The sequence below is a fragment of the Roseivivax halodurans JCM 10272 genome (assembly GCF_000521785.1).
GTDB lineage: Bacteria > Pseudomonadota > Alphaproteobacteria > Rhodobacterales > Rhodobacteraceae > Roseivivax > Roseivivax halodurans.
Genome location: NZ_JALZ01000001.1, coordinates 54483 through 280479 on the forward strand (window position 1 = coordinate 54483; position 225997 = coordinate 280479).

The following is a 225997-nucleotide window of genomic DNA, read 5'->3' on the forward strand; positions in this document are numbered from 1 at the left end:
ACCAGATCCGATGATCCGGCGCCTCGCCCTCGTGCTCATCCTGGCGGCGGGGAGCGCCACCGCCGCGCCGCTCGACATCCTCGTCGAGGAGCAGGCGCGCGAGGAATTCGGCGCGACGCTGCCCGAGCAGGGGACGTTCAATGTCACCCTCTCGACCGCGCCCGTCGAGGAGGCGATGGTCGTCTCCGCCTACTGGATGGATCCGGCCACGGGGCAGTTCGTCGCCAACGTGCTGACCGAGGCGGGGGTCCAACACCGGATCGCGGGATTTGCCATCTACACCGTGCCGGTGCCCGTGCCCGCGCGCCGGCTGATGTCGGGAGAGGTCATTTCCGAGAGTGATCTCGGCAGCATCGACATGCCCCTCTCGCGCATCGGAAGCTTCGCGATCGCCGATGCGGCGGGCTTGATCGGCATGGAGGTGAAGAGCCTTCTCGCCCAGGGCCGCCCGATCATGGCGCAATCGGTGCAGCAGCCCCTGGTCATCGCCCGCGGTCAGGAGGTGTCGATCCGCTACGACGACGGCCGCTTGGCGCTGACCGCGCCCGGACGCGCGCTGCGCGATGCCCACAAGGGCCAGGAGATCAAGGTCGTGAACCTGTCCAGCAATGCCACCGTCACCGGCACCGCGTCGGGCGACGGAACCGTGGAGGTAAGAAGATGAACCACCGGCTGATCCCCCTTATCGCCGCGGCTGCCCTCGCAGGATGCGGCGCGCCGGCCTTCAACCGCGACCCTGTGATCAGCGAGGTCGGAAGTGGCGCGGGAGCGCCCTCGCGCGTGCAGGTGCCGATGCCGCCGCCCGAGGTCGAGGGCGCACCCGTCCGCGCCGAACGCGCCTCGCTCTGGGGCAATTCCACCGGCGGTTTCTTTGCCGATACCCGCGCCGAGAAGGTCGGGGACCTCCTGACGATCGTGATCGACATCGAGGACCAGGCCCGGCTCCGGAACGAGACCTCGCGCTCGCGCGAAGGCAAGGCGAGCCTCGGAACGCCGACCTTCTTCGGCTACGGCGACAAGCTCAACAAGGTTCTTCCGGGGGTCTCCAAGGACGATATCGGCGCCGATCTCGTGGGCGTCGCAAGCGGGCAATCGGCGAACGGTGCCGGGTCGATCGACCGCGACGAGTCCATCTCGGTCCGGATGGCCGCGCTTGTCACGCAGAAGCTGCCGAACGGGAACCTCGTCGTCTCGGGGCGGCAGGAGGTCAAGGTGAACCAGGAACTGCGCGATCTGCGGGTCGCCGGGATCATCCGTCCCGAGGACATCCAGCGCGACAATTCCATCGCCTATGACAAGATCGCCGAGGCGCGGATCAGCTATGGCGGCCGCGGGCAGATCTCGCGCCAGCAGACACGCACCTATGGCGAAGACGCACTCGATGTGATCCTGCCTTACTGATTGCGTCGTTCTGACAGAGAGTTGCCGCAATCGGTTTTAAGTTGAAACGATGAGCCCGGGGACATCTCCCGGGCGCATCGCCGTTCGGCGCATGATCTCTCGGGGGCCTCGATGAAGACGACCATCCTGTTTTCGGCTCTTCCGGTGCTGTCGGTCCTGGCCGGGCTCGGATCGGGATTTGTCTTTGCAGACGAAGCCACCCCAGCCGTCCAACCCGCGCCGGCCTCGACGTCCCCTTCCGCCACCGAGCCAATGTCTCGGCGCGCGTCCAACGACACGTCCGAAAAGGCTGATCTCGACCTGGCGCGCGATGCCGAAAAGCCGGGGGCCCGCGTGGTCCAGCTCGGCCGTATCACGGTGCCGATTCAGAAGGCTCGCACCGTCTCTTACGTGGCCGCCGATCTGGGAGTCGCCATGCAGGATGCGGCGCTGGCAGAAGCATTTCGCGAACCGCAGGCCGGTCTGCGCCTGCGCAGCGCTGTCCTTGCCGCGCTGGTCGAGGCAACCGCGCTTCCGATCATGCAGGGGGCCGACATCGATACCGAGGCGCTGTCGGGGCATCTTGAGCGACAGATCATAAAGGACTTTGAGGGCGTCGAGGACGTTCTCTTCCTGTCATTCCAAAAGTCCGACGTACCACGCGCCTGAGACCTTTCAGATAGCCTCGACCCGCGGGAGCTGATCAACCGTTGCCTCGCGACCGGGCAGGATCCTATCGCAGCTCGACGACCTGCTCGGGGGAGATTTCCTGCCCCGTGGCCAGTTCCAGTCGCGTCTGGCCGTCCCGAAACAGGACGCTCTCGACGCGCGCCTCCGAGAAGGTCTTGAGCGTGATGGCCTCCCCCTCGGCATCGGTCGCGTCGATCTCGATCCGGTAGGTCCCTGCGGGCACCGGCAGCCCGTCGAGCGCGATGCCATCCCACGCGACCTCGTGTTCGGTCGCAGCCTCGCGGGGCAGGTCGTCTATATGCGCGATGGCGGTGCCGTCCGGATGGCGGATCGTGGCCCGGACATTCGCCGCCTCACGATCGAGACGATAGGACAATGAGGCGCCGCCCTCTTCGGAAAGCACGATCTCCGAGGTCGGCACGCGCACATCGCGCCCGATCATGCCGGCGGTGCTGAGGCCACTCAGGGCGCTCAGGTTTCCGGATATCTGCTCGAGATTGGTATTCGTCCGCACGGCCTGTTCGACCTGGCTGAGCTGCGCGAGCTGGGAGACGAACGTGGTGGCGTCCATGGGCTCCAGCGGATCCTGGTTCGAGATCTGTGCCGTCAGGAGTTGAAGGAAGTTCTGGTAATCGGTCTCGATGGATGTGGCCTGGGCGGGCTTCGGGGCCTTTGCCGCACCGAGTGCGGCTGTGCCGGCGTTCGGATCGATGGTCATGCCGGAGGTCCTTCCCGGTTAGTCATGTCAGAATGTCGAGGCGACCCTCGACCGGTCGGGGACGGTAGGATGCGGGATCTGCGCTCGGGCCCTCTGCCGGCTCTTCCGCGGAAGGGCCGCGCTGCGCGTCGGGAGCAGGCCGGTCGCGACCGTCGCCCCCGAAAGTCTCGAAATCGAGCCCGGCGTCGCCGAGGGGCACGCCGCCCTCTCCGAGCGCGCTCAGAAGGCCTGCCCGATCGCCGCGCAGCATCGACAGGATGGCCGGATTCTCGGCACGCAAGACAATCCGCAACTGCCCCGCCTCGTCCGCGGAGAGGTCGATCTCTAGAGGACCGAGGCCCTCGGGCGTGAGTTCGATGCGGGTGCGTCCCGTCGTGACGCCGACGCGGCGGATCTGATCGAGCACGGGCGGCTCGGGCGGTGCCGGTGGAGCTGCGGGGGCCGGAACCGGAGCGGTGCCCGTGGGCGCAACCGGGGCGGCGGGCGCGGCCGGTGGCAGCGCCACGGGCGGACCCTGGGGCTCGGCCGGGCGCGCCGGGATGACCGTCACGGCCGGTGCGGCAGGACCGGGCGGCGTCGGCGCGATCCGAGGCTGATCCGGGGCGGAGGGCGCGCCGCGCAGACCGTCGTCCGCCGACCGCGCTTCGCCGCCCGCGGTCCCGGAACGAGTGTCTGCCAACCCTCGGGGCGGTGGACTGGTCTCGGGGCGCGGTGTTCGAGCGGAATTCGGAAGGGTGTCCGTTCGCTCCACATCCCCCCGGTGGCTCGCATGGCCGACCCCCCGCTTGGGGGCACTGACGCTTCCCTGCGGCGCGCCTGCAGGATGGAAAACCAGACGGCCCGTTTCTGTGTCCTGTGACGTTCCGATCCCGAGGGCTGTCGCGACCTGCGCGAATGCAGAGTTCAGGGAGAGCAACGGAGTCGGGGCGCTCGGCCGACCCTCCGTCATCCCTCGAAAGAGGCGATTGGCGAGATCCGCCGAAGATCCGCCGCCGAGATGGTGCAGCATCGTGCCGCCTTGCTCGGCGTCGAAGGCAGCCAGATGCTCCGCGATCTTGCCAGCCATGGCCCGCTCGAGCCGCTCGAGACCGGCGGGGCTGAGGCCGGGAAGGGTGGCGAGATCATCCGCCATTTCCGCGTGCAGCTCAGAAAGCAGCTCGGCGACATCGGAGGGCATGTCCAGCCCGGGTTTTGCCGATGGGTCCGCGGTTTGAGCAGTCCGGCCTGCGATGCCGTCGCCCCGCATGGACAGAAACGCAGCGAAGCCGGCGCTGCGCGTCGGATCCGGCGGGGCGGTCCGTTGATCGGGAAGAGGTGTCTGGAGCGTCAGGATCTTCACAACAGGTCAGCTCAGTTGGGCGACATTGAAGCCGCGCTCGAGGAGATGGCGCTGGAGCAATCCCATGGCGCGCGTCTCCACCTGGCGGATACGCCCGGCGGAAATGCCGAGGGCTGCCGCCAGTTCGGCCGGGGAGGTCGGGGTTTCGTGAAGCCGCCGCGCACGGATGACCTTTTCCTCGAGCGGTGGAAGAGTGGCCAGCGCCTCGGTAAGAGCGTAGATCATGACATTCTCCGATGCCTGCAGGAGCATCCGCTCCTCGGGGCCCGCTTCCGCGTCCGGCAGATTACCCAGGATGTCGATGTCGTCCTCTTCGGGCGCGGCGTCGAGCGCGAGCTTGCCATGCACGATCGTCACCGCCTGAGACGTACTCGCTGCGCGCAGCGGAACGTCGACGACGCCGCGCACGTGGGGCAGGGCGTCGGTGATCTCGTTCCGCACCCACCAGACGGAATAGGTCGCAAAGCGTACGTCGCGGGTCCTGTCGAAGCGCTCCGCAGCCCGGACGAGGCCGATCATCCCCGCTGCCACGAGGTCTTCAAGATGGGTCGGGTTGTCCGTCCAGCGCCGGGCCACCGACCAGGCCAGTCGGGCATGCGACCGGATGAGGGTCTCGAGCGCGCGGCGATCTCCGTCCTCCTGCCAGCGCCGGATCGCGGATCTTTCCTCCTCGATGTCGAGCATCCGCGCGCTCAGGGCGGCGTCTCGCGACAGGCACATGGGTCACGCCTTGTTCTTGTGTGTACAAGAACAAATAAGCAAAAAGGCCGTCATCACAAAGAGGAATCTGGTTTACGGAAGGTTAAAGCGCAGAGATCGCGCCGAGTTACGCGGCAGACCTAAGTCAGCCTCACGATCGGCATGGTCTTCACGCCCAATGTCCTTCTGGATATCCGGGCTGCTCCGACCTGCGCCGAGAGTGCGGCGCTCGGACCTGCGGTTGCCGCCGTTATACGGCCTCTTGCCGGTGCGAGAATGGACCAGCCGAAGAGTGCCTGAAGTTCTCTTGCGAAGGCTTTTCGAAAGGTCGGGATGTCCAGTCCAAGACGGCGCGGCAGATCGGTAACTGCCAGAGAATTGCATCGATCGGCCAGCGACTGGACAGCAGCGATCTCGTCGGACGAGTCACGCCACCCTCGTTCCGAGATCAGAACGGCAGCTTGCGCGAGGGCTCGGCCGACCGCGGAGGTAGGGACGGCGTTCGCCCCCCCTCGCCGTGTGAGCGCTTCCGGCAGAACGAAGACAAGGGATCGCTCGTCGACAAAGAGATCGAGCTCTTCGGCCAGAACATCGGCCAGGGGCAAATCGGGCGCGATATGGCAATCGGCTGCGAAAACCGAAATTTCATCCAAGGGCGCGTCGGACCGCGTCAGGCAAATGGATGGGACTGGCAAGAAGCTTTGTATGAGGCTGCACAAGGCGTGGGGCTCGGCCGTCGACTGAGCTGTAATCTGACCGTCCCACATACCTTCGAGAATTCTTCCGAAGTGCATTCGTATGGTTCCAACTGCTCTTTAGGTTGTGATTTTTTGTTTATCAGCATGGACTTGCCCCCGGCTAGGCATTTTTCCGCGTATCTCCGGCCGTTTCGGAGATTGAGGCGGGAATAGGGCGAAGTGACGTTAACTAAATCGGTATATATCATGGAAATTGAGCAATAATCATTGAGCGGCTGTCGTTTTGCGCCCGCCTCGGCGGCAATTTTATGGCGAGACTTTCCGGTCGACGTCCCGACGTAAGTGTTGCCATTACGCTACTTACAAAAAACCTGATCACATACCGGGAACCGCCAAGTGATGCGAAGCGCGGGTGAACGCCCGTCCTCAATCCGCCCCTCTGAGGCGGATGAGCCGGATTTCCCCACCGTCCTCACGTGGCTCGTGGCGCCTGTTGAAGATCAATCAGTTCGCGGCTGTTTCGTAAGGTACGCGGACAGCAATTCGATCTCTGCCGCGCGTTCGCGCTCGGCGCCCGCCGCATCGATCCGATCGATCAGATGCCGGTACGTTTCGGCTTCACGAAACTCGTCGGCGGCTTGCCGTGCGACCTCGTCGCACCGCACACGGGTGCGGGCGGCATCTTGAGCCAGGTGGTCAGCGTGCGCACTCACCGACCGTATCCATCCCGCAACGTAACGTGCCGCCGCAGCGTCGGGGAGGGCCGGGTAATCGACGAGCGAAGCGAGAACGTCGTCCCGCTCCGCAACCAGGCGCGCATGTTCCGCGTCGAGGGTAGCATGCTCCCGCGCCGCCGCCTTGGCGCGATCCCGCGCCAGTCTCTCGATCAGGGCGATGGACCGTCTGCGTCGCGTATCCGTCATTCGGCCTCCTTACCCCGACCGGGGATCATCCGGGTCAGACGCTCTCGCATCCGGTCCAGAATTTCTTCCGAAAGTCCGGTACTTGGGATCGGGGCGGGCACGGATTGGGGCTCGGGTTCGACGATGGTCGGGCGGTCGCGTCCGGCGCCATCTTCCGTTGCGCCATGGGCCGAGCTCGCAAGCAGGCTGGCTGCAAGTATCAGAGCGGAGGACCTCATGCGGCCGGCAATTCGCGTTGGGCGGCTTCGATCGACTGGAAGTTCGGTTGCTTGGCCGACGGCACGTTGCCCCGCCCGATCTCGACGCAGATGTTCGGGGGGTGGTTCGCCACCATGGCGATGAACACGTCCCGGATCACCTGGTAGAAGGCGTGGTCCTCCTCCTCGATCTGCTTGAGCCGGCCGGAGATGGGCTGCACGAGGCAATAGGCCAGAAAGACCCCGAGGAACGTGCCCACGAGCGCTCCGCCGATCATCTTGCCCAGCACTTCGGGCGGTTGATCGATCGAGCTCATCGTCTTGATCACCCCGAGAACCGCCGCGACGATGCCGATCGCCGGCAGGCCATCCGCCATGGTCTGGATCGCCGAGGCGGGGACCAGGGATTCCTTGTGATGCTTCCGGATCTTTCGGTTTATGACCTCTTCGGTCTGAAACTTGTCGTCGAATTGCATGGCAAGCATGCGAAAGCTGTCGGTGATCAGCTCGATGGCAAAGTGATCGCCGACGATCCTCGGATAGCGCTGGAAGATCTCACTGGTGTGCGGGGATTCGATATGCTCGTCGAGCGCGAGTATTCCTTTGGTACGGTAAAGGCGGGTCAGTTCGAACAGCAATTGCAGCAGATGCGTGTAATCGCTGGCCTGCCATTTCGGGCCCTTTATGGTCCGCAGAATGCCTCCGGCAGCGCCTTTCACGACCGGCAGGGAATTGGCGATCACGAAGGCCCCGAGCGCGCCCCCGCCGATCATCATTCCCTCGTAAGGCAGGGCGTGGAGGACGATCTCCATGTTTCCGCCGGAGAGAATGAAGCCCCCGAAGATCAGTCCGAAGACCATGACCGTACCGATGAGCAATGTCATCGTTTGCTCTCCTGATGGTTGGCCGGCACGCCGACAGTTCGCCTTGTTAAGTATGATTAGTTTGACAGATAGTCAAGAATAGGTATGGATAGCTGGTGAAGTCATCGTCTTGCTGGAGCCACAAGTGGAGCGTTTTGCATATCTCGTCGACGAGGCCGAGCTCGGCGACGTTCGACCCGACTGGCCTGCTGGTGTTTCGGTCGCGCTATGCCTCGATGCAGAGGGCGAGGCCGGTCTCGTGCTGTTCGAGAACGGTGCCCATGACGGTCTGGCCGAACGGATTTCCGAAGCGACCGGCTGGGAAGGCGGAAGTTTTGCCGTCGCTCCGCAGATCGAGGGGTGTCCGACCCTGCGTCCGCTCTTCTCTCAGGCTCAGGACTTCCTGCACATCGTGGCCCGCTTTGACGGGCTCGACGACATGGCGCAACGGTTCCTCCACGGGGAGGAGGCGGCACCCCTTCCTGCCCGAATGTCGCCGGAGGCACAGGTCAAGTCGCGCCTTACGCTCTCGCTGCCGCAGGGCAAGCCGGACTTCCCGGCAGGGTATCGCAGCGCCGACGAGCTTTCGGGCGGACCGATGGCCTTTGTCCAGGCTCGGATCCGCACCGCGAAGGATCGGGTTCAGGTTGTTTTGGCCCCGGAGAAGGCCGGACGGCGGACCCCGACGCATCGGGTGAGCCATGTGGGGGTCCGGGACGATCTTCGCTGCTTCGTGGTGCCGCCTGATGTTCTGGGCGACTGCAGGCCCGGTCGATCACTGATCCTGGACATCCCCGAAGAATGCTTTCCCGCAGCTCTGGCTGCATGGCTGAAAGCCAGCGACGGAGCCGCCGACGTCACGGTCACGCGCGAGGGCGTATTCGTCACGCCGGTCGTCGCCGCCGGTCTGCGCAGGCCGGCACGAAAGGGGCCGCGGGGCGCACTCCGCGCGACGCTTCTCGCCGGCGTCGCCATGGGGTTGCTGTCGGGAAGCGTCGTCTCCGCCCTCCAGGATGGAACGGAACCGCGGGACAATATCCTTGCCTACCGGTCCGCGGTCGGACATTCGGGGCTCAATGTACTTGAGAGCTTCGCTCGATCCAAGGACTCGTCAGAACAGGCCGGCAACTGACAACCGTTCGATACTTTTGCGCTGAATTTTGCTCGATTATATACTTGAGGACATATACTGGAACTTTATGTGACCGGTTACGTTAACGTCCTGTTTACCGGTTTGACCAATGTCTGTCTAAGGAGAGCCGTAAGAGACGCTGCGACACGCGGGTCCATGTGGTGATGTTCCGAAAGGATCGTTGCGCATTTGTCCCGGGGCGCAAGGGGGTCGCAGAATGCGTCCGCCTGTCTTGCGAAGCATACGGCTCAGGGTGCGATGTGGTGAGAACCGCCTAAGATCGTTCAACCCGACGGGAGAAAATCCAATGAGCGTTAAGGACAGCAACGAAGGTTTGATTGCCGCTGTCGTGGCATCCTTTGCAGCCCGCCCCGACGTGACGCCCGATGAGATCGTCGACTTGGTGCGCAAATTGCGCAGGGAGGTCGACGAGACTGCCCCGCAGGTCGATGCGCCGGCGCGGGACGTGGCGGAGCCGGCCCTGCCGATCTCCCAGGCCGTCACTCGGGACAAGGTGTACTGCCTGTGCTGCGGAAAGGGCTTCAAGATGCTCAAGCGGCACCTGGGAAGCGAGCACGGCCTGACCGAATTGCAGTACCGGCAGATGTTCGATTTGCCCGAGGACATGCCGTTGGTCGCTCCGAGCTATTCCGAGCGGAAGGCCGATTATGCGAAGCAGGCCGAGTTCGGCAAACACAAGCGTCACACATCGGGCAATCTTGCAGAAAAGACCGAAAAGATCTCCTCCTGACCTGACCGCGGACTGACAACGACACCATGGCTGACGAGCACATCATCGTCCGTCGCGAGGCGGAAGAGGAGCACAGCGCCCATCACGGCGGAGGCTGGAAGGTCGCATATGCCGACTTCATGACGGCCATGATGGCGTTCTTTCTCCTGCTCTGGATCCTCTCCTCCGCCGAGGAGGATCAACTCGTCGGGCTGGCGAAGTATTTCTCGCCGGTCCTGCTGAACTCGAGTGGCAGCGGGCCGGGGGTTCTCGACGGGGAGACCGCCGAACACGACGCGACAGAGAAGCATGACCTGCAGCCGGAAGGGGCCGTCGAAACGGCCGTCCCCAGCTTCGGCCAGACCGAGCCCCTGGCCGTTTTCGACAGCCGCCTGCGCCATGAGGCGCAGCCCGATCAGGCTGTGGAAGACGCTGAAGCGTCCGGACCATCTGCCGCGGAGCCGAAGGAGGCTCTGACCGAACCTGCCGAGGCACATGAAGGAAAGCATGCGCTCGAGCATGCGCGCGACAAGCTGGAATCCGGCCTTGCCGCCGCGGCCAACGGCAAGGCTCTGTCCGAACACATTCGGATCACGCGGACCGAAGAGGGCCTCGAGGTGCAGATCGTCGATCTCGAGTCCGAAGCGATGTTCGAGCGCGGCAGCTCGCGCATCGAGGAAGAGACGCAAGCTTTGATCGAGATCATCGGTGATGCGATTGCGGGCGTTCCAAACAGGGTGATCATCGCAGGGCATACCGATGCGGTCCCGTTCTCGGAAAGCGGTCCCGTAGACAATTGGGAGCTTTCGACGGCGAGGGCGCATGCCACACGCCGGGCGCTGGTCGCACACGGAATCTCGGCCGACCGCATCGCGCGCGTCTCGGGCTTCGCCGAAACCCGCCCGCTTCTCCCCGAGGCGCCGACGGCACCGGAGAACCGCCGCATCAGCGTTCTGCTCGTCGCAGACTAGTCGCAGGACGCCCCGGCGGTCCCGCGCCCTCTGAAGGTCCGATACCCCGCCTGATCGCCCATGGCCAAAGTCATGCTGGCGTCGCAGGCGGCGTTTCCCGAAGCGCCCCTGTCACGCCCTGTCGCGCGATATCCGGCTCCAGCCTTCTTTGATGACCGCCGACATCGTCTCTTCGGCGCCGCGCCGGTCGCCGGCGGCGATCCGGTCGGCGATCTCGCGGTGCTTCAGCGCGGAATTGGCCTTGCTCGCCGGTTCGGCCGCCGGAGAGCTGAGCCGGAGCGCAAGCAGCATCGCCGCCTCGATCAGCGTGATGACCGTATGGAAGAACGCATTCCCGGCCGCACCGTGCACGGCGCGGTGGAACTCGAGATCGGCGAGGGCGAAGGCGCGCTCGTCCGGGGCGTCCGCCATCGCGTCGCAATGCCTGTAGAGCGCCCCGATCGCCTCGTCGTCCGCGCGTTCGGCGGCGAGACCGGCCGCGAAGGGCTCGAACGAGAGGCGCATCTCGAAGAGCTGGGACAGGAAGTCCGGGCTGACCTCGCCTTCGAGATGCCAGGCCAGCACCTGCTGGTCGAAGAGGTTCCAGGCCCGGCGCGGCTTCACCCGCGTCCCGACGCGGCTGCGCGACACGACCATGCCCTTGGCCGCGAGGGTCTTCATCGCCTCGCGCAGCACGGTGCGCGACACTCCGAACAGGCGCGCCAGTTCGTCGTCGTTGGGCAGCAGGCTGCCTTCGGGATAGCGCCCGTCGACCATGCCCGACCCCAATCCGTGCACCACCATCGCGTGCGAATTGCGGATCCGCGTGCCGTCGAGCGCCGTCTGCAGCAGGTCCGTCATGCTGCGCCGGCCCGGCGCCGGATGTCGAGGCGCAACAGGCCCTTCTGCAGCAGGATGAAGAGCAGGAGCAGCATGCCGATGACGATCTTCGTCCACCAGCTCGAGAGCGAGCCGTCGAACACGATGTAGGTCTGGATCAGTCCCATGGTCAGCACACCGATCAGCGTTCCGAAGACGTAGCCCGCGCCGCCCGTCAGGATCGTGCCGCCGATCACCACCGCGGCGATGGCGTTGAGCTCGGTCCCGACCATGGCGAGTGGATAGCTGGACGCGGTGTAGATCGAAAACACGATGCCCGAAAGCCCCGCCATGAATCCCGAAAAGGCGTAGATGAGCACGGTCGTGCGGCCCACGTTCACCCCCATGAGCCGGGCGGTCTGCACACCGCCGCCAAGCGCGAAGACGCTCGTGCCGAACCGCGTGCGATGGGCGATCACCATCCCCGCCGCCACCGACAGGAGCATGACGATCCCGATCAGCGTCAGGCGCCCCTTGCCGGGCATCAGGTAATAGGCGTCCTTCAGGAAATCGTAGAACGGCTCGTCGATGGGCACCGAGTCGACCGAAAGCATGTAGCCGGCGCCCCGGGCGAGGAACATGCCGGCCAGCGTCACGATGAAGGGCGGCATGGCGAGGACGTGGATCAGCCCGCCCATCGCCGCGCCGAACGCGGTGGTGATGGCGAGGAGCGCGGCGAAGACGGCGACGGGGTGAAGCCCGGTATCGCGAAGCATGACCGCGATGAAGACGCCGGCGAAGGCGATCACCGATCCGACCGACAGGTCGATGCCGCCCGACAGGATGACGATGGTCATGCCGACCGCGACGATCCCGAGATAGGCGTTGTCGGTCAGTAGGTTGCCGATCACGCGCGTCGACAGCATCGCGGGGAACTGCAGGTAGCAGACGAGGTAGGCCAGCAGGAAGATCACGATGGTCGCGATCAGCGGCAGCGTGCGGGCGCTCATTCGCCGGCCTCCCGTGCTGCCGAGGACCCGACCAGCGGAGCCCCGCGGCTTATTCGAAGCGCCCGCGCGAGATGGGGGGCGAGGTTCGGCGATTGCAGGACGAGGATGACGATCACGAGCGTCGCCTTGATCACGAGGTTGAATTCCGACGGGAAGCCCGCGAGCAGGATGCCGGTGTCGATGGTCTGGATGATCAGCGCCCCGAGGACCGAGGCCGCGATCGAGAACCGCCCGCCCATCAGCGAATTGCCTCCGATCACCACCGCGAGGATCGCGTCGAGCTCGAGCCAGAGCCCGGAATTGTTGGCGTCCGCGCCGCGGATGTCGGCGGTGGCGATGATGCCGGCCCAGGCCGCGCAGAAGCCCGAGGCGACGTAGACCGCCACGAGGAGCACGCGGCTGTTGATCCCCGCAATGGTCGAGGCGCGCCGGTTGATGCCGATCGCCTCGATCAGCAGCCCCAGCGCGGTGCGCCGCACGAGGAGCGCGAAGAGCACCGCCGCAACGCACCAGATCAGTGCCGGCACCGGCAGGCCGAGAATGGTGCCCGATCCGAAGAACGCGAGCCCGTCGTGGCTGAAGGTGAGGATGCGCCCCTCGGTGATCAGCTGCGCGAGGCCGCGGCCCGCGGTCATCAGGATGAGCGTCGCGACAATGGGCTGGATGCCGAAGACGGCGACGAGCGTCCCGTTCCAGAGCCCCGAGAGGATGCCCGCGGCGATCGCCGCGGCAAGCGCCGGGATCAGCCCGTAGCCGCTCGAGATCGCCCAGGCCGCGCAGGCGCCCGAGATGGCCATGGTCGCCCCGACCGAGAGGTCGATCCCGCGCGTCGCGATCACCAGCGTCATGCCCACGGCAAGAAGCGCGACCGGCGCGCCGCGTTTCAGCACGTCGATGATCGGGCCCACGAGACGACCCCGTTCGAAATCGATCTGCACGAAGCCCGGAAACACGAGCGAGACGAGAAGGATCACCGCCAGAAGGGTCAGAACCTGCGGCAGGATGCGCCGGAACACCTGGGGCATCACGCCGCCTCCTCGTCTGGAGCCGCGACGTCGGGCGCTGCGATGGCGCGCATGATCCGGTCCGGGGCGATGTCCGCGCCGGTGAACTCCGCCACATGGCTCCGGTCCCGCACCACGATCACGCGGTCGGCGACGGCGACGAGCTCCTCGAGCTCCGACGAGATCACCAGGACCGACATGCCATCGCGCCGCGTGACCTCCTCGATCAGGCGCAGGATCTCGGCATGGGCGCCCACGTCGATCCCCCGCGTCGGCTCGTCGAGGATCAGGAAGCGCGGGTTCATCGCCAGCCAGCGGGCCAGCACGACCTTCTGCTGGTTGCCGCCCGAGAGGTCTCCGACCGCCTTTTCGGCATCGGAGGTGCGGATGTCGAGGCGCCGGATATACTCGTCCGCAAGCCGGTTCTGCTCGGCGCGGGGCAGGGGGCGCGACCAGCCGCGCCGTGCCTGCAGCGCCAGCGCGATGTTTTCCCGCACCGACAGATCCGCGACGATCCCGTCGGTCTTGCGGTCCTCCGGCGCGAAGCCGAAGCCCGCGGCGATGGCCGCCCGCGGGCTGCTGAGATCCAGCGCGCCTTCGGGCGCGCGGGCCGTGCCGACCTGCGCGGGATGCACACCGAAGAGCACCTCGGCCGTCTCGGTGCGTCCCGATCCCAGGAGACCGGCCAGGCCGACCACCTCGCCCCGCCCGACCGAGAGGTCGAACGGCTCGATCTTGCCGCGCCGCCCGATCCCCTCGAAATGCAGCTCGCGCGCCGAGGGATCGGCGGGCTCCGCCGGCTGCTGCGCGCCCTCCGCGGTCTGCGCCTCGAGCTCGCGTCCGAGCATGTGCTCGATGAGGCGCAGCCGGTCGAGACCGGCCGTCTCCTCCGTCACGATCCGCTTGCCGTTCCGAAGCACGGTGACGCGATCCGCAATCTCGTAGACCTGGTCGAGGAAATGCGAGATGAAGACGACCCCGAGCCCGCGATCCCGCAGCTTCCGCATCACGTCGAACAGCATCTCGGTCTCGCGCGCATCGAGGCTCGCGGTCGGCTCGTCGAGGATCAGCACCTTGCCCGACAGCGCCACCGCGCGGGCGATCGCCACGATCTGCTGCACCGCGACCGAATAGCTCCCGAGATCGCGGCGCACGTCCACATCGAGGCCGTAGCCGCTCAGCAGCTCCTCGGCCTGCCGCCGCATCGCGCGCTGGCCGATCATCCCGAACCGGACGGGCTGGCGCCCGAAGGTCAGGTTCTCCGCCACCGTGAGGTTCGGCAGCAGGTTCACCTCCTGATAGACGGTTCCGATCCCGAGCTCCTGCGCCTCGAGCGTGCTCGCCGGCGAAATGGGCGCGCCGTCGAGATGCAGATTGCCCGAATCCCGCGCATAGGCGCCGGTCAGACATTTGATCAGGGTGGACTTGCCCGCGCCGTTCTCGCCGAGGAGGGCATGGGCCTCGCCTGCCGCCAGGTCGAAATCCACGGCGTCGAGCGCAAGCGTGCCCGGAAAGGTCTTGGTCAGCGACCGGATGGTGAGAAGCATGGGCCTCGCTCCGATGTCGGAAAGGCGGCCCGCGCCGCGGCTGCCGGCAGCGCAGGACCGAAAGCGACCGGGGCGGCGCGGCGCCACCCCGATCCGATCACTCTTGGATCAGTAGCCGAGGTCCTTGCGGGCCTCGTATTCCGCTTCCGGATTGTCGTCCTGCGTGTAGAGCTTCGACTCGGTCTGGATGAACTTCTCGGGCTCGGTGCCGTCCGCCATGTAGGCCTCGAGCGCGTCGAAGGCGGGCCCCGCCATGTTCGGCGTCAGCTCGACGGTCGCGTTGGCATCGCCGTTCGCCATCGCCTGGAAGATGTCCGGCACGGCGTCGATCGACACCACCAGCACGTCCTCGCCCGGATTGACGCCCGCTTCCTTCATCGCCTGGATCGCGCCGATCGCCATGTCGTCGTTATGGGCATAGAGCGCGCAGATGTTCTCGCCGCCGCCCTCGGCCTGCAGGAAGCTCTCCATCACCTCCTTGCCGCCGGTGCGGGTGAAGTCGCCGGTCTGGCTGCGCACGATCTCGATATTGTCGTGCCCTTCGATGGCGTTCTCGAACCCGGTCTTGCGGTCGATCGCCGGGGACGAGCCGGTGGTGCCCTGAAGCTCGACCACGCGGCACTCGTCCTCGCCCACGGTGTCGACCAGCCATTGCCCGGCGACCTCGCCCTCGTGCACGAGGTCGGAGCCCACCGCGGTCAGGTAGAGGTCCTCGGAACTGTCGACCTGACGGTCGAGAAGGACGACGGGAATCTCGGCTTCCTTCGCCTCTTCGAGCACGGAATCCCAGCCTGTCGCCACGACCGGCGCGAGCAGGATCGCATCGACACCCTGGGCGATGAACGACCGGATCGCCGCGATCTGGTTCTCCTGGCGCTGCTGCGCATCGGAGAACTGCAGCGTGATGCCGCGCTCTTCGGCCTGCTGCCGCGTGAGCGTCGTCTCCGCCGCCCGCCAGCCGGATTCGGAGCCGATCTGCGAGAACCCGATGGTCTGCGCCTGCGCAGCCGTGCTCAGAGTGACCACCGCAGCGGTCGCCAACAACGTCTTGATCATGATTTCCTCCCTAAGAGCCCGAGGGCTGACGCAGGGTAGTCATATTGTATGATTTATTGTCAACGACTTTGTAACGCGGGGTCAGCCCCACGTCAGCCCGCCACCCCGAATGCACGGCCGCACGGGTGAGGCGTGCGCCGCTTCTGGCGCAGCATGCGCGGCGGCCCGCGCCGGGCGCGATAGACGTCTCCGCCCGGATGCGGGACATTTGGGCGGACCAGGATCGCCGGGATGGGCCCTACCAGAACTCCGTGCCCGGCGCGCCTTTCGGTATGCCGCGCAGGTTCGGGGTCACCCATCCGCCGTAGAAATCGCCCGGCTGCGGGACGACCCGCTGCTCGCCGACGAAACAGGCGTCGAACTTGCCGGCGTAGAAGGCGACATGACCGGCGAGCGCGGCGAAGGGGGCCGACGGGTCAGGGTAGGTCCAGGCCGCGCGCCGTGCCGTCCGGCCGTTCACCGTCACGTCGAAATACCGCGCATGCCCTTTCCACTCGCAGAAACTCGTGCCGCCCACGGGCTCGAGCGCGGCCAGCACGTCTTCGGCCGGCAGGTAATATGTCGGCGCGTGGTGGGTCTCGAGGATACGGACCCCCCGGACCGTCTCGGCGACAAGCTCTCCCGCCAGATAGACGGCAAGGCGCTGCGCCACCGGCTCGAGCGCGGGCGGGCGGGGATAATCCTGGACATTCTCGACAGCAAGCTCGGTCATGCCATCGAGATAAGCGCCGAAGCCGGGTCCACCACGTCCCGCAGCGGCCAGATTGCCGCAGGGCTCAGCGATGCCGGACCCAAGCGGCAGCGCGCAGCGGCCGTCCGGTCCCGGACGGAATTATCCGCGACCCTCCGCCGCCCCTGCGGACTTGACCTTATGCAAGGCGAAATCGCCCGGAACTTCCCGAAACGGGGGGCATTGCGGCTGTGATGACTCGGACCCTCTTCACCCTCTCCGCCCTTCTTCTCGGCTATTTCATGCTCCAGATGAGCAATGGTCTGCAGGGCTCTCTCCTGGCCGTCCGCGCCGATCTCGAAGGCTTCGGCGCCACCGCGACGGGCCTCGTCATGTCCGGCTTCTTCGTGGGCATGAGCGTCGGATCGCTGCTCAGCGGCCGCATGATCGAGCGGGTAGGGCACGTGCGGACCTTCTCGGCGCTGGCCTCGACCGCATCGGCGGCGACGCTCGTCCATCTCATCGTCATCGATCCCTTCGTCTGGATCGCCGCGCGGAGCGTCACCGGCTTCTGCTTCGCCGGCCTGCTCATCGCCGTCGAATCCTGGCTCAACGCCTCGATCGGCAGCGCCGAACGCGGCCGCCTGCTGTCGATCTACGCCATGGTGGGCATGGGCGCCGGGGTCATCGGCCAGCTCCTTCTCGACGCCGCGGACCCGCAGGGCTTCATGCTCTTCGTGCTCGTCTCGATCGGCCTGTCGCTCGCGCTCGTCCCGACCGCGCTCAGCCAGGCGCTTGCGCCCGCGCCCGACGCGGCCTCGGAGCGGCCCTCGATCCGCCATCTCTGGTCCATCTCGCCCTTCGGGGTCGTCGCCATGGGCATGTGCGGCGCGACGCTCGGCACGTTCTTCGGGCTGGCGCCAGTCTTCGCGCAGCGGATCGGCTTCGATCCCTCACAGATCGCCTACATCATGGCCGCCGCGACGCTCGGCGCGCTCGTCATGCAGTTTCCCGTCGGCAGCCTCTCGGACCGCGTGGACCGGCGCTGGGTCTGCATCGGCCTCGCGCTCGCGGCCACGCTGACCATGGGCACGCTCTCGCAGGCCTCGGTGCAGGGATACGGCATCAGCCTCGCTCTCGCGACGCTCATGGGCGGCCTTCTCCTGCCGACGGTCTCCGTGGTGGTGGCGCATATCAACGACCGCGCGCCACCCGACGCGCTGCTCGCCGCCTCGGGCGGGATCGTCCTCATGCAGGGGATCGGCGCCGCGGCGGGCCCGTTCGTCGCCGGCGCCGCGATGGATGTCTTCGGCCCGAGGGGTTTTCTCATGACGCTGAGCCTCGCCCAGGGCGTCATCGTGATCTTCGCGGTCCTGCGCCTCGCGCTGAAGCAGGGCATCGAGCCCGAGGCGAAGGCGCCCTACACGCCGGTGAGCATGACGCCGGTCGAAAGCGAGCTGCGATTCCCGGACCAGACCTAGTCTTTCGCGCCCGGCGGAGCGGGGCGGCGTGAACGCCACGCGCCGGACCCGGTTCCGCCAGTTGCGGTAAGATCGGACCGGACACGCCCCGCGGATTGGGAGTTGAGGATCGAGAGCCAGCCCGGGACGGGCCAGCCATCTCCTCCCAACCAACGGACGGACCAAGTCATGTTCCACCATTCCTCGAAGCTTCAATACGAGGTCCGCGTCGACACGCCGGATCCCGTCTTCGCCAAGTATCTCCAGCAGGCCATCGGCGGTGTCGAGGGCGAGATCCGCGTCGCCATGCAGTACATGTTCCAGGCCATGGGCGCGCGCGGCGACGCCAAGTACCGCGACATGCTGATGATGACCGCCACCGAAGAGCTCAGCCATATCGAGTTCCTCGGTCACGCGGTCGCGCTCAATCTCGAGGGCGCACCGGTCAGCGTCCAGGAAGACGCCGCCAGGGACCCGGTCGTGAACGCGATCATGGGCGGGGCGAACCCGCGCCACATCCTCTCCTCGGGCCTCTCGGCCATGCCGGTGAACTCGAACGGCGTGCCCTTCGACATGAGCCACGTCTACGCGACCGGCAACCTCGCCGCCGACATGATGGCGAACGCGACGGCGGAATCGGGCGGCCGCGTGCTCGCCTCGCGGCTCTACAACATGACGGACGACAAGGGCATGAAGGACATGCTGTCGTTCCTCATCGCGCGCGACACCATGCACCAGGAGCAATGGCTCGCGGTGATCGAGGAGCTCGGCGGCTGGAGCCAGCAGCTTCCGATCCCGAATTCGACGCCCGAAGACCACGAGGCGACAGAGCACAGCTACTACTTCCTCAACACCTCCCTCGACGAGCCGACGCCGGAAGGCCGTTGGACCTCGGGCCCCTCGCTCGACGGCCGCTCGGAATTCTCCAAGCGCGAGAAGGTCGAGCCTCAGGGCCAGAAACCCGACCTCGGCACCGCGCGGCCGGGATCCGGCACCCAGACGGAACAGCAGTAAGCTCTGCGGTCCACCCACGGCCAAGCCCGGGTGGACCGCCCCCAAGTGCCACGGCAAAGCTGCGCCATGCCAACGACGGCGAAGGCGCAGCCCTTGCGGGCCTAGCCCCCAAGGCGCCGGTTTCACATCCGATTGCTTAATGACGCCTTGACCGCAGTCCACTTGCAGCACAGCATCCTGTCATCCATATAACATCCACTTGGATGGAGAAGACGAGATGCCGAAGATCCACCGCCTGCCGGACCGTCACGCGGATACCGAAAAGATCACGCTCAATATCGGCCTCGTGGATCTCGGCCGGATCGACCTCCTCGTGCGCGAGGGGTTCTACACCAACCGGACCGACTTCATCCGCACGGCGATCCGCAGCCAGCTCACCACCGATGCCCGCGCGGTCGAGCAATCGGTCGAGCGGCACCAGTTCGAGATGGGGCTCTTCGACGTGACGCGCCCCGACCTCGAAGCGCTGCGCGACAGCGGCGAGGTCCTGCATCTTCGGGTGCTCGGCCTCGCGCGCATCGCCGAAGACGTGCCGGTGGAGCTGGCACGGGACACGATCGGCTCGATCAGCGTGCTCGGCTCGCTGCAGGCCACCAAGGAACTCAAGGCGGCCCTCGCGGACCACATCACCTGACAGGCCACGCGCCGTCCACGAGGATAACACCGATGAACGACCAATTCGCGACGGCCATGCGCCGGGCGCTCGAGAAGACGCGTGCCGGCGATCCGCACGGCGCCACGACCATGCTGCAGGACGTCCTCGCGGGCCGCTCCGCGACCGAAGACGAGCCGTGCTGCGGTCCCTGCGCGGAAGCCGCCAAGCAGGAAGGCCCCGGCCGATCCAGAGCCGGACGGCTCATGGAGGGGCTCGGCCTCAAGGGCGGCGGCCTCGACCTCTCGGCCCTGTCGGGTCTCGGCGGCCAGGCCGGCGGCATGACCAAGGCCACCCGCGCCAAGGTTCCGGCGGGCGCCACCGTCGAGACGCGGCAGCATGGCGGCGCATCCGGGGCGCGGTCCTACCGCCTCTTCGTACCATCGGACCGGTCCGAACCGCTCAAGGGCGTCGTTCTGATGCTGCACGGCTGCACGCAGACGCCGGAGGATTTCGCGGCCGGGACCCGCATGGATTTCGCGGCCGAGAAGGCCGGTTTCGTCGTCGCCTATCCCGAGCAGACCGGCCGCCACAACGCGCAATCCTGCTGGAACTGGTTCCGGCCCGAGGACCAGGCGCGAAACGGCGGCGAGGCGGCGCTGCTGGCCGGGCTCGGACAGGCCCTCGCGACGGAATTCGACTGCGAGGGCCGCGTCTATGCCGCGGGCCTCTCGGCGGGCGGCGCCATGGCGGCGATCCTCGCCGAGAGCCATCCCGACACCTTTGCGGCCATCGGCGTGCATTCCGGGCTGCCCGCGGGCGCCGCGCGCGACGTGCCCTCCGCCTTCGCCGCCATGCGGGGCGACACCCGGAGCGGCCTTGCCGCGAGCCGGCCCGCCATCGTCTTTCACGGCGATGCCGACCGCACCGTCGCGGCCAGCAATGCCGGGACCATCGTCGCGGGCAGCGGCATCGAGCAGACCGAGAGCGGCAACGGCCGCACATGGACCCGCCTCGTCACCGCCGAGGGCTCCGAGCTCTGGCGTGTCGAGGGCGCGGGGCACGCGTGGTTCGGGGGCGATCCCTCGGGCTCCTATGCGGACCCGGCAGGCCCGGACGCCTCCACCGAAATGCTGCGCTTCTTCGCAGAACAGGAGCAGAAATGACCTATACCCTCACCTTCGACGCCGTATCCGAACCGCAACCCGGTCCCAAATGGCGCGCCCGCTGGGACCTCTCGTGGCCCGCCTATCGCAGCTGGTTCGAGGCAAGCGGCGGCCCGTCCGGGCCGAGCCGGGAGGAATGCGAGGAGGCGCTCGCCCGCCATATGCCGGAACTCGTGCCGGTGCATCGCCACCTGACCATGCTTGCAGGCGGCGACGATCTCGCCGCGCGGTTCCTCTCGACCTGGTGCCCGCCGCCCTATCTCGGCGGCTGCTCAGTTGCGGCGTTCTCGCGGGACGGCACGGCGCATCTCGTCCGCAACTACGACCTCTCGCCCGACCTCAACGAGGGCCTGCTGCTCCGCACCGAATGGACCGGAACGCCGGTGATGGGCATGACCGAATTCCTCTGGGGGCTCTCCGACGGGGTGAACGGCCACGGGCTCTCCATCGCGCTCGCCTTCGGCGGCACGACCCGAACGGGGCAGGGGTTCGGGATCTGCACGATCCTGCGCTACGTGCTCGAGACCTGCCGCACCGTGCCCGACGCGCGGAAGGTTCTGGCGCGTGTTCCGTCCCACATGGATTACAACATCGTCCTCGCCGATGCCGCGGGACAGACGGCTTCGGTCGAGATGCATGCGGGCGGGGGCTGCACCGCTCGGACGCCCGCGATCGCGACCAACCATCAGCTCGATATGCCTCTGCCGGACAAGGCCGCATTCACCCGCACGGTCGAGCGGCGCGCGCGGCTCTCGCATCTTCTGATGCGCTCCCGCCCCATCGAGGTCGCGATCCGCGACTTCCTCGCGCCGCCGCTCCACCAGACCGACTACGCCCGCGGCTTCGGAACGCTCTTCACCGCTGCCTATGCGCCGCGCGAGCGGTCGATGCGCCTGCTCTGGCCCGATTGCGAAATCGCCCAGAGCCTCGACGACTTCGCCGAGCTCAGCCACACCGCCCAGTTCGGCGCGGCGGAGAAGGTCGGGACTGCGGACGAGACGCCCGGCGCGTCCGCCGCCGACCTGATCGCGCACGTGCCCCCGAACCGGCGCAAGGCGGCGGAAGAGTGGCTTCGCAAGGCACAGGCGGGACAGGTGGACTGGACCGCGTTCGGGCGGCTTTTCGCCGCCTGAGCCGGTCGCGGCATACGCCCGCGGCTGGCGCGGATCAGCCGGCCCGAGGCCGCGAGAGGCAGCGGTCGCTGCACGCGCCGTCCGGCAATTCGAAGACGTCCATGAGGTAGGCCGGGAAGCAATGCCGCGCCCGCGCCCAGCGGCCGAGATGGTGCGCAATAAGGTCGGCCGCCTCGCGCCCTCCCAGCGTCTCGTCCGTCGCTCCGAGCCAGTTGACCGACACCACGCGGCACCTCGGCGCGGCGCGGGCATCGATGGTCTCGGCCAGCGACGCGATCTCGTCCGGCTGCAGAAAATACAGCATCTCCGACAGGACGACGAGGTCGGGGGCGCCCGCGGGAAAGACCGAGGCGTCCCCCTCGATGACGGTCACATGACCGAACCGCGCCAGCCGCGCGCGCGCCATCGCGGCCGCCACGGGGATGCATTCGACCACGGTCAGCCTCTCGCAGCGGGGCGCCAGCCGCTCCGCCAGGACACCGTTGCCGCAGCCGATCTCCACCGCATGTCGAAGCCGCCCGGGCCCCGCCGCCTTGATTGTCTCGGCGTGCTTCTCCCGTTCGTAGGCGCTGCTGGCATGATCCCAGGGATCGTCGCTCCGGGCGTAGATCCCGGCAAGGTGGCGCAGGGTTTCAGGGGCCGGCATGGAAGATTTCCGGATGGTCGAGGAAATGGGCCTGGTCCGCCTTGGTCATCACGAACCCGTCCGGATCGTCGCCGATGAGCGGGTACATCTGGCTGGCATGCTGGCCGAGCGCGCGGGACTTGGCCGCGCGCGCGTCCGGCGCGGGGTCGAGAACCTTCATGCCCGGCGGCGCCTCTCCCGGCGCGAAACGGCCCCAGATAGGATAGGCCAGCCGCGCCGTACGCGGCCTGTGCCGCAACGCGCGCGTGAGAAGCGCCGCACTGCGCTTGTGATCGATGTGGGGATCGCCGGACCAGGCCGCGAGCACGAGCGCACCGTCCGGGATGAGCGCGGCCAGCCGGCCCGCGCAGGCATCGTCCGCGCCCGGCTCCGGCAGATGGCAATCGGGATAGCCCATCCAGAAGACCTCCGCATGCGACGCAAGAAGGGACAGCGCCGACTCAAGCTCCGCGCGGCGCAACCCGGCCAGCCGGGCCCTCGGCCAGACGCGCGAGCGCGGATGCGAGGCGGAGCCGTCGGTCATGCAGATCACGCGGCAGGGCATCCCGGCCGCATTCGCCTCGTAGAGAAGCGCGCCGCAGCCAAGCGTCTCGTCGTCGGGATGCGGCGCGACCACCACGAGCGCCGAATGCCCGGCAAGAAGATCCGCGGCGGAGGTCCGGTTGGCGGCGGAAGCGGCGACGAGAAGCGGGGTCACGCGAGATACCAGGCTCGTGCGGTGGCCTCGCTCTCGCGGAGCCGGCGGATCGCGGTCTCGCCGAGCCCGTCGGGATTCGCCTGGCGGAGGTAGAATTGCAGATCGCGCCGGTGCCGCTCCACCGGATGGTGCGTCGCGAACGACGCCGCGCCAAGCGCCGCGTCCATCTCCTGCATGAGCGTGACCGCCTCGCGCTCGACCGTCAGCCGCGCGAGCATGGCTGGGCCGGCATCCTCCTGCTGCGCCTCCGTCCGCTCGACGAGCCCGGCAGCCCGATGAAGCCAGAGCCGTGCCGTCTCGCACGCCGTCACCATGCGGCGGAGCCGCGCCGCCTGAAGCGGCGCCTCTGCCTGCCCCCGCGCCTCGAGCTGCGCGGCCGTCGCCCGGGTCATCGCGCGCATCGCGCCCATCTGGACGGCCGCGTACCGCCAGACGCCGCCCTGGAAATGCGGCTCGCGCAGGTAGTCGCCCGGCGCGCCCAGAAGGTCTTCGGACCCGATCTCGATCCCGTCGAGATCGGCCCGGCCCGAGGCCGTCGCCTTCATGCCCGAGACCGACCATTCGTCCGGAAAGAGCCGCCCCTCGAGGCGGGCGCGATCGACCATGACCAGCTGCACCTCGCCCGCATCGTCCCGCGTGGTGACGATCGCGTGGTCGAGGATGTCGGCCCCCGAGGCGAAGAGCTTCTCTCCGCTCAGCCGTCCGTTCGACAGCCGCACCGGGGCCTTGCCCTCCGCGCCCCAGACGCCGAAGAGCGCGCCGCAGGCGGTCGCCTCGCGCCATTCGGCCGCCCCGCTGTGGCCGGCATAGAGCGCCAGGAGCTTCACCGCGTTGACGTGGCCCTCGAAGAGCCGTCCGGCCGACAGGTTCGCCGCCCCGACGGCCGCGAGCGTCTCGACGAGATGCCCGGGATCGCCCGGCTCGTGCGCGAGCCCGTCGCCTCCGGCCTCGCACGGCGCGCAGCCCGCCAGCACGCCGGCCTCGCGCAGATGCGCCACGAGCGGCGCGATCGGCGGCTCTCCGGGCCCCGGCGGCGACAGTTCGGTGAGGGCCCGCGTGAGATCGCGCATCATGCGACGAGCGGCGCCGTCGCGGCGGTCCCGGTCACGAGGGGGCGCACCCTGGCGTCCATGAAGGCGCGAAGCCGGGGCAGCTCCCGCTCGAGATCGCTCAGCCGCATGGGCCGCTCCGCATCGGGCAGGCACGCGGTCCGATCCCCGGAACGGGCCGCCTGCCAGACGCGGCGCACGTCGGCCGCGCGCAGGAAAGCCGCATCGGTTAGCGGATCGGGATCGCCGAGCCGCCGACGCAGCGTGTCCGCCATGCCCCCGGCCGCCCGGCCCACGAGGCGCGGAGAGACCACCGCATGCGCCCGGGAGCAGTAATCGATCCGCGCGCCCCGTCGCCCGGCACATCGCGCGAGCGCGCGATCCTCGCCGCAGGCCGCGTCCGGAAAGCCGCCGATGGCCTCGTAGAGCGCGCGCGACAGCGCCATGCAGGCGCCCGAGGCCACGTAATGCGGCAACGGCCCCGGAGCCCGCCTGCCGCAGAGAAGGTCGATCCCGAACCGCAGCTCCCGCATGAGCTCACCATAGGGCGTCGCGATCCGGTCGTGCCGGCGCATGCAAGGGGCGTTCCGCACCTCCGGGGCCAGCGAGAACGATATCGTCCCGCAGACGAGATCCGCCCCGGCCGAGACGCCGCTGCGGAACGCCTCGAGGCAATCCGGCGCCAGCTGGGAATCCGCATCGGTCGTGACGAGGATGTCCGTCTCGGGAGAAAGCGCCACGGCCATCCGCGCCGCCAGCCGGCGCGCGGTGCCCGCATTCGCCTCGCCCGGTGCGAGCGTTGCGCTCTCGACCCGGACGCGGCAATGGCGCGCCTTGAAGCCGGAGGCGAGGCGCGCCGTGTCGTCCGTGCAGCCATTGGCGAAGATCAGCACGTCGACCTGCGCCCTCGTCCGGGCTGCTGCACGGTCGAGCGCCGCGAGATGCGCCGGCAGGCCTTCGGCCTCGTTGCAGGCCGGAACGGCGACTGTGATATGCGTCAAGATCGAATGCCCCGCGTGTCAGGATGCGCTGCGGCCAACATTCCCCCGCGGCCCGGGTTCCGCCGGACGGCCCCCGATGCTCAAATCACGTCTGGACCTGCCGCTGCCGCCGACCCGATTTCGGAGCCCGCATCGGGTTCGGCCCGCGCGCCCGGAGGCGGCGTGTGACGCCTGTCACGATGGGGCACGGCACCACGAGCCCGCGAAGACCCGCGCGATATGGCGGATCGCGGCGCGCGGATGTCCCTTCAACCGTCAGGGCCCGGCGCCGGGCCGCCTTGCCTCAGCCCAGCAGCTTGCGCTTGCGCACCGGCACCGGGCGCACCCGCGCCTCGATGTGATCGTAGAGCGTGCCGGCGATGTTCTTCTTCGACGCCGCCTCGATCCCCTCGAGCCCCGGCGAGGAGTTCACCTCGAGCACCTTTGGACCGCTCTCGGAGCGCAGAAGATCGACGCCCGCGAGGTTCAGCTTGAAGGCCCGCGCCGCGCGCAGCGCCGTGTCACGTTCCTCGCGGCTGATCCGCACCACCTGCGCCGAGCCGCCCCGATGCAGGTTCGAACGGAAATCGCCGTCCGCCCCGGTGCGCTTCATCGAGGCGACGACCTTGCCGCCGACGACGAGGCATCGGATGTCCTCGCCCGCCGCCTCCTTGACGAAATCCTGCACGAGGAAGTTCGCGCGAAGCCCCCGGAAGGCGTCGATCACCGATTGCGCCGCCTTCTTGGTCTCGGCGAGGACCACGCCCTTGCCTTGGGTCGATTCCAGCAGCTTGACGATCATCGGCGCGGTGCCGACGAGCCGCATCAGGCTGTCGGTGTCCTTGGGCGAGGAGGCAAACGCGGTGTTCGGCATGCCGATCTTGTGCCGCGCCATCAACTGGTGCGCGTAGAGCTTGTCGCGCGAGGCCGTGATGCCCTCGGAGCCGTTCACGACGAAGGTGCCGATCGTCTCGAACTGCCGGATCACCGCCGTCCCGTAGGAGGTCACGGACGCTCCGATCCGCGGGATCACCGCATCGTAGCGGGGCAGGCGGGCGCCGTCGTAATGCACCTCGGGCGCCATCGCGTTGATCGCCATGTAGCAGCGCGTCGTGTCGATCACCTCGACCGTGTGGCCGCGCTTCTCGCCCTCCTCGACGAGTCGCCGGGTGGAGTAATTGTTCTCGCGGCTCAGCACCGCGATCCGGAGCGCCCTGTTGGGGGCCTTCGCGCGCACCGCCTTCGAGGCGTAGACGTCGAAGGAGAGCTGCGGCTGCAGGAAGCGGTCGGTCGCAACGATGGTGATGTGGTCCTTCAGCGCCTCGCGTCCGAGCAGCATCCGGCTGTTCATCGCGCCGCGATTGGTCAGCGTCAGCTCGATCGGCCAGTGATCGCCGCCGACCTCGATGGTGCAGCCGATGACGTAGCGGCTCTCGCTCTCGCCGTTCGAGCTCGTCACCATGCGCCGGTCGATGATCTTGGCCGAGCAGGGGATGACGAGGTCGTCGCGCCCGGGCACCGGATGCACGGTGAAGCGCACCCGCGGCGCCGAGGACGCGCCGAAGGTCTCGATGTCGTAGGCATGCAGCGCCGAGGTCCGCGCGCCGGTATCGACCTTGGCCTTGAGCGCGGGCAGACCGAGATCGGGCAGGGCGACCCATTCCTCCCATCCGAAGCGGATCAGATCCTGCGCGGGATCGGGGGCCTGGTCGTCATTCATGTGCTGTTCCTCGCCGGGGTCGGGGCCACGGCTACCAAGGTGCATGGGTCCCGGCAAGGTTCCCCGGCTGGTCCAGGCGTTGCTGCGCTGGAGAGGATGCGGGACCGCCGGACCGGGGCTCCGCCCCGGACCCCGGAGTATTTTTGCCAAGAAGAAGCGGGGGATGGCGCGGGGGCTGCGCCTCAGCCCAGGGCGCCGAGTTGGTCTGCGCGCCGGTAGAGGTGCCAGCTCGCATGACCCAGCACCGGCAGCACGACGAAGAGGCCGAGGAAGGCCGGAAGCATCGCGAGGAATGTCGCGGCGGCGATGATCGCCGCCCAGACCAGCATCACCGCGGGATTGGCGCGCACGAGCCGGACGCTCCGGCGCATCGCGGTGACGAAATCCACCTCCCGGTCGAGCAGCATCGGCAGGCTCACCGCCGTCAGAGCGAAGAGGAGGAACGCCAGAACGGCGCCCACCGCAAGTTCGACCGCGATCATCCGCAGCCCGTCGCCCGAAAGGTATGTCGCAAGATCCCCGGGCGGGCCCATCATCGCCGACGGTCCCATGAAGAGCGCGAAGAGCATGTGGGCGAGGAAGCTCCAGAAGAGCGTGTAGATCAGGATCACCGCGCCCGCCCAGGGGATCTGCCGCTCGCTCTGGCGCCAGACGACGCCGAGTACTGCCTCGAAGGTCGGTCGCTCGCCCGCCTCGCGCCGGCGGCTGACCTCGTAGAGCCCGACGGCGAGGAAGGGCGCCATCATCGGGAAGGCGAGCGTCGCGGTCAGCGTCCAGACGAAGAGCCCCGCACCAAGCTGCCAGAGTCCGAGCCCGAGCGCCACGTAGACCGCCGAGAAGAAGAGCCCGAATTGCGGCGCCGCGGCGAAATCGGAAAGGCCGGCCCGCAGGATCGCGGCGATGTCGGCGAGGGAGAGCCTGCGGGCCCCTTCGGATGCTGCGGCGGGTGGTTCGTTCGTCAGGGTCATCGCGCACGCTCCTCTCCGGGTGACGCATGGGCAGAGTGTACATCTTCGAGCCGCGCCGGTCGCCGGTCACGTGGGCCAGCGGCGACTCGGGAGGGGTGCTTCCAACGGATCGGCGGGGCCCCGAGGCGGTCGGAAGCGGCTTCGACGATACAGATGGGATCCGCCTCGGGTATCGACGGGCCCCCCGCCGCGAATATGCGGGAAATATCGTACGTTTCGGCCCGGATTTGTTACATATGTTACGAAACGCCGCGTCTTGTGGCGCCCCTCGGGATGGGGCAGAGGATGGCGCATGACGTTCCGCTTCACCCTCTCCGGCACCGATGGCGCGGCCCGCACCGGGGCCATCGACACCCCCCGCGGCTCCATCCGCACGCCCGCCTTCATGCCCGTCGGCACCGCCGCGACGGTCAAGGGCATGTTCCCCGAAAGCGTGGCCGAGACCGGGGCCGACATCCTCCTCGGCAACACCTACCACCTGATGTTGCGGCCGGGGGCGGAGCGGATCGCACATCTTGGCGGCCTGCACGAGTTCATGAACTGGCAAAAGCCGATCCTCACGGATTCCGGCGGCTTCCAGGTCATGTCGCTATCCGGGCTGCGCAAGCTCACCGAGGAGGGCGTGACCTTCAAGAGCCATATCGACGGCTCGAAGCATTTCCTCAGCCCCGAAAGATCGATGGAAATTCAGCAGCTTCTGGGTTCAGACATCGTCATGGCCTTCGACGAATGTCCGGCGCTGCCGGCCGATCGGGACCGTATCGCCGAGAGCATGCGCCTCTCGATGCGCTGGGCGCAGCGCTCGCGCGAGGCCTTCGGCGACCGCCTGGGGCATGCTCTCTTCGGCATCCAGCAGGGTGGGCTCGAACGCGATTTCCGTGAGGAAAGCGCCAATGCTCTCAGGGAGATAGGGTTCGAAGGCTATGCGGTCGGCGGCCTTGCCGTGGGCGAGGGCCAGGAGGCGATGTTCGGCTGCCTCGACTTCGCGACCGACATGCTGCCGCAGGACAAGCCGCGCTATCTCATGGGGGTCGGCAAGCCCGACGACATCGTCGGCGCGGTCAAGCGCGGTATCGACATGATGGATTGCGTGCTTCCCTCACGCTCCGGCCGCACCGGTCAGGGCTGGACCCGCCGCGGCATGGTCAACGTCAAGAACGCCCGTCACGCCGACGATCCCCGCCCGCTCGACGAGGCCTGTACCTGTCCCTGCTGCCGCTCCTATTCGCGGGCCTACCTGCATCACGTCCAGCGCTCGCACGAGATGATCTCGGGCATGCTGCTCACCTGGCACAACCTCCATTACTATCAGGAGCTTATGCAGGCGATGCGCGAGGCGATCGCGGCCGGGGCCTTCGCCGCCTTCGAGGCGGATTTCCACGCGCAGCGGGCCGAGGGGGACATCGAACCGCTCTGATCGCTCCCGTCTTGCCTTCCACATGAAGACGGGGCCTTGTGGTCCCGAGGCCATGCTCGGGGAGGCGCCGGATGACGACAAAGGGGAGGGCGGCGGACATTCTCGCGCGCCGTCTGGCGGACGAGGGCTGCCGTTTCGTGTTCGGAATGCCGGGCGGCGAGGTCCTGACGCTGATCGACGCGCTCGAAGCAGCGGGACTGCGCTTTGTCCTTGTACGGCACGAGAACGCGGGCGGGTTCATGGCCGAGGGAGCGCATCACCGCGACGGCGCGCCGGGCGTGCTGGTGGCGACCGTGGGGCCGGGTGCGCTCAACGCGGTCAACGTGGTCGAGAATGCACGTCAGGACCGGGTGCCGCTGATCGTTCTGACGGGCTGCGTCGATCCCGACACGGCCGCCCGCTACACGCACCAGGTTCTCGACCAGAGATCCGTCTTCTCAAGTGTTTGCAAGGCGAGCTTCACCCTGTCTGCGAATGCCGCGGAAGTCATCGCCGACAAGGCCGTGCGGATCGCCACGGAGGGTCGCCCGGGCCCCGTCCACATCGACGTGCCGATTTCGGTTGCGGATGCCGTGGCCGACGCGGCGCCGCAGCTTCGCCGCCGGCCCGCGCTGCCCATGGCGCCCGCCGCGGGCCCCGATCTCGATGCCGCCCGCAACGCCGTTCGGAATGCGCGCCGTCCGCTGATCGTCGCGGGCCTCGATGCCGTGACCGAGGGGCTGTCGCTCAGCGGGATCGCCGAGGCGCTCGGGGCGCCGGTCGTGACGACCTACAAGGCCAAGGGCATCCTGCCAGAGGATCACGCGCTTTCGCTCGGCGGCGCGGGGCTCTCCCCAAAGGCGGACGCGATCCTTCTCCCGCTCGTCGCCGAGGCCGATGTGGTGATCCTCGCCGGCTACGATCCTATCGAGATGCGCAGCGGCTGGCAGGACGCTTTCGATCCCGAAACCCAGGTGGTGATCGACATCACCCATGCGCCCAACATTCATTACATGCATCAGGGCAGCGTCAATGTCGTCGGTGGCATAGGCCGCTCTCTTCCTGCGATCACAGAGGGTTGCATTCCGAAGCTCGAGTGGGGTGATCGCATCGCCGCGACGCGCGCCGCGCTGGAGGACGCCTTTGCCCCGGGGCCGGACTGGGGGCCCGGCGTCGTCGTCGACACCTGTCGCCGGCTCCTGCCGGAAGGCACGCTCGCCAGCGCCGACAGCGGCGCGCATCGGATCCTCCTCAGCCAGATGTGGAAGTGTGGCGAATTGCGGGGACTGGTCCAATCCTCGGGTCTCTGCACCATGGGCTGCGCGGTTCCGCTCGCGATGGGCATGGCGCTGGCGGAGCCGGAACGGACAATCGTGTCGTTCTCGGGCGACGCGGGCTTCCTGATGGTGGCGGGAGAGCTCGCCACCGCCGCCGATCTCGGGCTGCGGGTCATCTTCGTCGTCTTCGTCGACCGCTCGCTCGCGCTCATCGAGATGAAACAGCGCCAGCGCCAGTTGCGTAACACCGGCGTCGATTTCGGCCGCACGGACTTCGCCGCGCTCGGCCGGGCGATGGGCGGAGAGGGTGCGACGGTGACATCGCGAGCCGAGCTCGAAGCGGCGCTCGAGGCGGCTCTGGCTGCCTCGACCTTTACCGTGATTGCGGCCGAGATCGACCGGAGGGCCTATGACGGGCGCATCTGACCGACGCGGTCCGCTCGACGGTCTCACCCTCTGCGGCTCGAGAACCGGGGAGCGCTCACGTCGATTGTTACAGAACTGCTCGCATCCCTGACGCAGCGCACGATCCTGGAGCGTCTCGAGGCTGTCACCGTTCCCGCCGGACCGATCCACACGGTCGGGCAGGCGCTTGCCTCGGATCGGGCGCGTGCGCGCGGCGCCGTGATCGATGTCGCGCGGCCTGGGGCGGTAAATGGCGCCGTCCAACTCCTTGGAAATCCGCTCAAGTTTTCGCGCACGCCGGTGCGCACGGAGACACCGCCGCCGCGTGTGGGAGAGCATACGGATGAGGCTCTCCGACGCCTCCGCGACGAACTTGAGCGGCGGAGGCGCAGGTAGCCGCATTCGGAGGTTGCCATCACAAATGCGAAGGTTTCGCGCGATGGGACGTATGCGGTCGGCGCAATCTTATAGGCTCGAAGACGTGCGCCGGAGCCCCGGTGCACGGAACGACAGGCTGCTCCGGGACCCGAACGCATGCAATCCGACATCTGCCGCGCCGAAACAGGCCTCGACTCGCTCGAGGCCTTGTCGGCCTGGAATGCCATGATCGCCGCCTTCCTTGCTCACGGCAGCTCAACGCCCGAGCACCTCTCTCGTGTGCTCGATCTCTGTCCGGATGCGGCGTTGCCTCACGCGACGAAGGGCCTGATGTGCCTGCTGCTGGGTCGGCGCGAGATGACGGAAGCGGCCCGATCCGCATATGCTGCGGCACGGACGGCGGCGGCGCAGGGGCACGAGCCTGCCCGCGCCCGGGCGATGACCGATGCGCTCGGCGCATGGCTCGACCAGCAGCCCAGCGGGGCAATTTTCCATCTCGAGGGCATTCTCGCGCTCAATCCGGCGGATACGCTGGCGCTGAAGCTCTCCCATGCGATCCGCTTCGTTATGGGGGATGCCCCGGGCATGCGCCGCTCGGTGGAGCGGGCGCTCGCGGCCCACGATGCGGGTCATCCACTCGCCGGCTATGCGTTGGGGTGCCATGCCTTCGCCCTCGAAGAGACGGGCGATTACGAGGCGGCCGAATGCACCGGGCGCCTCGGCCTCGAACGGGCTGCGGACGACGCCTGGGGCCTGCATGCGGTGGCCCATGTCCATGACATGCTGCACCGGCCCGCGGACGGGATCGCGCTCCTCGAGGCCAACCGAGCGGCCTGGGATCATTGCAACAACTTCCGCTTCCACGTCTGGTGGCACAAGGCGCTGCTCCATCTCGACCGGAGTGAGCACGATCTGGTTCTGGCGCTCTACGACCAGAAGATCAGGGTCGAGAAGACCGACGATTACCGTGACATCGCCAACGCCTCGTCGCTGCTGATGCGTCTCGAACTCGAGGGCGTGCGGTGCGGCGGACGGTGGAGCGAGCTGGCGGATCTCGCGGAGGCGCGCCTGTCCGATGGCTGTCTCGTCTTCGCCGATCTGCATTACATGCTGGCGCTCGCGGGCGATGGGCGGCCTGACGCCGCGTCGGAACTCGTGCGCCGCATGGCCACGCGCGCAGACGGCAAGACCGATGCGGGACGCGTCATCGCGCATCCCGGTGTCGCGGCCGCCTCGGGGCTCGCCGCCTTCGGGGAAGGTCGCTATGCGGTGGCGTTCGACCAGATGAGCCGCGCTCGGGCGCATATGCGCACGATCGGCGGCAGCCACGCTCAGCGTGACGTCTTCGAGCGCATGACCGTCGATGCCGGGATCCGGGCGGGGCGGTTCGATGAGGTGGCGGCCATCCTCGCCGAGCGCACGGCGCAGCGTGCCGGACGGGTCGATGCCTTCGCCGCAAGCCGGATGCGGGCGGTGGCGGCAGCCGGCGGCACGTCGCCCCTTTACGCGGCGCAGTGATCGGGGCTTTCTCCAAGCCGGAGAGGAACCGAGACATGACGACTGCAGAGACCGAGATCCGTCCCACACCGCGCCACGCGACCTCCGCCGTTGCGAGGGCAGCGGTCCGCGATCCGCGGCTCGATTTCTTTCGCGGGCTGGCGATGTTCATCATCCTCATCGCGCATATTCCGGGAAACTGGCTGACGCTCTGGATCCCCGCGCGTTGGGGGTTTTCCGATGCCACGGAGATCTTCGTCTTTTGCTCGGGCATGGCCTCGGCCATCGCGTTCGGAAAGGTCTTCCGGGACCAGAGCTGGGCGATGGGTGCGGCGCGAACGGCGTTCCGCTGCTGGCAGGTCTACTGGGCGCATATCGGTCTCTTCTTCGCGATCGCCGTGACGGTGTCCGCGCTCGATGCGACCGGCGCGTTCGAGCGCGACTATACCGGACAGCTGAATCTCCTTCCGTTCTTCGAGGAGACGCAGGCCAACCTCATCGGATTAATGACGCTGACCTACGTGCCGAATTACTTCGACATCCTGCCGATGTACCTCGTGATCCTCGCGATGATGCCCTTCGTGATCGCGCTGGCTCGGGTGCACTTAGGCGTCGCGGCTGCGGCGGTGGTGGCGGTCTGGCTCCTCGCGCAATCCGGCATCGCGCGGCTTCCCGCAGAGCCCTGGTCCGACCGCGAATGGTTCTTCAATCCGTTCGGATGGCAGCTGATCTTCTTCACCGGTTTTGCCTTCATGTCCCGCTGGCTTCCGGCTCCGCCGAAATTGGGCGCGCTGTTGTGGCTCGCGATCGGCTTTCTCGTGCTGACCTCGCCACTCTCGTCGCCGCGGGTGGTGGACATCCTCCAGGTGATCTGGCCCGCAGCCGCGGATTGGGCGATGGGGATCTATCCGGATATTGGGCTCCTCCGGGACAAGACCGATTTCGGGGTGCTTCGTTACCTGCACTTCCTCGCGCTCGCCTATGTGGCCTGGTGGGCGGTGGGTCCCGCGGGTGACAGGCTGAAGGCTCCGGCGGGCGATGGTGCTCTGGCGCGGACATGGTCGACCGGTCTTGCCGCGACCTTGAAGGTGGGGCAGCAATCGCTCGCGATCTTCATCACCTCCATGTATCTTGCCCGTCTTCTCGGCCTCTGCCTTGACGTCATGGGGCGGAACTACGTGACAATGGCGTTAGTTAACTTTGGTGGTGCGGCGATTCTCGTCGCCGTCGCCTATGGCGTCGGCTGGATCAAGACGCACCCCTGGCGGCAGGTTAAAAAGGGAAGCTAGATGCTGCGGAGAGAGGTGCTGACCGGCCTTCTGGCGGCCTTGGCGATGTCCGGTCGCGCGCGTGCCCAAGGGCAAGGTGGCGCGGATGCGAAGTCGTCGGACTATGTTCCCGGGCTGCGGCTTTCGGACCCGCGCCCGTTCTCGCGCGAAGACGTGCGAGCGTTGGCCCAGAGGATGGCGGGTGAGGCCTACGAGCCGCCGCAGCGCATCCCCGAGGAATGGACAAAGGTCAGCTACGACCAGTACCGCTCGATCTGGTTCGATCCGCGCAATGCGCTCTGGAACAAGAGCGCGGAGGAGCCATTCCGCCTCGATGTGTTCGCCCCGGGGCTCTACTTTCCGACCCCGGTCGAGATCGCGATCGTCGACGGTGGTGAGGCGCGGCCGATCGTCTTCGACCTCGAGGTTTTCGATCGGTCGGACCAATTCCCGGACCTGCCTGTCGACGAACGGCTCGGCTATTCCGGTTTCCGGCTCAGGGCCGAACTCGAACACGAGGGCATCTTCACCGAGTTCGCGGTGTTCCAGGGTGCAAGCTATTTCCGCGGGATAGGCACCGGCGAGATCTACGGCCTCTCCGCACGGGGCCTCGCCCTCGACACAGCCGAGCCCGATGGAGAGGAGTTCCCCGAGTTCCGCCGCTTCTGGATCGAGCATCCGGACCCTGAAGACGACAGCATCGTCATCCACGCCCTTCTGGACAGCCCTAGCTGCACCGGCGCCTACCGGTTCGAGATGACGCCGGGGCGGGCGCTCACGATCGGCGTCGAGGCCGAGGTCTTCGCGCGGACCGAGCTCGGTCATCTCGGTATCGCGCCCCTCACCTCCATGTTCCAGTTCGACGAGACGAACCGCGACCAATTCTCGGACTTCCGGTCCGCGATCCACGACAGCGACGGCTTGCTCATGGTCAACGGGTCGGGCGAGACGCTCTGGCGGCAGCTTGCCAACCCTCCGAGCCACCTTCAGGTGAGCGCCTTCGTGGACCGGGACCCGCAAGGCTTCGGGCTGATGCAACGTGACCGAGAATTCGAGGATTTCGGCGACCTGCAGGCGCTCTATCATCGCCGCCCGGGTCTCTGGATCGCGCCGCGAGAGGCGTGGGGGCCGGGGGTCGTCACGCTGGTCGAGATCCCCACCGATGACGAGGTCTACGACAACATCGTGGCCTACTGGCGACCGGCAGAGCCGCTGGCGCCGGGCCAGTCGAAGGCATTCTCCTACGACATGACCTGGTCGGAAAAGAGCGACTGGGGCTCAGGCCTGCGCGTTCTCAACACCCGGGCCGGAGCGGCGCGCGATGGCGGCATTCGCTTCGCGATCGACTTCTCGGACGGACGCGCGCTGCCCGAGAACCTCGACGATGTCCAAAAGCTGGTCCGCACCACGGGTGGCGAGGTCAGCGCCGCAATCGTGCAGCGCAATCCCTCCACGGGCGGCGCGCGGCTTGCGTTCACATTGAGGCCGGGGGATGCTCCGGCCGCCGACCTGCGCGCGCAACTGCGTCTGAACGACGCGCCACTCTCCGAGGTCTGGCTATATCGCTGGACTGTTTGATCGGCGACGGTCTCTCCTTGGCGTGACCGGCAGGTGTGGTCACGTGCCCGGGTCGGCATATCTCCCGTCAGTAACGGCTTCGGCCCATCAGTCGGATTGCGCGCCGGGCCCGTGCTTCGGCGTGCCGCTCGTCGCTCACAACGCCGGAGACAAGATCATGTGGCGCAAACGTCTCTCAATCCTGACGACGGCAATAGGGCTCGCTTCGGTGGGGACGGATGTCCGGGCAGCTTGCGGCGCTGAAGAGGGCGCCTGCGAGATCCCGGGTGGCACCTATCACGTGGAGCTGCCCGATGAGGGCGACGACGGCGCACCCGCACTCATGTTCCTGCACGGCTGGGGCTCGAGCGGGGAGGGAACGTTGACCATGCGAGGCGTTGTAGGCGCGGCGCTCGCGCGGGGCTACGCAATCATCGCTCCCGACGGCATCCCGCGGCAAGGACGCAGCGGACGGACGTGGGCCTTCCACCCTGAGCGCCCTCAACCCCGCGACGAGATCGCTTTCCTTCAGGCCGTACGTGACGACGCGGCAGAGCGGTTCGGCCTCGATCCGGAGCGGATGCTGCTCGCGGGCTTTTCCATCGGGGGATCCATGACGAGCTATCTTGCCTGCGCGGAACCGGACGCCTTCGCAGCGTACGCTCCGGTCTCGGGCAGCTTCTGGCGCCCGCATCCCGAGGCTTGTGCCGGTCCCGTTCGGCTCTTCCACACGCATGGCTGGCGTGACCCGGTGGTCCCGCTCGAAGGGCGCCTTCTGCGAGGGGGCAGCCTCGATGCGCCGAATGCCGTGGCGCAAGGCGACGTCTGGCACGCGATGGATCTCTTGCGCCAGGCCAGCGGGTGCCGCCTGCAGGCGGACGAGTTCGCCTCCGACGGCACCTACTGGCGCAAGGACTGGACGAGCTGTTCCGACGGAGCGGCGCTCGGTTTCGCTCTCTTCGACGGCGGCCACGGCGTGCCGGAGGGCTGGGCCAAGATGGCGCTCGACTGGTTCGAAGGGCGCTGACCCGTCCCGCGATCGCCTGGAGGGGTCAGGCCACCTCGTCGGCGGTCAGCGGGCCCGGGAAGAGACAGGCGCATTGATGCCGCCCGCGTCCGGGATGCGGCACCTCCTCCGCGCAAGCTTCAACAGCGCGCGGGCACCTTGTGCGGAACACGCAACCGGACGGGGGCGCCATGGGCGAGGGCAGATCGCCATGGAGGGGGATCGTCTGCTTGTTCCGCTCGATCTGCGGATCCGGCACCGGCACAGCTGACATGAGCGCCTGCGTGTAGGGATGCTGGGGGTCGGCGTAGAGCAGGTCCGCCGGAGCCTTCTCCATCATGCGGCCGAGATAGAGCACCATCACCTCGTCCGAGATGTGCTTCACCACCGACAGATCGTGCGCGATGAAGAGGATCGCGAGCCCGAGCTCGCGCTGAAGCTCCTGCAGAAGCTCGATCACCTGCGCCTGGATCGACACGTCGAGCGCAGAGACCGGCTCGTCGCAGATCAGCAGCTTCGGCTCCACGATCAGCGCCCGGGCGATGCCGATGCGCTGGCACTGGCCGCCCGAGAACTCGTGGGGATAGCGGTTGATCATCTGCGGCAGCAGGCCGACCCGGTCCATCATGCGGGCGACACGCGACTTCACCTCCTCGCGCCCGAGCTCCGGGCGGTGGGTGCGCAGCGGCTCGGCGATGATCTGGCCGAGCGTCATCCGCGGGTTCAGCGAGGCGAGTGGATCCTGGAAGATCATCTGGATCTCGGAGCGGTACTTCTGCATCCGCTGGGACGACAGCGACAGAAGGTCCGTCTCGCCCTGCCAGACGACCTCGCCGGATGCAGGCACCATCTGGATGAGCGCGCGGGCAAGCGTGGACTTGCCGCACCCGCTCTCGCCGACGACGCCGAGCGTCTGTCCCGGCATCAAATCGAAGCTCACCCCGTTGACCGCATGCAACTGGCGCGGCTTGGTCCACGGCATGTCGCCGGGACGGGTGATGTCGAAGGCGACGCGAAGGTCGCGTGCGGAAATCAGGGGCGTGCTCATGCGGCGACCTCCTCGACCGGGCGGTGGCAGGCGCGGACGCGCCCGTCGCCCGCGGGTTCGAGCGGCGGCATGACGGCGCAATCCTTACCGGCAAAGGCGCAGCGGGGGCGGAACGGGCAGCCCTTCGGCGGCCGCGCCATGTTCGGCGGGTTGCCGGGGATCGCCTGCATCGTCTCCTGCCCCTGATCGACGCGCGGGACCGCGTGCAAAAGACCGCGGGTGTAGGGGTGGGTCGGCTTGCCGAAGAGCGGATCGGTCGGCGCCCGCTCCATAATCCGGCCGCCATACATCACCGTCACCCGCTCGCAGAAACCCGCGACGACGCCGAGGTCGTGGGTGATCAGCATCGTGGCCATGCCGAACTCGGCCTGCAGCTCCTGCAAGAGGCGCATGATCTGGCTCTGCACCGTCACGTCGAGCGCGGTCGTCGGCTCATCGGCGATCAAGAGGTCGGGCTGGCAGAGCAGCGACATCGCGATCATCACGCGCTGTCGCATGCCGCCCGAGAACTCGTGCGGGTAGAGCCGGATGCGATCCTTCGCGCCCGGGATCCGCACGGCGTCGAGCATCCGGACGGCCTCGGCCAGCGCATTCTTCTTGCTCATTCCCCGGTGCAGCATGAGAACCTCGGCCATCTGGTCCGAGATCTTCATGTAGGGGTTCAGCGACGTCATAGGGTCTTGGAAGATAATCGCGATCCGCTCCGCGCGGATGCGGTTCATCACCTTCGGGGGCGCGTTCAGGATCTCCTCGCCGTCGAATTTGATCGAGCCGGAGGTGCGGCCGTTGCGCGCGAGCAGACCTAGGATAGCAAAGGCGGTCTGGGACTTGCCCGAGCCGCTCTCGCCCACGATGCCGAGGGTCTCGCCCCGGTCGAGGGAGAGGGAAAGGCCGTTCACCGCGTGAACCGTGCCGTCGGGCGTGTCGAAGGCCACGTCGAGATTGTCGATGTCGAGAAGCGCCATGTCAGCGGTCCTTGGGGTCGAGCGCGTCACGCAGGCCGTCTCCGACGAAGAAGAAGCCGAAAAGCGTGAGGCAGAAGAAAAGAAGCGGGAAGCCGAGCTGCCAGATCGTGCCGTAGGCGATCGTGCCGGCGCCTTCGGAGATCAGCGCGCCTAGCGAGGTCAGCGGCTCCTGCACGCCGAGGCCGAGAAAGGAGATGAAGCTCTCGGTCAGGATCATCAGCGGCACGAGGAGCGTCGCATAGACGGCGATGACGCCGAGGAGGTTCGGCACGATGTGGCGGCGGATGATCGTGACGCCCGAGACGCCGGTGGCGCGCGCGGCCTCGATGAACTCGCGGTTCTTGAGGGACAGCGTCTGACCACGGACGATGCGGGACATCTCGAGCCACGAGATGAGGCCGAGCCCCACGAAGAGGGCGATCATCGAGCGGCCGTACATGACGAGGATGAGGATCAGCACGAACATGTACGGGATGGCCATGAGGATATCGACCATGCGCATCATGATCTGGTCGACCCGGCCGCCGACATATCCTGCCGTCGCGCCGTAGATCGTGCCGACGACCACGGCGACGAGCGCGCCGACGAAACCGACGGCAAGGCTGACCTGCGTGCCCTGCACCGTTCGCGCGAAGAGGTCGCGGCCAAGCTCGTCGACCCCGAAGTAGTGGCCGTTCGCCATCGACGGGCCGCCTTCCTGTGCGACGACGCCCATGACGTTGTAGTCGAGCTCCTCGTTCGACCATTGCGCCAGATGCGAGCCGAAGAGGGCGAAGAGCACCACGAAGATCAAGAGGAACAGGCCGAACATCGCGGCCTTGTTCTTGACGAAGCGCGACCGGGCGTCGGCCCAGAGCGAGCGGCCGGCGACTTCGTCCTCGGCCATGCGCTCGGCGATCGCGTCCATGCGTTGCGTGTCGTGGACCATGGGCTCAGTACCGGATTTTCGGGTCGATCCACCCGTAGAGGATGTCGACCACGAGATTGAAGAAGATGGTGAGCGCGCCCATGAGGATCGTGACCCCCATCATCACCGCGTAGTCGCGGTTGAGCGCGCTGTCGACGAAGGCCTTCCCGATGCCGCCGGTGGAGAAGTAGACGTCCACCACGACCGAGCCGGTGATCATGCCCACGAAGGCGGGCCCGAGATACGAGATGACCGGCAGCATCGCGGGTTTCAGCGCGTGGCGCAGGATCACCCGGCGCTCGGGCAGGCCCTTGGCCCGCGCGGTGCGGATGTGGTTCATGTTCAGCGTCTCGAGCATCGATGACCGGGTGATCCGCGCGATCGACGCCATGAACGAGGTCGAGAGCGCGATCACCGGCATGATCAGGTACTCCCACTGGCCGCCCTGCCAGCCGCCGCCCGGCAGCCAGCCGAGCCAGAGGGTGAAGGTCAGCACGAGGATGGGCGCCATCACGAAGTTCGGCAGCACCTGAGCGCCGATCGAGATGCCGACGGCGAAATAGTCGAGGACCGAGTTCTGCCGGATCGCGGCGACGACGCCGAGCGTCACGCCCACGACCACCGCGACGACGAAGGACAGAAGGCCGTAGGTCAGCGTCACAGGAAAGCCCTGGGCGATGATCTCGTTCACAGTGCGGTCCTTGTAGATGAAGGACGGGCCGAAATCGAACTCGGTGACGATTCCCCAGATATAGGTCAGGATCTGCCGCCAGAGCGGCTGGTCGAGCCCGTACTTGGCGTTGAGGTTCGCCAGCACTTCCGGCGGCAATTCGCGCTCGGACGTGAAGGGGCCGCCGGGCGCGGCGTACATCAGCACGAACGAGACGACGATGAGGATCAGCAGCGTCGGGATCGCGAGGGCCAGACGCTTGATGGAATAGGACAGCATGGGCGGCTCCCGAGGGAAGAGCGGCGCGGGTCGAGTGCAGCCAGTGGTAAGGGTAGCGCGGACCTGCGCGAAGGGCACGGCCGCGGGAGGAAGAGGGTGCCCGGAAGCGGGCACCCTCGAATGGTGCGGTCTTACTCGGCCACGCGGTAGAGATCCTTGGCGTACCAGGTCTGGTTCACGTTCTCGAGCGGCCAGCCTTTGATGTCCTCGTTAAGCATGAAGACCTTGGCGTAGTGGTAGATCGGGATGATCGGCATCTCTTCGGCCAGGATCGTCTCAGCCTGCTGGTACATCGGCAGCGGGTCCTCGGCGGTCTTCGACTCCTTCATGACCTGGTCGTATTCGTCGTTGAAGAATTCGCCGTTGTTGTGACCCGAGTAGGAGGCCAGAAGGTCGAGGTAGGTCGACGCCTCGTTGTAGTCCCCGCACCACGCGTACCGCGCCATGTCGAACTCCTGGTTCTGCATGCGGTCAGTGTGTACCTTCCACTCGTAGTTCGCGAGCGTGATGTTCACGCCGATCTGGCGCAGCATCTGTTGGGCGGCCACGGCGATCTTCTTGTGATCCTCCGAGGTGTTGTACTGCAGCGTCAGCTCGAGCGGGTTGTCGGGGCCGTAGCCGGCCTCGGCAAGAAGCTCCTTGGCCTTCTCGATGCGCTCTTCCTGCGTCCAGTTGGCGTACTCGATCTCGGGGCGCTCGAAACCGGCGACCGCGGTATGCGTCCAGTTGTAGGACGGCGGCTGTCCGCCCTGCAGGATCCGCTCGACGATGATGTCGCGGTCGATGGCGTAGGACAGCGCCTTGCGCACGTTGACGTCCTTGAGTTCCTCGGGGCCGCTTTCGCCGACGTTCAGCATGTAGATGTAGGAGCAGTTGTAGGGCACCGAGTTCGCCTGCTCGGGGTATTCCTCTTCGAGACGCGGATACTGACCGGCCGGGATGTCCACGCGGTCGAGCTCGCCGGCGAGGTAGCGGGTCAGGCCCTGGTTCACGTCGTTGATGGTCAGCGCCGTGAGATCGGTGAAGATCACATTCTCCGCGTCCCAGTAGGTGTCGGATTTCGACATCTCGACGCGCTCGCCGAGGATGTGCTCGTCGAGCACGTAGGCGCCGTTACCGACGAGGTTCTCGGCGCGGGTCCAGTTGTCGCCGTGCTCCTCGATCGTCGCCTGATGGACCGGGAAGGTCGAGGCGTGCACCAGCATCTGCGGGAAGTAGGGCAGGGGCGTGGTGATCCGGACTTCAAGGGTCCGGTCGTCGACCGCAGTCACGCCGAGTTCGTCGACGGACATGTCACCGGCGATGATCTCGGCGGCGTTCTCGATCTGCATCAGCTCGAGGTACCAGGCATACTCGGAGGCGGTCGCGGGATCGGCGAGACGCTTCCAGGAATAGACGAAGTCCTGCGCGGTCACCGGATCGCCATTCGACCACTGGGCGTCGTCGCGCAGGGTGAAGGTGTAGGTCTTCTGATCGTCGGAAACCGTATGCTCGAGCGCGACGCCGGGCACGAGCTCGCCCGTGCCGTTCTCGTTGTAGAGACCTTCGAAGAGGGACCGCAGGACGTCCGAACCCTCGACGTCGGTGTTGATCTGCGGGTCCATCGACTTGATCGCGTCGAGGAGCCAATAGGTGTAGCTCTGGTCCTCGGCAAGTTCGGTGCCCTCGGGAACGGGATTGTCCGCGAATGCGGGGCTTGCGGCGATAAGTGCGAATAGCGATGCGGCGAGGCTGTTTTTCAGCACGGGTGTCATACCTCCGATAAGACTTATGGTCCGGTCGCGGGGAGTCCCCCGGCCCGGAATGCGCGAAAGTGAGAAGCGAGCGCGGGGCGGCATCAACCCTGCCGTCGCGGCACACCGGGTTTCGGCGTCATGTCGGCTGAAATTTGCCGACGATCCTAGCCCAATGAAACCCCGCGGGACCTGCTTGGCCAGCCACGGTTCTGTGACCTTTGCGGAACGTGCGCGTCGGCAGGTTCAATCTTGGCGAAAGTTGCGGGAGATGATTCGCCTCGACGTCGAACGGAGGTGAGGGGCCGCTCCCCGCTATCCCTGAGCAACAGGCCGTAACGCAACCGGCTGCAGCGGGTATCAGCGCAGCGTCGACGCGGAATATCTTAGGTGTCTGATATAAAATGAAAAAAGGGTTCGTTGACTTGCTCATGCCCCTCCGATACGAGACCACCGGACAGCGGACATGACAGGAGGCGGGCCCTTGCGAGTGATGGTCAAGATCAGCGGAGAGGCGCTGGCGAGCGGGTCTTCGGGGGTCTTCTCGGATGCCGCGATTTCCTCCGTGGTGAAGGAGATCCTCAAGCTGCAGGAAACCGGGGCCGAGATCGCCTGCGTGGTCGGCGGCGGTAACATCTTCCGCGGCTCGGTCTCCTCGGACTGGAACATCGAGCGGGTCGAGGCCGACAATGTCGGCATGCTCGGCACCATCGCCAACGGCATCCTGCTCCGCGCGAAGATCGAGGCGACCTCGGACATCGAAGTGCGCCTCATGTCGGCGCTGACCATCCCGCAGATCGGCGAGCCATATATCCGCCGCCGGGCCACCCGGCATCTCGAGAAGAACCGGATCGTCCTGCTCTGCGGTGGCATCGGCGAGCCGTACCTGACCACCGACTACCCGTCGGTGCAGCGGGCGATCGAGCTCGACTGCGACTGCGTGCTGGCCATGAAGAACGGCATCGACGGCGTGTACGACAGCGATCCGCGCAAGAACGACGATGCGCGGCTCTACAAGTCGCTGACCTTCGAGAAGGCGATCAAGGACCGGCTGACCTTCATGGACCAGGCGGCGCTGGTGCTCGCGCAGCAACATTCGATGCGCGTGCACGTCGTCGGCTTCGACCAGTCCGGCGCGGCGGGACGCGTCCTCAACGGCGAGCAGATCGGCACCACGATCAGCGACGAAGCCGGCGTCACCTACTACTGAGCGGCGTGGCGCTGCAGCTCGCGGTCCTGTAGGGTTCAGCGCCGGAACGCCTGCCGAGGAACGCCATGCCAGACGGACGGGGCCGCGCGGCCCTTTCTCCTCCGATCCGGGACTGCCTCTCCGGGCCCGCGCCGCGGGCGACCGGCTTCATCGTCACCATCTACGGCGACGTGGCCGAGCCGCGCGGCGGCACGCTCTGGATGGGAACCCTGATCGAGACCTGCGCGGACCACGGCATCTCGGAGAGCCTTGCGCGCACGGCCGTCTCGCGCCTCGTGGCGTCCGGGCGTCTGATCGGCGAGAAGGTCGGGCGCCGGTCCTATTATCGCCTCACCGATCCCGCAGGGGCCGAATTCCGGCAGGCGGCGCGACTCTTCTACGAGCCACCCGAGCCCGCGCAGGGCTGGCTCTTCGCGCTCGGGGAGGTCGCTTTGCCCGAGGATCTGAGTTCCGTCGCCTGGGCCCGGATCGCACCCGACGTGGCGCTGGCACCCGACAGGGCCGACGTGACCCGGCCCGCCGGCGCCCTGATCGAAGGCACGCCCTCGGGCGATCTGCGCGCCTTCGCTGCCGCGCATTGGAACCTCGATCCGGTCGCGGATGCCTATCGCACCTTCCTGCGCCGGTTCGTGCGCGTCGCCTCGGCTCTCCATCCACACGACCTGCCGGAGGGGGCGGCCTGTCTCGCCTTGCGTCTGAAGCTTGTTCACGCGTATCGGCACTGCGTGCTCGCAGATCCGCGTTTGCCCGCGGACGCACTGCCCCGGGACTGGCCGGGCGAGGCGGCGCGGCGCCTTTTCGCCGAGACATATCTCGCGCTTGCGCCCGCGGCCGATGCTCATGTCGGCGTCGCCTTTCACGACGCCGATGGAACACTTCCCGCAGAAACCCCCGACACCCGAGCTCGCCTCGAGAGTCTGAACGCCGGCCTCGACCGCGCGGAGTGAGCGCCGGCTGCGCGCATCGATCCGCGACGCACTCGAAAGCATCACGGATACCCTGAAAATTTCCCTTTGGCTGTAATGTATTTTGTGGTACGTCAATCGGTGAGGCGTCGAGAGCGCGCCACGACGGGGGGAGACATGCCGGACGTTTACCTTTGCGATGCGATCCGTACGCCGATCGGCTGGCATGGTGGCGCGCTTTCCGCCGTTCGCGCGGAACATATTGCCGCGATCCTGACCGCCGCGCCGATGGCGCACGATCCCGGCCACGTCGGGCTGGCGGTAAGCGTAGGTCGGGGACTCGCGGTGTTACCCGAGCGCGTGTGAGCGCTGCTGCCAAGGAGGACAGACCCATGTATGCACAGATGGTCAAATCCGAAGGATCTTCGGGCGAGGAAACCCCCGAGGAGCGGGAATTCCAGGACCGCATCGACCGGGGCGAGAAGATCGAGCCCAAGGAATGGATGCCCGCGGGCTACCGAAAGACCCTGATCCGCCAGATCAGCCAGCACGCCCATTCCGAGATCGTCGGCCAGCTGCCCGAAGGCAACTGGATCACTCGCGCGCCGACGCTCGAGCGCAAGCAGATCCTGCTCGCGAAGGTGCAGGACGAGGCGGGCCACGGGCTTTACCTCTATTCTGCCGCCGAGACGCTGGGGATCAGCCGCGACGAGATGTACGAGCAGCTGCATTCCGGCAAGGCCAAGTATTCCTCGATCTTCAACTATCCGACGCTGACTTGGGCCGACATGGGCGCGGTCGGCTGGCTCGTCGACGGCGCCGCCATTATGAACCAGGTGCCGCTGCAGCGGACCTCCTACGGTCCCTACAGCCGCGCGATGATCCGCATCTGCAAGGAGGAGAGCTTCCACCAGCGGCAGGGCTACCACATCATGATGAAGATGGCCCGCGGCACCGAGGCGCAGCGCGAGATGGCGCAGGATGCGCTCAACCGCTTCTGGTATCCGGCGCTGATGATGTTCGGGCCGTCCGACGCAAACTCGGTCCATTCCGAGCAGTCGATGGCGTGGAAGATCAAGATCAACACCAACGACGAGCTGCGCCAGCGCTTCGTCAACGAGACCGTGCCGCAGGCCGAGTTCCTCGGGCTCGAGGTGCCGGATCCGGACCTCGCCTGGAACGAGGAGAAGGGCGGCTACGATTTCAGCCAGCCCGACTGGGACGAGTTCTTCGAGGTGCTGAAGGGCAACGGTCCCTGCAACAAGGAGCGGCTCGGCGCCCGCGTGAAGGCGTGGGAGGATGGTGCATGGTTCCGCGACGGCCTGACCGCCTATGCCGAGAAGGCTTCGGCGCGCCGCGCGGCGAGTGCCACGGCGGCGGAATAGGGCTCACATCGAGGGAGGACGCGCAATGTCCAAGGAATGGCCGCTGTGGGAGATCTTCATCCGCAGCCAGAACGGCCTGAACCATCGCCATGTGGGCAGCCTGCACGCGCCGGACGCCGAGACCGCGATTCTGAACGCCCGTGACGTTTACACACGCCGCAAGGAGGGTGTGTCGATCTGGGTGGTGAAGGCGGTGGACATCACCGCGTCCCAGCCCTCGCTCAAGGGTCCGATCTTCGATCCGGCCGAGGACAAGGTCTACCGGCACCCGACCTTCTACGACATTCCCGACGACGTGGAGCACATGTGATGCCCTCGCTGCCCGACATGACGACGCCGAACGTCGCCGAGCTCGCGCGCGATCAGGGCGGGCAGGGGCCTCGCGACGTTCTGGCCGAAACGCCCGAGCTCAAGCCCGCGCTCTTCGAGTGGCTGTGCCGGATGGGGGATTCGACGCTGGTTCTGGGGCACCGGCTCTCGGAATGGTGCGGCAGGGGTCCTGCGCTCGAGGAGGACATCGCCGTCGCGAACGTCGCGCTCGATCTCATCGGACATACGCAGATGTGGCTGGGCCTCGCGGCCGAGGTCGAGGAGGGCGGACGCTCCGTCGACGATCTCGCCTACCTGCGCGACGTGATGCGCTTCCGGAACATCAAGCTGGCCGAACTGCCAAACGGCGATATCGGTCGGACATTGATGCGCCAGTTCCTCTTCGACGCCTGGCACCACCTGATGCTGGAGCGGCTGGTGCAATCTTCCGTGACGGAGGTGGCCGAGATCGCCGCGAAGGCCCTGAAGGAAGTGACCTATCATCTCGGGCGGTCCAGCGATCTCGTCATCCGGCTCGGAGATGGCACCGCCGAGAGCCATGCCCGGATGCAGGAGGCGCTCGACCTGCTCTGGCCCTATACCGGCGAGATGTTCACCGGCGATGCGGTCGACGAGACGGTTGCGGAAGCCGGCGTCGCGCCGCGGCCCGAGGACCTGCGCGCGGCTTGGACGGCGCTGGTGACCGAGGTGCTCTTCGAGGCGACGCTGAGTGTTCCCGAGAACGGCGACGTGCATCGCGGCGGAAAGCAGGGACGGCATACCGAACATCTCGGTTACCTTCTTGCGGAGATGCAGTTCCTCCAGCGTGCATATCCGGGGGCGGAATGGTGACCAAGACACTGCCCGATACCGCAACGGTCTGGGACTGGCTGGCCGAGGTGCCCGACCCCGAGATCCCGGTGATCTCTGTCACCGACCTCGGTATCGTGCGCGACGTGCGCTGGGAGGGGGACGCGCTCGTGGTCGCCGTCACTCCAACCTACTCCGGCTGCCCTGCGACTGCGGTGATCAACCTCGACATCGAGACGCATCTGAGGTCGAGGGGAATTGACAACGTGCGTCTCGAACGCCGCCTGTCGCCGCCCTGGACGACCGAATGGCTGAGCGAGGCGGGCCGCGAGAAGTTGCGCGCCTACGGCATCGCGCCACCGGTGGAGGGCACGGGATCCGACATGGCCTCCGCCCGTGCCGCGCGCCTCGCGGGGGCATCAAACCTCGTCGTGACCTGTCCGCGCTGCGGGTCGGAGAGGACCGAGAAGGTCAGCCAGCACGGCTCGACCCCCTGCAAGGCGGCCTATCGCTGCGCTGCCTGCCTCGAGCCCTTCGACTACTTCAAATGCATCTGATGCCCCGGCCGGGAGGACAGGCGATGCGGGCGCATCCGCCGATCGAACGGGCCAACCGCTCCGAGCCCCAAACGCACAGAACGCCAGAACCGCAGGACCGCGCCTGATGCCCCGCTTTCATCCTCTCACCGTAACCGACGTGCAGAAGACCACCCGCGATGCCGTGGTGGTCACGCTGAAACCGTCCGAGGACGCCGTCGGGGACTTCGCCTTCACCCAAGGCCAGTACCTCACCTTCCGCCGCGACTTTGACGGCGAGGAGCTGCGCCGGTCCTACTCGATCTGCGCCGGTCTCGACGACGGCGTGCTACGGGTCGGGATCAAGCAGGTTGACGGTGGCGCGTTCTCAACCTGGGCCAACGAGGAGCTGAAGCCCGGCGTGATGCTCGAGGCGATGCCGCCGATGGGCAAGTTCCACATCCCGCTCGATCCCGGGACCGAGCGGCATTATCTCGGCTTCGCCGGCGGCTCCGGCATCACGCCGGTCCTGTCGATCGTCAAGACGGTGCTGGCCCGCGAGCCGAAGGCGCGGTTCACACTGGTCTATGCCAACCGCCAGGTCGGATCGATCATGTTCCGGGAGGAGATAGAGGACCTCAAGAACACCCATCTCGGCCGCTTTTCGGTGATCCATGTGCTCGAGAGTGAGGCGCAGGAGATCGACCTCTTCTCGGGACGCATCGACGCCGAGAAGATAGAGGCGCTCTTCCGTCACTGGGTCGATGCGTCCTCGGTCGACGCCGCCTTCATCTGCGGGCCCGAGCCGATGATGCTCACGATCGCCCAAAGCCTGCGTGATCACGGGCTCAGCGACGAGCAGATCAAGTTCGAGCTTTTCGCCTCCTCCCAGCCGGGGCGCGCCAAGAAGAAAGCCGTGTCGAAACAGGCGGCGCAATCCGGCAACACCTGTGAGGCACAGGTGACGCTCGACGGCGCGACGCGGACGTTCCGGATGCCCAAGGACGGCACCGCGCTCCTCGATGCGGCGCTCGAGAACGCCATGGACGCGCCCTATTCGTGCAAGGCGGGCGTCTGCTCGACCTGCCGCGCCAAGGTGATCGAAGGCGAGGTCGAGATGGAGACCAATCACGCGCTCGAGGATTACGAGATCCGCGCGGGTTATGTGCTGACCTGCCAATGCGTGCCGCTCTCGGACAGGCTTGTGGTGACCTACGATGAATGACGCGGCCGATCCGGACGCCATGCCCGTGGCGGAGTACCTGAGGCAGGGCGGCAGGCTGACCTCGCCGCAGGGCATTCCGCCGCGCTACAGGGCGGAGCTTATGCGGCTCATGTCGTCCTTCGTCGACAGCGAGCTTGCCGGATCGGCCGGGTTCGCCGCGGCGATCAACTGGGCGCCCGGGATCAAGGAGCGTATCGCGGCGAGCCGGATCACGCTCGAGAAGGCCGACCACGCCGAGCGCGTCCTGAAGCTCATGGCTGAGTTCGGCACCGACATGGCCCGCTACGAGCAGGCGCACGACTGGTCCGCGCGGGTCTCCCGGAGCGCCGAGATCGCGGCGTCCCGCCGGGGCGGGGACATGCGGCTGTCGGTCTTCCACTACCCGCTCGCCGGCTGGACCGACGCGGTGGCGATGAATGTCGTCATGGGGCTCGCGACCGGCGTGCAACTCGCCGAGATGGCGCGCGCGTCCTACCAGCCGCTGGCGGAGGAGCTGCGCGCCATCGCCTCGCGCGAGCGGCGACACGTGGAACTTGGCCTCGAGGGGCTGGAGCGGATCGCGGGCTCGGAAACCGGACGCGTCGAGGCGCGGAAGGCGCTGACCTATTGGTGGCCGCGCGTCGCAGAGACCTTCGGCCCCGCGGGATCGGAGAGGTTCGAGCGGCTCCGCGAGATGGGCTTGCGCCACGAAACGAACGAGGCGCTCCGCGCGCGATGGGAGGACGAGGCCAAGGCGGCTCTGACGCCGCTCGGCCTCGGCTGACGACGAAGGAAGGATTCCGACATGCTCAAGACGGCGCCCCGCCGCCTTCACAGTCACGTCTGCGGCGCCTGGCGCGCGGGCGACGGAGAGGGCAAGCCGCTGCTCGACGCCGCGACCGGTGCAATCGTCGCGCATATCGGCGCGGACGGGATCGACCGTGCAGCGGCGCTCGGCTTCGCCCGCGAGGTCGGTGGACCTGCCCTGCGCCGCCTGACGCTCCATGAACGCGCACTGATGCTCAAGGAGATCGGCCTGCGCCTGATGGAGATGAAGGAGGAATTCTACCTCGAGAACTTCCGCACCGGCGCGACGCGCAAGGACGGCTGGATCGACATCGACGGCGGCATCGGCACGATGCTGACCTTCGCCAGCCGCGCGCGCCGCGAGTTCCCGAACGCTAAGATCATCCCCGAAGGCCCGGTCGAGCCCTTGTCGAAGGACGACACGTTCTCCGCGCAGCACGTGCTGAGCCCGCGCCTCGGAGTCGCGGTGCACATCAACGCGTTCAACTTTCCCGTCTGGGGAATGCTCGAAAAGATCGCGCCGTCGCTTATCGCAGGTATGCCGTGCCTGGTGAAGCCCGCCTCGCAGACTGCCTACCTGACCGAGCTCGTGGTGCGCCGGATGCTCGAGATGGAGGTGCTGCCGGAGGGCGCACTCCAGTTCCTCTGCGGCTCCGCGGGCGATCTGCTCGACCATGTCGAGGAGCAGGACGTGGTGACCTTCACCGGCTCCGCCGCGACCGGACGCAAGCTCAAGGTGCATCCGCAGATCGTCGAGAATGCGGTACCATTCACGATGGAGGCGGATTCGCTCAACTGCTCGATCCTCGGACCCGATGCGGGCCCGGATACGCCGGAATTCGATCTCTTCGTCAGGGAAGCCGTGCGCGAGATGACCGTGAAGGCGGGTCAGAAATGCACCGCGATCCGGCGCCTGATCGTGCCCGAGGCCCATGCCGACGCCGCCTCCGAAGCGATCTCGGACCGGCTCGCGAGGACGACCGTCGGGCTCCCCGAGGACGAGGCCGTCCGGATGGGCGCGCTCGTCAGCCGCGGCGACCGCGACGGCGTGCGCGAGAGGATCGCCGAGCTTCGCCGCGAGGCCGAGATCGTCGCAGGCGATCCGGAGGGCGTGTCCCTCGTCTCGGGCGATCCCGAGCAGGGGGCTTTCATGTCGCCTGTCCTTCTCCGCTGCGCTTCCCCGCTGATTGCGAAAGCCGTGCACGACGTCGAGGCGTTCGGACCCGTCGCGACCCTCATGGCCTATTCCGAGGCCGAGGAGGCGGTGACGCTCGCCCGGATGGGACGCGGCTCGCTCTGCTCCTCGCTCTTCACCAACGAGGCGAGCGTCGCGCAGGAGATCGTGACCGGTATGGCGCCCTTCCACGGCCGGGTGCTGATCGGCAGCCGGACGTCGGCAAAATCCTCGACTGGGCACGGCTCGCCGCTCGCGCCGCTCGTCCATGGCGGCCCTGGCCGCGCCGGCGGCGGCGAAGAGATGGGCGGCATGCGCGGGGTCAAGCATTTCATGATGCGCACCGCCGTGCAGGGGGCGCCGCATCTTCTGACCGCGGTCACCGGGCAATGGTCGGACGGGGCGGAAACGCGGGACGACGTGCATCCCTTCCGAAAATCGCTCGCGGAACTGAGGCTCGGCGACCAGATCGTGACCGAGGCGCGGACGATCACCGAAGAGGATGTCGAGCATTTCGCCCATTTCACCGGTGACACCTTCTACGCCCATATGGATGAGGAGGCGGCGAAGGCGAACCCGTTCTTCGAGGGTCGGGTCGCGCACGGCTACCTCATCGCGTCCTTCGCGGCGGGCCTCTTCGTCTCGCCCGAACCGGGGCCGGTGCTCGCGAATTACGGCGTCGACAACCTGCGTTTCCTGACGCCGGTCTATTTCGGCGACACGCTGCAGGTGCGCCTGACCTGCAAGGAGATCAATCCGCGCGAGGGCGCCGATCACGGCGAGGTGCGCTGGGATTGCCGGGTGACGAACCAGCACGGCGAGGTGGTCGCGCAATACGACGTGCTGACGATGGTGGCGAAGACCTGGCCTTGAGAGGCGTCAGCGCACCGCGCCGACGCCTCCGATAAGCAGGGAGGTCGCGAGGTCCGCATAATCCTCGCGGCTGAGCGCGCCGCCCTCGCGGAACCACATGTAAACCCAGTTCAACATGCCGAAAAGCGACATCGTGACCGGCATCAGCCGGGGCGGAGCGCCTTGGGTGAGGTCAGGGTTGAGCTCGGCAAGCACGTCAGAGAAGCGCCGCACGATCCGCCGCTCGATTGCGCGGATCTCGGCCTGCGCGTGCTCGGGCAGGTTTGGAGCGGCGCCGAGCTGGACTTTATGGAAATCGTCGGCGCCCCGGTAGGCCTCGAGAACTATGCCGATCAGGACCCGCAGCCTGACCTCGGGCGGTTCGCCGGGATCGTCGGCCAAAGCGAGGTTCTCCTCTAGCGCTTCGAGATGGGTTGCAATGATCGCGAAGATCAGCGCGTCCTTGGAGGGATAATAGTGGTAGAGCAGGGATTTCGACACGCCCGCCGCCGCCGCGATCTGCGCCATGGAAGCGCGCTCCATCCCCAAAGACGCAAAGACCCTCGCGGCCTCCACCAGAAGGCCGTGCCGCTTTTCGTCAAAATCGCGCGCGCGGGGCCGGGCCACGCTCAGGCCCCGCGGTTGTCGATCACGCGCTTGGCCTTACCCTCGGACCGCGCGACGCCGCCGGGATCGTGCACCTCAATACTGGCGGAGACTCCCACGACCGACTTGATGTGGTGCGCGAGCTCTCTTGCCTGCGCATCGCGTGCATCCTGCGCGGCGTGGCTCTCGAGCGCCTCACCATGCACGATCATCGCATCCATGCGGTCCTTGCGGGTGAGCTCGATCTGGAAATGCGGCGCGAGGCCCCGGCATTTGAGGATCTGCTCTTCGATCTGGGTCGGAAAGACGTTCACGCCGCGCAGGATGATCATGTCGTCCGAGCGGCCCGTCACCTTCTCCATCCGCCGCATCGACCGGGCGGTGCCGGGATGCAGGCGGGTAAGGTCCCGCGTCCGGTAACGGACCATCGGCAGGCCTTCCTTGGTGAGCGTGGTGAACACGAGCTCGCCCAGTTCGCCATCGGGCAGAACCTCACCGGTCTCGGGGTCGATCACTTCGGGATAGAAGTGATCTTCCCAGATGTGCAGCCCGTCCTTGGTCTCCACGCATTCGTTGGCGACACCGGGACCCATCACCTCCGACAGGCCGTAGATGTCGACCGCGTGCATGTCGAAGGCTTCCTCGATCTCGGAGCGCATGGAGTTGGTCCAGGGCTCGGCGCCGAAGATGCCAACCTCGAGGGAGCTTTGTTTCGGATCGAGGCCCTGCCGGCGGAACTCGTCGAGAATCGACAGCATGTAGGACGGTGTCACCATGATGATGCGGGGCTTGAAGTCGGTGATCAGCGTGACCTGCCGCTCGGTCATCCCGCCCGAGACGGGCACGACCGTGCAGCCGAGCCGCTCGGCCCCGTAATGCGCGCCGAGCCCCCCGGTGAAGAGACCGTAGCCGTAGGCGATATGGGCGATGTCGCCGCTGCGTCCGCCCGAGGCCCGGATCGAGCGCGCGACGAGATCCGCCCAGGTGTCGATATCCTTCTGCGTATAGCCCACGACGGTCGGCTTTCCGGTCGTGCCGGACGAGGCATGCACCCGGGCGACGCGGTCCCGGGGCACGGCGAACATGCCGAAGGGATATGTGTCGCGTAGGTCCTGCTTGGTGGTGAACGGGAACTTCGCGAGGTCGGCGAGTGACGTCAGATCGCCCGGATGCACGCCCGCCGCGTCGAACCTCTCGCGGTAGAACGGCGAATTGTCGTAGGCGTGGCGCAACGACCATCTCAGGCGGTCGAGCTGGAGCGCCTCGATCTCGTCGCGGCTCGCCACCTCGATCGGATCGAGAATGTCCTTCGGCGGGGTCAGGTCCTTCATGGATGGTCTCCTCCCTGTCTCTTCGGCTCTCCTCAGCCGAGAATGTCGCGGCCCGTCGCGCGCGATTGCCCGCGGAATTCCGCGACAACGGTGCCGTCCTCGCCGGTCACGCGCACGTCGTAGAGGCCCGATCGTCCCGAAAGGGCGACTTCGCGCGCTTCCGCGCTGAGCGTCTCGCCGACCTCGCCGGGGCGCAGATAGGTGATCGCATTGGACTGCGCGACGGTCACCTTCCCGTAGGTGTTGCAGGCGAAGGCGAAGGCCGAGTCGGCGAGCGTGAAGATGTATCCGCCGTGGCAGATGCCGTGCCCGTTCGCCATCTCTGGCGTCACCGTCATCGTCAACTTGGCCGCGCCGGGGCCGACGCTCTCGATTTTCATGCCGAGCGCGCGGCTCGCACGGTCGCTCTCCCACATCGCGTCGGCGCAGGCGCGGGCGAGATTCTCGGGACTCATGCTCATTTCCCCCGGAAGACCGATTTGCGTTTCTCGAGGAAGGCCGTGACGCCCTCGGCGTAGTCGGCCGAGCGTCCCGCCTTGGCCTGCGCGTCGCGCTCGGCATCGAGCTGGGCGTCGAGGGTCCGGGCCGCTGCGCCCTGGACGAGCCGCTTGGTCAGGCCGAGGCCCAGCGTCGGCCCGCCCGCCATCTTTCTGGTCAGGGCACGGGCCTCGTCCATCAGCGCGTCGTCCGCGACGACCTTCCAGATCATGCCCCAGGCCTCGGCCTGGTCCGCGCCGACCGGCTCTCCGGTCAGCGCAAGCGCCTTGGCACGCGCCTCGCCAACGAGATGGGGCAGAAGCCACGTGCCGCCAGTGTCCGGAACGAGCCCGATTTTTGCGAAGGCCTCGATGAACCTGGCCGAGCGCGCCGCGAGAACGATGTCGCAGGCGAGCGCGAGATTCGCGCCGGCGCCGGCGGCGACGCCGTTCACCGCGCAGATGACCGGTTTGTCGAGCCCGCGGATGCGCCGAATGAGCGGATTGTAATAGGTGTCGAGCGTCCGCCCCAGGTTCGGCGGTGCATCCCATGTCCGCGGATCCCGGTCACCAAGATCCTGCCCCGAACAGAAGCCGCGACCCGCGCCGGTCAGCAGCACCGCGTGCACGTCCTTGTCAGTATTGGCCCGATCGAAGGCGGCCCGGAGCCCGACATGCATCGCCTCGTCGAAGGCGTTGAGCTTTTCGGGGCGGTTCAGCGTGATCTCGAGCACGCCGTCTGACAGCTCCGAGAGCACGGGCTCGGCCGCCCTGGGGGTTGCGTCCATCTGATCCTCCTCCGGACCGGTCCTCCTCCGGTCGCAGCACAGAGTTAAGAATAAACCGACCGGGCGGTCAACGAATTCGCACGAGACCCGGCGCGAGACCGCTCTTGCGCCGCCGGCGCGCCTCGCGTTTGCTGCGTCTCGGGAGGACGAGATGACACGATTTGCCTTGGCTGCCTGCCTTGCCGCGACGCCCGCCTTCGGCGCCGATCTGCCGAACCCTCTGACGGATGCCGACTTCCTGCCGGTCACGCGGGATGAGGCGGAACTCGGGCAACTTCTCTTCTGGGACCCGATTCTCTCGGGCAACCGCAACATCTCCTGCGGGACGTGCCACCATCCTAAATTCGCGACCGGAGACGGCCTCTCGCTTGGTCTCGGAGAAGGCGGCAGGGGCCTTGGTCCGGAGCGCAGGGCCGATCCGGACAATCCGCCCGAGGAGCTCATTCCGCGCAACGCGCCACCGCTCTTCAATATGGGGGCCAAGGCTGTGACCGCGATGTTCGCCGACGGCCGGATCGAGGTCGACCCGGCGCGTCCCTCTGGCCTGCGCACGCCGATCGAGGAGGAAATGGTCGCTGGGTTCGATAACCTCCTCTCGGCGCAGACCATGTTCCCGGTCCTGAGCCAGGACGAGATGGCGGGGCATTACTCCGAGAACGAGGTGAGCCAGGCCGCACGGCAGGGGTTCATTACCGGCGAAGGCGGCGCCTGGCAGCTTCTCTCCGAGCGCATCGCCGCCATCCCCGAGTACCGGCAGCGCTTCGAGGCGGTTTACCCTGCGATTGCAGCGGGTCGCGGCATTGCATTCACCGACATATCGAACGCGATCGCCGCATTCGTGGCCTTGGAATGGCGCTCGGACAGTGCTCCGTTCGATGCGGTTTTGCGCGGCGAGGCTTCTCTCGAGGGCGCGGCGGCCCGGGGGGCCGAGCTCTTCTATGGCGATGCCGGCTGCGCGTCGTGCCATTCCGGCCCGCTCCTATCGGATTTCGGCTTCCACGCGACCGGTCAGCCGCAGCTCGGGCCAGGCAAGAAGGCGCGGTTCGAGAAGCATTCGCGCGACGTCGGACGCATGCGGGTCACGGGCCGGCCGGAGGACGCCTACGCCTTCCGCACTCCGCCTCTGCGCAACGTCGCCGAAACCGGTCCATGGGGGCATGCGGGCGCCTATGTCGATCTCGCGACCTTCGTCGCCGCTCATGCCGATCCGAGCACCGCACTCGACAGCTACGAGCGGAGCGTGACATTGCCGGGAACGCCACTCGCCGAGGAGGTCTGGCAGGTCATGGACGATCCGGTCGAAGTGGATGAGATCGCCGCAACCGCGCGCGCCGGAGGGGTGCTCACCGAGACGCAGGTCGCCGAGATCGTCGCGTTCATCGGCACTCTCACCGATCCCGCGGCGCTCGATGGCAGGCTCGGTATCCCCGACCGCGTTCCGAGCGGATTGCCCGTCGACCGCTGAGATTGACGCTCAGAAGCGAGACGCGTCGTCGCGCTCGATCGTCACCCGCCGGTCCACCTCGGTCGCCCGCCAGTCGGTCCAATCGCCGCCCGGCCAGCGCACACGGACCTCAGCCGTTTCTGTTTCACCAAGCCCCACCTGGACCGGTCCGGAGCTTCCTCCGGCATGTCCGCCGCCGATGGTGACCTCGCGCGCCTGCACCCGGCCGCCGGCCCTGACCTCGATCCACGCGCCGACGGCCCGGGTGTTAGGGGCCCGCTGCCGCAGCTCGACGGCGAGCCAATGCCCGGTCGCCTCGGTCGCGTTCTGCCAGAGCTCCATCGGGGCGCGGCGGTTCATCACCACGAGGTCGAGCCGTCCGTCGCCGTCGAAATCGCTGAGCGCCGCGCCGCGGGAGCGGTCCATCGTGGCGATACCCGCCGCGACCGAGGCTTCCTCGAACGTTCCATCAGGTGTCTGCATCAGCAGCGAATTGGGGTCGTGCATCGCGTTCGACGGCATCTGGTCCACATTGCCCTTCGCGATGAAGAGGTCGAGCCGCCCATCATTGTCCACATCGCCGAATTCCGCGTGCCAGCCGGTCGAGGGACGACCGTCGTCTCCGGCATGTGGCCGCTGTGCGTAGCTGCCGACCGAGTAGGGCGCATTCTCGAACCCCGCGCCATCGTTGAACTGCAGGAGCTGGTCGCCCATCGAGGTCAGCATCACGTCGGGGTACCCATTGCCGTCGACATCCCCGCTCGCAATGCCCATGCCCCAGAGCGACACCTCCTCCCATCCGTCCTTCGTCCCGCGCGGAGCCAGCGGATCGAGCCGCCACATCTCCTCGTAGCCGCCGCGAACGTAGTAATGGCGGTCGTTCGAGATGCGCAGCTCCGGCGTGCCGGTTCTCTGCCAGTCCGAGATCAGCATCGAGAGTGCGCACCAGCCGGGCGAGAGGGTCACGGGCACATCGTAGCGGTCACCCTCGGCTCGCAGGAGGATGTTGTCGTCGCAGGCCTCGAAGGGGCCGTCAGGGTCGTCGCGGTCGACGTAATTGCCGAAGACGAGCGTCGGAAGCGCGTGCCCAGCCTCCCATGTCGCGCTGAAAGCCGTGGTCCAGGCCTCGCGTGGGGGGACGCCCAAGGCCTCGGTTGCGTCGGTGAAGCCGCAGGCTCCGTTGCCCTTCAGAACGAGATTGGGACCGACCCGTAGGACCACGAGGTCGAGAAAGCCGTCGCTGTCGATGTCGAGAGGGTAGGCACCGGTGACCCCGGTGAGGCCAGGCGCGTCGCCGAGTTCGAAGCGGATCGGTGCTCCCGGGCTGTCGGTGACGTTGACGAAGAGGCGGGCCGGGGAGGTGCCGCCAGCGGCGAAGAGATCCGGCCTCGCGTCTCCGTTGCAATCGAGCACCGCGACGCCGCCTCCGACAAAATGTTCCCAGCCGCCTGAATAGACGTGCTCGACCGGCAGTCCGTCGGACCGGTCCAGGAAGGCCGGATCCGCCGCGACGGGTCCGGCGGCAAGGCAGAGGGCAAGCCATCTCATGCCATCTCCTCCCGGCTGGTGCCAATCTGTCTCTCGGTCACCGCCGACAGCGCGAGCGCCGCCGCACCATAGCCCCACAGGAGGTCGCCCCAGGCATGCACCTCGATCCGCGGCGCCGGACGGCGTGTGTCCAGTACGAGCCGCCGCATCTCGGACAGCGTGTCCTCGGCGTAGAGGTAGTCGTATCGCATCCGCTCCCCCGACAGGATGATGAGCGCGGGATCGAAGAGGTTCACGACGTTGGCGAGACCCACGGCGAGGTAGCGGCCTGCGCGATGAAAGATCGTCCGGGCTGCGGTGTCGCCACCCTTGGCGCGGGCGTGCAGCGTCTCGAGAAGCTGGGATACCGGCAGCACCGGCTGACCGAGCCGCCCCAGAGCGACGGCGGCCTCGCGGGCGAGCGCGTAATCCGCCACATAGGCCTCGAGACAGCCGCGCTGGCCGCAGCGGCAGAGCGCGCCGTCGAGTTGCACCTTGATGTGGCCGAGTTCCATCCCAAGACCCTGCGCGCCACGGTAGAGGCGGTGATTCAGGACGAGGCCCATGCCGACGCCGTGCTCGATCGTGACCACGGCGAAATCCGACATCTGTCGCCCGCGTCCGAACCAGAGCTCGGCGAGCGCGACGAGGTTGGCGTCGTTGTCGAGGGTCACAGGCAGGCCGAGCCGGGCTTCGGCGGTGGCCGCGAACGGCAGGTCCCGGATGGAGAGCACGGGCGACCAATGCACATGCCCAGTGGCGTGGTCGACGAAGCCTGGCACTCCGATCCCAACCGCGCAGAGGCCGGACCGGTCCATCCCGGCCCGCTTCGCAACCTCGTCGACCAGCCCGGCCAAGGTCTCGATCATCGCGTCGGGCGCCTCGATCCCGCGCGCCGGGGCGCTGACCGAAGCAAGCTCGTGCCCGGCGAAATCGAGAACCACAGCCGTATGCTCCCGGTCGGACAGCTTGACGCCGCAGACCGCGAAGGCACCGCCGCGCACGCCAAGCGCAACCGGCGGCCGCCCCCGGCTGCCATCGAGCGGATCGCGCGGCACGGTAACCTCTTGCAGAAGGCCCGACTCCATGAGTTCGGAGGTCAGCGTGGTGACGGAGGCAGGGCTGATTCCGAGATCCTTGGCGACCTGCGCGCGGCTGATCGCACCGGCCGCGCGGACGCGCTCGAAGATCTGCTGGCGTAGCGGTCGCATGCTTTCGGACATGGGCGCGATGAGCGGCCCATAGCCTTGCGGCGCCCTTACATCCTGTGGCTCGGCTACATCGTCCATTTGTTTGCGCTCCGAACAAATCCCGACGCTTTGCGGCAAGGGATCTCGTCCGCTCCTCCAGATTGAGCACGTCTCGGGCCTCTCCGCCCGCTTTCTGGACTATCAATCGCGAAATTTATTTTGACAACCGAATTTATTGTGGCAGGGTCTTGGGCGTCACGGCGATTCCGCCGCATGGCCCTACGGGACGGGCCGGACAAGGGAGGATATTACATGCACAGAAGAACGCTGTTCGCGGCGCTTGCCGCGGCGACCTGCCTGACCGCACCTGCCTTCGCGCAGGAAAGCATGACGGTGGGCGTGAGCTGGTCGAACTTCCAGGAAGAGCGCTGGAAAACCGACGAGGCCGCGATCCAGGGGGCACTTGACGAGGCGGGCGCGGAATACGTGTCGACCGACGCGCAATCGTCGTCGGCCAAGCAGCTGTCGGACGTCGAGAGCCTGATCGCGCAGGGTGTCGACGCTCTCATCATCCTCGCCCAGGACGCGTCCGCGATCGGGCCCGCAGTGCAGGCCGCGGCGGACGAGGGCATCCCGGTCGTCGCCTACGACCGTCTCATCGAGGACGAGCGCGCATTCTACCTGACCTTCGACAACGTCGAGGTCGGCCGCATGCAGGCCCGCGAGATCCTGAAGGCGCAGCCCGAGGGCAATTACGTCATGATCAAGGGCTCTCCCACCGACCCCAACGCGGACTTCCTGCGCGGCGGTCAGCAGGAGATCCTGCAGGAGGCGATTGACGCGGGCGATATCGAGATCGTCGGCGAAGCTTACACCGATGGCTGGCTGCCGGCGAACGCGCAGCGCAACATGGAACAGATCCTGACCCAGACGGGCAACGACGTCGATGCGGTCGTGGCCTCGAACGACGGCACCGCGGGCGGTGCCGTGGCGGCGCTCACCGCGCAGGGCATGGACGGGATCCCGGTCTCGGGACAGGACGCGGACCACGCGGCCCTGAACCGGATCGCCAAGGGCACCCAGACCGTCAGCGTCTGGAAGGACAGCCGCGAGCTCGGCAAGCGGGCGGGCGAAATTGCGCTCGAACTGGCCTCCGGTTCCAACATGAGCGACATCGAAGGCGCCGAGGAGTGGACCTCGCCCGCAGGCACAACGCTCTGGGCCGAATTCCTGAACCCGGTTCCGATCACGCAGGAGAACCTCTCCGAAGTGGTTGATGCCGGCTGGATCGAGCAGGACGCGCTCTGCCAGGGCGTCGAGAACGGCCCCGCACCCTGCAATTGATCATCGCGTGATGGGCGCCGCTGGCGCCCGTCCAACGGGGCCCGGCGACGATGATGCGCCGGGCCTTCATCCTTCCAGGCACCGACAGGGGGAGGGGAGATGGCCGACACCGCCGGCACTTCCAAAGAAACACGCAGCCGCAAGAGCTTTCTCGACACGCTCGAGGTCGACACGCGCCTGCTGGGCATGATCGGCGCGTTCGTCGTCCTCTGCCTCGTCTTCAACGTTTTCACAGACGGGCGTTTCCTGACGCCGCGCAACGTCTTCAACCTGTCGATCCAGACCGTCAGCGTAGCGCTGATGGCGACCGGCATGGTCTTCATCATCGTCACCCGGCACATCGACCTGTCGGTCGGCTCGCTGCTGGCCACCTGCTCCGCCGTGATGGCGATGACGCAGACGGTGGTGACACCCGACTGGCTGGGGCTCGGCCTCAACAACCCGCTGACGGCACCCATCGCTCTGATCGTCGGGCTCATCTGCGGCGCGGCGATCGGCGCGTTCAATGGCTGGCTCGTGGGGTATCTCACGATCCCGGCCTTCATCGTCACGCTCGGCGGCCTCCTCGTCTGGCGCAACGTCGCCTGGTATCTCACCAACGGCCAGACGATCGGACCGCTCGACGCCAACTTCCGGCTTCTGGGCGGCATCAACGGCACGATGGGCGAGACCGGATCGTGGATCGTCGGCGTCGTCGCCCTGGTGGCAGCGCTGCTTGCGCTCGTCTCTGCGCGCCGGTCTAAGAAAGCGCACAATTTCCCTGTCAAGCCGCTCTGGGCGGAGGTGGTCCTCGGTCTCCTGATCGCCGTCGTCATCCTCGGTTTCGTCGCGCTCCTGAACGCCTATCAGATCCCCGAGAACCGGCTCGAGCGGATGTTCGAAGCCCGTGGGGAGACGATGCCCGAGGGCTACAGCGAGGGCTACGGCATCCCCTATTCGGTTCTGCTGCTGATCTTCGTCGCGGTGGTCATGACGATTGTGGCGCGCAAGACGCGCCTCGGCCGCTACATCTTTGCGACGGGCGGCAATCCGGACGCGGCTGAGCTTTCGGGGGTCAACACCCGGCTCCTCACGGTCAAGGTCTTCGCGCTGATGGGCTTTCTCTGCGCCCTGGCGGCGGCGGTGGCCTCGGCGCGCCTGACGTTCCACTCGAACGACATCGGCACGCTCGACGAGCTGCGGGTGATCGCCGCGGCGGTGATCGGCGGCACCGCGCTCGCCGGCGGTATCGGCACCATCTACGGGGCGATCCTCGGCGCGCTCATCATGCAGTCGTTGCAATCGGGGATGGCCATGGTCGGCGTCGACGCACCGTTCCAGAATATCGTCGTAGGCGCGGTATTGGTACTCGCCGTCCTGATCGACATCCTCTACCGCAAGCGCACGGGAGCGAAATGATGGTCGACCGCAGCGGAACCCCTCTCGTCGAACTTCGCGACATCTCCATCGCCTTCGGTGGCATCAAGGCGGTCGACCACGTCTCGGTCGACCTCTATCCCGGCGAGGTCGTTGGCCTTCTGGGGCACAACGGCGCGGGTAAATCCACGCTGATCAAGTGTCTCTCGGGCGCCTACAAGCAGGACACCGGCGACGTCTTCATCAACGGTGAGCGGGCGACGATCAACAATCCCCGCGACGCCCGCGGCTACAACATCGAGACGATCTACCAGACACTCGCGCTGGCGGACAATCTCGACGCGGCCTCGAACCTCTTTCTCGGCCGCGAGATCACGACTCCGCTCGGGCTCGTCGACGAGTCGCGGATGGAGGCCGAGACCCGCAAGGTGATGGGCCGCCTCAACCCGAACTTCCGCAAGTTCAACGCTCCGGTTTCGGCGCTGTCGGGTGGGCAAAGGCAATCGGTTGCGATCGCGCGGGCGGTCTATTTCAATGCCCGCATCCTGATCATGGACGAGCCGACCGCGGCGCTCGGACCGCAGGAGACCGAGATGGTCGCCGAACTCATCGCCGAGCTGAAGAAACAGGGCCTCGGCATCTTCCTCATCGACCACGACGTGCACCAGGTGAAGCGCCTCTGCGACCGGGCGGCGGTGATGAAGAACGGGGAGCTGGTCGGCACGGTCGAGGTCGACAAGGTCTCCACCGACGACATCCTTGCGATGATCATCGCCGGAAAGAAACCCGACCATCTGGCTGCCTAGGCGGCTCGGACATTCTGGCGCCGCCCGGCCTCCGGGCGGCGCTTTTCGGGCTCGAAAGCACAGCCGAGCGAGCCTGCGCCGTTCAGAAAAAGATCACACGGATAAGTAGCGCCCAGAGGCCCGCTCCGGAAAACACGACGGGCAGGATCCACCAAGACGTGCGGTGAAGGGGCGCTTCTTCGCACACGCGTTCCGCCGGGCACGCGCCGTCACGGGGCTCGCCACTGGTCTCGCTGGCAGGACGTGAGCGTAAGGTATGCATCCCGAATGTGCTAACGTCCCTCGGCGACCGGTATACCGCAACGTAAATTCACGGCTCCCCATCTTCCCGGTCTCCGTTCCGTCCCCGCTTTTCCCATTATTTCGGCCGACCCGGCCCTATCTGTAAAGTTTTTTGCGCGAGCTGTTCGCGACGCCTCCGAGGAGGTCGATGGCGGTACGGTCGATCTCCTCTGGCCTTTTGTGGTTTCCGAAGGTAGGTGCGCGTCCAACTCTCAGGCTTTAGGACCGATCCGACATGGACCTGCGCAACGTCGCAATCATCGCTCACGTGGACCACGGCAAGACGACGCTGGTGGACGAACTGCTCAAGCAGTCCGGCGCCTTCCGCGAGAACCAGGCCGTCGCCGAGCGCGCGATGGACAGCAACGACCTCGAGCGAGAGCGCGGCATCACGATCCTTGCCAAAGCGACCTCGGTCGAATGGAAGGACACGCGGATCAACATTGTCGACACGCCCGGTCACGCCGATTTCGGTGGTGAGGTCGAGCGCATCCTGTCGATGGTGGACGGCGTGGTGCTGCTCGTGGATGCCGCCGAAGGCCCGATGCCGCAGACCAAGTTCGTGACGTCGAAGGCGCTGGCGCTCGGCCTGCGTCCCATCGTTGTGCTCAACAAGGTCGACAAGCCCGACGCCGAGCCCGACCGCGCGCTCGACGAATGCTTCGACCTCTTCGCGGCGCTCGGCGCGAACGACGACCAGCTCGACTTCCCGCATATGTATGCCTCGGGCCGCTCGGGCTGGGCCGATCACGAGCTGAGCGGACCGCGCAAGAACCTCGACGCGCTCTTCAGCCTGATCGTCGATCACGTGCCGGCGCCGAAGCAAGTCAGGAAGGCGGACGACGACTTCCGCATGCTGGCGACGACGCTGTCCTCGGATCCGTTCCTCGGCCGCATCCTCACCGGCCGTGTCGAGAGCGGCAAGCTGAAGGTGGGCGCAACGCTGCAGGCGCTCAGCCGCATGGGCCAGAAGATCGAGCAGTTCCGTGTCAGCCGGATCCAGGCCTTCCGGGGTCTCGCCTATCAGGACATCGAGGAGGCGCGCGCAGGCGACATCGTCACCATCGCGGGCATGCAGAAGGCGACGGTGTCGGACACGCTCTGCGCGCTCGCCGTGGACGAGCCGCTCGAAGCGCTTCCGATCGACCCGCCGACGATCACCGTGACCTTCGGCATCAACGACAGCCCGCTCGCGGGCCGCGACGGCAAGAAGGTCCAGTCCCGCGTCATCCGCGACCGCCTGATGAAGGAAGCCGAGAGCAACATCGCCATCAAGATCGCCGAGACGCCGGGCGGCGAGGCCTTCGAGGTCTCGGGCCGGGGCGAGTTGCAGATGGGCGTGCTCATCGAGAACATGCGTCGCGAAGGGTTCGAGCTGTCGATCTCGCGGCCTCAGGTCATCATGCGCGACGGCGAGAACGGCCGCGAAGAGCCGATCGAGGAAGTTACGATCGACGTCGACGACGATTATTCCGGCGCGGTCATCGAGAAGCTCACCGGCCAGCGCAAGGGCGAGCTGGTCGAGATGAAGCCTGCGGGCACCGGCAAGACGCGTATCGTGGCGCATGTCCCCGCGCGCGGCCTGATCGGCTACCAGGGCGAGTTCCTGACCGACACCCGCGGCACGGGCGTGATGAACCGCGTCTTCCACGGCTGGGCGCCCTATGCCGGTAAAATCGAGGGACGCCGCGCCGGCGTGCTCATCTCGATGGAATCGGGAGAGTCGGTGGCGTTCGCCCTGTGGAACCTCGAGGATCGCGGCAAGATGTTCATCGGGGCGCAGGAAAAGGTCTACGGTGGCATGATCATCGGCGAGCATAGCCGCGAGAACGATCTCGAGGTGAACCCGCTGAAAGGCAAGAAACTGACCAACGTCCGCGCGAGCGGGACGGACGACGCGGTGCGCCTCACGACGCCGACGACGCTCAGCCTCGAGGAGGCGATCGCCTACATCAACGACGACGAGCTCGTCGAGGTGACCCCGAACGCCATCCGGCTGCGGAAGCGCTATCTCGATCCGACGGACCGCAAGCGCATGGCCAAGGCCTCTTGAGCACGCTCAAAGCCAGTCCCGGTCTTGGTGGCCATTTGGAGGGCCGTGATCTCGGATGCGAGATCACGGTCCTTTTCGTCACGATCTCCGAGGTGGGGAAGGGGCCGAAGCTGCACTGGCACCCCTATGACGAGCTCTTCGTCATCCGCCGCGGCCGCGCGCGGTTCACGGTCGGGGACGAGGTGATCGAGGGCGGACCCGGTGACGTGATCCGCGGTCCGGCGCGGGTGCCACATCGGTTCGAGGTCATCGAGGTGCCCTATGAGGCGCAGGACATCCATCTCGCGCCGAAATGGATCCAGACCGACATCGAGGACTGACCGCGTCGCCGGATCAGAACGGTCCTTTGAAGATGAACCAGGCGCCGAGGGCTATGAAGCCGAAGCCGACCGCGTGGTTCAGCGTGATCGGCTCTTTCAGGTAGAGCGCCGAGAAGCCGCAGAAGACCGCTAGGGTGATCACTTCCTGCATCGTCTTCAGCTGCGCCGCCGAATAGACCCCGTGCCCGAGCCGGTTGGCGGGCACCGCGAGGCAGTATTCGAAAAGCGCGATCCCCCAGCTGACGAGGATCACGAGCCAGAGCGCCCGGTGCGGAAACTTCAGATGCCCGTACCACGCGAGCGTCATGAAGACGTTCGACGCGACGAGCAGAAGAGGCGGCGCGATATGCGCCGGGCTCATTCCGAGGTTTCGACGATCAGAAGCTCGCGTTCCGAGGCGTCGCGGGCATGGCTGAGCGCTTCCTGGTACTCGGGCGAGTGATAGCAGGTCTCGGCAGCCTCGACGGACGGGAACTTCGCCACGACGTTTCGCGGACGTTCCTTGCCTTCGAGCTGCACGTAGCGGCCGCCTCGGGCGATGAAAGTGCCGCCGTGCTCGGCGATGGCGGGGCCGGCGAGGGCGGCGTAGCGCCCGTAGGCCTCCTCGTCGGTGACGGTCACGTGCGCGATCCAGAGTGCGGGCATGGGTTCAGCCTCCGATGACGGCTTCAGCCGCCTTGATTGCATTCTCGGCGTTGTCGGCGGAGGGGCCTCCGCCCTGCGCCATGTCGGGGCGGCCACCGCCGCCCTTGCCGCCAAGCTCGGTGACCGCGGCCTTCACGAGGTCCACCGCGGAGACCTTGTCCGTCAGATCCGCGGTCACGCCCGCCGCGACGGCGGCCTTGCCGCCCGCGTCCGCGATCAGCAGAACCGCGCCGGAGCCGAGCCGCGCCTTGTGCTCGTCGATGAGCGGGGGCAGGTCCTTGCCGGTGACGCCCGAGACGATCTGCGCGAGGAACGGCACGCCGCCAATGTCCCTGGCCTCGGCAGCGCCGCCGGTGCCGCCCGACATCGCCAGCTCGCGGCGAAGCTGTGCGACCTCGTTCTGAAGCGCGCGACGTTCCTCCATCAGCGCCTTGACCCGGGCACCGACATCGCTCCGCGAGGTCTTCAGTTCCGACGCGAGATCGCCGACCGTGCGATCCTGCGCGGCGAGGTAGTCCCATGCCTCGGAACCCGTCAGCGCCTCGATCCGGCGCACGCCGGCCGAGGACGCGCTGTCGGCGGTGACGACGAAGACGCCGATATCGCCGGTCTGGGTGACATGCGTGCCGCCGCAAAGCTCGATCGAGTAGGTCGCGCCGTACGCGCCCTTGCCCGAGCCGTCCTGCGTGCCCATCGACACGACCCGCACCTCGTCGCCGTATTTCTCGCCGAAGAGCGCCTGCGCACCGATCGCGCAGGCATCGTCTGGCGACATGATCCGCGTGGAGACGGGGGTGTTCTGGCGAATGTAGCTGTTCACCTCCGCTTCGACGCTCTTCAGCTCGGCATCGGTCAGCGCCTTGGCGTGGCTGAAATCGAAGCGCAGCCGGTCGGGCGCGTTGAGAGAGCCGCGCTGCGCCACGTGATCGCCGAGTGCGCGCCGCAGCGCTTCGTGAAGCAGGTGTGTGGCCGAGTGGTTCGCCCGGATCGACGTGCGCCGCGCATGGTCGACCTCGAGCTTCGCGTAGGCGCCGGGGGCGATCTCGCCCTCGGTGACCTGGGCGAAATGGATGAAGACACCGGCGACCTTTTTCGTGTCGGTCACGCGCGCTTTGCCTGCGTCAGTGATGATCTCCCCGGTATCCCCGACCTGACCGCCCGCCTCGGCGTAGAAGGGCGTCTGGTTGAGCACAATCTGGATCTCGTCGCCCTTCGCGGCGGTCTTCACGCTCTCGCCGCCCTTCACCACGGCCTTGACCTGACCTTCGGCGGTCTCGGTGTCATAGCCGAGGAAGTCGGTTGCGCCGTGCTCGTCGGCAATGTCGTACCAGATCGCTGCATCCGCCGCCTCGCCGGAGCCCGACCACGCGGCACGGGCCTTGGCCTTCTGCTCGGCCATGGCGGTGTCGAAACCCTCGGTGTCGACGGTGCGCTCACGCTCGCGGAGGGCGTCCTGCGTCAGATCGAGTGGGAAGCCGTAGGTGTCGTAGAGCTTGAACGCCGAGGCGCCGGGCAGGGGGGCGCCCTCGGGCAGGCCGCCCAGCTCCTCGTCGAGCAGCTTAAGGCCCCGGTCGAGCGTCGTCTTGAACTTGGTCTCCTCGAGCTTCAGCGTCTCCTCGATCAGCGCCTGCGCGCGTCCGAGCTCGGGATAGGCCGCACCCATCTTCTGCACGAGCGCCGGCACGAGCCGGTGCATAATCGGCTCCTTGGTGCCAAGGAGATGCGCGTGCCGCATGGCGCGGCGCATGATCCGGCGCAGCACGTAACCGCGCCCGTCGTTCGAGGGCATCACTCCGTCGGCGATCAAGAAGGAGGTTGAGCGCAGATGGTCGGCTATGACCCGGTGATGGGTCTCGCCCGGTCCGTCGGGATCGCTGCCGGTGACATCCGCCGAGGCCTCGATCAGCGCGCGCATGAGGTCGGTCGCGTAATTGTCGTTGGTGCCCTGCAACAGCGCCGCGACGCGCTCGATCCCCATGCCGGTGTCGATCGACTGGGCGTCGAGCTCGCGCATCGAGCCGTCCTCGAAAAGCTCGTTCTGCATGAAGACGATGTTCCAGATCTCCACGAACCGGTCGCCGTCCTCCTCGGGCGATCCCGGAGGGCCGCCCCAGTACTTGTCGCCATGGTCGAAGAAGATCTCCGAGCAGGGGCCGCAGGGCCCCGTGGAGCCCATCTGCCAGAAATTGTCGGAGGTCGGGATGCGCAGGATGCGGTCGTCGGGCAGGCCCGCGACCTTTTTCCATAGATCCGCCGCCTCGTCGTCGGTGTGGTAGACCGTCACCAGGAGACGCGACGGGTCAATGTCGAACTCCTTGGTCACCAGCTCCCAGGCAAACGGAATCGCGTCCGACTTGAAGTAGTCGCCGAACGAGAAGTTTCCGAGCATCTCGAAGAAGGTGTGGTGCCGGCGGGTGTACCCGACATTGTCGAGATCGTTGTGCTTGCCGCCCGCCCGCACGCATTTCTGCGCGGTGGTGGCGCGGGTGTAGTCGCGGTGCTCGACCCCGGTGAAGAGGTTCTTGAACTGGACCATGCCGGAATTCGCGAACATCAGCGTCGGGTCGTTGCGCGGCACGAGCGGCGAGGAGGGGACCACCGTGTGGCCCTGCTTCTCGAAGTAGCCCAGAAAGGTCGAGCGGATGTCGTTGAGGCTCGGCATGGCTGTCCTTGCGGTCGGATCTTTGCGGTTGTTTCCCGCGGTGTATCGCCGGGCGGTGGGGCTGTCCACAAGGGCGTGCGCAAGGGCGCGCATTGCGCCGCGGTGTAAGGCGTGGTTCTTCCGACGCGGAACGCGGCCCTCAGTACCGGGTTGCACATGAAATTTGCAATCGGCGCGCGCGGTGCGCGCCGGACAGGGAGGGCGCGATGACGGAACCATCTCAAAACGGATCGGACGCCGGAGGCGAAGGGCATCGCGACCCGCGGTGGATCTGGGGGCTGAGGGCCTTCGGCATCGCGATCGCGCTCGTAGTCTATGCGGCCCTTGGCGGGGCCGAGGGCCTTTCGGAGGAAGCGCGGCGTGTCGCGGCGATCGGCGCACTGATGGCGGTCTGGTGGATGACCGAGGCGCTGCCGCTCTCGGCGACGGCGCTTCTGCCCATCGTGCTGCTGCCCGCGCTCGCAGGGATCGCGGTCGGCGACGCGACGGCTCCTTACGCCAGTTCGATCGTCTTCCTGTTCCTGGGCGGTTTCCTCATCGCCATCGCGATGGAGAAGTGGAACCTGCACACGCGCATCGCATTGATGACGCTGTCCCGTGTCGGGGTATCGCCGTCGCGGATCGTGCTCGGTCTCATGCTGGCCACCGGGTTCCTCTCGATGTGGGTGTCGAACACCGCCACCACGTTGATGATGCTGCCCATCGGCATCTCCATCCTGTCGCTGGTGGTCGACAGGGCCTCGGATCAGGACGGCGGCGAGGTCGAGGAGGTCGGCGCGGGCAAGACGGTCAGTGAGGCGGTGTCGGATCCGGAGATCCGGCGCTTCGGCATCTGCCTCGTGCTCGCCATCGCCTGGTCGGCGTCGATGGGCGGTCTCGGCACACTTCTGGGATCGCCGCCGAACGCCATCGTCGCGGGGTATGCCGCGGACGAACTCGGACGCGACATCGGCTTTTTGAACTGGATGATCGTCGGTTTCCCGCTTGCGCTCGTCTTCATCCTCATCGGCTGGCTGCTGATGACGCAGGTGCTCTACCGCTTCTCGCTCGACGAGATCCCGGGCGGGCAGGCGATGATCGAAGAGCGGTTGCGCGGTCTCGGGGTCCTCAGCCAGGGCGAGAAGATGGTGCTGGGCGTGTTCTGCTCCGCGGCCTTCCTCTGGATCGTGCCCGGCCTCCTGTTCGAGATCCCGGGGGTCGGCAGCGCCGCCCCCTGGCTCGACAGTCTCGACGATACCGCAATCGCGATTGCCGCCGGCATCGCCCTGTTCCTCCTTCCGGGCGAGGGAGGCGGCCGGATGGTCCTCGAATGGCGCGACGCGGAGGATGGCCTTCCCTGGGGCGTGCTCTTGCTCTTCGGGGGCGGCCTCAGCCTCGCGGGCGCCGTCGCAGGGACCGGCCTCGACAGCTGGCTTGGCGATCAGGTCGAAGGGCTCGGTGGCTTGCCGATGCTGGCGCTTGTCGCCGCGGTGGTGACGATTGTGCTTTTCCTGACCGAGATCACGTCGAACACTGCGACGGCGGCGACCTTCATCCCGATCCTCGGCGGGGTGGCGATCGGTCTCGACGTCGATGCGCTGACTCTGCTCATCCCGGCCGCCTTCGCGGCGACCTGCGCCTTCATGCTGCCGGTGGGCACGCCGCCCAACGCGATCGTCTTCGGCACTGGAGCGGTGACGATCGGACAGATGGCACGGGGTGGCGCCGTCCTGAACGTCGTGGGTATCGTGCTCGTCACGGCCTTCTGCTACCTTCTGGGCGGCATCGCGCTCGGACTCGAATTCTGACCGGCCGGAAACTGACATGAAAAGGGCGCGTCCGGATGCCGGGCGCGCCCTTTTTTGTCTCACAGTGCGGGGGGCTCAGCCCTCGACAACCTCGTCGCCGCTTCCCGCGTCGTCGTCCTCGGACATGTGGAAGTCGAGGCCATGCGCCGCGCGGATCTTGTCCTCGATCTCGTAGGCGGTGGCGGAGTTCTCCTTGAGGAACTTCTTGGCGTTCTCGCGGCCCTGGCCGATGCGCTCGTCGCCGTAGGAATACCAAGCGCCCGATTTCTCCACCACGCCCGCCTTCACGCCGAGGTCGAGAAGCTCGCCGGTCTTGGAGATCCCCTCGCCGTACATAATGTCGAACTCGACCTGCTTGAACGGCGGGGCGACCTTGTTCTTGACGACCTTCACGCGGGTCGCGTTGCCGACGACCTCGTCGCGGTCCTTGATCGAGCCGATGCGGCGGATGTCGAGGCGCACCGACGAGTAGAACTTGAGCGCGTTTCCGCCCGTCGTCGTCTCGGGCGAGCCGAACATGACGCCGATCTTCATCCGGATCTGGTTGATGAAGATGACCATGCAGTTCGAGCGGCTGATCGAGGAGGTGAGCTTGCGCATCGCCTGGCTCATCAGACGCGCCTGGACGCCCACGCTCGAGTCGCCCATGTCGCCCTCGAGCTCGGATTTCGGCGTGAGCGCCGCAACCGAGTCGACAACGACCATGCTGACGGCGCCAGACCGCACCAGCGTGTCCGTGATCTCGAGCGCCTGCTCGCCCGTATCGGGCTGGGAGATCAGGAGCTCGTCGAGATCGACGCCCAGCTTCTTGGCGTATTGCGGGTCGAGCGCGTGTTCGGCGTCGACAAAGGCGCAGACGCCGCCCTTCTTCTGCTCCTCGGCGACGCAGTGAAGCGTCAGCGTGGTCTTGCCCGAGGATTCAGGGCCGTAGATCTCGACCACGCGGCCCTTTGGCAGGCCGCCGATCCCGAGCGCGATGTCGAGCCCAAGCGAGCCAGTCGACGTGGCCTCGATGTCCTTGATCGGGTTGTCCCCGCCAAGCTTCATGATCGAGCCCTTGCCGAATTGCCGTTCGATCTGAGCCAGCGCCGAGTCGAGCGCCTTCTGCTTGTTCGCGTCTCGCTTCGAGTCCATGTCGAGAAGGTCTTCCGCTGCCATGAGTTTGCGCCCTTATTTCACACGTGCCGTGACACGGCAATCGCTGCTTCGTTCGCCTCTTGTTCTCATCTTTATGAGATCGAAAGGAGAACATTTCAAGTCCGTTCTTCCTCTCTGACTTTTAAGCAACAACGTTAAGGAGCGGTTATCGGCGGCCTCGAAAAGGGACGACCGGGGTGCCGCACGGCACGTGCCCCACCCGGCGCCGCGGCTGGAGCGTTCTTCGTGCGTCAGGTCTTCGCGATGTGCTGTATCGGGGTGAACCCCTCGAACCGCGGAGGCCCGTCGTAGAGCGGCTTGGTCTCGCCGGCATTCTTGTGAGCCGCGCGGAAGGCATCGCTTTTCGTCCAGGCGAGAAACGCCTCCTCGCTCTGCCAAACCGTGTGCGAGGCATAAAGAACGCGGCCGTCTTCCTCGGGCCCCTTCAGCATGTGGAACTCCACGAAGCCCTCCATCTCCTTGAGATGGCTGTCGCGTCCCAGCCAGAGGTCCTCGAACGCGGATGCGTTCTCGGTCGGGACGGTGAAACGGTTCATTGCGATGAACATCGATTGGCCTCCGGTGGTCAGCATTGCCCATCAGATGTGTCGCGGAAGTTCGGCTTTGTCACCCCCGTAAGCCTCGAACACATGCCCCATCGAGACGGGCGGTGCCTTACCCGAAGCGCGGAGGGATGCGTGACGCTTGCCTCGACTCGGGGTCTGTGCTCCGATTTTCGACATTCTCCGGCCGAGACCCGACCCGCGCCGCAGTGTCCTTTGAAAGACGATTTAACAACCGATGCATTGAAAAGGTTCGCGCCGATGGAAGTGACCCGTGAAGTTCGTCCGATCGTTCTTATCCGGGGCTTCGGCGGGCTCGATACCGAAGAGGAGCGCGACCTCACCCATCAGGGCTTCAATGTCGGCAGCCACTACCCCCACAAGCGGGGGCAGAACTACATCTATCCGGGCCTCGTGCTATCGATGATCCGTTCGAAATACGGGTATCACGATGCCACCAACACCATAGGGTATTACGCCCGCGCGCAGAGCGGCATTCCCGACCCGCTTCCGGAACCGGTGGCAGGCCTTCCAAAGAGCCATTTCGAGGGCACCGTCATCGTCGATCCCTTCAGCCTCGAAGAGATGCTCGAGCGCGGCATCGACATGCGACGTACGCTGTGGGTGTTCCGCTATTACGACCTCGGCTCACGCACGTTCGACACCTATCGTCAGGCGCTCATGCGCGCGATCGAACTCATCCAGGATTCCGTCGCGCTGCAGACTGGCACGCGCGAGGCGGTCAACGTCATCGCGCATTCGATGGGCGGGCTGATCGCGCGGGACACGCTCCAGCTCGGATACAAGACGACCAAAGCCGCCCACGCCGCGATCAACAAGCTCGTCACGCTGGGGACGCCCCATCAGGGTATTGCCTTCCAGCGCCTGCCGCGCCTCGATTGGCTCGGATTGTCGGCCGAGGATGAACTGGAAGCGTTCAATCCGGAGACGCAGGCGGATGCGGGTCGTCCCGGATCCTTCAAGAACCTCGCACGCAGCTTCGATCCGCGCCGCCTGCTCTGCATCGTGGGAACGAACTACCGCGATTACATGCGCATCTCCTCGCTCGCGAACCGGTTCTCTCCGCTGCCGGGAGAGGGCGGGCTGCTCTACAACCGCTCGGACGGGCTGGTGAAACATTCGGCCGCACAGATCCCCGGCGCTTACCGGACCTTCGTCCACAAGACCCATGGTGGATACAACTCGCTGGTCACCGCGCGAGAGAGCTGCGAAGTCGCCATGCGGTTCCTTTTCGGCAATACGAGGATGCGCGTCTTTCTCGAACGCGCGGAGGTCAGGCAGAAGAGCGACCGCTTCGGCCGGGACGAGGTTTATGTGGGTCTATCGGTCAAAGCACGGCGCCTCGACTTCGACCTCTTCCACCAGAGCGCCGCCGCAGAGAATTGCTACGGGCCCTTCTCGAAACCGGACCTTCTCGACGGCACCGTGACATGGGCAGGCGAGGGCAGGCTGATGTGGGAGGGCTTTCTCGACGGCACCGCGCGGCCTGACGGCAATTCCGACATTGCGCTGCGCCTGTCGCTCTACGCGGGCGAGAGGGACCTGACCGGCATCGGCTTCTCTGACGAGACGCTTCTGCAAGAGCCGATCTATCTGCAGCTGCGCGACACCACCGGCACGTTCGGCATGTTCAGTCACCCGGACATGGGGTTCAGCGATCCCGCCTCGCGGCGGCGGGGCCGGGAGTTGAAGGCAGGGTCCGATGGCTGGCGGCTCGATGTGGGCAACGAGCGGTTCACTTGCACGCTCCGCTTCGAGGTTGACACAATTCCGCCCAACGGCCCGCCGAGCCCCCTCAAGAAAACCGAGAGCATCGATCCGCTGCTTGCCTGACAAGGGAGAAACGCTTCGCCAGCCTGCGCTGCTGAGCAACTTTTGGAAGGCCGTACCCGAGTATTCATTCAGAAAACGCTACGGAAAGCGTCGCGCGGGTCTTGAGGATCGCCCTAATTGTCCTCAGTAAGGGGAAACGCCAGAGCCAGTCCCGGAGTTTGCCCTTGTCGCTGATCCTCGTTGCGCTTCTGCCGTTCCTCGGCGCCCTCCTGCCCGGCATTCTGATCGCCGGCGGGCGGCGCACCTGTGCCCTCGGCACCCTTTCGGTCACGGCGCTGGCCCTTGTGGGGCTCGTGTCGAACTTTCCTGCGCTCATGGCGGGTGAGACGGTGACGGCACGCGTCGAGTGGTTGCCCGAGCTCGGGCTCAACGCGACCTTCTTTCTCGATCCGCTTGGGGCGTTCTTCGCGACGTTGATCCTCGGGATCGGCCTTCTGATCATCGCCTACGGCCGCTACTATCTGTCGCGCGATGACGACATGGGTGAGTTCTTCACCTACCTCCTGCTCTTCCAGGGCGCGATGGTCGGGATCGTCCTCAGCGACAACATCCTGATGCTGCTGGTCTTCTGGGAACTGACCTCGCTGTCGTCGTTTCTGCTCATCGGATACTGGAAGCATCTGCCCGAGGGGCGGCAGGGCGCGCGGATGGCGCTCGCGGTGACCGGCATGGGCGGACTGGCGCTGATCGGGGGCATGCTGATCCTCGGTCAGATCGCGGGAAGCTACGATCTGACGGTGATCCTGGAAAATCGCGAGGCGATCCAGAATTCCGACCTTTACCTGCCGGCGCTGGTCCTGATCCTGATCGGCTGCTTCACCAAGTCCGCCCAGTTCCCGTTCCACTTCTGGCTGCCGCACGCGATGGCGGCGCCGACGCCGGTATCGGCCTATCTGCACTCGGCGACCATGGTGAAGGCGGGGATCTTCCTGATGGCTCGGCTTTGGCCGGTGCTCTCGGGCTCCGAGGCGTGGTTCTGGCTGGTCACGGGCGCGGGCCTCATCACAGTGGTGATCGGGGCGGTGATCGCCTTCTTCAAGCACGACCTGAAGGCGCTGCTCGCCTTCTCGACGGTCAGCCATCTCGGCCTCATCACCATGCTGCTCGGCACGGGCACGGCCTTCGGGGCGATGACGGCGGTCTTTCACATCCTCAATCACGCGACCTTCAAGGCGGCACTCTTCATGTCGGCCGGGATCGTCGATCACGAAGCGCATACCCGCGACATCCGCAAGCTCGGCGGCCTTCGGCACCTGATGCCGGTCACCGTGACGATCGCGACGGTGGCGGCCCTGTCGATGGCGGGCATCCCTCTGTTCAACGGCTTCGTCTCCAAGGAGATGTGGCTCGAGGAGGCCCTTCATACCGAGATGTTCGGCCCTGTCTGGCTGGTTCCGGCCATCTGTACCTTCGCCGCGCTCTTTTCTGCCGCTTATTCCTTCCGGTTCATCACGCATACGTTCTTCGGCAAGAAGCGTGACGACTACCCGAGCCATCCGCACGATCCCAATCCCGGAATGTGGCTGCCGCCTGCCTTCCTCGCGACGCTCGTCGTCGTGATCGGTTGCGCTCCGTTTCTCGCGGAGCCTCTGGTGAAGGGCGTCACCGGCGCCGTCCTCGGGTCCACGGCCGAGGTGCCGTCCTATCATCTTGCCATCTGGCACGGGCTTAAGCCACCGCTCTTTCTGTCGGGTATCGCCGTCGCGGGGGGGCTCCTGCTGCTCCTTCTGCACCGGTTCCTGCAGAAGGGATGGGACGCCACGCCGCGCCCCGAGGCCAAGGTCATCTTCGACGGCGTTGTCGGTGCGGCCGTCTGGATCGCGCGGCGGATCACCTGCATCCTTCATGACGGCTCGTTCACGCGCTACGCTGCCATCCTGACGGTTACCATCCTCGCGGCGGCGGTGCATGCCTACACGAGCGGCGATGTCGCGCCGATCACCCGGGCCATGCAGCAGCCGAGCGTGGTGGCCATCGTCACCTGGGTCATGCTCGTCGCCGCAACCGGCTTTCTCGTATGGAAGCATCACAACCGCTTCGCCGCGCTGATCCTCCTCGGCATCATCGGCACGATCGTGTCCGTGGCCTTCGCCTATTTCTCGGCACCCGACCTTGCTATGACCCAGATCTCGGTCGAGGTGGTGACCGTCGTCCTGATGCTCCTCGCGCTGAACCTCCTGCCGCCGCGCACTCCGAAAGAAAGCTCCGCCGGGCGGCGCCTGCGCGATGGGGTCATCGCCTGCGCGGGCGGTCTCGGAGCTGGCGCGCTGGCTTATTTCCTGATGCTGCGCGATTTCGTCGCGACTCCGATCTCGGCCTATCACCTCGACAATTCCTACGCCGGCGGCGGTGGCACCAACGTCGTGAACGTGATCCTCGTCGATTTCCGCGGCTTCGACACGTTCGGCGAGATCATCGTTCTCGGCATCGCGGCCATGGTGATCTTCGCGCTCACCGAAGCGCTGCTGAGCGGGCCGGTCCGCGCGCGTCTTCTCAACCGGACACCGAACGAGCCGCTCGCGGGCGACCGCCATCCGCTCATGATGGTCGTACTCACGCGGGTCATGATGCCGGTCATCCTGCTCGTCGGGGTCTTCATCTTCCTGCGCGGGCACAACATGCCCGGCGGCGGCTTCATCGCGGGGCTCGTCGTCGCGGTCGCCGTCGTCATGCAGTACATGGCGAGCGGCTTTTCCTGGGCCACCGCTCGCCAGCGCTATCCCTATCACGGCATCGTCGGGGCAGGGGTGATGATCGCCGCCCTGACCGGGCTCGGAGCGATGGTCCTCGGCTACGAGTTCCTGACTTCTTCCTTCGGCTACATCAAGCTGCCCTATCTGCAGGAGTTCGAGGTCGCCTCCGCCCTGGGCTTCGACCTCGGCGTCTTCCTCGCGGTTCTCGGCGCGGTTCTGCTGTCCCTTGCGAGCTTCAGCCGGCTCGCACGCCGGGCCCACGACACCGACAGCAAATACGCGATGGATATCGATCCGTCGCGCAAGCCCACCAAGCGGGAAGGGGCCTGACATGGAGCTTCTGGTCGCCAGCGGCATCGGCATCCTGACGGCAGCCGGCCTCTACCTCGTCATGCGTCTGCGCACCTTTCCCGTGATTATCGGGACGGCGCTTCTGACCTATGCGGTGAACGTGTTTCTCTTCGCGTCCGGACGGCTGGTGGTCGGTGCCCCACCGATCCTGATGGAGTCCGCGTCCGATTACACCGACCCGCTACCTCAGGCTCTCGTGCTCACCGCGATCGTGATCTCGTTCGGGATGACCGCGGTAGTCGTGGTGATCGCGCTCGGGGCCTATCTCGGGTCCGGCGACGACCATGTCGACGATCAGGACGGCGCCCTCGACACCGTGCGCAAGCTGGAGAACGTCAACCGATGAGCCACTGGACTGTCGTCCCTGTCGTGCTGCCCGCGATGCTTGCCGCGTTCCTGCTGCTTGCGACGCGTCATCACCTGTCGATGCAGCGCATCCTGTCCGTCGCCGGCAGCGTCGCGCTCTGGGCCGTCGCGCTCGGGCTCTTCCTGCGCGCGTCTTCGGGTGAGATCGACCTCTACCAGCTCGGCGACTGGCAGGCGCCCTTCGGCATCGTCCTCGTCGCGGACAGGCTGTCCACGCTGATGCTGCTACTCACGGCGACGCTCGCCTTCTTCGTGCTGCTGCATGCGATCGGAACCGGCTGGGACGGGCGCGGGCGCCATTTTCACGCGCTCTTCCACTTCCAGATCATGGGCATCACGGGCGCGTTCCTGACGGGCGACCTCTTCAACCTCTTCGTCTTCTTCGAGGTTCTGCTCATCGCCTCCTACGGGCTGATGATCCATTCGGGGGGCACGCGCCGGACGCAGGCGGGTACGCAATACGTGCTCTACAACCTGCTCGGCTCGACCCTCTTTCTCTTCGCGCTCGGCACCATCTATGCCGAGACCGGCACGCTAAACATGGCCGACCTGGCCGAGCGCGTGACGCAGATCGATTTGTCCCAGAGCGCCGGCATCCGCGTCGCGGCGGTGCTTCTCGTGATCGTCTTCGCGATCAAGGCGGCGATCGCGCCGGTGCATTTCTGGCTGCCCTCGTCCTATGCCGAGGCGCCGGGTCCCGTGGCTGCGCTCTTCGCGATCATGACGAAAGTCGGCGCCTATTCGATCATCCGCATCTACACGCTCGTCTTTCCGCCCGACCTCGAGGTGACGTCAGGTCTGCTGGACGTCTGGCTGCTGCCTCTGGCGCTTGTCGGTCTGACGGTGGGCATGATCGGGGTGCTCGGCGCGTCGCGGCTCGACCGGCTGGTGGCGTTCTCGGTGATCGGATCCATGGGAATGCTGACGGTGGCCGTGGCGCTCTTCACGACGCAGGGCATCACCGCGGGGCTCTATTACATCGTGCACTCCACCTTCGCGACGGCGGCGCTGTTCCTCATCGTCGATCTGGTCGTACGGCATCGCCACGGCGCCGGGGCCGAACTGCAAGCCGTTAGACCAGTTCCCGGCGCGCCGATACTCGCAGCGATGTTCTTTGCCGCGGCCATCGCCATGACAGGTCTGCCGCCGCTCTCGGGCTTCGTCGGAAAGCTCCTGATCCTCGATGCCTCGTTTGACAGCCCTCTTGTCGTATGGACCTGGGCGGTGATCCTGTCGACATCGCTGGTGGCTGTGGTCGGCTTCGCTCGCGCCGGTTCCACCGTCTTTTGGAAGGCTGCCCAGGGCGGCGAGGCGGCCGAGGCACGGGCGGACGATCCGACGACACAGCAGGACAACGTCGAAAGCAAGCCCAGCAGCCATCCCGAAACCCAGAATGCCCTACCGCTCGTTGCGATCGGTGGGCTCATCGGACTGATCGTGCTGCATACGATCTTTGCCGGGCCGGTGAACCGCACGCTCGCCGCGACGGCAGAGCAGCTTTTCGCGCCGGAGACCTACATCGCGACCGTGCTGACGACCGATGGCAAGGAGATCCATCACAAGGCGAAGCACGGCGAGGCCAATCTGGTCTCGCAGGAGGGTCGCGCGAGCGATGACGGTCACGAGGGCGAAGCCGAAGCCGGGGAGGGACACTGACGATGACCTATCGAAATGTGGTGCCGCACCCGCTGCTGACGCTGCTCCTTGTCGTCACGTGGTGCCTGCTGACCAATTCGGTGCATCTCGGCAACGTGATCCTTGCCGCGATCCTCGGCGTCGTGATCCCGAAAATGACCTTCGCCTACTGGCCGGATGCGCCGCACGGGATCAAGGCGGGTCGCATGGTGAGCTATGTATTGGTGGTGGTCTGGGACATCCTGCTGGCAAACGTCGCCGTGGCGTGGCTCGTGCTCACGCGGCCGAACCGCAAGATGGCGTCGACCTGGGTGACGATCCCGCTCGATATTCGCACGCCCGAAGCGATCACGATCCTGGCCGGCACGATCACCCTGACCCCCGGGACGGTGTCGGCGGATCTGTCGGACGGGGGCCATTCGCTTCTCGTGCATGCGCTCGATGCGCCCGACCCGGATGCCGTCCGCGACGAGATCAAGACCCGCTACGAGGCCCGGCTGAAGGAGATCTTCGCATGACCGAGGCGCCCGACTTTCTCACCTACGCCGTCTGGTTCGGCTTCGGCTGCGTGTCGCTCGCGCAGGTGTTGGCGATGGTCCGGCTGATCATCGGCCCGCACAGCTCTGACCGGATCCTCGCTCTCGACACGATGGTGATCAACGCGATCGGCCTGATCGTCCTGCTCGGCATCGCGCAGGGGACGGAGATCTACTTCGAGGCCGCGCTCATCGTCGCGATGCTCGGCTTCGTCTCCACGGTGGCCTATTGCCGTTTCATCCTGAGGGGAGACATCATCGAATGAGCGCGGCCTTCATCATCGACATCGCGATGGCGATTTCCCTGATCGTCGGCGGGGCGTTCACGCTCGTCGGCTCGTTCGGCCTTCTGAAGCTCGACGATGCCATGAAGCGTCTGCACGCGCCCACGAAGGCCAGCACGCTCGGAGTGGGCGCGCTGCTTCTGGCGTCGATCCTGGCCGCGCTGGGGCGGGGTGAGCCGTCGCTGCAGGAACTCCTGATCATGGCGTTTCTCTTCGTAACCGCGCCGATCTCGGCTCATTTCATCTGCAAGGTGAACCTGCATCGGCGCTCCTGCCTGTCACCGCCGGAGGCCCCCACCGACAGGACATGGGCGACGCTCGACACGGCGGACGAGGCGCCCGCTCCCAGGACGTGATGCACGGCCGGAAGGCCGTGTATCCGTGCCATCCGGCGGCATGACGAGTCACTCTCCGAGGGCAATGCCCTCGCGCCGCGGATCGGCGCCGCCGCGCAGTCCTTCGGGGGTGATCTCAATGGCATGCAGCCCCGAGGTCAGGTCCCCTATTTCCGTCTCGAAGCCGATATCGCTCAGCGGTTCGGCGAGGTCAGCGGCCTCCGTGCCGTCCTCGAGGTCCATCGTTCCGAACCGGTTCAGCACGTGCGGCGCGGCAACCGCTTCCTGCACGTCCATTTCGAAATCGATCACGTTCACCACGGCCTGCGCGACGTAGCCGATGATCCGGCTGCCTCCGGGAGAGCCCAAGACCAGAGTCGGTTGCCCGTCGCGCAGGACGATGGTCGGCGCCATGGAGGAGCGCGGACGCTTGCCGGGTTCGACGCGGTTGGCGATGGGGCGGCCGTCCTCGTGGGTCTCGAAGCTGAAATCGGTCAGCTCGTTGTTCAGCAGGAACCCGCCCGGCGCGAAAAGCCGCGACCCGAAACCGTTCTCGATCGTGGTGGTCATCGAGAGCGCGTTGCCTTCCGCATCGACTATCGAGATGTGCGACGTGGAGGGGAACTCGATCGAGGTGTCGTCCCCCCAGAGCGCGGCATGATCCCATTCGGGCTCGCCGGCCTCAACGTTGTCGAGGGCAGTGTCGCGGCCCGCGATGAGACCCGCCCGTTCGGACAGGTAAGCCGGATCGACGAGTCCGTCGGTGGGCATCGGCACATAGTCGGAATCGGCCATGTACCGGCCGCGGTCCGCGAAGGCGAGGCGCGATGCGTCGCCGATGAGGCGCCATGTCTCGGCGTCCTGTGGCCCGCCCGCGAGTTCGAAATTCTCGAGAGTGCCGAGGATCTGACCGACAGTGAGCGCGCCCGAGGACGGCGGGCCCATCCCGCAGACGTCGTGAGCGCGGTAGGTGACGCAGACCGGCGCCCGCTCGCGCACTTCGTAGAGCGACATATCGGTCATCGACAGAAGGCCCGGATTTCCAGCGGCATTCTGCACCGTCTCGACCACACCCGCCGCAATTTCGCCGGTATAGAAGGCGTCCGAGCCCCCCATCGCGATCGCCCTCAGCGTTTCCGCATAGGCATCGTTCCTGAGCGTGTCACCTGACGCGATCGGCGACCCGCCGGGCATGAAGTACTCAGCCGTCGTCTCGAAGCGCGACAGGCGCTCGGCATCCTCCGCCACAAGCTCGGCAAGGCGCGGCGAGACGGTGAAGCCGTCCTCGGCGAGCGTGATCGCTCGCTCGAAGAGACCGGGCCATTCGAGCTCCCCCCAGCGCTCGTGGGCGGCTTCGAGGAGGGCAGGCGTTCCCGGCGTGCCGACCGACAGGCCTCCGACCACGGCATCGAAGAACTCGAGCGGCTTACCCTGGTCGTTCTGGAAATATTGCGGGCGGGCATCAAGGGGCGCCGTCTCGCGGCCATCGAGCGTGGTCACCTGTCCCGACGCGGCATCGTACCAGACGAGAAACGCGCCGCCGCCGAGTCCCGAGCTCTGCGGCTCGACCAACCCCAGCACCGTCTGCACGGCGATCATCGCGTCGACGGCGCTGCCACCTTGCCTCAGCACCTCGGCACCTGCTTCGACTGCCAGCGGGTTAGCGGCGGCGACCATCCAGTCCTGCGCCTCTGTCGGGCGTCCTTCCCGTTTGCTCTCGAGGGCGGCCCGCGCGGCGTCAGACAACGGGCCGAATGCGTCCTCAAGAGCGAGCTCGGCCGCGGCTTCGGGATCGACGGCATCCGCTGCCTGCTGAGCCTGTAGCGGTACGCCTGCGATCAGCAGCGTTACGGCCAGAAGCTGTCGGTGCATGGTTCGTCTCCCCTCGCGTGTGTCTCCACCCCTGCAGGATGATCCGGTGGACCGAAAAGTCCACCTCGACGAAAAAAGGCGAACAAAACCTCTCAGGTGGGGCGGGGACTGCAATCGGCGACGGTCTTGAAATCCGGCTGCCGTGCGAAACCTTGCACATTCGAAACTGAAACAAGGACAAAGACATGAAACTCAGCGCACGCAACACGCTCAAGGGCACGGTCGTCGACGTTCAGAAGGGCTCGGTGAACGCCACGGTCAGGATCGACGTCGGCGGCGGCACCATCATCACGTCGATGATCACCAACGATGCCGTCGAAGAACTTGGACTTGCCAAGGGCAAGGAAGCCTACGCGGTGATCAAGGCGTCTCACGTGATGGTCGCCGCCGAGGATTGAAGCTCCGGCAGGCAGATGCGGCGTCCGCTTGGGGTGCGCTCGACCGTGAGTGAGATGCCGTAGATCTCCGAAAGGCGTGCGGGCGTGAGGACGTCCGCCGCCGGACCGTCGGCGAGCACGCGGCCCTTGGACATCGCAATGACGCGCGCCGACAGGGACAGCGCCTGATCGGGGTCGTGGGTCGAGAGGATCACGCCGCGCCCGCTCCCGCGGCGTGCGAGCGTCGCGATGCGATCGAGCACCGCGAGCCGATTGCCGAAGTCGAGGCTGGCCGTGGGCTCGTCCATGACGAGGAGGGGCGCTTCCTGAGCGAGCGCCCGCGCGATGAGCACCAGCTGCCGCTGGCCGCCCGAGAGCCTTGCGTAGTCGCGCCCGGCCAGGTGTTCGATCCCGATCGTGTCGAGTGCGGCAAGCGCAGCATCGCGATCGCGGGCCGAGGGTTGTGCAAACGCGCCGAGCTGCGACGTGCGGCCCATCAGCACGACCTCGAGCACCTCGAAAGGAAACGGCGGCACGTGAGCCTGTGGCACATATGCGATGGCGCGGGCGATGTCCTGCCGTGCGAGCCGCGAGATGTCCGCGCCCCCGAGTTCGAGCTTTCCGCCGAGCCGGGTGATCAGGCCGAGCAGCGTCTTGAAGAGCGTGGTCTTGCCGCAGCCGTTGGGCCCGAGCAGGCAGACGATCTCGTCCGGGCCGAGCGTAAAGGAGAGGTTCTCGCCGATGCGCTCCCGTCCGTAGCCGATCGCGAGTTCTGTCGCCTCGAGCTTCATGTCCAGCCCCTTCGGCCCGAGGCCAGCAGCCAGACGAAGACCGGCGCGCCGATCACGGCGGTGAGAATGCCGAGCGGCACTTCGATCTCGGCGATGGTTCGCGCAGCGGTGTCGACAAGCAGCAGATAGCCCGCGCCGAGCAGGGCCGAGGCGGGAAGCAGCCGGCCGAAGCCCGGACCGACCAGCATCCGTGCGATATGCGGGATGACGAGCCCGACCCAGCCGACGACGCCCGCGACCGCCGTCACCGAGGCCGTCACCAGAGTCGCCGCCGCGATCACCAGGAGGCGCGTGCGCCCGGCCTCGATGCCGAGCGCGCGCGCCTCCTCGTCGCCCATCGACAGGACGTTTATCCGCCAGCGCAGCAGGACGAGCGGGAGGAGGCCGAGCGCCACGGCAGGCAGCGCTGGAAGGATGTCCGAGGAGGTGACCGAGGCCACCGAGCCGAGCAGCCAAAAGGTGATTGCGGGCAACTGGTCATAGGGGTCCGCCAGTACCTTGAGAAGCGAGGTCGCGGCTCCGGCCAGCGCGCCAATGACGACGCCTGTTAGCACGAGCGTCAGCACCCGGTCTCCGCCGCGCACGGCAGCGGCCACGGCCATGACCACCGCGACGGCTGCAAGGCCTCCGACGAAGGCCGAGAGTTGGATGAGCGCCACGGGCAGGGAGAGGAAGATGCCTGCTACGGCGCCAAGACCGGCGCCGGCGGAAACCCCGAGGATGTCGGGCGAGACGAGCGGGTTGCGGAAGAGCGCCTGGTAGCTCGCGCCCGCCGCGGCGAGCGCCGCGCCAACGAGGCAGGCGCCCGCGACGCGCGGCAGACGGATGTTCCAGACGACGATTTGTGCCTGGTCCGATGCGCGGCCCAAGAGTGCCGCGACGGTCTGCCCGGGCGTGAGGCCGAACGGGCCGACCAGAAGGGCGCCGAAAGCGAGCGCGGCCAAACCCGCTGCCAATGCGCCGTTCAGCCCGATGCGCGTCATGCAGCCCTCATTCGGGCGGTCTGCCCTCGGCCCATTCGAGCAAACGGTCGAGTTCGGCGTCGCCGAGATCGACCCGATACCAGGTCTTGTAGAACTCCGCGGTTTCTTCGCGCAAGTCGCCCTCCCAGCGATCAGGATAGAAGAGCCGCGCCATCCACCTGAGGCCCATCATCCGGTTGAGCGAGGGCGGCCGATCGATCCAGCCGAAAGGAGCCGTGGGGGAGAGGAAGACCTGTCCGCTGCGCACCGCGTCGACGCCGGCCCAGAGGGGATCGCTCCAGACCCGGCCGTAGAAGGTCGGATCCCATGTCACGACGATTTCCGGGTCGGAGACGATCACCTGCTCCGGCGAAACCTGGACGAGGCCCTGCGTCCGGCCGCCGTCATCGGCGACGTTCACGCCGCCGGCGCGCTCGATGATCTCGGTGTTGATCGAACCGGTCATGCCTGTCTCGAGCCCGTCCGGCCCCCGCGCGAGGTAGGTTCGGGGTCGGTCCTCCTCGGGGATCTCGGCCAGTATGGTGTCGATCCGGGCGAAGGTCTCTTCGGCATCGCGGGCGAGCCGTTCGCCCCGCTCGGGCTTGCCGAGCACCTCGCCGAGAAGGCGCAGTGCGTCGGGTGTATTCTCGAACCGTCCGTCGATCAGCACGTAAGGGATGTCCATCTGCTCCTGCACGCGGTTCGCGAGATCGACATAGGTGTCGCGGACCGAGCCGAAATCGAGGATCAGGTCGGGCGCGATCTCGAGAACCCGCTCGAGATTGGCCTCGCCGCCGCGACCGGTCAGGCGGCCGGTTTCGGGAAGGTCGCGGTAGGGCTCCGCGATGTAGTCCCGTTCCTCGGGCCGGAGTGCGCGCGGCCATCCTGTCAGCGTCTCCGGAGCGATGACATAGACCAGCACCGAGGCCGGCGGGCCCGCGGCAAAGACCGTCTCGATCTCGTCCGGTATGTCCACTATCCGGCCCGCGCTGTCGGTAATGGTCCGCGCGGCGGCGGGTGAGGCGAGAAGCACGAAGGCGAGAAGAGATCTCATGATCATGCCATCACTCCCTGGGAAGGCCCGGCGCGTCGAAGCCGTAATCCGCGAGCACGGACTGGCCCGCGGGCGAAAGGATGTGAAACGCGAGCCGCCATGCAGCGTCCGGCGCGCCATCGAGCACTATCAGCCCGTAATCCGCGCCGACGGAGAGCGATTCGGGCACATGGACGATCTGCAGATCCGGGATCTCGCGCTGCGCCAGAACGGCGTTGGTGCAATAGGTCAGGAACAGATCGGCTCGGTCGCTTTCCATGACCCACGCGTACGGGTTGCGGCCCTCCGGCGCGGGATCGCTGTCCGGCCCGCCCGTCAGTTGTACCGACTTTGCCTCGAGCGCCTGCCGAGCCCCCGAAGTCAGATTTTCCGCCTTGGCGAAAAGCTCCCATGCGTAGTCACCCGACGGATCGGCACCTGGTGTCGAGGTTCCGAGGCGCGTGCTTTCGGCCAGCATGATCTCGAGAAGGGACGCGGAGGTGACCTCGAGACCCGGCTGTGCGATCCCGCAGAGACGGTTGCGGGCAAACACCACCACCGGTCCGCCTCGGCCCGCCTCTTGCAGGGTCTGCGGGTGAGACATGTTAGCGGATGCGAAGACATGCGCCCTCGCGTCGGCCTCGATCTTCTGGCGCATGAGACCCGAAGGTCCGAATGTCGTTTCGACGATAGTGCCATCGACCGCCTCGAAATCGGAAACCACCTGCCCGAGCGCAGTGCGCAGGCTTCCTGCGGCGATCAGCGATACGGCCTCCGCCGCGGCGACCGGTCCCGCACTCAGGATGGCGGCCCCGATTAGGGACAAAGTCGATACGCGCATTTCGCTCCCTTCATGCTTCTCCACCGGATTGTTCGTGGCGTCTCCCAGTTTGGGCTCCGAAAATTTCACAGTCAAATGCAAGATCTCTCTAGAAGCAGCATGACGTGAGTATTTCTATCGAGAGATTTTTGGGCGTATATCTTGAATAATTTCGGTAATCAGTCACGTTGGAGCGCAGATACAAGAGAAGGACACTTCGGAAATTTTGCAGTCCAGCGCAAAATCCATGAGCTTCGCGGAAGCCGAGCGGGCGGTCCAGTGCCGGCTCATGCCGTTCGTTGCCGGAGGTGTGACGCTGAGGTTCGGCGAGGATACCGTCCTCGATCACCTCGACCTGCGCCTTGGCCAGGACGGGTGCACGATGCTCCTTGGTCCCAACGGCGCCGGCAAGAGTCTTTTGCTCAAGGTCATGCACGGTCTTATCGACCCGGATGAAGGATACGCAACCTGGGCCGGATGTGCGGCGGGGGACGTCACTCATGTCCAGTCGCTCGTCTTCCAGAAGCCGACGCTCCTGCGCCGCTCGGTGGCGGCGAATATCGACTTCGTTCTGAAGACCCGTGGCATGGATCGTGGGCGCTTGCCATGGCTCCTCGATCACGTCGGTCTTGCTCACAAGGCGGACCAGCCGGCCCGCCTCCTCTCCGGAGGCGAGGCGCAGAGGCTCGCGCTGGCACGGGCGCTCGCCATCGAGCCAGAGGTGCTTCTTCTCGACGAGCCCACTGCCAGCCTCGATCCCGCATCGGTGCTCGCCATCGAGCGCATCGTCGCTCAGGCGCGCGACAGCGGCGTGCGGATCGTTTTCGTCACCCACGATGTCGGACAGGCGCGCCGCATGGCCGACGACGTGGTGTTCCTGTTCCGCGGCAGGGTGCAGGAACACCGCCCTGCCACGGACTTCTTCCGGGCACCGGCCTCCCAGGCGGCCCGGGACTATCTCGACGGCAACATCGTCGTCTGATTTTTTTTGAAACTAGGGGAAGAACCACATGTTCACACGCGCCATTAGCACGTCCGTCGCAGCGCTTCTGCTGGCCGGAGCGGCACATGCTCAGGATCAGTCGATCATCGTGCAGTCGACGACCTCCACGGCCAATTCGGGCCTCTACGATCATCTGATTCCGATCTTCGAGGAAGAGAGCGGTATCACCGTGAATGTCGTCGCAGTCGGCACGGGACAGGCGATCACCAATGCCGAGAATTGCGACGGGGATCTCCTTCTCGTGCACGCGAAACCAGCCGAGGAGGCCTTCGTAGAGGCGGGCTACGGCACCGAGCGGACGGATCTCATGTACAATGACTTTGTCATCGTCGGTCCGGCCGAGGATCCGGCCGGTGTCGACGGCATGGAAGATGCGCAGGACGCGCTGAGCCAGATCGCTGGCAGCGGTGCGACGTTCGCCTCGCGCGGTGACGACAGCGGCACCCACCAGAAAGAACTGTCGCTCTGGGAGGGCACGGATGCGGATCCGACCTCGGGGTCGGGCGAGTGGTACCGCGAGACCGGTTCGGGCATGGGGGCGACGCTGAATGCCGGCATCGGCATGGGCGCCTACGTCATGACGGATCGCGCGACCTGGATCAGCTTCGAAAACAAGCAGGATTACGAGATCCTCGTCGAAGGCGACGAAGACCTCTTCAACCAGTACGGTGTGATCCCGGTCAGCCCCGATCATTGCCCGAGCGTGAACATCGAGGCGGCCGAAACGTTCGCGGACTGGCTGCTCTCTGCCGAGGGGCAGGAGGCGATCGGCGCATACGAGGTCGAAGGACAGCAGCTCTTCTTCCCGAACGCGCCGGCGAGCTGAGGAATTTCGCGGGTGGCGTTTTCTGTCGCCACCCGCTGAAAATGGTGCCCCCACACGGACTCGAACCGCGGACCTACTGATTCATACCACTACGGCTTTCGCCGCCACGCATGATGCGCTTTGTGGTCTGGACTTTCTCTTCACCGTAGCCCGCAAGGGCCTTAGGTGGGTGCCGTCAAGTCTCTACACATTCAATCCGGTTTTACCCGGAAAGCTTCGCTCGGGATTGCCAGCGGCGTGAACCGCCAAGGTTTCCCCGAATTTGACACCAGTTCACCTCAGCGTTTCCGCCGAGGGCTGCAACTTGCTCCGGAATATTGAGCCCGGAGCCACGCTACAAATCAGTTGCTCTACCAGCTGAGCTATAGGGGCACTGTCGTCTTACGTGCACGGATATGGCTTCATTCCGATTGGAACTCGCCCGACTTCCGCGAACCGGAAAGCAAGAGACTGTCTCCACGTCCGAGGGGGCATAACCACACCTCGATTGCAGAGCCCGACACATGCGAATCCAGCTTGGCGAGATCTATCGGTAGAGAAGTGCTGGCGCAAGTCGCGTCCTCCCGATTTGCGTGCTGCTCGAGAGACCGCTGGCTGCGCGTCGCGCTAGGTCCGGCCTCCATAAGATGGAGGTTCACAATCGCCGGACCCTGACACCGATGGCGCGTGAAAGCGGAGGGGCTCGCCATACCGTTCGACGTCACGCGGCCAAACCTCACGCGGCAGAGCGCCAATCCTCGAGTGCATTGCGTGTGCCGGACCAAAGATGAGGCAGCGCGTCACGCGGAGCCGAGGGGACCAAGCCATCGCGCTTGAGGCAGGTCTCTATCTCGGCAAGGGCGCGGTGCATGGCGGTGAAGCCAAGAGCCGCGCAACTTCCGGCGGCGCGATGCACGGTTTCTCGAACGGCATTCGGATCATCGGGTATATCGGTGCCCGAGACCTCGGTTACCGTCTCATCGATCTCGGCAAGCGCGCGTGTCAGCAGCGTCTCGCGCGCCGCGGGGGGCAGATCCCGCCAGACTGCGCCGAGATGGGCGTTGTCGATGAGCCGTGCCGCGTCTTGGGACACCGGGGCCGCCGAGGCTGGTCTTTCGCTCTCCGGCAGAACCGCCGCCGCCAGGGTGGAAGAGAGTTCGTCGCGGTCGATGGGTTTGGAGATGATGTGGGCCATGCCGGCGGCGCGGAATCCGTCGATCTCTTCCGGCAGCGCATGGGCCGTCACGGCGAGGATCGGCACACCGGCCGAGGCGCGGCCGTCGCGGGTGATCTCGCGGGCCGCCTCGATTCCGTCCATCACCGGCATGGAGATGTCCATCAGAATCGCATCGAACCGGCGCGCCCGGGCCCAGTCGACACCGGCGGCGCCATCGAAAGCCTCGGTCACGCGATGGCCATCCGCCTCGAGCATCTCACGCGCCACGGCGCGGTTGATCGGATTGTCCTCGACGAGGAGCAGATTGAGCGGGGGCAGGGGGCGCGGCTCGGCAACGGCTTTGCGCGCGACAGACAGCGTGCGATCAGTCGTGTCGCCGGCAATGGGCACGCGGACCCAGAAGAGGCTGCCTTCGCCCTGTTCGCTCTCGGCTCCGATCTCACCCTCCATCAGGCCTACGAGCCGTTGCGATATGCCTAGGCCGAGCCCAGTTCCGCCGACCTGACGCGAATAGGAGCTGTCGAGGGTTTCGAAATCGTTGAAGATGCGCTCGAGGTCGCGCTCCGAAATCCCGACGCCGGTGTCGATCACCCGGAACTCGACGGTTCGATTGTCGCCGAGCGCCTCGACTTCGATCGCGACAGATCCGTCGCGGGTGAACTTCACCGCATTGCCGACGAGATTCAGCAGGACCTGCCGGAGCCGCCTCTGATCCCCAATGCACGCGTCGCGGGCTGGGCCAACCCAAGCCCAGTCAAGCGTATCGCCTGCCTCCGTCGCGAGCGGCGCGACGGTTTCGACTACACCGTCCAGCAGCCGCGCCACCGACATCGGACGGCGCTCGATCTCCATCTTGCCGGCCTCCAGCTTCGTCAGATCGAGAACGTCGTTCACGAGGCCGAGGAGCAGCTTGCCCGAGCTCTGCATGCGGTCGAGAAGATCCGTCTGCCGCTCGGTAAGGTCATGGTCGCGCAGCAGCTGCATCGAGCCGAGAAGGCCGTTCAGGGGCGTGCGCATCTCGTGGCTCATCACGGCGAGGAATTCCGACTTCGCGCGCTCGCCCGCGAGGGCCCTGTCACGCGCCTCGGTCAGACCCTGCTCGGCAATCTTGCGGCGCGAGATGTCGCGGACATAGGCGATGTAGACCGGATCGCCTTCGCCGTCGGCCTTGCCGATCGAGATCTCGGCCGGGAAGTGGCGGCCGTGGGCGTCCTTGGCCGTCGCCTCGAACCGGCGCTCGTGTATGGCAGGTGCGGCGCCCGATGCGAGGAACGAGAGCGGCCCCTCGCGCAGATGGCCCTCACCCGCATCGGCAAAGAGACGTTCCAGCGGCATGCCCGCCTCGGTCTCGTCGAATCCGAACATATGGCGCGCGGTGCCGTTCATCTCGGCAATATGGCCGGACGCGTCGATCACGAAGATCGAATCGAGCGAGGTTTCCACGATCGTGCGGGTGCGTGCGGCGCCGAGCTGCACCTCGCGGGCGCGGTCGTCCGAGAGCCTCATCAGGCGATAGAGCGACACCGCGACGAGCGCGAGACCGGCAAAGATCGTGGCAAGCACGGCGGCAAGCAGCGCAAGCGTTCGCACGAGGCCTTCACGCTTGCTGTCCGAGACATTCGCGAATGAGGCGAGACCCTCGAGCGTCATGGCGCGAACATCGCCGCTAATCGCGGCGGCGTCCTCTGCCAGTTGCGGGAGCGCCGCGAGAAGATCGGCATCCGGGCCATCAATCAGGGGGATGGTCGCCTGCAGATGGGCTTCGATCTCCTGACGGGGATCCTCAAAGGCGGGATCTGCGCGCAAGAGCTCGAAGACGTCGCCATTGGCCAGCGTGCTCATCCGGCTGTAAAAGACATCGAACCTGCGTCGTATCGCCTCGATCGTTGCAGGTGTCGCGCGCGCCTCGGCGTCGGCAATCGCAAGTTCGTAGCGCAGATACTCCACGTCGGTCTGCGCCAGGCTCCATTGCACGTTGTCCGAGGCCGCGGTCGAGAATTCGTCGATCTGCCGCAGGACGAGCACGGCGATCCCGACGACTAACCCGACGCAGAGAATCAGAGCGACCGCGGCTGCACCGACACGTGAGTCGCGAAGAAGGCCGAGGCCGCGATATCTTCTGGTGGATTTCGGTGCGCGATGTTCACTCATTACGCGAGTTGCCTACTCTGTCACCACGATACGGTCCAGTTGCCAGATACTGCGCGAGTATATCGTTTCGGTCTGAAATTCTGGGTTGTCGTCGAATGGCCACACGATCCAGAGCGGGCCCTTGTCGCGTACCGACATCGTCTCCCCGTTGTTGAGGAAAGCGACGATCGGACCGCCATCCTCCCAGTCCGAGGCGGGGATCTCGACGGAGTAGTCGTTGATGGCGGTCGCGTCGATCGCCGCGCCAGTGGCGCCGACGACATCCATGAGGCGGTCGAGCGGAACCCCGGTGAAGGTCTGAACGCCGTCGGTCCAGATCGTCGTCGTCTTGACCGTGACGGGGTCGAGGTCCTCGAGCATGGCGCGATCAAAGGCGGCAGCGTCGCCGTCATTTGCGACGGTGATGGCGCCGGTGACGGTCAGAAGCACGTCGCCCTCCGGCATCGCGAGGTCCTGCGCGGCAAGCGGTGCCGTGGCGACCAGGAGGGCAAACAGCGACAATGAATGGATACCGGTCATTTCAGGGAGACTCGAACCAATGGGAACTCGGGCGTATTGCTTATCTCACATTCCGGTCACACACGCTGCGAGGGAAAAGGAGAAAGGGCCCTATCCTTTTGGATACGAAGCCTACCCGGAATGGGAGGGCGCCGTCAGGGGGGCGGGCTCGCCGACATTTCGGCTTCGTCTCACCCGAATACGAGTTGTCGCTGGTGTTCTCAAGAAAGCAAGTCGACAGCTTGAAGGGCCGTCCACGCCACAGGCCCAGATGTTCGGCTGGCTCGACGGCGGCCGCGCAAGCGAGCCGATTTTGCCGGTCTTCGACGCATCAGATCGAAACGACGGGCCGCATCTCCGCATTGCTACCGGCCAGACGGATGACGGAGAACGTCAGGCCTCGACGATCTCGCGAAGCTGACGAATGCGCGCCTGCGGTGCGGGATGCGTGGTGAGGAACTCGGGGGGGCGGTTCGGGTGGGCTTCCTGCATGCGCTGCCAGAGACGTATGGCGGCTTCGGGCTGAAATCCCGCGTCGCTCATGAGGGAGAGCCCAAGACTATCGGCCTCGAGTTCCTGCTGGCGGCCGTAGGGCAGGGCGAGGCCGTAGCGCAGACCCAGCCCGAGCGCCGCCATGATCTCTTGATCGAACTCGATGTCCGATTGCCTCAGAAAGAAGGCCACCACTCTCTGCAGGGCGTTCTGGGCGCGGGCGTTCCCCATCCGCTCGCGAACGTGGTCCGCCTGCAGGTGGCCTATCTCGTGGCCGATCACCGCGGCCAACTGGTCCGGGCTCTCGGCCAGATCGTAGAGCCCGCGATAGACACCGATGCGACCGCCCGGGAGCGCGAAGGCGTTCACCTGATCCGAGGCGAAGGCCACCACCTCCCAATTCGACGGCGTATCGCCCGCAGCTTCGATCAGCCGGCTGGACAGGCTCCGCACGGTGTCCCGGAAGGCCCGGTCATCGCTTTCGGGCACGTCTGAGCGGATCCTCTCCCACGCCTCCGCTCCCATTTGCGCGGCTTCTTCCTCGGACACCAGGACGGACGCCCGGTCGCAGGCAGGCAGCGTTGCGACGGGAAGCGCGGCGACGCCGGTGAGAAGTCCTCGGCGGGTAAGGTGGCAATTGCAGGTCATGGACATCTCCGCGGCTTTGCCCGGACTAGCGCGTAAGCCCTGCAGAGGTTCCCCGGGAATGAGGGTTGCAGCTCACGGACCAGGTCGTCACACGTTATCGGCTCGGCCTCGCCTGCGGTATCCCCTTGAGGATAGTAGATGGTCCCGTCCGGCGGCGTGGTCCGGTCACTTGGACGGCGAGGCGTTCCGGGACCGCTGTGCGGGTCGCCGCACCGGACGTTGGACCGGAAGATCGTAGCTTCAGCGCCGCGTTCGTGCTCAGAGCAAGATGCGCGCTTCGCAGTCGCCGCCGTGACGTTCGATCGTGCCGTTCTGCTCCACCACGAGGCGACGCACGCCGGTGTTCTCGGACGAGAAGAACAGGTCAGCCGTGGTCAGGCCACGTTGGCGGACCGCGGCAAGCCCCCGTTCGAAAAGCAGTCGGCCGTAACCGAGGCCCTGGTAGTCGTCGGCGATCGACAGCCCGATCTCCGCATGGCCGCCGCCTGACTCAAAGATCTCGAGCACGCCGTGCACATCCTCGTCGATCTCCAGAGTGAGGACCTCGTCAGGCGAAGCGTTTCCGGCGATCTTGTCGGTCTGGGCGTCGTCGGCGCTCTGGAGGAAGCGAAGCCGACGCGACACGTCTCCGAGCGTCCGGTAATGCCGCGCGAGGATGCCCCGCAGGGTCGCCAGGGTGCGGCTGGTGCCGGCGGGATGAGTGGTGATGGTCGCGTCCATGATGTCGTCCGGGCAGTGCCGTTTCTTGATTGCACTCCCGATATGGGCATCTGGCGGGCCGAACGCCTCACCCGATTGGACAGCCCTGACATGCGGTATGCGCAAGTAACGCAGGGGAAATTAGCACTCACGCGGATCCGGTCAGCGCGTCGAGCAGCGCGTCCAGATCCGGTGACGGCATTGTCCCGTCGCGCAGGCTGATGCCAACGGGTCCCGCGATCATCGGGGCGTCGAGGTGCAGGGCCCGCAAGCGGCCATCCTCGAGCGCGTCGGCGACGACGCCTTCCGAGATGAACCAGATCGTGTCCGACCGCAGGCACGCGCGCAGTCCGAACGCCGCAGACACGGATTCGAACGCGCCGGAGTGATCGCCGGCTCCGATGCTCACAAGCCAGGATTTCACCGTCTGGTGGATCACTGCGCCCGAGGGCGGCAGGAGCAGCGGGAAGGGCCCCAGATCCGTCGCGTCTCGGACAGCCACCAGGGGGTGATCGGAACGGACCACCGCCCTGATCGCCTCAGTGTAGAGCTGGCGGAAGGTCAGGCCGTCCATCCGCTGCGGGTCGGCCATGCGTCCGACGACAAGATCGAGCGCGCCCTCACGCAATTGCGAGAGCAGCAGCCAGTTCGGTCCGGTCGAAACGCGCAGCGTACAATCGGGGCGCAACTCGCGGAACCGTAGGGCCGCATCGGGCAGAAGACGCGTCGCCGCGGTCGGGAGCGCACCGACAGAAAGCCGCGTTGTCCGACCTGCCTGCTGCACCGCGTCCTGCGCCTGTTCGAGCGCGGCGACGGAACTGCCGGCGAGACGCTGGAACGCGGCTCCCGCGGGGTTCAGGACGACACGCCGTCCGGTGCGGTCGAAGAGCGGCGCGCCGAGGATGTCCTCAAGCTCCCGCAGCGACTTGGAGACCGCGGGTTGCGTCACCCCCAAGCCTGTGGCGGCCTGCGCCACCGAACCGGTGCGTGCGATGGAGAGGAACACAGAGAGGTGACGCAGACGGAGGCGGGGATCGAGGCTCATAACCCGCAGGTAATGGATGTCGCGATATTTCTCAATTTCATTGCGGGATCGGTTCTGTATCCTGACCGTGAGGAGGAGCAGCGATGACGGACCGGTACAGCCAGGGCATGAAGGTGCGACGCGAGGTCTTGGGCGACGCGCATGTGGACAGGGCCGAGGCGGGCAAGAGCGACTTCGATGTGCCTTTCCAGTCGCTGATCACCGAAGGTGCGTGGGGCACGGTCTGGGCCTCGGACGGGATAACCCGCCGGGAGCGCTCCATGCTGACGCTCGCGCTGCTAGCGGCGACGGGAAACTTCGAGGAGATCGCGATGCATGTGCGTGCGACCGCGCGCACGGGCGCCACCAAGCGCGACGTGATGGAAGCGTTCCAGCATGTGGCGATCTATGCCGGCGTGCCGCGCGCCAACCACGCGCTGAAGATTGCCAAGGCGACCTACGAGGAGATGGAGAATGAGTGACGGCACCTTCTTTACCCGCGACCGGGGCTGGCATCCTCCGGCCTTCGCACCCGGCTACAAGACGTCCGTCACTCGTTCGCCGAGCCGCGCTCTCATTTCGTTTCCGCCGACGCTCTCTGAGCAAACCGGTCCGGTCTTTGGCCACGACATGCTCGGCGAGCTCGACGACGATCTGCTGCACAACTACGCCGCGCCGGGCGAGAGCGCGATCGGTCCACGCATCATTGTCTACGGCCGGGTGCTCGACGAGGCCGGCAGGGGCGTGCCGAACGTGCTCGTCGAGGTCTGGCAGGCGAATGCGGGCGGGCGCTACCGGCACAAGAAGGAAGGCTACGTCGCGCCGCTCGATCCGAATTTCGGAGGCTGCGGGCGCTGCATCAGCGGCGAGGACGGTTCTTATTCGTTCCGCACGGTCTTGCCCGGTCCCTATCCGTGGCCGAACAACGGCAACGACTGGCGACCGGCCCACATCCACTTCTCGGTTTTCGGCTCGGGCTTCGCGCAGCGGCTCATCACCCAGATGTATTTCGAGGGCGATCCGCTGATCTGGCGCTGCCCGATCGTGAACACGATCCCCTCGCGCGAGGCGGTGGAGCAGCTCATCGCGCCGCTCGACATGAACCGCACGATCCCGATGGATTCGCGCGCCTACAAGTTCGACATCGTGCTGCGCGGCCGCCGCTCGACCATGTTCGAGAATCGCCCGGAGGGGAACTGATCATGCAGAGGCTCGACTATCTCAAGGAAAGCCCAAGCCAGACGGCAGGACCCTACGTTCATATCGGGTGCGTCCCGAATTTCTGCGGGATTTCAGGTGTCTATCCTGAAGATCTCGGCGGTGTGATGCGCAAGCCCGAGGCCAGGGGAGAGCACATCACCATCACCGGATGCGTCTGGGACGGCACCGGCACGCCTTTGCGCGACGCGATGGTCGAGATCTGGCAGGCGGACGCGGACGGGATCTATCCCGGCAACGAACCGCGCGGGCAGGCCGACCCGAACTTTGCGGGCTTCGGGCGCAACCCGGGCGATCAGAATACCGGCGAGTGGACCTTCGAAACGGTGAAGCCTGGGCGCGTGCCCATGCCGGACGGACGCCTGCAGGCCCCGCACGTTACCTTCTGGATCGTCGCTCGCGGTATCAACATCGGTTTGCACACGCGTATGTACTTCGCCGACGAAGAGGCGGCGAATGCCGAGGATCCGATCCTCGGACGTATCGAACATCAGAACCGGGTGCCGACGCTCCTGGCGGAGCCTCAGGGGCAGGGCGCCTACCGCTTCGACATCCGGTTGCAAGGCGAAAACGAGACGGTATTCTTCGATGTCTGATACTTCCGTAGCCGGCAAACCCTGTATCCTCTGCGTTGCGATCACCGGCTCGGTGCCGACGAAAGAGAACAACCCGGCGGTGCCGATTACCGTCTCCGAGCAGGTGGAATCGACACACGAGGCGTTCGAGGCCGGCGCCGCCATTGCCCATTGCCACGTGCGTAACGACGACCAGACGCCGTCCTCCGATCCCGACAGGTTCGCGGCGCTGAAGGAGGGGCTGGAAAAACACTGCCCCGGCATGATCGTGCAGTTCTCGACGGGCGGACGCTCGGGTGCGGGACAGGCGCGCGGGGGGATGCTGCCGCTGCGCCCCGACATGGCGTCGCTGTCCGTCGGGTCGAACAACTTCCCGACGCGGGTCTACGAGAACCCGCCCGATCTCGTCGACTGGCTCGCCTCCGAGATGCGCAGCTACGAAGTCACGCCCGAGGTGGAGGCCTTCGATCTCAGCCATATCCTGCAGGCGATCCGGCTGCATCAGGCGGGGAAACTCTACGGCAGGCTTTACGTGCAGTTCGTCATGGGGGTGAAAAACGCGATGCCCGCTGACCGGGAGGTTTTCGACTTCTACGTGAAGATCATGCAGGAGCGGGCGCCCGATGCCCTCTGGTGCGCTGCGGGGATCGGCGCGAACCAGGTGGTCGTGAACGAATGGGCCATCGCCGCGGGTGGGCATACCCGCGCGGGTCTCGAGGACAACGTGCGTCTCGACAAGGACACGCTCGCGCCGTCGAACGCGGCCCTCATCGCGCGCGCCGCCGAGATCTGTGCCCGCTACGAGCGCCCGGTCGCAACGGTTGCCGAAGCGCGCGACCTTCTCGGCCTGCGTTCCGCGTAGGCCGCGGCGAACGAGTGTGACAGCTCGGTCGTGGCAGCCAAGAGGGAGCGTGGGTCACTGCGCCACGAACCCGCGGCAGGGTTCTCGCTAGGGCTCAAGGCCGCGGCGGCACGGACCTTATCTCTGACGACCGGTTCGTCCCCGACGGCGATGAGACGCGCGCGCCTGGGCTTCAAGAAGGCCACTGGCGACGCGCCGATCCTCACTCCCTGAGCCAGCCGTCCTGAAAGGCGACGTCCGACAGCCCGGCGAGCCGGGACACTCTCTGCAGTTCGGCGTCGAGGGCGGCGACACGGCCCCGGCCGAACCTCGTTCCGGCTTCGGGCCAGAAAGCTCGCACGAAAAGGAGGTCGCCGTCCCGCCGCGCGTCGATCCTGCCGATCACGCGATCGCCCTGCATGACCGGAAAGACGTAGTAGGCGTACCGGCGCTTCTCCTCGGGCACGAAGATCTCGATCCGGTAGTGGAAGCCGAAAAGACGCTCGGCGCGCGCTCGGTCCCGCAGCACCGGATCGAATGGCGACAGCAGTCGGATGCGGGATGAGGGTTCGGAGAGGCTAGGGATGCGCTCGAGCATCGCCTCGGTCGTGAAGCAGCGCCGGGCGGCGCCTCCTGCCTGCGCGATCTCGGCTTCGATGATGCGTCCCGCGGCCAGCGCCTCGGTGCACCAGTCCTTGGCCTCGTCCCGCGTCGCGATCTCGAAGAAGGCGGCAAGCTCGCCGCTGGTTGCGAAGCCCAGTCGCTCCATCGCGGCGGACATCGCCCAGTCGACGATCTCGGTATCCGTCCGGTGTTCGCGGATAATCTCGGGTGGGATCACCCGCTCGGCCAGGTCGTAATGCTTCCGAAGCCCCTGCCGGTGGCAGATCGCAAGCCGACCGGACCTCCACAGGAACTCGAGCGCCGTCTTCGACGGGTGCCAGTCCCACCAGCCCGAGGAGTTCTTCGCCTCGCCGCCGCCGACATCAAGCGAAGAGGTCGGTCCGTTGTCGGCCACTTGCTTCAGGACGATGTCGAGCTCGTCGTGCCAGCCAGGCCGCTGCCAAGCCGGCCAGCGCTGGCGCATGCGCGCCTCGTCGCGTTCGAACTTGAGTCGCCACATCGGGTAGAAGGACATCGGGATGACGGACGCGTCATGCGTCCAGTGCTCGAAGGCGGACCGCCTCTTGGCCACGAGCGACCGGAGGGCGCGGGGGCGGTACCGGCTCCGCCGCGCCCAGAGGATCAGATCGTGCGCGCGCGCAAGCGTATTGACGCTGTCGACCTGCACGAAGCCGAGACCGTGCAGGAGCTCCTCGAGATCCACGCCCAAACCGGGACCGGGGGCTGGGCGCAGAAGGTGATGCCGGTCAAGGAAGAGACGGCGGGCATCGCGGTTGCTGAGGAGCGGTCTGGACATGGCGCCGCAAGGTACACGGGGGCAGCCGAAGCGCAATCGCTCCGCGCTCCGCCTTCCCCATCCTCAGGCCGGCATGAAGTTGTCGCGGTAGCGCTGGCGCAGCTCGTTCTTCTGGACCTTGCCCATAGTGTTGCGGGGCAGCTCGTCGATGAGAACATAGCCGCGCGGATGCTTGTAGCGGGCGAGTGCGGTGCTGACCTCCTCGGCGATCGCATCTGTGTCGGGCGTCGCGCCCGGCTCGGGCACAAGGACGGCGAGGGGCGTCTCTCCGAAATCCTCGTGCGGCACGCCGATCACCGCGGATTCCAGCACGCCGGGCTGGTCGTCCAGCACCAGCTCGATCTCCTTGGGGTAGATGTTGTAGCCGCCGGAGATGATCAGGTCCTTGTCACGTCCGACGATCTGCAGGTAGCCGTCCGCGTCGAAGGAGCCGAGGTCTCCCGTGATGAAGAAGCCATCCTCGCGCAGCTCGTCCGCGGTCTTTTCCGGCATCTGCCAGTAGCCCTGGAAGACGTTGGGTCCGCGCACCTCGATCCGGCCGACCTCGCCCGGCGGCACCTCGTCGGTGCTGTCCTGGGCGGTGATGCGGATCTCGACACCCGGCAGGGGGAAGCCCACCGTGCCTGCGCGGCGCTCCCCGTCATAGGGGTTCGAGGCGTTCATGTTGGTCTCGGTCATGCCGTATCGCTCGAGGATCCGGTGGCCGGTGCGGGCTTCGAAGGCCTCGTGCGTATCTGCGAGGAGAGGCGCGGAGCCGGACGTGAAGAGGCGCATGTGCGACGTCGCCTCACGCCTGAAGCGCTGGTCGCCGAGGAGGCGTGTATAAAAAGTCGGAACGCCCATCATGGAGGTGGCCTTCGGCAGCGCGTCCATCACAGCGTCGAGGTCGAACTTGGGCAGGAAGATCTGCGCCCCCCCGGCGGCGAGGATGACGTTCGTTGCCACGAAGAGCCCGTGCGTGTGGAAGATCGGGAGCGCGTGCAGGAGCACGTCGTCGCCGGTGAAGCGCCAGAGGTCCTTCAGCGCCTCGGCGTTCGACAGAAGGTTCGCATGGCTCAGCATCGCGCCCTTCGAGCGCCCGGTCGTGCCTGAGGTGTAGAGGAAGGCGGCAAGATCGCTCGGGCCGCGGTCCGCCGTGGCGAAGGTGTCGGGCTTGTCGCGCGCCGCCTCGGGCAGGCTGCCCGTTCCGTCCGCCGCCAGCGTGTGGAGCGTGGCACCGCCGTCCTTCGCCAGGGAGGACAGCGCCTCGGCCCGCGCCGGATCGCAGACCAGCATGGCCGCGCCGCTGTTGTCGACGAAATAGCTCATCTCGTCCGCAGTGTAGCCGGTGTTCAGAGGCAGGAAGATCACGCCAGCCTGCACGCAGGCCGCGTAGAGGGCGAGGGCTTCCGGCGACTTCTCGACCTGAGCGGCAAGGCGGTCGCCCGGCGAAAGCTTCGCCTCCGTCAACACGTGCGCGTATCTCGCGGCGGTGGCGAGGAAGTCGGCATAGGGCAGAACGCTGCCGTCCGGCAGATGCAGGAACGGATCGCTGCGGCCGGCATGGGGGGCGAAGAGGGCGTCGTAGAGCGTGTTGGACATGAGAAATTCCTAGGCCAGTGCCTTGTCTGCGGCCGCCGCAAGAGAGCGGACCTCCGCCGAGGTCGCGACCTCCTGCGTGGCGGCGAAGCGTTCGTGGTTCTGAGAGACCCGGCCGAGATCGTAGAGGTAGTTCACCATCAGACCGGCCGATTGCGCCTGTCCCTTCGCGGAGGTGTCGGCGCGGGCATGGATCGCGTGCACCGACGCTCCGTTCCCGAGATGGAAGCGCGCGACCGGATCGCGCGGCAGATTGCCCTTGCCCTTGATCCGGACGAGGTAGCGGGCGGCGAGACCGCGCATCCGAGCGTCGTCCTGCGGATCGTGCGGAATGCCTTCCTCGGTCAGCCAGGCCATCAGGCCGGGAATCGGAGACAGCGTGACGAAGGTCTTGAGACCGGGCAGCTCGAGAGCGAGATCTGCGGCCACCTGCTTGATCAGCGAATTGCCGAACGAGATGCTGGCGAGCCCCGACTGGCAGTTCGAGATGGAATAGAAGACGGCCGTGTCGGCGCGATCCTCCGCGAGCGCGTCGCGCCCCTCGACAAGCAGGTCCTGCACCGAGCCGGGAATGCCGCGTGTGAGGGCGACCTCGACGAAGATGAGCGGCTCGTCCGGCATCGCCGGATGGAAAAAGGCGAAACAACGCCGGTCGGGAGGTTCGACCCTGCGGCGCAGATCCTCCCAACTGTGGATCTCGTGCACGGCCTCGTAGGCGATGATCTTTTCGAGGATGCGCGCGGGGCTCTCCCAGTTGACCGGCCTCAGCACGAGGAAGCCGCGGTTGAACCAGCTCGCGAAGAGGTGCCGGAAGTCCACGTCGAGCGCCATCAGGGCGTCCTCGTCCAACCCGAGCCGCAAAAGGTCGGCGCGCATCTGGACGAGGGCTCCGGTCGCGCCGGGCACCTGGTTGAGCCGGCGGATGAGCTCCTGCCGCGGCGGCTCCGCCGCCGCCATCACCCGGCGGTAGCTCGCCTTGGTCTGGCCGGCCTCGTAGGCGTCGAGCGCGGCACGGACCTCGGCGGGATCGAGCGTCATTTCGTGGGCGAGGTGCCGGAAGAAGTCGAGCCGCCCGGCATCATCGCTTGCCGCATAACGGTCGAGGATCGTGCGGGCGAGCACCTGACCCGACCTCTCGCCGCGCGCGCCGATCAGGTCCGCGGCGAGCTCGGGCAGGGCGCGCGTGTCGCTCCGGTTGCCCCCAAAGGGGTTGAAACGGCGCTCGAAGACGGTGCTCAGAAGGTCGGCCAGCGGGCTCACGGCGCGTCTCCCATCACGAGGTCCGGCAGCCAGAGGGCGAGGCCGGGAAAGAGGCAGAGCAGCACGATGGCGACCACCATGCAGGCGACGTAGGGCAGCGATCCCATGAGGATCGTCTTGAGCTTGATGTCGGGTGCGATGCCGTTGATGACATAGAGGTTGAGGCCCACCGGCGGCGAGATCAAGCCGATCTCCATGTTGATCGTCAGCACGACGGCAAACCAGATCGGATCGAAGCCGGCGGTGGTGATGATGGGCAGAAGGATGGGCGCTGCCATCAGGATGACCGCGACGGGGGGCAGGAAGAAACCCGTGACCAGCAGGAAGAGGTTGATCATCGCCATCAGCACCCAGCGGTTCACCTCGAGATCGCCGATCCAGGCGGCGATGGACTGGGTGATGAAGAGCGACGACAGCATGTAGCTGAAGACCCCCGCCGCACCGATGATGAAGAGGATCATCACCGATTCCTTGGTGCTGTCGCGCAGCACGGTCCAGATAGCCCGGGGCGACCACATCGAGTAGATCACCATCGCGATGAGGAGGCAGAGAAGTGCCCCCACCGCCGCCGTCTCCGAAGGTGTCGCGATGCCGCCGTACATGGCGTAGAGCACGCCCACGATGATCGCGAGGAAGGGAAGGACGCGGGGCAGGATTTCGATCCGCTCGCGCCAGCTGTAGTTCCCGGCCTGAAGAACCTGCGCGTTGCCCGACTTCCAGGTCGAGTAGAGCGACCAGAGCATGAAGAGCGCGACGAGCAGGATGCCGGGCACGACGCCGGCGAGGAAGAGCCGCCCGATCGAGGTTTCCGTGGCGATGCCGTAGACGATCATCGTGACCGACGGCGGGATCAGGATGCCGAGGGTGCCGCCGGCGGCGATGGAGCCCGCGGCCACCGCGTCGGGATAGCCGCGCTTGCGCATCTCGGGGATGCCCATCTTGCCGATCGCGGCGCAGGTCGCGGGACTCGATCCGCTCATCGCCGAGAAGAGCGCGCAGGCTCCGAGGTTCGAGACGACGAGACCTCCGGGGATACGCGTGAGCCAGCGCTCGAGTGCCTCGTAGAGGTCGGCGCCGGCCCGGGTCGAGGAGATCGCGGCGCCCATGATGATGAACATCGGGATCGAGAGCAGGGCGAAGTTGTCGAGCTTGCCGAAGAAGACTTCCGGCATCAGGGACAGGGACGAGGCGCCGTCGAAGATCAGGATGAACCCTGCCGACACGACGAGCAGGCCCGCGGCGACGGAGATGCCGGAGAAGAGGACCCCGATCGTCGCAAGCGCGACGAGGGAGCCAAGCGTGAGCGGGTCCATCATTCGGCTCCTTCAGGGGTGAGGCGGGCATCGGGGGCGAGGCCGAACGGCTCCTCGATCTCGCGGCTCATGGCGTAGAAGTCCGCGGCGATCTGCAGCGCGTAGAGCCCGAAGCCGAGCGGCAGCGCGAGATAGGGCACCCAGAGCTTGGGGTTCCACGGGCTGTTGGAGGTCTCGCCCCAATCCCAGGCCTCGTGCCAGAAATGGTAGCCGTGCCAGAGCATGAGCCCTGCGATGCCGAGCGTGCAGGCCATCACGACGAAGGCCAGAACGCGGCGCGCGCCGGGCGGCAGCATCAGTGGCAGAAGATCCACGTTCACGTGGCCGCGCAGGAACTGGACGTAAGGCAGCCCCAGCATCGTCGCAGCGATCATCATGTAGGTGACGCCCTCGGTCTGCCAGATCGTCGAGCCGTTCAGGACGAAGCGGATGAAGATCATCTGGCAGGTCACGGCGACCGAGGCGACGATCAGCAGCGCGGACACAACACCCGCGATCTGGCTGAGCAATCCGATTGCGCGCAGAACGATATTGCCGCCGTGCGGGGCGGAGGATGTGGCGGGGGACGGGCCGGACATGGCGCCTCCAGTAAGGTCGGAAGGATGCGCCGGGAGCGTCGGGCCCCCGGCGCGAGGCGATCATTCGACCGAAAGGGCCATGTCGAGCAGCTTCTGCCCGTCCTCGGAGCCGTCGAGGAACGCCTGGTAGGCGGTCTCCTGGGCGATCTGGCGCCAGGCGTCGAACTCCTCTTCCGTCATCTCGGCGATCTCGACGCCGTTCTCGGCGAAGGTGTCGCGCGCCTCGCCGTCTTCCTTCTTGGCCTCCTCGAGATAGAAGGCGGTGGCTTTCTCGGCAGCCTCCATGAGCGCGGTCTGCTGCTCCTCGTTCAGACCGTCGAAGGTCGATTTGTTCATCAAGAGCGGCTGGTACATGAACCACAGCGCGTAGTCGCCGGCGGGCGTGAAGCAGGCGACCTGCTCGTAGATCCTGTAGGAGACGAAGGACGAGGACGAGGTGTTCGCGGCGTCGAGAACGCCGGTCTGCATCGCGTTGTAGAGCTCGGCCGAGGACATCGACGCGATCGAGGCGCCGGCCCCGGCGAGCATCTGCTCGAACGCCTTGCCGGCGGCGCGCATCTGCTTGCCCGCGACGTCCTCGGGCTTGGTGATGCATTCCTCGGTTCCGGCAAATCCGCCCGCCAGGTATCCGGGGACGAGGGTCATGATATTGTCCTCGTTCAGGATCGCCTCGATCTCGGCCATGAACTCGGACTCGTTGAGCCGTGCCGCGTGGTCGTGGTTCTTCACGAGGCCAGGCATAAGCGTGAGGTTGTAGGCGTTGCGCAGCCCGCCAGCGTACGAGAGCGGAAAGACGATCATGTCGACCTGACCACGGCTCAGCGGCTTGTACTGCTCGCGGGCCTTGAAGAGCGACTCGCTCGGAAAGATCCGGATGTCGAGGTCGACATCTGCCGCGGCGACCTCGTCGGCGACCATCTGGGCCACCTTGTGGCGTACGTCGCCCTCCGACCATTGGTGCGAGACGCGCAATTCCGCGGCATGAGCGCCGCTTGCAAGAAGGGCGAGCGCCGCGGCGGCGGCGGTAGCTTTGAATGTCATCTGTTTCCTCCCATTGGTCGCCCCTCCCCGGGCGAGCATGACGTGAGACTTGCAAAGCTTGTCGCTCACGTCAACAATCTTGTATACAAGATGGGCAGATTTGTGCGAACACCGGCTCCAAGACGATCCGAGGGATGGGACGTGAAACGCTCTGACCGAATTGCGGAGACCCTGGAGGGTCTGATCATCGACGGCACGTTCGCCGATGGCGAACGCCTCGACGAAGTGCAGCTCGCAGGGCGGTTCGAGGTGTCGCGCACACCCCTGCGGGAGGCGTTCCAGCGATTGGCGATATCCGGCCTCGTCGAGCAGATACCCCGCAGGGGCGTCTTCGTTCGCCAGCCGGGGCCGGTGCAACTGGTCGAGATGTTCGAGGTCATGGCCGAGCTTGAGGCGGCCTGCGCCCGCCTTGCCGCGGCACGGATCAGCGACGAGGCGCTCGAGGAGATGAAGGCGATCAATGCGCGGTGCCTCGAGGCAGTCGAGCTCCGGGACACTGACGGGTACTACTACGAGAACGAGCGTTTTCATGCGATCCTCTACCGTCAGTCCGGCAATTCCTTCCTGCAATCCGAGTGCCAGAGGTTGCATCGCAGGCTGACTCCGTTCCGCCGGCTGCAGCTGCGCTCTCGCGGCAGGCTGTCCCAATCGATGGCGGAACACGAGGCGATCGTGGCGGCGCTCGAGGAAGGCGACGCGCAGCGCGCCGCAGCCGAGACGCGCCTGCATGTCGCGGTCCAGGGCGAAAAGTTCCAGCATCTCATGAGCAGCCTCAGGCCTGCGGCGGAGTGAGACAGCCATTATTTGCGGTGGGCTTTTCGCCAAGCCGTTCAGGACATTCCCGCGGCCGATACGGTGCGAGCATATGAGATGTCCGTTCACACATGCAAAAACCGTGTTGACGCTGCATCTTGTTGTGCGTTAGGCGCGCCACCCCGTTGCCCCATGCGTTAGAAGACAAGGTCACTCCCTGTCCGCGCGCGCCAGGCCACCTAATTAGACCCGCGAAATGGCCCCGACGCCGGTGCCGCCTGCTTCATCGAACCGAACGACGCACCCGATGTTTGCGCTGCGCCTCGACATGCCGCGGCATGAGCCCCTCATTCAACAGACGACCATCCGGAAGGATACCCATGACCGACACATCCGCCGCCGGCGGGCTTGCAGAGCGTTTCAGGCGCATCGACAAGCCGCTCCTCGCCGTGACCGGAGCGTTCATCGCGCTCTTCTGCGCACTTGCCCTCATCGACATCGAGACCCTTTCGAGCCTCATCGACAGCGGCTTCGGCGCGGCAGCCCGCTATTTCGGCCTCTACTGGCAGCTCCTTCTGCTCGCCACCTTCCTGATCGGCCTCGCGATCTGCGTCTTCCCGGGCGCGAAGGCACGGCTCGGCAATCTCGACATCCCGGAATTTTCGGCCTTCCAGTGGGGCTCGATGATCATGTGTACCCTGCTTGCGGGCGGCGGCGTCTTCTGGGCGGCGGGCGAGCCGATCGCACACTATCTCTCGACCCCCGCGCTTTTCGGAGACCTCTCCGGCCAGCCCGATGCGCGTGCGGATGCGGCGCTGGCGCAGGCCTTCCTGCATTGGGGCTTTCTCGCCTGGGCGATCCTCGGCGCGCTCAGCACCATCATGCTGATGCATTACCACTACGGCAAAGGCCTGCCGCTGGCGCCGCGGACCCTGCTCTATCCCGTCTTCGGCGACAGGGCGCTGTCGGGTCCGCTCGGGCTCGTCGCGGATGCCTGCTGCATCATCTCGGTCGTGGCCGGCACGGTGGGGCCGATCGGCTTTCTCGGGCTGCAGATGGCCTATGGCCTCAACGTGCTTTTCGACATCCCGAACACCTTAACGACGCAGGCAGTGGTCATCCTCTCGCTCGTCGGCGTCTACTCGATCTCGGCGGTCACGGGTCTCGCGAAGGGGATCAAATACCTGTCGCAGTTCAACGTGATCCTCGTCTTTGTCCTCCTGGTTTTCATGCTTCTCGCCGGACCGACCGCGTCGATCCTCGGCGATTTTGCGGGTGGGTTCTCGACCTACATTTCGAACTTCTTCTCGCTGGCGCTCTTCCGGGGGGAGGCCGGCGTCTTCGGCGATCCCGGCTGGCTCGGCTGGTGGACGGTGTTCTTCTGGGGTTGGTTCATCGGCTACGGACCGCTGATGGCGATCTTCATCGCACGGATCAGCCGGGGCCGCTCGATCCGGTCGATCATCCTCATGCTCTCGATCGTTGCCCCGATCGTGACCAATTTCTGGTTCACCATCATCGGCGGCTCGGGCATCGCATTCGAGCAGATGGATCCGGGCGTCATCTCGGAGCCCTTCGACGGTTTGAACCTCGAGGCGGGCCTCTTCGCGATCACCCAGACCTTCCCCGCCGGCATCGTGCTTTCGATCGCCTTCCTCGTGCTGACCATGGCGTTCGTCGCGACCACCAGCGACTCCATGAGCTACGTGATCGCGCAGGCGATGTCGGATGGCGCGCCGTCGACCGCGCTCCGCGCGTTCTGGGGGCTGACGATGGGCGCGATGGCCCTGATCCTGATCTCGATCGGGGCAGGGGGCGTCGGCAAGCTGCAGAGCTTCATCGTCGTCACCGCGGTGCCGGTGTCGCTGATCCTCCTGCCGACGCTCTGGGACGCGCCGCGCATCGCGTGGGCCGCCGGTCGCCGCTGATCGTCGTCCCGGCAGACCGGCGCCGGCCCCTGCAACCCGGGGGCCGACGCTGAGCACGGCTCCGTGGCCGAATGCGCCTGCGGCGTGCCGGATCCCTGTAGGGTTTCGGCACGCAACCTGTCCGTAGCGGCCGGCGCTTTTCCGACGAGACGGAAGCCGCCGCGACAGCGGAAGCGGAGCCCGACACCTGACGCCTCCTGGAAAATGTTGCGCGAACTGGGGCAGAATCTGCTTAGGCTCGAAGGATATCGGACTCGCCTCAAGTGGGGGTCCGAGCACCAAGCGTCAGGGAGCCCAACATGAAAATAATTCTCGTCACCGCGGCGATCGGCCTCGCGATCGGCACGCAGGCGGTCGCGCAGAGCCACCCGCTCGACGGTCTGACCGCCGACGAGTACGACCGCGTCACCTCGATCCTGAGGGAGGCCGAAATCGTCTCGGACCAGACGCTCTTTCCGCTGATCGAGCTGAAGGAGCCGCCCAAGACTGAGGTTCTGGCTTGGGACGGCGCGGCCGAGATCGAACGCCGGGCGCTCGTGCACTACACCTCCGCGGACGGGTTCGGGGAGGCGATCGTCAACATCACCTCCGGCGAGGTCGAACACAGCGGACTGATCGCCCAGCAGGGTCAGCCGATGATCATGCTGACCGAGTTCATGGGGGCGCTGCAGGCCGCCTTGAGCGACCAGCGGATGATCGATGCGCTGGCCAAGCGCGACCTCACTCCGGACCAGACCTTCTGCCTGCCGCTGACCGCCGGGAACTTCCTGACCCCGGACTACGAAGGCAACCGCCTGATGAAGATCCCCTGCTACGTCGTGCCGGAGGGATCGAACTTCTACGCCAAGCCCATCGAGGGCCTGAGTGCGACCTACGATCTGCTCACGAACGAGATCGTCGAGGTGGTCGATACCGGCGTCGTGGATGTGCCCGAGGATCCCTGGGGGTACACCGAGGACGAGATCGCAGAGCGCGTCGCCCTGCGCCCCGACACGAACCGCGCCGAGCTCAGCCAGGACGGCGGACCCAACTTCACGCTCGAGGGCAGTGAGCTCAGCTGGGACATCTGGAAGATGCGCCTGAGGGTCGACAAGCGCCCGGGCCTCGTGGTGTCGGACATACGTGCCGACGATCAGGGCACGTGGCGGGACGTGATCTACCAGACGCATCTCTCGGAGGTCTTCGTGCCGTACATGGATCCGGACGAGAACTGGTACTGGCGGACCTACATGGACAGCGGCGAATACGGGTTCGGGCTCTTCCTGACGCCCCTGACCGCCGGTGTGGACTGCCCGGATTACGCGACCTTCCTGCCTGCGACGGTCAACGACGACACCGGCGCGGCGATGGAGATTCCCGACGCGATCTGCATCTTCGAGCGATCGACTGGCGATCCCGCATGGCGCCATTTCGAGGTCTTCGCCCAGTCAGAGGACCAGTTCGTGCCCGCGGAGGGACGGCCGCACACCGAACTCGTGGTCCGGACGGCCTCGGAAGTCGGCAATTACGACTATCTCATTGACTACCGATTCCACCAGGACGGGCAGATGCAGATCATGGTCGGCGCGACGGGGCTCGACGCGGTGAAGGGCGTGAACAGCACCTCGATGTCGGATGAGACGGCGGAGGCGGACACCGCCCACGGCACGCTGATCGCTCCGAACCTTGTGGCGGCAAACCACGACCACTACTTCAACTTCCGCATCGACTTCGACGTGGATCAGCCGAAGAACACGTTCATGACCATGGATATCGTGCCGGCCGAGGTCGACGACCAGAGCCCGCGCCGGTCGATGTGGGAGGTTCGTCACCACGTGCCGCAAAGCGAGACCGAGGCGAGCTACCAGATCTCGGCGATGCAGCCGCGCTACTTCATGGTCATGAATCACGACCGGAAAGGGTATCTCGACCATTCGCCTGGCTGGATGATCCACCACGGCTCGATCGCCTACGGTCCGTTCGATTTCTCCAACGATCCGCCGTTCAAGCGCAATCCGTGGGTGGAGAACTCGGTCTGGAACACCGTCCAGAACGACGACGAACGCTACGCCGGCGGCAGCTACGCGATGCAGTCGGACGGAAGCGAGACGCTGGCGAGCTATGTCGAGGACGACCAGCCGTTGCCGGGGCAGGACGTGGTGACCTGGTTCACGGCGGGCTTCCACCACATCCCGCGCATGGAGGATTGGCCGGTGATGTCGACCGAGTGGAAGCAGGTGCACATCATGCCGCACAACTTCTTCTCGATGAACCCGGCGATCACCCTGCGGAAGTGACCCGAGAAGGCGCCCCCGAGGCTCAAAAGCTTCGGGGAGTGCTGCCAGGTCTCCCTTGCGACCGGGTGTCATCATCCCCGCCCCACACTCATGGGTTGAGGGCGGTGGAATTGAACTCCCGCCGGTATGAGATATCTGAACGCATTCAAAGGGCGTTCGGACATAAAAGATGCCGCACTGCCGCGACAAACGAAACAAAGCGTTGACATTGGTGCGCCCCGCGCCGGACCCTTGGGGGCACCCTGCGCGGGATCTCGGTCCCGCCAATTCGATCAAGGGGCGGCTGCCGCGAATTTGCGTCAGGAACGCCCCGTAAGCTGGGAGACATGATCATGAAACTTCGCACCCTCATTGCCTCGAGCGCGCTTGCTATCGCCGCGGCGTCCAGCGCCAGCGCGGATACCTGGCGCTATGCCTTCGAGGAAGCGATGGACGAGGTCCAGGGCATCTTCGCCCAGAAATTCAAGGAAGAGGTCGAGGCGAACTCCGACCACACCGTGCAGCTCTTCCCCTTCGGCACGCTCGGGGAATCCGCCGACATTATGGAGCAGGCGCAATCGGGCATCCTGCAGTTCGTCGACCAGTCGCCCGGCTTCACCGGTGCGCTGATCCCCGAGGCGCAGGTCTTCTTCGTGCCGTACCTGCTGCCGCAGGACGAGGAGCAGCTCGCGACGTTCTTCGAGGAATCGAAGGCGATCAACGAGATGTTCCCGCCGCTTTACGAAGAGCAGGGCCTGAAGCTGCTGACCATGTTCCCCGAGGGCGAGGTCATGATGACGACGCAGGAGCCTGTAGAGGCTCCCGAAGACCTCAACGAGGTGAAGTTCCGAGTGATGACCAACCCGCTCCTGGTGGAAAGCTACCAGGCCTTCGGCGCCACGCCCACGCCGCTGCCCTGGGGCGAGGTCTATGGCGGTCTGCAGACCGGCATCATCCAGGGCCAGGAAAACCCCGCCTTCTTCATCGAGTCGACGAAGATGTACGAGGTGACCGACTACATCACCCGCGCCGGGCACAACAACTTCACGACCGCCGTGATGGCCAATCTCGACTTCTTCGAGGGGCTTCCGGAGGAGGAGCAGACGATGATCCAGGACGCGATCGACGTCGCGTTCGACCATATCATCGAGTATCAGGACGGTCTGACCGAAGAGTCGCTCGAGAAGATCAAGGAGGCCAAGCCTTCCATCACGATCAACGAGCTGTCCGAGGAACAGCGCCAGCCCTTCATGGAGACCGCCGAAGGCGTGGAGCAGGAGTTCCTCGAGATCGGCGGCGATCAGGCGCAGGCGATCCTCGATCAGATGAAGGCCGATCTCGAAGCGGTGGGTGCCGGCTCGGACAGCTGATAACGCGCAAGTCTTGCCGGACCGCTCCGTGGCGGTCCGGCTCCGGCCCCTTTCGAAAAACAACAGGACGGCAGCGATGACCGCGGACGAGCAAAGGCGCGCCGAGCGTGATCCCCAGATGATGGCCGAGGTGCAGGTGCCGGCCGCCGACGACGATATCGACGATTCGAAATACGTCTCGGGACTCCCCGGCATTCTCGGCATCATCGATGTTGGCATCGCCCGGATCGAGGCCGTCCTGCTGGCCATCGGCGTGCTGCTGATGGCGTTCAACACGATCGCCAACGTCGTCGGGCGCTACGTATTCGGCAATTCGCTCTACTTCTCCGAAGAGCTCAATCAGGCGCTCATCATCCTGATCACCTTCGCCGGCATCTCCTACGCCGCGCGGCACGGGCGTCATATCCGCATGTCCGCGATCTTCGATGCGACGAGCCCCGCGATCCGCAAGCCGCTCATGATCCTGATCGCGGTCGTCACCGCGGCGGCGATGTTCCTGCTGACCTGGTATTCGGTCGAATACGTAATGAGCCAGGCCGGACGGGGCCGGTTGCTGCCGGCGATGCAGATACCGGTCTGGTGGATCATCGTCTGGGCGCCGCTCGGGTTCTTTCTGACAGGGCTTCAATACAGTTTGACGGCGATCAAGAACGTCCTTCACGAGAACATCTGGCTCTCCACCTCGACGATGGAAGGCTACGACGATCCCCGCGAAGAGGAGGTCTGAGTCATGAGCCTTGCCATCTTCGGGACGATGATCCTCCTCCTTCTGCTCGGCTTTCCGATGATGATCCCGCTCATCGCCGGGTCCCTGATCGGCTTCGTGTCGCTCTTCGGCGGGATGGGGCAGCTCGACACCATGGTGCAGCAGATCCTCGCGGGAATCCGGCCAGCAAGCCTCATCGCCGTGCCGATGTTCATCTTCGCCGCAGACATCATGACCCGGGGACAATCCGCGGCCCGACTGATCGATCTCGTGATGGCCTTCGTCGGTCACCTCAAGGGCGGGCTCGCCGTGTCGACGGCGACGGCCTGCACGCTTTTCGGCGCGGTCTCGGGTTCGACGCAGGCGACCGTGGTCGCGGTCGGCGGTCCGCTGCGGCCGCGGATGCTGCAGGCGGGCTACAAGGACAATTTCGTCCTCGCGCTGATCGTCAACTCGTCCGACATCGCCTTCCTGATCCCGCCCTCGATCGGCATGATCATCTACGGCGTCGTCTCGGGCACCTCGATCTCGGAGCTGTTCATCGCGGGCATCGGCCCGGGCCTGCTGATCCTCGTGCTCTTCTCGATCTACTCCTACATCTACGCCAGGCGGCACAACGTCCCGGTCGAGCCGAAATCGAGCTGGGGCGAGCGCGCCCGAGCGATGCAGCGCGCGCTCTGGCCGCTCGGGTTCCCGGTCATCATCGTGGGCGGCATCTACGGCGGCATCTTTTCCCCGACCGAGGCTGCGGCGGCCTGCGTGCTCTATGCGCTCTTTCTCGAAATGGTGGTCTTCCGCGAACTCTCGATCAAGCAGCTCTACGCGACCGCGAAGTCGACGGGGCTCATCACCGCGGTGGTCTTCATCCTCGTCGGTGCGGGGGCGGCGTTCTCCTACGTCATCAGCTTCGCGCAGATCCCGCAGCAGGTGCTGGGCGCCATCGGCATCGACGATATGGGGCCTTACGCGATCCTCTTCACGATCTCGATCGCCTTCTTTGTCGGCTGCATGTTCGTCGATCCGATCGTCGTGATTCTGATCCTGGTCCCGATTTTCGCGCCGGTGGTCGATTCCGCCGGCCTCGATCCGGTCCTCGTTGGCACGATCATCACGCTTCAGGTGGCCATCGGCAGCGCGACGCCACCCTTCGGCTGCGACATCTTCACCGCCATCGCAGTGTTCAAACGCCCCTATGCGGAGGTCGTGCGCGGCACACCGCCTTTCATCGTCATGCTGCTCGGTGTCGCGGTGCTTCTGATCTTCTTCCCGCAGATCGCGCTCTTCCTGCGCGACCTGGCCTTCGCTGAATAGGAGCGGCGCGATGTTCACATCCATCCTGGCCGCCTATGACGGCTCGAAGGGGGGCTACGCGGCCCTCGAGAAGGCGGCAGAACTGGCCAAGCTCAGCGGGGCGGACCTTACGGTCCTTACCTGCTACCGTCACCATTCGATGCTGGAGGCCTCGCTCTCCATGGTCCGGGGCGCGCGCGAGACCGACCGGAATCTCGACGACATCATGCGACAGGTCTCGCGCGAGGCCGCCGAAGAGGCCAAGGCGCGGGCGCAAGAAATGGGGGTGGGAAAAGTCTCCGCGTTCATCAAGAACGGCCCGTCGGCGCGCACCATCGTTGCCTTTGCCGGGGAGCGCGGCTGCGATCTGATCGTACTCGGCTCGCGCGGACTCGGCTCCTCGGAAGGCTACCTGCTCGGCTCGGTCAGCCACAAGGTGACGAGCCTGACGGATCTGCCGGTCCTCGTCGTCTGAGGCTCCGCAATGGCGCATGATCCTCTCCGGCGCTTCGGGCTGATCGCGCTCGCGACGGACCTGACGATAGAGGGTGACGCGGCGCGGCTGATGCCTCAGGGCACGCAGCTTCACGTCACCCGCATCGCCTTCGAGAACCCGACGACGCCGGAAAGTCTCAAGCGCACCGGACCCCGGTTGAAGCAGGCCGCGGATCTCATCGTGCCGGGCGTGCCGCTCGACGGCATGATCTTCGGTTGTACCTCCGCCGCCGCCGCCCTCGGGGACACGGTCGAGACCGAGATCGGGGGGCGGGCTCCCGTGGTGACGCCGATGGGAGGATTGCTCCGCGCGCTCGAGACGCTCGGACTGTCAAGGATCGCACTGCTGACGCCGTACCTTCCCGAGACGGCGGAGCTTGTCGCCAATTATCTGACAGATCATGGGGTCGAGATCGTCTCGCGCCATGCCATGGGCTATGCCGACGATCGCGACATGGCCCGCCTGATGCCCGGAGAGATCATCGAGGGTGTGCTCGCGGCCGACCATCCGGACGCCGAGGCGCTGTTTCTCTCCTGCACTGCGCTGCCGGCGGTGCCTCTCATCGCAGAACTCGAGGCGCGGCTCGGCAAGCCGGTTCTGAGCTCGAACCAGGTCGTATTCTGGGCGACGCTCGACATCGCCCGCATCCCGGGCGACAGGCCGGGCCCGGGCAGGCTTTTCACCATCTGCAAGTGGTGAGGCGGCGCAGTCGAGATGACCCGCGGCTCGGGGCCGCCCGGGCCATCCGCCTGAAAAGCATCCCGCTCCGGCGGTGAGCCCATTGCACCTGCCTCTGGGGCATGGCCAAGTCGCTGAATGAGCTTCGCGTCCAGACTGACCCGCCTCCCGCGCCCCTTTGACGAGGACAAGGCCACCGACACTGCGGCGCACGCGCCTTGGGCCACGGGCGACACCGCGAGCCTGCTCCGCGGTGCCGGAGGCACGAGCCCGCACCTTCACGCGCTGATCGGCAAGGAGGCGGGCTGGCTCGAGGGCGCGCTCGACGCACCCGATGACGCTCTGCCGGCGCTCTTCGCCGAGCTGCGTGAAGGAGCCCCGGACACCCGCAACGACGATCTGCGCCGGGCCAAGAGGCGGGTCGCGCTCCTGATCGGCCTCTGCGACGTGGGCGGGGTCTGGAGCCTCGAAGAGGTGACCGGGGCTCTCACCGACTTCGCGGATCTCGCGGTGCAGCTGGCGATGGAGGAAGCGGTCGGACGCGAAATCCGGCGCGGCAAGCTGCCCGGGGCGAGTGAGGACGACATCGCCGATGCTGGCGGCATGGTCGCGCTTGCGATGGGCAAGATGGGCGCGGGCGAGCTCAATTATTCCTCGGACATCGACCTCATCTGCCTCTTCGACGAGGAGCGCTTCGAGGCGGACGATTTCCACGAGGCGCGGTCCTCCCTGACGCGGGCGACGCGGCGGATGTGCGCGTCGCTCAGCGATCTCACCGGCGAGGGTTATGTCTTCCGGACCGACCTGCGCCTGCGCCCCGATCCGGCAGTGACACCCGTCTGCATGGGGATGGAAGCGGCAGAGCGGTATTACGAAAGCCTCGGCCGAACCTGGGAGCGTGCGGCCTACATCAAGGCGCGACCGGCCGCGGGCGACAGGCAGGCCGGTGCGCGGTTCTTGCAAACGCTGACGCCGTTCGTCTGGCGGCGGCATCTCGACTTCGCCGCCATCAAGGACGCGCACGACATGCGCCTGAGGATCCGGGCGCACAAGGGGCTCGGCGGGCCGATCACGCTCCCGGGGCACGACATGAAGCTCGGGCGCGGTGGCATTCGCGAGATCGAGTTCTTCACGCAGACGCGGCAGATCATCGCCGGCGGGCGCGATCCCGACCTGCGGGTGCGCGGCACGGTGGACGGGCTCGCCGTTCTCGCCGAAAAGGAGTGGGTGCCGGGAGACGTCGCGCAAAGGCTGACAGAAGCCTACCGCGCGCACCGTGAGGTGGAGCACCGGGTCCAGATGATGCGCGATGCGCAGACCCACGAGCTGCCCAGCTCCGAAGACGAGATGGAGCGGCTCGCCTGCCTGATGGGCCGCGACCGGCAGGAGCTCGAGCACGAATTGAAAGACCGGCTGCAGGACGTGCACGAGATGATGGAGGATTTCTTTGCGCGCGAAGGGGGCGGCAAGGAGGATCCGGCCGAGGAGGACGGCTTCGGCGACGAGATTACCGCGCGCTGGCCGGCCTATCCCGCGCTGCGGTCGCAGCGCGCGGTCGAGATCTTCGAGCGGCTGCGTCCCGACATCCTCGCGCGGTTGCGGGAGGCGGCGAAACCCGAGGAGGCACTGCTGGCATTCGACGGGTTTCTCGCGGGGTTGCCGGCGGGCGTGCAGGTCTTTTCCCTCTTCGAGGCGAACCCGCAGCTCATCGACCTGCTGGTCGACATCGTCTCGGTCTCGCCCGATCTCGGTCGCTACCTCTCGCGCAATGCCGGTGTCCTCGACGCGGTGATCGGGGGCGACTTCTTCGATCCGTGGCCTGGCCCTGAGGCGCTCGTCGAGGCGCTCGGCGAGGTGCTGGAGCGGGAGCACGATTACGAGCGCCGGCTCGATGCGGCGCGGCGATGGTGCAAGGAATGGCATTTCCGCGCGGGGGTGCATCTCCTGCGCGGCATGACCACGCCGGGGGACGCGGCGCGGCAATATGCGGATGTGGCGGAGGCGACGCTCGCGGCGCTCTGGCCGGTCGTGGTCGAGGAATTCTCGGCCAAGCACGGCGATCCACCGGGGCGCGGGGCGGCGGTGCTCGGCATGGGCAGCCTCGGCTCGGGGCGGCTGCACGCCCGCTCGGACCTCGACATCATCGTCATCTACGATCCCGCCGGAGTGGACACCTCGGACGGGCGCAAGCCGCTGTCGGCGCGGGCGTATTACTCGCGGCTGACGCAGGCGCTGGTCACGGCGATGACGGCACCGATGGCAGAGGGACGTCTCTACGAGGTCGACATGCGCCTCAGGCCCTCTGGCAATCAGGGGCCCGTTGCGACCTCGCTGGCCGCGTTCCGCGACTACCAGGCGCGGGAGGCCTGGACCTGGGAGCATCTGGCGCTGACCCGTGCCCGCCCCGTCGCGGGTAGCGCCGAGATCGGCGCGGATGTCGAGGAGGTGCGGCGCGAGGTGCTGGCGGGCGAGAAGGACCGCGACAGGATCCTCGCCGAGATCGCCGACATGCGTGCGAGGATCGAGGCCGCGAAGGGACGTGGTGCGCTCTGGGACCCGAAAGTCGGGCGCGGCCGGATGCAGGAGGTTGAACTGATGGCGCAGGCGGGGGCTCTGCTGGCTGGCGCGGATGTCCGGGACGTGCAAGGCGGCGTTGCCGCGGCGACGGAGTGCGGGTGGCTGGAGGCGAAAGATGCCGATACGCTGACCGCGACTTACGACGCGCTGCAGGCGCTTCAGGTCGGCACGCGGCTCATCAGCGAAGAGCCGGTCGATCCCGATGATCTCGGGCAGGGGGCGGCGGCCTTCCTGCTTCGTCTGATGGGAGAGGAGAGCATGGAGGCGCTCGGCGCGCGCATCGCGGACGAAACCGAAGCGACCGGGAGCGCCATAGATCGGGCGCTGGAGGGGGCGGGGTGATGCGTGGCGATCCGGCCGATCCGAGGGGCGTGATCCGCGAAGCCTACCGGATGGAAGGTATCGGTCCCGAGGATTGCCGGTCGATTTTCCTCGACTGGGCCCTGGCGCTGCCGGCTGGCACGGACACGGTGCCGCTCATCCGCGACCTTCTGCAGCGCCACGGCGCCGAGGGGCATCCGATGACAGAGATCCTGCGCGAGGGGCTGGCGCGGGTCGAGCCCCGCCGCCGCGGCGGCGCCAAGGGGCGGCGCGAGGGCCAGTAGCCGCGTCTCGTCGACGGGGGATCAGCCGAGCTGCGATGCTTCCCTGGCGAGTGCGCTGATGCCATCCCAGTCGCCCGAGGCGACCTTGTCCTTCGGAGCCACCCAACTGCCGCCGACGCACAGCGTGTTGGAAAGGCTGAGGTAATCGTTCGCGTTTTTCAGCGAGACGCCGCCTGTCGGGCAGAACCGCACCTGCGGCAGCGGCGATCCGATCGCCTTCAGCGCGGGGGCCCCGCCATTCGCCTCGGCCGGGAAGAACTTCTGGACGGTGTAGCCCCGTTCGAGCAGCGCCATGACCTCGGACGAAGTGGCAGCACCCGGCAGCATCGGCAGGCCCGCTTCCTCGGCGGCGTCGAGCAGCCGGTCGGTCGCGCCGGGCGACACGCCGAAGGTCGCACCGGCGTCGACCGCATCCTGCACGTCCTTCGGCGTCAGCAAGGTTCCCGCGCCGACCTTGCCGCCCTCGACCTGCGCCATCTCGCGGATCACGTCGAGCGCCGCGGGCGTACGGAGCGTGACCTCGAGGACCGGCAGACCGCCTGCCACCAGCGCCTCGGCGAGCGGGCGGGCCTGGGCGGTGTCGTCCACCACGAGTACCGGGATCACGGGGGCGAGGCGGCAGAGCGCCTCGGTCTGCTGGCTGGCGTCGCTGGGGGTCATGTCAGGTCCTCGTATCGCGTGGGCCAGAGGGGTGGGAGCCTCCGGCGGGAGTATTTTCGCCAAGAAGAAGAGGCAAGGTCAGACGACGACGGCGGCGCCGTTGGACGATAGGCCCACGTTCTTGCGGAACACCTCGAAGATCTCGCGGCCGACGCCGTGCCCGTTGTCGGTGAGGTCCGCCGTGACGGCCTCGCGGCTGTCGAAATCCTCGGCGAGGCAGTCGATCGTGCCGGTCGTCGCATCGACCCTGACAATGTCGCCGTCCCGGACCCTGGCGAGGGGACCGCCCTTGGCCGCCTCGGGCGAAATATGGATTGCGGACGGCACCTTGCCGGAGGCGCCCGACATGCGACCGTCGGTGACAAGCGCCACCTTGAGGCCGCGGTCCTGCAGCACGGCGAGCGTCGGCGTCAGCGAATGCAGCTCGGGCATGCCGTTCGCGGTCGGGCCCTGGAAGCGGACGACGACCACGGTGTCCTCGGTGAACTCGCCGGCCTTGAACGCGTCCTTGACCTGCTGCTGGTCCTGGAAGACGCGGGCCTTCGCCTCGATCACGTGGCGCGAGGGATCGACGGCGGAGGTCTTCATCATGCCGCGACCGAGATTTCCGTCAAGCTGCTGGAGGCCGCCAGTGGGCTGGAACGGATCGGAGGCCGGGCGCAGGATCTTGTCGTTCTGCGTCTCTCCCGCGCCGGGGACGTAGGCGACGCGGCCGTTCTCGAGCCGCGGCTCCTGCCGGTAGAGCGAGAGGCCGTCGCCGGCGATGGTGCGCACGTCCTCGTGCAGGAGGCCCGCATCGAGGAGCTCTCCGATCATGTAGGAGAGCCCGCCCGCGGCGTGGAAATGGTTCACGTCGGCAAGACCGTTCGGGTAGACCTTGGCCATCAAGGGAACGACGTCCGAGATCTCGTCGAAATCCTCGAGGCTTAGCTGGACGCCCGCGGCGCGCGCCATGGCCGGAAGGTGCAGGACGAGGTTGGTCGAGCCGCCCGTCGCCATCAGCCCGACGATGCCGTTCACGAAGGCCTTCTCGTCGAGCACGTCGCAGACCGGCGTGTAATCGTTGCCGAGCGCGGTGATCTCGACCGCGCGCTCGGTGCCGGCGACGGTGAGCGCCTCGCGCAGGGGCGTGTTCGGGTTGACGAAGGAGGCGCCGGGGAGGTGCAGGCCCATGAATTCCATCAGCATCTGGTTGGAATTCGCTGTGCCGTAGAAGGTGCAGGTGCCGGGGCCGTGATAGCTCTCCATCTCGGCCTTCATGAGCTCGTCGCGGCCCACTTCCCCGGCGGCAAACCTTTGACGGACCTTGGCTTTTTCGTCGTTCGGCAGTCCGCTCGTCATCGGGCCGGCGGGCAGGAAGATGCCGGGGATGTAGCCGAAGGTCGCCGCGGCGATGACGAGGCCGGGCACGATCTTGTCGCAGACGCCGAGATAGAGCGCGGAGTCGAAGGTGTTGTGCGAGAGGGCAACGCCCGCGGCGAGCGCGATCACGTCGCGGGAGAAGAGCGAGAGCTCCATGCCGACCTGGCCTTGGGTGACGCCGTCGCACATGGCGGGCACGCCGCCCGCGACCTGGGCCGTCGCGCCGCTCGCCCGGGCGGCTTCGCGGATCACGTCCGGAAAGCGCTCGAAGGGTTGGTGCGCGGAGAGCATGTCGTTGTAAGCAGTGACAATTCCGACATTCGGCGCGCGCGAGCCGGCAAGGGAGTCCTTGTCCTCGCCCATCGCGGCGTAGGCGTGGGCCTGGTTGCCGCAGGAGAGATGCGCGCGGCGCGGGCCCTCTTCGGCGGCGCGGCGCATGCGGTCGAGATAGATGCCGCGGCTCTCTTCGGAGCGGGCGCGGATGCGGTCGGTGACTTTCTCGATGGTGGCGTTCAGGGTCATGGGCGGGGCTCCTTGTCCCTACATGCCTGCAACCGGCGACGGGGGCGGACACGAAAGATGGCTCTCATTCTGTAGCCTTCACATAAGTCAGTTAGCGCTATCAGTAAAGCGGGTCCGAGCGGGGAACCCGGTGCCGCGCGGCCCGGAGTTTCGTACCGATGTTGAGAAATCCGCGTCGTTTCGTACGCATCTCCGCGCATTCCGGCCGGGCTTGACCGATTTTTCGGCCCGGGCCCCGAAAGCGGGGGCGTTTGGCGGTCGAGGCGGCTTTCCTCCGCCCCGGCGGGTCACTATGAGGGCGCCATGACCGAGAGCCCAGATGCCCCCGAACCCGCCGCCGACGCGCCCGCAGACCTGCCGGTGGTGCGGCTCAAGCCCAAGGCCAATGCCCGCGCGATCCGGCGGGGGTTCCCGTGGGTCTTTGCCGACGAGCTGGTGACCGACCGGCGCACGAAGGCGCTGGAACCGGGCACGATCGCGATGCTCGAGGATGCCGAGCGCAAGACGCTCGGGCGGGTCGCGGTCAATCCGAAGTCGAAGATCATCGCGCGGATGATCGACACGGGCGGGCGCGGCATTCCCGATCACGCGTGGTTCGTGGCCCGGCTGAAGCGGGCGCTCGACCTGCGCGAGCGGCTCTACGATGCGCCGTTCTACCGGCTGGTCCATGCCGAGGCGGACGGGCTGCCGGGGGTGGTGATCGACCGGTTCGGCGACGTGGCGGTGATCCAGCCGAACGCGGCCTGGGCCGACGTTCTGATCGAGCCGCTGGCCGAGGCGCTGGCGGAGGTCACGGGCGTGACCACGATCCTCAAGAATGCCGGGGGGCGCGGGCGGTCGCTCGAGGGGCTCGATGCCGAGGACATGGCGCTGCGCGGCGCGGCGCCGGATGCGCCGTTGCGCGTGGAGATGAACGGCGCGACCTACATGGCGGATCTCACCGGCGGGCAGAAGACGGGGCTCTTCTACGACCAGCGGGAGAACCAGGGGTTTGCCGCGCGGTTCGCGCGGGGGCAGGACGTGCTCGACGTCTTTTCCCATGTGGGCGGCTTTGCGCTGGCGGCGCTGGCGAACGGGGCGGCGTCGGCGCTGTCGGTGGACGGCTCGGCCCCGGCGCTCGATCTCGCGCGGCAGGGGGCCGAAGCGAGCGGCGTGGCCGACAGGTTCGACACGCGGCAGGGCGATGCCTTCGACGTTTTGGCCGAGCTCGGTGAGGAGAAGCGGCGCTTCGGTCTGATCGTCTGCGACCCGCCTGCCTTTGCGCCCGCGAAGCCGGCGCTCGAAGCGGGGCTCCGGGCCTATGAGCGGGTGGCGAAGATGTCGGCGCCGCTGGTGAGCCCCGGGGGGATCCTCGTGCTCTGCTCGTGCTCGCATGCGGCGGACCTTGCCGCATTCCAGGGCGCGAGCCTGCGCGGGATCGGGCGGGCCGGGCGCCGCGCGCAGCTGCTCTATACGGGGCAGGCGGGGCCGGATCATCCGCTGCTGCCGCAGCTGGCCGAATCGGGCTACCTCAAGGCGCTCGTTTTCCGCCTGTGAAGGTCCTGATCGACACGAACGTGCTCTACCCGACGGTGATGCGCGAGGTGGTGCTGGGCGTCGCCGCGACCGGTGCGTTCACCCCGCTCTGGTCCGCGCGCATCCTCGAGGAATGGGCGCGGGCGGCGCGCAAGCTCGGGCCCGGGGGCGAGGCGCAGGCACGGGCCGAGATCGCGGAGCTGCGCGAGGCCTGGCCGCAGGCCGAGGTGACGTGGCCCGAGAGCCTGGCCAAACGGCTCTGGCTGCCCGATCCGAACGACGTGCACGTGCTCGCCGCGGCCATCGCGGGCTCGGCGGACGTGATCGTGACGGTGAACGCCAAGGATTTCCCGCGCGGCACGCTCGCCGAGGAAGGGCTGTCGCGCGCCGATCCCGACAGCTTTCTGCTGGGGCATTTTCAGGCGTCTCCGGAGATCGTGAAGTTGGCCGCGGAGAACGTTCTGGCCGAGGCGCGGCGGCTTTCGGGCGAGGAGTGGCAGATGCGGCCGCTTCTGAAGAAGGCGCGGCTGCCGCGGCTCGCCAAGGCGCTGGACCCGGGTGACCTTGCCGCCCCGGCGGGGCGCTGCTAGCACCCATATCCGATAGAATTGATCGGGCAACGCACGAGGCAAGAAGCAGGTGAGCGCCGAGACCCCCCGGCTGGATATCCGCCACATCACCAAACGCTTCGAGGGCAAGACCGTCGTCGACGACGTGTCGCTGTCGATCCTGCCGGGTTACGTCACCTGCCTGCTGGGGCCCTCGGGCTGCGGCAAGTCGACGACGCTGCGGATGATCGCGGGCGTCGAGGTGCAAGACAGCGGCACGATCCACGTGGACGGCAACCTCGTCTGCGACACCGTGTTCCGGGTGCCGCCGGAGCGGCGGTCGATCGGGCTCATGTTCCAGGACTTCGCTCTCTTTCCGCATCTGTCGGTGGCGGCGAACGTGGCCTTCGGGCTGACCGGGTCGAAGGCCGAGCAGGAGGCGCGGGTGCGGCAGCTTCTGTCGCGGGTCGGGCTCGAGAGCTACATGAATGCCTGGCCGCACGAGCTGTCGGGCGGGGAGCAGCAGCGGGTGGCGCTGGCGCGGGCGCTGGCGCCGAAACCGCGGATCATGCTGATGGACGAGCCCTTCTCGGGCCTCGACAACCGCCTCCGTGACGGCATCCGGGACGAGACGCTGGCGCTTCTGAAGGAAGAGGGCACGAGCGTCCTTCTGGTCACGCACGAGCCCGAGGAGGCGATGCGCATGGCCGACGAGATCGCGCTGATGCGCGACGGGCGGATCGTGCAGCTCGGGGCGCCCTACAACGTCTACAACGCGCCGGTGGACAAGGCGGCGGTGGCGTTCTTCAGCGATATCAACATTCTGAGCGGCGTAGTTCAGGGCGCTCTGGTCGACACGCCGTTCGGGCAGTTCCTCGCGCCCGGCCATGCGGACGGCACGCGGGTCGAGATCGTGTTCCGGCCGCAGCATGTCTCGATCGACTTCGACCGCAACGGGCGGGGCCCGAACCCGACGCCGATGGCGGGCACGCCGGCGCGGGGCGTGGTGGAGCGGGCGCGGTTCATGGGGTCCGAAAGCCTCGTCGAGTTCCGGATGGATCACGACCGCGAGGTGCTGCGGGCGACGGTGCCCAACGTGTTCCTGCCGAAGGTCGGCACGCCGATGTGGCTGACGGTGCGGCGCGACCGCTGTTTCGTCTATCCCTCCGAGGGTTAGCCCTCGCGCTTGCGGTAATCCGAGAGGCGCTTGCCGGGCTCGTCCACGAAGAGGCCGGGCAGGTTGCTGAGGCTGCGCACCCGGTCGATGCGGAACGTGGCGAAATCGCCCGTGCCCTCGTCCCAGGCGATCGCCGTCCAGACGCGCCCCCAGTAATCGACATGCAGCGGGCGGATGTCGCGGGGTTTGTCCTCGCCATGAAGCGTGATGCGGAGCTTCTGGCGAGCCCGGATCGCCTTGCGGATGCCCGGCATGTGGCGGAAACCCTCGGCGGCCTCGGCGAAGGGGTAGGTGGCGAAACCGAAGCGCTCGGCCGCCATTCCGGTATCCTCGGGCAGGACCGCCTCGACCTTGCGCGAGAGGGTGAGGGCGGCCTCGGCCATCTCCTCCATGCCACTGGCGCCGACGGCGGCGAGGCCGAGATGCAGCGCCTCGAGCTCGGCCTCGGTGAGATTGAGCGGCGGCAGGGTCAGCGCGGCGCGGGCGGTGTAGCCATGGCCGCGCTCGCCCTCGACCGGAACGCCCGAGGCGGCAAGCACCTCCATGTCGCGGTAGATCGTGCGCAGCGAGACGCCGAGCTCGCGGGCGAGATCCTCGGCGCGGTGCAGGCTGCCGTCCTTGAGAAGGCGCAGGAGCGCGTAGAGCCGGTCGGTCCGTTTCATCGCAGCGATTCGCATGTGGCTTGGCGGGGGTCGGGGGGCAATACTGACAGAAAGCTGACAACTGACAACATGGTGACACGACGCACGCGAATTTAACCTCCACGAGGCACGATTTCGCCCTGCTCCCCGCTTTCCGGAGGGCGCCGGAACCTATAGAAATCGGGGTGGATTTTGCGGGTGGCCCGACCCCTCCGCCCGCCTTCGGAGGACTGATACATGCTCAACAACATCGGCCTGCCGGGCCTTCTGCTCATCGCCGTCGTGGTGCTCGTGCTCTTCGGGCGCGGCAAGATCTCGGGCCTGATGGGCGAGGTCGGCAAGGGCATCACCGCCTTCAAGCGCGGCGTGTCGGACGGCCAGAAGGAGCTCGACGACGACGAGAAGGCAGAGAGCGCCCGCGACGTGACGCCCGAGGAAAAGAAAGACAACGCCTAAATGCTGGACCTGGGCTTTGCCGAGCTTCTGGTCATCGGGATCGTGGCGCTGATCGTCGTCGGCCCGAAGGACCTGCCGGTGCTGTTCCGCAATGTCGGCCGCTTCGTCGGCAAGGCGAAGGGCATGGCCCGCGAGTTCTCCCGCGCCATGAACGACGCGGCGGACGAGTCGGGAATTCGCGACGCCGCCAAGACCTTCAAGTCGGCGACCAATCCGATGGCCTCGGCGATGGACGGCGTGAAGGATGCGGCGCGCTCGATGAAGGACGCGACGCGGTTCGACGATCTGGAACTCGACGATCACGAGGACCCGGGCCTGGACCGCAAGAAGACCAAGGCGCCCGACCCGCAGGCCGAGGCCAAGCGGCGCAAGATCGAGGCCGCGAGCGCCCGCGCGGCGGCGGAACGCAAGCGCCGCGAGGCGGACGACGCCGCACGCAAGGCGGACGAGATGGAAGCCTCGCTGGGCTCTGACGACAAGGACAATTCATGAGCGTCCGCGACGACGACGAGATCGAGGACAGCTCCGCGCCCCTCATCGAGCATCTGGCGGAGCTGCGCACGCGGCTGATCCATGCGGTGGTGGCCTTCATCATCGGCATGGTGATCTGCTTCACCGTGGCGACGCCGATCTTCAACTTCCTGACCGATCCGCTCTGCCAGGTGCTGGCGGACCGGGGGCAGGATTGCGACCTGATCTTCATCTCGCCGCAGGAAGGCTTCTTCGTTGCGGTGAAGGTGTCGCTCTTGGGCGGCTTCATGCTGGCCTTTCCCTACATCGCCAACCAGCTGTGGCGGTTCGTGGCGCCGGGGCTCTACAAGTCCGAGAAGGGGGCCTTCCTGCCCTTCCTCGTGGCCTCGCCGTTCATGTTCATCCTCGGCGCGGCGTTCGCCTTCTACGTCGTCACGCCGCTGGCCTACGACTTCTTCCTCGGCTTCCAGCAATTCGGGTCGAGCGGCGAGGCGGTGGTCGGCGACGGGGTCCGGCAGGGGCTGTCGGTCGTCTTTCAGGGTTCGGCGCAGGAATACCTCAACCTCACCATCAAGTTCATCGTGGCCTTCGGGCTCTGCTTCCAGCTGCCGGTGCTGCTGACGCTGATGGGCAAGGCGGGCATCGTGTCCGCCAAGGGCCTCGGGGACGTGCGCAAATACGCGGTGGTGGGCATTCTGGTGCTCGCCGCGCTGGTGACGCCGCCCGACGTGATCACGCAGATGATCCTCTTCGTGGTGGTCTACGGCCTTTACGAGATCTCGATCTTCCTGGTGGCCCGCGTTGAGCGCAAACGCATCGAGGAGCTGAAGGCGCAGGGCGTCTGGTTCGAGGATGACGACGAGAACGGCACCTCGTGACGGACGAGACGCTCGACCGCATCGCGGAGGCGCTCGAGCGCCTCGCGCCCGCCCCGCTGGCCGCCCCGGATTTCGGGGCGGCCGACGCGTTCGTCTGGCACACCGCGCCCGACCGGCTGGAGCCGGTGCCGCAGGTGAACCGGGTGCCGCTCGACCTGCTGCTCGGCATCGAGCGGACGAAGGCGACGCTTCTTGACAACACGCTGCGCTTTGCCCGCGGGTTGCCCGCGAACAACGCCCTGCTCTGGGGCTCGCGCGGCATGGGAAAGTCGAGCGTGGTCAAGGCGGTGCATGCCGAGGTTCTGGCAGCGGGCGAAGAGCTGAAACTCGTCGAGCTGCTGCGCGAGGACCTACCGTCGGTGGGCCGGCTTCTGCATCACCTGAGGGCCGCGCCGCAGCGGATCCTGCTCTTCTGCGACGATCTGTCATTCGGGCATGACGACCAGCATTACAAGAGCCTCAAGGCGGTGCTGGACGGCGGCGTCGAGGGGCGGCCCGAGAACGTGCTCTTCTACGCAACGTCGAACCGCAGGCATCTGATGCCGAGGGACATGATCGAGAACGAGCGCTCGTCCGCGATCAATCCGTCGGAGGCGGTCGAGGAGAAGGTGTCGCTGTCGGACCGGTTCGGCCTGTGGCTCGGCTTTCATCCCTGCAGCCAGGACGAATATCTCGACATGATCCGGGGTTATTGCGCGGCCTACGGCGTGACCGTGGACGAGGCGCAGCTGCACGCGGAGGCGATCGAGTGGTCGGCGACGCGCGGCGCGCGGTCGGGCCGGGTCGCGTGGCAGTTCTTCACCGATCTCGCGGGGCGTCAGGGCGTGCGGATCTGACAGGCCCGCCGATCCCGGAGATCAGGCTTGGCTAGCGAGGGGCGCATTCCGGTGAGGAATGCGCCCCTTTCGCGTCACTGGAGATAGGTCATCGGATCGACGGATTCGAAGCCGGCGCGGACCTCGAAATGCATGCGCGCGGGATCGCCCGGGCGCACGGTGCCGATGGTCTGGCCGCGGCTCACGCTGTCGCCCTTCGAGACGCCCTGCACGTCGATATGGGTGTAGACGGTGAGGAGGTCTCCGGCGTGTTTCACCACAAGGATCGGGATGTCGTCGGTGTTCGTGGTGATCGCGGCGACGGTCCCGGAGGACGCGGCCTTGACCGGTGTGCCCGCGGCGGCGGCGATGTCGATGCCGTCGTTCCGGCCTTTTGCGTACTCGCGGATGATGCTGCCCTGGACCGGCATCAGGAACTCTGCGTCCGAGCGGCTGACTTCGGTGGTCTCGCCGACGTCGGGCGCGGGGGCGTCCGGCGGCGGTGCGGCGGCGGTCCGCGTCTGGGTCGTGGCCGCGGGTTCGGGCTCTTCCTCCGGCAAGGGGGTCTGCGCGGAGGGCGGCGTCGGCGTCGGGGAGCCGCGGCCGGGTTCGGTCACGCTCGGCTCGCTCGCCCGCGCCGCGGTCTGGGTGTCGGCGACGGGGATCAGGAGGTACTGTCCCTCGCGCAGGGTGAAGTTCTGGTCGAGGCCGTTCCATTCGGCGAGCGCCCGCGGCGTGACGTCGTAGAGACGGGCGATGGTGTAGGCGGTCTCGCCGCGCTCGACCTGGTGCCGGATCGGCTCGGCCCCGGCAGGAGCGGTCTGCGGCGCGCTCCGGGCGGTCTGCTGCGGCTGAGGGGCGCTGTCGATGGCGTTGCCGGCGAGGGTGGTGATGTCCACCTGACCCGAGGATTGCAGCGGCGCGGTGCCGGTCTGGGCCTGCCCGGGCCGGGGCGCCGGTTCGGAGACGCGGCGGGGCAGGGCGACGATCTCGCCCGCGCGAAGGGGGTCGCCGGTCTGAACGCCGTTGTAGCTGGCGAGCTCCTCGGCCGGCAGGCCGACGCGGCTCGCGACCTGGGCGATGGTGTCGTCCCGGCGGGCGACCGCGACCTGGTAGGTCGGGTAGGAGATCGCGCCGCGGGCATCGGGTTCGGGCCGGGAGGCGGAGGCGTCGACCGCCGCGGCGGAGGTGTCGACGGGCCCCCCGAGCTTGCCGCGCATGTCGAGGTCCATCGGCCCCGAACAGGCGGCGATCGCGGCCGTGGCGCTGAGCGCGGCGGCGCGGGCTGCAAGTCGGAAACGGCGTGTCTCGGTCATCTCGATGTCCTCGGATGCGCCCCTTGTCGCCGGGGCGTCATGAAAGTCCGGGCGTAGCGGCCTGCCTGCGCCCCTGTCGCTCCTGTATACGCCCCGGCCTCATGCATCGCGCCCCAGTCCTTCGACGAGGGGTACGAAGCGCACCGAGCGCAGTTCGTCGTAGTCGAAGCCGTCTTCCGTGCGCGTGACGCGGATGAGGCTCTGCACCGTGTCGGACTGGCCGACCGGCACCACCATGATACCGCCGATCTTCAGTTGCGCCAAGAGCGGGCCCGGCGGGTCCTCGGCGGCTGCGGTCACGAGGATGCGGTCGAAGGGGGCCTGGTCGGGCAGGCCGTGGCTGCCGTCGGCGACGAAGGCGGTGATGTTGGCAAGGCCCTGCGCCTCGAAGATCTCGCGGGCCTCGATCACGAGGCGGCGGTGACGGTCGCAGGTATAGACGCGGCGGGCGAGCTGGCTGAGGACCGCCGCCTGGTAGCCCGACCCGGTGCCGATCTCGAGCACCTTGTCGCGGTTCGAGACCTGCAGCGCCTGGGTCATCAGGCCGACGACGGAGGGCTGCGAGATGGTCTGGCCGCAGGCGATCGGCAGCGGCATGTCGTCATAGGCGCGGTCGGTGAAGTAATGGCGGATGAAGTCGGCGCGGTCGACCTTCTCCATCGCTGTGAGGACCGCGTGATCGGTCACCCCGCGCGAGCGCAGCGCATAGAGGAACTGCATCTTGCGCTCGGCGTCGGCGGTCATCCGAAATGCGCCTCGAGACCGTCGAGGGCATCATGGGCGGTGAGGTCGGCACGCATCGGCGTGACGCTCACATAGCCGTCGAGATTGGCGGTGGCGTCGGTGCCGGGCCCGGTGGGGCGCTGCTGGTCGCCGCCGCGGATCCAGAGGAAGCGCCGGCCCGCGGGGGACATCTGCGGCTCCACCCCGAAGCCCGCGCCGTCGCGGCGGCCCTGGCGCACGATGCGGGTGCCCTTGACCTCGGCGCCGGGGACGGGCGGGAAGTTGACGTTCCAGAAGAGGCGGTAATCGGGGCCGGCGGGGACCTCGATCTCGAGGATGCGGCGGACGACCTCGGCGCCGTGGACGCGCGCGGCCTCGAAGGGATCGTCGGCGCGCCAGTTGGCGGGGCCGTAGAACTGCGAGAGGGCGATCGCGGGAAGGCCCTGCAGCGCGCCCTCCATCGCGCCGCCGACGGTGCCCGAGTAGAGCACGTTCTCGGCGGCGTTGTTGCCGCGGTTGACGCCCGAGAGAACGAGGTCGGGGGGCGTGTCCTTGAGGACGTCGTGCAGGCCTGCGAGGACGCAATCGGCGGGGCTGCCTTCTGCGGCGTAGCGGCGGGGCGCGAGCTCGCTCACCATCATCGGGCGAGAGTAGGAGATGCAGTGCCCGACGCCCGATTGCTCGAAGGCGGGGGCGACAGTCCAGACCTCTCCATCCTCTCCGGCCAGCTCGGTCGCGATGCCGTGCAGCACCTCGAGCCCGCGGGCGTTGATGCCGTCGTCGTTGGTGATGAGAATGCGCATGCGATGGGTCCCGGGGCTTTGGCTCTCTCTAGGAAATGTGCAGGCGGGGGGCAAGCGGGCGGGGCGGATCGCAGGCCCGCGTCGGCGCCCGCGCCCCTGCGTGTCCGGATTGCCGGCACGCGCTCCCGCCCGAGCCCGCGGGCGCCGGCAATCCGGGGCCGGGCGGCGGGTGCGGGGCTTCAGGTGAATTCGGCGATGAGGCGGCGCGCTTCGTCGGCGGGGCTGGCGAGCCTGGTCTTGTCCTCGCCGGGATAGAAGCGGGCGCGGGTCGCCGTGGGCATCGGCTTCGGAGTAAGGACGTGGACCTTCGGGCCGATCTGCGCGGTCTCGGCGGCCCAGGAGCGGGCGAGCGCGATCTGCGCGGCCTTGGTCGAGCCGTAATGGGCGAAGAACTTGGCCCCCGGCGCCTCGGCGTCGTCGAAGAAGACGGCGGTGCCCGACGGGCCGAGCAGCGGCGCCATGAAGGGGATGAGGTGCCCCATCGCGGTCACATTGGTTGCGAGGGAGCTCTGCCAGTCCTTCTGCGCGATGTGATCGGCGGGGGTCAGGGGGCCCGCATGCACGGCGGTGTGGCACCAGATCGCGGCGCCGCCCCAGCGGTCGTGGACCGAGCGGCAGAGCTGCGCCATCGCGCCTTCGTTGGTGACGTCCATCGGCGCGAGGGTGGCGGCGCCGCCCCTTGCCTTGATGCGGTCGTCGAGATCCTCGAGCCCGCCCACGGTGCGGGCGACGGCGACGATGTGGTGGGTCTCGGAAAGCGCCTCGGCGAGGGCGAAGCCCAGGCCGCGCGAGGCGCCGGTGATGAGTGCGACGGGCTCTGACATGGACGCGGAGGTGCCCCGCGCCACGGGGATTGTCAACGCCCCGGGATCTCGATCCAGTGGGCGCGGCGGCCGGTCGCGATGGCGATCCGGTCCTCGTCGATCGACACCACCTGAGACCGCCCGATCCGGGTGCCGCGGGTGACGCGCGCGACGCGTCCGTCGGGCAGGCGGATCAGCGCTTCACGCTGTCCTTCGGCGCCAAAGACGCCGAGGAGGATGGTCTTGCGGTAATTCAAACGCGCGCGGGTGGTCGCCTGCCGCGCGACGGTTCCGTTGCTGTGTCCCTGGGCCATGCTCGTGCCTCTGATTTTATGAGTGGCGCGACCATAATTGACCTCGCGCCGCCGGGGAACGGACAAATCGTCCCAGTGCGCGATCGATTGCCGATCCGCTCAACCCTGAAGGTGGGGCCTGATGTCCTGACCCAGCGCGGCGTAGAGATCGAGGAGGGCATCGAAGGAGAGGCCTGCCTCCTGCACCTCGGCCAGTGGCCCGGACCCGGCGCGGAAGGTCGGCCGTTCGGCCTCCGTGCCGGGCACGAGGGTGCCGTCGGGCAGGCCGAATTCGGGCAGCTCGTTTGCGAGCGTCGCGGGGCAGGCGGGCGGTTCGGTGCCGGCGTCTATGGCATCGAGCGTGGCGTAGAAATCCTCGGGTGCGACTTCGGCCCAGAGGGCGAAGAGCGCGGCATCCTCGGCGCCGCGGACCGGTAGGGGCAGGATTGCGCGCAGGAAGCGGCGCTCGCCGACGCGGCAGAGGTCGGCGGAGAGCTTGTCGTCGCCCGCTTCGAAGACCTCGGCGTCGCCGCGCTCGCCGAAGGGCCAGGCGTCGGGTTCCTCGAAGCCCATGTCGACGAGGCCGCCGAAGCTCTGCCCGCAGCAGGGGCAGGAATAGTCCGGATCGTTCAGTCGACGCCAGCGGGCGTCGAGGTCGAGGAGATTCATTCGGCCGCCTTCAGCCGGAAGCCCTGTTCGATCTGGTCGGACGGCTCCACCGGATATTCGCCGGAGAAGCAGGCGTCGCAATATTGCGGGCGCTCGGGATCGCGGCCGTTCGCCTCGCCGACCGCGCGGTAGAGACCGTCGAGCGAGATGAAGCGCAGCGAGTCGATGCCGAGATGGTCGCGCATCTCGTCCTCGGACATGCTGGCGGCGAGGAGCTTTTCGCGCTGCGGCGTGTCGACGCCGTAGAAGCAGGGCCAGGCCGTCGGCGGGCTCGCGATGCGGAAATGCACCTCGGCGGCGCCGGCGTCGAGGATCATCTCCTTGATCTTGCGCGAGGTGGTGCCGCGCACGACGGAGTCGTCGACGAGGATGACCCGCTTGCCCTCGATCAGGGCGCGGTTGACGTTGAGCTTGAGGCGCACGCCCATGTTGCGGATCTGCTCGGTCGGCTCGATGAAGGTGCGGCCCATGTACTGGTTGCGCACGATGCCCATGCCGTAGGGGATGCCGCTCTCGTGGGCGTAGCCGATGGCCGCGGGCGTGCCGCTGTCGGGGACCGGGCAGACGAGGTCGGCATCGACCGGGGCCTCGCGGGCGAGCTCGACGCCGATCTGGCGGCGGGTCTCGTAGACCGAGCGGCCGCCGAGGATCGAATCGGGGCGCGAGAAGTAGACATGCTCGAAGATGCAGAAGCGCGAGCGTTGGGGCCGGAAGGGTCGCAGCGATTCGACGCCGTTCTCGGGCGTGATGACGACCATCTCTCCGGGTTCGATCTCGCGAACGAATTCGGCGCCGATGATGTCGAGCGCGCAGGTCTCGGACGAGAGCACCCAGCCGTCGCCGACGCGGCCGAGGACGAGCGGGCGCACGCCGAGCGGATCGCGCACGCCGATGAGCTTGGTGCGGGTCATCGCCACGACCGAGAAGGCGCCCTCGACCCGGCGGAGCGCGTCCTCGACCCGGGAGGGAATGTCGCGCTGGAGCGAGCGGGCCATCAGGTGGATGATGCATTCCGAATCCGAGGAGGACTGGAAGATCGAGCCGCGCTCGATGAGCTCGCGCCGGAGCGCGTTTGCGTTGGTGATGTTGCCGTTATGGGCGATGGCGGCGCCGCCCATGGAGAATTCCCCGAAGAAGGGCTGCACGTCGCGGATTTGCGTCGGGCCTTTCGATCCGGAGGTCGAGTAGCGGACATGGCCGATGCCGAGCGTGCCCGGCAGCGTCTCCATCACCGCTTGCGAGGTGAAGGTGTCGCGCACGTAGCCGAAGCGACGGGCGGTGTTGAAGCCCTGCTCGGGATCGTAGGTGCAGATCCCGCCGGCCTCCTGGCCGCGGTGCTGCAGGGCGTGCAGGCCGAGGGCGACGAAATTGGCGGCATCGGCGACACCGACGACGCCGAAGACACCGCATTCCTCATGCAGTTCGTCGCCGTCGAGATCGCCGTAGTCGAAAGGATGGGCGGGGGGCATTTGGGAGGTCACGCGTCAGGCTCCAGGCGGGCTGCGTTACGCGGGCTGTCTAGGGGAGTGTGCGCCGCTTGTCACGCCCCTGTCACGAAGGGATGTGGGACAGGCCGGGAAAAACCTGCGGCGCGATGGCGCATCGCTGCGGAATTCGCGTCTGTCGGGCCTAGATGCCAGATCAAGCGAAAGAAACGAGCGGAGTAGATGGAATGGACACACTGTTCTTCGGCCTGGATGCGGTGACGCTGGCGCGAATCCAGTTCGGCTTTACGGTCGCGTTCCACTTCATCTTTCCGGCCTTCACCATCGGGCTCGCGAGCTTCCTCGCGGTGCTGAACGGCTGGTACCTCTGGTCGAAGGACGAGGCCTATCTCAACCTCTTCAACTACTGGGTGAAGATCTTTGCGATCACCTTCGCCATGGGGGTCGTGTCGGGAATCGTCATGTCCTACCAGTTCGGCACCAACTGGTCGGTCTTCTCGGACAAGACCGGGCCGGTGCTCGGGCCGCTCATGGCCTACGAGGTGCTGACGGCCTTCTTCCTCGAGGCGGGCTTCCTCGGGATCATGCTCTTCGGGCGGAACAAGGTCGGGCCGGGGCTGCACATGACGGCGACGGCAATGGTGGCGGTCGGCACCGCGATCTCGGCCACGTGGATCCTGTCGGTCAATTCCTGGATGCACACGCCCGCGGGCTACGCGATCAACGACGTGGGGCAGTTCGTGCCGGAGAACTGGCTCGAGGTGATCTTCAACCCGTCGTTCCCCTACCGGCTCGCCCACACGCTGACCGCGGCGTATCTGACGACGGCCTTCATCGTCGGCGGCGTCGGCGCCTGGCACCTGCTCTCGGGACGCGGGCATCACCGCGGCGTGCGCAAGATGTTCTCCATGGCGATGTGGATGGCCGCGCTGGTCGCGCCGCTGCAGGTGGTGATCGGCCACGAGCACGGGCTCAACACCTACGAGTACCAGCCGACCAAGGTGCTGGCGATGGAGGGGCATTTCGAGAGCTACGACAACGGCGTGCCGCTCATCCTCTTCGGGATCCCGGACCAGGAGGCGGGCGAGATGCGCTACGAGCTGTCGATCCCGAAGATCGGCGGCCCGATCCTGAACAAGGGCTGGAACGCGCAGATGGACGGGCTCGACACGGTGCCGGACGCGGAGGAGCCGCCGGTCGCGATCGTCTTCTGGTCGTTCCGGATCATGGTGGGGCTCGGCTTCGCGATGGTCGGCATCGGGCTATGGTCGCTCTGGACGCGCTACAAGGGGCGGCTCTACGACGAGGTCTGGCTGCACCGCGCGGCGCTGGCGATGGGGCCCTCGGGGCTCGTCGCGGTGATCGCGGGCTGGATCACGACCGAGGTCGGACGGCAGCCCTACACGGTCTACGGCGAGCTTCTGACTGTGAACTCGACCTCGCCGCTCGATGCGAGCGCGGTGGGTGCGTCGCTGATCGCCTTCATCGTCATCTACTTCCTCGTCTTCGGCGCGGGCGTCGGCTACCTCATCAAGCTGATGCTGAAGACGCCGGAGCGGGCGCCCTACGAGGACGACATCGATTACGGCCCGATCCGCAGCGCGGGTCTGGTGCCGGGCGTGCAGCAACCGGCGCCGCAGGGTCGGCAATCCGGTCAACCGGCGGAGTGAGGACATGGACGGACTTGGACTTTCGATCGACCTGACGGTCGCCTGGGCGCTGCTGCTCGCCTTCGCCGTCTATGTCTACGTGGTGCTCGACGGGTTCGACCTCGGCATCGGCATCCTCTACCCGTTCTTCCGCAGCAAGGACGAGCGGGACCTGATGATGAACTCCGTCGCGCCGGTCTGGGACGGCAACGAGACCTGGCTCGTGCTGGGGGGCGGCGGGCTCTTCGCGGCGTTTCCGCTGGCCTATTCGATCATCCTGCCGGCGCTCTACCCGCCGATCGTGGCGATGCTGCTGGCGCTGATCTTCCGCGGCGTGGCCTTCGAGTTCCGCTGGAAGGCGGCGTCGGCCTTCTCGAAACGGGGCTGGGACGTCGCTTTCATCGGCGGCTCCACGGTGGCGGCGCTGGCGCAGGGCATCACGCTCGGCGCGCTCCTTCAGGGGATCGAGGTCTCGGGCCGCTCCTATGGCGGCGGCTGGTGGGACTGGCTGACGCCGTTCTCGATGCTCACCGGCGTCGCGGTCGTGCTGGGCTACGCCTTCATGGGCGCGACCTGGCTCAACATGAAGCTCACGGGCGACATCCAGGCCAAGGTGCGCCGCTTCGCGCGGGTCTTCGGCATCGCGACGATGGTCTCGATCCTGCTCGTCAGCGCCTGGACGCCCTTCCTCGAGCAGGAATACTTCCTGCGCTGGTTCTCGTTCCCGGCCGCGCTGGTGCCGGCGCCGGTGCCGCTGCTCGTGGCCTTCATCGCCTGGCGGCTCTGGACCACGATCGACCGGGACGGGCGCGACTGGGTGCCGTTCGTTCTGACCTGCGCGCTCTTCGGTCTCTGCTTCGTGGGCCTCGGCATCTCGATGTGGCCGCACGTCATCCCGCCCTCGGTCACGATCTACGACGCGGCGAGCCCGGCGAAGTCGCAGCTTTTCATGTTCGTGGGCGCGATCGTTCTGGTGCCGGTCATCCTCGGCTACACCGCCTATGCCTACTGGGTGTTCCGCGGCAAGCTCCAGCCGGGCGAGGGCTACCATTGATGCTGAAGCGCATGGGATGGTTCGCGCTCATCTGGGTGCTGTCGGTCGGCGCGCTCGGGCTCGTCGCCTACGGGATCCGGCTGATGATCCTCTGAGGCGCGCCCGGGCTGCGGTAACGCCCGGGGGAGAGCGCAGGAGCGAGGGCTCTGCCCTCGCGCTCCCGGAGTATTTGTCCCAAGAAGAAGGGGGACGGGCCCCGCGTGTCAGGCGTCGCCGGCTTCGGGGATGGCGCAGACGTTCACCAGCTGCTCGTATTGCGCGGTGATCCAGCCGAGCGCCTGGTCGGGGTTCTGCGCCTCGATGCGGTCGGTGAATTGCGAGAAGACGGCCGCGGAGCGGGAATTGTCCACCATCGCGATGTCCTGCGTGCTCATCACCGTCTGGTAGACGAAGAAGGCGATCGCGACGAGGAGGATGCCGCGCACCACCCCGAAGAGGAAGCCGAGGCCCTGGTCGATGCCGCCGAGGGCCGAGCGCTGCACGAGGCTCGAGAAGAGCGGCGTGAAGAACGACACCAGGATCAGCGCGAGGGCGAAGACCGCGGCGAAGGCGGCGATGATCGAGAGCTCGCAGCTGTCCGAGAGGAACTCGCCGACCACCGGCAGCTCCTTGACCAGCGGCTGCGCCTGGGGCGCGAACATGAAGGCGAGGATGGCGGCGGCGACCCAGCCGAGGATCGCGAGCACCTCGCGCACGAGACCGCGCGAATAGGCGAGCAGCGCCGAGAGCACGATGACGACCGCCACCACGGCGTCGATGACGGTGAAGCCTTCCATGATCTGCGCGCGCCTTCCGTTCTGTTCCGTTTGCCGGGGGGGATCAGCCCGCTCCGAAGATGTCTCCGACGAAGGCCGCCAGGTCGCCCACCTCGGTGAGCGACAGCCCCGAGGCGTCCCCGGCCTTGCCGCCCCGCGGGGCGATGGCAGCGGTGAAACCAAGTTTCCGCGCTTCTTTCAACCTGTTTTCGGTTTGTGCGACGGGGCGTAGCGCGCCGGACAACGAAATCTCGCCGAAGACGACGGTCTCGGCGGGCAGGGCGCTGTCCTCGCGCGCCGAAAGGAGCGCCGCGGCGACCGCGAGATCGGCGGCGGGTTCGGAGATCTTCATGCCGCCGGCCACGTTGAGATAGACATCGAGCCCGGCGAAGGGGATGCCGCAGCGTGCCTCGAGCACCGCGAGGATCATGGCGAGGCGGCCGCCGTCCCAGCCGACCACGGTGCGGCGGGGCTGGGCCTGGGGCGTCGGCGCGACCAGCGCCTGGAGTTCGCAGAGGACGGGGCGGGTGCCCTCTATCCCGGCGAAGACCACCGAGCCGGGGGCGGGGGCGCCGCGCTCGGAGAGAAAGAGGGCGGAGGGGTTGGCGACCTCGGCGAGGCCCATGCCGGTCATCTCGAAGACGCCGATCTCGTCGGCGGGGCCGAAGCGGTTCTTGACCGCGCGCAGGATGCGGAACTGGTGGCCGCGCTCGCCCTCGAAATAGAGCACGGTGTCGACCATGTGCTCGACGACGCGGGGGCCGGCGATCTGGCCGTCCTTGGTGACGTGGCCGACCATCATCACCGCCGAGCCGCGGGCCTTGGCGAAGCTCGTCAGCTCGTGGGCGGCGGCGCGGACCTGGCTGACCGAGCCGGGGGCGCTGTCGACGTTGTCGGCCCACATGGTCTGGATCGAATCGACGATGACGAGGTCGGGGCGCTCGGCGTCGAGCGTGGCGAGGATGTCGCGCAGGTTGGTCTCGGCGGCGAGGCGCACCTTGGCGCCCGAGAGCCCCAGGCGCTCGGCGCGCATGCGGACCTGCGCGGAGGCTTCCTCGCCCGAGACGTAGACGACCGAGAGGCCCGCCGCGGCGAAGGCGGCGGCGCCCTGCAGAAGGAGCGTCGACTTGCCGATGCCGGGATCACCGCCGACGAGGATGGCGCTGCCGGGCACGAGGCCGCCGCCGAGGACCCGGTCGAGCTCGGAGAGCGCGCTCGAGGTCCGGGGCGGGGGCGGCTCGGCATGGGCGAGATCGGTCAGCGGGACCGTGCGGCCGCGGGCGGGCTTGAGGCTCTTCGAGGGGGGGCCGGCGGTGGCCGGGCGTTCCTCGGAGATGGTGTTCCATTCGCCGCAGGCCTCGCAGCGCCCCGACCATTTCGAGGTGGTGCTGCCGCAGGCGGAACAGACGAAGAGGACGGATGACTTGGCCATGCCCCGCGGCTTATCCGAGCGCGGGGCAGGGCCGCAAGGTCAGGCGCGTCTCACTCCGCGGCGCGCTGGCCGAGGATCGACACGATGCGCGCATCGTCCTGATGCGGCGCGGCCTCGCGCCAGGCGGCGAGCTCGTCCACAGGGGTGTCCTCGGCGGCGGGCTCGTGGGTCGGAGCCTGCTCCGTCTCGTGCAGTTCGGGGAGAATGCCGGTCAGCTCGTCGCAGAGGCGGGCGAGCTGCGATTCGGCGACCGCTTCGTCGGTCTCGACGCGGTCGAGCCAGCGGCGCATGTCGGTTGCGACGGTCTTGGCGTGGTCGAGGCGGCAGTTGAAATCCTCCACCTCCTGCTGGCGCTGAATGAGGAAGTCGCGGGCGCGGGCCACGTTGCGGTCGGAATAGACCTGGGCGAGGTCGCGGCTGAGATGGCTCATCTGGGAGGCGATCTCGAGCACGGAGGGTTCGAGGTCCGAGAGGTCGGGATGCTCGCGCAGATGCGCCATCCGCTCGCGGATCGAATCGAACTCGGATTTCAGGGTGAAGACGCCCTGCCGGTCGGCGGCATGGGCGACCTGGTAGGCGCGGGCGACGTCCTGCATGCCGATGTGGAAGCGGCGGTGCGAGGTTTCGAGCGCCATGATCCGGGCATTTGCGGGCAGGAAGAAGCAGAGGCCGACGGCGAGGGCGGTGACGCCCGATTGCAGGATCCATCCCGCACCCTCGAAGGTCGCGTCGCCGAAGGTCAGGGGAAGGCTCAGCCATTCGGCGTGGCCGGCCGCGCAGGCGACCGTGTAGGCCAGCAGGGCCAGCGCCAGCCCCGAAAGTGCAATCAGCGCCGTGCGCTGCATCAGGTACTGAAAGACCACGTACCCCGACCGCATCGTATCAACCATTTTCGCGCCCTCGTTCAAACACGTTCCGAATTATCCGCACATAACCAATGACGGCGATTTTATGCCGAACGCGCGAGTTTTGCTAAGGTTTCCTCGCTTGGGGCATTGAATACCTGACCTCGCTTCCTGCGAGGCTAGGGCGCACCCGATTCGGGGGCCGGAAAAAAGGCGAAATCTTGCGGACGTTTAGCGTTCGGGGCGCCAGTGGCCGAGGGCGAGGGACGCCAACACGCAAAAGCTGAAAAGATACAAGCCCCATGCTGTCTCGACCCGTCCGACGCCCACGCCCTTGGCCACGGCGACGTAGACGGCGACGAGAAAAACGTCGGCCATCGCGAGCCGGCCGAGAATCACCAGAGCAGTGTGAGAGGCCCGGCCGAGGGGGCGGATCGCGTCGCGGAGAAGGCCGATCAGCTTGAGGTAGGGCGCGGCGATGGCGAGGAGCGCGACGAGGATGGCGAGCGCGCGGTCGGTGTCCCAGAGGGCGGCGAGGCCGGAGAGGACGCTGATCTCGGAGAGGCCGAAGAGCGGCAGGAGGCCGGCGCGCAGGAGGGGCGCGACCCAGGCGACCGGGTAGAGCAGGGCGAGCGCGGCGATGAGGGCGATGCGCAGCCGCGCGGCGCTCATGCGGCGCGGGCCGCGAACCAGAGCGCCGCGACGGCGAGGAGGAGAAGCAGGGTCGCGGCGTCGATCCAGCGGTGGCGGGCGCCGGGCAGGACCGAGGAGAGCGCAAGGAGCAGGAGCGCGGCGAGCGGCCAGGCGAGGCCGCCGCCGGTTGTCAGCGCGCGCGCAGCGGCGGGATACCACGACGCGCCGGTGAGGCCGGCGGCGGGCGCGAAGACCGTGAGGGTGATCGCGGCGGCGAGGAGGGCCGCCAGGAGGGCCACGATCCGTGAAGGGCCTCTGCCGAGGACCACGCGTGGAAGGGCGAGGAGGAGCGTCGCCTCGGCGATCAGGAATTTCTGCGCGAAGAAGAGCGCGAGGACCGGCCAGCTCGGCTGAAGGAGCGGGCTCATGCCGGCTCAGCCGCCGGTGTAGCGGCGGGTGAAGCGGCCGCCGAGCGAGGTCAGGATCTCGTAGCCGATGGTGCCGGCGGCGGTGGCGACGGTGTCGATGGACTGGTGGTTGCCCAGCATTTCGACCGAGGCGGGCTCTTCGCGGGCGTCGGTGACGTCGACGCCGATGAGGTCCATGGAGATGCGGCCGACGATCTTGCAGCGCGTCTCGCCGGCATAGACGAAGGCGTTCTCAGCCATGATCCGGTGGATGCCGTCGGCGTAACCCGCCGCGATCGTGGCGATGCGCGAGGGGCGCGTCGCCTCCCACGTGTTGCCGTAGCCCACCGTCTCTCCGGGGGCGACGTCGCGCACCTGGATCACCGGGACCTCGAGATGGGCGACGGGCAGCGCGTCGAAGAAGGGCAGGCCGCCATAGACCCCGATGCCGGGGCGGGTGACGTCGAAATGGAAATCCGGCCCCATCAGCGTGCCGCCGGTGGCGGAGAGCGAGCGCGGGGCGTCGATGCCGTCGGTCATCTCGCGGAAGGCGGAGAGCTGGCGCGCGTTCATCTCGTGGCGGGGATCGTCGGCGCAGGCGAGGTGGCTCATGATCAGGACGGGCGACTGGGCGAGGGCGATCTCGCGCACCGCCTGCCATTCGGCGGGCTCCATCCCGAGGCGGTTCATGCCGGTGTCGAGTTGGATGCCGAAGGGATGGCCCGGGAGAGCCTCGAGATGGGTCACCATCTGGTCGACCGAGTTCAGCATCGGGGCGAGTTTGCCCTGCGAGATCAGCGGCGCGTCGCCCGCCATGTGGCCGTTGAAGACGCAGATCCGCGGGCCTTCGCCGAGGAGGCCGCGCAGCTCGGCGCCTTCCTCGGCGGTGGCGACGAAGAAGGTCCGCGCGCCCGCATGGGCGAGGGCGGGCGCAACCTGGTCGACGCCGAGCCCGTAGCCGTCGGCCTTGACCACGGCCCCGGGTTCGGCCCGGGAGGCCGAGCGCGAGAGGTTGGTCCAGTTGGTGACGAGCGCGCCGAGATCGACGGTCAGGGTAGGTTGAGCCATGCCTGCTGTTTGGCACGGGCGCGCGCAGGGTCAAGGCGTTTCGCGCGGGCCCGGCGGACGGGCGCCCGCGCGCCGGCGGAGGTGCACGGAGCGGCATCGTTCGGGCCGGGTCGCAGACGGGCCGTCGGCTGCCGAAAAACCTGTGGATAAGTATGGGGACGCGGCGATGCGCCTGTCGCGGCTGTCGGCGTGCCGGGGATGGGAAAGGTGGCGGGTCGGAGAGTGCCGCCTGCGCGGTCTTCTCGATGTCTCTCCGGCCCGCCGGCCGGGCTGCGGCCTGCTCGGGCTTCTGCCCTCAGAATTGTTCCACCTGTCCCTGCTGCCAGGGTTTGACGAGATTGCCGAAGCGGGTGAAGCGGCCCTCGAAGGAGAGCTCGACCGTGCCGATCGGGCCGTGGCGCTGCTTGCCGATGATCACCTCGGCCTTGCCGTGCAGGCGCTCCATCCGCTCCTGCCAGCCGGCCATCTCGTCGAGCTTGTCGTCGGACGGCTTCTCGCGCTCGACGTAATATTCCTCGCGGAAGACGAACATGACGACGTCCGCGTCCTGTTCGATCGAGCCCGATTCCCGCAGGTCCGAGAGCTGCGGGCGCTTGTCCTCGCGGCTTTCCACCTGACGGGAGAGCTGCGAGAGGGCGATCACCGGAATGTCGAGTTCCTTGGCTATCGCCTTGAGTCCCATGGAGATTTCCGCGATCTCGTTGACCCGGCTCTCGCCCGACTTGCCCGAGCCGCGCACCAGCTGGAGGTAGTCGACCATCAGCACGTCGAGCCCGTGGGTCCGCTTGAGGCGCCGCGCGCGGGCGGCGAGTTGGGCGATCGGGAGCGCCGGCGTGTCGTCGATATAGAGCGGGCAGGCCTCGAGCGATTTGGCCGCCTCGACGAAGCGGCGGAACTCTTCTTCCGTCATGTCGCCACGGCGGATCTGCTCGGACGGCACCTCGGAGGCCTCGGAGAGGATCCGGGCGGCGAGCTGTTCGGCGGACATCTCGAGCGAGTAGAAGCCGACGACGCCGCCCTCGACAGCGCCCTCGGTGCCATCGGGACGCGTGCCCTTCCGGTAGGCCTTGGCGACGTTGTAGGCGATGTTGGTGACCAGCGACGTCTTGCCCATGGAGGGGCGTCCGGCGAGGATCAGAAGGTCCGACGGATGCAGGCCGCCGAGCTTCTTGTCGAGGTCCGTGAGGCCTGTGGATATCCCCGAAAGCTGCCCCTCGCGCTGATAGGCGGCGTTGGCGACGTTCACCGCGTCGGTGACCGCCCGTAGGAAGGACACGAAGCCCTGCTGTCCCTGTCCCTGCTCGGCCATGTTGTAGAGCTGCTGCTCGGCCTCGACGATCTGCTGGCGAGGCTCGCTCTCGACGTCGATCTTGGCGGCCTTGGTCGAGATGTCGCGCCCGAGCGAGATCAGGTCCCGCCGCACGGCGAGATCGTAGATCATCTGGGCGTAATCCTTGACCGCGAAGGACGAGACCGCGGCGCTCGCGAGCTTCACGAGATAGGCGCCGCCGCCGATCTCCTTGAGGCCCTCGTCCTCTTCCATGAAGGCCTTGAGCGTGACCGGGGAGGCGAGCTGGTTACGGGCAATACGCGCCGCGGCGATCTCGAAGATCCGCGCGTGGACCGGGTCGTAGAAATGCTTGGCCGAGATGATCGCCGCGACGCGGTCGTAGACGTCGTTGTTGGTCAGGATCGCGCCGAGGAGCTGCTGCTCTGCCTCGACCGAGTGCGGTAGGGTCGTCGCATCCTCGATGCTCGCCTGTGCCGTCGACTTCGCGCCTGTCGGATCGAACGCCGTTACCTGGGACACTCTGCCGGTCCTCTCGATTCTGGATCTGCCTGCTTGAGGCCGTGACATAGCCCAAACGGAGAGGTTTCGGCAAAGTGTATGTTTCTGTGGAAAGCTGTGTATAACTTTGCAGGGGGCCGGGCACGCTCAGCATGTCGGTGGAGTCACCCACCCGAATCCCCACATGTTGAGGGCGCGATTCGATTCGCGACGCCGCGTTTGCGCTAGCGCAGGCGGTTAACCGCCGGTGCGCGCCGCCTGCCAGCTGCGGGGATCGGAGAGGAAGCTCTCCACCTCGGCGAGGGTGTCCGCCTCGAACGCCCCTTGCGCCCGCGCCTCTTCCAGCACGTCCCACCAGGTGCAGAGATGGTGCAGCGCGACGCCATGCGCGCCGAGCTTCTCGGTCGTCTCGGGGTAGATGCCATAGTAGAAGATCACCGCCGTGTGGCCGCAGGTCGCGCCGGTCTCGCGGATCGCGTCGACGAAGGAGAGCTTGGAGCCGCCGTCGGTGGTCAGGTCCTCGACGAGGAGCACGCGCTCGCCTTCCGCCATCACACCCTCGATCCGGGCGCCGCGGCCGTAGCCCTTGGGCTTCTTGCGGACATAGGTCATCGGCAACGCGAGCCGTTCGGCGATCAGCGCGGCGAAGGGGATGCCTGCGGTCTCGCCGCCCGCGACGTTATCGAAGGCCTCGAAGCCGGCGTCCCGCATCACCGTCACCGCGAGGAAATCCATCAGCGTCGAGCGGATGCGCGGGAAGGAGATGAGCTTGCGGCAATCGACATAGGTCGGCGAGGGCAGCCCGCTCGCCAGCGTGAAGGGCTCTTCGGAATTGAAGTGGACCGCGCCGACCTCGAGCAGGGCACGGGCGGTCAGACGGGCGATCTCGTCGCGGGGCGGGAAACTCGTGGGGATCATGTCGGGCCTCGGGATGTCAGTCTGTCACGCGCCAGTGGAGCGGGAAGCCGGGGTCGAAGACCGTGACCTCCTCGTCGCCTGCGGTGATCTTGGCGGGATAGTCCTGCGCTTCGCCCTTCTCGAGCGTCAGCGTCGCCTCGTTCCGCGGCAGGCGGTAGAAGTCGGGCCCGTTGAGCGAGGTGAAGGCCTCAAGCTTGTCCAGCGCGTCGTCCTCTTCGAAGACCTCGGCGAGAAGCGGCAGGGCGTTCGTCGCGGTGAAGCAACCGGCGCAGCCGCAGGCGGTCTCCTTGGCGGTGTCGGGATGGGGGGCGCTGTCGGTTCCGAGGAAGAAACGGCTCTCTCCCTCCATCGCCGCGGCACGCAGGGCGCGGCGGTGGATCTCGCGCTTGGCGACCGGCAGGCAGTAGTAATGCGGCCGGATGCCCCCGACGAGCAGGTGGTTTCGGTTGAGGACGAGGTGATGGGCGGTGATCGTGGCGCCGAGATCCTCGCCCCCGGCGCGCACGTATTCGACGCCCTCGCGCGTAGTCAGGTGCTCCATGACGACGCGCAGGCCGGGGGTGTCGCGCCGGATCGGGTCGAGCACACGGTCGATGAAGACATGCTCGCGGTCGAAGATATCGACCGCGTCATCTGTCGCCTCGCCATGCACGCAGAGCGGCAGGCCGATCTCGGCCATGCGCTCGAGCACCGGGCGGACCCTGTCGAAATCGGTGACGCCCGAGGCGGAATTCGTGGTCGCGCCGGCGGGATAGAGCTTCACCGCGGTGACGAGGCCGTCGGCATGAGCCTGCGCCACGTCACCGGGATCAGTGTCCTCGGTGAGGTAGAGCGTCATCAGCGGCTCGAACTCGGCGCCCTCGGGCAGGGCGGCGAGGATGCGGTCGCGATAGGCGCCTGCATCGGCGCCGCGCACCACCGGCGGCACGAGGTTCGGCATGATGATCGCGCGGGCGAAATGGCGCGCGCTTTCGGGGGCCACGGCCTCCAGCATCGCGCCGTCGCGCAGGTGGAGGTGCCAGTCGTCGGGGCGGCGGAGTGTGAGGCGCTCGGTCATGGCGCTGCCGTTAGCAGAGCCGGCCCGGGCGCGCCAGCGTCAAGCCGCAGCCGGCCCTGGCCGGATCCGTCGCGCACCCGCCCCCGCGATTTGCGATGGGCTGCGACCTATGCACCATTGACCCAGGCCCGCGGGCCGCGCGAGCAACGGACGACACGACGGAGAGGGACACGCATGACCAAGGTGACGTCGATCGACGAGGTGCAGGGCCTTCTCGGCAATGCGGGCTATGTGTGCGGCCGCTCGCTCGCCACGGTCGTCTTCCTGTCGCTGCGGCTCGGGCGCCCGCTCTTTCTCGAAGGCGAGGCGGGAGTCGGCAAGACCGAGATCGCCAAGGCGCTGGCCGCCTCGCTGGACCGCAGGCTGATCCGCCTGCAATGCTACGAGGGGCTCGACGCCTCCTCGGCGGTCTACGAGTGGAACTTCCCCGCGCAGATGGTGGCGATCCGCACCGCCGAGGCGGCGGGCACCCATGACCGCGACATGCTGCAGGCCGAGCTCTTCTCGGACGAGTACCTGATCGCGCGCCCGCTGCTCGAGGCGATGCGCCCGCAGCCCGGCGGCGCGCCGGTCCTCTTGATCGACGAGCTCGACCGCACCGACGAGCCCTTCGAGGCCTTCCTGCTCGAGGCGCTCTCGGATTTCCAGGTCACGATCCCCGAACTCGGCACGATCCGGGCGCCCGAGCCCCCGATTGTGATCCTGACCTCGAACCGCACGCGCGAGGTGCACGATGCGCTCAAGCGCCGCTGCCTCTATCACTGGGTCGATTACCCGACCTTCGAGCGCGAGATCGAGATCCTCGCCGCGCGCGCGCCCGAGGCCTCCGAGATCCTCAGCCGCGAGGTCGTCGCCTTCGTGCAGCGCCTGCGCACCGAGGATCTCTTCAAGCGCCCCGGCGTCGCCGAGACCATCGACTGGGCGAAGTGCCTGCTGGCGCTCGACGTCGTGTCGCTCTCGCCCGAGGTCATCGCCGACACCCTGGGCGCGATCCTGAAATACCAGGACGACATCGCGAAGCTGCAGGGCTCCGAGGCCGCGCGCATTCTCGCGGACGCCCGCGCGGACCTCGCCGGATGAGCCCGGCGCCCCTGCTTCTTCTTGGCAGAAATACTCCGGGGGTGCGGGGGCAGCGCCCCCGCGCGGTCTGACATGCCCGAATACGCCCCGATCGAGATCCCCGAGAGCCCGAAGCTCGCCCACAACATCACCCATTTCGCCCGGGCGCTGCGCCGGGCGGGGCTCCCCGTCGGCACCGGCCGGGTGATCGACGCGGTGCGGGCGGTGGAGGCGGCGGGCTTCACCTCGCGCACGGATTTCTACTGGACGCTGCATGCCTGCTTCGTCTCGCGGCCGGAGCACCGGGTCGTGTTCCATCAGGTCTTCCGGCTCTACTGGCGCGATCCGCGCTATCTCGAGCACATGATGGCGATGATGCTGCCCGCGGTGCGCGGCGTGCAGGAGGAGCGCGCCGCCGATGCCGCCGAGAAGCGCGCGGCGGAAGCTCTTCTGGGCGACGCCGCGCCCGATCTGCCGGAGATGCCCGAGGCCGAGGACGACGAGGAGCTTTCCATCGAGGTCGACGCGAGCCGCACGATGTCGCGGGAGGAGAAGCTGCGCAGCCTCGATTTCGAGCAGATGTCGACCGCCGAGATCGCCGAGGCCAAGCGCATGATCGCAAAGCTGTCGCTGCCGGTGACGCCGATCCCGTCGCGCCGGGGCATGCCCTCGTCGCACGGGGCGCGGCCCGACTGGCGGCGGACGATCCGCGCGGCGATGCGGCAGGGCGGCGAGGTGCAGAGGCTGGCCCGGCAGACTCCGCGGCCGCGCTGGCCGAACCTCGTGGTGCTCTGCGACATCTCGGGGTCGATGTCGCAATATTCGCGCATGGTTCTGCACTTCCTGCACGCGGTCGCCAACCGCAAGGGCGCGGGGTGGGCGAAGGTGCACGCCTTCACCTTCGGCACCCGGCTGACAAACATCACCCGCCATCTCGCCACGCGCGACGTCGATCAGGCGCTGAAATCCGCGGGCGCCGAGGCGCAGGACTGGGAAGGCGGCACGCGGATCGGGTCCTGCCTGCACGAATTCAACCGCGACTGGTCGCGGCGGGTCATGGGGCAGGGCGCGGTGGTACTGCTGATCACGGACGGGCTCGACCGCGACGATGCGGGGGCTCTGGGTCGCGAGATGGAGCGGCTGCACCTCTCCTCACGGCGGCTCATCTGGCTCAATCCGCTGCTGCGCTGGGACGGGTTCGCGCCGAAGGCGACGGGCATCCGCGCGATGCTGCCGCATGTGGACAGCTTCCGCGCGGGCCATTCGATCCGCTCGCTCGAGGATCTCGCCGAGGCGCTGTCGCGGCCGGACGATGCCGGGGACAAGGCGCGGCTTCTTGAAATGATGTGATCGGTCTTGGCGGTCCCTTGCCGGTTACCGCAAGGGGCGGGGGAACCGCCTCGCGCTCTTCCGGCGTTCTCCGTCTGACGCTGCATTGGGCAGCCACGGGAAGGAGATGTCATGACGACGGGCATTCTGAAGACGACGACGGCGCTTGCACTGGTTCTGAGCCTCGCGGCGCCGGGACCGATCCTCGCGCAGACCGAGGGCGACGGGCAGGGTCAGGAACTGACCGAAGAGGAGCTGCTGCTCCAGCAGCAGGAACAGGCCGCAGAAGAAGAGGCGGAGCCCGCTCCGGCAGAGGAGACCGCTCCGGCAGAGGAGGCCCCGGCCGAGGAGCAGGCGGCTCCGGAAGAGGCCGTACCGGCAGAGCCCGCGCCGGAAGAGCTGCAGGAGGCACCCGCCGAGACCGAGGCCCCCGCGGCCGAGGAGAGCGCGGCCGAGCCGGCCGAGACGACGGAGCCCGCCGAGAGCGCACCGGCGGAGGCCGAGGCGCCCGCAGCAGAGACCGAGGCGCCCGCCGCGGCTGAGGCGCCCGTCGCCGAAACCGAAGAGAGCGATGCGGCTTCGACCGAGGCGCAGCCCGAGGCGGACGCGGAGGCCGATGTCGAGGCGACCGGGGACGCGGATGCGACCGCGACCGAGAGCGAGGGTGCCGAGAGCGAGGGTGCCGAGACCGAGGCTCCTGCCGCCGACGCGCTGCCCGACCCCGAATCCGACACGCCGACGCGCTCGGCCAACCCCGAGCCGGCCGAGACCGAGGCACCGGCGGAGGACGCGGTCACCACGGAGGAGAGCGCTCCCGCTGCCGGTAGCGAAGCCACGGGTGAAGCCGCGGCCGAGACCGAAGAGCCGGTGCCAGCCGATGAGGAGGCGCCTGCTGCCGCGTCGGAGACCGGAGACGCGGACAGCGACGCGAGCCCGGAGGCGACCGCAACGGATGACGCCGCCCCCGAAGAAGATACGGACCGCGCGACGGCCGACGAGCTGAGGGAGAGCCTTGGCGGCGAGAGCGACAGCGAGAGTTCTGCGACGACGAGTGCTGCACCTGACGCCGAAGCTGATGCGGAGGCCGAGGCCACCACGGATGGCGAGGCCGAGACCGGTTCTGACGCGGATGCCGCAGCGGATGCCGAGACGACGGACGAGGACGCGCTGCGCCAGAGCCTCGAGGAGGCCGATCCGTCGGCCGAAGGCGAGGCGGACAGCGCGACCGCAGCCGAGGAAGGCGACGCTGCGACCGAGGATGCGGCTGCCGCCGAGGAAGAGCAGCAACCGCAGGACGCTGAGGCCGCTCAGGACGAGGCCGATACGCTCGCAGAGGAAGACCGGGCCGCGCAGACCGCGGCAGCGGCTTCGGGCGGGACCGAGAACGCCGAGGTGGTCGAGGAGACCGTGACCGAGGAATCCTCGCGCAGCTCGGACGAGGAGTTCGAGAGCGAGATGTCCGCGTCGAACGATGACGACGACGAGGATGACGGCGAGAGGGCCGAGAAGATCCGGACCTTCCTCGGCGGTGCCGCGGCCGGCGCGCTCGGTGCCGTGGCGATCGACCAGCTGCTGCGTCCGAACGAGCAGGTGGCGACGTCTGCCGGCGACCGCGTCGTGCTCGAGCGCAACGGCCAGTACCGGGTGCTGCGCAACGACGATGCGCTGCTGCGTCAGCCGGGCTCGGACGTGACCTCCTATCGCTATGACGACGGCTCGACCCGGTCGGTCGTGCTGCGCGAGGACGGCACCCAGATCGAGACGATCCGGGCCGCGGATGGCCGGGTGCTGCGCCGGACCCGGACGCTGCCGGGCGGCGAGACGGTTCTGCTCTTCGACGACACGCAGTCGTTCGAGGAAGTGTCGGTCGCCGATCTGCCGCAGGTGCAGCAGAACCGTCAGATGATCGAGTACCGCAATGCGGGCGAGGACGAGCTTCGCGCGGCGCTGCGCCAGGAGAACGTCGAGGGTCTGGACCGGTCCTTCTCGCTCAACCAGGTGCGCAACATCGCCGAGGTGCGGAACCTCGTGCAGGAGATCAACGTCGACTCGATCAACTTCGACACCGGATCTGCGGTCATCCGTCCGGACGAGGCCGAGGAACTGTCGGCGCTGGGCAACGCGATCCGTGACGTGATCGACGAGAACCCGGGCGAGGTGTTCCTGATCGAGGGCCACACCGATGCGGTCGGCTCTGCGGCGATGAACCTCGCGCTTTCGGACCGCCGTGCGGAATCGGTGGCGCTGGCGCTCAGCGAGTATTTCGACGTGCCGACCGAGAACATGGTTGTGCAAGGCTACGGCGAGTCCGACCTTCTGGTCGAGACCGAGGCGGACGAGCGTGCCAACCGCCGCGCCGCGGTGCGCCGGATCACGCCGCTGCTGGCTGCTCAGCAGTAAGCGACAGGGGTGGGGCCGCGAGGCCCCGTCTCAGTCCCGTTTCCGGACGGGCCAGACTTCGACGATGCCGGCGGCGAGCACCAGAGCGCCGCCGGCAATTTCGTACGTACCGAGATGCTCTCCGGCGAGAAGTGCGCCCGAGACGGCGCCGATCAGAACCTCGGACATGAGCAGGATGCCGGTGCGCGCGGGCTCGAGCCGGGGCGTCGCCCACATCAGACCCGCCATCGCCGCCCCCCACCAGAGCGCGCCCGCAGGCACCGCGACGACGAGCGCGGAGATCCCGGGCACGGGCGGGAACGGTTCGAGGAACGGGGCGAGGGCGAGCGTGCAGAGCGTCGCGCCGAGTGCGAAGACGAAGGCGGCGGCCTCGGGTCTGACCGCCGGGCGTCGGCTCATGGCCGTGGTCGCGATGGCCCAGAGCAGGCCCGAGACCAGCGCCAGCCATTCGCCGGTGCCGCGGGGGAGGGGAAGATCGCCGTCGGCGCCGAGCATGAGCCCAAGGCCCGCGAGGCCGAGCGCGATCGCGACGAGGCGCAGGCCCGGCACGGGCGCGCCGAGAGCCCAGGCGAGCAGCGTGCTCCAGACCGGCGTGAGGAAGAACAGCAGGATGATGATCGCGACGCGGCCGTAGACGAAACCGGTCGAGTAGAGCGCGAAGGACGCGCCGCCGAGCGCGATGGAGGCGAGCGCGAGGGGCGAGGCCGCGGCGATCTCGCGGCGGCGGATCCAGGCCACAGGGGAGAGCACGAGCGCGGCGGTGGCGACGATGGCGAGTGTGCCCCATGCGCCGGGCAGCGCGAGCGCGTCGAGACGGCGCACCGGGAGCCAGTAGAAGCCCCAGAGCACGCCGCTCGCCACCACGGTCGCGGTGGCGAGAGCGGTGATGCGCGCCTTGTCCAAGGCGGGGATCAGCCGAAGGTTTCGGCGAAGGTGCCCGCGTGGATCGCCTTCAGGTCGGCGAGGGGCGCCGAGCTCGATCCGAAGCTCACGTCGGTGCCGGTGAAGCGGCCGACGCTGGAGAGCGTGACGCCGGCGCGGGACGCGCGGGTCATGAGTTCCTCGGCGCAGTCGAAGTTGCAGGCGATGAGGTAGCGGCCCTGATCCTCGCCGAAGAGCACCGGGGTCTCGTCGCTGTCGATGCTGACCCCGACATCCGATCCGGCCGCCATCTCGAAGGCGGCGAGGGCGAGGCCGCCATCCGAGAGATCGGTGCAGGCGCGGATGAGATCGCGGTTGGCGCGGATGAACTCGCCGTTGCGGCGCTCCTCGTCGAGGTCGACCTCGGGGGCGTCGCCGTCCTCGCGCAGGAAGACTTCGGTCAGGAGCGCGGAGCGGCCGAGATGCGACCCGGTGCGACCGACGAGAAGGGCCACGTGGCCCTCGCGCGCCCGGTCCAGGATCGGCTCCTCGTCCGCGGCGATGAGGCCGACCGCGCCGATGGTGGGCGTCGGCAGGATCGCGGCGCCGTCGGTCTCGTTGTAGAGCGAGACGTTGCCCGAGACGATCGGCATGTCGAGCGCCTCGCAGGCGGCTCCAATGCCTTTGATCGCGCCCACGAACTGCCCCATGATCTGCGGCTTCTCGGGGTTGCCGAAGTTGAGGTTGTCGGTGCTGGCGAGGGGCTTCGCGCCGACCGCGCAGAGGTTGCGGTAGGCCTCGGCCACCGCCTGCATGCCGCCGAGCTCGGGGTTCGCCTTGACGTAGCGCGGGGTGACGTCGGCGGTGAAGGCGAGCTTCTTGTCGGTGCCGTGGACGCGGATCACGCCAGCGCCCCAGCCGGGGCCCTGGACCGTGTCGGCCATCACCATCGTGTCGTATTGCTCGTAGACCCAGGAGCGGCCGCAATAGTTCACGCTGCCGATGAGGTTCTTCAGCCCGTCGACGGGATCGATCTGCGGCACGTCCCAGATCGTCTCGGCGGGCGGCGTCTCCTCCCATGGGCGGTCGTATTCGGGGGCGCGGCCCGAGAGCGAGGAGAGCGGCAGGTTCGCCTTTTCCTCGCCGCCATGCATGACGACGAAGCGGTCGTCCGCGATGGTCTCGCCGACGATGGCGAAGTCGAGGTCCCACTTGTCGAATACCGCGCGGGCCTCGGCCTCGCGGGACGGATCGAGCACCATGAGCATGCGCTCCTGGCTTTCCGACAGCATCATCTCGTAGGCGGTCATGCCCGTCTCGCGGGTCGGCACGCGGTCGAGGTCGAGCCGGATGCCGAGCCCGCCCTTGTCGCCCATCTCGACCGCCGAGCAGGTGAGGCCCGCGGCGCCCATGTCCTGGATCGACACGACCGCGCCGGTCGCCATCAGCTCGAGACAGGCCTCCATCAGGCGCTTTTCGGTGAAGGGGTCGCCGACCTGCACGGTCGGGCGCTTTTCCTCTATGCCGGCGTCGAACTCGGCCGAGGCCATGGTCGCGCCGCCGACGCCGTCGCGGCCGGTCTTGGCGCCGAGATAGACGACCGGGCGGCCGACGCCGCTCGCCGCGGAGTAGAAGATGCTGTCGACGTCCGCGATGCCGGCGGCGAAGGCGTTCACGAGGCAGTTGCCGTCATAGGCCGGATCGAAGCGGACCTCGCCGCCGACCGTCGGCACGCCGAAGGCGTTGCCGTAGCCGCCGATCCCCTCGACGACGCCGTGCACGAGCTGCCGCGTCTTCGGGTGGTCCTTGCTCCCGAAGCTGAGCGCGTTCATCGCCGCGACGGGCCGCGCGCCCATGGTGAAGACGTCCCGCAGGATGCCGCCGACGCCGGTCGCCGCGCCCTGGTAGGGCTCGATATAGGAGGGGTGGTTGTGGCTCTCCATCTTGAAGACCACCGCCTGGCCGTCGCCGATATCGACGACGCCCGCGTTCTCGCCGGGGCCGCAGATCACCTGCGGGCCGCTGGTCGGCAGGGTGCGCAGCCACTTCTTGGAGGACTTGTAGGAGCAATGCTCGTTCCACATCGCCGAGAAGATGCCGAGCTCGGTGAAGGTCGGCTCGCGCCCGGTGATCTGCAGGATCCGCTCGTACTCGTCGGGCTTCAGACCGTGGGCGTCGATGATCTCGGGCGTGATGGCCGGTTCCTGCATGCTGAGCGCGTCCCTGTCGTGGCGTTGGGAGGCTCTTTAAGGCTTCGCCGCGCGAGGCGAAAGGGTGCGTGCCGGGCCTTCGGACGGATGAGGGGCGCTGCCCCTCTTGGCCTGACGGCCAATTCACCCCGGAGTATTTGTGCCAAGAAGAAGAGCGCGCAGGGAGTGAGGGGCGCAGGCGCGACTGCGGTCTTTTGTGGGGTATATTAATACCTATTTTGCAACGTGCTGTTTTGTATAGTGAAATCGGGCGCTGCGGTTCTTGACTGCACGTTTGCGATCCTTATAACCCGCCCATCGGATTGAGCGGGCCGCGCACCGTGCGCCTCTCGCAAGCCTACGAACTCAAACCAGGGGATCCCCCGTCATGAAAACCTTCTCTGCGACGCCCGCGGATATCGACAAGAAGTGGATCGTGATCGATGCCGAAGGGCTCGTTCTCGGTCGCCTCGCGTCGGTCGTCGCTTCGCGTCTGCGTGGCAAGCACAAGCCCAGCTTCACGCCGCACATCGACATGGGCGACAACGTCATCGTCATCAACGCCGACAAGGTGCAGCTGACCGGCAAGAAGCGCCAGGAGCACTTCTACTGGCACACCGGCTACCCGGGCGGCATCAAGTCGCGCACCAAGGAGCAGATCCTCGAGGGCGCGCATCCCGAGCGGGTCGTGTTCCAGGCGGTCAAGCGCATGCTGCCGGGCAACAAGCTCGCCAAGACGCAGCTGACCAACCTGCGCGTCTATGCCGGCACGGAGCACCCGCACGACGCCCAGTCGCCGGAAGTGCTCGACGTCAAGGCGATGAACCCCAAGAACACCCGGACGGCGAAATAATCATGGCTGATCAGATCAACTCCCTCGAAGAACTGGGCGAAGCCGCGGGCACCGCAGCTGTCGTCGAGCCCGAGATCAACCGCGAGCCGAAGCGCGACGAGCTCGGCCGCTCCTACGCGACGGGCCGCCGCAAGGACGCCACCGCGCGCGTCTGGATCAAGCCGGGCTCGGGCAAGGTGACGGTCAACGGCAAGCCGCTGAACGAGTATTTCGCACGCCCCGTGCTGCAGATGATCCTCAACCAGGCCTTCACCGTGGCCGGCGTCGAGGGCGAGTTCGACGTCATGGCGACCGTCAAGGGCGGCGGCCTCTCGGGCCAGGCCGGTGCGGTCAAGCACGGCATCTCCCAGGCGCTGCAGCTCTACAACCCCTCCTTGCGTCCCGCGCTGAAGGCGGCAGGCTTCCTGACCCGCGACAGCCGGACCGTCGAGCGCAAGAAGTACGGCCGCGCCAAGGCCCGCCGCAGCTTCCAGTTCTCGAAGCGCTGATACCAAGCGATTGGCGATGCCGTGTCTTGCGGCATCGCCCACGACCGCAGGGCGAATGATCGTGGACCATGGCTAGGCGCGTCCTGTTCCCCTTCGTGGGAGAGACTGTCGGCGGCAGCCACGTGTCGGCTCTCAGCCTTGCGCGGACGCTCGATCCGGGGCGGTTCGAGCCCGTCGTCTCGCAGCATGTGGACGGCCTCCTTTCCGACTATCTGGACCTGCTGGGTCTCCCGGCGATGCCTGCTCCCGATGTGGCTCTGCCTCGGCTGCGGCCGGTCTGGCGTCAGCCGTTCACGGTGCTGCGCCTTTTGAACGGCCTCAGCGCTTTCCTTCGGAAACATCGCATCGACATCGTGCACAGCCACGATCTGCGCATGCATGTTGCTTGGGGGCTTGCGGCGAGAGGTGCGGGCATTCCGCATGTCTGGCACCAGAGGACGCCGTCGCCGTCGCCGGTGACCCATCGCTTCAGCCGCCATTCGGCTGTCGTGCTGACCGTCTCGGAGTATTGCCGCAGCAAGCTTCCGGGTGCGATGGCGCGGCGGGCCGAAATCGTGCCGAACCCCGTGGAACTCGATGGCGCGATCGGCCGGGATCGGGCGCGGGCCACCCTGAGCGCGCGACTCGGGCAGCGCGGCGAGGACGGGATTGTCGGGTTCGTCTCCAACCTGGCGGATCGCAAGCGGCCCGAGCTTTTCGTCGAGGTTGCGGCACGGCTGGTCGAGGCGATGCCGGGCGCGGATCTCGCCTTTCCGATGATCGGGGCGGGAGACACCGAGGTGCGGCGCCGCGTCGAGGCGAGGATCCGCGATCTCGGGCTCGGGGATCGCGTGCAACTTCTTGGCCCCTGCTTTCCCGTGGCACCGCTGATCGAGGGCATGGACCTGCTGATCGCCCCGGCGCGGCACGAGGCCTTCGGCCGCACGCTCGTCGAAGCGATGTTGGCGGGCACGCCGGTGGTGGCCTCGGACGACGGCGGCCACAGCGACATCGTCGACGAGGGCAGGACCGGTCGTCTCGTCCCGCCCGATGACGGGGCGGCAATGGCGCATGCGGCCGGTGCGCTGCTGAGCGATGCGGCCATGCGGAGCGGGATCCGCGCCCGGGCGCGCGAGGAGGCGGAACGGCGCTTTTCTCCGCAGGCCCACACCGCCCGGGTCTCGGAAATATACGACCGCGTCACCGCGGGGGCATCTGGGGGCGTTTGATGAAAATTGTCTTCGTTGTCGGGTCGTTGCCGGATGTTCCCGGCGGAGGAGAACGCGTCCTGCGGGACGTGGCATGCGGCCTCGCGGCGCGCGGACACCAGGTCTGGGTGCTGCATTTCGGAAAGAGCCCGGCGACGGGGTTCTACGAGTTCGGCCATTCCGGCCTGCACACCGAGGCGCTGGCTTTGAAAACGCGCGACCGCATGGCCTGCGCCGTGAGCAAGAGCGTGGCATCGTGGCGCGGCGACGACGAGACCATGTTCTGGGCCAAGCATCTGGGCGGCCGCGTTGCCCTGCGCCGACGCCTTTCGGAGATAGGGCCGGACGTGGCCGTCGGCTTCATGGGAGTCGGGGTCTGCACTCTCGGGCCGGTGGCCAAGGAGCTGGGCCTGCCGTGGATCGCCTCGCTCCACAATGCGCCGGAGAAGCTCTTCCGGCCGGAGACGGGAAAGGCTTTGGCAACCCAGAGGATCATCCTCGACGCCTCGGCAATCGGGTTTCCGCTCGCGGAACATTTCGCCGATCTCGCCAAGCGCCGGCCGGAGCGGGAAGTGGTGCTGCCGAACCCGGTGGCCCTTCCGGACTGCGTGCCAGAGGCCCCGCGAGAGCGCCTGTGCCTGGCAGTGGGCCGGCTCGTGCCGGTCAAGCGCTTCGATCTTCTCATCTCCGCTTGGGCCATCGTCGCCGAGCGGGAGCCGGACTGGCGGCTGGACATTCTGGGCGAAGGGCCCGATCACGCGGCTCTCTCGGCGCAGATCGCGGAGCTGGGGCTGGAGACGTCGGTGACGCTGCGCGGGCCGCGGAAAGACGTCAGTGCATTTTACCAGCGGGCCGCCATGCTGCTGCATCCGGCGCGGTTCGAAGGCTTCGGCCTGGTCCTGGCCGAGGGCATGGGCCAAGGTCTGCCGGTCATCGGCAGCGCCGAGACGTCCGGCGTCCGCTCGCTGGTGCGCGACGGGGTCAACGGCCGGCTGCTGCCGGGGCCGCTGACGGCGGAGGCGATGGCGGAGGCCGTTCTCGAGCTGATAGGCGCGCCGGAGCGGCTCGCGCGCCTTCAGGAAAACGCGCCGGCGACGGTCGCGGATTATGCGCCGCAGCGCGCGATCGACCGCTGGGAAGCGGTCCTTCGGCAAACCGTGGCGCCTAGCGGTCCGGCGGGATGAGGCCGAGGCCGCGGAGATAGACGCCGATGCCGCTCTCGAGCAGGTCCTCGGGCGGGAAGGGCGACTGGTTGCCGGGCGAGTTGCGGGCGAAGAGCTCGACCACGCCGTGGCTCATGGCCCAGATATGGGCCGAGAACATCGAGGCGGGCGGCCGCCGGTTCTCGGGGATGTGCACGGAGAGGTCCGTCGCCGCGCGTTCGAGCACGCCCCAGGCGCGGTGGGCGACGGCGGCGAGGTCGGGCGAGCGGTTGACCGAGATGCCGCTCTCGAACATCGAGATGTAGTGGCCGGGATACTTGCGTGCGAAGGCAAGGTAGGCGCGGCCCACCGCCTCGAACGCGGCAAGGGCCGAGGGCTGGCCGGTCTCGTAGGCATGTTCCATCACGTCGCAGAAGATCTCGTAGCCCTGTTTCGCGGCTTCGGCGATGAGATCCTCGCGACCGTCGAAATGGCGGTAGACGGCGGCGGGGGTGACGCCGGCCTGCTTGGCGGCCTCGGACAGGGTGAAGCCCATCGGGCCTTTTGCCTCGATGAGCTCGAGCGCGGCGTCGACGAGGGCCTGCCGCAGGTTGCCGTGGTGATAGCCGCGTTTAGGCATGCCAGATGTCCGGGCCGCCGGCGATCTGTCCGTCGACGAGGCCGAGCGCCGCGTCGTTGCGGTTGTCGTAGGGCAGATCCGCCAGCACGCTGCGGATCGCCTCGAGCCGGGCGCGGCGCTTGTCGTCGGCGCGGATCACGGTCCAGGGCGCGTGGGCGGTGTGGGTCCGCTCGAACGTCTCGCGGATGGCGCCCGAATAGGCGTCCCAGCGCCAGAGCCCCTCGACGTCGATCTTGGACAGTTTCCACTGCTTGAGCGGGTCGCGTTCCCGGCTGAGGAGGCGGCGGAGCTGCTCGGCCTGGCCGACGTTGAGCCAGAGCTTCACGAGGTGGATGCCCTCGTCGGTCAGCATCTTCTCGAAATCGGGGGCCTGGCCGAAGAAATGCGCGCGCTGAACCTCGGTGCAGAAGCCGAAGACGTGCTCGACCACCGCGCGGTTGTACCAGGAGCGGTCGAAGAAGACGATCTCGCCCGCGGCGGGCAGCTCGTTCACGTAGCGCTGGAAGTACCACTGGCCGGCCTCGGTTTCGGACGGCGCGGGCAGGGCGACGAGCCGGGCGCGGCGCGGGTTGAGGTTCTCGCGGAAGCGCTTGATCGTGCCGCCCTTGCCGGAGGCGTCGCGCCCCTCGAAGAGGATGGCGACGCGGCGGCCGGTGCGGGCGACCCAGTGTTGCATCTTCACGAGCTCGATCTGCAGCGCGCGCAGGTCCCTCTCGTAGGGTTTCTTGCCCAGCCGCTCGGCATATGGAAAGGAGGGGGTCAGCACGCGGTCCGGGTCGCTGTCCGCGATCGCCCTGCGCACCTCGGCGGGGGCGTCGCGGTCGTGAAAGGCGCTGATCGCGCCATCGAAGGGCAGGGACTCGCTGGTCGTCACGGGGGGTGCGTCCTCGGCATGTGCGTCGGCGCTATGTAGGATGTTAAGGCCTTTAACGCAAACGCGCCGCGGGGGCGCGTCAGCGCAATCCGGCGCGGCGCGCGGCGCGGTCGATCGCGTCCTCGACGGGCTGCGGGGCGACCTGATGCGGCATGTGCCCGATCCCGTCCAGAACCGTGAGGCGGGCGTCCGGCAGGATGTCGGCGAGGCGCCTGGAGTGGATGTCGAGCGGCACGATCTCGTCCGCGTCGCCGTGCACGAGTTCCACCGGGAGCCGCAGGGAGGGGTAGCGCCTCGACATCTCGACGACGTGCGGGCGGAGCGTGTTCACCTGCCGCGCATTGGCGCGGAGCGAGGCGGGGCGCAGCGTCAGGCCGGCGCCGACATAGTCGAGATAGCCCTCGGGCGCGGCCTGCGGCGCGAAGATCGTCGCGACGGCCTCGTCGATGCGCGTCTCGCCGGCGGTGGCGGCGACGACGGGCGCGAGGAGCGCGCCGCCGACCGAGGAGCCGAGCACGGCGTATTGCGCGCCGAGATCGCCCGGCCACGGCATCGTGGCGCCGGAGACGACGACGAGCGCCGCGGGGTCGTGGTCGAGGGCCCAGGCCATCGCGACCGCGCCGCCGAAGGAATGGCCGACAACGACGGGGTTCGAGACGCCGAGCTTCGTTGCCGCGCGCGCCAGCAGGGCCGCCTGCTCCTGCGGGCTCTCGGCGCCCGCGTTGAACGCGCTTCCGTAGCCCGGCAGGCGCTCGGTATAGCCGAGGCCGGGGCGGTCGAAGGCGATGACGCGGTAGCGGTCGGTCATGCGCTCGGCGAAGCGGAAGGTCCAGTCGCGCAGGTTGCCGCTCGCCCCGTGGATCAGGACGAGGTCGGGCCCGGAGCCCGCCACATAGGCATGGACGCGGGTGCCGTCCACGTCGACGAACCGGCCGATCGGGGGCCAGCGCTCCTCGGCGCTGCGGGCTTCGGAGCCTGCGCGCTTGCCGGTCGCGGCGGCGCAGGCGGCAAGGACGAGGAGGGCGAGGGCGAGGACGGCCTTGAGGGTCATCGGGCCGCCACCGCGGGCGCGTCCGCCGCCTCTTCCCCGATGCGGGCGACCTCGTAGGGGGTGGTGAGATAGACCTGACTGATCCAGTTGCCGTAGAGCAGATGCGCGTGGCTGCGCCAGCGGTTCTGGGGCGGCAGGCCGGGGTCGTCGCCGGGATAGTAATTCGCAGGCACGTTGATCGGCTTTCCCGCCGCGACGTCGCGGTCGTATTCCTCTTTCAGCGTGCCGCTGTCGTATTCGAGGTGGTTGAAGATGTAGAGCGCGCGGTGGGCCGGATCCTCGACCAGCGCGGGGCCGGTCTCGGCGCTGTCGATCAGGATCGGGAGGCCGGCGGCGGTGATCTCGCCGCGGCGCAGTTCGGTCCAGCGGGAGACGGGCATCACCATGTCGTCGGAGAAGCCGCGCAGGTAGGGCGAGGCGGGCGCGAGGTTCTCGTGCCGGACGCAGCCGAAGGCCTTGGCCTCGAGCAGGTGCTTCTTCACGCCGTGGAAGTGGTGGATCATCGCCATGCCGCCCCAGCAGACGCCGAAGGTCGAATGCACGTGGCTCTGGGTCCAGTCGAAGACGCGGGTGAGCTCGTCCCAGTAGGTGACGTCCTCGAACTCGAGATGCTCGATCGGCGCGCCGGTGATGACGAGACCGTCGAACTTCTCACCGCTCGCCTCGACCTCCTCGAAGGGGCGGTAGAAGCTCTCCATGTGCTCGGCGGCGGTGTTCTTGGTCTCGTGGGAGGTCATGCGGATCAGCGAGAACTCGATCTGCAGGGGCGTCGCCCCGATGAGGCGCGCGAACTGGTTCTCGGTCGCGATCTTCTTGGGCATGAGGTTCAGAAGGCCGATGCGCAGCGGCCGGATGTCCTGTTTCTCGGCCAGCTCCTCCGACATCACCATCACGCCCTCGCGGTCGAGGACGGAATAGGCGGGCAGGTCGGCGGGAAGGCGGATGGGCATGTAAGGTCTCTGCAGCTGCGAAGGCGAGAGATAGGTCATGGGGCGCCCGGGCTCAAGCCGGCGCGCGGATGCGTCAGCCGGGCAGGGCGGCGGCGATGACCTCCTCGAAGTCGGCGGCGTCGCGGACCGAAGCCATGTCCTCGGCCCTGACGGTGACGCCCCAGTGCCGCGCCATCGCTTTGTAGAGCGGCTGGCGGTGGGCGAGCGCGCGGGCATAGGTCCAGCGGATGAAGGCGTCGGGATCGACGGCGCCGGGGGCGATGCCGGTCTCGTCGAGATAGTCGGTCCAGGCCGTCGTGAGGAAGGCGGGACTGTAGGCCATCGGTTTCGGGGCGCGGTCGAAGCGGCGGACGAGCTCGGCGGTGTGATCGTCCGAGCCTTCGATCCAGACCATGAGGCAGGTCTGCGCGAGGGCCGACAGGATCGGGTCGTTCGGATCGTCGGGCGTCACCCATTCGCAGATCGACCCGCCGGTGTCGCAGACGAAATGCGGATAGCCGTAGAGCGCCTTGGCGCGGTCGATGAAATAGGGCGTGTCGAGCAGGGCCTGCTCCTCGGCGCGGGCGAAGCGGTCCTGCCGCAGGCGGTAGGTGCCGATGTCGAGCCCGCCCTTGGCCGGATCGCCCGGCTTGCCGAGATAGGCGGAGACGGCGGTCAGGTTGTGGAAGGTGATGTTCGAGCCGATGTAGATCGAATCCGACAGGAGCAGATCGCGCAGGAACGGCACCTTCATCGCCTCGAGCTTGGCGTTGTCGGTGATGTATTCGCCCATGTAGCGGGTGCCGATGCGGTAATCGATCGAGTAGTGGAACCACGCGCCGCTCTCGCGCAGGAGGTTCGACACATGCGTCTTGCCGAGGCCCGACATCGCATAGAGCAGCACGCGCTTCTCGGGCGCCGCGCGCCACTCTTCCCTCGTCTCATAGATCATCGCGCTCTCTCCCCTGCCGAGGCGATGTGCTAGCGGCGCGAAGGGGTTGCGTCAAACGCTTCGCGCATCGCGCGCAGAGGGCGGCCGTCGATCACCACGAGGCCGAGCGCGAGGAGCGCGAAGCCGGCGAGGGCGGAGGGATGCAGCTCCTCGCCGCGCACGAGGGCGCCGAGGGTGATCGCGACGGGCGGGATCATCAGGGTGACGAGCATGAGGTTGCCCGAGCCGGCGATCGCGAGGATGCGGTAGTAGAGCAGATAGGCGCAGGCGGTTGCGACGATCGCGTAATAGGCGATGGCGGCGAGGGTGCGGGGCGCGAGATCAAGGGGCGGCGGGCCCTCGAGAGCGAAGGTCAGCGGAGCGATGAGGAGCGTCGCGCCGGTCAGCATGCCGGCCGCGGCGACCTCGGGCGGGAAGACGCGGAGCCGCGCCCGGCCCCAGGCACCGGCGACGGCGTAGGAGAGCGTGCCGCCGATCACCGCGAGCTGCGCAAGGCTGCGGATGTCGAAGGAGAGGAGCGCGCCCCAGCCGATGGCGGTGGCGACGCCCGCGAAACCGAGGGCGACGCCGACGGCCTTGCGTCCCGTGAGCCGCTCGTCGGCGAAGACGAGGGAAGCGAAGAGCACACCCCAGACGGCCGTCCCCGCGTTCAGGATCGAGGTGAGGCCGGTGGTGATGTGGAGCTGGCCCCAGGCCATCAGCGAGAACGGGATCGCGTTGTTGAGAAGCCCCATCAGCAGGAACGCGCCCCAGGCGCCGCGGCCCCGCGGCATCGGCAGGCGCCGGAGCAGGACGTAGAACCAGAGCGCGGCGGCCGCGGGCGCGACCCGGTAGAGGACCGAGGCGAGCGGCGCGATCTCGTCGAGCGCGGTGCGGATGGCGAGGAAGGATCCGCCCCAGATGAAGGCGAGGAGCAGGAGCGCGGCCCATGCGCGGGCGGGGATGTGGGTCTGCGGCGTCATGGCGCCGACCCTGCACCGGAACGCGGCGTCTGGCGACCCGGAAGATGCGCCTTGCGGGCGGGACGCGGCCCATGAAAAAGGGCGCCGTCTCCGGCGCCCCCAGGCTGTCCTGTCCGGTCTCGTGCCGGATCAGAAGGTGTATTCCGCGCGGAGGCCGACGCCGACCGCGTGGTTGTCCTCGAAGGAGGCGACCGGCTGGCCCGCGACGCCCGCATCGGCATCACCGAGCCAGGAATAGTTGATCCCGCCCGAGAGGTTCATGCCGCCGTTCGAGTAGCGCCCGCCGAGCGTCACGCCCCAGAGCCCGTCCGTGGGCCCGAGCGGGGAGACGACGTCCTCGCTGCCCTCGGGCTCGTAGGTCACGCTCATGGAGCCCGCGAAGTCCTTGGTGAAGGCGCGGCCGAGGCCGAGCGTGTAGCGGTGACCGTCCTCGAGGTTGACGAGGTCGGAGCCGAGCCGCGTCGGCACGAGATCGACCGCGGAGAACTCGGTCCAGCGGTAGCTCGCCAGCAGCAGCGTGCCCTCGGCGATGCCGGTCTGGAAATCGAGGTTCAGCGATTGAGGCGTGACGTAGTCGATGTCGGAGGTGAAAGTCTCGCCGAAAATCCGCTCGGTGATCTCTCCGTCATGCTCGATCTCGGGCGAGTAGGCGGCCGAGAAGCGCAGCGCGATCTCGGGGATCTCGTAGGCGAAGCCGAGGACGTAACCGGCCTTGGTGTCGTCCTCCATCTCGAACTCGTAGCCATCGGTGGCGGCGAAAGTATCCGAAAGTCCTTCGAAGGCCGCGCCGATCGCCGCCGTGGTGCCGGCGCCGTAGGTGCCGTCGATGCTCGCCGCCGCGTCGGGGCTGCCGGCGAGTGCCGCGCCCACGGTGGTGCTGTCGAGCGCCGGCGCACCGGCCGGCAGCCCCGCGTTGAAACCGCGCGTCGCCGCCGACGTCGAGATCGCGTTGCGATAGGCCACGCCGTTGAGGCCGACATCGGCGTTCACGCGCTCGGCCTTGATGCCGCCGAAGATGCTGAATCGCTCGCCGATCTTGTAGCGCATCACGAAGGTGAGCGCCTCGCTGTCGAGATCGGCATAGGTGCCGCCGAGATTGGACGTCAGCGGGTTCGCGTCGTAGTCGATGTCCGCGCCGTAGGGCTGGTCGAACATCAGCGAGTAGTTGAGCTGCGGCGTGATCGCGTTGGTATAGGCGAGTCCGGTCTGTGTGTAGCTCTCGCCGACATCGTCGTAATCGCCGCCTGCGCCGCCGATATCCTCGCCGTCGATGCTCGGATTGACGAAGCCGAAGCTCAGCGCCGCGGTGTTGTCGGCGGCGAAGATCGGCAGGAGCGACTGTCCCGACCGGTCGAGCCCGGCTGCTCCGGCGCTGCCGGCTGCCAGGGCAAGTGCAAGCGTCGACGCGCCTGTCGCTAGATATTTCATGTAGGCCTCCCTCATCTCTCGGCGGATGTCTCCCGTCATGGGAACGCTAGCGGGAGGAAAGTTTCGCCTACAAGTTTTACCCGGCGTCACGCTGACGCGTCGCTGCGTAACGTCACTTTGGTGTCACAACCCGGGTCTCGCGCCAGATATTCGCATAGTTCGCACCGAAGATGATGGCCGCGCCGAGAAAGACGTAAGGGTCGAGCGCCTCGCCGTAGAGAGCCATGCCGACGAGGGCGATGATCGGCAGGCGCGCGAAGTCGATCGGCATGACCACCGTCGCCGGAGCGAGGCCGAGCGCGGTCGTCAGGCAGAAATGCGCGACGAGCCCGGCGGCGCCGATGATCGCGATGAGCGGCCAGGAGGCCGCGGTCGGCCAGGCGATGTCGCCGTCGAGCCCTGCGCAGATCAGCCCGAAGACCGCCTGCATCAGAGTCAGCCAGAAGAGGATCGAGGCGATGTGCTCGGTCCGGGTCAGGCGGCGGGTGAAGACCGCCGAGCCCGCAAAGCCGATCGCCGCGCCCGCGGCGGCGAGCAGGTTCGGATCGAAGCTGCCGGGAGCGGGGCGAGCGACGATCAGGATGCCGAGAAAGCCGGCGAGGCCCGCGAGGACGCGCGCCTTGGTCAGGTGCTCTCCGAGAACGAGCAGCGAGAGCAGCATGACCCAGAGCGGCGAGGTGAACTCGACCGCGAAGACCTGCGCCAGCGGTACCGTCGCGACCGCGTAGAACCAGAGGTTCTGTCCGGCGAAATGGCTGAGATTGCGGATCGTGTGGAGCCCCATGCGCCGCGCGCGGATCTCGCTCCGCGTTCCGGTCAGGCTCGTGACCGAGAGGACCAGCAGGACGCCGATCAGGCTGCGGTAGAGCATGATCTCGAACGTGTCGAGATCGAGGCTGACCTCCCGGCCCGCGACCGCCATGGTCGAGAACGAGAGGATCGCGCCGCCCATCCAGAGGCAGGCGCGCAAGGTGTCGGATCGGGCGGTGAGGGCGGAGGTCGTGCTCATGGCGGGCAGTAGCGGTCAAGCGCCGGCGGTTTGCAAGGGCCAGACGCCGGCTCGCTGCGCGCCGGGGGCGCTGCCCCCGGACCCCCGGAGTATTTGTGCCAAGAAGAAGGAGGGACCGGGCGCCGGAGGGGGCGGCGGCCGCGGTTGTCCGTCAGGTGCGGCGCGGGGGCTAGGCGGCCGGTTCGTTCATTCCCACTCAATGGTTCCCGGAGGCTTCGAGGTCACGTCATATGTGACGCGGTTGATGCCGCGCACCTCGTTGATGATGCGCGTCGCCGTCTCGCCGAGGAAATCGTGCGAGAACGGGTAGTAATCGGCGGTCATGCCGTCGACGGAGGTCACCGCGCGCATGGCGCAGGCATAGTCGTAGGTGCGCCCGTCGCCCATGACGCCGACGGTGCGGACCGGCAGGAGCGCGACGAAGGCCTGCCAGATCTCGTCGTAGAGACCGTGGCGGCGGATCTGGTCGATGAAGACCGCGTCGGCCTTGCGCAGGATCTCGAGCTTTTCGGGCGTGATCTCGCCCGGGCAGCGGATCGCGAGGCCGGGCCCGGGGAAGGGGTGGCGGCCGATGAAGCTTTGCGGCAGGCCGAGCTCGCGGCCGAGCGCGCGGACCTCGTCCTTGAAGAGCTCGCGCAGCGGCTCGACGAGCTTGAGGCCCATCTTTTCCGGCAGGCCGCCGACATTGTGGTGCGACTTGATGGTGACCGAGGGGCCGCCGGCGAAGCTGACGCTTTCGATCACGTCGGGATAGAGCGTGCCCTGCGCGAGGAAGGAGGCGCCGTCGATGTCGTTCGCGTGCTTCTGGAAGACGTCGATGAAGAGCCGGCCGATGGTCTTGCGCTTGACCTCGGGGTCGCTGACCCCGGTGAGCTCGCCGAGGAAGAGGTCGCGCTCGTCGGCGTGGATCAGGGGGATGTTGTAGTGGTCGCGGAACATCGCCACGACCTCGTCGGCCTCGCCCTGGCGCAGCAGGCCGTGGTCGACGAAGACGCAGGTGAGCTGGTCGCCGATCGCCTCGTGGATCAGGACCGCCGCGACCGAACTGTCGACGCCGCCGGAGAGGCCGCAGATGACCTTGGCGTCGCCGACCTCTTCGCGGATCTGGCGGATCGCCTCGTCGCGATAGGCGGCCATGGTCCAGTCGCCGGTAAAGCCCGCGTCGCGCACGAAGTTCTCGAGGAGCGTGCGGCCGTTCGGGGTGTGGTGCACCTCGGGGTGGAACTGCACGGCGTAGAACCGGCGCTCGAGATCGGAGGTGACCGCATAGGGCGCGCCGGGCGAGGTGCCGTAGACCGCAAAGCCGGGCGCGAGCCGCGCGACGTGGTCGCCGTGGCTCATCCAGACCTGCTCGCGGCCGGTGCCGTCCATGAACCAGCCGGTCAGAAGGTCGATGCGCTCTTCGGCGGGCGTGACCCAGGCTCGGCCGAATTCGGCGGTGCCGTCGCCGCGATGGACCTCTCCGCCGAGCATCTGCGTCATGACCTGCTGGCCGTAGCAGATGCCGAGGACCGGAACGCCCAGCTCGAAGACGCGCATCGGGGGACGCGGCGCGTCCTCGTCCACCACCGAGGCGGGACCGCCGGAGAGGATCACCGCCTTCGGCTTCAGATCGTCGAGGAAATCCTCGGTCACCTGCTGGAACGGGTGGATCTCGCAATAGACGTTGAGCTCGCGCAGGCGGCGGGCGATGAGCTGCGTCACTTGGGAGCCGAAATCGACGATGAGAAGGCGGTCATGCTGGGTCATGGACGCCGAATAGGGCGAAGCCCGGGACGGCGCAAGCACCGATGGCTCAGCCCATGGAGGAGGCCCTGGACTTGCCCGCTCGGCGGCCGGCCGTGCGGTCGCGATGCCAGCTCCAGAGGGCGACGCCGCTCCACGACGCGATGTAGACCCCGCCAAGCGCGATGATGACCGCGCCGGGCACGGGGCCGATGGAGGCCCTCTCGACGGCTTCGGCGACGCTCGCGGTGGGGGCGGGGTGAACGATGATCTTGCCGGCGAAGGCGAGGGCCTGGATCAGCAGGATCCAGAGGTAATTGCGGCGGATGCGGCGCCCGACCGCGACGAGGAAGCTGACATGATAGCGCGGGCGGAGGTAATCCTCGGCCAGGACTCCCTGCCAGTCCTCCTCCATGTGCAGGTCGCCCTCGATCAGCATCGGGGCGTAGAAATGCGTCTCCATCCAGCGGGCCCGGGCGCGCCAGACGTTGAAGTAGCGGTAGCGGCGCGCCTCGAGGACGAGAAAGAGCATGATCAGCACGCCGACGAGCACGAGCGGCAGGGGTGACGCCTGCGGCGCGGCATAGGAGATCGAGAGCGCGACGCCCAGCGTGACCACCGACCAGTTCGTGGTCGTGTCGAGGCGCGTGCGCCACATCGTGCTGCGATACACCTCTCCCCGGTAGAGATGCGCGAGCGCGCCCATTTCCGCCGCGGTCAGGGTGCCACGGGGTTTGCTGTCCTCGGCCGAGATCGCGATGTCCTCCGGGTTGCCTCGGGCTGAGCATGCCCGCGCGGGGGCGAGGCGGTCAATCGCGCCGGATCACGGAATGGGGGAAAGCAATTCGGGCGCGGTGACGATGTGGCGCACGCCGTGGGCGTGGTGTTCGTCGAAGACGTTGCCGCTTTCGGCCCAGTCGTGCAGCGAGCCGATGTCGAGACGCGCGCAGTCGGGCCGGACGCTCCACGTCACCTGCAGGGGCGAGCAGGCCGATTGCGAATAGGACGACCCGGTCGTGGAGCCCGCGAAGGTCACGGGATCGCCGGTGCCTGTGGGCAGGGCGCGGGGCTGGGGGCGGCCGTCGGCGGTATGCCCGCGATAGGAGAAGTCGGAGAAATCGAGCGCGTCGGGATCGTTCACCAGCAGGAAGACCTGCGCCTCGACCCGCAGCTCGGGATTGGTGCAGGTCTCCGACAGGCAGGAGCCGAGGCCCGGGCCGGGGGCGACCGGGCAGGAGGTGAAGACCCAGTGCACCTCGATGGTGTTCCCCGGGGACACACCTTCGAAGTTCCGGCGGCTGGTGGGCGCAAGGTCGGACGGCGAGAGCCGCCAGGTGTCGTTGCAGGCCCAGCCGCCATCGGGACCCTCGCCGGCCGGCACCGAATATCCGGGGCCCTTGTGCTCTGCCTGCGCGTGGACGTGGATGTTGCAGAGGCGCATGTCGCTTGCGGGCGGGGCCGGCGTCCAGACCTGGCGGTTGAGACCGATGCGGGACGCGATGTCGCGCGGGGCCTGGGGGCCGTATCCCTGGCAGATCTCCTCGGCCCCCGCGGGCAGGGCGAGCGCGGCGAGGAACAGGGCGAGGCAGGCGAGGATCCTTGGCATGCGTTTTCCGGATCTGGGAGCAGGCCGCATTCCAGCATGCGAGGTCTCAAGATCGGGTTTACGGCGCCCTGCCGAACATCATGTCGCATTCAGGACGCAGAGGCCGCATACGGGCGGCGCTCGCCACGGGACTGGGGATAGACCGAAGCCAGACGATGTGAGGGGAACCGATCATGCAGGACCAGACCGTAGGGCGGCGCCGCGGGCGCGCGAGTGGCGGTGGTGCCGCACGGCGCGCCGAGCGCACGGCCACCGGCGTCGAGACCGCGCGGTTCATCACGCGCAACATCCCCGATTACGAGGTCCTCACCGAAGAGGCGATCGAGACGATCGAATGGAACGCCGAGACGGTGCTCGAAGAGATCGGCGTGAATTTCGTCAACAATCCCGCGGCGCTGGAGCGCTGGCGGCAGGCGGGCGCGGATGTGAGCGGAGAGCGTGTGCGCATTCCGCGCGGCCTCGCGCGCAAGCTGATCGCGACAGCGCCGGGAGAGTTCGTCCAGCATGCCCGCAATCCCGAGAGGTCGGTGACGATCGGCGGGCGGAACCTCGTCCTCGCGCCCGTCTACGGGCCGCCCTTCGTGCGTGATCTCGACGGCGGACGGCGCTATGCGACGATCCAGGACTTCCGCAACTTCGTGAAGCTCGGGCACATGTCAAAATGGCTTCACCATTCGGGCGGAACAGTGTGCGAGCCGACCGACGTGGCGGTGAACAAACGCCATCTCGACATGATCGAGGCGCATGCGACGCTGACCGACAAGCCGTTCATGGGCTCGGTCACCGAACCCGGCCGGGCGCGCGATTCGGTCGAGATGTGCGAGCTGATCTTCGGCAAGGAGTTCGTGCAGGGCAATTGCGTGCTGACCTCGCTCATCAACATCAACTCGCCGCTCACCTTCGACGACACCATGATGGGCGCGCTCGAGGTCTATGCCGCGGCGGGTCAGGCCTGCATCGTGTCGCCCTTCATCGTCGGCGGCGCGATGGCGCCGGTCACCGTTGCTGGCACGCTGACGCAGGTGCTCGCCGAGAGCCTTGCGGGATGCGCCTATACGCAGCTCGTCCGACCCGGCGCGCCGGTGATCATGGGGGCCTTCGTGACCTCCATCGACATGAATTCGGGCGCGCCGACCTTCGGCACGCCAGAGGCGGCGCAGATCACCTACGGCGCGGGCCAGCTCGCGCGACGGCTCGGGCTGCCCTACCGCTCGGCGGGCGCGTTCAACGGCGCCAAGCTGCCCGACGCGCAGGCCGCCTACGAGACCGCGAACACGCTGCAGACGGGGCTTCTCTCCGGCGTCAACTTCATGCTCCATGCCTGCGGCTGGCTCGAGGGCGGGCTCGTGTCCTCCTACGAGAAGTTCGTGATGGACGCCGATCAGCTCGGCGCGCTGCACAGGATGGCCGCGGGTGTCTCGGCGGACGAGACGGCGCAGGCGATGGACGCGATCCGCGAGGTGGGGCCGGGCGGGCATTACCTCGGCTGCGCGCACACGCAGGCGAATTTCAAGTCGGCGTTCTGGCGCTCCGAGGTCTTCGACTACAAGCCCTACGAGACCTGGTCGGAAGACGGCGGGCAGGACACCGCCACGCTCGCTTCCGCGCGGGTGCGCAAGCTTCTCGATGCCTACACGCCGCCCCCGATCGATCCGGGCATCGCCGAGAGCCTGCGCGATTACGTGGCCCGCAAGAAGGACGCCGAGCCCGACGCCTTCGCGTGATCGGGTGGCGGAGCGATCTCCTCTGATGCCTGTTCCCGCCGCGCGATCTCGAGCTCGGCGATGATGGCTGACAGAAGCTCGACGTGGCGCGCCGGCGAATAGCCCGCGCTTCCCGACCGCCGCGCCGCGTCGAGCGGCTCTTCGGTTTCGAGCAGCCGCGTGAGGGCCTCTTCGGGGTCTGCGGCGGCCTGCGCGCCGATCAGGCGGGGCAGGTGGCGGCTGCGGGTGTACCCTTCCGACCCGATGCGGGCTGCCCGCACGAGCAGCCGCGGCCGGCGCATTCCGGATACAATCTGAGATAGAGTTTGCATGTTCGGCTCCTTGTGACGCCGACGCATGGTTTCACGGTTTCTGACGCCGTCGCGGCGGTTTCCGCTCGGCGGTCTCTCAATTTCCGATTGTTTGTGAATTCGAAGCAAAATTGAGGGGCCGGCAGGAATGTTAAGGTTTGGGTAACGTTAACCAACAAACCATTACGTCATTCCTGTGGACTTATCTGGGGACAGTACGTGTAGAAACTGGGGACAAAGGCATGTTGACGATCAGAAGTACCGCTACCGGGAGGATCCTGCCGGACTGGGTGCCGCCCGAGGCGAAAAGATATCTCGAACATACCGAGAGCGGCACGTCGATGCGCGCGCTCGCCCGCGCGTCGGGCTGCCACGCCTCCACGGTCATGCGGCAGGTGCGCAAGATCGAGGTGCGCCGCGAAGACCCGCTCGTGGATGCGGCGCTGCGCCAGCTCGGCGCGGTTGGGGGACGGGCAGAGGGACATACGATGCAGGAGGGGGCCGGCGTGACCATGTGCAAGGGCGACAGCGGCGAGACGCTGGACGACGCGACGCTGCGGCGCGAGGCCGAGAAGGTCCTGCGGATGCTGTGCTGGCCGGGCACGATCCTGGCCGTCGCACGCGACATGGACAAGGCGGTGGTGGTCAGCGGCGATGCGACCGGTGCGGCCGGGCGCAAGCTCGTCGTCGATGCGCCGGTGGCGCAGGCGATGGCGCTGAAGGAGTGGATCGCCTGCGGAGAGCCGGGGCGGGTGTCGCGCTATGCGATCACGGCCGCCGGACGCACGGCGCTCCGGGAGATGACGCAGGTCGGCGACGCCACCGCCGCGGGGTTCGCCGAGGCGCCGATCCGGTTCGAGCCGCGCGAGCGGATTGTCCCGCCCCCCGACCGGCGTGCCTATGTGGCGGAGACACCGGTTCTGGCGCTGGCGCGGCGGCGCGACAAGGCCGGAGAGCCGTTCCTGACCGCGGCGCAGTATCAGGCCTCCGAACGGCTGCGGGAGGATTTCGAGATCGCCTCGCTCGCCCCCGGAGGAGAGCCGGACGTCTCGGCCATGACGCGTGGAACCTGGGCGGTGGGGTCCGTGCGCGGGCGGCCCGGCGAGGCGGCGGACCGGATGGCGCTGGCGCTGGCGGAACTCGGTCCCGGCCTTGGCGACATGGCCATTCGCTGCTGCTGCAGGCTCGAGGGGCTAGAGACGGCGGAGCGCAGTCTCGGCTGGTCGGCGCGGTCGGGCAAGATCGTGCTGCGCATCGCGCTCGACCGGCTGGCGCGTCATTACGCCAGCGAGAAGGGGCAGTTGCGCGGCCTGATCGGGTGACCGGGCGCGCGCGGAAAAGCGCCCGCAGAGAGCGGGCGCTTCACATGTCGGTTTGCCGGGCGGGACTTATTCCGCGGCCTGCACCGGTGTGTTGTCGGTGACCGGAATGGCCGGCTGGCTTTCGGCGGCCTCGCGCACGCCCCGGGCGTAATCGGGGTGCACCCGTTCGAGGACCGCAAGCCAGCGCTCCTTGACGCTGTCCGAGCAGGGCGCCATCGCGCCCGCCATGTTCTGGTGGAGACGCTTGCGCTCGTCGTCCGAGAGGACCTCGGCATAGAGCTTGCGCGGCTGGACGAAGTCGTCGTCCGTGACCTCCTGCGGATAGCGGTACGCTTCGGGGTCGATGCGCAGCGGCGGCTCCATCACGCTCGGATCGGCGACCGGGCCGTCCCACTGGTTCGGCTCGTAATAGGCGTCGGGATTGCCGAAGTCGTTGGAGAAGAACCGCATCGAGCCGTCCTTGTGGTAGTGTTGCACCTCGGACTGCTTGGCGGCGTTCGCCGGAAGCATCTCGTAATGCGTGCCGAGCCGGTAGCGGTGCGCGTCGGCATAGGACCAGACGCGGGCCTGCAGCATCTTGTCCGGCGAGAAGCCGATGCCCGGCACCACGTTCGACGGCGAGAATGCGGCGTTCTCGACCATCTGGAAGTAGTTCTCGGCGTTGCGGTTGATCTCGAGCTCGCCGACCTCGATCAGCGGGAAGTCACCGTGCGGCCAGACCTTGGTGAGGTCGAACGGGTTGAAGTCCTGCTTGGCCGCGTCTTCCTCGTTCATCACCTGGATGAAGAGCGTCCATTTCGGGAAGCGGCCAGCCTCGAGCTCGTTGTAGAGATGCTCCTGGTACTGCTCGCGGGTCGAGCCGATGATCTTCTCGGCTTCCTCGTTGGTGAAGTGCTCGTGGCCCTGATGGTTGCGGAAGTGGAACTTCACCCAGAACCGTTCGCCCTGATCGTTCCAGAGCGAGAAGGTGTGGCTGCCGTAGCCGTTCTGGTGAAAGGGCGATTTCGGGATGCCGCGGTCCGACATCAGGATCGTCACCTGGTGGACAGATTCCGGCTGCCCGGCCCAGAAGTCGAACATCGCTTCGGGCGAGCGCATGTTGGTCTTGGGGTGGCGCTTCTGCGTGCGGATGAAGTCGGGGAACTTGTAGGCGTCGCGGACGAAGAAGATGGGGGTGTTGTTGCCCACCATGTCCCAGTTGCCCTCTTCGGTGTAGAACTTCAGCGAGAAGCCCCGGACGTCGCGCTCGGTATCGGCGGCACCGGATTCGCCGGCCACCGTGGACCAGCGGGCGAGGACCTCGGTCTTCTTGCCGATCTCGCCGAAGATCTTGGCGCGGGTGTACTTGGTGATGTCATGCGTGACGGTGAAGGTGCCGTGAGCGCCCCAGCCCTTGGCGTGCACGACCCGCTCGGGGATGCGCTCGCGGTTCTGGTGGGCGAGCTTCTCGATCAGCTGGTAATCTTCGAGCAGGACCGGGCCGCGCGGGCCGGCGGTCTTGGATGTCTCGTTGGACGCGTAAGGTGCGCCTGCCGTGGTGGTCAGCGTCTTTGCCATGTGACTATCCTCTCTCACAGGTAGTAGAGGAATGCGCGGGGACGCGATCGGGTCCGATTGTCCGGCATGACATTTCCGCGCAGGGGCGATATGAGAAACTTATGAGTGTCACCCTGCGCCAGCTTACCTATTTCGTCGCGCTCGCCGAGGCCGGCCATTTCGGCCGCGCAGCCGCGCAGGCGCATATCTCGCAGCCGGCCTTGTCGTTGCAGATCAAGGAACTGGAATCGCAGCTTCAGGTGCCTCTGGTGGAGCGGCTGCCGCGCGAGATCCGGCTGACGCGGGCCGGGACCGAGGTGCTGACGCGGGCGCGCCGCATTCTCGCCGAGGTCGACGATCTCGGGCAGGCGGTGCGCTGGCGCGAAGGGTTGTCGGGGCGCCTGCATCTGGGCGTCATACCGACGGTCGCGCCGTATCTGCTGCCCGCCGCCCTGACGCGGATCCGGGCGCGGGATCTCACGCTCGAACTGCGCGTGCGGGAGGCGCAGACCGACGCGCTGCTCGACGGGCTCAGGGCCGGCCAGCTCGACGCGGCGCTCGTGGCGTTGCCGGTGGCCGCGGACTGGTTCGTGACCGAGCCGCTTTTCGAGGACCGCTTCCTGCTGGCCGGATCGGACCGACGGGTGAAGGCCTGGGCCGAGGACGTGGAGCAGCTGCGTCCGACCGAGCTCAGCGCCGATCAGCTCCTGCTGCTCGAGGAGGGGCATTGCCTCGCCGATCAGGCGCTCGACGTCTGCGGGCTCACCGGACGGGGGCAGGTCGATCTCGGGGCCTCGTCGCTCTCCACGCTCTGCGGGCTCGTCAGCGAGGGCTTCGGGCTGACCCTGCTGCCGGAGCTTGCGGTGCGGGTCGAGGCGGCCGCGTTCGACCGGCTGGCGCTGGCGCGATTCGAGGCGCCGGAGCCGTCGCGACACCTCGCGCTCGTCCGCCGCGCCTCCTCGTCCGACGACGGCTGGCTGCACGATCTCGGCGAGCTTTTCCGGGAGGCGGCGGAGCCGCTCCTCATGGAAGCGCGCCGCGCATGTCCCTGACCGGGCGCCGTTTCGGGCGCTGGGGCGATGCGCGGGGCCGTCATCTGCGGGCCGCGCGCGGGTGCAGAGGACCCGACCAGCCGGGTACGCGCACGGGGCATGGCGGGCATGCGACACCGCGCGGGGCTGGAAGAGCCCCCTGCAAGGCCTTACACTCCATTCAAACGATTAAGATTTAGGGCCCGTCCGCATGCGTGATCTCAAGATTCCCGGCCAGCGCCACCCCGAGAAGGCGCACCGGCAAGACAACGCCCAGCCGAAGAAACCCGACTGGATCCGCGTCAAGGCGCCGGGTGGTCAGGGCTATGCCGACACGCGCAAGATCATGCGGGAGCACAACCTGACCACGGTCTGCGAGGAGGCGGGCTGCCCGAACGTGGGCGAGTGCTGGTCCCAGGGCCACGCCACGATGATGATCATGGGCGAGATCTGCACCCGCGGCTGCACCTTCTGCAACGTCGCGACGGGGCGGCCCGACACGCTCGACGCCTTCGAGCCCGGACGCGTCGCGGATGCGGTGCAGAAGCTCGGGCTCAACCACGTGGTCATCACCTCGGTCGACCGCGACGATCTCGACGACGGCGGGGCGGAGCATTTCGCCCAGACCATCCGCGCCGTGCGCCATCGCGCGCCGGGCACGACGATCGAGATCCTGACGCCCGATTTCCTGCGCTGCGGGCCGGATGCGCTCGAGACGGTGGTCGCGGCGAAGCCGGACGTCTTCAACCACAATCTCGAGACGGTGCCGGGCCTCTATACCGAGGTGCGCCCGGGCGCGCGGTACTTCCATTCGCTGCGCCTGCTGCAGCGGGTGAAGGAGATCGATCCGCGCGTCTTCACGAAGTCCGGGATCATGGTCGGTCTCGGGGAGGAGCGCGCGCAGGTGCTGCAGGTGATGGACGATCTGCGCTCGGCCGATGTCGACTTCATGACCATCGGCCAGTACCTGCAGCCGTCGTCGAAGCACCATCGGATCGACCGGTTCGTCACCCCCGAGGAATTCGCGGGCTACGAGAAATCCGCCTGGGGCAAGGGGTTCCTCATGGTGTCGGCGACGCCGCTGACCCGCTCGTCCTACCATGCGGGCGACGATTTCGCGCGGCTGCGCGATGCACGCGAGGCGAAGCTGGCGGCAGCTGCGGGCTGAGCGCTCCGCCTTTTCGGGCAGTCTGTGATCCCGCCGGTGGATGCCTCCGGCGGGAGTATTTTTACCAAGAAGAAGGGGCGGGCGCCTATTCGGGCGGAAGCGCTTTGACGTAGGCGGCGACGGCCTCGCGGTCCGCGGCGGTCAGCTGCGCGAAATTCGCGACCACAGCGGCCATGTGGCCGCCGGCGCTGTCGAAATCGGGGGTGAAGCCCGATTCGAGGTAATAGGCGATATCGGACGCGGACCAGTCGAGATCCTCGGGGCGAAGCGACGGGATCGTGCCGTCGCCGGAGGGGTTCGGGGCGCCCGCGAGCCAGGCACCGGTTCGGAGGCCGCCGAGCGCGTCGCGCGGCGTGTGGCATTCGCCGCAATGGGCGAGCGCCTCGACGAGGGTGCGGCCGCGCTCGAGCTCGGTGCTTTCGGCGGGGCGGATCCATTCGTTGCGGAGATAGAGCAGCTTCCAGGCGCCGACGGCGCGGCGGATGTTGAAGGGGAAGGCGACCTCGTGCGGGATGCTTTGTGCATCGCTCTCGGGGAGCGTCTGCAGAAAGGCCCAGAGGTCGGCGACGTCCTGATCCTCTAGCCGCGTATAGGCGGTGTAGGGGAAGGCGGGATAGTAATGCGCGCCCTCGGGCGAGACGCCGCGGATCACCGCGCTTGCGAAATCGGTGAGGGACCAGCCGCCGATGCCGGCGTCGGGATCGGGCGAGATATTGGGCGCGACGAAGGTTCCGAACTCAGAGGGGAAGCGCTGGCCGCCGGCGAGGACGAGCCTGGCATCGCCCTCGGCATCGGGGGCGTGGTGGCACGAGGCGCAGCCGGCGGCGGTGAAGAGCGTCTGCCCCGCCTCGGCATCACCCGTGAGCCCCTCGAACCGCGCGGCCTCGACCGGATGGGCCCGGGTGAGCCAGAGGCCCGCCGCGCCCGCGAGACATGCGAGCGCGGCGAGGCCGAGAAGGATCGCGCGGATCATTCGTTCGAGGCGCGGTACTCGTCATGGCAGGCGCTGCAGGCGTCGCCCACGGGACCGAGCGCCGGGCCGAGCGCTTCGCGGCCATCGCCCGCCACCTGCTGGAGGCCGCCCGCGGCCTCGCCGAAGGCGGACCATTTCGCCAGCAGGTCGTCCGTGTTGTCCCAGATCGCCGGCAGAGCGCGGGTTCCCTCGAGCGCCTCGCTGGACGAGCCCTCGGGGAAGAGCACCAGCGGATTGGTCTGGCTGACCGCGACGAGGTTGTCTGCGGCGGTCTGCGCCATCTCGGCGTCGTATTCGGCATCGCCCTTGGCCATGTCGCCGATGATCCCGAGATTGATCGCCATGATCCGGAACATGCCCTGACGTGCCTTGAGATGGCCGTCGAAGTCCTGGGCGACGGCGGGCGTCGCCAAGGCGAAGATGGCGAGAACGGAAACGGTGCGCAGCATCAATGAGCTCCCTGCAATGTTCTTGGCTTCGGCAACCGTAACGTGAGGAGGTCGCCGGGCAACGACACAATGCGCGGTAGCGCGGCGGACGGAGCGCGCGACCGACACGGCCGGATGAGATGCGTTCCGGGAAAAGCGTTATTCGGCAGAGGGTTCCGGCGTCACGATGATGTCGTGCCTGAAGGTGACCGGGCGCAGATGGCGCGTCCCGGTCACCGCAAAGTGAAAGCGCGGAGTTGCTCTCAGCCGCGGCCGCGGGACGCGAAGCGTGGCAGCATGGCCGAGAAGTCGCGTCCGGAGCCGTCCTCCTCCTCGACGAAACGGGCATAGAGATCGGCCGCCGCCTGGCCGAGGGGCGTGTCCGCATCGGCGCCCGTCGCCGCCTGCATGGCGAGGCGCAGATCCTTGAGCATGAGGTCCGCGGCGAAGCCGGGCTTGTAGTCGTTGTCGGCGGGCGATTTCGGCCCGACGCCCGGCGCGGGGCAGTAGGTGTTCATCGACCAGGACGAGCCCGAGGAGGTGGAGACGACGTCGAACATCGCCTGCCGGTCGAGGCCGAGCTTGTCGGCGAGCGCGAAGGCCTCGCAGGTGCCGATCATGGTGATGCCGAGGATCATGTTGTTGCAGATCTTCGCCGCCTGACCGTTGCCGGAGGGGCCGCAATGGACGGCCTTCTTGCCCATGATGTCGAAGAGGGGTCTGGCCTTTTCGAACCCGGCCTCGTCGCCGCCGACCATGAAGGTGAGCGTGCCGTCCGTCGCGCCGCCGACGCCGCCCGAGACGGGCGCGTCGAGGGCCGAGAGGCCAGCCGCAAGGGCCTGTTCTCCGACCGCGCGGGCGCTGTCCACATCGACGGTCGAGCAGTCGAGATGCACCGCGCCGGCATTCATCGCCGGGATGATCTCGGAGGCGACGCGCCGCAGGATGTCGCCGTTCGGCAGCATCGTGATGGCGACCTCGGCGCCGCGGACGGAATCCGCAGCGCTGGCGGCCATGGTCACGCCCTCGATCTCGACCCCGGCGGTGTCGAAGCCGGTCACCTCGTGGCCCGCGCGCGCGAGATTGGCCGCCATCGGCCCGCCCATGTTGCCCAGCCCGATGAACGCGATCTTCATGTCGTTGTCTCCCAGTCGTGAAAGTCGAGCCGCGCCTCGCGGACGGGCTGCAGCATGGCAGCCACGTCGGCGAGGGGCAGGCCGTCGATCTCGTGCCGCCATTTCGGCGCACGGTCCTTGTCGATGATCTGCGCGCGCACCCCTTCGAGGAAGTCGGAGCGATCGAGCGCGCGGTGCGTGAAGCGGTATTCGAGGTCGAGCGCCTTGCGGATATCGGCGCCGCCCGCCTTGAGCCGGTGGACGATCTCCAGCGTCGCGCCCATGGAAAGCGGCGAGGAGCGTTCGAGGATCTTGAGGCTGTCCCTCGCGAAGTCGGTGTCGTCGCGGCGCAGGAGGTTCACGACGTCCCGCAGTGTCTCGCCGCCGAAGAGCGCGTCGATGTCGCCGCGCATGGCGGGCAGGGTGGCTTCGGGCGGGGTCGTGGCGAAATCGGTGATCGCGTCCGGCGCGCCGGTCTCGATCAGCGTCGCCTTCGCGTCCTCCCAGCGCTCCTCGGGCACGTAGAGGTCGGCAAAGCCAGTATGGATCGCGTCCCCGGGGCCCATGCGGGCGCCGGTCAGGCCGAGATATTCGCCGAGCCGCCCCTCGGTGCGGGCGAGCAGGTACGAGCCGCCCACGTCCGGAACGAGGCCGATGGCGCATTCGGGCATGGCGACCTTCGTGCTTTCCCCGATGACGCGGTGCGAGCAGTGGCAGCCGATGCCGACGCCGCCGCCCATGACGAAGCCCTGCATGAACGAGAAGATCGCCTTGGGGTATTCGGCGAGCATGGCGTTCATGCGGTATTCGTCGCGCCAGAAGGCGCGGGCGAACTCGCCGTTGCCTTCTGCCGCCTCGCGATGCACCCGGGCAACGTCGCCGCCCGCGCAGAACGCCTTCTCGCCCTCGGCATCCATCACGACGAGGTCGATTTCGGGATCGTCGCGCCACTCCAGCAGCGCGTCGATCACCTCCGTGCACATGGCGTGGTCGAGCGCGTTGAGGGCCTTCGGGCGCGTCAGCGTGATGCGCCCGGCGCGCCCCTCGCGGGCGATGGTAATATGGCTCATGCCGCCTCCAGCATCTTGCGCGCCACGATGAGGCGCATGATCTCGTTGGTGCCCTCGAGGATCTGGTGCACGCGCAGGTCGCGGACGATCTTCTCGATCCCGTAATCGGCGAGATAGCCGTAGCCGCCGTGCAGCTGCAGGCACTGGTCGGCGACGCGGCTGCCCGCTTCGGTCACGAACTTCTTGGCCATGGCGCAGCGCTTGGTCGCGTCGTGCGCGCCGTTGTCGAGCGACCATGCCGCCTGGTGGAGGAAGACGCGCGCCGCCTCGAGCTCGATCTCCATGTCGGCGAGGCGGAACTGCAGGGCCTGGAACTGGTCGATGGGGCGGCCAAAGGCGGTGCGCTCGCGCATGTAGGCAAGGGTTGCATCGAGCGCAGCCTGCGCCGCGCCGAGGGAGCAGGCGGCGATGTTGAGCCGCCCGCCGTCGAGGCCCGTCATGGCGTAGCGGAAGCCCTGTCCCTCTTCGCCGAGGAGGTTCTCGGCGGGTACCTCGCAGCCGTCGAGCTGGACCTGCCGCGTGGGTTGGGCGCGCCAGCCCATCTTGTCCTCGAGAGCGCCAAAACTCAGCCCCTCGGTGCCGTCCTCGACCAGCATCGCCGAGATGCCGTTCGGGCTGTCGTCGCCCGTGCGGCACATGACGATATAGGCGTCCGAATAGCCGCCTCCCGAGATGAAGGCCTTGGTTCCGCTGAGCTGCCAGCCCTGATTGGTGCGCTCGGCGCGGGTGCGGAGCGCCGCGGCGTCCGAGCCCGAGCCCGGTTCGGTCAAGCAATAGGAGAGGACCGTTTCCATCGTCAGGGCGCTCGGCAGGATGCGGTCGCGCATCTCGGTCGAGCCGAACCTGTCGATCATCGCGGCGCACATGTTGTGGATCGAGAGGAACGCCGCCACCGAAGGGCAGGCCATGGAGAGCGCCTCGAAGACGAGCACCCCGTCGAGCCGCCCGAGACCTGCGCCGCCCGCCTCGTCGCTCACGAAGATCCCGCCGAAGCCCAGCTCCGCCAGCCGCGGCCAGAGCGCGCGGGGAATGGTCCCGTCCTTCTCCCATTGAAGCGCGTTCGGCGCGATCTCGGCCGCCCCGAAGTCGCGCGCCATGTCGAAGATGGCCTCCTGCTCGTCGCTCAGGCTGAAATCCATCTCGGCCTCCCCCTCCTTTGCCGCTCAATCACCTAGCTCGCTCTGCGGCAGGGGTGCAAGGTGAGCCGTTCCGGAGGGCTCACAAAGCCGCTGCGGGCCGGCGGATGCAGGCCTGCCCGGGCCGCCATGGCGGCTATGCGGGGGCGGTTCGATTCGCTGCGGGACGCGCGGATTGGTGGTCAGTGATGGGGGATATCAACTCGGGGACGAGCAGGCCGGGCGCCGACCGCACTCTGCGGATGCAAAATGCGGCTTGAATGGGTTTTTTCTTTGGTGGGCATCATTCCCCGACGTAAGGGTGCTGACTTAGACCGGCTGCGTCCGTGGTGGACGTCGCGCGTTCAGTAGTCCTCTGAGAAGCGGGGAACATTTTATGAGATTCAAGGCGCGTATCGTCGGGGGAGTGCTTGGCCTCTCGGCAGCCTTTTGCGGCTCTCTTGCGGGAGCGGCGACTGTAAATTCCTGTGCGACAGGCTCCGGTCTGGCATGCCTCGTCGACAAGGACCAATTCGGATCCGGCAATAGCGGCAACGACAAGGAAGAGAGTGTCGAACTCGCTCTCGCTGCCGCACTGAGCCTGGCGTCGATCGATCTGAAACTGCTGGGCAAGAGCGACGCCGGTTATGGCCCGGCGGTCTCGGGCACGAGCGGCTCATGGACGACGCCGAGTGCCGTTGCGTATTTCACCGTGAAGTCGGCAAACAGCTACGTCATCTACGCGGCCAACAACGCGCTTACCGGATCATGGTCGACCATGGGCATAAACAACAAGAAAGGCGAGCAGCGGGACGTGTCGCATATTTCGTACTGGTCCACAAGCGACGTATCGCCCGTTCCGGTGCCGGCCGCGGGCTTCCTGCTGATCGGCGCGCTCGGAGGTCTGGCCGCCCTGCGCCGTCGCAAGGCCGCCTGACGGCAGCACGATACTCGGATCGATGGGGCGGCTCTCGCGGGCCGCCCCTTTTCGTTTGCGCGGCGCGGTCCGTCGGTAACCCGTTGTCATGGAACGTGATCGTCTCCGGCGCAAGTTCGCCGGTCGGGCGCGGGGCTGCGGAACGGTTCACGGCGCCGCGAGGTTATCGATGCAATCCGGAGCGGAGCATCGCGCCGGTCACAGCAATTGACGGAGACGCATCATGAAACGGTCTACCTCGATCCTCGCACTTGCCGGCGCCCTTGCCGGTTTCGGCACCATGGCCTCCGCGCAGGCGGGCGGCAGCGTGGTCTGCCGCGACTTCCTTCTCATGGACGAGCAGCAGCAGGGCAACGTGGTGCTCGAACTCGTGCAGACGGAAGACGGCGTCGCGACGACCTCGGACATCGAGGGCGACTACGCGATCGGGCAGGTGGACGGTCTGATCACCGCCTGCGAAGCCAACCCGCAGATGACCACGGCCGAGATCGCGGCGGACGTCTTCAGCCAGAAGGACGGCGACGGCGCGCCGGCCACCGTGAACTCCGAAGGGGATACCGCTCAGGACGTCCTGTCCGGCGATGCAGCCGGTGCCGGCGCAGACGGAACCGATGACGCGGCGGACGAGGATGGCGCGACGGACGGAGCGTCGGGAATGGATGGCGCCGAGGATGCCGGCGATACGTCGAGCACCTCCGACGGTGACGACGGCGCGGGCGCCGATGCCGGGGGCGACGCGGCAGGCGGCGCCGATGCCGGCGGCGACGATGCGGGCGGTGGCGCCGGCGGGTCCGACGACGGCGGCAGCGACGGTGGTGATTCCGGTGGCGATTCCGGCGGTGACAGCGACGGCGGCGGCTCCGACGGTGGAGATGGCGGCGACGGTGGCGATGGCGGCGACGACAGCTGACCTTCTCTATTCCGGTGGAACGAAAAAGGGCGGAGCCGCGGCTCCGCCCTTTCTGTTGTCCGTGACCGATAGGGTCAGTCGATGGCCTTGAAGTTGAACTCGCCGCCATCCTTGATGCCCGAGGGCCAGCGCGAGGTCACCGTCTTGGTCTTGGTGTAGAACTTGAAGCTGTCCGGTCCATGCTGGTTGAGGTCGCCGAAGGCGGATTTCTTCCAGCCGCCGAAGGTGTGGTAGGCGAGCGGAACCGGGATCGGGACGTTCACGCCGATCATGCCCACGTTGACGCGGTTGGCGAAATCGCGCGCCGCGTCGCCGTCTCGGGTGAAGATCGCGGTGCCGTTGCCCATCTCGTGGTCCATGGTCAGCTTCAGCGCTTCCTCGTAGGAGGCGGCGCGGACGGTCGTCAGCACCGGGCCGAAGATCTCCTGCTGGTAGATGTCCATGTCGGGCGTTGCGCGGTCGAAGAGGTGCGGGCCGACGAAGAAGCCGTCCTCGTAGCCCTGCATCTTGAAGTCGCGGCCGTCGATGACGAGCTCGGCGCCCTGGTCGATGCCGGATTGCACGAGCTTGAGGATCTTCTCCTTCGCCGCGGCGGTCACCACGGGGCCGTAATCGACGTCGTCGCCGGCGGTATAGGGGCCGACCTTCAGCTTCTCGACGCGGGGCTTCAGCTTCTCGATCAGCCGGTCCGCGGTCTCGTCACCGACCGGGACGGCGACCGAGATCGCCATGCAGCGCTCGCCCGCCGCGCCGTAGCCCGCACCGACCAGCGCGTCGGCGGCCTGGTCAAGATCGGCGTCCGGCATGACGATCATGTGGTTCTTGGCGCCGCCGAAGCACTGCACGCGCTTGCCGTTCGAACAGCCGCGGCCGTAGATGTATTCCGCGATCGGGGTCGAGCCGACGAAGCCGACGCTCGCGATGCCCGGATGGTCGAGGATCGCGTCGACCGCTTCCTTGTCGCCGTTGACGACCTGAAGGATGCCCTTGGGCAGGCCGGCCTCTTCCATCAGCTCCGCGAGGAGCAGCGGGCAGGACGGGTCGCGCTCCGACGGCTTCAGGATGAAGGCGTTGCCGCAGGCGATGGCGGGCGCGAACATCCACATCGGGATCATGGCGGGGAAGTTGAACGGCGTGATGCCGGCCGAGACGCCGAGCGGCTGGCGCATTGAATACATGTCGATGCCGCGGCCCGCGCTGTCGCTGTATTCGCCCTTCAGAAGCTCGGGCGCACCGATGCAGTATTCGACCACCTCGAGACCGCGCTGCACGTCGCCCTTGGCGTCCGGGAACGTCTTTCCGTGCTCGCGGCTGATCGCCTCGGCGAGCTTGTCCATGTTCTCGTTCAGGAGATGGACGAACTTCATCATCACCCGGGCGCGGCGCTGCGGGTTGGTCGCGGCCCATTCGGGCTGCGCTGCGGTGGCGATCTCGACGGCCTTGTTCAGCTCTTCGGTGCTCGCGAGCGGCGCCTTGGCCTGAACCTCGCCCGTCGCGGGGTTGTAGACGTCGGCAAAGCGGCCCGACGTGCCCTTCACGTGCTCGCCGTTGAGGTAGTGGGTCAGTTCCTGCATCGGAGTCCTCCTTCGGATTTGCCGCCACAATAGGCTTGCAGATTTGCGGGATACAGAGGCAATCTTCCAAAAGGGCTTTGCGCAAATGCAAAGGCCGGCCCGGCGGGCGAAGCTGCCTTGCATGTCAGGGGCTTGGCTCGACCAGCGACGGGCGCAAGGAGCGGCAACATGACCGACTGGGACGACATCCGCATCTTCCTTGCGACCGCGCGCGGCGAGAGCCTCTCGGCGGCGGGGCGCAGGTTGCGGATGGATCCCGCCACGGTGGGGCGGCGCATCGCGCGGCTCGAGCAGGCGCTCGGCACGCCGCTTTTCGCCAAGTCGCCGCAGGGCTACGCGCTGACCGGCGCAGGCGACCGCCTGATGCGACATGCCGAGGAGGCCGAGCAGGCGATGCAGGCGGCCTCGGAGGCGGTGGCGGGCACGACAGAGGGGCTTTCGGGGCAGATCCGGATCGGGGCGCCGGACGGCTGCGCGAACTTCGTGCTGCCGCAGGTCTGCGCGGCGATCGCCGAGGATAATCCGGACCTCGACCTGCAGATCGTGTCGCTGCCGCGTGTCGTGAACCTTTCCAAGCGCGAGGCCGACATGGCCATCGCGGTCTCGGCGCCGACGGCGGGGCGGCTCGCGGTGCAGAAGGTCACCGATTACCATCTGCATCTCGCGGCGACGCGCGGATATCTCGAGGAGCATGCCCCCATCGAGAGCCTCGGCGATCTCAGCGGTCACCGGATCACCGGTTATATTCCGGACATGATCTTCGACAAGGAGCTGGACTATCTCTCCGACCTCGGGGTCGAGCGGGTGAGCCTCGCGTCGAACTCGGTCGCGGTGCAGTTCCAGTGGCTGCGTCAGGGGGCGGGGCTCGGCATCGTGCACGACTTCGCGCTTCCCGCCGCGCCCGATCTCGTGCGGGTCCTGCCGGACCAGCTGTCGCTCACCCGCGCGTTCTGGCTCGTGCGGCACGCGGACGACCGGCGCCTGCCGCGTCTCAGCCGCTTTGCCGCCGCATTGAGCGACGGGATCCGGCGGGAGGTCGCGCGACTCGAAGGTCTTACTTGACAGGAGCGGGGCGCGAAGCGGACGCTTTTTCAAACACGCGCAATATGGGAGGCGCCGCAATGCAGGTTCAGCACATCCTCAAGAGCAAGGCCGATGACGGGGTGGTGTCGGTCACGCCGGGCACGCTGGTCCGGGACGCCGCCAAGGTTCTGGCGGAGCGTCGGATCGGTACGGTCGTGGTGTCGGAGGACGGGCAGACCGCACAGGGCATCCTCTCGGAACGGGACATCGTGCGGATGCTCGCCCAGCGCGGCGCGGCGGTGCTCGAGGCGCCGGTCGAGGACCTGATGACCCGCGACATCCAGACCTGCACCCGCAGCGACGCGGCGGACGAGGTGCTGCAGCGCATGACCGAGGGGCGCTTCCGCCACATGCCTGTGATCGAGGACGGAAAGATGGTCGGGCTCGTGACCATCGGCGACGCGGTGAAGGCGCGCCTGACCGAGCTTGCGATGGAGAAGGACGCGCTCGAGGGCATGATCACCAGCAACTGGTGATCTGAAGAGACTCCCCTTGCATTCGCGGGCGCAATATTGTTGCGTCCGCCGAAGGCAATGAGGGAGGCGCGGGATGCCGACGGGGCTCTATCCGGGGACGTTCGATCCGATCACGCTCGGGCATATCGACATCATCAGACGCGCCACCGTGATGGTCGACCGTCTCGTGATCGGCGTCGCGATCAATGGCGACAAGGGGCCGCTCTTCGATCTCGGCACGCGAGTCTCGATGATCGAGGCCGAATGCGCCAAGCTCCAGAGCGAGACCGGAACCGAGATCGTCGTCCATCCCTTCGAGAACCTGCTCATCGACTGCGCCCGGGACGTGGGCGCACAGGTCATCATCCGCGGCCTGCGGGCGGTCGCGGATTTCGAGTACGAGTTCCAGATGGTGGGGATGAACCGCGCGCTCGACCAGTCGATCGAGACGGTCTTCCTCATGGCCGAGGCGCGGCATCAGGCGATTGCCTCGAAGCTGGTCAAGGAGATCGCGCGGCTCGGGGGCGACGTGTCGAAATTCGTCACCCCCCCGGTGCGCGATGCCCTGCAGGCGCGCTTCGCCTCTCAGCCGTAGACGGCGCGGCGGGCGACGTCCTTTTCGATGCCCGCCATGTCGAGGTCGATGCGGGTCTCCATCGGCAGGCCGCGCAATTCGCGGAGCGTGCGGCGATAGGAGCTGTGCTTTTGCAGGCGGGCGTTCAGAGTGCTGAAGAATTCGGTCATTGTGATGTCTCCGTCCGTTGACGTGTCTTCCCTCCCGTTGGCGCTAACCTGGGGCTTGCTGCGCCGCAGCACAACTTCGGTATGTCGAACGCCGCCATGACCTGAGTGCAGGGCGGGCGGGTTCGCCGGTCGGGCGTTAACCTTGGCTTCAGCGATGGCCGGTAATCTGCGGGTCGAATGCGTGAGGCAAGAGGCCAGGAATGGATGCAGCGATTTCAGTTGGCGGGACAGGCGGCCCGCTTCCGAGCCGCCCGCAGGCGCGGCCCGCTGGGCAACGAGGCGATTTTGCTGCAGCTCTCGCGGCCGAGGCAATGGCTCACCTTGCCGTCGCGGCGCCGTTCCAGGCACCCGTTCCCGTGACCGCGCAGCCGCTGCCGCCCGCGGCGCAGGGTTATGCGGCGGCGCGCGCGGCGGTCTCGGAGCAGTAGGGCACAAACGAAAAAGGCCGGACCCCGCGGGATCCGGCCTGAATTCCGGGATGAGGTCAGCTCAGCCGAGCTTGCCCATGGCGACGGCCGTATCGGCCATCCGGGTCGAGAAGCCCCATTCGTTGTCGTACCAGGACAGCACGCGGACGAAGTTGCCGTCCATGACCTTGGTCTGGTCGGTGGCGAAGATCGACGAATGCGGATCGTGGTTGAAGTCCTGGCTGACGAGCTTGTGGTCGGTCACACCGAGAATGCCCTTGAGCGGGCCGCTGCCCGCCGCGGCCCGGATCGCCTCGTTGATCTCTTCGGCGGAGGTGTCCTTGTTGGCTTCGAAGGTGAAGTCGACCACCGACACGTTCGGCGTCGGCACGCGGATCGCGACGCCGTCGAGCTTGCCGTCGAGATCGGGCAGCACGAGGCCGACGGCCTTTGCCGCGCCGGTCGAGGTCGGGATCATCGACAAAGCCGCGGCGCGCGCGCGGTAGAGATCCTTGTGCATCGTGTCGAGCGTCGGCTGGTCGCCGGTATAGGAGTGGATCGTGGTCATGAAGCCGCGCTTGATTCCGATCGCGTCGTGCAGGACCTTCGCCACGGGCGAAAGGCAGTTGGTGGTGCAGGAGGCGTTCGAGACCACCTTGTCGTCCGCCGTGAGCGTCTCGTGGTTCACGCCGTAGACGATGGTCTTGTCGGCGCCGCTCGCCGGGGCCGAGACGAGCACACGGCTCGCGCCGTTCTCGAGATGCGCCGCCGCCTTGTCGCGGCTCGTGAAGATGCCGGTGCATTCCAGCACCACGTCGACGCCGCCCCAGGGGAGTTCCTTGGGGTCGCGGAGCGCGGTCACTTCCATCGGGCCGCGGCCGACGTCGATGGTGCTGTCGGAGGTCTTGACCTCGTGCGGGAAGCGACCGTGGACGCTGTCGTACTGGAGGAGGTGGGCGTTCGTCTCGACCGGGCCGAGGTCGTTGATCGCGACCACCTCGATATCGGTGCGGCTCGATTCCACGATGCTGCGCAGGATGTTGCGCCCGATCCGGCCGAAGCCGTTGATGGCAACCTTGGTCGTCATGGGAAAGTCTCCTCCGGGTGGTCTGCCGGTTGGTTGGTGTTACCGCTAACGATCAAAGCGGCCTTCGAAAGTCAAGGTGCGCCCGTGCAGCGCGCCGTCAAGCTCGGGCCCGGGACGCTCGAATGTCGGAGCGAGGCTGCCAGAGCAGGCGAGGCCCGTCTAGGTTTGCGGCTGCCTGGCGAAGACGAAGCGCGAGAAGTGGCGGTAGCTCTCGCCGGGAAAGAGATCGACCTGCGCCCGCGCGCCGATATTCGCGGCATCGACCCAGGCCTGCGTCTCGAGCGCGATGCCGGCGCGGGCGCCGTAGCTGCGGCCGCCGAGCCCGAGCCCGTCCGGCACGGAAATGAGCGAGCCGTCGTAGACCTGTAGGCCCGGCTCCGTCGTCTCGATGTTCATTCGGGTGCCGCCGGCCGTCAGGGTCGCGACGTGCCGCGGCGCGCGGCGGGTGTCGGAGAGGCAGAACCCGTGGTCGATGCCGTGGGGCACCTGCGCGGGCTGCCGCAGGTCGTAGGAGGTGCCCTCCACGGGCACCGGCGGGCCTTCGGGGATCTGGCGGCGATCGACCGGCTGCCAGAGATCCGCGGCGACGCTGAGGAGATGGTCGTCGATGACGTCCGAGCCCGAGAGGTTGAAGTAGCTGTGCGGCGCGAAGTTGCACAAGGTCGGCGCATCGGTCGTTGCGGTGATGGCGATCACCAGCGCCGGGCCTTCGAGCGAATAGCGCACCTTGACCTTGAGGGTGCCTGGAAAGCCCATGTGCCCGTCGGGCATCGTGTCGCTCAGCACGGCGTGGGTGCCGGAGGCCTCCTCGATCTTCCAGAGCCGGCGCCCGCTGCCGTCGTGGCCGCCGTGCAGCGTCTGGACGTGGCGCTCGTTAAGATCGAAGAGACAGGTGCTGCCGCCGATCTCCGCGGTGCCGCGCGCGATCCGGTTGGCGACCCGCCCGACGATGGCGCCCATGTAGGGCATCTCGCGGGTGTAGTCGGCGGCGTCCTCGAAGCCGAGCACCAGCGGGTGCTCGATCCCGGCGAGGCGCAGATCGCGGAGCGTCGCCCCGTAGGTCAGCAGCCGCGCCGTGAGCGTGTCGTTCTCGAGCCGCAGCTCGTGGATCGGGCGGCCGCCGGGCGTCTCGGCGACGATCTCTGAACTCATGTGGCTCTCCTCCCCGCCGAACCTTACATCAGTGCGCGTGCGCCGCCAGTGCCTCGTGCGCGGCACGGAAGCCCGCGAGCGTCATCTCCTCGGAATCGAGGATCTTGGGCGCGACGCCCTGGCTCTCGAGCGCGCGGGAATAGGCCTCGGCCATGTCGGGCTCGCCGACGACGCGCACGTCCTGCCCGAGCCAGTAGGGACGGACGGAGGCCAGCTCCGTCCCGATCAGGAGGCCGGTGAGCCGCGCCCGCGAGGCTTCGGGGCCAAGATCGCGCAGCAGCGATTCCGCGCGCAGGGTGAAAAGGGACGAGGACAGCGCCTCGGGCCGCGAGAGGCCGCGGTCGAGCCCCTCGGCGAAGGCGTTCGCGTCCCAGCCGGTGCTGCCGACGCTGAGGCGCAGGACGGAGCGCTCGCTCAGCATCCCCAGGAGCTCGCCGGTCATGCAGGTGCGGAAGCTGACGACCTCGCCCGCGCTCACCTGCACCCAGATCGTGTGGAGGCCGGGCAGGCAGATCACGCCGTCGAAGCCGGGCTCGGAGGCGAAGACGCCCGCGATGCGCATCTCCTCGCCGCGCATCACGTCGGCGGGCTCGGCCTGACTGAGACCGGGAAGGACGTGCACGTCGAGCCGCGGATCGCGGGTCGGCGCCTTGACGGCGCGGGTCGCGGCGAGCGGGGCGATCGGGACGGCGGAATAGGGTGCCTCGATCCAGCCCTGCCGCGCGCCGACCATGCCGCAGGCGAGGATGCGTGTCGCGCGCCCCTCGGGCAGGCGGTTGCGCAAAAGGCCGAGCAGCGTCGGTTCGTAATCGGAGGGATCGAGCACGCCCATGCCCTGATCGCTGTCGAGGCGCTTCGAGACGCCACCATCCGCGTCGATCTCCCAGAGCCGCAGATGCGTGGTGCCCCAGTCGGCAGCGATCCAGTCCATGGGCAGTGCTCCTTTACTCTATCCAGTGGTCACGACGCCGCCGTCGGCGGGCAGGACCTGTCCCGTGATCGCCCCGCTGGCCGCGGAGGCGAGAAACAGCGCCGGCCCCACCATGTCCCCGGGCACGAGGGGCCGGGGCAGGCATTGCCGCGCGAGATGCGCGGACACGGCCTCCTCGGTGGCCCAGAGCGCCTTCTGCCGCTCGGTCATCACCCAGCCCGGGGCGAGCGCGTTCACGCGGATGCCGTCCGGACCGAATTCTCGCGCGAGCGACCGGGTGAGCGAGGTGATCCCGGCATTGGCTGCGGTGTAGAGCGGGTAGCCCGCCTGACCCATCAAGTAACTGATCGAGCTGAGGTTGACGATGGATCCGCCGCCCGCCTCGCGCATGGCAGGTATGACCGCACGCGCCGCGAAGAAGTAGGAGCGCAGGTTCACCGCCATGCTCTCGTCCCAGAACTCCGGCGTGACGTCGAGCGTGGCGTGGCGGGTGTCGTTGGCGACGTTGTTGACGAGGATGCCCGTCGCTCCGTGTGTCTCTCGCGCCCGCCCGAGTGCGGCGTCGAGCGCGCCGAGGTCGGTCACGTCGCAGGGGAGGAAGAGCGCGCCGCCGGACTCGGCCCTGTCCTCGAGGTCGAGGAAGGCGACCCGCGCGCCCTGATCGAGGAATCCGCGGACGAGGGCCGCGCCGATCCCGGAGCCGCCCCCCGTCACGACCACCGCGGATCCCGCAAGGTCGGGAAAGGTCGCGGCGCTCGTGTGCATGTCCGTCACCGGGTTGGCCCCGCTCTGGTGTCGCTCATGCGCACCGGTCTAGCGCGCACGAGATCCGGGTGAAAGCGGTTCAGACGATGCCGAAGGACGAGATCGCCCTTGCAAGATGGCGGTACCCCGCGACGTTCGCGCCGCGGCGGTAATCGGGGGTCTCGCCGGTTCCGGCCTCGCTGGTCACGGTCGCATGGATGTCGGCCATGATGCCGTGCAGCGCCTTGTCCACCTGATCCGCGTCGAGGAAGCGGCCATGCGCGTTCTGGCTCATCTCGAGGCCGGACACCGCGACGCCGCCCGCATTGGCCGCCTTGCCGGGCGCCTGAACGATGCCGGCCTTGTCGAGAACCGCGATGGCCTTGGCGGTGAGCGGCATGTTCGCGCCCTCGGCCAGCAGGGTCACGCCGCTGTCGACCACCATCTTCGCGGCGTCCTCGTCCATCTCGTTCTGGGTCGCGCAGGGCAGGGCGACATCCGCTTCGAAGCCCCAGGGCAGTGCGCCGTCGTGCCATGTCAGCCCGTAATCGCGGGGCGGCTCGGCGATGTCCTCGCCGGCGGCCTTGCGCTCGCGCACCCAGGCGACGGCGTCGCGGGAGAAGCCGTCCGGGGCGTGGAGCGTGCCCGAGGTGTCCGAGAGGGTGACAACGATGCCGCCCCGGTCGATGACCTTGTCGGCGGCGTGGGTCGAGACGTTCCCCTTGCCCGATATCGCCACGCGGGCGCCCTCGAGCGCGCGATCCTGTGCGGCCATCATGCAGTCGACGAAGTAGACGAGGCCGTATCCCGTCGCCTCGGTCCGCATGACGGAGCCGCCGAACGCCGGGCCCTTGCCGGTCAGCGCGCCGTGAAAGACGCCCTTCTGGCGCTTGTAGGCGCCGAAGAGCCAGCCGATCTCGCGCTGGCCGACGTTGATGTCGCCGGCGGGCACGTCGAGATCGGGGCCGATATGGGGGGCAAGCTCGGCCATGAAGGCCTGGGAGAAGCGCATGATCTCGGCCTCGGAACAGTCCGAGGGATCGAAGTCGGAGCCCCCCTTCGCGCCGCCGAGCGGCAGGCCGGTCAGCGCGTTCTTGAAGCACTGCTCGAAGGCGAGGAATTTCAGCACCGAGGGCGTGACCGACGGATGGAAGCGCAGGCCGCCCTTGTAAGGGCCGATGGCGTTCGACATCTGCACGCGCCAGCCGCGATTGATGCGGGTGCGGCCCTCGTCGTCCTCCCAGACCACGCGGAACTGGATCATCCGGTCGGGTTCGGTCAGGCGTTCGAGCACCCGGGCCTCGGCGAAGCCGGAATTGGCCTTCTCGACGGTCAGGACGTCTTCGGCCACTTCCTCGACCGCCTGGAGGAACTCGTCCTGTCCGTCATTGCGGGCGGTGACCGCCTCCATGAAAGTCTCGACCAGTGCGTCGCGTCGATCCATGTCGTGCTCCTTGAGATTTCCGGTGCCGTAGGGCGTCGGCGGAAAAACGCAGGAGTGCGCGGATCGGTCCGTTCACGACCTGGCGATGTAGCGATCGCGGCGATGGTTCACGGTGATGATGAGGTTGAGAATCACCGCGCCGAGGAGCGACCAGGCGACGATTTCCCAGGGGAAGAGGAAGAGCGCGACGGCGAAGACGCAGAGGTCGAAGGCGAGCTGCGTGTTGCCGGCCTTGATGCCGCGGGTGTCCTGCAGCCAGAGCGCGACGATCCCGACGCCGCCGAGGGTCGCGCCGTGCCGGAAGAGCCCCAGAAGGCCCATCCCCGCGCAGAGGCCGAAGAGCGCGGCGCCGACGGCGGGGTGCAGGGGCTCGACGGTCAGCACCAGGGGCATGAGGTCGGCCATCGCCGACATGGTCGTCACGGCGACGAAGTTCTTGACCGTGAAGCGCCAGCCCATCTGTTTGATGGCGAGCCAGTAGAAGGGCAGGTTCAGCACGAAGAAGGCAAGGCCGAAGGAGATCGCGGTCGGGTAGGAGATCACCAGCGCAAGGCCCGCGATCTGCCCGGTGATGAGATCCGAGGCGCGCAGGAACTGGATCGAGAGGGCCACGAGCGTGCAGCCGATCATCATTCCCTGCACGTCTTCGGAGATCGTGTGTCGGTCGGGCGGCGGCGTGTCGAGCAGGATCATGCGATGCGTTCTGGCCGCCGCGGCCCGGATTGCAAGGGAGAGCGCCGCGTCAGCGCGGCCTGCGGTGCGTCCGGATGCGCAATTGCCCAATCGGTGGGCATGGGGGCGTGCATGCCGGACGCTGGCGGCGCCCGGCATGACGCGTGTCAGGCGTTCAGCGCCCGGCTGAGGTTCTGGTCGATCTTGTCGAGGAAACCGGTCGTCGTCAGCCAGCCCTGGTCCGGCCCCACGAGGAGGGCGAGGTCCTTGGTCATGTGGCCGGCCTCGACCGTGTCCACGACGACCTTTTCCAGCATCTCGGCAAAGCTCTGCAGCTCGGCGTTGTCGTCTAGCTTGGCACGATGCTTGAGCCCGCCGGTCCAGGCGTAGATCGACGCCACCGAGTTGGTCGAGGTTTCCTCGCCGCGCTGGTGCTGGCGGTAATGGCGCGTCACCGTGCCGTGCGCCGCCTCGGCCTCGACGATGCCGCCGTCGGGCGTCATCAGCTGCGACGTCATGAGGCCGAGCGAGCCGAAGCCCTGCGCGACCGTGTCGGACTGGACGTCGCCGTCGTAGTTCTTGCAGGCCCAGACGAAACCGCCGTTCCACTTCATCGCGCAGGCGACCATGTCGTCGATCAGGCGGTGCTGGTAGTGGATGCCCTTGGCCTCGAACTTGTCCTTGAATTCCTCCTGGTAGACCTCCTCGAAAATCTCCATGAAGCGGCCGTCATAGGCCTTGAGGATTGTGTTCTTGGTCGACAGGAACACCGGCCAGCCGAGCGAGAGGCCGTAGTTCAGCGAGGCGCGGGCGAAGTCGCGGATCGAGTCGTCGAGGTTGTACATGCCCATGTAGACGCCCGCGGACGGCGCGTCGTAGACCTCTTTCTCGATCACGCTGCCGTCCTCGCCGACGAACTTCATCGTCAGCTTGCCCTTGCCGGGGAAGTGGAAGTCCGTGGCGCGGTACTGGTCGCCGAAGGCGTGGCGGCCGATCACGATCGGACGTGTCCAGCCGGGCACGAGGCGGGGCACGTTCTTGCAGATGATCGGGGCGCGGAAGACGACGCCGCCGAGGATGTTGCGGATCGTCCCGTTGGGGGAGCGCCACATCTTCTTGAGCCCGAACTCCTCGACCCGCGCCTCGTCGGGGGTGATCGTCGCGCATTTCACCGCGACGCCGACCTCCTTGGTCTTCTCCGCCGCGTCGATCGTGATCTGGTCGTCGGTGCGGTCGCGCTCGGTGATGCTCAGGTCGTAGTAGAGCAAATCGATGTCGAGATAGGGCTTGATCAGCTTCTGCTTGATGAAGTCCCAGATGATCCGGGTCATCTCGTCGCCATCCATCTCGACGATGGGGTTGTCGACCTTGATCTTGGTCATGGGGTGGCTCCCTTCGCCTCGTCGCCGTTGCGGCTGCCATAGCGAGGAAAGACGGGCGCGAAAAGACGGTATGCGATTGTATGCTGAAAATGACGCACGCCGCCGGGGATGTGCCCGGCGGCTGTGCAGGTCGGCTCGGTCAGGCGGCGGCAGGCGCCGCTTCGGTCTCGGCCTCGATCCGGCGCATGCCGCGCATGAGCGTGACGGCGAGAGCGGCCTCGACGAAGATCGCGCAGGCGAGCGGCAGGGGGGTGCCGTCGAACATCAGGCCCACCGGCACCGCGAGGATCACCGCCGCGACGGTCGAGATCGCGCCGATGAGGCTCGCGGCGAGGCCCGCGATATGGCCGAGAGGCTCCATCGCGATGGCGTTGAGGTTGCCGACCGAGAGACCGATCATGAAGAACACCGTCGCCTGCCAGATCACGAAGGTCGCGAAATAGGCGGTTTCGGGCAGGGAGATCAGCGACAGCAGGATCATCACGCCCGACGCGACGACCTGAAGCGAGAGGATCGTGGTGATGATCCGGCGCATGCCGAGCTTCACGACGATCCGCGCGTTGAGGAAGCTCGCGGCGCCGGCGCAGATGGCGACGGCCCCGAACCAGAGCGGAAACTCGTCGCCGCGGCCGAAGGTCATGTCGTAGACCTGCTGCACGCTCGACAGCATCGCGAACATGATGCCGAGGGTGAGCGATTGCACCAGAATGGAGAGGCGCACGATGGGATGGCCGAACATCTCGCGCGCGGCCTCGACGAGCGCTCCGAAGCGCAGCGGGCGGCGCGCCTCGGGCGGATGCGTCTCGGGAAGGCGCACGGTCAGCCAGACGGCCGAGATCACTGAGAAGAGGACGAAGGCTCCGAAGATGCCGCGCCAGCCGGCGAAGGCGATGATGACCGCCCCGAGGCTCGGCGCCAGCGCGGGCACGAGCGTGAAGACGACGAGCACGAAGGACATGATCCGCGCCATCTCGCGTCCCGAGACGAGGTCACGGATGATGGCGAGCGCCACGACACGGGGGCCGGCCGCGCCGAGGCCTTGCACGAGGCGGGCGGCGAGCAGGACCTCGAGGCTCTGCGCCTGCGCCGCGACGATGGCGGCCGTGATGTAGAGGGCGCAGCCCCCGAGCACGACCTTCTTGCGTCCGTAGGCATCCGACAGCGGCCCCGTCACGAAGGTGCCGAGCCCCATGCCGAGCACGAAGACGGTGAGGATCAGCTGCGCGGCGTTGACGTTCTCGGGGGTCAGCGCCTCGGCGATCTCAGGCAGGGCCGGGAGCATGGCATCGATCGAGAACGCGATGGTGGCGAACATCATCGCGATCAGTGCGACCAGCTCGCCGCGGCGGATGGGCAGGGAGGACATGGGGCAGGCTCGTCTTCTTGGGGTGAGGACGCATATAGCAGCCTCGCCTTTCGGAAACCACCGAGTATCCTTCAGGTTCCGCGCGCAGGGAAGTGTGCGCATAAGCGCAGGGTCTGAAATTTTGCCTTCGTATCAGTCGGATGGTGGGAGGGCCTCAGTGCGGCGCCGGGCGGGTCGCATGACCGCCCTGCACGAGCCGCATGGCTCAGGCCTCGGCGTTCGCCTTGAGTTCCGCGATGACCTTGGCCCAGAGGTCCGGCGGCTGCGCGCCCGGGACCGCGTGCTTGCCCGCGACGATGAAGGTCGGCACCCCGGACACGCCCATCTCGCGCGCCGCGCGGTCGCGGTCCATGATCTCCTGTCGGTCGGACTCGCTGTCGAGCAGCCTCATGATCACGCTGGCGTCGAGCTCGATCCCGTCGGCGATGTCGGCGAGCGTCTCGCGGTCGCCAATGTCGCGCCCGTCGTGGAAATAGGCCTTGAAGAGCGCCGAGACGGCCGCGGTCTGCCGCCCTTCGATCCCCGCCCAGTGGATCAGCCGGTGCGCGTCGAGCGTGTTCGGCGTGCGCCCGATCCTGTCGAAGGCGATGTCGAGGCCAAGCTCTTCGGATTGCTCGAGGATCGGCCGGTAGGCCTCCACCGCGCCGTCGGTGCCGCCGAACTTCTGCTCGAGATAGGCGCGGCGCTCCATGCCCTCTGCCGGCATCTCCGGGTTGAGCTGGAACGGGTGCCATTCGATCTCGAACGGATGGTTCGGGTCGTCCATCAGGGCGCGGTCGAGCTGCGCCTTGCCGATGTAGCACCACGGACAGATCGGGTCGGACAGGATGTCGAGCTTGACCATGGCGGCCTCCTCTGGGGTTTCGGGGGGATCTAGCAGAGCGGGGCGGGGATTGCACGTCACCGGGGCATTTGCGCCGCAAGGAGCCGCCGCAGGAGCTTGCCGTTGCCGCTTTTCGGCAGCGCGTCGAGGCGCACCCACATGCGGGGGCGCTTGTAGGCGGCGAGCCTCGGCTCCACCCAAGCGGTCAGGATGTCGTCGGCAAGCGGCTCCGGACCGGTCCAGAAGGCCGCGATGATCCGCACGCCGTCGCGGATCTCGACATCGGTGACGCCGACCTCCTCGACGCCGGGGTGATCGTGGATCGCCGCCTCGACCTCGAGCGGGGAGACCCGGAGCCCGCCCGCGTTCATCAGATCGTCCGCGCGGCCGAGGAACGAGATGGCGCCGGTGTGGTCCATCCGGCCCTGATCGCCGGTCAGGAACCATTCGCCGCGCATCTTCTCGGCGGTGGCGTCCGCGTCGCCGACATAGCCCAGCATGAGACCGGGGTCGGAGCGGTGGATCGCGATCTCTCCGGGCTCGCCGATCTCCGCGGGCCCGTCCGGGCCGAGGATCGCGACGCGCCGCCCCGGCTGAGGAGCGCCGAGCGTGCCCGGCGCGGCCCGGCGGCTCGGGGAGGAGGAGATGAAGGTCGAGCATTCCGACATCCCGTAGGCCTCGTAGATCTCGGTTCCGGTCGCCGCGCGCCATGCCTCGTGCACGGGGAGCGCCATCTTCTCGCCCGCCGAGAGCCCGTGCCGCAGTTTCGGCAGCGGCTTCACGTGATTTCTGAGCATCTGGCGGTAAACGCCTGGAGCGGCTGCGAAAAGGCTCGCCTCGTGGCGCGAGAGGAGGAGCGGCAACTTCGCGGGCGTCACACCTTCGGCGGGGATCAGCGCCGTCGCGCCCCGCGTCCAGGGATCGAGCAGGCCGGTGCCGAGCGTGTAGGTCCAGTTGAAGGCGCCCGCATGCAGGAGCCGGTCGGACGACCTCAGGCCGTACCAGCCGTCCATCATCATCTGCCGCGCCCAGACCGCGCGGTGCGCATGGCCGACGGCGCGCGGGGTGCCGGACGTGCCGGAGGTCATGACGATGTAGGCGAGGCGCTCGGGGTCGACCATCGCGTAATCCGCGGGGGGCAGATCGCGCCACGCCATCATGTCCGAGGTCTGGTACGTCGGCACGCCCGCGTCGCAGGAGGCCACGCCCGGGTCGCGCAGGATGGCCGCGGGGGCGAGCTGGTCCACGATCTTTTGCACCTCGGGCGCGGTCAGCTGCGCGGAGGTGGGCACGGGCACGAGGCCGGCGGCGATCGCGCCGAGGAAGGCGAGCGGGAATTCGATTGTGTTGCCAAGCCGCAGAAGGACCCTGTCTCCCGGGCCGAGGCCTTGGGCGAGCAGCCCCGAGGCGGTGCCCAGCACGGCGGCCTCGAGACGGCCGTAGCTCCAGCGCTCGGCGCCCGTCGGCGCGACGATGGCGAGGGCGATCTTGGCCGGATCCGGATCCGAAGCTCGCAGCACGTGGGCTGCGAGGTTGAAGGGCGCGGGGCAGGGCGGCGGCGGCCCGTCGTCGAAGATCGCTGGCATGGGACCGAGTTAGCTCGCGCGCGGCCGTTCTTGCAAGCGACCCCGGCGCTGCGTATCACCAAGCGTCATGACAAGCCGCGATCCCCAGAGCCTCATCCGCATCGCCCGCGAGGCCGGCCCCGCCGAGGAGGGCGAGCCGCTGAACCTCGGCGAGCGCGTGCGCGAGCTGCGCAAGGCGCGCGACTGGACGCTCGAACAGGCGGCGCGGCAGGCGGGGCTCGCCCGCTCGACCCTGTCGAAGATCGAGAACGGGCAGATGTCGCCCACCTACGATGCGCTGAAGAAGCTCGCCATCGGGCTCGAGATCTCGGTGCCGCAGCTCTTCACGCCGCCGACCCGCGACAAGGTGAACGGTCGGCTCTCGGTCACCAAGGACGGCGCGGGCGTGCCGCAGGCGACCGCGACCTACGAGCACACGCTTCTGGGCGAGACCCTCACCAAGAAGCAGATGCTGCCCTACCGGGCGCGGGTGCGGGCCCGGTCGATGGACGAGTTCGACGGCTGGGTGCGGCATGACGGCGAGGAATTCCTCTACGTCCTGACCGGCGTGATCCGGCTCTACACCGAGTTCTACGAGCCGATCGAGATGCGCCGCGGAGACAGCGCCTATTACGACGCCACGATGGGGCACAACGTCATCTCGGTCAGTGACGACGACGCCACCATCCTCTGGGTCACCTCGCTGGTCTGAGCCCGGGGACGCTGCCCCCAGGGGCACGGACAACAGGATAGTGCGACTTTCGGTCACCGGGGTGAGCGCGGCCCAAAAATATGGCGCATCGTCGCTGCAATGTGAAACTCTTTTGAGGAGAGTGTCGCTTCGCATTGTCAGCTAGGGGTTGCGTGGTACGGTCGCCGCGATATTCCCCAGACGAGAGACGCGCATGAACTTCGTGTCAATTTCCCTCGATGACCTCGTGGCGTTTCAGTCGTTCAAGGCGCATTATGCGGGGATACTGCACACCCCCAACATCGAGCGCCTGAGCACGCTGGGCTCGAGCTTCGACAACGCGTTCTCGCAGGTGGCGAAGTGCAACCCGTCGCGCACCTCGGTGCTCACCGGACAGCGGCCGGAGCAGACCGGCGTGCTCGACAACAACGTGAACTGGTACGATCTGGTCGATGTCACCAAGACGCTGCCGCATGTCCTGGCTGATAGCGGCTTCGCGACCACCGTGCTCGGGAAGGTCTACCACAACAGCGACATCATCCCCGGAGCCGAGAACTTTCCGTTCACCCTGGCCGCCGACAAGAGCTACTGGAACGGCGGTTTCGGATCGACCTTCGACAGCGGCGTCCTCGAGGTGCCGGAAGAGCTGCACGGCGACTACATCAACACCACCGACGCCATCGAGGTGGTCGAGGGCTGGGCCCCGGGAGAGGACAACGCGCTCTTTCTCGGCATCTACCGGCCGCATTCCACGCATGCCGTGCCGCAGGAATATTTCGATCTCTATCCGCTCGAGGATATCGAGGTCCCGTTCACGGTGGAGGACGATCTAGACGACGTGCCGGCGTTCATGCGCGACCTCGTGCAGGAATGGTACCACTCCGACATCACGGACGCGGGTTACTGGGCGAAGAAGATCCAGGCCTATTTCGCAAGCGTCTCGTTCGCCGATGCGCAGCTCGGCCGCCTTCTCGACTCGCTCGAGGCGCAGGGGGTGATGGACGAGACCGTCATCATGATGTGGAGCGATCACGGCTATCACCTGGGAGAGAAGGACGCCTGGCACAAGTTCACCTTGTGGGAGGAGGCGGCGCGGGCGCCGCTGGTGATCTACGATCCGAACGCCTCGGGCGCGAACAGGGTCGTGGACACGCCCGTCGAATTGCTCGACATCATGCCGACCGCGCTGGATCTGCTGGGCCTCGACACCGGCCTTCAACTCGACGGCCGGTCGCTCTCGGCGTTCCTGAACGGCGACGACCCGGGGCAGTCCGGTCAGGCCTTCACGTCGATGTACGGAAGCCTCTCGCTGCGCACCAACGACTACCGACTGACCGTCTACGAGGACGACAGCCTCGAACTCTACGATGTGGTTGGAGATCCGCGGCAGATCGTGAACCTCGCCTCGGATCCGGCGTATGGGGATGTCGTGCAGGATCTGCTCGGTCGCATGCAGGATTACGAGGAAGAGAACGGCTGGGTGCGGGCGGGAACCTCGATCGACCTCTCGGACGATGCAACAGCCCGGTCGGTGATCTTCACCGCCGATGATGTCGAGGTCGTGGGCCCGGGCGGGGACACCACCTACTTCCTGAACGGGTCCGGCCAGACGATCGTCGAGGCGGCGGATGGAGGGATCGACACGGTCTATTTTCGTGGCGATCTGGCGCTTCCGGACAATGTCGAGAACGCTGTCGGTAAGGAAAAGACGCCTGCCAACAGATCCGAGGTGATCGGCAATTCCAGCGACAATTTCATCAGCTACGCCAAGATCGCGCGCGGCCGCGACGGGAGGGACGAAATCCACCTCCCTGCGGCGGGCACGGCCTACGGGGGCGGCGACAGCGACAGCATCTACGGATCGGGGAGAGGCGATTACATCCACGGGGGCGCGGATCGCGACTATCTCTTCGGAGCGAACGGCGACGACACCCTGGTCGGGGGCTTCGGCGATGACATTCTGAGAGGACAGGGCGGCTTCGATACCGCCAGCTACCGATACGCGGACGGTCCGGTCACGGTCGATCTCGAGTCGGGGCTGGGGTGGTTCGGAACCGACGAGGATCGGCTCTTCGGGATCGAGGCGATCGAGGATAGCCGGCAGGACGATCTTCTTTCAGGCGACAACCGGGCGAACGGCTTCCACGTGTCGACCGGTGACGACAGCATCGACGGCCGCGGGGGCATCGACACGGTCACCCTTGGTGCGCCGTTCGGCAACGTGGCCTCGGCGTGGGAACGTCCCGACGGGCGGGTGTCGGTCTCACTGATCTCGAAAGGAGAGCGGTCGAGCCTGCTGCTGACAGACATCGAACGTATGGCGGACCTCTCCGGAGACGTGCTGGACATGGAGGACTTTCTGGCGCGCTACGGGACGCGGCCGGAGGACGAGAGCCCGTTCGACTTCACCGGCGACGGCGCATCGGACCTCCTCGTGCAGGACCGGGAGACTGGAGAGATGGCAGTCTTCGACGGCATCACGATCGGGAGCACGGCGATCCCGGCGGTCGGCGCGTTCCTCGCCACGGTCGATCTCGACGGCGACGGGGTACGCGAGATCGCGTATCGCTCGGCGCCAGACACCGTGACGGTGACCGACATGCAGGGCAACAGGACGGCCACGTTCGGCGCGATGGACGAACGCGAGATCCTCGCCTTCGCGGATTTCGACGGTGACGGTCGCGACGAGACGCTGATGAGGCATACGAACTCGGGCGGAGTGTTCTGGATCGAGGCGAGCGGGACGGGCATCGGTTTCGGTGCAAAGCCCTCCGGCATCGCTGCGATCGGCGACTTCAACGGGTCCGGAACGGCCGACATCCTCTGGCGCGACGCATCGGGGCAGCTGAGGTCCAACGACGGGGCTGACGGCGGTTTCATAGCCCGGTACGAGGGCGGCGGGGACGGCACGCCCGTCGCCGTGGGTGATCTCGACGGTGATGGCGAGGAGGAGATCGTGATGTCGGACCCCGTGACGAACGAGATGTCCGTCCTCTCCCGAGGCAGCATTCCGCGGGTCGTGGCGGAGGCCGGAGGAGGCACGTTTCAGGGACTGGCCGATACCGACGGCGACGGCGCGACGGATATGGTTGTCAGAACGTCTGACGGACGGTTCGTCGCTCTCGATCACCGCGGTGTCGAGGTGTCGGATTTCGGCCTCCGGCCGGTGCACGAGGCGGTGGCCATTGCGGATTTCGACGCCGATGGGGCAGCCGATCTGCTCTTCCGGCACATGCCGACGGGCGGCGTCTTCGCGGTGAGTGGCGACGGGGAGGCGATCACGGGCTTCGGGTCCAAGGAAGAGGGCGCGTTCCTCGCCGCAGGCGATCTGAACGGCAACGGCACGGAGGATCTTCTGTTCCTCACGCCCGCAGGGCGGGTCAGCGCCAACGATGGGACGGGCGGCTTCATCGGACATTACGAGCTCGACGTGACGCAGCTCCTCCTGGATTACGAGGAGTCCGATTTGGGCCTTCTCGGCGAACCCGACTACTATGACTTCTGGAGCATCGCGAGCCCCGCGGGCTGACGCCGCGGGGCACCGTCGTCGTCGAAAGCCTCAGACCGTGTAGACGGCCCCGAGCTCCACCACGAGAGGGTGGTCCGAGACATCGACGGAGACGCTGTCGGCGTTCTCGAACGTCTCGATCGGCGCGCTTCCCTGCATCGGATCGTAGATCGCCACGCTCGAATAGACCGCACCCAGATCGAGAGTGACGGTGAGCGTCTCGGCCTCGATTTCCTCGAGGCTCGCGCGGTCCCAGATCACGTCCTCGCGCCAGATGATGATATCGGTTTCGTCTGCCGCCTCCTGGATCGCAAAGCTCCGGGTATTCGCGTCACCGCCGGTCAGCTCGTAATCGGTGCCGGCGGTGGGCTCGAAGTCCGGATCGACGCCGTCGCTGAGGATCGTGGTCAGGGCCTGCAACGCGACCGCCGCCTCCTTGGCCGTGCCGTCGGAGGTGAAGAGACCGAAATTGTTCTGCGGCGCCCTCGGATCGCCGGTCGTCCGGTCGAAGAGCTCGTAGAGGAAGACCTCCTCGACCCCCTGCAGATAGGAATCCATGAGCGCGTTGAGCGTCAGCTTCGCTTGTACTGTCTCATTTACCGCGATCGGGTGACCTTTGATCATGACCGTCGGGTACCCGATTTCGGTGATCATCGCGGGGCTGTCCGAATCGATGAGCTCGGCGTTCTCCAGCCGGTTCATGATGTCGTAGAATGGGACGAGCCGGGTGTTGGTGTAGATGTGCGAGTTCGTGAAATCCGACGAGGCGGAGAGGTCGCCGAACCCCTCGTAATTCTCCGCATCCCGGCCGAAGAAGACCGAGAGGTTGATCACCGAAGTGTCCTGCAGGTTCGGATCTGACTTGATCGCGTCGTAGAGGAACTGCTGATAGGCGGCGGCCGCCGTCTTGCCCGAGCCGCCCTCGAAGTCGAAATCGAGATTGCCGACCTCGTTCAGCCCTTCGATGGCGCGCACGCTACCCGGGTTCCGGATCTCGAAGGAGTCGAAATAGGCCAGGTACTGGTCCATGAGCTCCTGCCCGAATTGCGGGAAGAAGTTGCGCACGGTGAACGTGAAGTCGTAGCCCATGTCGGCCAGCTGTTCGTAGCTGTTTCCCGGGTCGAGATTCTGCCGGACCGGCGCGCCCGTGCGAATGTGATCGAAGCCGATGAAATCCATCGCGCTGTCGATGAGAGAGACGGTGGTGTCCTCGTAGAAATTCGCGTCGATATGGACGTTGATCGCGAGGAAATCGAGGAACTCCGCGGCGGCGAGGCGCGAGGTGTCCGTGATCTCGTAGGTTTTTGGGGGGACCAAGGAGCCGTCCAGAGACAGGCCGCCTTCTCCGATCAGCTGCTCGAGGTTCACGAAGTTCGATGCCTTCAAGGTCGCGGCCTCCCGGAACGAAGCAGGGCCCGCGCTGCCGTCGGCATCGATCTCGACGATCGAATCGCCACGGCCGTAATTGAACGTCACGCGGACGAAGTCCGAGATCTCGTCCAGCGCGGGATCGAAGCCGGGGAGCAGCTTGCCGAGGTCGATCCTGTCGCCCTGATCGGTGTCGAAATCGTAGATGATGTCGGAGCCTGCCCCGAGAACGAAGGTGTCCGCACCGCCGTTGCCGTAGAGATCGTTGACTCCCGCGCCGCCGTAGAGGACGTCGCGTCCCGCGCCGCCGCGCAATTCGTCCCGTTCGGTTCCGCCGCGCAGCGTGTCGTCTCCGTCGCCGCCGGTGATGAAGTCGCGTCCGGCGTGCCCGGACAGGATGTCGTTGCCGCTGTGGCCGAAGAGGGAGTCGTTGCCGTTGCCGCCGCGCCCCTCGTCATTGCCGGGACCCCCGTGCAGCAGGTCGTGCCCGTCGCCGCCGGCCAGGAAATCGTCTCCGTTCTGACCGTAGAGAAGATCCGGGCCTCCGTCGCCGCGCAGGGTGTCCGCGCCATCGCCGCCGCGGAGCTCGTCGGGATTGTCGCCGCCCAGAAGCAGATCGCGGCCGCCATTGCCGACAAGAAGATCGCCGCCGTCATGGCCCGCCAGGGTATCGTCTCCGTCGCCGCCGTAGAGCTCGTCCGAGCGTGCGCCGCCCACAAGGGAGTCGTCGCCATCGGCGCCGTAGATCGTGTCCTTCCCCTCGGACCCGTAGACCGTGTCCGCGCCGTCGTCGCCGTAGATCAGGTCGTTGTCGGCGCCGCCGTCGATCTCGTCGTCGCCCCAGCCGCCGAGGATCTCGTCGGCGCCGGTCCCGCCGATGATCATGTCGTTGCCGGCATTGCCCTGCAGCGTGTCGTTGCCGTCATCGCCGAAGAGCGTGTCGTTGCCGTCTTCACCCGAGAGATCGTCGTTGCCGGCCCCGCCGATCAGGCGGTCGGCGCCGGTTCCGCCAATCAGCGTGTCGCGATCGTTCCCGCCATCGAGAATGTCGTTGTCCGCGCCACCTTCGAGAAGGTCGTTGCCGGCTTCGCCGAGAAGCACGTCATCGCCGTCGCCCCCCAGCAGGGTATCGCCAAGGAGACCGCCGGAGAGCGTGTCGTCATCCGCCCCTCCCACCAGCAGATCCCGTCCGTCTTCGCCGAAGATCTCGTCCATCCCGATATAGCCGTAGAGAACGTTGTTCCGGGCATTCCCGCGCAGCGTGTCGTCACCGTCGGTGCCGAAGAACTCGATAGCATCGTCGCTCGTGACCATTTTCAGTAGCTCCGGTCTGGTATTCGGTTTCTGCACTCGGTGGCGGGCATGGCGCGATCGACATCCTCGGATCCGCCTGCACTTCGCGTTTAGCGCGAGTCCTCCGCAAAGGACAGGGCAGGGAAGGATGCCGAGCGAGCAATCGCTCGCAGCCCGCCGTCCTGCGCAATTCTGAGGCAGTGCCGATGATCGATGCGGCGCATGCATGCGCCTCGGCCCCGTGGTGGCGATGAATCATATCCTGTCTACAAAGGAAAATTCGGGCTTTGAACGATGGATTCTCCGACTTTTCTGCTGCCTTGCGGTCGAATGCGGCAACCGCTGCATCCGGTCGCGTTCGCAGGGCAATGCTGCGGAAGACCCGGCATATTCCGAAATTTCCTCTGGACACCGACGTAACCAAGGGTTGTGTATGGCGCTGACTCGGCACGGCGCCGTTCGGGCGCTGTCGTCTCATGCCCTTCGGGTTCCAATCCCCCTGATCCCGTCTCCAGGGAAGTTAAGCGGACTGATGACGCCACCACCAAACAACCTTCCCCTCGGCTCGTCTTCTACGAGTGGCGCTTCCGGTTTCGGCAGGGACGACCCGTCCAGGGTGGATATCGGCGCGCTTGCGCTGATGGTCTGGCGCAACATCGGCACGCTTGCCGCCGCGGTGGCCGTCGCCGTTCTGCTCGGCGCCGTCTACGCGTTTCTGATCGCGACCCCGCTCTACCGCACCTCCGCCAGCATGGTGCTGGACGCGGGCAGCTCCGATGTCGTGAGCCAGAGCGGCGTTCCGGCCGAGGCGCGCGCGTCGGAAGCAATCCTGGCCACCAAGGCGGCCCTGATCCGCAGCCGTCCCGTCCTGGGACAGGTCGTCGATCAGCTGAACCTGATGGACGATCCCGAATTCAACGAGAACGCCGCGATCCACACCGAAGCGAGCGATCCGGAAGAGCGCGCGAACATCGCGGCACGTGACCGCCCGGCGACCGTTCAGGCGCTGGAGGAGGCGGTCAACCTGCGCAACGTGCCCGGGACGCTCATCGTCGATGTCGCCGTCACGACGCGCGATCCCGCGAAGTCCCAGGACATCGTGAACACGCTGGTCGATACCTATCTCGAAGAGCAGGTCGCGGTCCGGAGGGCCGACGCGCAGGACGTCATCGAGCGGCTGTCGGACCGCCTCTCGGATCTTCAGGCCCAGCTCGGAGAGACGGAGACACGGATCGAAGCCTTCCAGTTCAGCGGCGATCCGGAAACGCGCTCTGCCGAGACGGTGGAGCTCGAACGTCTGGCGGGGGAGGCGGAGGCGACGCGCGAGATGTCGCAATTCATGCTCACCCGGCTGAAGGAGACGGCAGCGCGGCAAAGCCTTCTCCGCCCGGATGCCCGCGTGGTGTCCTACGCGACGATGCCGCAGAACGCCGTCGCGCCGCGGAAGAAGCTGATCGTCTTCTTCGCCGCCCTCTTCGGCGGCATGGCCGGGCTTGCGGCAGTCTATCTGCGCGACTCCCTTCGCGGGGGTCTTCACAGCCCGCGCGAGCTCGAACATGCGGCGAGGACTGCGCTCTTCGGCGTGACGCCCAAGGTCGCCTCGTCGCGGCTCGGGCCCGTGCGGGCAGCGCTGAAAGGGCTTCAGGATCCGGTCTATGCCACCGCAATCGAGGATATCCGGACCACCCTGGCGTCCCGTCCCGGCGCCTCCGGCACGCAGATCATTGCCGTCACCTCGGCGCGGGCCGGCGAAGGCAAGACTGTGCTTGCGAGTTCCCTGGCCGCGAGTTTCGGGAGCGGCGGACGTCAGGTCCTGTTGATCGATGCCGACATGCGCAGCCGGGGGGCAAGCGTGGACCTCGCGCCGGAGGCCGAGCGCGGCCTGGTCGCGCTCTGCCACGGCACGGAGCGGCTCGCGCACGCCATCCTTCACGACGCGGCTTACGGCTTCGACTTCCTGCCGTGCGAAGACGCGCCGTCCAACGCCGTGGATCTTCTGAGCTCACCCGAATTGGCCGAAATCCTCGCCGAGGCACGCAGCCGCTACGACCTCGTCATCGTGGACATGCCCTCGGTTCTGCCGGCCCCGGACGTGAGGGTCATGGGTCATCTGGTGGATGTCCTGGTGTTTCTCGCTCGGCACGACAAGACGCCGGCGCGCGCGATAGATGACGCGCTCGTCGTGCTCGAGCGGGCAGGGCTCGCGCCCAGTGGCACCGTGATGTCGCAGATGCCGCGGCGCCGTCTGGCGCGTCGGAACCCTCGCGTGGCGGGGCGCGCCCTAAGGCGGTCCAGCGGACCGACCCGCATGCCGGACAAGGAGCTTCACCCGCGTCCGGCAGAGTGACGGGGGCGACGACGCAGCGCCTAAGCTGCCCGTCGCCGCGCGAGCATCTCCCCGTAGAGGTCGAGCAGCCGGCGGCGATGCGCGTCGGGGCCGAGCCTCTGGCGGAGGGGGAGCGGATCGAAGGTGGGAACGTCGTCGATCCGGGTCAACGCATCCGCGAGCGCATCGACGGTCGGCTGCCGGTAGACGAGGCCGTTTTCGCCATGCTCCACACATTCGCGCGCCGCACTCCACGTGCCGCAGATGACCGGCACTCCGCGCATCAAGGCCTCGATGGGGACAAGGGGCTGGCCCTCGTACCACAGGCTCGGGAAGACCAGCGCCCGCGCCCGGCCCAGTGCCTCCTGGACCGCTTCGGGAGGTTGCCATCCAAGGATCTCCGCCTCGGGATTGAGGCGCCGCACCGTCTCGCTCTGCTCACCATCGCCCAGAAACATCGCGCGGACGCCGGCCCGGCGCGCAGCCTCCGCGAACTGCGCCGCGCCCTTTTCCTGCGACAGCCTGCCTACAAACAGGAAGATGTCGTTCTGCCGAGGATCGACCGGAGGCAGCTCGGGCGCGTCCACCGGGTTTGGGACGTGGTGGAGACGGACCTTTCGCCCCAGATGCGGCGTCATGACCTCGCGCTGAAGCTCGGAGATGTAGGCGACGTCGGTGAGGCCGCCCGGCAATTGCCCCGGACCCCATGTCGCGACCTGCCGCGTCACGCGCCATCCCTTGTGCAACATATGCCGGGCGTCGCAATTCGTTGCGAGACACGAGGCCCCGAGTGGGCGCCGCGTGCAGATTTCCTGCTTGCGGTAATCGTAGAAGCCACCGTTCGGACAGGCGAGAAAATACTCGTGCATCGTGAACAGAACCGGCATCGGCGCATTGGCCAGGACCGGTCCGATGGCCGGTGAGAGGCCCTTTGCGTAGCCGTGGCAATGAATGACGGTGTCGGTCGGATCGAGCCCGTCGATCACCGCCGTGAGCCTCTTGGCCGCTTCCCCGTTCCAGATGCCGCGGCGCATGGCACGCAGCCGGTTCGGATCGTCGAGGATCGTGGGCTGGTCGAGGCAGATGACCGAAATCCGCTTGTGCTCCAGCCGGCGCGAGACCGGCCCGCAAGCGGCGAAGAAGGTGACTTGGACACCCGCATCGGCAAGCATCCGCGCACTGTCCAACGCAACCTTTGCCTGACCGCCGTTTATGTCGGCAAAGTCGCCCACGATGAGAACATGGGACGGTGAATCGAGGTCGTGCGGGGGCGCCGGAAGGGGAGGCGAGAGCGGCATGGCCTCCGCACGAGGTGCGTCGTCGGTAGCCGCCGGGCGGCTCGCTTCTTCTGTCACAATTCTTCTGCCTTGATCATGATACCGGGGTGAAGGAGGCACATACGCCACCTCCGCGAGCTGGCGTGTCGATCCTCGAGTTCGCATAGCACCGAACGCCTCCGAACGATAGCAAATACACAAGTATAAGTTGAATACGTTGGGGGCGCCGTGAGTCTGCCCTCGCGCTGAAGGCGCGCCCGGCGTCGATGCGACGAAAGACGCCAACGGTAAAGAACCACGGTGCGCCGCAGCAATCAATACCACAACCAGAAGAGGAAGCTGGCGCTTTAGATAGCATCGAGCGGCAGAAAGTTCCATTCTTGTGCAGTATGTTGACAAGGCTGGTGGCGTGCATTGACGCCGAGCGCATCCAACCTACAGACTAGCCGGAAGACGATGGGGCGCCTGGTGCGACTCGTTTCTTTCGTCCCGTCCTCGCTCAATAAGTTAACATTTCGTTATCCCCGAGGCACAATTTTTAGGAGAGTGCGGCTATGGCACTTTTGTCTCGCGTTAACCATTGTGCCTTGCGTGAGAATCGATCTACTAACGGGTGAGTTGCGATATTTGGCCTCGTTCTGAGGTTGTCTTGGACGAAACCTGACGTCGGGAAGACCCATGCATCTGGATACCCTTGAACAACAGCGCCTGGAGCGATCCGCGGCACCCTTGGGCGGTGTCGCAAAAAGGTCCTTCGACATCGGCTTCGCCATTCTGGCGATCCTCGCCTTTTCGGGGGTGATGCTTGTGGTGGCCGTGATCACCAAGCTTTGCAGCCCGGGCCCGATCTTCTTCGTGCATGAGCGGGTGGGGCATGGCGGACGGACGTTCGCATGCCTGAAGTTCCGTACGATGGTCGTCGACGCCGATGAGCGCCTCAAGGAGCATCTGCGCGACAATATCGCCGCGCGACGGGAGTTCGAAGCGGACAGCAAGCTGAAGAACGACCCGCGGATCATTCCGGTGGTCGGCAAGCTTTTGCGGTCAACCAGCCTCGACGAGGTTCCGCAATTCTTCAACGTGCTGGTGGGGCACATGAGCATCGTGGGTCCACGCCCGATCACGCGCGCCGAGCTGGAGCGCTATGACACCGCCAAGAGCGATTACCTCGCCACGCGCCCGGGTATCACGGGTCTCTGGCAGGTGTCCGGACGCAGCAACATCAGCTTCGATCGGCGCGTCAAGATCGACGCCACCTATGTTCGGCACTGGTCGTTCCGGCAGGATCTCGAGATCGTGTGCAAGACGCCGCGGGCGGTGATGTGGCGCGATGGCGCGTGCTGATGCGCCCGCGTGGGACCGAATTCTCGGCGGTCCGGGGTCAGCTTCGGCCTTCGTGCCGCGGTTCGTGGCGGGCCGGCACGACATGGCGCGCCTCCTCGTCGCCTTTGAAGGTGTCCATCAGCGCGATCAGCCCGACGGCGATCGGCGCGGTCGCGAAAAAGATGACCACGCCCACCCATATGGCTGTGCCGAACACCAACGGCGCTGACACCGCCGCGACGAGCGCGAGCAGGGGGAGTCCGAGCAATAGCCCGCGAATCTTTCCGTTCATACTCTTGCCGCCTCCAACACCTTCTAACCTTCGAACCTATCACACGGGCCCGCGGAACATGAACCGTGCCCTCGTGCCAACAGCCTAATTGAGGCAAAAATGCGGATCCTTCACATTTGCGAGACGGCAAAGGGCGGCGTCGGGACGTATATCGGCCTTTTCGGCGAATTTTCCGCGGATCTGGCCCGATCCACCGTGGTCGCGCCCGCTCCGCATGTCTCGCAAGTCGGGACGAAGGTTGAGGTCGTTCCTTACTCTTACCCGAGCCGCGGCATCCGCGCGCTCTCCTCCATGATCCGGGCGACATTGAGCGTCCGCCGGCGCATCGAGCCCGATGTCTACTTCTTTCACAGCACATTTTCCCTCGTGGCGCTTCTGCTGCTGCGCCTCGGTTTCGACTCGCGCACCGCGATCTTCTGCTCGCATGGGTGGGCCTGCAGCCGCTACGAGGAAGGCAGCTGGAAGCGGCGCATCGTGCAATCCGTGGAAGGCACGCTCTGCGGGCTTGCCGATGTCGTCGTCAATGTCTCCGAGGGCGAACGCGCCCTGGCGGAGAAGGGCGGGTACCGCGGCAAACATGTCGTCCTCGAGAATGCGGTGCCCGAGCCGCTGGACGGCGCCCCGCACGTTGCGCCCGAGAGGGGCACGCCGAGCCGTGCGATCCGCCTTCTGTTCGTCGGACGGCTGGACCGTCAGAAGGGCCTCGACCTTCTACTGGAGGCGTGGCGTGCGATCGGCTCCCAACGCAAGGACCTCGAACTGCACGTGGTCGGCGCGAGCGTCAACAACGATGCGACCCTGGCCGAGCTGCCGCCCCGCGTCCGCCTCCACGGATGGATCGATCGGGCCGACATCGATGCCTGGTACCGGTCGGCGGACGCGATGGTGGTTCCGTCGCGATGGGAGGGTCTGCCGCTGGTGGTGCCCGAGGCGCTCCGCAACGGGACCCCCGTTCTCGTGAGCGATCGCAGCGGCATGCCGGGGCTGATCGAAGAGGGTAAGACCGGCCACAGCTACCCGCTGTCGAGCCAGGGCATCCGAACCTGCCTCGAAGGCCTCGATCTCGACGCGTTGCGCGGCATGCGGCCGAATTGCCGTGAGGCCTACGAGAGGCGCTTCAGCCTCGAGAGGTTCCGGAAGGGGTTCGCGTCCATTCTGGCGGATCTCGCGCCGGTCGCCCCTCAGAAATCTGCCCGGAAGGTGCACGGGTGATGGAGACGGAACGCTTGCCGAACCTCTTCGTCGCCGGGGTGCCAAAGGCCGGCACGAGCTCCATCCATACCTGGCTCTCGCATCACGACGATGCGGTCGGCTCGCGCGACAAGGAGACCTACTTTTTCGTCGATCCCGGCACGCACATGTACCGGAGCGACTTCAACGTCGAGAACGGCCTCGCCGGGTACGAGACGCAGTTTCCGGTCGACCCCGGAAGCCACCCCTCGGTGATCTTCGAGTCGACGCCGAGCTATCTCTACAGCGCGGCGGCGCTCGAGCACATTCCGGATCTGCCCACGCGCCCGCGCTGCCTCTTTGTGGTGCGCGAGCCGTCATCGCAGATCTTTTCGCTCTTCTCGTACTTCCAGGGCAACTGGAACTGGGTTCCGCCCGAGATGAGCTTTCGCGACTTTCTGGCGGCGGTCCGGGGGCGCAGTCACGATTTCCAAGGCAACGAACTGGCACGCGATGCCCTGGGCAATGCCGCCTATGTGCATCACCTCGAACGCTGGCGTGCGAGACTGGGGGACGAGCGCATGATGGTTGTGACATTCGACGAGCTCGCACGCGATCCGCGTCTGCTCATGCGCCGGATTGCGGAATTGGCGGGGCTCGATCCATCCTTCTACGACAGCTATGATTTCCGGACCGAGAACGAGAGTTACGCGCCGCGCAGCCAGAAGCTGCAATCCGTGAATGTCGCATTGCGGAGCCGGCTGCCGAAAGGCCGCCTTTATCGCGCGCTGCGCCATGCCTACAGGGCGCTCAACACGCGCAAGGCCGACGGCCCAGATGCGGCCGACCGGGCGGCACTGGCCGAGCTCCGGGGCGAGTACCAGGAGTCGAACCGCAAACTCGCCCGGACTTTCGGCGTCAATCTCGATGCGTGGGTCTGAATGGTGGAGCGTGTGACAAACGGCACCCGGTTCCTAGCGACAGGCGCAGTCTCGCGTGGAAACGTGGGATTGGTCGATCGGACGAAGTCGGTCCTCGCGGCGGTCAACGACAGGCTCATGCCGCAGCGCGTGGTCTTTCACCACGTGCCCAAATGCGGCGGCACCTCGGTGGGGCGGGCCCTGCGGAAGCGGTTCATCCTCAGCCAGGCGACGGTCGTGCCCGAGTCCAGCTTTCGCGCCTTCGAGGCCTTCACCGGGCGCACGGACCGCGAGGCCATGCTGGTGGATGTGCTCGATCTGCGAGAGCAGATGCTGCTCTACTATCTGTTCGAGGATGTGCGGTGCGTGTCGTTGCACGTGCGCTTTTCGAACACCGCATACGATCTCTTCCAAGAGCGGTACAAGTTCGTCACCATCCTGCGGGAGCCGGTGGCGCGCTTCGTGTCGCACTACTTCTGGAGCTATCGGAAGGCCGGTGCCCACGCCCGCATCGACGAGGATTTCGAGAGGTTCCTCGAGACGCCGCGCGCGCGCCGTCTCGGCGCGTCCTATGTCGAGTACTTCTCGGGCCTGCCCAAGGAGGAGGACGTGACGACGTCGCGCGCCATCTCCCTGGCGATCGAGAACCTCCGGCGCATGGACGTGGTCGGCCGGCTCGACGATCTCGACGAGTTCCGGCGCAGGATGCACGAGGAGCTCGGCGTTCGGGTCAAGATCGGACACGAGAACAAGATGCGTCAGCCCGCCTCGCGCAAGTCGGAAGTCGTGACGCCCGAATTGACGGAGAAGGTCCGGGAGCTGTGCGCGCCGGACATCGCCGTCTGGGAGGCGATGCATGGCTGATCCGTCCGTCTTCGTGCTCGGGGCGCAGAAATCCGGTACCACGACGGTGGCGGACCTTCTGGCCGCACAGCCGGAGGTCTTCGTCCCGTCCATCAAGGAAACGTATTTCTTCTGCGACGAAACGCTGTGGGAGAAGGGCATCGACTGGTACCGGCAGGAATTCTACGGCTCCGGCCCGGCGCAGGAGGCGCGCCTGTGCTGCGATGCGACCCCCTTCTACCTCGCCTCCGACGCGGCGCTCGAGAGGCTCGCAGCCTATACCGGACCCGAGGCGCGCTTTGTCGTCGTGCTGCGCGATCCGGTGGCACGGGCCTATTCCGCCTACTGGCATCAGCGGCGCCTCGGAAACGAGGACCTGTCCTTCGAGGCCGCCCTCGAGGCCGAGCCCGCGCGGATCGCCGCGGCCCGCGCGGAGGGTGGTCGGTGGTGGCGCCATGCCTATGCGGAGGCCGGCCGGTATTCGGGGCAACTCGAACGGGCCTTCGACCTGCTCGGGCGCGACCGCATCCTCATCCTCTCCCAGCCCGACCTGCGGGATGCGCGCCAGCTCGAACAGAGGCTCCGCGAGCATCTGGGCCTGCCGCCGCGCAGCTCTTCGGGCTCCGGCGCTCTGCAGGCCAACAGGGCGTCGATGCCGCGCTCCCAGGCCCTGCAGAGATTCGTCACGGGCCGGAACCCGATCAAGCAGGTTGCGCGGAAGGTTCTGCCGCGGGAGCTGCGCACGCGGATCGGTCGGACGATCCTGAAGAGCAACCTCAAGGCGCAGAGCTACCCTCCGATGCGGCCGGAAACGCAGGCCCGCCTGCAGGAGATGTTCGCCGCCGATATCGCGGCACTCTCCGCGCTCGGCGTCGATGCGGATCCGTGGAAAAGGGCAGGGTAGGGGCATGGCGACCGTGGCACCCGCGCTCTCTCTGAGGTCGAACCTCGCGTTCGGCCTCTTCGGAAACGTGATCTTCGCCATCACGCAATGGGCGATCGTCGCCGTGGTCGCCCGGCTCGGCACTCCCGAAGAAGTGGGGGCCGTGACCATCGCCACGGCGCTGGCGACGCCCTTGTTCATGCTGGCGGCGATGTCCATGCGCGAGGGCCATTCCGTCGACGATCTGACCGAATTCGGGCGCGACGACTACTTCGCGCTGCAATTCTTCAACGGGCTCTTTGCCGCCGCGGTCGTGCTCGCGCTGGTGGCCATCCTCTACAGCGACGCCGGCACTCTGGTGCAGACCTCGACGATCGCGTTCACGCTGGTGAAGTTCGTCGGCAACCAGGCGAACATGCATTTCGGGATCTTCCAGCGCGAGCAGCGGCTCGACTTCATCGCTATCGCCTACATCACCCGCGGCATCGCCGGACTGGCGGCCTTCGGCGTGGTGTTCTGGGCCACCGGCGTCCTCTGGCAGGCCTTCTGCGCGGAAGCTCTGGCATGGCTCTTGGTCCTGCTGACGGTCGACCGCCGGCTTCTGGCACGGTTGGATGTGACGGGCCGCCTCACCGGGATATTTCGCGCCGATCCGAGAAAGCTGATGCGCCTGTTCCTGTGGATGGCGCCCCTCGGCATCGCCGGGTTCCTGACCAATGCCTCCGCAAGCGCGCCGCGGCTCGTGCTCGACCGTTATGTCGACCTCGCCGCCGTCGGGGTCTTCGGAGCGATCACCTATATCGGCACGGCAAGCCAGCAGGTCATCAATTCGATCGGCTCGGCCTCCGCCTCGCGCCTCAGGCGTCTTGTAAGGACAGGCAATTCGCGGGGCTTCATGAAGCTTTCCGCGAAGCTCGTGGCGCTATCGGGCGGGCTCGGGGTGCTGCTCGTGATCGCCGTGGCCTTTGCGGGAGAGGCCATCCTGACAATCCTTTACGGCGCGGATTACGCGAACGTCACGCTCTTCGGCATCGTGGCGGTCTATATCGCGCTGCGGATGGCCTTCGCGCCGCTCCAGTTCTCGCTTTCGGCCGGGCACGCCTACTGGAATCGCCTCTTCGTCAGTGCCGCGGGCTTCGTGGCGACCTTGGGGGTCGCGCTTGCGCTCGTCCCGCGCATGGGGGCCGAAGGGGCGGCCTGGGCGCTTGTCGCCGGAGCGGTGATGCGCACCTTGCTTCTCCTCGTCTTCTTCCGGCGCCTGGCGCTGTCGGTGGGTCAGGCAGCGGCCGTCGGAGACGTCGCTGCCGGAGAACGGGCATGAGCACCGGCTCTGTCCTCTCGCACCGGTCCGGCCGATGCCGGAGAGCGGGGCGGCCATGATGGTCGGTCTCAGGGCGGAGAGACATTTCTTGGGACCGGTTCTGACCTGCGTCATGCTCGGCACTGTCGGCGCGAAGTGGCTGGTCGTGGTGACCCTTGCGGGCAAATCGCTCGAGCTCTCCAATATCGGGCTCCTGTTCTCTCTCGGGATATTCGGGTGTTGGGTCCTCCCCGAGCGCGGCTTCCGCAGCATTCCGGTCCTGAACGTTCTCCTTCTGCTGCTCCTCCTTCTCCTCGGCGGATTGATGATCCGGGGGGACCCGATCGACATCGTGGTGATGTCAATCGCCCATGTCCTCGGCGCCTACGCGGTCGCCACCATCGCGCGTGTCGACGGGCGCATCTCCGTCCTCGGAGGGTTCCTCGGCATCTTCGGCTTTCTGGCGCTGTCGGTGATGATCTCGGGCGTCGATGTGCTTTTCGGCGTGCTCGACTACCTGCGCACGCTCGACCGCGACCGGTTCGCGTTCCAGGTGCTTCGGCCGATCTACAACGCCTTCGTCACCGACAATACCGACGAGATCACGGTCCAGATCAACAACGCGCTCTGCGCCGCCTTCGTCCTCATCTACATGATCGCAGGATCCCACGCCGTCCTGGGGAATCGCATGATGGCGCTGGTCTGCGTGCTGTGCCTCGCGATGGTGTTCACGATCTTCTCGAGCTCGGCGGTGCTCGCGGCAGCGGCTTCCACTTTGATTTTCGGATTCGTCGCCGTGATGCGCGTGCGCGGGTTCTGGCAGATCTATGTGCTTGTCGGCCTGACCCTGCTGGGCGGCATGGCACTTGCGGGCGGCATCTCGGAGTACCTGGTCGCGAATGTCGCCGATGACACGGGCTCGCGGGACCAGCGGATCGAGCAATATACCGCAGCCCTCGATCTAATGGACCGGCATATCTGGCTCGGGACGGGGTATGTGGAAGTCTCCGGCCATTCGATCCACAACTTCTTTCTGTTCTCCTTCGTCTCGGTCGGCGTCGCGGGCGGCGTGCTGTCGCTGGCGGTCTTCGTGCTGGCGGCGGGTCTGTCGCTCAAGGGATGCCGGCTCCTCCTCACGGAGCGCGAGGTGACGCCACCGATGGTGATGCTGGCGTGCCTTCCTATCCTGTTCGTTCTGCGCAGCCTCGTCGGCGGTGCGGGCGGGTTGCCGACCGGTCCCGGCATTCTTGCGCTGGGCTTCGCGCTGGCCGCGCTGCGCCAGCTTCAATCGCAAGGCGCAGTGATCGACGAGCCCACGAGGCGAGGGGCGGCGCCAAGACGGCGAGACGCCGCGCTCGCATGGAAGGCATGACGATGAACAAGGTGCAGCGCATCGACGCAGGCCGTCCGGCAGAGGGCGACACGACGACCTTCGCCGGTCGCCGGGTCGTCCTTGTGACGGGGGCGCCGAGGTCTGCGACCACGCCGGTCGGCAACGTGTTGTCGATGGCGCCTCACTCCTTCGCCGCCTACGAGCCGCTCGGCCCGACCGGTCTGCGCGACGTGGCGGACCGCTTTCCGATGACCGGACCGACCGACGGTCCAAACGAGCAGGACTTGAGCCTCATCCTCGCCAGGATAGCGGCCTTCCGAGGGCCGCTCAAACCGCAGACGCGCCCCGGCGCTGCCGCGACCTTGCGGTCGCGTGTGATCGGCAGCCGAACGCTGCAGAGCTTCCGCCTGGGGCGGCTGCAACCTTGGGTTCGAAATGTGATCTGGAAGGATCCGCACGCGATCATGCTGGTCCCCGACCTCGTGGAGCGCGGATTGCCGGTGATTGTCACCATCCGGCGCCCGCAGGCCCATGCCGGCAGCTACAAGAGGCTTGGCTGGACCTCGCGCGCGGCCGAGATCCATCCCCGCTGGACGGCCCGGTTCGGGCGCGATCCCGTCTCGGAGCGCTGGCTGGACAGGGCGAGCGATCCCGTTGTCTCGGGGGCGCTGATCTGGCGGATGAGTTACCTGCCGCTCCTGAGGGAGCAGGTGCTCGATCGCGTGTGCATCGTCACCGCGCCCTCGCTCGAAGCCGACGAGATGGCGACCTACCGCATGGCCTTCGCTCATGCCGGGCTGGACTTCACCGGGAAAATCGCCCGCTTTCTGGAGCGCCGGGCAGAGGCGGCCGCGGATGCCAGCGCGGACTCGTCCGTGGTCCACGACTGGAACCGGTCGGTCGCATCGGCCAACAGCTATTGGCGGGAGCTGCTGAGCGGCGAAGATCTCGAGGCCATCGAGGATCTGACCGCCGACCTCGAAGGTCAGCTTTTTCCGGCGCAGGGTGGCTCAGCAGAGGAGGGACGGCAATGAAATCAGGTCTCTCCAGGCGGGAGTTGATGGTCGACAGCGTGCTGGCGGCGGCGGTCCTCGGCGCGGTCTCGACATCGACGGCAGAGGCGTACAGCGCTCGGGCGGGTCTTCACGTGTTCGACAGCGCCGCGGCTTTCGCGGATGCCGAGGGGCTCGCGCCCGGTGACGTCGTTGTGCTGCTGGGCCGGCGCGAGGCGCTCGATGGTGGCGGCGCGCTGTGGCAGGTCGCCGCGACGGGGAACCCCGACGACATCTGCGCCATCGCGCTCCGGAATGGACATGTCGGCAGGCTGGCGCATCAGAGCTGCCAGGATGTCCGGGCCGCTGGGGTGTTCCCCGACACCCCGGGCGACAGGGTGGCGGCCGCGCTTGTCGCGCTCACACGTCACGTCATTGCCGGAGGCGGTGGCGTCATACGGATGTCGCAGCCGATCCGCAGTGGCTCCGCCGTCTTCCCGCGCATTCCGGAGCGGTCGCCGGTCGCCTTCGAGATGGTCGGAGGAGGGCAGGTCTCCCCAGCTGATCCCCAACCCGGACGTTTCATGTGGGATTTCGACGACGGGGGCGGCATCACCTTTCCCACCTTCCGCAACATCATGGTGACCGGCACTCGCCAGGAGCGGCCGCGCGGCAACGGGATCCGGATCGGGCCGTCCAACCGCATGACGATCGCCAATTGCTTCGGGCGGTTCATCGACGGCTGCGCCTGGCAGATCGAGGGCGCGAACAACGCGCAGATCGACATCGTCACCTATGAGTGCGGCTCGGAAGACGGCACCTATGCGCAGAACCACCTGCAGCACAGGGACCGGAACAAGGGGCCGAACGACATCGTGCTGTCGGGCACGACGGAGCGGGACAGATACGGAATAAACATCGAAGGCGCCGCCATCCTGCGCAACGGGTCTGCGCTGAAGCTGCACGGCTCTCCGCACACCCGCCGCGCCTTGCGCCTGCACCGCTGCAATTCCTTCGATCTGCGGGTCTATGCGTCACAGACCTGGGTCGGGGACGGCTTTATCACGGTCACGGATGCCGGTGCCGAAGAGGCCGGGCTGACGAAGCACCGCGCCGCGCTGGGCGTCAATTCGCGTGGTACGCTGAGCATCGCGACGATGTTCAATGTCCGTTATGCAGGCCGGGATCGCGGGCACTGGTGCGTCGTCGATCTGCAGCGACCGGGATCGTATCTGCGCCTTCGCGGCGACATCCTCCCGCAGGCCGAGCCGGTGCATGGCGGTGCGGATTACCGGCACCTGCGCATCGCGGGCCCCGGGCATCCGATGGCAACCATAGATCTCGGCGACCTTCGGTGGCCGGCAACGGCGGACCGCGCTCGCTTTCTGGCGGACGACCGAGAGCCGCGCGAGCGCACTTCGGCACTCGCCGTCCAGGCGGAGGCCGGCGCCCCGGCGGCCGAGATCATCGACGGCGTACTCGACATGCGGAACATCGGGTTCATCGACCTCGCGCCGACGGCTTCGGCCGGTCTGCGCCGCGTCGATCTGGAGCCCGGGCAGACTGGGACGCTGTGTTCCCCGAAGGGAGCGGTCGTGGTCCGGGATACGGACGTATTGCGGCTCGCGGGGGGCAAGGATTTCGAAATGACACCGGGATCGACCCTGACGCTGATCGGGGCCGGATCGCGCGGCGCGCACGAGATCGCCCGGTGCGAAAGATGAACATGCTCGGCAGGGCCGACGTCATCCGTCGGTCGCATGCCGGCAGGACAGGAGCTGGACACATGCCGAATTGGACGATCAGGGCCCTTGCCCTCCTCTTGATCGCTCTGGCGCCAGGCGCCGGGATTGCGCAGACCGGGGCCGAGATGCCCAAGCTGGCCGCCGGCGACGTTCTGTCGTTCTCGATCGTGGGATTGCCGGACACCCGCCGGGAGGTGCCGGTGGGCGGCGACGGATCGGTATTTCTGCCGCTGGTGGGCACGCTCACTGCTGGCGGGCGCACCATCGCGGAATTCCGCGAGGCGCTGGAAGCGCATCTGCGCGGCGCGCCCATGCTGCTCCCGATGGGGGGCGACACCAACGCACGGCGAGGCGTCTCCGCAAGCGAGATTCTGGTCGATGTGGTACGCTACAGGCCGATCTACGTGTCGGGCGATTCCGCGCTGGTCGGGGACATCGAATTCCGTCCCGGCATGACCATCCGGCAGGCCTGGGTGATGGCCGGCGGACCGAGGCGGCTCGAGGACGAGAACGGGCTCCGCATGGCCGAGACGCTGGCCCGACAGGATGCCGCACGCGAGGAGATCATGGCGCTCCGCGCCGACATCGAACGCCTGACGGCGGATCTGGAGGCCCTGGCGGCTCCGGGCGATGTCGGTGCTTCCGACGCGGAAGACGGGCCCGAGACCGCACTTGGCACGACGTGGCTTCAGGCGCGTCTCGATGCCCGGGAGAGCGCGCGGGAGACCACCGCGACGCAGCTCGAGATCCTGGGGCAGCGCGAGGACAAGCTCGTCGAGTTGCAGGAGGTCAGCGCCGAGACGGTGCGCGTGGCGGAGCGCAACCTCGAACGGGTACGCGATCTCGCCGACCGGGGCGTCGCGACGGCCACCGCGCAGGACGATGCACGCTACGATCTGCTGCAGTTCTCGTCGCGTGCGCTCGAGACCAGCGAGAACCTGCTGGAGCTGCGTGTGGAGATCGCCCGCCTTCGCGAGAGCCTCGAGTCCGAAGAGGCGGAGGCTCAGATCGATCTGCTGGAGCGGATCGAGGAAAAGACCTCGGACTTGCGAGAGGCCGAAGCGCAGTACCGCACCCTGCAGAGCTATCTCGCGACGTACGAGCCCGAGGGCGGAGACGAGCGGACGCCGCCGCAGGTCCGGTTGTTCCGCACCTCGTCGGACGGCACCACGCCCCGGTCGGCCGATCTGGACGAGCCGGTGATGCCCGGCGACGTGCTGGAATTCACGCTCCGGGCGTCGGAGGCGGCGATCCGCTAGGGCGAGGCCTCAGCGCGGGGCTCCCGGTGGCGCGGCATGAAGACGGCGCCCCCCGTATTGGTGAAGGCGGCGGAGCAGAGCAGGGCCGGCGGTCTGGGCCATCCCGGTCCCGACCGCGACAATCGATCGACCATTGCCGCCTGACCGGAGGAGGGCCATGAGACCCGACATCAGAGCCTCAGGCGCGCTGGGCAACATGATCGGCTGGGCCATGAGCGGCCAGCTCGTCTACGTTCTGGGGCAATTCGCGCTCCTCGCGCTCCTGACCCGCCATGCGAGCGTCGAGGATATCGGCCGCTTCGGACTGGCCGGCGCCATCGCCACTCCGGTGTTCTTCTTCTTCAACCTCGGCTTGCGCTACAACACCGCGACCGACCTCTGGAGCAGGATCGCCTTCGTCGACTTCCTTGCGTTGCGTCTGATCGCGACGATCCTGGGGCTTCTGGTCGTTTTCGCGATCGCGTGGCTCCTGATGCCCGACCCCGTAAGCCGTCTGATCCTGATCGCCTTTGCTCTGGCGAAGGCCACCGAAGCGGTATCGGACCTCGCCTACGGGGTATTCCAGAAACACGGTCGCCTCGAACTGATGGCGCGCTCGATGATGCTCCGGAGTGTCGGCAGCGTTGCTGTCTCGGCGGCGATCCTCATCCCGGGCGGCTCGGTGCAGGCCGCGCTTGCCGGCATGTTCCTGGCGTGGCTCTCGGTGTGCCTCGTCTTCGATCTGCCGGGCGCCGTGGGCCTCGAACGCTCCGCGGAAGGCATCGGCCGGCCGGCCCTCGACCGGCTGCGGCGTCTTGCGCTCGGGTCCCTGCCGCTCGGGATCGAGGGCCTGCTCGTGCATGTGAGCACGGGGCTGCCACGTCTCCTGCTCGCGGGTATGGCGGGGCTGGAAGCGCTCGGCTACTTCACGACGATCGCCTACGTCTACCAGGCCGCGACGACGCTGCAGCAATCGGTCAACCAGGCCATTCTCGGTCGCTTGGCGGAGGATTGGCAAAGCCGGCGCGTCGCGCATTTCTACGCATTGCTCGTACGCCTCTCGGTCATCGTTTGCGGGGTCTCGCTCGTGGCCGCCGTCCTGGCGGTGCCCCTGGGCCCGGCCGCGCTCAGCATCGCGTTCGGCCCGGACTATTCGGCCCATGCCGGACTGCTGTCGCTGATGTTCGTGGCTATGGCCCTGACGATGCCGTATTCGGTCCTGCAGACCGGGCTCATGGCGCAGCGCCGGTTCGGCATCCAGGCAGCCAATCGGGCGATCTACGCGGCCCTTCTGGCGGCAAGCTGCTATCTCGCGATCGCGGCGTTCGGCATGGAGGGCGCGGCGCTCGGGCTGGCGGTAGCCGCATCGGTCCTGGTCGTCGTCACGGCTGCGATGCTGGTCCGCTCCCAGCCCGCACCCGACGGCGCCACGACGCCGTAGGACGGGCGCGGCCAGGCGGCATCAGTCCCGTCTGGCGGTCTGCCGACAGCTTCATCGGTCTGCGAAGTGAGGCGGTCTCGGCTCTATTCCTCGTACCACCACACGTCGGGGTGGAAGTTGATGAAGTCGCCGTAAATGGGCAGCCTGTCCGGATAATGCAGGTTCGCGTCGTGGGCGATCCGGCTTTCCGTCCACTGGTAGATCGGGATGACGTAGCGGCCGGCGGTCAGCGCGCGGTCGAGCGCCTTGGTCGCGGCGACGAACCCTTCGCGGCTCTCAGAGGTCAGGATCGCGTCGATCATCGCGTCGATGGCCGGCGACTGCACGCCCATCCAGTTGAGCGAGCCCTCGGATTCGGCGGCGGCGGAGCCCCAGTAGAGCTTCTGTTCGTTGCCGGGCGAGAGCGAAAGGCCCCGCGTGTAGTACGTCATGTCGAAGTCGAAGGCATTGGTGCGCTGGTTGTATTGCGCCGGGTCGACGAGGCTGACCTGGGCGTCGATGCCCATCCGGTCGAGTGCCTGCACGTAGATGTCGATGATCGAGGCCGCCTCGGCATTGCCCTGCGGCAGGAGGATCTCGAACGAGAGCGGCTTGCCTTCGGGCGTGGTCATCACGCCGTTCTCGACGGTGTAGCCCGCTTCTTCCATGCGGGCCATCGCCTTGCGCAATCCCGCCCGGTTGCGCGCCGAGCCGTCGCCCACGGGAAGGGAATAGCCCTCGAGCGCGCCGGGCACCAGCGAATCGGCGTGCGGCCTCAGCAGCGTCTCGACCTTGCCGGTGGCCGGCCCGTGATCCATGCCGAGGAGCGAATTGGAGAAATACGAGGTGATGCGGGGCTGGCGGCCGCCGGTCATCGTCCCGTTGATGAACTCGAAATTGAAGGCATGGATCATCGCGTCGCGCACGCGCCAATCCGAAAAGGCGGGCCGGCGGGTGTTCATCACGAACCCGGTGATGCCGGTCGGGCGCTTGTGCGGGATCTCGGACTTCACGATCTCGCCGGACTGGACGGCGGGGAAGTCGTATTGCGTCGCCCATTTCTCGGCATTGGTCTCGCGGATCGAGGTGATCTGACCGGCCTTGAAGGCCTCGAAGAGCACCTGCGCGTCGGCGTAGAACTCCATGCGGATCGTGTCGAGGTTGGCCTGACCCTTTATGAAGGGCAGGTCCTTGCCCCAGTAATCGGGGTTGCGGGTCAGCTCCACGTAGCGGCCGGGCTCGAAGTCGGTGATCGTGTAGGGCGCGGTCGCGATCGGGATCGTGTCGAGTCCCGATTGAGTGAAGTCCTCGTCCGCCCATTGCGCCTTCTTGAGGATCGGGCGCATGCCGATGAGCAACGCGAGCTCGCGGTTGTCGGTCGAGAAGGTGAAGCGCACCGAGCGCGGGCCGGTCTGCTCCATGCTCTCGACCTGGGCCCAGGTGCCGAGATAGCGCGGGTGCCCTTGCGTGCCGAGCGTCTCGTAGGACCACATCACGTCCTCGATCGTCACCGGCGTTCCGTCCGAGAACTCGGCCTCCTCGCGCAGGGTGAACTCGGCCCAGGAGCGGTCCTCGGCGACCTCTATCGATTCGGCGAGCAGGCCGTAGAGCGTGAAGGGCTCGTCGTAACTGCGGCCCATCAGGCTTTCGTAGGTGAGAAAGCGCAATTGCCAGGGCACGGTGCCCTTTAGGATATGCGGATTGAGGCTGTCGAAACTGCCGACCTCGCCCACGGTGATGCCGCCGCCCTTGGGCGCATCGGGATTGGCATAGGGCAGCGACACAAAATCCGGTGGCAGTTCCGGCTCGCCATACATAGCGATGCCGTGCTGCGGTTCGGCCGAAAGCATCATCGGGCAGGCGCAAAGGCAGAGGGCGCCGGCCAGTCGGCGCACGTGACCACTCCAAGCCAGGTTCATCGGGGCTGCACTCCTCAAGTCTCTTGCCTCTGGGTCTCGTCTCTACGCCTGCTTTTCCACGCAATCAAACTTTTAGCTTGGCTTCCTGAGGTGGAGGGGCTATGTATGAAGCACTGCTCGATAGGTTTCTTGCCTGTATGAAACCTGCCTCAATAACTGAACGCCGGCCTTGTGCCGGCGTTTTTTTTGTCTGCCGCGACCCATCGCACATCGCGCGGTTGTACGCGAGCCCCCATGTCCAGGGACCTTTTCCCGCAGGCCTCTTGTTTTGCACGTGCAGCGACCGCAGGGTCCGCGTGCAGATTTTCCATCGGAGGCATTCGCGATGACACAGAGCCTGAAGGGCAAGACCGCCATCATCACCGGATCGAACTCGGGCATCGGGCTCGGCGTTGCGCACGAGCTCGCGCGGGCTGGGGCGGACGTGGTGATCAACTCGTTCACCGACCGCGAGGAGGACCACAAGCTCGCCGCCGATCTCGGCAAGGAGCACGGCGTCACCGCGCGCTACGTCAAGGCGGACCTCTCGAAGGGGGACGAGGCCCGGGGCCTCATCCGCGAGGTCGGGCGCTGCGACATCCTCGTGAACAACGCCGGCATCCAGCACGTCGCGCCGATCGAGGAGTTCCCGGTCGAGAAGTGGGATGCGATCATCGCGATCATGCTCTCGGCCGCCTACCACACGACCGCGGAGGCGCTGCCGATGATGCGTGAGGCGGGCTGGGGCCGCGTCGTGAACATCGCCTCGGCGCACGGGCTGACCGCGTCGCCCTACAAGTCGGCCTATGTCTCGGCCAAGCACGGGCTCGTCGGCATGACCAAGGTGGTGGCGCTCGAGACCGCGAAGGAGCCGATCACGGCGAACGCGATCTGCCCCGGCTACGTCAAGACGCCGCTCGTCGAGGCGCAGATCCCCGACACCGCCAAGAAATACAACATGAGCGAGGAGGAGGTGATCGAGAAGGTCATCCTCGACCGGCAGCCGTCGAAGGAATTCGCGACGACCGGTCAGCTCGGGCAGACGGCGGTGTTCCTGTGCTCGCCCGCGGCGGACCAGATCACCGGCACGACGATCAGCGTCGACGGCGGCTGGACGGCGCTCTGATCCGCGGCACGTCCGCTGCAAGGTGCGAGGGCTCTGCCCTCGCGCTCCCGGAGTATTTGTCCCAAGAAGAAGGGCGCGGCCCGGGAGCGGGCGCCGGGTGCGGCGTGGCGGTTTCTGGCCACCGGCCCCCGACGGGGTTATGTCTGCCCGGACTGCCAGCCCCCGGGAGATCCGATGCCACCCGAAACGAGCCAGACAGAGACCGACTCGCAGGTCGCGGCCGAGGAGCGCCGCTCCGGCCTTCGTACGATCCGGCGGGTCGCGCCCTATCTCTGGCCCGAGGGCGAGCCTTGGGTGAAGCGGCGCGTGGTGCTGTCGCTGGCGCTCCTGGTGCTGGCGAAGCTCATCGCGGTGGGCACGCCGCTCTTCTACAAGGCGGCGGTCGACGCGCTGACCGAGGGCGAGGTGACGCCGGCCTGGGCGCTCGGCGCGGGCGCGGTGGCGCTGACCGTGGCCTACGGCATGGCGCGGCTGATGAACACCGGCTTCCAGCAGCTGCGGGACGGGGTGTTCAGCCGGGTCGGGCAGCGGGCGCTGCGGCAGATCGCGCTCGAGACCTTCGCCCATGTGCACCGGCTCTCGCTGCGCTACCACATCACCCGCCGCACCGGCGGTCTCAGCCGGATCATCGAGCGGGGCGTGAAGGGCGTGGAGTTCCTGCTGCGCTTCCTGCTCTTCTCGATCGGGCCGCTGGTGCTGGAGCTCGCGCTGATCGCGGCGGTGCTCTTCTTCCTGTTCGATCCGCGCTATCTGCTCGTCGTGACGGTGACCATCGCGGCCTATGTCTGGTTCACCTTCAAGGTGACGGAGTGGCGGGTGACGCTGCGCCGCGAGATGAACGCGCAGGACACCGACGCCAACCAGAAGGCGATCGATTCGCTGCTCAACTTCGAGACGGTGAAGTATTTCGGCGCGGAGGCGCGCGAGGCGGCGCGTTACGATCGCTCGATGCGGGCCTACGAACGGGCGGCGGTGAAGACGCAGGTGTCGCTCGCGGCGCTCAATTTCGGGCAGGCCTTCCTGATCACCGCGGGGCTCGTGATCGTCATGGTGATGGCGGCGCAGGGGGTCGCGGCCGGGCGGTTGACGGTCGGCGACTTCGTCATGGTCAACGCCTACATGATCCAGATCACCATGCCGCTCAATTTCCTCGGGACCGTCTACCGCGAGATCCGGCAGAGCCTCGTCGACATGGGCTCGATGTTCGACCTCCTGGATCAGCCGGCCGAGGTTTCCGACAAGCCGGGCGCGCCGGACCTCGCCGTCTCGCGGGGTGTGGTGGAGTTTGACGACATCCGCTTCGGCTACGATCCCGAGCGGCCGATCCTGAAGGGCGTCTCGCTGCGGGTCGGGGCGGGCGAGAGCGTCGCGCTGGTCGGGCCGTCGGGGTCGGGCAAGTCGACGATCGGGCGGCTGCTCTTCCGGTTCTATGACGTGCAGGGCGGGGCGATCCGGATCGACGGGCAGGACCTGCGGGACGTCCGCCAGGAGAGCGTGCACGCCGCGATCGGGGTGGTGCCGCAGGACACGGTGCTCTTCAACGACACGATCCGCTACAATATCGCCTATGGCCGCGAGGGGGCCGGGCAGGACGAGATCGAGGCGGCGGCGCGCGCGGCGCAGATCCACGATTTCATCGAGAGCCTGCCCGAGGGATACGAGACGCAGGTGGGCGAGCGCGGGCTGAAGCTCTCGGGCGGCGAGAAGCAGCGGGTCGGGATCGCGCGGACGCTGCTCAAGGATCCGCCGATCCTGCTGCTCGACGAGGCGACCTCGGCCCTCGACACCGAGACCGAGGTGGAGATCCAGGGGGCGCTGGCGCGGGCTGCGGAGGGGCGGTCCGTGCTGACCATAGCGCACCGCCTCTCGACCATCGCGGATGCGGACCGGATCGTGGTGCTCGAAGCGGGTGAGGTGGTCGAGGAGGGCACCCATGCGCAGCTCCTCGCGCGCAGGGGCCGGTATGCCGGGCTCTGGGCGCGTCAGGCGGCCGAACGCGAGGACGCGGCGTGAAGCGGCAGACGAGAGCGCTTGCCGGGATGGGGGGAGCCTCCGGCGGGAGTATTTCCGCCAAGAAGAAGCCGGGGGACGGGGCGTGAGCCGGAAGGACTATCCAGAAACGCCGGACGGGCGGTACTTCGTCGCCAAGGGGCGGATGTGGCGGAAGACGGATCCGCGGCTCGGCGACAGCGAGCGCCGCGCGGCGGTGAAGGCGCTGATGCAGGCGCGGCGCGGGGTCGGGCAGGCTGCGGGCGACGGCGACGAACGTGCAGCCCGGGATGCGGTCGATGCGGCCAAGCGGCGGCTCGGCGAGCGCGGGCCGGTCTGGTGGGACGACGGCGCGCCGGACGAGGGCGGCAAGCATCCCTCGAACACCTCCTACGCGGAGTGGTGGGACGGGCTCGATCCGGCGGCGCGGGAGCGGGGCTCCTAGCGGCGCGGCAGGCTGACCATCGCGGCAGCGGTCAGGATCAGCGCGGCGCCGGCCATCGCCTGCCATCCGGGGACGGTTGCGAAGATCACGAGATCGAAGAGCAGCGCCCAGACGAGGCCGGTATATTCGACCGGGGCCAAGGTTGCGACGGGCGCGCGGGCGACGGCTTCGGTTCCGGCGATGGCGGCGAGACCGCCGAGAAGGCCGGTCGCCGCGAGGGCGATCGCGGCGTCTCGGTCCGGGACGACCCAGCCCCAGGGTGCCGAGCCGAGGGCGAGGAGCGACGAGATCAGCGCCATGTAGAAGGCGATGGTCGCGGCGGGCTCGGACCGGGTCATGTCCTTCACGAGAACCCGGACAACCGCCATGACGAGCGCGAATCCGAGGCCGGCGGCGACGCCGATGACCGCGCCGTCCTCGGGCAGTGCCAGAGCCGACCAGAGCATCAGGAGCGTTCCGGCGAGGCCGAGGAGCACGGCGCCGAGGGCGGCCGTACCGACGCGCTCGTGCAGGAAGGCGGCGGCGAGTGGGAGCGACAGGACCGGCGCGAGGAAGGAGAGCGCCTCGGCGCTGGCGACGGGGAGATGCGCGAGCGACAGGAACGAGAGCGCGATGGAGAGGCCGCCGAGCGAGCCACGGATGAGATGGGCGCCCGGCCTTGCGGTGCGCAGGTTCGGAAGGATGCCGCCGCGGAGCGCCATGTAGACGCAGATCGGGCCGAGCGCGAGCGCGGAGCGGACGAAGACGACCTGGCCCACGGGCACGCTCTGCGCGGCGGCGCGGGCGGCGGCCGACATGGCGGTGAGGAGGAACACCGCGAATAGGCGCAGGGCGATGCCGTCGAGGGCGGAGGGGCGGGCGGGTGTCGTCATGGGGGTGTGGTAGCGCTAACATTCAGCGGGATCAAGCGCGGATCCGTCACCTGCCCCGCGTGATCCGAAGCGTCGGAAGACGTCTTGTGCCGATGGATCGCGGGCCCAGGTCCGGTCCGCGATCCGGCGCGCCGGGGTTATCTCACTCTGCGGCGCGGAGCTGCGCCGGGCCCGGTGCGGGTCCGGCCCGGGGCTCGTCCTCGTCCCACAGGATCAGCGGCGCGGGGGTGCGGCGGGCCCGTGTGGAGACGGCCCAGTCCTGCGCGGCGCGGCTCGCCCGTCCGAGGGACAGCGCCGAGAGCGCGCGGCCGAGCCAGAGCGCATAGGTCGTGACCCAGATCCGCGCGGCGAGCATCGCGGGCGTGAAGATCAGCGTCAGTATCGTCGCGACCCCGAGGCCGAAGACCACCGCGGTCGCCAGCTGCTTCCACCAGAGCGCGGTCGGGCTGTCGATCGTGTAGCCGCCAGCGAAGAAGTCGAGGCTGAGGCCGAACATCATCGGCGCGAGGCCCGCCATCGTGGTTATGGTCGTGAGCAGCACCGGGCGGATACGGTCCTCGGTGGTGCGGACGATGGCCTCGTCGCGAGGCATGTAGCGCTCGTATTCCTGATAGGTGTCGATCAGCACGATGTTGTTGTTCACGACGATCCCGGCCAGCGCGACGATGCCGGTGCCGGTCATGATGATCGAGAAGGT

At 67.2% G+C, this 225997-nt stretch carries 209 protein-coding genes and 1 pseudogene (2 of these 210 only partly in view); 103 read left to right on the forward strand and 107 right to left on the reverse strand.

Annotation, left to right across the window (positions count from 1 at the left end; all coding sequences use genetic code 11):
* From flgG to OCH239_RS00305, 4 genes are all read left to right on the forward strand, one after another.
* Positions 1-14: the 3' end of a flagellar basal-body rod protein FlgG gene (gene flgG / locus OCH239_RS00290; protein ID WP_037256956.1), read on the forward strand. Its footprint begins 772 nt before the window's first position; 14 of the gene's 786 nt are visible here — the last part of the coding sequence; its start codon lies beyond the left edge, outside the window; its stop codon occupies positions 12-14.
* The gene (gene flgA, locus OCH239_RS00295; RefSeq protein ID WP_051489082.1) at positions 11-664 is read left to right on the forward strand and encodes a flagellar basal body P-ring formation chaperone FlgA; all 654 of its coding nucleotides are present in this window, start codon (positions 11-13) and stop codon (positions 662-664) included. Before flgG ends, flgA begins: the two co-directional genes overlap by 4 nt.
* A complete protein-coding gene (gene flgH, locus OCH239_RS00300; protein WP_037256959.1) occupies positions 661-1401 on the forward strand; it encodes a flagellar basal body L-ring protein FlgH in 741 nt (246 codons plus the stop codon). Before flgA ends, flgH begins: the two co-directional genes overlap by 4 nt.
* A 111-nt stretch (positions 1402-1512) precedes the next feature.
* Complete coding sequence (locus OCH239_RS00305) at positions 1513-2049, forward strand: hypothetical protein (RefSeq protein ID WP_037256961.1); 537 nt, start codon at positions 1513-1515, stop codon at positions 2047-2049.
* Positions 2050-2113: 64 nt separating this feature from the next.
* Here the strand turns inward: OCH239_RS00305 and OCH239_RS21570 are convergent, their stop codons facing one another.
* The 6 genes from OCH239_RS21570 to motA all read right to left on the reverse strand — a co-directional run bounded on the left by OCH239_RS21570 (position 2114) and on the right by motA (position 7528).
* Positions 2114-2788 carry a flagellar hook assembly protein FlgD gene (locus OCH239_RS21570; RefSeq protein ID WP_051489083.1) on the reverse strand — a complete coding sequence of 225 codons (675 nt, stop codon included), beginning with the start codon at positions 2786-2788 and terminating at the stop codon, positions 2114-2116.
* 22 nt (positions 2789-2810) lie between these two features.
* A complete protein-coding gene (gene fliK / locus OCH239_RS00315; protein WP_157577760.1) occupies positions 2811-3965 on the reverse strand; it encodes a flagellar hook-length control protein FliK in 1155 nt (384 codons plus the stop codon).
* Positions 3966-4133: 168 nt separating this feature from the next.
* Positions 4134-4847, reverse strand: coding sequence for a sigma-70 family RNA polymerase sigma factor (locus OCH239_RS00320; RefSeq protein WP_037256966.1), 714 nt, complete (start codon positions 4845-4847; stop codon positions 4134-4136).
* A 119-nt stretch (positions 4848-4966) separates the two neighbouring features.
* Positions 4967-5479: a hypothetical protein gene (locus tag OCH239_RS00325; RefSeq protein WP_157577761.1), complete on the reverse strand. Its 513-nt coding sequence runs from the start codon at positions 5477-5479 to the stop codon at positions 4967-4969.
* A 545-nt stretch (positions 5480-6024) separates the two neighbouring features.
* Positions 6025-6447 carry a ribonuclease H family protein gene (locus OCH239_RS00330; RefSeq protein WP_037256972.1) on the reverse strand — a complete coding sequence of 141 codons (423 nt, stop codon included), beginning with the start codon at positions 6445-6447 and terminating at the stop codon, positions 6025-6027.
* Positions 6448-6661: 214 nt separating this feature from the next.
* Positions 6662-7528 carry a flagellar motor stator protein MotA gene (gene motA, locus OCH239_RS00335; protein ID WP_037256975.1) on the reverse strand — a complete coding sequence of 289 codons (867 nt, stop codon included), beginning with the start codon at positions 7526-7528 and terminating at the stop codon, positions 6662-6664.
* Positions 7529-7652: 124 nt separating this feature from the next.
* Here motA and OCH239_RS00340 point away from each other — a divergent pair, with 124 nt between their 5' ends.
* The 3 genes from OCH239_RS00340 to OCH239_RS00350 all read left to right on the forward strand — a co-directional run bounded on the left by OCH239_RS00340 (position 7653) and on the right by OCH239_RS00350 (position 10340).
* Positions 7653-8639 carry a hypothetical protein gene (locus OCH239_RS00340; protein WP_037256978.1) on the forward strand — a complete coding sequence of 329 codons (987 nt, stop codon included), beginning with the start codon at positions 7653-7655 and terminating at the stop codon, positions 8637-8639.
* A gap of 307 nt (positions 8640-8946) precedes the next feature.
* Positions 8947-9390: a Ros/MucR family transcriptional regulator gene (locus OCH239_RS00345; protein ID WP_037256981.1), complete on the forward strand. Its 444-nt coding sequence runs from the start codon at positions 8947-8949 to the stop codon at positions 9388-9390.
* A 26-nt stretch (positions 9391-9416) separates the two neighbouring features.
* Positions 9417-10340, forward strand: coding sequence for a flagellar motor protein MotB (locus OCH239_RS00350; protein WP_037256984.1), 924 nt, complete (start codon positions 9417-9419; stop codon positions 10338-10340).
* 111 nt (positions 10341-10451) lie between these two features.
* On the opposite strand, the gene OCH239_RS00355 is transcribed toward OCH239_RS00350, so the two are convergent.
* The 6 genes from OCH239_RS00355 to OCH239_RS00380 all read right to left on the reverse strand — a co-directional run bounded on the left by OCH239_RS00355 (position 10452) and on the right by OCH239_RS00380 (position 16467).
* Positions 10452-11180, reverse strand: a complete 729-nt coding sequence (locus tag OCH239_RS00355) for a FadR/GntR family transcriptional regulator (RefSeq protein WP_037256987.1) — start codon at positions 11178-11180, stop codon at positions 10452-10454.
* A complete protein-coding gene (gene yjfF, locus OCH239_RS00360; protein ID WP_037256990.1) occupies positions 11177-12148 on the reverse strand; it encodes a galactofuranose ABC transporter, permease protein YjfF in 972 nt (323 codons plus the stop codon). Before yjfF ends, OCH239_RS00355 begins: the two co-directional genes overlap by 4 nt.
* On the reverse strand, positions 12145-13173 hold the full coding sequence (locus OCH239_RS00365; protein WP_037256993.1) for an ABC transporter permease: 1029 nt from the start codon (positions 13171-13173) through the stop codon (positions 12145-12147). The genes yjfF and OCH239_RS00365 overlap by 4 nt, the downstream gene beginning before the upstream one ends.
* The gene (locus OCH239_RS00370) at positions 13173-14699 is read right to left on the reverse strand and encodes a sugar ABC transporter ATP-binding protein (protein WP_037256995.1); all 1527 of its coding nucleotides are present in this window, start codon (positions 14697-14699) and stop codon (positions 13173-13175) included. The genes OCH239_RS00365 and OCH239_RS00370 overlap by 1 nt, the downstream gene beginning before the upstream one ends.
* A 108-nt stretch (positions 14700-14807) precedes the next feature.
* Positions 14808-15755, reverse strand: coding sequence for a galactofuranose ABC transporter, galactofuranose-binding protein YtfQ (ytfQ, locus tag OCH239_RS00375; RefSeq protein WP_157577762.1), 948 nt, complete (start codon positions 15753-15755; stop codon positions 14808-14810).
* A gap of 238 nt (positions 15756-15993) precedes the next feature.
* The gene (locus OCH239_RS00380) at positions 15994-16467 is read right to left on the reverse strand and encodes a DUF427 domain-containing protein (protein WP_037257000.1); all 474 of its coding nucleotides are present in this window, start codon (positions 16465-16467) and stop codon (positions 15994-15996) included.
* 212 nt (positions 16468-16679) lie between these two features.
* Between OCH239_RS00380 and OCH239_RS00385 the strand changes: the two genes are divergently transcribed.
* From OCH239_RS00385 to OCH239_RS00405, 5 genes are all read left to right on the forward strand, one after another.
* Entirely contained in the window at positions 16680-17906 is a 1227-nt protein-coding gene (locus OCH239_RS00385; protein WP_037257002.1) for an MFS transporter, read from the forward strand.
* Between the two features lie 168 nt (positions 17907-18074).
* Positions 18075-18899 (forward strand): manganese catalase family protein, encoded by an 825-nt coding sequence (locus OCH239_RS00390; protein ID WP_037257004.1) that lies wholly within the window; start codon positions 18075-18077, stop codon positions 18897-18899.
* 217 nt (positions 18900-19116) lie between these two features.
* Entirely contained in the window at positions 19117-19533 is a 417-nt protein-coding gene (locus OCH239_RS00395) for a CopG family transcriptional regulator (RefSeq protein ID WP_037257006.1), read from the forward strand.
* Positions 19534-19565: 32 nt separating this feature from the next.
* Entirely contained in the window at positions 19566-20657 is a 1092-nt protein-coding gene (locus OCH239_RS00400; RefSeq protein ID WP_037257008.1) for an extracellular catalytic domain type 1 short-chain-length polyhydroxyalkanoate depolymerase, read from the forward strand.
* Positions 20654-21790 carry a C45 family autoproteolytic acyltransferase/hydrolase gene (locus tag OCH239_RS00405; protein ID WP_051489087.1) on the forward strand — a complete coding sequence of 379 codons (1137 nt, stop codon included), beginning with the start codon at positions 20654-20656 and terminating at the stop codon, positions 21788-21790. The genes OCH239_RS00400 and OCH239_RS00405 overlap by 4 nt, the downstream gene beginning before the upstream one ends.
* A gap of 34 nt (positions 21791-21824) precedes the next feature.
* Here the strand turns inward: OCH239_RS00405 and OCH239_RS00410 are convergent, their stop codons facing one another.
* From OCH239_RS00410 to OCH239_RS00435, 6 genes are all read right to left on the reverse strand, one after another.
* Positions 21825-22436, reverse strand: coding sequence for an SAM-dependent methyltransferase (locus OCH239_RS00410; RefSeq protein WP_051489090.1), 612 nt, complete (start codon positions 22434-22436; stop codon positions 21825-21827).
* Positions 22423-23133, reverse strand: coding sequence for a PIG-L deacetylase family protein (locus tag OCH239_RS21960; RefSeq protein WP_051489092.1), 711 nt, complete (start codon positions 23131-23133; stop codon positions 22423-22425). The genes OCH239_RS00410 and OCH239_RS21960 overlap by 14 nt, the downstream gene beginning before the upstream one ends.
* Positions 23130-24206: an acyl-CoA dehydrogenase family protein gene (locus OCH239_RS22495; RefSeq protein ID WP_051489093.1), complete on the reverse strand. Its 1077-nt coding sequence runs from the start codon at positions 24204-24206 to the stop codon at positions 23130-23132. Before OCH239_RS22495 ends, OCH239_RS21960 begins: the two co-directional genes overlap by 4 nt.
* Complete coding sequence (locus tag OCH239_RS00425) at positions 24203-25183, reverse strand: glycosyltransferase family 2 protein (RefSeq protein ID WP_037257011.1); 981 nt, start codon at positions 25181-25183, stop codon at positions 24203-24205. Before OCH239_RS00425 ends, OCH239_RS22495 begins: the two co-directional genes overlap by 4 nt.
* A 283-nt stretch (positions 25184-25466) precedes the next feature.
* The gene (rimK, locus tag OCH239_RS00430) at positions 25467-26882 is read right to left on the reverse strand and encodes a 30S ribosomal protein S6--L-glutamate ligase (protein WP_051489095.1); all 1416 of its coding nucleotides are present in this window, start codon (positions 26880-26882) and stop codon (positions 25467-25469) included.
* Positions 26883-27064: 182 nt separating this feature from the next.
* On the reverse strand, positions 27065-27850 hold the full coding sequence (locus tag OCH239_RS00435; RefSeq protein ID WP_037257013.1) for a DUF2189 domain-containing protein: 786 nt from the start codon (positions 27848-27850) through the stop codon (positions 27065-27067).
* A 292-nt stretch (positions 27851-28142) separates the two neighbouring features.
* Here OCH239_RS00435 and tgt point away from each other — a divergent pair, with 292 nt between their 5' ends.
* The 7 genes and pseudogenes from tgt (at position 28143) to OCH239_RS00465 (ending at position 36655) form a co-directional block, all read left to right on the forward strand.
* On the forward strand, positions 28143-29267 hold the full coding sequence (gene tgt / locus OCH239_RS00440) for a tRNA guanosine(34) transglycosylase Tgt (protein ID WP_037257016.1): 1125 nt from the start codon (positions 28143-28145) through the stop codon (positions 29265-29267).
* Positions 29268-29338: 71 nt separating this feature from the next.
* Positions 29339-30949, forward strand: a complete 1611-nt coding sequence (locus OCH239_RS00445; RefSeq protein WP_037257018.1) for a thiamine pyrophosphate-binding protein — start codon at positions 29339-29341, stop codon at positions 30947-30949.
* A gap of 27 nt (positions 30950-30976) precedes the next feature.
* Positions 30977-31324 (forward strand): annotated as a pseudogene (locus OCH239_RS23845) (CoA transferase); the annotation flags it as partial.
* Positions 31325-31462: 138 nt separating this feature from the next.
* Positions 31463-32824, forward strand: a complete 1362-nt coding sequence (locus tag OCH239_RS00450) for a tetratricopeptide repeat protein (RefSeq protein ID WP_037257021.1) — start codon at positions 31463-31465, stop codon at positions 32822-32824.
* 35 nt (positions 32825-32859) lie between these two features.
* Positions 32860-34092, forward strand: coding sequence for an OpgC family protein (locus OCH239_RS00455; RefSeq protein WP_037257024.1), 1233 nt, complete (start codon positions 32860-32862; stop codon positions 34090-34092).
* Positions 34093-35649 carry an OpgD/OpgG family glucan biosynthesis protein gene (locus tag OCH239_RS00460; protein ID WP_037257027.1) on the forward strand — a complete coding sequence of 519 codons (1557 nt, stop codon included), beginning with the start codon at positions 34093-34095 and terminating at the stop codon, positions 35647-35649. It begins immediately after the preceding gene.
* A 157-nt stretch (positions 35650-35806) separates the two neighbouring features.
* Positions 35807-36655 carry a CE1 family esterase gene (locus OCH239_RS00465; RefSeq protein ID WP_084781975.1) on the forward strand — a complete coding sequence of 283 codons (849 nt, stop codon included), beginning with the start codon at positions 35807-35809 and terminating at the stop codon, positions 36653-36655.
* A gap of 25 nt (positions 36656-36680) precedes the next feature.
* On the opposite strand, the gene OCH239_RS00470 is transcribed toward OCH239_RS00465, so the two are convergent.
* The 5 genes from OCH239_RS00470 to OCH239_RS00490 all read right to left on the reverse strand — a co-directional run bounded on the left by OCH239_RS00470 (position 36681) and on the right by OCH239_RS00490 (position 42257).
* Positions 36681-37682: an oligopeptide/dipeptide ABC transporter ATP-binding protein gene (locus tag OCH239_RS00470; protein ID WP_037257030.1), complete on the reverse strand. Its 1002-nt coding sequence runs from the start codon at positions 37680-37682 to the stop codon at positions 36681-36683.
* A complete protein-coding gene (locus OCH239_RS00475) occupies positions 37679-38647 on the reverse strand; it encodes an oligopeptide/dipeptide ABC transporter ATP-binding protein (protein ID WP_037257033.1) in 969 nt (322 codons plus the stop codon). The genes OCH239_RS00470 and OCH239_RS00475 overlap by 4 nt, the downstream gene beginning before the upstream one ends.
* Position 38648: 1 nt before the next feature.
* Positions 38649-39554 (reverse strand): ABC transporter permease subunit, encoded by a 906-nt coding sequence (locus OCH239_RS00480; protein ID WP_037257036.1) that lies wholly within the window; start codon positions 39552-39554, stop codon positions 38649-38651.
* A gap of 25 nt (positions 39555-39579) precedes the next feature.
* Positions 39580-40503: an oligopeptide ABC transporter permease OppB gene (gene oppB / locus OCH239_RS00485; protein ID WP_037257039.1), complete on the reverse strand. Its 924-nt coding sequence runs from the start codon at positions 40501-40503 to the stop codon at positions 39580-39582.
* A gap of 131 nt (positions 40504-40634) precedes the next feature.
* Positions 40635-42257, reverse strand: coding sequence for a peptide ABC transporter substrate-binding protein (locus tag OCH239_RS00490; RefSeq protein WP_037257042.1), 1623 nt, complete (start codon positions 42255-42257; stop codon positions 40635-40637).
* A 445-nt stretch (positions 42258-42702) separates the two neighbouring features.
* Between OCH239_RS00490 and pyrH the strand changes: the two genes are divergently transcribed.
* From pyrH to paaZ, 10 genes are all read left to right on the forward strand, one after another.
* The gene (pyrH, locus tag OCH239_RS00495) at positions 42703-43446 is read left to right on the forward strand and encodes a UMP kinase (protein WP_037257044.1); all 744 of its coding nucleotides are present in this window, start codon (positions 42703-42705) and stop codon (positions 43444-43446) included.
* 65 nt (positions 43447-43511) lie between these two features.
* Complete coding sequence (locus OCH239_RS00500; protein WP_037257047.1) at positions 43512-44393, forward strand: PaaX family transcriptional regulator C-terminal domain-containing protein; 882 nt, start codon at positions 43512-43514, stop codon at positions 44391-44393.
* A gap of 135 nt (positions 44394-44528) precedes the next feature.
* A complete protein-coding gene (locus OCH239_RS00505; protein ID WP_037257050.1) occupies positions 44529-44717 on the forward strand; it encodes a hypothetical protein in 189 nt (62 codons plus the stop codon).
* 26 nt (positions 44718-44743) lie between these two features.
* A complete protein-coding gene (paaA, locus tag OCH239_RS00510) occupies positions 44744-45736 on the forward strand; it encodes a 1,2-phenylacetyl-CoA epoxidase subunit PaaA (RefSeq protein WP_037257053.1) in 993 nt (330 codons plus the stop codon).
* Positions 45737-45761: 25 nt separating this feature from the next.
* Positions 45762-46046: a 1,2-phenylacetyl-CoA epoxidase subunit PaaB gene (gene paaB, locus OCH239_RS00515; protein ID WP_037257055.1), complete on the forward strand. Its 285-nt coding sequence runs from the start codon at positions 45762-45764 to the stop codon at positions 46044-46046.
* Positions 46046-46897: a 1,2-phenylacetyl-CoA epoxidase subunit PaaC gene (gene paaC / locus OCH239_RS00520; RefSeq protein ID WP_037257058.1), complete on the forward strand. Its 852-nt coding sequence runs from the start codon at positions 46046-46048 to the stop codon at positions 46895-46897. Before paaB ends, paaC begins: the two co-directional genes overlap by 1 nt.
* Entirely contained in the window at positions 46891-47412 is a 522-nt protein-coding gene (gene paaD, locus OCH239_RS00525) for a 1,2-phenylacetyl-CoA epoxidase subunit PaaD (RefSeq protein WP_037257063.1), read from the forward strand. The genes paaC and paaD overlap by 7 nt, the downstream gene beginning before the upstream one ends.
* A 106-nt stretch (positions 47413-47518) precedes the next feature.
* Positions 47519-48595 (forward strand): 1,2-phenylacetyl-CoA epoxidase subunit PaaE, encoded by a 1077-nt coding sequence (gene paaE / locus OCH239_RS00530; protein WP_037257066.1) that lies wholly within the window; start codon positions 47519-47521, stop codon positions 48593-48595.
* On the forward strand, positions 48588-49358 hold the full coding sequence (locus OCH239_RS00535) for a Phenylacetic acid catabolic protein (protein WP_037257069.1): 771 nt from the start codon (positions 48588-48590) through the stop codon (positions 49356-49358). Before paaE ends, OCH239_RS00535 begins: the two co-directional genes overlap by 8 nt.
* Positions 49359-49379: 21 nt before the next feature.
* Positions 49380-51428 carry a phenylacetic acid degradation bifunctional protein PaaZ gene (paaZ, locus tag OCH239_RS00540; RefSeq protein ID WP_037257072.1) on the forward strand — a complete coding sequence of 683 codons (2049 nt, stop codon included), beginning with the start codon at positions 49380-49382 and terminating at the stop codon, positions 51426-51428.
* A gap of 6 nt (positions 51429-51434) precedes the next feature.
* Here the strand turns inward: paaZ and OCH239_RS00545 are convergent, their stop codons facing one another.
* Genes OCH239_RS00545 through paaG form a run of 4 tightly spaced genes read right to left on the reverse strand, consistent with a single transcriptional unit; the run spans position 51435 to position 54608 of the window.
* The gene (locus OCH239_RS00545) at positions 51435-52034 is read right to left on the reverse strand and encodes a TetR-type transcription factor C-terminal domain-containing protein (protein ID WP_037257075.1); all 600 of its coding nucleotides are present in this window, start codon (positions 52032-52034) and stop codon (positions 51435-51437) included.
* Positions 52035-52036: 2 nt separating this feature from the next.
* Complete coding sequence (paaK, locus tag OCH239_RS00550) at positions 52037-53344, reverse strand: phenylacetate--CoA ligase PaaK (RefSeq protein ID WP_037257078.1); 1308 nt, start codon at positions 53342-53344, stop codon at positions 52037-52039.
* Between the two features lie 32 nt (positions 53345-53376).
* On the reverse strand, positions 53377-53799 hold the full coding sequence (gene paaI / locus OCH239_RS00555; RefSeq protein WP_084781978.1) for a hydroxyphenylacetyl-CoA thioesterase PaaI: 423 nt from the start codon (positions 53797-53799) through the stop codon (positions 53377-53379).
* Between the two features lie 2 nt (positions 53800-53801).
* Positions 53802-54608 (reverse strand): 2-(1,2-epoxy-1,2-dihydrophenyl)acetyl-CoA isomerase PaaG, encoded by an 807-nt coding sequence (gene paaG / locus OCH239_RS00560; RefSeq protein ID WP_037257084.1) that lies wholly within the window; start codon positions 54606-54608, stop codon positions 53802-53804.
* Positions 54609-54759: 151 nt separating this feature from the next.
* Here paaG and OCH239_RS00565 point away from each other — a divergent pair, with 151 nt between their 5' ends.
* Positions 54760-56073, forward strand: coding sequence for a cytochrome-c peroxidase (locus tag OCH239_RS00565; RefSeq protein ID WP_037257086.1), 1314 nt, complete (start codon positions 54760-54762; stop codon positions 56071-56073).
* A 9-nt stretch (positions 56074-56082) separates the two neighbouring features.
* On the opposite strand, the gene OCH239_RS00570 is transcribed toward OCH239_RS00565, so the two are convergent.
* Positions 56083-57600: a CRTAC1 family protein gene (locus OCH239_RS00570; protein ID WP_037257089.1), complete on the reverse strand. Its 1518-nt coding sequence runs from the start codon at positions 57598-57600 to the stop codon at positions 56083-56085.
* On the reverse strand, positions 57597-58868 hold the full coding sequence (locus OCH239_RS00575; protein WP_037257093.1) for an ROK family transcriptional regulator: 1272 nt from the start codon (positions 58866-58868) through the stop codon (positions 57597-57599). Before OCH239_RS00575 ends, OCH239_RS00570 begins: the two co-directional genes overlap by 4 nt.
* 213 nt (positions 58869-59081) lie before the next feature.
* Here OCH239_RS00575 and xylF point away from each other — a divergent pair, with 213 nt between their 5' ends.
* From xylF to OCH239_RS00600, 5 genes are all read left to right on the forward strand, one after another.
* Positions 59082-60113 carry a D-xylose ABC transporter substrate-binding protein gene (gene xylF, locus OCH239_RS00580; protein ID WP_037257096.1) on the forward strand — a complete coding sequence of 344 codons (1032 nt, stop codon included), beginning with the start codon at positions 59082-59084 and terminating at the stop codon, positions 60111-60113.
* Positions 60114-60212: 99 nt separating this feature from the next.
* A complete protein-coding gene (locus tag OCH239_RS00585; RefSeq protein ID WP_037257099.1) occupies positions 60213-61511 on the forward strand; it encodes a sugar ABC transporter permease in 1299 nt (432 codons plus the stop codon).
* Positions 61511-62275: an ATP-binding cassette domain-containing protein gene (locus tag OCH239_RS00590; RefSeq protein ID WP_037257102.1), complete on the forward strand. Its 765-nt coding sequence runs from the start codon at positions 61511-61513 to the stop codon at positions 62273-62275. Before OCH239_RS00585 ends, OCH239_RS00590 begins: the two co-directional genes overlap by 1 nt.
* Before the next feature lie 517 nt (positions 62276-62792).
* A complete protein-coding gene (gene typA, locus OCH239_RS00595) occupies positions 62793-64610 on the forward strand; it encodes a translational GTPase TypA (protein WP_037257105.1) in 1818 nt (605 codons plus the stop codon).
* A complete protein-coding gene (locus tag OCH239_RS00600; RefSeq protein WP_037257108.1) occupies positions 64607-64930 on the forward strand; it encodes a cupin domain-containing protein in 324 nt (107 codons plus the stop codon). Before typA ends, OCH239_RS00600 begins: the two co-directional genes overlap by 4 nt.
* A 13-nt stretch (positions 64931-64943) precedes the next feature.
* On the opposite strand, the gene OCH239_RS00605 is transcribed toward OCH239_RS00600, so the two are convergent.
* From OCH239_RS00605 to alaS, 3 genes are read right to left on the reverse strand one after another with little or no spacing between them, the layout of a single operon-like run.
* Complete coding sequence (locus tag OCH239_RS00605; RefSeq protein ID WP_037257111.1) at positions 64944-65291, reverse strand: DMT family protein; 348 nt, start codon at positions 65289-65291, stop codon at positions 64944-64946.
* Positions 65288-65575 carry a DUF1330 domain-containing protein gene (locus OCH239_RS00610; RefSeq protein ID WP_037257113.1) on the reverse strand — a complete coding sequence of 96 codons (288 nt, stop codon included), beginning with the start codon at positions 65573-65575 and terminating at the stop codon, positions 65288-65290. Before OCH239_RS00610 ends, OCH239_RS00605 begins: the two co-directional genes overlap by 4 nt.
* A gap of 4 nt (positions 65576-65579) precedes the next feature.
* Positions 65580-68237, reverse strand: coding sequence for an alanine--tRNA ligase (alaS, locus tag OCH239_RS00615; protein ID WP_037257115.1), 2658 nt, complete (start codon positions 68235-68237; stop codon positions 65580-65582).
* A gap of 206 nt (positions 68238-68443) precedes the next feature.
* Here alaS and OCH239_RS00620 point away from each other — a divergent pair, with 206 nt between their 5' ends.
* The gene (locus tag OCH239_RS00620; RefSeq protein ID WP_037257117.1) at positions 68444-70024 is read left to right on the forward strand and encodes an SLC13 family permease; all 1581 of its coding nucleotides are present in this window, start codon (positions 68444-68446) and stop codon (positions 70022-70024) included.
* Between the two features lie 75 nt (positions 70025-70099).
* Here OCH239_RS00620 and recA read toward each other — a convergent pair whose 3' ends face one another.
* Together recA and hmuQ are read right to left on the reverse strand one after the other, a co-directional pair.
* A complete protein-coding gene (gene recA, locus OCH239_RS00625) occupies positions 70100-71182 on the reverse strand; it encodes a recombinase RecA (protein WP_037257120.1) in 1083 nt (360 codons plus the stop codon).
* 230 nt (positions 71183-71412) lie between these two features.
* Positions 71413-71730, reverse strand: a complete 318-nt coding sequence (hmuQ, locus tag OCH239_RS00630) for a heme-degrading protein HmuQ (RefSeq protein WP_037257123.1) — start codon at positions 71728-71730, stop codon at positions 71413-71415.
* Between the two features lie 255 nt (positions 71731-71985).
* On the opposite strand from hmuQ, the gene OCH239_RS00635 reads away from it, so the two are divergent.
* The 7 genes from OCH239_RS00635 (at position 71986) to OCH239_RS00665 (ending at position 79799) form a co-directional block, all read left to right on the forward strand.
* Entirely contained in the window at positions 71986-73578 is a 1593-nt protein-coding gene (locus OCH239_RS00635; RefSeq protein ID WP_037257127.1) for a lipase family alpha/beta hydrolase, read from the forward strand.
* 164 nt (positions 73579-73742) lie between these two features.
* Entirely contained in the window at positions 73743-76601 is a 2859-nt protein-coding gene (locus OCH239_RS00640; protein ID WP_037257130.1) for a monovalent cation/H+ antiporter subunit A, read from the forward strand.
* Between the two features lies 1 nt (position 76602).
* A complete protein-coding gene (locus tag OCH239_RS00645; protein WP_037257133.1) occupies positions 76603-76968 on the forward strand; it encodes a Na+/H+ antiporter subunit C in 366 nt (121 codons plus the stop codon).
* Complete coding sequence (locus OCH239_RS00650; protein WP_037257136.1) at positions 76965-78644, forward strand: monovalent cation/H+ antiporter subunit D; 1680 nt, start codon at positions 76965-76967, stop codon at positions 78642-78644. Before OCH239_RS00645 ends, OCH239_RS00650 begins: the two co-directional genes overlap by 4 nt.
* Positions 78645-78646: 2 nt before the next feature.
* A complete protein-coding gene (locus tag OCH239_RS00655) occupies positions 78647-79141 on the forward strand; it encodes a Na+/H+ antiporter subunit E (RefSeq protein WP_037257140.1) in 495 nt (164 codons plus the stop codon).
* The gene (locus tag OCH239_RS00660; protein WP_037257143.1) at positions 79138-79425 is read left to right on the forward strand and encodes a K+/H+ antiporter subunit F; all 288 of its coding nucleotides are present in this window, start codon (positions 79138-79140) and stop codon (positions 79423-79425) included. The genes OCH239_RS00655 and OCH239_RS00660 overlap by 4 nt, the downstream gene beginning before the upstream one ends.
* Complete coding sequence (locus tag OCH239_RS00665) at positions 79422-79799, forward strand: Na+/H+ antiporter subunit G (protein WP_037257146.1); 378 nt, start codon at positions 79422-79424, stop codon at positions 79797-79799. Before OCH239_RS00660 ends, OCH239_RS00665 begins: the two co-directional genes overlap by 4 nt.
* 48 nt (positions 79800-79847) lie before the next feature.
* Here the strand turns inward: OCH239_RS00665 and ggt are convergent, their stop codons facing one another.
* Positions 79848-81650: a gamma-glutamyltransferase gene (gene ggt, locus OCH239_RS00670; protein WP_037257149.1), complete on the reverse strand. Its 1803-nt coding sequence runs from the start codon at positions 81648-81650 to the stop codon at positions 79848-79850.
* A gap of 185 nt (positions 81651-81835) precedes the next feature.
* Here ggt and OCH239_RS00675 point away from each other — a divergent pair, with 185 nt between their 5' ends.
* The gene (locus tag OCH239_RS00675; RefSeq protein WP_037257152.1) at positions 81836-82048 is read left to right on the forward strand and encodes a TOBE domain-containing protein; all 213 of its coding nucleotides are present in this window, start codon (positions 81836-81838) and stop codon (positions 82046-82048) included.
* Here the strand turns inward: OCH239_RS00675 and OCH239_RS00680 are convergent.
* Genes OCH239_RS00680 through OCH239_RS00695 form a run of 4 tightly spaced genes read right to left on the reverse strand, consistent with a single transcriptional unit; the run spans position 82021 to position 85654 of the window.
* Positions 82021-82818 (reverse strand): ABC transporter ATP-binding protein, encoded by a 798-nt coding sequence (locus tag OCH239_RS00680; RefSeq protein ID WP_037257154.1) that lies wholly within the window; start codon positions 82816-82818, stop codon positions 82021-82023. The genes OCH239_RS00675 and OCH239_RS00680 overlap by 28 nt on opposite strands.
* The gene (locus OCH239_RS00685; protein WP_051489096.1) at positions 82815-83801 is read right to left on the reverse strand and encodes a FecCD family ABC transporter permease; all 987 of its coding nucleotides are present in this window, start codon (positions 83799-83801) and stop codon (positions 82815-82817) included. The genes OCH239_RS00680 and OCH239_RS00685 overlap by 4 nt, the downstream gene beginning before the upstream one ends.
* A 7-nt stretch (positions 83802-83808) precedes the next feature.
* Positions 83809-84840: an iron ABC transporter substrate-binding protein gene (locus OCH239_RS00690; protein WP_341871934.1), complete on the reverse strand. Its 1032-nt coding sequence runs from the start codon at positions 84838-84840 to the stop codon at positions 83809-83811.
* Positions 84841-84844: 4 nt separating this feature from the next.
* Positions 84845-85654 (reverse strand): molybdate ABC transporter substrate-binding protein, encoded by an 810-nt coding sequence (locus OCH239_RS00695; protein ID WP_037257156.1) that lies wholly within the window; start codon positions 85652-85654, stop codon positions 84845-84847.
* A gap of 226 nt (positions 85655-85880) precedes the next feature.
* Between OCH239_RS00695 and OCH239_RS00700 the strand changes: the two genes are divergently transcribed.
* Positions 85881-86615, forward strand: coding sequence for an ATP-binding cassette domain-containing protein (locus OCH239_RS00700; protein ID WP_037257159.1), 735 nt, complete (start codon positions 85881-85883; stop codon positions 86613-86615).
* Positions 86616-86643: 28 nt separating this feature from the next.
* Positions 86644-87462, forward strand: a complete 819-nt coding sequence (locus OCH239_RS00705; protein ID WP_037257162.1) for an ABC transporter substrate-binding protein — start codon at positions 86644-86646, stop codon at positions 87460-87462.
* Between the two features lie 715 nt (positions 87463-88177).
* Here OCH239_RS00705 and OCH239_RS00710 read toward each other — a convergent pair.
* From OCH239_RS00710 to pcaQ, 5 genes are all read right to left on the reverse strand, one after another.
* On the reverse strand, positions 88178-90769 hold the full coding sequence (locus tag OCH239_RS00710) for a hybrid sensor histidine kinase/response regulator (RefSeq protein ID WP_084781986.1): 2592 nt from the start codon (positions 90767-90769) through the stop codon (positions 88178-88180).
* Between the two features lie 12 nt (positions 90770-90781).
* Positions 90782-91288, reverse strand: coding sequence for a putative pterin-binding protein (locus tag OCH239_RS00715; RefSeq protein WP_037257164.1), 507 nt, complete (start codon positions 91286-91288; stop codon positions 90782-90784).
* 372 nt (positions 91289-91660) lie between these two features.
* Positions 91661-92407 (reverse strand): M48 family metallopeptidase, encoded by a 747-nt coding sequence (locus OCH239_RS00720; protein ID WP_051489100.1) that lies wholly within the window; start codon positions 92405-92407, stop codon positions 91661-91663.
* 258 nt (positions 92408-92665) lie between these two features.
* A complete protein-coding gene (locus OCH239_RS00725) occupies positions 92666-93127 on the reverse strand; it encodes a GNAT family N-acetyltransferase (RefSeq protein WP_037257167.1) in 462 nt (153 codons plus the stop codon).
* Between the two features lie 127 nt (positions 93128-93254).
* On the reverse strand, positions 93255-94151 hold the full coding sequence (gene pcaQ / locus OCH239_RS00730; protein WP_037257171.1) for a pca operon transcription factor PcaQ: 897 nt from the start codon (positions 94149-94151) through the stop codon (positions 93255-93257).
* Between the two features lie 83 nt (positions 94152-94234).
* Between pcaQ and pcaC the strand changes: the two genes are divergently transcribed.
* From pcaC to OCH239_RS00750, 4 genes are read left to right on the forward strand one after another with little or no spacing between them, the layout of a single operon-like run.
* Positions 94235-94612 (forward strand): 4-carboxymuconolactone decarboxylase, encoded by a 378-nt coding sequence (gene pcaC, locus OCH239_RS00735; protein WP_037257174.1) that lies wholly within the window; start codon positions 94235-94237, stop codon positions 94610-94612.
* The gene (gene pcaH / locus OCH239_RS00740) at positions 94605-95330 is read left to right on the forward strand and encodes a protocatechuate 3,4-dioxygenase subunit beta (protein ID WP_037257176.1); all 726 of its coding nucleotides are present in this window, start codon (positions 94605-94607) and stop codon (positions 95328-95330) included. Before pcaC ends, pcaH begins: the two co-directional genes overlap by 8 nt.
* Positions 95331-95332: 2 nt before the next feature.
* On the forward strand, positions 95333-95944 hold the full coding sequence (pcaG, locus tag OCH239_RS00745) for a protocatechuate 3,4-dioxygenase subunit alpha (protein WP_037257178.1): 612 nt from the start codon (positions 95333-95335) through the stop codon (positions 95942-95944).
* Positions 95937-96785 carry a 3-oxoadipate:acetyl-CoA acetyltransferase gene (locus tag OCH239_RS00750; RefSeq protein ID WP_037257180.1) on the forward strand — a complete coding sequence of 283 codons (849 nt, stop codon included), beginning with the start codon at positions 95937-95939 and terminating at the stop codon, positions 96783-96785. Before pcaG ends, OCH239_RS00750 begins: the two co-directional genes overlap by 8 nt.
* A gap of 202 nt (positions 96786-96987) precedes the next feature.
* Here the strand turns inward: OCH239_RS00750 and OCH239_RS00755 are convergent, their stop codons facing one another.
* From OCH239_RS00755 to dctP, 6 genes are all read right to left on the reverse strand, one after another.
* Positions 96988-98184: a winged helix-turn-helix domain-containing protein gene (locus OCH239_RS00755; protein WP_037257182.1), complete on the reverse strand. Its 1197-nt coding sequence runs from the start codon at positions 98182-98184 to the stop codon at positions 96988-96990.
* 63 nt (positions 98185-98247) lie between these two features.
* Complete coding sequence (locus tag OCH239_RS00760) at positions 98248-99765, reverse strand: malonate--CoA ligase (RefSeq protein ID WP_037257183.1); 1518 nt, start codon at positions 99763-99765, stop codon at positions 98248-98250.
* Positions 99766-99774: 9 nt separating this feature from the next.
* Positions 99775-101022 carry a malonyl-CoA decarboxylase gene (locus OCH239_RS00765; RefSeq protein WP_037257186.1) on the reverse strand — a complete coding sequence of 416 codons (1248 nt, stop codon included), beginning with the start codon at positions 101020-101022 and terminating at the stop codon, positions 99775-99777.
* Positions 101019-102335, reverse strand: a complete 1317-nt coding sequence (locus tag OCH239_RS00770; protein ID WP_037257188.1) for a TRAP transporter large permease — start codon at positions 102333-102335, stop codon at positions 101019-101021. The genes OCH239_RS00765 and OCH239_RS00770 overlap by 4 nt, the downstream gene beginning before the upstream one ends.
* Positions 102335-102913, reverse strand: a complete 579-nt coding sequence (locus OCH239_RS00775; protein WP_037257191.1) for a TRAP transporter small permease subunit — start codon at positions 102911-102913, stop codon at positions 102335-102337. The genes OCH239_RS00770 and OCH239_RS00775 overlap by 1 nt, the downstream gene beginning before the upstream one ends.
* Before the next feature lie 60 nt (positions 102914-102973).
* On the reverse strand, positions 102974-103954 hold the full coding sequence (dctP, locus tag OCH239_RS00780; RefSeq protein WP_037257194.1) for a TRAP transporter substrate-binding protein DctP: 981 nt from the start codon (positions 103952-103954) through the stop codon (positions 102974-102976).
* A 90-nt stretch (positions 103955-104044) separates the two neighbouring features.
* Between dctP and OCH239_RS00785 the strand changes: the two genes are divergently transcribed.
* The 10 genes from OCH239_RS00785 to OCH239_RS00830 all read left to right on the forward strand — a co-directional run bounded on the left by OCH239_RS00785 (position 104045) and on the right by OCH239_RS00830 (position 116612).
* Positions 104045-104746, forward strand: coding sequence for a GntR family transcriptional regulator (locus tag OCH239_RS00785; RefSeq protein WP_051489168.1), 702 nt, complete (start codon positions 104045-104047; stop codon positions 104744-104746).
* A gap of 341 nt (positions 104747-105087) precedes the next feature.
* On the forward strand, positions 105088-106635 hold the full coding sequence (locus OCH239_RS00790; protein ID WP_037257199.1) for a BCCT family transporter: 1548 nt from the start codon (positions 105088-105090) through the stop codon (positions 106633-106635).
* Between the two features lie 299 nt (positions 106636-106934).
* Positions 106935-108911, forward strand: a complete 1977-nt coding sequence (locus OCH239_RS00795) for a copper amine oxidase (RefSeq protein WP_037257202.1) — start codon at positions 106935-106937, stop codon at positions 108909-108911.
* Between the two features lie 332 nt (positions 108912-109243).
* Entirely contained in the window at positions 109244-110260 is a 1017-nt protein-coding gene (locus OCH239_RS00800) for a TRAP transporter substrate-binding protein (RefSeq protein WP_037258057.1), read from the forward strand.
* A 121-nt stretch (positions 110261-110381) separates the two neighbouring features.
* Positions 110382-110987 (forward strand): TRAP transporter small permease, encoded by a 606-nt coding sequence (locus OCH239_RS00805; protein WP_051489171.1) that lies wholly within the window; start codon positions 110382-110384, stop codon positions 110985-110987.
* Positions 110988-110990: 3 nt separating this feature from the next.
* A complete protein-coding gene (locus tag OCH239_RS00810; RefSeq protein ID WP_037257205.1) occupies positions 110991-112277 on the forward strand; it encodes a TRAP transporter large permease in 1287 nt (428 codons plus the stop codon).
* Between the two features lie 10 nt (positions 112278-112287).
* A complete protein-coding gene (locus OCH239_RS00815) occupies positions 112288-112731 on the forward strand; it encodes a universal stress protein (RefSeq protein ID WP_037257207.1) in 444 nt (147 codons plus the stop codon).
* A 9-nt stretch (positions 112732-112740) separates the two neighbouring features.
* Positions 112741-113451, forward strand: a complete 711-nt coding sequence (locus tag OCH239_RS00820) for a maleate cis-trans isomerase family protein (RefSeq protein WP_051489103.1) — start codon at positions 112741-112743, stop codon at positions 113449-113451.
* A gap of 117 nt (positions 113452-113568) precedes the next feature.
* Positions 113569-116349, forward strand: a complete 2781-nt coding sequence (locus OCH239_RS00825) for a [protein-PII] uridylyltransferase family protein (RefSeq protein ID WP_037257210.1) — start codon at positions 113569-113571, stop codon at positions 116347-116349.
* Positions 116349-116612: a hypothetical protein gene (locus OCH239_RS00830; protein WP_037257213.1), complete on the forward strand. Its 264-nt coding sequence runs from the start codon at positions 116349-116351 to the stop codon at positions 116610-116612. Before OCH239_RS00825 ends, OCH239_RS00830 begins: the two co-directional genes overlap by 1 nt.
* 21 nt (positions 116613-116633) lie before the next feature.
* Here the strand turns inward: OCH239_RS00830 and OCH239_RS00835 are convergent, their stop codons facing one another.
* Together OCH239_RS00835 and edd are read right to left on the reverse strand one after the other, a co-directional pair.
* Positions 116634-117272: a bifunctional 4-hydroxy-2-oxoglutarate aldolase/2-dehydro-3-deoxy-phosphogluconate aldolase gene (locus OCH239_RS00835; RefSeq protein WP_037257216.1), complete on the reverse strand. Its 639-nt coding sequence runs from the start codon at positions 117270-117272 to the stop codon at positions 116634-116636.
* Positions 117273-117350: 78 nt separating this feature from the next.
* Positions 117351-119156, reverse strand: coding sequence for a phosphogluconate dehydratase (edd, locus tag OCH239_RS00840; RefSeq protein ID WP_037257219.1), 1806 nt, complete (start codon positions 119154-119156; stop codon positions 117351-117353).
* A 303-nt stretch (positions 119157-119459) separates the two neighbouring features.
* Here edd and OCH239_RS00845 point away from each other — a divergent pair, with 303 nt between their 5' ends.
* From OCH239_RS00845 to OCH239_RS00855, 3 genes are read left to right on the forward strand one after another with little or no spacing between them, the layout of a single operon-like run.
* On the forward strand, positions 119460-120692 hold the full coding sequence (locus OCH239_RS00845; RefSeq protein ID WP_037257222.1) for an RSP_2647 family RNA methyltransferase: 1233 nt from the start codon (positions 119460-119462) through the stop codon (positions 120690-120692).
* Positions 120689-121261: an RSP_2648 family PIN domain-containing protein gene (locus tag OCH239_RS00850; protein WP_037257226.1), complete on the forward strand. Its 573-nt coding sequence runs from the start codon at positions 120689-120691 to the stop codon at positions 121259-121261. The genes OCH239_RS00845 and OCH239_RS00850 overlap by 4 nt, the downstream gene beginning before the upstream one ends.
* Positions 121262-121310: 49 nt before the next feature.
* The gene (locus tag OCH239_RS00855; protein WP_037257229.1) at positions 121311-122396 is read left to right on the forward strand and encodes an ABC transporter ATP-binding protein; all 1086 of its coding nucleotides are present in this window, start codon (positions 121311-121313) and stop codon (positions 122394-122396) included.
* On the opposite strand, the gene OCH239_RS00860 is transcribed toward OCH239_RS00855, so the two are convergent.
* A complete protein-coding gene (locus tag OCH239_RS00860) occupies positions 122393-123058 on the reverse strand; it encodes a helix-turn-helix transcriptional regulator (RefSeq protein ID WP_037257231.1) in 666 nt (221 codons plus the stop codon). The two genes, OCH239_RS00855 and OCH239_RS00860, sit on opposite strands and share 4 nt — an antisense overlap.
* Positions 123059-123274: 216 nt before the next feature.
* Here OCH239_RS00860 and OCH239_RS00865 point away from each other — a divergent pair, with 216 nt between their 5' ends.
* The 4 genes from OCH239_RS00865 to OCH239_RS00880 are packed head-to-tail and all read left to right on the forward strand — an operon-like array spanning position 123275 to position 125678.
* Complete coding sequence (locus tag OCH239_RS00865; protein WP_037257233.1) at positions 123275-123493, forward strand: twin-arginine translocase TatA/TatE family subunit; 219 nt, start codon at positions 123275-123277, stop codon at positions 123491-123493.
* Positions 123494-123985 (forward strand): Sec-independent protein translocase protein TatB, encoded by a 492-nt coding sequence (tatB, locus tag OCH239_RS00870; RefSeq protein ID WP_037257235.1) that lies wholly within the window; start codon positions 123494-123496, stop codon positions 123983-123985. It abuts the gene before it with no gap.
* A complete protein-coding gene (gene tatC, locus OCH239_RS00875) occupies positions 123982-124842 on the forward strand; it encodes a twin-arginine translocase subunit TatC (RefSeq protein ID WP_037257238.1) in 861 nt (286 codons plus the stop codon). The genes tatB and tatC overlap by 4 nt, the downstream gene beginning before the upstream one ends.
* Positions 124839-125678: an ATP-binding protein gene (locus OCH239_RS00880; RefSeq protein ID WP_037257240.1), complete on the forward strand. Its 840-nt coding sequence runs from the start codon at positions 124839-124841 to the stop codon at positions 125676-125678. Before tatC ends, OCH239_RS00880 begins: the two co-directional genes overlap by 4 nt.
* 74 nt (positions 125679-125752) lie before the next feature.
* Here the strand turns inward: OCH239_RS00880 and OCH239_RS00885 are convergent, their stop codons facing one another.
* The 7 genes from OCH239_RS00885 to purF form a co-directional block, all read right to left on the reverse strand.
* On the reverse strand, positions 125753-126973 hold the full coding sequence (locus OCH239_RS00885) for a peptidoglycan DD-metalloendopeptidase family protein (protein ID WP_037257242.1): 1221 nt from the start codon (positions 126971-126973) through the stop codon (positions 125753-125755).
* A gap of 99 nt (positions 126974-127072) precedes the next feature.
* A complete protein-coding gene (locus OCH239_RS00890) occupies positions 127073-127717 on the reverse strand; it encodes a protein-L-isoaspartate(D-aspartate) O-methyltransferase (protein WP_037257244.1) in 645 nt (214 codons plus the stop codon).
* Positions 127714-128499, reverse strand: coding sequence for a 5'/3'-nucleotidase SurE (gene surE, locus OCH239_RS00895; protein WP_037257247.1), 786 nt, complete (start codon positions 128497-128499; stop codon positions 127714-127716). Before surE ends, OCH239_RS00890 begins: the two co-directional genes overlap by 4 nt.
* Positions 128500-128678: 179 nt before the next feature.
* The gene (locus tag OCH239_RS00900) at positions 128679-129323 is read right to left on the reverse strand and encodes an SDR family NAD(P)-dependent oxidoreductase (RefSeq protein WP_037257249.1); all 645 of its coding nucleotides are present in this window, start codon (positions 129321-129323) and stop codon (positions 128679-128681) included.
* A gap of 32 nt (positions 129324-129355) precedes the next feature.
* On the reverse strand, positions 129356-129616 hold the full coding sequence (locus tag OCH239_RS00905; RefSeq protein WP_037257252.1) for a hypothetical protein: 261 nt from the start codon (positions 129614-129616) through the stop codon (positions 129356-129358).
* Between the two features lie 99 nt (positions 129617-129715).
* Positions 129716-130264: a DUF2199 domain-containing protein gene (locus tag OCH239_RS21575; protein WP_051489107.1), complete on the reverse strand. Its 549-nt coding sequence runs from the start codon at positions 130262-130264 to the stop codon at positions 129716-129718.
* Positions 130261-131733 (reverse strand): amidophosphoribosyltransferase, encoded by a 1473-nt coding sequence (gene purF, locus OCH239_RS00915; protein ID WP_037257256.1) that lies wholly within the window; start codon positions 131731-131733, stop codon positions 130261-130263. The genes OCH239_RS21575 and purF overlap by 4 nt, the downstream gene beginning before the upstream one ends.
* A gap of 203 nt (positions 131734-131936) precedes the next feature.
* Between purF and OCH239_RS00920 the strand changes: the two genes are divergently transcribed.
* Genes OCH239_RS00920 through OCH239_RS21970 form a run of 3 tightly spaced genes read left to right on the forward strand, consistent with a single transcriptional unit; the run spans position 131937 to position 134507 of the window.
* The gene (locus OCH239_RS00920) at positions 131937-133379 is read left to right on the forward strand and encodes a cytochrome ubiquinol oxidase subunit I (RefSeq protein ID WP_037257259.1); all 1443 of its coding nucleotides are present in this window, start codon (positions 131937-131939) and stop codon (positions 133377-133379) included.
* 4 nt (positions 133380-133383) lie between these two features.
* Entirely contained in the window at positions 133384-134412 is a 1029-nt protein-coding gene (cydB, locus tag OCH239_RS00925; protein WP_037257262.1) for a cytochrome d ubiquinol oxidase subunit II, read from the forward strand.
* Complete coding sequence (locus tag OCH239_RS21970) at positions 134412-134507, forward strand: DUF2474 family protein (RefSeq protein ID WP_084781993.1); 96 nt, start codon at positions 134412-134414, stop codon at positions 134505-134507. The genes cydB and OCH239_RS21970 overlap by 1 nt, the downstream gene beginning before the upstream one ends.
* Positions 134508-134615: 108 nt before the next feature.
* Here the strand turns inward: OCH239_RS21970 and OCH239_RS00930 are convergent, their stop codons facing one another.
* The 9 genes from OCH239_RS00930 to pyrC form a co-directional block, all read right to left on the reverse strand.
* Positions 134616-135188: a CvpA family protein gene (locus OCH239_RS00930; RefSeq protein ID WP_037257265.1), complete on the reverse strand. Its 573-nt coding sequence runs from the start codon at positions 135186-135188 to the stop codon at positions 134616-134618.
* A 43-nt stretch (positions 135189-135231) separates the two neighbouring features.
* The gene (gene radA, locus OCH239_RS00935) at positions 135232-136599 is read right to left on the reverse strand and encodes a DNA repair protein RadA (RefSeq protein WP_037257269.1); all 1368 of its coding nucleotides are present in this window, start codon (positions 136597-136599) and stop codon (positions 135232-135234) included.
* A 50-nt stretch (positions 136600-136649) separates the two neighbouring features.
* Positions 136650-137489, reverse strand: a complete 840-nt coding sequence (locus tag OCH239_RS00940; RefSeq protein WP_051489110.1) for a DNA repair protein — start codon at positions 137487-137489, stop codon at positions 136650-136652.
* A 186-nt stretch (positions 137490-137675) separates the two neighbouring features.
* Positions 137676-138116, reverse strand: coding sequence for a paraquat-inducible protein A (locus OCH239_RS00945; protein WP_037257272.1), 441 nt, complete (start codon positions 138114-138116; stop codon positions 137676-137678).
* Positions 138113-138505, reverse strand: a complete 393-nt coding sequence (locus OCH239_RS00950) for a hypothetical protein (RefSeq protein ID WP_037257275.1) — start codon at positions 138503-138505, stop codon at positions 138113-138115. Before OCH239_RS00950 ends, OCH239_RS00945 begins: the two co-directional genes overlap by 4 nt.
* 6 nt (positions 138506-138511) lie before the next feature.
* Positions 138512-139552 (reverse strand): alanine racemase, encoded by a 1041-nt coding sequence (alr, locus tag OCH239_RS00955; protein WP_037257278.1) that lies wholly within the window; start codon positions 139550-139552, stop codon positions 138512-138514.
* Positions 139553-139847: 295 nt separating this feature from the next.
* Positions 139848-141362 carry a replicative DNA helicase gene (locus OCH239_RS00960; RefSeq protein ID WP_037257280.1) on the reverse strand — a complete coding sequence of 505 codons (1515 nt, stop codon included), beginning with the start codon at positions 141360-141362 and terminating at the stop codon, positions 139848-139850.
* A gap of 216 nt (positions 141363-141578) precedes the next feature.
* Positions 141579-142259, reverse strand: a complete 681-nt coding sequence (locus OCH239_RS00965) for an orotate phosphoribosyltransferase (RefSeq protein ID WP_037257283.1) — start codon at positions 142257-142259, stop codon at positions 141579-141581.
* Positions 142260-142275: 16 nt separating this feature from the next.
* On the reverse strand, positions 142276-143316 hold the full coding sequence (gene pyrC, locus OCH239_RS00970) for a dihydroorotase (RefSeq protein ID WP_037257287.1): 1041 nt from the start codon (positions 143314-143316) through the stop codon (positions 142276-142278).
* Positions 143317-143490: 174 nt separating this feature from the next.
* On the opposite strand from pyrC, the gene OCH239_RS00975 reads away from it, so the two are divergent.
* From OCH239_RS00975 to OCH239_RS00985, 3 genes are all read left to right on the forward strand, one after another.
* On the forward strand, positions 143491-144396 hold the full coding sequence (locus OCH239_RS00975; RefSeq protein ID WP_037257292.1) for an AAA family ATPase: 906 nt from the start codon (positions 143491-143493) through the stop codon (positions 144394-144396).
* Between the two features lie 72 nt (positions 144397-144468).
* Entirely contained in the window at positions 144469-145725 is a 1257-nt protein-coding gene (locus OCH239_RS00980) for a vWA domain-containing protein (protein ID WP_037257295.1), read from the forward strand.
* 111 nt (positions 145726-145836) lie between these two features.
* Positions 145837-148104 (forward strand): OmpA family protein, encoded by a 2268-nt coding sequence (locus tag OCH239_RS00985; protein WP_037257298.1) that lies wholly within the window; start codon positions 145837-145839, stop codon positions 148102-148104.
* 30 nt (positions 148105-148134) lie between these two features.
* Here the strand turns inward: OCH239_RS00985 and OCH239_RS00990 are convergent, their stop codons facing one another.
* Positions 148135-149007, reverse strand: coding sequence for a DMT family transporter (locus OCH239_RS00990; RefSeq protein WP_084781996.1), 873 nt, complete (start codon positions 149005-149007; stop codon positions 148135-148137).
* An 8-nt stretch (positions 149008-149015) separates the two neighbouring features.
* On the reverse strand, positions 149016-151175 hold the full coding sequence (gene purL, locus OCH239_RS00995; RefSeq protein ID WP_037257301.1) for a phosphoribosylformylglycinamidine synthase subunit PurL: 2160 nt from the start codon (positions 151173-151175) through the stop codon (positions 149016-149018).
* A 367-nt stretch (positions 151176-151542) separates the two neighbouring features.
* On the opposite strand from purL, the gene rplM reads away from it, so the two are divergent.
* The 4 genes from rplM to OCH239_RS21580 all read left to right on the forward strand — a co-directional run bounded on the left by rplM (position 151543) and on the right by OCH239_RS21580 (position 154866).
* Positions 151543-152007: a 50S ribosomal protein L13 gene (rplM, locus tag OCH239_RS01000; RefSeq protein WP_037257303.1), complete on the forward strand. Its 465-nt coding sequence runs from the start codon at positions 151543-151545 to the stop codon at positions 152005-152007.
* Between the two features lie 2 nt (positions 152008-152009).
* Positions 152010-152495 (forward strand): 30S ribosomal protein S9, encoded by a 486-nt coding sequence (gene rpsI / locus OCH239_RS01005; RefSeq protein ID WP_037257306.1) that lies wholly within the window; start codon positions 152010-152012, stop codon positions 152493-152495.
* Positions 152496-152563: 68 nt separating this feature from the next.
* The gene (locus tag OCH239_RS01010; RefSeq protein ID WP_084782000.1) at positions 152564-153703 is read left to right on the forward strand and encodes a glycosyltransferase family 4 protein; all 1140 of its coding nucleotides are present in this window, start codon (positions 152564-152566) and stop codon (positions 153701-153703) included.
* Entirely contained in the window at positions 153703-154866 is a 1164-nt protein-coding gene (locus tag OCH239_RS21580) for a glycosyltransferase (protein ID WP_084782003.1), read from the forward strand. Before OCH239_RS01010 ends, OCH239_RS21580 begins: the two co-directional genes overlap by 1 nt.
* On the opposite strand, the gene OCH239_RS01020 is transcribed toward OCH239_RS21580, so the two are convergent.
* From OCH239_RS01020 to OCH239_RS01070, 11 genes are all read right to left on the reverse strand, one after another.
* Complete coding sequence (locus OCH239_RS01020; RefSeq protein WP_037257308.1) at positions 154847-155464, reverse strand: TetR/AcrR family transcriptional regulator; 618 nt, start codon at positions 155462-155464, stop codon at positions 154847-154849. The genes OCH239_RS21580 and OCH239_RS01020 overlap by 20 nt on opposite strands.
* The gene (ppk2, locus tag OCH239_RS01025) at positions 155457-156338 is read right to left on the reverse strand and encodes a polyphosphate kinase 2 (protein ID WP_037257311.1); all 882 of its coding nucleotides are present in this window, start codon (positions 156336-156338) and stop codon (positions 155457-155459) included. The genes OCH239_RS01020 and ppk2 overlap by 8 nt, the downstream gene beginning before the upstream one ends.
* Before the next feature lie 79 nt (positions 156339-156417).
* Positions 156418-157389 carry an alpha/beta fold hydrolase gene (locus OCH239_RS01030; protein WP_037257314.1) on the reverse strand — a complete coding sequence of 324 codons (972 nt, stop codon included), beginning with the start codon at positions 157387-157389 and terminating at the stop codon, positions 156418-156420.
* Positions 157386-158339, reverse strand: a complete 954-nt coding sequence (locus OCH239_RS01035; protein ID WP_037258074.1) for a homoserine O-succinyltransferase — start codon at positions 158337-158339, stop codon at positions 157386-157388. The genes OCH239_RS01030 and OCH239_RS01035 overlap by 4 nt, the downstream gene beginning before the upstream one ends.
* Positions 158340-158412: 73 nt before the next feature.
* On the reverse strand, positions 158413-159270 hold the full coding sequence (locus OCH239_RS01040; protein WP_037257317.1) for a hypothetical protein: 858 nt from the start codon (positions 159268-159270) through the stop codon (positions 158413-158415).
* Positions 159271-159299: 29 nt separating this feature from the next.
* Positions 159300-160232: a DMT family transporter gene (locus OCH239_RS01045; protein WP_037257319.1), complete on the reverse strand. Its 933-nt coding sequence runs from the start codon at positions 160230-160232 to the stop codon at positions 159300-159302.
* Between the two features lie 129 nt (positions 160233-160361).
* A complete protein-coding gene (locus OCH239_RS01050) occupies positions 160362-161660 on the reverse strand; it encodes a hypothetical protein (RefSeq protein ID WP_157577765.1) in 1299 nt (432 codons plus the stop codon).
* A gap of 112 nt (positions 161661-161772) precedes the next feature.
* Positions 161773-162669: a DMT family transporter gene (locus tag OCH239_RS01055; RefSeq protein ID WP_037257323.1), complete on the reverse strand. Its 897-nt coding sequence runs from the start codon at positions 162667-162669 to the stop codon at positions 161773-161775.
* Between the two features lie 186 nt (positions 162670-162855).
* Positions 162856-164418: a glutamine-hydrolyzing GMP synthase gene (gene guaA, locus OCH239_RS01060; RefSeq protein WP_037258077.1), complete on the reverse strand. Its 1563-nt coding sequence runs from the start codon at positions 164416-164418 to the stop codon at positions 162856-162858.
* 46 nt (positions 164419-164464) lie between these two features.
* Positions 164465-165100 (reverse strand): DUF2270 domain-containing protein, encoded by a 636-nt coding sequence (locus tag OCH239_RS01065; protein ID WP_084782006.1) that lies wholly within the window; start codon positions 165098-165100, stop codon positions 164465-164467.
* A gap of 117 nt (positions 165101-165217) precedes the next feature.
* The gene (locus OCH239_RS01070) at positions 165218-166000 is read right to left on the reverse strand and encodes a delta-class carbonic anhydrase (RefSeq protein ID WP_051489115.1); all 783 of its coding nucleotides are present in this window, start codon (positions 165998-166000) and stop codon (positions 165218-165220) included.
* 173 nt (positions 166001-166173) lie between these two features.
* Between OCH239_RS01070 and OCH239_RS01075 the strand changes: the two genes are divergently transcribed.
* Positions 166174-167724, forward strand: coding sequence for a trimethylamine methyltransferase family protein (locus tag OCH239_RS01075; protein ID WP_037257326.1), 1551 nt, complete (start codon positions 166174-166176; stop codon positions 167722-167724).
* On the opposite strand, the gene OCH239_RS01080 is transcribed toward OCH239_RS01075, so the two are convergent.
* Entirely contained in the window at positions 167679-168035 is a 357-nt protein-coding gene (locus OCH239_RS01080; RefSeq protein WP_037257328.1) for a DUF6477 family protein, read from the reverse strand. The genes OCH239_RS01075 and OCH239_RS01080 overlap by 46 nt on opposite strands.
* Before the next feature lie 221 nt (positions 168036-168256).
* Between OCH239_RS01080 and OCH239_RS01085 the strand changes: the two genes are divergently transcribed.
* The gene (locus OCH239_RS01085; protein WP_037257330.1) at positions 168257-169336 is read left to right on the forward strand and encodes a DUF6456 domain-containing protein; all 1080 of its coding nucleotides are present in this window, start codon (positions 168257-168259) and stop codon (positions 169334-169336) included.
* Between the two features lie 66 nt (positions 169337-169402).
* Here OCH239_RS01085 and OCH239_RS01090 read toward each other — a convergent pair whose 3' ends face one another.
* On the reverse strand, positions 169403-170893 hold the full coding sequence (locus OCH239_RS01090) for a catalase (RefSeq protein WP_037257332.1): 1491 nt from the start codon (positions 170891-170893) through the stop codon (positions 169403-169405).
* A 101-nt stretch (positions 170894-170994) separates the two neighbouring features.
* Here OCH239_RS01090 and OCH239_RS01095 point away from each other — a divergent pair, with 101 nt between their 5' ends.
* Together OCH239_RS01095 and lipA are read left to right on the forward strand one after the other, a co-directional pair.
* A complete protein-coding gene (locus OCH239_RS01095; RefSeq protein ID WP_037257336.1) occupies positions 170995-171924 on the forward strand; it encodes a LysR substrate-binding domain-containing protein in 930 nt (309 codons plus the stop codon).
* Between the two features lie 190 nt (positions 171925-172114).
* A complete protein-coding gene (lipA, locus tag OCH239_RS01100) occupies positions 172115-173071 on the forward strand; it encodes a lipoyl synthase (protein ID WP_037257337.1) in 957 nt (318 codons plus the stop codon).
* Between the two features lie 85 nt (positions 173072-173156).
* Here the strand turns inward: lipA and OCH239_RS01105 are convergent, their stop codons facing one another.
* The 5 genes from OCH239_RS01105 to OCH239_RS01125 all read right to left on the reverse strand — a co-directional run bounded on the left by OCH239_RS01105 (position 173157) and on the right by OCH239_RS01125 (position 177796).
* Positions 173157-174044, reverse strand: coding sequence for a c-type cytochrome (locus OCH239_RS01105; protein ID WP_037257340.1), 888 nt, complete (start codon positions 174042-174044; stop codon positions 173157-173159).
* Complete coding sequence (locus OCH239_RS01110; protein WP_037257344.1) at positions 174041-174493, reverse strand: c-type cytochrome; 453 nt, start codon at positions 174491-174493, stop codon at positions 174041-174043. The genes OCH239_RS01105 and OCH239_RS01110 overlap by 4 nt, the downstream gene beginning before the upstream one ends.
* Before the next feature lie 242 nt (positions 174494-174735).
* Positions 174736-175608 (reverse strand): 3-hydroxyisobutyrate dehydrogenase, encoded by an 873-nt coding sequence (gene mmsB / locus OCH239_RS01115; protein WP_037257366.1) that lies wholly within the window; start codon positions 175606-175608, stop codon positions 174736-174738.
* Positions 175605-176657, reverse strand: a complete 1053-nt coding sequence (locus OCH239_RS01120; protein WP_037257384.1) for an enoyl-CoA hydratase/isomerase family protein — start codon at positions 176655-176657, stop codon at positions 175605-175607. Before OCH239_RS01120 ends, mmsB begins: the two co-directional genes overlap by 4 nt.
* On the reverse strand, positions 176654-177796 hold the full coding sequence (locus OCH239_RS01125) for an acyl-CoA dehydrogenase family protein (RefSeq protein WP_037257409.1): 1143 nt from the start codon (positions 177794-177796) through the stop codon (positions 176654-176656). The genes OCH239_RS01120 and OCH239_RS01125 overlap by 4 nt, the downstream gene beginning before the upstream one ends.
* Positions 177797-178169: 373 nt before the next feature.
* On the opposite strand from OCH239_RS01125, the gene OCH239_RS01130 reads away from it, so the two are divergent.
* Together OCH239_RS01130 and OCH239_RS21585 are read left to right on the forward strand one after the other, a co-directional pair.
* Entirely contained in the window at positions 178170-178709 is a 540-nt protein-coding gene (locus OCH239_RS01130; protein ID WP_037257430.1) for a VPLPA-CTERM sorting domain-containing protein, read from the forward strand.
* A 223-nt stretch (positions 178710-178932) separates the two neighbouring features.
* Positions 178933-179619 carry an HdeA/HdeB family chaperone gene (locus OCH239_RS21585; protein ID WP_051489116.1) on the forward strand — a complete coding sequence of 229 codons (687 nt, stop codon included), beginning with the start codon at positions 178933-178935 and terminating at the stop codon, positions 179617-179619.
* A gap of 74 nt (positions 179620-179693) precedes the next feature.
* Here the strand turns inward: OCH239_RS21585 and OCH239_RS01140 are convergent, their stop codons facing one another.
* Entirely contained in the window at positions 179694-181193 is a 1500-nt protein-coding gene (locus tag OCH239_RS01140) for a CoA-acylating methylmalonate-semialdehyde dehydrogenase (protein WP_037257433.1), read from the reverse strand.
* Positions 181194-181361: 168 nt separating this feature from the next.
* Between OCH239_RS01140 and OCH239_RS01145 the strand changes: the two genes are divergently transcribed.
* The 3 genes from OCH239_RS01145 (at position 181362) to coaD (ending at position 183326) form a co-directional block, all read left to right on the forward strand.
* Positions 181362-182255, forward strand: a complete 894-nt coding sequence (locus OCH239_RS01145; protein WP_037257436.1) for a LysR family transcriptional regulator — start codon at positions 181362-181364, stop codon at positions 182253-182255.
* Between the two features lie 59 nt (positions 182256-182314).
* A complete protein-coding gene (locus OCH239_RS01150; protein WP_037257439.1) occupies positions 182315-182752 on the forward strand; it encodes a CBS domain-containing protein in 438 nt (145 codons plus the stop codon).
* Between the two features lie 73 nt (positions 182753-182825).
* On the forward strand, positions 182826-183326 hold the full coding sequence (gene coaD / locus OCH239_RS01155) for a pantetheine-phosphate adenylyltransferase (RefSeq protein ID WP_037257443.1): 501 nt from the start codon (positions 182826-182828) through the stop codon (positions 183324-183326).
* Here coaD and OCH239_RS22500 read toward each other — a convergent pair.
* The 11 genes from OCH239_RS22500 to OCH239_RS01205 all read right to left on the reverse strand — a co-directional run bounded on the left by OCH239_RS22500 (position 183317) and on the right by OCH239_RS01205 (position 195069).
* Positions 183317-183475 (reverse strand): glyceraldehyde-3-phosphate dehydrogenase, encoded by a 159-nt coding sequence (locus OCH239_RS22500; protein WP_157577766.1) that lies wholly within the window; start codon positions 183473-183475, stop codon positions 183317-183319. The genes coaD and OCH239_RS22500 overlap by 10 nt on opposite strands.
* A gap of 489 nt (positions 183476-183964) precedes the next feature.
* Positions 183965-184969, reverse strand: a complete 1005-nt coding sequence (gap, locus tag OCH239_RS01160; RefSeq protein ID WP_037257446.1) for a type I glyceraldehyde-3-phosphate dehydrogenase — start codon at positions 184967-184969, stop codon at positions 183965-183967.
* 159 nt (positions 184970-185128) lie between these two features.
* Positions 185129-186121 carry an aldose epimerase family protein gene (locus OCH239_RS01165; RefSeq protein ID WP_037257449.1) on the reverse strand — a complete coding sequence of 331 codons (993 nt, stop codon included), beginning with the start codon at positions 186119-186121 and terminating at the stop codon, positions 185129-185131.
* A gap of 28 nt (positions 186122-186149) precedes the next feature.
* On the reverse strand, positions 186150-187052 hold the full coding sequence (locus OCH239_RS01170; protein WP_037257452.1) for a 2-dehydro-3-deoxygalactonokinase: 903 nt from the start codon (positions 187050-187052) through the stop codon (positions 186150-186152).
* Between the two features lie 18 nt (positions 187053-187070).
* Entirely contained in the window at positions 187071-187826 is a 756-nt protein-coding gene (locus tag OCH239_RS01175) for an SDR family NAD(P)-dependent oxidoreductase (RefSeq protein ID WP_425280273.1), read from the reverse strand.
* Between the two features lie 70 nt (positions 187827-187896).
* Positions 187897-189240: an NADP-specific glutamate dehydrogenase gene (gdhA, locus tag OCH239_RS01180; RefSeq protein ID WP_037257458.1), complete on the reverse strand. Its 1344-nt coding sequence runs from the start codon at positions 189238-189240 to the stop codon at positions 187897-187899.
* A 72-nt stretch (positions 189241-189312) separates the two neighbouring features.
* Positions 189313-189933 carry a YitT family protein gene (locus OCH239_RS01185; RefSeq protein ID WP_037257461.1) on the reverse strand — a complete coding sequence of 207 codons (621 nt, stop codon included), beginning with the start codon at positions 189931-189933 and terminating at the stop codon, positions 189313-189315.
* A gap of 146 nt (positions 189934-190079) precedes the next feature.
* The gene (locus OCH239_RS01190; protein WP_037257464.1) at positions 190080-191294 is read right to left on the reverse strand and encodes an NADP-dependent isocitrate dehydrogenase; all 1215 of its coding nucleotides are present in this window, start codon (positions 191292-191294) and stop codon (positions 190080-190082) included.
* Between the two features lie 139 nt (positions 191295-191433).
* On the reverse strand, positions 191434-192660 hold the full coding sequence (locus tag OCH239_RS01195) for a multidrug effflux MFS transporter (RefSeq protein ID WP_037257467.1): 1227 nt from the start codon (positions 192658-192660) through the stop codon (positions 191434-191436).
* Positions 192661-192865: 205 nt separating this feature from the next.
* On the reverse strand, positions 192866-193504 hold the full coding sequence (locus OCH239_RS01200; protein WP_037257471.1) for a DsbA family oxidoreductase: 639 nt from the start codon (positions 193502-193504) through the stop codon (positions 192866-192868).
* 56 nt (positions 193505-193560) lie between these two features.
* Complete coding sequence (locus OCH239_RS01205) at positions 193561-195069, reverse strand: class I adenylate-forming enzyme family protein (RefSeq protein ID WP_037257473.1); 1509 nt, start codon at positions 195067-195069, stop codon at positions 193561-193563.
* Positions 195070-195136: 67 nt separating this feature from the next.
* Between OCH239_RS01205 and OCH239_RS01210 the strand changes: the two genes are divergently transcribed.
* Together OCH239_RS01210 and OCH239_RS01215 are read left to right on the forward strand one after the other, a co-directional pair.
* Positions 195137-195760 (forward strand): helix-turn-helix domain-containing protein, encoded by a 624-nt coding sequence (locus OCH239_RS01210; RefSeq protein ID WP_037257475.1) that lies wholly within the window; start codon positions 195137-195139, stop codon positions 195758-195760.
* Between the two features lie 193 nt (positions 195761-195953).
* Positions 195954-199268, forward strand: coding sequence for a sulfatase-like hydrolase/transferase (locus OCH239_RS01215; RefSeq protein ID WP_037257476.1), 3315 nt, complete (start codon positions 195954-195956; stop codon positions 199266-199268).
* A 30-nt stretch (positions 199269-199298) separates the two neighbouring features.
* Here OCH239_RS01215 and OCH239_RS21590 read toward each other — a convergent pair whose 3' ends face one another.
* The gene (locus OCH239_RS21590; RefSeq protein WP_051489118.1) at positions 199299-201929 is read right to left on the reverse strand and encodes a calcium-binding protein; all 2631 of its coding nucleotides are present in this window, start codon (positions 201927-201929) and stop codon (positions 199299-199301) included.
* A gap of 511 nt (positions 201930-202440) precedes the next feature.
* Between OCH239_RS21590 and OCH239_RS01225 the strand changes: the two genes are divergently transcribed.
* Positions 202441-204255 carry a polysaccharide biosynthesis tyrosine autokinase gene (locus tag OCH239_RS01225; protein WP_162149972.1) on the forward strand — a complete coding sequence of 605 codons (1815 nt, stop codon included), beginning with the start codon at positions 202441-202443 and terminating at the stop codon, positions 204253-204255.
* Between the two features lie 20 nt (positions 204256-204275).
* Here OCH239_RS01225 and OCH239_RS01230 read toward each other — a convergent pair whose 3' ends face one another.
* Positions 204276-205889 (reverse strand): glycosyltransferase, encoded by a 1614-nt coding sequence (locus tag OCH239_RS01230; protein ID WP_084782015.1) that lies wholly within the window; start codon positions 205887-205889, stop codon positions 204276-204278.
* Between the two features lie 300 nt (positions 205890-206189).
* On the opposite strand from OCH239_RS01230, the gene OCH239_RS01235 reads away from it, so the two are divergent.
* On the forward strand, positions 206190-206855 hold the full coding sequence (locus OCH239_RS01235; protein WP_037257482.1) for a sugar transferase: 666 nt from the start codon (positions 206190-206192) through the stop codon (positions 206853-206855).
* A 37-nt stretch (positions 206856-206892) separates the two neighbouring features.
* Here the strand turns inward: OCH239_RS01235 and OCH239_RS01240 are convergent, their stop codons facing one another.
* The gene (locus OCH239_RS01240; protein WP_037257485.1) at positions 206893-207126 is read right to left on the reverse strand and encodes a hypothetical protein; all 234 of its coding nucleotides are present in this window, start codon (positions 207124-207126) and stop codon (positions 206893-206895) included.
* A 99-nt stretch (positions 207127-207225) separates the two neighbouring features.
* On the opposite strand from OCH239_RS01240, the gene OCH239_RS01245 reads away from it, so the two are divergent.
* From OCH239_RS01245 to OCH239_RS01290, 10 genes are all read left to right on the forward strand, one after another.
* Positions 207226-208338, forward strand: coding sequence for a glycosyltransferase family 4 protein (locus OCH239_RS01245; protein ID WP_037257488.1), 1113 nt, complete (start codon positions 207226-207228; stop codon positions 208336-208338).
* Positions 208338-209237, forward strand: coding sequence for a sulfotransferase family protein (locus OCH239_RS01250; protein ID WP_037257495.1), 900 nt, complete (start codon positions 208338-208340; stop codon positions 209235-209237). Before OCH239_RS01245 ends, OCH239_RS01250 begins: the two co-directional genes overlap by 1 nt.
* Positions 209238-209306: 69 nt before the next feature.
* On the forward strand, positions 209307-210080 hold the full coding sequence (locus OCH239_RS01255; protein ID WP_037257497.1) for a sulfotransferase family 2 domain-containing protein: 774 nt from the start codon (positions 209307-209309) through the stop codon (positions 210078-210080).
* Entirely contained in the window at positions 210073-210963 is an 891-nt protein-coding gene (locus OCH239_RS01260; RefSeq protein WP_037257500.1) for a sulfotransferase family protein, read from the forward strand. The genes OCH239_RS01255 and OCH239_RS01260 overlap by 8 nt, the downstream gene beginning before the upstream one ends.
* Positions 210964-210967: 4 nt before the next feature.
* Entirely contained in the window at positions 210968-212263 is a 1296-nt protein-coding gene (locus tag OCH239_RS01265) for a lipopolysaccharide biosynthesis protein (protein ID WP_037257502.1), read from the forward strand.
* 88 nt (positions 212264-212351) lie between these two features.
* Positions 212352-213614, forward strand: coding sequence for an O-antigen ligase family protein (locus tag OCH239_RS01270; RefSeq protein WP_157577767.1), 1263 nt, complete (start codon positions 212352-212354; stop codon positions 213612-213614).
* Positions 213611-214609 (forward strand): hypothetical protein, encoded by a 999-nt coding sequence (locus OCH239_RS01275; RefSeq protein WP_157577768.1) that lies wholly within the window; start codon positions 213611-213613, stop codon positions 214607-214609. Before OCH239_RS01270 ends, OCH239_RS01275 begins: the two co-directional genes overlap by 4 nt.
* Complete coding sequence (locus OCH239_RS01280) at positions 214606-216291, forward strand: hypothetical protein (RefSeq protein WP_157577769.1); 1686 nt, start codon at positions 214606-214608, stop codon at positions 216289-216291. The genes OCH239_RS01275 and OCH239_RS01280 overlap by 4 nt, the downstream gene beginning before the upstream one ends.
* A 62-nt stretch (positions 216292-216353) precedes the next feature.
* Complete coding sequence (locus OCH239_RS01285) at positions 216354-217571, forward strand: polysaccharide biosynthesis/export family protein (protein WP_037257510.1); 1218 nt, start codon at positions 216354-216356, stop codon at positions 217569-217571.
* 157 nt (positions 217572-217728) lie between these two features.
* Positions 217729-218991: a lipopolysaccharide biosynthesis protein gene (locus OCH239_RS01290; protein WP_037257512.1), complete on the forward strand. Its 1263-nt coding sequence runs from the start codon at positions 217729-217731 to the stop codon at positions 218989-218991.
* Positions 218992-219074: 83 nt separating this feature from the next.
* On the opposite strand, the gene OCH239_RS01295 is transcribed toward OCH239_RS01290, so the two are convergent.
* A complete protein-coding gene (locus tag OCH239_RS01295; RefSeq protein ID WP_084782060.1) occupies positions 219075-220820 on the reverse strand; it encodes an extracellular solute-binding protein in 1746 nt (581 codons plus the stop codon).
* Positions 220821-221214: 394 nt separating this feature from the next.
* Between OCH239_RS01295 and OCH239_RS01300 the strand changes: the two genes are divergently transcribed.
* The 3 genes from OCH239_RS01300 to OCH239_RS01310 all read left to right on the forward strand — a co-directional run bounded on the left by OCH239_RS01300 (position 221215) and on the right by OCH239_RS01310 (position 224428).
* The gene (locus OCH239_RS01300) at positions 221215-221994 is read left to right on the forward strand and encodes a 3-hydroxybutyrate dehydrogenase (RefSeq protein WP_037257516.1); all 780 of its coding nucleotides are present in this window, start codon (positions 221215-221217) and stop codon (positions 221992-221994) included.
* 174 nt (positions 221995-222168) lie between these two features.
* Entirely contained in the window at positions 222169-224007 is a 1839-nt protein-coding gene (locus OCH239_RS01305) for an ABCB family ABC transporter ATP-binding protein/permease (RefSeq protein WP_037257517.1), read from the forward strand.
* Between the two features lie 82 nt (positions 224008-224089).
* On the forward strand, positions 224090-224428 hold the full coding sequence (locus OCH239_RS01310) for a hypothetical protein (protein WP_037257519.1): 339 nt from the start codon (positions 224090-224092) through the stop codon (positions 224426-224428).
* Here the strand turns inward: OCH239_RS01310 and OCH239_RS01315 are convergent.
* Positions 224425-225300, reverse strand: coding sequence for a DMT family transporter (locus OCH239_RS01315; protein ID WP_037257521.1), 876 nt, complete (start codon positions 225298-225300; stop codon positions 224425-224427). The genes OCH239_RS01310 and OCH239_RS01315 overlap by 4 nt on opposite strands.
* Positions 225301-225442: 142 nt before the next feature.
* Positions 225443-225997, reverse strand: the final stretch of a protein-coding gene (locus OCH239_RS01320; RefSeq protein WP_037257523.1) for an efflux RND transporter permease subunit. It continues 3252 nt past the right edge of the window; only the last 555 of its 3807 coding nucleotides appear in the window; the start codon falls outside the window, past its right edge; its stop codon occupies positions 225443-225445.

Bases quoted from the DNA above. Each gene is read 5' to 3' on its own strand.
- OCH239_RS00665 (WP_037257146.1), top strand. From the start codon at position 79,422: ATGAGCGCGGCCTTCATCATCGACATCGCGATGGCGATTTCCCTGATC.
- guaA (WP_037258077.1), bottom strand. From the start codon at position 164,418: ATGACCCAGCATGACCGCCTTCTCATCGTCGATTTCGGCTCCCAAGTG.
- OCH239_RS01085 (WP_037257330.1), top strand. From the start codon at position 168,257: ATGTTGACGATCAGAAGTACCGCTACCGGGAGGATCCTGCCGGACTGG.
- OCH239_RS01195 (WP_037257467.1), bottom strand. From the start codon at position 192,660: ATGTCCTCCCTGCCCATCCGCCGCGGCGAGCTGGTCGCACTGATCGCG.
- OCH239_RS01120 (WP_037257384.1), bottom strand. From the start codon at position 176,657: ATGAGCCATATTACCATCGCCCGCGAGGGGCGCGCCGGGCGCATCACG.
- OCH239_RS00675 (WP_037257152.1), top strand. From the start codon at position 81,836: ATGAAACTCAGCGCACGCAACACGCTCAAGGGCACGGTCGTCGACGTT.
- OCH239_RS01240 (WP_037257485.1), bottom strand. From the start codon at position 207,126: ATGAACGGAAAGATTCGCGGGCTATTGCTCGGACTCCCCCTGCTCGCG.
- cydB (WP_037257262.1), top strand. From the start codon at position 133,384: ATGGACGGACTTGGACTTTCGATCGACCTGACGGTCGCCTGGGCGCTG.
- OCH239_RS01295 (WP_084782060.1), bottom strand. From the start codon at position 220,820: ATGCTTTCGGCCGAACCGCAGCACGGCATCGCTATGTATGGCGAGCCG.
- OCH239_RS00845 (WP_037257222.1), top strand. From the start codon at position 119,460: ATGACCGAGAGCCCAGATGCCCCCGAACCCGCCGCCGACGCGCCCGCA.
- paaK (WP_037257078.1), bottom strand. From the start codon at position 53,344: ATGAAGGACCTGACCCCGCCGAAGGACATTCTCGATCCGATCGAGGTG.
- OCH239_RS00475 (WP_037257033.1), bottom strand. From the start codon at position 38,647: ATGGCGCTTCTCGACATCGACAATCTCGACGTGGCCTTCGACACGCCC.
- pcaQ (WP_037257171.1), bottom strand. From the start codon at position 94,151: ATGAGCCTCGATCCCCGCCTCCGTCTGCGTCACCTCTCTGTGTTCCTC.
- OCH239_RS00945 (WP_037257272.1), bottom strand. From the start codon at position 138,116: ATGAGCGCCGCGCGGCTGCGCATCGCCCTCATCGCCGCGCTCGCCCTG.
- OCH239_RS00775 (WP_037257191.1), bottom strand. From the start codon at position 102,913: ATGTCCGGCCCGTCCCCCGCCACATCCTCCGCCCCGCACGGCGGCAAT.
- OCH239_RS00620 (WP_037257117.1), top strand. From the start codon at position 68,444: ATGACGGAACCATCTCAAAACGGATCGGACGCCGGAGGCGAAGGGCAT.
- OCH239_RS00760 (WP_037257183.1), bottom strand. From the start codon at position 99,765: ATGTCCAACACGCTCTACGACGCCCTCTTCGCCCCCCATGCCGGCCGC.
- OCH239_RS01040 (WP_037257317.1), bottom strand. From the start codon at position 159,270: ATGATCTATGAGACGAGGGAAGAGTGGCGCGCGGCGCCCGAGAAGCGC.
- OCH239_RS00770 (WP_037257188.1), bottom strand. From the start codon at position 102,335: ATGGACCCGCTCACGCTTGGCTCCCTCGTCGCGCTTGCGACGATCGGG.
- mmsB (WP_037257366.1), bottom strand. From the start codon at position 175,608: ATGAAGATCGCGTTCATCGGGCTGGGCAACATGGGCGGGCCGATGGCG.
- OCH239_RS00410 (WP_051489090.1), bottom strand. From the start codon at position 22,436: ATGCCGGCCCCTGAAACCCTGCGCCACCTTGCCGGGATCTACGCCCGG.
- recA (WP_037257120.1), bottom strand. From the start codon at position 71,182: ATGGCAGCGGAAGACCTTCTCGACATGGACTCGAAGCGAGACGCGAAC.
- typA (WP_037257105.1), top strand. From the start codon at position 62,793: ATGGACCTGCGCAACGTCGCAATCATCGCTCACGTGGACCACGGCAAG.
- OCH239_RS01090 (WP_037257332.1), bottom strand. From the start codon at position 170,893: ATGGCAAAGACGCTGACCACCACGGCAGGCGCACCTTACGCGTCCAAC.
- OCH239_RS01260 (WP_037257500.1), top strand. From the start codon at position 210,073: ATGGCTGATCCGTCCGTCTTCGTGCTCGGGGCGCAGAAATCCGGTACC.
- hmuQ (WP_037257123.1), bottom strand. From the start codon at position 71,730: ATGTTCATCGCAATGAACCGTTTCACCGTCCCGACCGAGAACGCATCC.
- OCH239_RS01265 (WP_037257502.1), top strand. From the start codon at position 210,968: ATGGCGACCGTGGCACCCGCGCTCTCTCTGAGGTCGAACCTCGCGTTC.
- pcaC (WP_037257174.1), top strand. From the start codon at position 94,235: ATGACGGACCGGTACAGCCAGGGCATGAAGGTGCGACGCGAGGTCTTG.
- OCH239_RS00395 (WP_037257006.1), top strand. From the start codon at position 19,117: ATGCCGAAGATCCACCGCCTGCCGGACCGTCACGCGGATACCGAAAAG.
- OCH239_RS00535 (WP_037257069.1), top strand. From the start codon at position 48,588: ATGAATGACGCGGCCGATCCGGACGCCATGCCCGTGGCGGAGTACCTG.
- OCH239_RS00610 (WP_037257113.1), bottom strand. From the start codon at position 65,575: ATGCCCGCACTCTGGATCGCGCACGTGACCGTCACCGACGAGGAGGCC.
- OCH239_RS21590 (WP_051489118.1), bottom strand. From the start codon at position 201,929: ATGGTCACGAGCGACGATGCTATCGAGTTCTTCGGCACCGACGGTGAC.
- OCH239_RS01305 (WP_037257517.1), top strand. From the start codon at position 222,169: ATGCCACCCGAAACGAGCCAGACAGAGACCGACTCGCAGGTCGCGGCC.
- OCH239_RS00800 (WP_037258057.1), top strand. From the start codon at position 109,244: ATGAAACTTCGCACCCTCATTGCCTCGAGCGCGCTTGCTATCGCCGCG.
- OCH239_RS00940 (WP_051489110.1), bottom strand. From the start codon at position 137,489: ATGGTTGATACGATGCGGTCGGGGTACGTGGTCTTTCAGTACCTGATG.
- OCH239_RS22500 (WP_157577766.1), bottom strand. From the start codon at position 183,475: ATGACCGAATTCTTCAGCACTCTGAACGCCCGCCTGCAAAAGCACAGC.
- OCH239_RS00900 (WP_037257249.1), bottom strand. From the start codon at position 129,323: ATGTCAGAGCCCGTCGCACTCATCACCGGCGCCTCGCGCGGCCTGGGC.
- OCH239_RS21570 (WP_051489083.1), bottom strand. From the start codon at position 2,788: ATGACCATCGATCCGAACGCCGGCACAGCCGCACTCGGTGCGGCAAAG.
- OCH239_RS01140 (WP_037257433.1), bottom strand. From the start codon at position 181,193: ATGCAGGAACTGACCCACTACCTCAACGGCGAGCACGTGAAGGGCACG.
- OCH239_RS01030 (WP_037257314.1), bottom strand. From the start codon at position 157,389: ATGACCCTCAAGGCCGTCCTCGCCCTCGCCCTCCTCGTCCTTGCCGCC.
- alr (WP_037257278.1), bottom strand. From the start codon at position 139,552: ATGGCTCAACCTACCCTGACCGTCGATCTCGGCGCGCTCGTCACCAAC.
- OCH239_RS01225 (WP_162149972.1), top strand. From the start codon at position 202,441: ATGACGCCACCACCAAACAACCTTCCCCTCGGCTCGTCTTCTACGAGT.
- paaD (WP_037257063.1), top strand. From the start codon at position 46,891: ATGGTGACCAAGACACTGCCCGATACCGCAACGGTCTGGGACTGGCTG.
- paaI (WP_084781978.1), bottom strand. From the start codon at position 53,799: ATGAGTCCCGAGAATCTCGCCCGCGCCTGCGCCGACGCGATGTGGGAG.
- OCH239_RS01235 (WP_037257482.1), top strand. From the start codon at position 206,190: ATGCATCTGGATACCCTTGAACAACAGCGCCTGGAGCGATCCGCGGCA.
- surE (WP_037257247.1), bottom strand. From the start codon at position 128,499: ATGCGCATTCTCATCACCAACGACGACGGCATCAACGCCCGCGGGCTC.
- OCH239_RS00445 (WP_037257018.1), top strand. From the start codon at position 29,339: ATGACGACAAAGGGGAGGGCGGCGGACATTCTCGCGCGCCGTCTGGCG.
- OCH239_RS00635 (WP_037257127.1), top strand. From the start codon at position 71,986: ATGGAAGTGACCCGTGAAGTTCGTCCGATCGTTCTTATCCGGGGCTTC.
- OCH239_RS01200 (WP_037257471.1), bottom strand. From the start codon at position 193,504: ATGGTCAAGCTCGACATCCTGTCCGACCCGATCTGTCCGTGGTGCTAC.
- OCH239_RS01165 (WP_037257449.1), bottom strand. From the start codon at position 186,121: ATGAGTTCAGAGATCGTCGCCGAGACGCCCGGCGGCCGCCCGATCCAC.
- OCH239_RS01275 (WP_157577768.1), top strand. From the start codon at position 213,611: ATGACGATGAACAAGGTGCAGCGCATCGACGCAGGCCGTCCGGCAGAG.
- purF (WP_037257256.1), bottom strand. From the start codon at position 131,733: ATGCCCCCCGCCCATCCTTTCGACTACGGCGATCTCGACGGCGACGAA.
- OCH239_RS00460 (WP_037257027.1), top strand. From the start codon at position 34,093: ATGCTGCGGAGAGAGGTGCTGACCGGCCTTCTGGCGGCCTTGGCGATG.
- OCH239_RS00470 (WP_037257030.1), bottom strand. From the start codon at position 37,682: ATGAGCACGCCCCTGATTTCCGCACGCGACCTTCGCGTCGCCTTCGAC.
- OCH239_RS01110 (WP_037257344.1), bottom strand. From the start codon at position 174,493: ATGCTGCGCACCGTTTCCGTTCTCGCCATCTTCGCCTTGGCGACGCCC.
- OCH239_RS01045 (WP_037257319.1), bottom strand. From the start codon at position 160,232: ATGACGCCGCAGACCCACATCCCCGCCCGCGCATGGGCCGCGCTCCTG.
- paaA (WP_037257053.1), top strand. From the start codon at position 44,744: ATGTATGCACAGATGGTCAAATCCGAAGGATCTTCGGGCGAGGAAACC.
- OCH239_RS00365 (WP_037256993.1), bottom strand. From the start codon at position 13,173: ATGCCCCAGGTGTTCCGGCGCATCCTGCCGCAGGTTCTGACCCTTCTG.
- OCH239_RS00390 (WP_037257004.1), top strand. From the start codon at position 18,075: ATGTTCCACCATTCCTCGAAGCTTCAATACGAGGTCCGCGTCGACACG.
- gap (WP_037257446.1), bottom strand. From the start codon at position 184,969: ATGACGACCAAGGTTGCCATCAACGGCTTCGGCCGGATCGGGCGCAAC.
- OCH239_RS21580 (WP_084782003.1), top strand. From the start codon at position 153,703: ATGAAAATTGTCTTCGTTGTCGGGTCGTTGCCGGATGTTCCCGGCGGA.
- OCH239_RS00685 (WP_051489096.1), bottom strand. From the start codon at position 83,801: ATGACGCGCATCGGGCTGAACGGCGCATTGGCAGCGGGTTTGGCCGCG.
- paaG (WP_037257084.1), bottom strand. From the start codon at position 54,608: ATGGACGCAACCCCCAGGGCGGCCGAGCCCGTGCTCTCGGAGCTGTCA.
- OCH239_RS00950 (WP_037257275.1), bottom strand. From the start codon at position 138,505: ATGAGCCCGCTCCTTCAGCCGAGCTGGCCGGTCCTCGCGCTCTTCTTC.
- OCH239_RS22495 (WP_051489093.1), bottom strand. From the start codon at position 24,206: ATGATGCGCGATCTCACGCGGGCCCTCACCGAACTGTCGCCGCCGGGG.
- edd (WP_037257219.1), bottom strand. From the start codon at position 119,156: ATGACCCTGAACGCCACCATCGAGAAAGTCACCGACCGCATCCGCGCC.
- dctP (WP_037257194.1), bottom strand. From the start codon at position 103,954: ATGACATTCAAAGCTACCGCCGCCGCCGCGGCGCTCGCCCTTCTTGCA.
- OCH239_RS00565 (WP_037257086.1), top strand. From the start codon at position 54,760: ATGACACGATTTGCCTTGGCTGCCTGCCTTGCCGCGACGCCCGCCTTC.
- OCH239_RS00305 (WP_037256961.1), top strand. From the start codon at position 1,513: ATGAAGACGACCATCCTGTTTTCGGCTCTTCCGGTGCTGTCGGTCCTG.
- OCH239_RS01215 (WP_037257476.1), top strand. From the start codon at position 195,954: ATGAACTTCGTGTCAATTTCCCTCGATGACCTCGTGGCGTTTCAGTCG.
- OCH239_RS01280 (WP_157577769.1), top strand. From the start codon at position 214,606: ATGAAATCAGGTCTCTCCAGGCGGGAGTTGATGGTCGACAGCGTGCTG.
- OCH239_RS00575 (WP_037257093.1), bottom strand. From the start codon at position 58,868: ATGGACGATGTAGCCGAGCCACAGGATGTAAGGGCGCCGCAAGGCTAT.
- OCH239_RS00860 (WP_037257231.1), bottom strand. From the start codon at position 123,058: ATGAAACGGACCGACCGGCTCTACGCGCTCCTGCGCCTTCTCAAGGAC.
- OCH239_RS00570 (WP_037257089.1), bottom strand. From the start codon at position 57,600: ATGAGATGGCTTGCCCTCTGCCTTGCCGCCGGACCCGTCGCGGCGGAT.
- OCH239_RS00815 (WP_037257207.1), top strand. From the start codon at position 112,288: ATGTTCACATCCATCCTGGCCGCCTATGACGGCTCGAAGGGGGGCTAC.
- OCH239_RS01245 (WP_037257488.1), top strand. From the start codon at position 207,226: ATGCGGATCCTTCACATTTGCGAGACGGCAAAGGGCGGCGTCGGGACG.
- OCH239_RS00790 (WP_037257199.1), top strand. From the start codon at position 105,088: ATGACCGACACATCCGCCGCCGGCGGGCTTGCAGAGCGTTTCAGGCGC.
- OCH239_RS00465 (WP_084781975.1), top strand. From the start codon at position 35,807: ATGTGGCGCAAACGTCTCTCAATCCTGACGACGGCAATAGGGCTCGCT.
- OCH239_RS01020 (WP_037257308.1), bottom strand. From the start codon at position 155,464: ATGCCTAAACGCGGCTATCACCACGGCAACCTGCGGCAGGCCCTCGTC.
- alaS (WP_037257115.1), bottom strand. From the start codon at position 68,237: ATGCCGAGCCTCAACGACATCCGCTCGACCTTTCTGGGCTACTTCGAG.
- pyrC (WP_037257287.1), bottom strand. From the start codon at position 143,316: ATGACCGAGCGCCTCACACTCCGCCGCCCCGACGACTGGCACCTCCAC.
- OCH239_RS01105 (WP_037257340.1), bottom strand. From the start codon at position 174,044: ATGATCCGCGCGATCCTTCTCGGCCTCGCCGCGCTCGCATGTCTCGCG.
- OCH239_RS21585 (WP_051489116.1), top strand. From the start codon at position 178,933: ATGAAACGGTCTACCTCGATCCTCGCACTTGCCGGCGCCCTTGCCGGT.
- OCH239_RS21575 (WP_051489107.1), bottom strand. From the start codon at position 130,264: ATGAATCTCCTCGACCTCGACGCCCGCTGGCGTCGACTGAACGATCCG.
- OCH239_RS00645 (WP_037257133.1), top strand. From the start codon at position 76,603: ATGGAGCTTCTGGTCGCCAGCGGCATCGGCATCCTGACGGCAGCCGGC.
- fliK (WP_157577760.1), bottom strand. From the start codon at position 3,965: ATGCCCTCCGATGTCGCCGAGCTGCTTTCTGAGCTGCACGCGGAAATG.
- ytfQ (WP_157577762.1), bottom strand. From the start codon at position 15,755: ATGATCAAGACGTTGTTGGCGACCGCTGCGGTGGTCACTCTGAGCACG.
- OCH239_RS00400 (WP_037257008.1), top strand. From the start codon at position 19,566: ATGAACGACCAATTCGCGACGGCCATGCGCCGGGCGCTCGAGAAGACG.
- OCH239_RS01095 (WP_037257336.1), top strand. From the start codon at position 170,995: ATGAGTGTCACCCTGCGCCAGCTTACCTATTTCGTCGCGCTCGCCGAG.
- OCH239_RS00975 (WP_037257292.1), top strand. From the start codon at position 143,491: ATGACCAAGGTGACGTCGATCGACGAGGTGCAGGGCCTTCTCGGCAAT.
- radA (WP_037257269.1), bottom strand. From the start codon at position 136,599: ATGGCCAAGTCATCCGTCCTCTTCGTCTGTTCCGCCTGCGGCAGCACC.
- OCH239_RS00700 (WP_037257159.1), top strand. From the start codon at position 85,881: ATGAGCTTCGCGGAAGCCGAGCGGGCGGTCCAGTGCCGGCTCATGCCG.
- oppB (WP_037257039.1), bottom strand. From the start codon at position 40,503: ATGCTGTCCTATTCCATCAAGCGTCTGGCCCTCGCGATCCCGACGCTG.
- OCH239_RS01250 (WP_037257495.1), top strand. From the start codon at position 208,338: ATGGAGACGGAACGCTTGCCGAACCTCTTCGTCGCCGGGGTGCCAAAG.
- lipA (WP_037257337.1), top strand. From the start codon at position 172,115: ATGCGTGATCTCAAGATTCCCGGCCAGCGCCACCCCGAGAAGGCGCAC.
- OCH239_RS01035 (WP_037258074.1), bottom strand. From the start codon at position 158,339: ATGCCCATCCGCCTTCCCGCCGACCTGCCCGCCTATTCCGTCCTCGAC.
- OCH239_RS01080 (WP_037257328.1), bottom strand. From the start codon at position 168,035: ATGCAAACTCTATCTCAGATTGTATCCGGAATGCGCCGGCCGCGGCTG.
- paaZ (WP_037257072.1), top strand. From the start codon at position 49,380: ATGCTCAAGACGGCGCCCCGCCGCCTTCACAGTCACGTCTGCGGCGCC.
- OCH239_RS00905 (WP_037257252.1), bottom strand. From the start codon at position 129,616: ATGGCCCAGGGACACAGCAACGGAACCGTCGCGCGGCAGGCGACCACC.
- OCH239_RS00500 (WP_037257047.1), top strand. From the start codon at position 43,512: ATGCCAGACGGACGGGGCCGCGCGGCCCTTTCTCCTCCGATCCGGGAC.
- OCH239_RS01285 (WP_037257510.1), top strand. From the start codon at position 216,354: ATGCCGAATTGGACGATCAGGGCCCTTGCCCTCCTCTTGATCGCTCTG.
- OCH239_RS01170 (WP_037257452.1), bottom strand. From the start codon at position 187,052: ATGGACTGGATCGCTGCCGACTGGGGCACCACGCATCTGCGGCTCTGG.
- OCH239_RS01315 (WP_037257521.1), bottom strand. From the start codon at position 225,300: ATGACGACACCCGCCCGCCCCTCCGCCCTCGACGGCATCGCCCTGCGC.
- coaD (WP_037257443.1), top strand. From the start codon at position 182,826: ATGCCGACGGGGCTCTATCCGGGGACGTTCGATCCGATCACGCTCGGG.
- OCH239_RS01145 (WP_037257436.1), top strand. From the start codon at position 181,362: ATGACCGACTGGGACGACATCCGCATCTTCCTTGCGACCGCGCGCGGC.
- OCH239_RS01125 (WP_037257409.1), bottom strand. From the start codon at position 177,796: ATGGATTTCAGCCTGAGCGACGAGCAGGAGGCCATCTTCGACATGGCG.
- pyrH (WP_037257044.1), top strand. From the start codon at position 42,703: ATGACAGGAGGCGGGCCCTTGCGAGTGATGGTCAAGATCAGCGGAGAG.
- tatB (WP_037257235.1), top strand. From the start codon at position 123,494: ATGCTGGACCTGGGCTTTGCCGAGCTTCTGGTCATCGGGATCGTGGCG.
- yjfF (WP_037256990.1), bottom strand. From the start codon at position 12,148: ATGAGCGCCCGCACGCTGCCGCTGATCGCGACCATCGTGATCTTCCTG.
- OCH239_RS01185 (WP_037257461.1), bottom strand. From the start codon at position 189,933: ATGATCCTGCTCGACACGCCGCCGCCCGACCGACACACGATCTCCGAA.
- motA (WP_037256975.1), bottom strand. From the start codon at position 7,528: ATGACATTGCTCATCGGTACGGTCATGGTCTTCGGACTGATCTTCGGG.
- OCH239_RS00725 (WP_037257167.1), bottom strand. From the start codon at position 93,127: ATGGACGCGACCATCACCACTCATCCCGCCGGCACCAGCCGCACCCTG.
- OCH239_RS00435 (WP_037257013.1), bottom strand. From the start codon at position 27,850: ATGACCCTGACGAACGAACCACCCGCCGCAGCATCCGAAGGGGCCCGC.
- OCH239_RS00590 (WP_037257102.1), top strand. From the start codon at position 61,511: ATGGTCGACCGCAGCGGAACCCCTCTCGTCGAACTTCGCGACATCTCC.
- OCH239_RS00455 (WP_037257024.1), top strand. From the start codon at position 32,860: ATGACGACTGCAGAGACCGAGATCCGTCCCACACCGCGCCACGCGACC.
- rplM (WP_037257303.1), top strand. From the start codon at position 151,543: ATGAAAACCTTCTCTGCGACGCCCGCGGATATCGACAAGAAGTGGATC.
- OCH239_RS00715 (WP_037257164.1), bottom strand. From the start codon at position 91,288: ATGACCGGTATCCATTCATTGTCGCTGTTTGCCCTCCTGGTCGCCACG.
- OCH239_RS00480 (WP_037257036.1), bottom strand. From the start codon at position 39,554: ATGGACGCGATCGCCGAGCGCATGGCCGAGGACGAAGTCGCCGGCCGC.
- flgH (WP_037256959.1), top strand. From the start codon at position 661: ATGAACCACCGGCTGATCCCCCTTATCGCCGCGGCTGCCCTCGCAGGA.
- OCH239_RS00320 (WP_037256966.1), bottom strand. From the start codon at position 4,847: ATGTGCCTGTCGCGAGACGCCGCCCTGAGCGCGCGGATGCTCGACATC.
- OCH239_RS00825 (WP_037257210.1), top strand. From the start codon at position 113,569: ATGAGCTTCGCGTCCAGACTGACCCGCCTCCCGCGCCCCTTTGACGAG.
- OCH239_RS21970 (WP_084781993.1), top strand. From the start codon at position 134,412: ATGCTGAAGCGCATGGGATGGTTCGCGCTCATCTGGGTGCTGTCGGTC.
- paaB (WP_037257055.1), top strand. From the start codon at position 45,762: ATGTCCAAGGAATGGCCGCTGTGGGAGATCTTCATCCGCAGCCAGAAC.
- OCH239_RS00490 (WP_037257042.1), bottom strand. From the start codon at position 42,257: ATGACACCCGTGCTGAAAAACAGCCTCGCCGCATCGCTATTCGCACTT.
- OCH239_RS00810 (WP_037257205.1), top strand. From the start codon at position 110,991: ATGAGCCTTGCCATCTTCGGGACGATGATCCTCCTCCTTCTGCTCGGC.
- OCH239_RS00370 (WP_037256995.1), bottom strand. From the start codon at position 14,699: ATGCTTCTCACCATCCGGTCGCTGACCAAGACCTTTCCGGGCACGCTT.
- OCH239_RS00835 (WP_037257216.1), bottom strand. From the start codon at position 117,272: ATGACCCCCAGCGACGCCAGCCAGCAGACCGAGGCGCTCTGCCGCCTC.
- OCH239_RS01290 (WP_037257512.1), top strand. From the start codon at position 217,729: ATGAGACCCGACATCAGAGCCTCAGGCGCGCTGGGCAACATGATCGGC.
- OCH239_RS00985 (WP_037257298.1), top strand. From the start codon at position 145,837: ATGACGACGGGCATTCTGAAGACGACGACGGCGCTTGCACTGGTTCTG.
- OCH239_RS00330 (WP_037256972.1), bottom strand. From the start codon at position 6,447: ATGACGGATACGCGACGCAGACGGTCCATCGCCCTGATCGAGAGACTG.
- OCH239_RS00505 (WP_037257050.1), top strand. From the start codon at position 44,529: ATGCCGGACGTTTACCTTTGCGATGCGATCCGTACGCCGATCGGCTGG.
- OCH239_RS00965 (WP_037257283.1), bottom strand. From the start codon at position 142,259: ATGATCCCCACGAGTTTCCCGCCCCGCGACGAGATCGCCCGTCTGACC.
- OCH239_RS00355 (WP_037256987.1), bottom strand. From the start codon at position 11,180: ATGACGGACCTGCTGCAGACGGCGCTCGACGGCACGCGGATCCGCAAT.
- OCH239_RS00350 (WP_037256984.1), top strand. From the start codon at position 9,417: ATGGCTGACGAGCACATCATCGTCCGTCGCGAGGCGGAAGAGGAGCAC.
- ggt (WP_037257149.1), bottom strand. From the start codon at position 81,650: ATGCACCGACAGCTTCTGGCCGTAACGCTGCTGATCGCAGGCGTACCG.
- OCH239_RS01065 (WP_084782006.1), bottom strand. From the start codon at position 165,100: ATGGGCGCGCTCGCGCATCTCTACCGGGGAGAGGTGTATCGCAGCACG.
- rimK (WP_051489095.1), bottom strand. From the start codon at position 26,882: ATGAATGACGACCAGGCCCCCGATCCCGCGCAGGATCTGATCCGCTTC.
- OCH239_RS00585 (WP_037257099.1), top strand. From the start codon at position 60,213: ATGGCCGACACCGCCGGCACTTCCAAAGAAACACGCAGCCGCAAGAGC.
- OCH239_RS00380 (WP_037257000.1), bottom strand. From the start codon at position 16,467: ATGACCGAGCTTGCTGTCGAGAATGTCCAGGATTATCCCCGCCCGCCC.
- purL (WP_037257301.1), bottom strand. From the start codon at position 151,175: ATGCAGGAACCGGCCATCACGCCCGAGATCATCGACGCCCACGGTCTG.
- OCH239_RS00920 (WP_037257259.1), top strand. From the start codon at position 131,937: ATGGACACACTGTTCTTCGGCCTGGATGCGGTGACGCTGGCGCGAATC.
- OCH239_RS00680 (WP_037257154.1), bottom strand. From the start codon at position 82,818: ATGAAGCTCGAGGCGACAGAACTCGCGATCGGCTACGGACGGGAGCGC.
- OCH239_RS00795 (WP_037257202.1), top strand. From the start codon at position 106,935: ATGAAAATAATTCTCGTCACCGCGGCGATCGGCCTCGCGATCGGCACG.
- OCH239_RS00885 (WP_037257242.1), bottom strand. From the start codon at position 126,973: ATGACCGAGACACGCCGTTTCCGACTTGCAGCCCGCGCCGCCGCGCTC.
- OCH239_RS01010 (WP_084782000.1), top strand. From the start codon at position 152,564: ATGGCTAGGCGCGTCCTGTTCCCCTTCGTGGGAGAGACTGTCGGCGGC.
- OCH239_RS01205 (WP_037257473.1), bottom strand. From the start codon at position 195,069: ATGCCAGCGATCTTCGACGACGGGCCGCCGCCGCCCTGCCCCGCGCCC.
- OCH239_RS00710 (WP_084781986.1), bottom strand. From the start codon at position 90,769: ATGAGTGAACATCGCGCACCGAAATCCACCAGAAGATATCGCGGCCTC.
- OCH239_RS01130 (WP_037257430.1), top strand. From the start codon at position 178,170: ATGAGATTCAAGGCGCGTATCGTCGGGGGAGTGCTTGGCCTCTCGGCA.
- OCH239_RS00695 (WP_037257156.1), bottom strand. From the start codon at position 85,654: ATGCGCGTATCGACTTTGTCCCTAATCGGGGCCGCCATCCTGAGTGCG.
- OCH239_RS00750 (WP_037257180.1), top strand. From the start codon at position 95,937: ATGTCTGATACTTCCGTAGCCGGCAAACCCTGTATCCTCTGCGTTGCG.
- OCH239_RS00690 (WP_341871934.1), bottom strand. From the start codon at position 84,840: ATGATCATGAGATCTCTTCTCGCCTTCGTGCTTCTCGCCTCACCCGCC.
- pcaH (WP_037257176.1), top strand. From the start codon at position 94,605: ATGAGTGACGGCACCTTCTTTACCCGCGACCGGGGCTGGCATCCTCCG.
- OCH239_RS00830 (WP_037257213.1), top strand. From the start codon at position 116,349: ATGCGTGGCGATCCGGCCGATCCGAGGGGCGTGATCCGCGAAGCCTAC.
- OCH239_RS00980 (WP_037257295.1), top strand. From the start codon at position 144,469: ATGCCCGAATACGCCCCGATCGAGATCCCCGAGAGCCCGAAGCTCGCC.
- OCH239_RS01190 (WP_037257464.1), bottom strand. From the start codon at position 191,294: ATGACCAAGATCAAGGTCGACAACCCCATCGTCGAGATGGATGGCGAC.
- xylF (WP_037257096.1), top strand. From the start codon at position 59,082: ATGCACAGAAGAACGCTGTTCGCGGCGCTTGCCGCGGCGACCTGCCTG.
- OCH239_RS00705 (WP_037257162.1), top strand. From the start codon at position 86,644: ATGTTCACACGCGCCATTAGCACGTCCGTCGCAGCGCTTCTGCTGGCC.
- OCH239_RS00720 (WP_051489100.1), bottom strand. From the start codon at position 92,407: ATGACCTGCAATTGCCACCTTACCCGCCGAGGACTTCTCACCGGCGTC.
- OCH239_RS00385 (WP_037257002.1), top strand. From the start codon at position 16,680: ATGACTCGGACCCTCTTCACCCTCTCCGCCCTTCTTCTCGGCTATTTC.
- OCH239_RS00785 (WP_051489168.1), top strand. From the start codon at position 104,045: ATGGGCAGATTTGTGCGAACACCGGCTCCAAGACGATCCGAGGGATGG.
- OCH239_RS01055 (WP_037257323.1), bottom strand. From the start codon at position 162,669: ATGAGCACGACCTCCGCCCTCACCGCCCGATCCGACACCTTGCGCGCC.
- OCH239_RS00755 (WP_037257182.1), bottom strand. From the start codon at position 98,184: ATGTCCAGACCGCTCCTCAGCAACCGCGATGCCCGCCGTCTCTTCCTT.
- OCH239_RS00650 (WP_037257136.1), top strand. From the start codon at position 76,965: ATGAGCCACTGGACTGTCGTCCCTGTCGTGCTGCCCGCGATGCTTGCC.
- OCH239_RS00655 (WP_037257140.1), top strand. From the start codon at position 78,647: ATGACCTATCGAAATGTGGTGCCGCACCCGCTGCTGACGCTGCTCCTT.
- OCH239_RS00865 (WP_037257233.1), top strand. From the start codon at position 123,275: ATGCTCAACAACATCGGCCTGCCGGGCCTTCTGCTCATCGCCGTCGTG.
- OCH239_RS00820 (WP_051489103.1), top strand. From the start codon at position 112,741: ATGGCGCATGATCCTCTCCGGCGCTTCGGGCTGATCGCGCTCGCGACG.
- OCH239_RS01230 (WP_084782015.1), bottom strand. From the start codon at position 205,889: ATGGAACTTTCTGCCGCTCGATGCTATCTAAAGCGCCAGCTTCCTCTT.
- OCH239_RS01300 (WP_037257516.1), top strand. From the start codon at position 221,215: ATGACACAGAGCCTGAAGGGCAAGACCGCCATCATCACCGGATCGAAC.
- OCH239_RS00605 (WP_037257111.1), bottom strand. From the start codon at position 65,291: ATGAGCCCGGCGCATATCGCGCCGCCTCTTCTGCTCGTCGCGTCGAAC.
- pcaG (WP_037257178.1), top strand. From the start codon at position 95,333: ATGCAGAGGCTCGACTATCTCAAGGAAAGCCCAAGCCAGACGGCAGGA.
- OCH239_RS01050 (WP_157577765.1), bottom strand. From the start codon at position 161,660: ATGAAATATCTAGCGACAGGCGCGTCGACGCTTGCACTTGCCCTGGCA.
- OCH239_RS00345 (WP_037256981.1), top strand. From the start codon at position 8,947: ATGAGCGTTAAGGACAGCAACGAAGGTTTGATTGCCGCTGTCGTGGCA.
- OCH239_RS00805 (WP_051489171.1), top strand. From the start codon at position 110,382: ATGGCCGAGGTGCAGGTGCCGGCCGCCGACGACGATATCGACGATTCG.
- OCH239_RS01210 (WP_037257475.1), top strand. From the start codon at position 195,137: ATGACAAGCCGCGATCCCCAGAGCCTCATCCGCATCGCCCGCGAGGCC.
- tgt (WP_037257016.1), top strand. From the start codon at position 28,143: ATGACGTTCCGCTTCACCCTCTCCGGCACCGATGGCGCGGCCCGCACC.
- paaE (WP_037257066.1), top strand. From the start codon at position 47,519: ATGCCCCGCTTTCATCCTCTCACCGTAACCGACGTGCAGAAGACCACC.
- OCH239_RS01150 (WP_037257439.1), top strand. From the start codon at position 182,315: ATGCAGGTTCAGCACATCCTCAAGAGCAAGGCCGATGACGGGGTGGTG.
- rpsI (WP_037257306.1), top strand. From the start codon at position 152,010: ATGGCTGATCAGATCAACTCCCTCGAAGAACTGGGCGAAGCCGCGGGC.
- gdhA (WP_037257458.1), bottom strand. From the start codon at position 189,240: ATGGATCGACGCGACGCACTGGTCGAGACTTTCATGGAGGCGGTCACC.
- OCH239_RS00450 (WP_037257021.1), top strand. From the start codon at position 31,463: ATGCAATCCGACATCTGCCGCGCCGAAACAGGCCTCGACTCGCTCGAG.
- flgA (WP_051489082.1), top strand. From the start codon at position 11: ATGATCCGGCGCCTCGCCCTCGTGCTCATCCTGGCGGCGGGGAGCGCC.
- paaC (WP_037257058.1), top strand. From the start codon at position 46,046: ATGCCCTCGCTGCCCGACATGACGACGCCGAACGTCGCCGAGCTCGCG.
- OCH239_RS00660 (WP_037257143.1), top strand. From the start codon at position 79,138: ATGACCGAGGCGCCCGACTTTCTCACCTACGCCGTCTGGTTCGGCTTC.
- OCH239_RS00890 (WP_037257244.1), bottom strand. From the start codon at position 127,717: ATGACCGCCGACGCCGAGCGCAAGATGCAGTTCCTCTATGCGCTGCGC.
- tatC (WP_037257238.1), top strand. From the start codon at position 123,982: ATGAGCGTCCGCGACGACGACGAGATCGAGGACAGCTCCGCGCCCCTC.
- OCH239_RS01075 (WP_037257326.1), top strand. From the start codon at position 166,174: ATGCAGGACCAGACCGTAGGGCGGCGCCGCGGGCGCGCGAGTGGCGGT.
- OCH239_RS01070 (WP_051489115.1), bottom strand. From the start codon at position 166,000: ATGCCAAGGATCCTCGCCTGCCTCGCCCTGTTCCTCGCCGCGCTCGCC.
- OCH239_RS00930 (WP_037257265.1), bottom strand. From the start codon at position 135,188: ATGGAAGGCTTCACCGTCATCGACGCCGTGGTGGCGGTCGTCATCGTG.
- OCH239_RS00405 (WP_051489087.1), top strand. From the start codon at position 20,654: ATGACCTATACCCTCACCTTCGACGCCGTATCCGAACCGCAACCCGGT.